210 protein-coding genes, 2 tRNA genes and 4 pseudogenes (2 of these 216 running past the window's edge) are annotated in these 225201 nt (G+C 71.2%); 144 read left to right on the top strand and 72 right to left on the bottom strand.

Annotated features, from left to right (window positions below; all coding sequences use genetic code 11):
* Positions 1–533: the 5' end (the start) of a hypothetical protein gene (locus ACIHFE_RS23330; RefSeq protein WP_400109214.1), read on the bottom strand. It extends 649 nt beyond the left edge of the window; 533 of the gene's 1182 nt are visible here — the first part of the coding sequence; the start codon lies at positions 531–533; its stop codon lies beyond the left edge, outside the window.
* 124 nt (positions 534–657) lie between these two features.
* Here ACIHFE_RS23330 and ACIHFE_RS23325 point away from each other — a divergent pair, with 124 nt between their 5' ends.
* Positions 658–2232 carry an MFS transporter gene (locus tag ACIHFE_RS23325; RefSeq protein WP_400109213.1) on the top strand — a complete coding sequence of 525 codons (1575 nt, stop codon included), beginning with the start codon at positions 658–660 and terminating at the stop codon, positions 2230–2232.
* A gap of 92 nt (positions 2233–2324) precedes the next feature.
* Positions 2325–3515: an acyl-CoA dehydrogenase family protein gene (locus tag ACIHFE_RS23320; protein WP_400109211.1), complete on the top strand. Its 1191-nt coding sequence runs from the start codon at positions 2325–2327 to the stop codon at positions 3513–3515.
* Between the two features lie 21 nt (positions 3516–3536).
* Here ACIHFE_RS23320 and ACIHFE_RS23315 read toward each other — a convergent pair whose 3' ends face one another.
* Positions 3537–3971: a cell division protein SepF gene (locus tag ACIHFE_RS23315; RefSeq protein ID WP_400109209.1), complete on the bottom strand. Its 435-nt coding sequence runs from the start codon at positions 3969–3971 to the stop codon at positions 3537–3539.
* Positions 3972–4207: 236 nt separating this feature from the next.
* Between ACIHFE_RS23315 and ACIHFE_RS23310 the strand changes: the two genes are divergently transcribed.
* The 5 genes from ACIHFE_RS23310 to ACIHFE_RS23290 all read left to right on the top strand — a co-directional run bounded on the left by ACIHFE_RS23310 (position 4208) and on the right by ACIHFE_RS23290 (position 10331).
* Entirely contained in the window at positions 4208–5461 is a 1254-nt protein-coding gene (locus ACIHFE_RS23310) for a DUF5685 family protein (RefSeq protein WP_400109207.1), read from the top strand.
* Between the two features lie 791 nt (positions 5462–6252).
* Positions 6253–7017: an FMNH2-dependent monooxygenase gene (locus ACIHFE_RS23305; protein ID WP_400109205.1), complete on the top strand. Its 765-nt coding sequence runs from the start codon at positions 6253–6255 to the stop codon at positions 7015–7017.
* 170 nt (positions 7018–7187) lie between these two features.
* Positions 7188–8081 carry a S1 family peptidase gene (locus ACIHFE_RS23300; protein ID WP_400109203.1) on the top strand — a complete coding sequence of 298 codons (894 nt, stop codon included), beginning with the start codon at positions 7188–7190 and terminating at the stop codon, positions 8079–8081.
* Positions 8082–8207: 126 nt separating this feature from the next.
* Positions 8208–9083 (top strand): slipin family protein, encoded by an 876-nt coding sequence (locus ACIHFE_RS23295; RefSeq protein WP_400109202.1) that lies wholly within the window; start codon positions 8208–8210, stop codon positions 9081–9083.
* A gap of 321 nt (positions 9084–9404) precedes the next feature.
* Complete coding sequence (locus ACIHFE_RS23290) at positions 9405–10331, top strand: S1 family peptidase (protein WP_400109201.1); 927 nt, start codon at positions 9405–9407, stop codon at positions 10329–10331.
* A gap of 108 nt (positions 10332–10439) precedes the next feature.
* Here the strand turns inward: ACIHFE_RS23290 and ACIHFE_RS23285 are convergent, their stop codons facing one another.
* Both ACIHFE_RS23285 and ACIHFE_RS23280 read right to left on the bottom strand, forming a co-directional pair.
* Complete coding sequence (locus ACIHFE_RS23285; protein ID WP_400109199.1) at positions 10440–10880, bottom strand: subtilase-type protease inhibitor; 441 nt, start codon at positions 10878–10880, stop codon at positions 10440–10442.
* Between the two features lie 510 nt (positions 10881–11390).
* Complete coding sequence (locus ACIHFE_RS23280; RefSeq protein WP_400109198.1) at positions 11391–12419, bottom strand: DUF3533 domain-containing protein; 1029 nt, start codon at positions 12417–12419, stop codon at positions 11391–11393.
* Positions 12420–12578: 159 nt separating this feature from the next.
* Here ACIHFE_RS23280 and ACIHFE_RS23275 point away from each other — a divergent pair, with 159 nt between their 5' ends.
* From ACIHFE_RS23275 to ACIHFE_RS23265, 3 genes are all read left to right on the top strand, one after another.
* Positions 12579–16058, top strand: coding sequence for a DNA polymerase III subunit alpha (locus ACIHFE_RS23275; RefSeq protein WP_400109197.1), 3480 nt, complete (start codon positions 12579–12581; stop codon positions 16056–16058).
* A complete protein-coding gene (locus tag ACIHFE_RS23270; protein ID WP_400109195.1) occupies positions 16055–17044 on the top strand; it encodes a hypothetical protein in 990 nt (329 codons plus the stop codon). Before ACIHFE_RS23275 ends, ACIHFE_RS23270 begins: the two co-directional genes overlap by 4 nt.
* 213 nt (positions 17045–17257) lie before the next feature.
* Positions 17258–18142, top strand: coding sequence for an esterase/lipase family protein (locus ACIHFE_RS23265; RefSeq protein ID WP_400109194.1), 885 nt, complete (start codon positions 17258–17260; stop codon positions 18140–18142).
* Between the two features lie 20 nt (positions 18143–18162).
* Here ACIHFE_RS23265 and ACIHFE_RS23260 read toward each other — a convergent pair whose 3' ends face one another.
* The gene (locus tag ACIHFE_RS23260) at positions 18163–18936 is read right to left on the bottom strand and encodes a GntR family transcriptional regulator (RefSeq protein WP_400109192.1); all 774 of its coding nucleotides are present in this window, start codon (positions 18934–18936) and stop codon (positions 18163–18165) included.
* 367 nt (positions 18937–19303) lie between these two features.
* Between ACIHFE_RS23260 and ACIHFE_RS23255 the strand changes: the two genes are divergently transcribed.
* The 9 genes from ACIHFE_RS23255 to ACIHFE_RS23215 all read left to right on the top strand — a co-directional run bounded on the left by ACIHFE_RS23255 (position 19304) and on the right by ACIHFE_RS23215 (position 28373).
* Complete coding sequence (locus tag ACIHFE_RS23255) at positions 19304–19513, top strand: hypothetical protein (protein WP_400109190.1); 210 nt, start codon at positions 19304–19306, stop codon at positions 19511–19513.
* 175 nt (positions 19514–19688) lie between these two features.
* Positions 19689–20279, top strand: a complete 591-nt coding sequence (locus ACIHFE_RS23250) for a DUF4352 domain-containing protein (RefSeq protein ID WP_400109188.1) — start codon at positions 19689–19691, stop codon at positions 20277–20279.
* Between the two features lie 86 nt (positions 20280–20365).
* Entirely contained in the window at positions 20366–20869 is a 504-nt protein-coding gene (locus ACIHFE_RS23245) for a DUF402 domain-containing protein (RefSeq protein WP_400109187.1), read from the top strand.
* Positions 20870–21048: 179 nt separating this feature from the next.
* Entirely contained in the window at positions 21049–22254 is a 1206-nt protein-coding gene (locus ACIHFE_RS23240; RefSeq protein ID WP_400109186.1) for an acetyl-CoA carboxylase biotin carboxylase subunit family protein, read from the top strand.
* Complete coding sequence (locus ACIHFE_RS23235) at positions 22251–24002, top strand: IucA/IucC family protein (protein WP_400109185.1); 1752 nt, start codon at positions 22251–22253, stop codon at positions 24000–24002. The genes ACIHFE_RS23240 and ACIHFE_RS23235 overlap by 4 nt, the downstream gene beginning before the upstream one ends.
* On the top strand, positions 23999–25708 hold the full coding sequence (locus ACIHFE_RS23230) for an IucA/IucC family protein (RefSeq protein WP_400109183.1): 1710 nt from the start codon (positions 23999–24001) through the stop codon (positions 25706–25708). The genes ACIHFE_RS23235 and ACIHFE_RS23230 overlap by 4 nt, the downstream gene beginning before the upstream one ends.
* Positions 25702–26865 (top strand): type III PLP-dependent enzyme, encoded by a 1164-nt coding sequence (locus ACIHFE_RS23225; RefSeq protein WP_400109181.1) that lies wholly within the window; start codon positions 25702–25704, stop codon positions 26863–26865. Before ACIHFE_RS23230 ends, ACIHFE_RS23225 begins: the two co-directional genes overlap by 7 nt.
* Positions 26866–26896: 31 nt before the next feature.
* Complete coding sequence (locus ACIHFE_RS23220; protein ID WP_400109179.1) at positions 26897–27529, top strand: hypothetical protein; 633 nt, start codon at positions 26897–26899, stop codon at positions 27527–27529.
* Between the two features lie 388 nt (positions 27530–27917).
* On the top strand, positions 27918–28373 hold the full coding sequence (locus tag ACIHFE_RS23215) for a DUF2690 domain-containing protein (RefSeq protein WP_400109178.1): 456 nt from the start codon (positions 27918–27920) through the stop codon (positions 28371–28373).
* A gap of 2 nt (positions 28374–28375) precedes the next feature.
* Here ACIHFE_RS23215 and ACIHFE_RS23210 read toward each other — a convergent pair whose 3' ends face one another.
* Both ACIHFE_RS23210 and ACIHFE_RS23205 read right to left on the bottom strand, forming a co-directional pair.
* Positions 28376–29392, bottom strand: a complete 1017-nt coding sequence (locus ACIHFE_RS23210; RefSeq protein WP_400109176.1) for a glycosyl hydrolase family 18 protein — start codon at positions 29390–29392, stop codon at positions 28376–28378.
* Positions 29393–29436: 44 nt separating this feature from the next.
* The gene (locus ACIHFE_RS23205; protein WP_400109174.1) at positions 29437–30360 is read right to left on the bottom strand and encodes a GNAT family N-acetyltransferase; all 924 of its coding nucleotides are present in this window, start codon (positions 30358–30360) and stop codon (positions 29437–29439) included.
* A gap of 156 nt (positions 30361–30516) precedes the next feature.
* On the opposite strand from ACIHFE_RS23205, the gene asnB reads away from it, so the two are divergent.
* From asnB to ACIHFE_RS23190, 3 genes are all read left to right on the top strand, one after another.
* Positions 30517–32370: an asparagine synthase (glutamine-hydrolyzing) gene (asnB, locus tag ACIHFE_RS23200; RefSeq protein ID WP_400109172.1), complete on the top strand. Its 1854-nt coding sequence runs from the start codon at positions 30517–30519 to the stop codon at positions 32368–32370.
* A gap of 100 nt (positions 32371–32470) precedes the next feature.
* Positions 32471–32845 carry a GntR family transcriptional regulator gene (locus tag ACIHFE_RS23195; RefSeq protein ID WP_400109170.1) on the top strand — a complete coding sequence of 125 codons (375 nt, stop codon included), beginning with the start codon at positions 32471–32473 and terminating at the stop codon, positions 32843–32845.
* A gap of 111 nt (positions 32846–32956) precedes the next feature.
* On the top strand, positions 32957–34330 hold the full coding sequence (locus ACIHFE_RS23190) for a xylan 1,4-beta-xylosidase (RefSeq protein ID WP_400109169.1): 1374 nt from the start codon (positions 32957–32959) through the stop codon (positions 34328–34330).
* On the opposite strand, the gene ACIHFE_RS23185 is transcribed toward ACIHFE_RS23190, so the two are convergent.
* The 7 genes from ACIHFE_RS23185 to ACIHFE_RS23155 all read right to left on the bottom strand — a co-directional run bounded on the left by ACIHFE_RS23185 (position 34306) and on the right by ACIHFE_RS23155 (position 43084).
* Positions 34306–34791 (bottom strand): GNAT family N-acetyltransferase, encoded by a 486-nt coding sequence (locus ACIHFE_RS23185; RefSeq protein WP_400109167.1) that lies wholly within the window; start codon positions 34789–34791, stop codon positions 34306–34308. The genes ACIHFE_RS23190 and ACIHFE_RS23185 overlap by 25 nt on opposite strands.
* 62 nt (positions 34792–34853) lie before the next feature.
* On the bottom strand, positions 34854–38432 hold the full coding sequence (locus ACIHFE_RS23180) for a lipopolysaccharide biosynthesis protein (protein WP_400109165.1): 3579 nt from the start codon (positions 38430–38432) through the stop codon (positions 34854–34856).
* On the bottom strand, positions 38425–39237 hold the full coding sequence (locus ACIHFE_RS23175; RefSeq protein ID WP_400109305.1) for a polysaccharide deacetylase family protein: 813 nt from the start codon (positions 39235–39237) through the stop codon (positions 38425–38427). Before ACIHFE_RS23175 ends, ACIHFE_RS23180 begins: the two co-directional genes overlap by 8 nt.
* A gap of 26 nt (positions 39238–39263) precedes the next feature.
* The gene (locus ACIHFE_RS23170) at positions 39264–40241 is read right to left on the bottom strand and encodes a glycosyltransferase family 2 protein (protein WP_400109164.1); all 978 of its coding nucleotides are present in this window, start codon (positions 40239–40241) and stop codon (positions 39264–39266) included.
* The gene (locus ACIHFE_RS23165) at positions 40238–41095 is read right to left on the bottom strand and encodes a glycosyltransferase family 2 protein (RefSeq protein ID WP_400109162.1); all 858 of its coding nucleotides are present in this window, start codon (positions 41093–41095) and stop codon (positions 40238–40240) included. Before ACIHFE_RS23165 ends, ACIHFE_RS23170 begins: the two co-directional genes overlap by 4 nt.
* Before the next feature lie 419 nt (positions 41096–41514).
* A complete protein-coding gene (locus ACIHFE_RS23160; protein WP_400109160.1) occupies positions 41515–42609 on the bottom strand; it encodes a GNAT family N-acetyltransferase in 1095 nt (364 codons plus the stop codon).
* Between the two features lies 1 nt (position 42610).
* Complete coding sequence (locus tag ACIHFE_RS23155; protein ID WP_400109158.1) at positions 42611–43084, bottom strand: hypothetical protein; 474 nt, start codon at positions 43082–43084, stop codon at positions 42611–42613.
* Between the two features lie 322 nt (positions 43085–43406).
* Here ACIHFE_RS23155 and ACIHFE_RS23150 point away from each other — a divergent pair, with 322 nt between their 5' ends.
* On the top strand, positions 43407–44213 hold the full coding sequence (locus tag ACIHFE_RS23150) for an SGNH/GDSL hydrolase family protein (protein WP_400109156.1): 807 nt from the start codon (positions 43407–43409) through the stop codon (positions 44211–44213).
* Positions 44214–44248: 35 nt separating this feature from the next.
* Here the strand turns inward: ACIHFE_RS23150 and ACIHFE_RS23145 are convergent, their stop codons facing one another.
* Positions 44249–45847: a serine/threonine-protein kinase gene (locus ACIHFE_RS23145; protein ID WP_400109154.1), complete on the bottom strand. Its 1599-nt coding sequence runs from the start codon at positions 45845–45847 to the stop codon at positions 44249–44251.
* A gap of 239 nt (positions 45848–46086) precedes the next feature.
* Between ACIHFE_RS23145 and ACIHFE_RS23140 the strand changes: the two genes are divergently transcribed.
* Positions 46087–46350 (top strand): hypothetical protein, encoded by a 264-nt coding sequence (locus ACIHFE_RS23140; RefSeq protein WP_400109152.1) that lies wholly within the window; start codon positions 46087–46089, stop codon positions 46348–46350.
* A gap of 61 nt (positions 46351–46411) precedes the next feature.
* On the opposite strand, the gene ACIHFE_RS23135 is transcribed toward ACIHFE_RS23140, so the two are convergent.
* The 3 genes from ACIHFE_RS23135 to ACIHFE_RS23125 all read right to left on the bottom strand — a co-directional run bounded on the left by ACIHFE_RS23135 (position 46412) and on the right by ACIHFE_RS23125 (position 49120).
* On the bottom strand, positions 46412–47161 hold the full coding sequence (locus ACIHFE_RS23135) for a GntR family transcriptional regulator (RefSeq protein ID WP_400109150.1): 750 nt from the start codon (positions 47159–47161) through the stop codon (positions 46412–46414).
* A gap of 9 nt (positions 47162–47170) precedes the next feature.
* Positions 47171–48496 (bottom strand): homogentisate 1,2-dioxygenase, encoded by a 1326-nt coding sequence (hmgA, locus tag ACIHFE_RS23130; protein WP_400109148.1) that lies wholly within the window; start codon positions 48494–48496, stop codon positions 47171–47173.
* A 105-nt stretch (positions 48497–48601) separates the two neighbouring features.
* Complete coding sequence (locus tag ACIHFE_RS23125) at positions 48602–49120, bottom strand: DUF2165 domain-containing protein (protein WP_400109147.1); 519 nt, start codon at positions 49118–49120, stop codon at positions 48602–48604.
* 114 nt (positions 49121–49234) lie between these two features.
* On the opposite strand from ACIHFE_RS23125, the gene ACIHFE_RS23120 reads away from it, so the two are divergent.
* Positions 49235–49837, top strand: a complete 603-nt coding sequence (locus tag ACIHFE_RS23120; protein ID WP_400109145.1) for a TetR/AcrR family transcriptional regulator — start codon at positions 49235–49237, stop codon at positions 49835–49837.
* 4 nt (positions 49838–49841) lie between these two features.
* On the opposite strand, the gene ACIHFE_RS23115 is transcribed toward ACIHFE_RS23120, so the two are convergent.
* A complete protein-coding gene (locus ACIHFE_RS23115) occupies positions 49842–50303 on the bottom strand; it encodes a MaoC family dehydratase (RefSeq protein ID WP_400109144.1) in 462 nt (153 codons plus the stop codon).
* Positions 50304–50362: 59 nt separating this feature from the next.
* Between ACIHFE_RS23115 and soxR the strand changes: the two genes are divergently transcribed.
* The 3 genes from soxR (at position 50363) to ACIHFE_RS23100 (ending at position 51952) form a co-directional block, all read left to right on the top strand.
* Positions 50363–50809, top strand: coding sequence for a redox-sensitive transcriptional activator SoxR (soxR, locus tag ACIHFE_RS23110; protein WP_400109142.1), 447 nt, complete (start codon positions 50363–50365; stop codon positions 50807–50809).
* Between the two features lie 152 nt (positions 50810–50961).
* Complete coding sequence (locus ACIHFE_RS23105; protein ID WP_400109140.1) at positions 50962–51423, top strand: RICIN domain-containing protein; 462 nt, start codon at positions 50962–50964, stop codon at positions 51421–51423.
* A 64-nt stretch (positions 51424–51487) separates the two neighbouring features.
* Positions 51488–51952 carry an RICIN domain-containing protein gene (locus ACIHFE_RS23100; protein ID WP_400109139.1) on the top strand — a complete coding sequence of 155 codons (465 nt, stop codon included), beginning with the start codon at positions 51488–51490 and terminating at the stop codon, positions 51950–51952.
* Positions 51953–52013: 61 nt separating this feature from the next.
* Here ACIHFE_RS23100 and ACIHFE_RS23095 read toward each other — a convergent pair whose 3' ends face one another.
* On the bottom strand, positions 52014–52163 hold the full coding sequence (locus ACIHFE_RS23095; RefSeq protein WP_400109303.1) for a hypothetical protein: 150 nt from the start codon (positions 52161–52163) through the stop codon (positions 52014–52016).
* 19 nt (positions 52164–52182) lie between these two features.
* On the opposite strand from ACIHFE_RS23095, the gene ACIHFE_RS23090 reads away from it, so the two are divergent.
* Entirely contained in the window at positions 52183–52863 is a 681-nt protein-coding gene (locus tag ACIHFE_RS23090) for an MDR family NADP-dependent oxidoreductase (RefSeq protein WP_400109137.1), read from the top strand.
* 53 nt (positions 52864–52916) lie between these two features.
* On the opposite strand, the gene ACIHFE_RS23085 is transcribed toward ACIHFE_RS23090, so the two are convergent.
* Positions 52917–53528 (bottom strand): hypothetical protein, encoded by a 612-nt coding sequence (locus ACIHFE_RS23085; RefSeq protein WP_400109135.1) that lies wholly within the window; start codon positions 53526–53528, stop codon positions 52917–52919.
* Between the two features lie 112 nt (positions 53529–53640).
* Positions 53641–54912, bottom strand: a complete 1272-nt coding sequence (locus ACIHFE_RS23080) for a serine-threonine protein kinase (protein WP_400109133.1) — start codon at positions 54910–54912, stop codon at positions 53641–53643.
* A 213-nt stretch (positions 54913–55125) separates the two neighbouring features.
* Between ACIHFE_RS23080 and ACIHFE_RS23075 the strand changes: the two genes are divergently transcribed.
* A complete protein-coding gene (locus ACIHFE_RS23075) occupies positions 55126–55734 on the top strand; it encodes a TetR/AcrR family transcriptional regulator (RefSeq protein ID WP_400109131.1) in 609 nt (202 codons plus the stop codon).
* 12 nt (positions 55735–55746) lie between these two features.
* On the opposite strand, the gene ACIHFE_RS23070 is transcribed toward ACIHFE_RS23075, so the two are convergent.
* Together ACIHFE_RS23070 and ACIHFE_RS23065 are read right to left on the bottom strand one after the other, a co-directional pair.
* Positions 55747–56646 carry an MBL fold metallo-hydrolase gene (locus tag ACIHFE_RS23070; protein ID WP_400109129.1) on the bottom strand — a complete coding sequence of 300 codons (900 nt, stop codon included), beginning with the start codon at positions 56644–56646 and terminating at the stop codon, positions 55747–55749.
* Between the two features lie 30 nt (positions 56647–56676).
* The gene (locus tag ACIHFE_RS23065) at positions 56677–57111 is read right to left on the bottom strand and encodes a MarR family winged helix-turn-helix transcriptional regulator (protein WP_400109128.1); all 435 of its coding nucleotides are present in this window, start codon (positions 57109–57111) and stop codon (positions 56677–56679) included.
* Positions 57112–57248: 137 nt separating this feature from the next.
* On the opposite strand from ACIHFE_RS23065, the gene ACIHFE_RS23060 reads away from it, so the two are divergent.
* Positions 57249–58733, top strand: coding sequence for an MFS transporter (locus tag ACIHFE_RS23060; RefSeq protein ID WP_400109126.1), 1485 nt, complete (start codon positions 57249–57251; stop codon positions 58731–58733).
* A 51-nt stretch (positions 58734–58784) separates the two neighbouring features.
* Positions 58785–59705, top strand: a complete 921-nt coding sequence (locus ACIHFE_RS23055) for an NADP-dependent oxidoreductase (RefSeq protein ID WP_400109124.1) — start codon at positions 58785–58787, stop codon at positions 59703–59705.
* A 168-nt stretch (positions 59706–59873) separates the two neighbouring features.
* Here ACIHFE_RS23055 and ACIHFE_RS23050 read toward each other — a convergent pair whose 3' ends face one another.
* Both ACIHFE_RS23050 and ACIHFE_RS23045 read right to left on the bottom strand, forming a co-directional pair.
* Positions 59874–60413 (bottom strand): NUDIX hydrolase, encoded by a 540-nt coding sequence (locus tag ACIHFE_RS23050; RefSeq protein ID WP_400109123.1) that lies wholly within the window; start codon positions 60411–60413, stop codon positions 59874–59876.
* Between the two features lie 45 nt (positions 60414–60458).
* Positions 60459–61340 carry a DMT family transporter gene (locus ACIHFE_RS23045; RefSeq protein WP_400109302.1) on the bottom strand — a complete coding sequence of 294 codons (882 nt, stop codon included), beginning with the start codon at positions 61338–61340 and terminating at the stop codon, positions 60459–60461.
* A gap of 290 nt (positions 61341–61630) precedes the next feature.
* Here ACIHFE_RS23045 and ACIHFE_RS23040 point away from each other — a divergent pair, with 290 nt between their 5' ends.
* Both ACIHFE_RS23040 and ACIHFE_RS23035 read left to right on the top strand, forming a co-directional pair.
* Entirely contained in the window at positions 61631–62590 is a 960-nt protein-coding gene (locus ACIHFE_RS23040; protein WP_400109121.1) for a hypothetical protein, read from the top strand.
* A 66-nt stretch (positions 62591–62656) separates the two neighbouring features.
* Positions 62657–64222, top strand: coding sequence for an APC family permease (locus tag ACIHFE_RS23035; protein WP_400109120.1), 1566 nt, complete (start codon positions 62657–62659; stop codon positions 64220–64222).
* Between the two features lie 179 nt (positions 64223–64401).
* Here ACIHFE_RS23035 and ACIHFE_RS23030 read toward each other — a convergent pair whose 3' ends face one another.
* The gene (locus tag ACIHFE_RS23030; RefSeq protein ID WP_400109118.1) at positions 64402–64734 is read right to left on the bottom strand and encodes a hypothetical protein; all 333 of its coding nucleotides are present in this window, start codon (positions 64732–64734) and stop codon (positions 64402–64404) included.
* Between the two features lie 20 nt (positions 64735–64754).
* Here ACIHFE_RS23030 and ACIHFE_RS23025 point away from each other — a divergent pair, with 20 nt between their 5' ends.
* From ACIHFE_RS23025 to ACIHFE_RS23000, 6 genes are all read left to right on the top strand, one after another.
* The gene (locus ACIHFE_RS23025; RefSeq protein ID WP_400109116.1) at positions 64755–64970 is read left to right on the top strand and encodes a hypothetical protein; all 216 of its coding nucleotides are present in this window, start codon (positions 64755–64757) and stop codon (positions 64968–64970) included.
* Positions 64971–65659: 689 nt separating this feature from the next.
* On the top strand, positions 65660–65812 hold the full coding sequence (locus ACIHFE_RS23020) for an FDLD family class I lanthipeptide (protein WP_400109114.1): 153 nt from the start codon (positions 65660–65662) through the stop codon (positions 65810–65812).
* A 131-nt stretch (positions 65813–65943) separates the two neighbouring features.
* On the top strand, positions 65944–67272 hold the full coding sequence (locus tag ACIHFE_RS23015; protein ID WP_400109112.1) for a lanthionine synthetase C family protein: 1329 nt from the start codon (positions 65944–65946) through the stop codon (positions 67270–67272).
* 58 nt (positions 67273–67330) lie between these two features.
* Complete coding sequence (locus ACIHFE_RS23010; RefSeq protein WP_400109110.1) at positions 67331–70543, top strand: lantibiotic dehydratase; 3213 nt, start codon at positions 67331–67333, stop codon at positions 70541–70543.
* Positions 70540–72378 (top strand): ABC transporter ATP-binding protein, encoded by a 1839-nt coding sequence (locus ACIHFE_RS23005; protein WP_400109109.1) that lies wholly within the window; start codon positions 70540–70542, stop codon positions 72376–72378. Before ACIHFE_RS23010 ends, ACIHFE_RS23005 begins: the two co-directional genes overlap by 4 nt.
* Positions 72378–73331, top strand: coding sequence for an MsnO8 family LLM class oxidoreductase (locus ACIHFE_RS23000; protein WP_400109107.1), 954 nt, complete (start codon positions 72378–72380; stop codon positions 73329–73331). The genes ACIHFE_RS23005 and ACIHFE_RS23000 overlap by 1 nt, the downstream gene beginning before the upstream one ends.
* Before the next feature lie 67 nt (positions 73332–73398).
* Here the strand turns inward: ACIHFE_RS23000 and ACIHFE_RS22995 are convergent.
* A tRNA-Leu gene (locus ACIHFE_RS22995) sits at positions 73399–73486 on the bottom strand.
* A 233-nt stretch (positions 73487–73719) separates the two neighbouring features.
* Between ACIHFE_RS22995 and ACIHFE_RS22990 the strand changes: the two genes are divergently transcribed.
* The 3 genes from ACIHFE_RS22990 (at position 73720) to ACIHFE_RS22980 (ending at position 76459) form a co-directional block, all read left to right on the top strand.
* The gene (locus ACIHFE_RS22990; protein ID WP_400109106.1) at positions 73720–75054 is read left to right on the top strand and encodes a M20/M25/M40 family metallo-hydrolase; all 1335 of its coding nucleotides are present in this window, start codon (positions 73720–73722) and stop codon (positions 75052–75054) included.
* Positions 75055–75196: 142 nt separating this feature from the next.
* Positions 75197–75430 (top strand): chaplin ChpH, encoded by a 234-nt coding sequence (gene chpH / locus ACIHFE_RS22985; RefSeq protein WP_400109105.1) that lies wholly within the window; start codon positions 75197–75199, stop codon positions 75428–75430.
* Positions 75431–75616: 186 nt separating this feature from the next.
* A complete protein-coding gene (locus ACIHFE_RS22980; protein WP_400109103.1) occupies positions 75617–76459 on the top strand; it encodes a chaplin in 843 nt (280 codons plus the stop codon).
* Between the two features lie 68 nt (positions 76460–76527).
* Here ACIHFE_RS22980 and ACIHFE_RS22975 read toward each other — a convergent pair whose 3' ends face one another.
* Entirely contained in the window at positions 76528–76716 is a 189-nt protein-coding gene (locus ACIHFE_RS22975) for a DUF5703 family protein (RefSeq protein ID WP_400109102.1), read from the bottom strand.
* A 47-nt stretch (positions 76717–76763) separates the two neighbouring features.
* Here ACIHFE_RS22975 and ACIHFE_RS22970 point away from each other — a divergent pair, with 47 nt between their 5' ends.
* The gene (locus ACIHFE_RS22970; protein ID WP_400109100.1) at positions 76764–77531 is read left to right on the top strand and encodes a hypothetical protein; all 768 of its coding nucleotides are present in this window, start codon (positions 76764–76766) and stop codon (positions 77529–77531) included.
* A gap of 27 nt (positions 77532–77558) precedes the next feature.
* Here ACIHFE_RS22970 and ACIHFE_RS22965 read toward each other — a convergent pair whose 3' ends face one another.
* Both ACIHFE_RS22965 and ACIHFE_RS22960 read right to left on the bottom strand, forming a co-directional pair.
* The gene (locus ACIHFE_RS22965; protein ID WP_400109098.1) at positions 77559–79565 is read right to left on the bottom strand and encodes a helix-hairpin-helix domain-containing protein; all 2007 of its coding nucleotides are present in this window, start codon (positions 79563–79565) and stop codon (positions 77559–77561) included.
* A complete protein-coding gene (locus ACIHFE_RS22960) occupies positions 79562–80545 on the bottom strand; it encodes an aldo/keto reductase (RefSeq protein ID WP_400109097.1) in 984 nt (327 codons plus the stop codon). The genes ACIHFE_RS22965 and ACIHFE_RS22960 overlap by 4 nt, the downstream gene beginning before the upstream one ends.
* Positions 80546–80673: 128 nt before the next feature.
* On the opposite strand from ACIHFE_RS22960, the gene ACIHFE_RS22955 reads away from it, so the two are divergent.
* Both ACIHFE_RS22955 and ACIHFE_RS22950 read left to right on the top strand, forming a co-directional pair.
* A complete protein-coding gene (locus ACIHFE_RS22955) occupies positions 80674–81723 on the top strand; it encodes an LLM class F420-dependent oxidoreductase (RefSeq protein WP_400109095.1) in 1050 nt (349 codons plus the stop codon).
* 271 nt (positions 81724–81994) lie between these two features.
* Positions 81995–82192, top strand: a pseudogene (locus tag ACIHFE_RS22950) (ferritin-like domain-containing protein); the annotation flags it as partial.
* A gap of 4 nt (positions 82193–82196) precedes the next feature.
* Here ACIHFE_RS22950 and corA read toward each other — a convergent pair.
* Positions 82197–83183: a magnesium/cobalt transporter CorA gene (corA, locus tag ACIHFE_RS22945; protein WP_400109300.1), complete on the bottom strand. Its 987-nt coding sequence runs from the start codon at positions 83181–83183 to the stop codon at positions 82197–82199.
* A gap of 70 nt (positions 83184–83253) precedes the next feature.
* Between corA and ACIHFE_RS22940 the strand changes: the two genes are divergently transcribed.
* The 4 genes from ACIHFE_RS22940 to mshC all read left to right on the top strand — a co-directional run bounded on the left by ACIHFE_RS22940 (position 83254) and on the right by mshC (position 86854).
* Positions 83254–83949 (top strand): histidine phosphatase family protein, encoded by a 696-nt coding sequence (locus ACIHFE_RS22940; protein ID WP_400109093.1) that lies wholly within the window; start codon positions 83254–83256, stop codon positions 83947–83949.
* 102 nt (positions 83950–84051) lie between these two features.
* The gene (locus tag ACIHFE_RS22935; protein ID WP_400109091.1) at positions 84052–84642 is read left to right on the top strand and encodes a DUF3090 domain-containing protein; all 591 of its coding nucleotides are present in this window, start codon (positions 84052–84054) and stop codon (positions 84640–84642) included.
* Positions 84606–85439, top strand: coding sequence for an SCO1664 family protein (locus ACIHFE_RS22930; protein WP_400109089.1), 834 nt, complete (start codon positions 84606–84608; stop codon positions 85437–85439). The genes ACIHFE_RS22935 and ACIHFE_RS22930 overlap by 37 nt, the downstream gene beginning before the upstream one ends.
* Positions 85440–85624: 185 nt before the next feature.
* Entirely contained in the window at positions 85625–86854 is a 1230-nt protein-coding gene (mshC, locus tag ACIHFE_RS22925) for a cysteine--1-D-myo-inosityl 2-amino-2-deoxy-alpha-D-glucopyranoside ligase (protein WP_400109087.1), read from the top strand.
* Positions 86855–86923: 69 nt separating this feature from the next.
* Here the strand turns inward: mshC and ACIHFE_RS22920 are convergent, their stop codons facing one another.
* Entirely contained in the window at positions 86924–87898 is a 975-nt protein-coding gene (locus tag ACIHFE_RS22920) for an endonuclease/exonuclease/phosphatase family protein (protein ID WP_400109085.1), read from the bottom strand.
* Between the two features lie 85 nt (positions 87899–87983).
* Between ACIHFE_RS22920 and ACIHFE_RS22915 the strand changes: the two genes are divergently transcribed.
* From ACIHFE_RS22915 to ACIHFE_RS22895, 5 genes are all read left to right on the top strand, one after another.
* A complete protein-coding gene (locus tag ACIHFE_RS22915) occupies positions 87984–88295 on the top strand; it encodes a DUF6191 domain-containing protein (RefSeq protein ID WP_400109083.1) in 312 nt (103 codons plus the stop codon).
* Between the two features lie 56 nt (positions 88296–88351).
* A complete protein-coding gene (locus tag ACIHFE_RS22910; protein ID WP_400109081.1) occupies positions 88352–89800 on the top strand; it encodes a WGR domain-containing protein in 1449 nt (482 codons plus the stop codon).
* A gap of 23 nt (positions 89801–89823) precedes the next feature.
* Positions 89824–90282 (top strand): hypothetical protein, encoded by a 459-nt coding sequence (locus ACIHFE_RS22905; RefSeq protein WP_400109079.1) that lies wholly within the window; start codon positions 89824–89826, stop codon positions 90280–90282.
* Between the two features lie 65 nt (positions 90283–90347).
* On the top strand, positions 90348–91712 hold the full coding sequence (locus ACIHFE_RS22900) for an ATP-binding protein (RefSeq protein WP_400109077.1): 1365 nt from the start codon (positions 90348–90350) through the stop codon (positions 91710–91712).
* Positions 91709–92797, top strand: coding sequence for a tetratricopeptide repeat protein (locus tag ACIHFE_RS22895; protein WP_400109075.1), 1089 nt, complete (start codon positions 91709–91711; stop codon positions 92795–92797). The genes ACIHFE_RS22900 and ACIHFE_RS22895 overlap by 4 nt, the downstream gene beginning before the upstream one ends.
* Before the next feature lie 22 nt (positions 92798–92819).
* Here ACIHFE_RS22895 and ACIHFE_RS22890 read toward each other — a convergent pair whose 3' ends face one another.
* Together ACIHFE_RS22890 and ACIHFE_RS22885 are read right to left on the bottom strand one after the other, a co-directional pair.
* A complete protein-coding gene (locus ACIHFE_RS22890) occupies positions 92820–93284 on the bottom strand; it encodes a hypothetical protein (protein ID WP_400109074.1) in 465 nt (154 codons plus the stop codon).
* Positions 93281–93526 (bottom strand): hypothetical protein, encoded by a 246-nt coding sequence (locus ACIHFE_RS22885; RefSeq protein WP_400109072.1) that lies wholly within the window; start codon positions 93524–93526, stop codon positions 93281–93283. Before ACIHFE_RS22885 ends, ACIHFE_RS22890 begins: the two co-directional genes overlap by 4 nt.
* A 118-nt stretch (positions 93527–93644) precedes the next feature.
* On the opposite strand from ACIHFE_RS22885, the gene ACIHFE_RS22880 reads away from it, so the two are divergent.
* From ACIHFE_RS22880 to ACIHFE_RS22870, 3 genes and pseudogenes are all read left to right on the top strand, one after another.
* On the top strand, positions 93645–94412 hold the full coding sequence (locus ACIHFE_RS22880) for a GntR family transcriptional regulator (RefSeq protein WP_400109070.1): 768 nt from the start codon (positions 93645–93647) through the stop codon (positions 94410–94412).
* A gap of 248 nt (positions 94413–94660) precedes the next feature.
* Positions 94661–94930, top strand: coding sequence for a UBP-type zinc finger domain-containing protein (locus tag ACIHFE_RS22875; RefSeq protein ID WP_400109068.1), 270 nt, complete (start codon positions 94661–94663; stop codon positions 94928–94930).
* Between the two features lie 78 nt (positions 94931–95008).
* A pseudogene (locus ACIHFE_RS22870) lies at positions 95009–97243 on the top strand (TIM-barrel domain-containing protein); the annotation flags it as partial.
* A gap of 27 nt (positions 97244–97270) precedes the next feature.
* On the opposite strand, the gene ACIHFE_RS22865 reads toward ACIHFE_RS22870, so the two are convergent.
* The gene (locus ACIHFE_RS22865) at positions 97271–97903 is read right to left on the bottom strand and encodes a TetR/AcrR family transcriptional regulator (RefSeq protein ID WP_400109066.1); all 633 of its coding nucleotides are present in this window, start codon (positions 97901–97903) and stop codon (positions 97271–97273) included.
* A 39-nt stretch (positions 97904–97942) separates the two neighbouring features.
* Between ACIHFE_RS22865 and ACIHFE_RS22860 the strand changes: the two genes are divergently transcribed.
* Positions 97943–98269: a rhodanese-like domain-containing protein gene (locus ACIHFE_RS22860; protein ID WP_400109064.1), complete on the top strand. Its 327-nt coding sequence runs from the start codon at positions 97943–97945 to the stop codon at positions 98267–98269.
* Between the two features lie 44 nt (positions 98270–98313).
* On the opposite strand, the gene ACIHFE_RS22855 is transcribed toward ACIHFE_RS22860, so the two are convergent.
* The 6 genes from ACIHFE_RS22855 to ACIHFE_RS22830 all read right to left on the bottom strand — a co-directional run bounded on the left by ACIHFE_RS22855 (position 98314) and on the right by ACIHFE_RS22830 (position 105675).
* Entirely contained in the window at positions 98314–99312 is a 999-nt protein-coding gene (locus tag ACIHFE_RS22855) for a PAC2 family protein (protein WP_400109062.1), read from the bottom strand.
* A 153-nt stretch (positions 99313–99465) separates the two neighbouring features.
* Positions 99466–100503, bottom strand: a complete 1038-nt coding sequence (locus tag ACIHFE_RS22850; protein WP_400109061.1) for a hypothetical protein — start codon at positions 100501–100503, stop codon at positions 99466–99468.
* 136 nt (positions 100504–100639) lie between these two features.
* Positions 100640–102247, bottom strand: coding sequence for an FAD-dependent oxidoreductase (locus ACIHFE_RS22845; RefSeq protein ID WP_400109059.1), 1608 nt, complete (start codon positions 102245–102247; stop codon positions 100640–100642).
* Positions 102248–102259: 12 nt separating this feature from the next.
* On the bottom strand, positions 102260–103786 hold the full coding sequence (glpK, locus tag ACIHFE_RS22840) for a glycerol kinase GlpK (protein ID WP_400109057.1): 1527 nt from the start codon (positions 103784–103786) through the stop codon (positions 102260–102262).
* Between the two features lie 41 nt (positions 103787–103827).
* Positions 103828–104610, bottom strand: a complete 783-nt coding sequence (locus ACIHFE_RS22835) for an MIP/aquaporin family protein (RefSeq protein WP_400109055.1) — start codon at positions 104608–104610, stop codon at positions 103828–103830.
* A 300-nt stretch (positions 104611–104910) separates the two neighbouring features.
* Positions 104911–105675, bottom strand: a complete 765-nt coding sequence (locus tag ACIHFE_RS22830; RefSeq protein WP_400109054.1) for an IclR family transcriptional regulator — start codon at positions 105673–105675, stop codon at positions 104911–104913.
* Positions 105676–105891: 216 nt separating this feature from the next.
* Between ACIHFE_RS22830 and metH the strand changes: the two genes are divergently transcribed.
* The 4 genes from metH to ACIHFE_RS22810 all read left to right on the top strand — a co-directional run bounded on the left by metH (position 105892) and on the right by ACIHFE_RS22810 (position 114009).
* Positions 105892–109395: a methionine synthase gene (metH, locus tag ACIHFE_RS22825; protein WP_400109052.1), complete on the top strand. Its 3504-nt coding sequence runs from the start codon at positions 105892–105894 to the stop codon at positions 109393–109395.
* A gap of 167 nt (positions 109396–109562) precedes the next feature.
* Entirely contained in the window at positions 109563–110261 is a 699-nt protein-coding gene (locus ACIHFE_RS22820; RefSeq protein ID WP_400109050.1) for an HAD family hydrolase, read from the top strand.
* 370 nt (positions 110262–110631) lie between these two features.
* On the top strand, positions 110632–112221 hold the full coding sequence (locus ACIHFE_RS22815; RefSeq protein ID WP_400109049.1) for an ABC transporter substrate-binding protein: 1590 nt from the start codon (positions 110632–110634) through the stop codon (positions 112219–112221).
* A 195-nt stretch (positions 112222–112416) separates the two neighbouring features.
* Complete coding sequence (locus ACIHFE_RS22810; protein ID WP_400109047.1) at positions 112417–114009, top strand: ABC transporter substrate-binding protein; 1593 nt, start codon at positions 112417–112419, stop codon at positions 114007–114009.
* A 44-nt stretch (positions 114010–114053) separates the two neighbouring features.
* On the opposite strand, the gene ACIHFE_RS22805 is transcribed toward ACIHFE_RS22810, so the two are convergent.
* Together ACIHFE_RS22805 and ACIHFE_RS22800 are read right to left on the bottom strand one after the other, a co-directional pair.
* Positions 114054–114725: a response regulator gene (locus tag ACIHFE_RS22805; protein ID WP_400109046.1), complete on the bottom strand. Its 672-nt coding sequence runs from the start codon at positions 114723–114725 to the stop codon at positions 114054–114056.
* Between the two features lie 15 nt (positions 114726–114740).
* The gene (locus tag ACIHFE_RS22800; RefSeq protein WP_400109299.1) at positions 114741–115697 is read right to left on the bottom strand and encodes a RecB family exonuclease; all 957 of its coding nucleotides are present in this window, start codon (positions 115695–115697) and stop codon (positions 114741–114743) included.
* 87 nt (positions 115698–115784) lie between these two features.
* On the opposite strand from ACIHFE_RS22800, the gene ACIHFE_RS22795 reads away from it, so the two are divergent.
* The 3 genes from ACIHFE_RS22795 (at position 115785) to ACIHFE_RS22785 (ending at position 118707) form a co-directional block, all read left to right on the top strand.
* On the top strand, positions 115785–116996 hold the full coding sequence (locus ACIHFE_RS22795; protein WP_400109297.1) for a site-2 protease family protein: 1212 nt from the start codon (positions 115785–115787) through the stop codon (positions 116994–116996).
* An 88-nt stretch (positions 116997–117084) separates the two neighbouring features.
* A complete protein-coding gene (locus tag ACIHFE_RS22790) occupies positions 117085–117981 on the top strand; it encodes a tRNA (adenine-N1)-methyltransferase (RefSeq protein ID WP_400109045.1) in 897 nt (298 codons plus the stop codon).
* A 171-nt stretch (positions 117982–118152) separates the two neighbouring features.
* Positions 118153–118707 carry a hypothetical protein gene (locus tag ACIHFE_RS22785; RefSeq protein ID WP_400109043.1) on the top strand — a complete coding sequence of 185 codons (555 nt, stop codon included), beginning with the start codon at positions 118153–118155 and terminating at the stop codon, positions 118705–118707.
* 16 nt (positions 118708–118723) lie between these two features.
* Here the strand turns inward: ACIHFE_RS22785 and ACIHFE_RS22780 are convergent, their stop codons facing one another.
* The gene (locus tag ACIHFE_RS22780; RefSeq protein WP_400109041.1) at positions 118724–119035 is read right to left on the bottom strand and encodes a ferredoxin; all 312 of its coding nucleotides are present in this window, start codon (positions 119033–119035) and stop codon (positions 118724–118726) included.
* Between the two features lie 245 nt (positions 119036–119280).
* Here ACIHFE_RS22780 and arc point away from each other — a divergent pair, with 245 nt between their 5' ends.
* The 6 genes and pseudogenes from arc to prcA all read left to right on the top strand — a co-directional run bounded on the left by arc (position 119281) and on the right by prcA (position 125090).
* Positions 119281–121047 carry a proteasome ATPase gene (gene arc / locus ACIHFE_RS22775; protein WP_400109039.1) on the top strand — a complete coding sequence of 589 codons (1767 nt, stop codon included), beginning with the start codon at positions 119281–119283 and terminating at the stop codon, positions 121045–121047.
* Positions 121048–121316: 269 nt separating this feature from the next.
* Entirely contained in the window at positions 121317–122828 is a 1512-nt protein-coding gene (gene dop / locus ACIHFE_RS22770) for a depupylase/deamidase Dop (RefSeq protein WP_400109037.1), read from the top strand.
* 165 nt (positions 122829–122993) lie between these two features.
* The gene (locus ACIHFE_RS22765) at positions 122994–123212 is read left to right on the top strand and encodes a ubiquitin-like protein Pup (protein WP_020939002.1); all 219 of its coding nucleotides are present in this window, start codon (positions 122994–122996) and stop codon (positions 123210–123212) included.
* A 104-nt stretch (positions 123213–123316) separates the two neighbouring features.
* Positions 123317–123460, top strand: a pseudogene (locus tag ACIHFE_RS22760) (endonuclease domain-containing protein); the annotation flags it as partial.
* Entirely contained in the window at positions 123412–124257 is an 846-nt protein-coding gene (prcB, locus tag ACIHFE_RS22755; RefSeq protein WP_400109035.1) for a proteasome subunit beta, read from the top strand. The pseudogene ACIHFE_RS22760 and the gene prcB, both read left to right, overlap by 49 nt.
* 71 nt (positions 124258–124328) lie before the next feature.
* Positions 124329–125090: a proteasome subunit alpha gene (gene prcA, locus ACIHFE_RS22750; RefSeq protein ID WP_400109034.1), complete on the top strand. Its 762-nt coding sequence runs from the start codon at positions 124329–124331 to the stop codon at positions 125088–125090.
* On the opposite strand, the pseudogene ACIHFE_RS22745 reads toward prcA, so the two are convergent.
* A pseudogene (locus tag ACIHFE_RS22745) lies at positions 124995–125852 on the bottom strand (LacI family DNA-binding transcriptional regulator); the annotation flags it as partial. The gene prcA and the pseudogene ACIHFE_RS22745 sit on opposite strands and share 96 nt — an antisense overlap.
* Positions 125853–126083: 231 nt before the next feature.
* Here ACIHFE_RS22745 and ACIHFE_RS22740 point away from each other — a divergent pair.
* The 14 genes from ACIHFE_RS22740 (at position 126084) to ACIHFE_RS22675 (ending at position 140702) form a co-directional block, all read left to right on the top strand.
* A complete protein-coding gene (locus ACIHFE_RS22740; protein WP_400109032.1) occupies positions 126084–127349 on the top strand; it encodes an MFS transporter in 1266 nt (421 codons plus the stop codon).
* A 9-nt stretch (positions 127350–127358) separates the two neighbouring features.
* A complete protein-coding gene (gene pafA, locus ACIHFE_RS22735; RefSeq protein WP_400109031.1) occupies positions 127359–128720 on the top strand; it encodes a Pup--protein ligase in 1362 nt (453 codons plus the stop codon).
* A 193-nt stretch (positions 128721–128913) separates the two neighbouring features.
* Complete coding sequence (locus ACIHFE_RS22730) at positions 128914–129885, top strand: FKBP-type peptidyl-prolyl cis-trans isomerase (protein WP_400109029.1); 972 nt, start codon at positions 128914–128916, stop codon at positions 129883–129885.
* A gap of 59 nt (positions 129886–129944) precedes the next feature.
* Positions 129945–130319: an FKBP-type peptidyl-prolyl cis-trans isomerase gene (locus ACIHFE_RS22725; RefSeq protein WP_400109028.1), complete on the top strand. Its 375-nt coding sequence runs from the start codon at positions 129945–129947 to the stop codon at positions 130317–130319.
* Positions 130320–130439: 120 nt separating this feature from the next.
* Positions 130440–131465: a helix-turn-helix transcriptional regulator gene (locus ACIHFE_RS22720; protein ID WP_400109027.1), complete on the top strand. Its 1026-nt coding sequence runs from the start codon at positions 130440–130442 to the stop codon at positions 131463–131465.
* 42 nt (positions 131466–131507) lie between these two features.
* On the top strand, positions 131508–132470 hold the full coding sequence (locus ACIHFE_RS22715) for a helix-turn-helix transcriptional regulator (protein ID WP_400109025.1): 963 nt from the start codon (positions 131508–131510) through the stop codon (positions 132468–132470).
* Positions 132467–132712 carry a hypothetical protein gene (locus ACIHFE_RS22710; RefSeq protein WP_400109023.1) on the top strand — a complete coding sequence of 82 codons (246 nt, stop codon included), beginning with the start codon at positions 132467–132469 and terminating at the stop codon, positions 132710–132712. The genes ACIHFE_RS22715 and ACIHFE_RS22710 overlap by 4 nt, the downstream gene beginning before the upstream one ends.
* Before the next feature lie 35 nt (positions 132713–132747).
* Positions 132748–132954 carry a hypothetical protein gene (locus ACIHFE_RS22705; protein ID WP_400109022.1) on the top strand — a complete coding sequence of 69 codons (207 nt, stop codon included), beginning with the start codon at positions 132748–132750 and terminating at the stop codon, positions 132952–132954.
* A gap of 238 nt (positions 132955–133192) precedes the next feature.
* Positions 133193–134137, top strand: a complete 945-nt coding sequence (gene tatC / locus ACIHFE_RS22700; protein ID WP_400109021.1) for a twin-arginine translocase subunit TatC — start codon at positions 133193–133195, stop codon at positions 134135–134137.
* A 62-nt stretch (positions 134138–134199) separates the two neighbouring features.
* Positions 134200–135099, top strand: a complete 900-nt coding sequence (locus ACIHFE_RS22695) for a diacylglycerol kinase (RefSeq protein WP_400109020.1) — start codon at positions 134200–134202, stop codon at positions 135097–135099.
* A gap of 44 nt (positions 135100–135143) precedes the next feature.
* Positions 135144–137948 (top strand): DEAD/DEAH box helicase, encoded by a 2805-nt coding sequence (locus tag ACIHFE_RS22690; RefSeq protein WP_400109019.1) that lies wholly within the window; start codon positions 135144–135146, stop codon positions 137946–137948.
* Positions 137949–138086: 138 nt separating this feature from the next.
* A complete protein-coding gene (locus ACIHFE_RS22685) occupies positions 138087–138740 on the top strand; it encodes a PadR family transcriptional regulator (protein ID WP_400109017.1) in 654 nt (217 codons plus the stop codon).
* A gap of 190 nt (positions 138741–138930) precedes the next feature.
* Positions 138931–139932 (top strand): ATP-binding cassette domain-containing protein, encoded by a 1002-nt coding sequence (locus ACIHFE_RS22680; protein WP_400109016.1) that lies wholly within the window; start codon positions 138931–138933, stop codon positions 139930–139932.
* Positions 139929–140702, top strand: coding sequence for an ABC transporter permease (locus ACIHFE_RS22675; protein WP_400109014.1), 774 nt, complete (start codon positions 139929–139931; stop codon positions 140700–140702). Before ACIHFE_RS22680 ends, ACIHFE_RS22675 begins: the two co-directional genes overlap by 4 nt.
* On the opposite strand, the gene ACIHFE_RS22670 is transcribed toward ACIHFE_RS22675, so the two are convergent.
* From ACIHFE_RS22670 to ACIHFE_RS22660, 3 genes are all read right to left on the bottom strand, one after another.
* On the bottom strand, positions 140703–141695 hold the full coding sequence (locus ACIHFE_RS22670) for a hypothetical protein (RefSeq protein ID WP_400109013.1): 993 nt from the start codon (positions 141693–141695) through the stop codon (positions 140703–140705).
* 130 nt (positions 141696–141825) lie between these two features.
* Entirely contained in the window at positions 141826–142671 is an 846-nt protein-coding gene (locus ACIHFE_RS22665) for a siderophore-interacting protein (protein ID WP_400109012.1), read from the bottom strand.
* A 49-nt stretch (positions 142672–142720) separates the two neighbouring features.
* Entirely contained in the window at positions 142721–143626 is a 906-nt protein-coding gene (locus ACIHFE_RS22660; RefSeq protein ID WP_400109295.1) for a 5'-3' exonuclease H3TH domain-containing protein, read from the bottom strand.
* 228 nt (positions 143627–143854) lie between these two features.
* Here ACIHFE_RS22660 and ACIHFE_RS22655 point away from each other — a divergent pair, with 228 nt between their 5' ends.
* Positions 143855–144901: a glycine betaine/L-proline ABC transporter ATP-binding protein gene (locus ACIHFE_RS22655; RefSeq protein ID WP_400109010.1), complete on the top strand. Its 1047-nt coding sequence runs from the start codon at positions 143855–143857 to the stop codon at positions 144899–144901.
* Entirely contained in the window at positions 144901–146703 is a 1803-nt protein-coding gene (locus tag ACIHFE_RS22650) for an ABC transporter permease/substrate binding protein (RefSeq protein ID WP_400109008.1), read from the top strand. The genes ACIHFE_RS22655 and ACIHFE_RS22650 overlap by 1 nt, the downstream gene beginning before the upstream one ends.
* A gap of 89 nt (positions 146704–146792) precedes the next feature.
* On the opposite strand, the gene ACIHFE_RS22645 is transcribed toward ACIHFE_RS22650, so the two are convergent.
* Positions 146793–147743: a LuxR C-terminal-related transcriptional regulator gene (locus ACIHFE_RS22645; protein ID WP_400109006.1), complete on the bottom strand. Its 951-nt coding sequence runs from the start codon at positions 147741–147743 to the stop codon at positions 146793–146795.
* Positions 147744–148017: 274 nt separating this feature from the next.
* Between ACIHFE_RS22645 and ACIHFE_RS22640 the strand changes: the two genes are divergently transcribed.
* The 5 genes from ACIHFE_RS22640 (at position 148018) to ACIHFE_RS22620 (ending at position 154181) form a co-directional block, all read left to right on the top strand.
* Complete coding sequence (locus ACIHFE_RS22640) at positions 148018–148314, top strand: hypothetical protein (protein WP_400109004.1); 297 nt, start codon at positions 148018–148020, stop codon at positions 148312–148314.
* A gap of 299 nt (positions 148315–148613) precedes the next feature.
* Positions 148614–150068, top strand: a complete 1455-nt coding sequence (locus tag ACIHFE_RS22635; protein WP_400109002.1) for an FG-GAP-like repeat-containing protein — start codon at positions 148614–148616, stop codon at positions 150066–150068.
* A 90-nt stretch (positions 150069–150158) separates the two neighbouring features.
* Positions 150159–152222 (top strand): glycoside hydrolase domain-containing protein, encoded by a 2064-nt coding sequence (locus ACIHFE_RS22630; RefSeq protein WP_400109000.1) that lies wholly within the window; start codon positions 150159–150161, stop codon positions 152220–152222.
* 35 nt (positions 152223–152257) lie between these two features.
* On the top strand, positions 152258–153427 hold the full coding sequence (locus tag ACIHFE_RS22625) for an FG-GAP-like repeat-containing protein (protein ID WP_400108998.1): 1170 nt from the start codon (positions 152258–152260) through the stop codon (positions 153425–153427).
* Between the two features lie 25 nt (positions 153428–153452).
* Positions 153453–154181, top strand: a complete 729-nt coding sequence (locus ACIHFE_RS22620; RefSeq protein ID WP_400108997.1) for a helical backbone metal receptor — start codon at positions 153453–153455, stop codon at positions 154179–154181.
* Here the strand turns inward: ACIHFE_RS22620 and ACIHFE_RS22615 are convergent.
* Positions 154108–155253 (bottom strand): TDT family transporter, encoded by a 1146-nt coding sequence (locus tag ACIHFE_RS22615; protein WP_400108996.1) that lies wholly within the window; start codon positions 155251–155253, stop codon positions 154108–154110. The genes ACIHFE_RS22620 and ACIHFE_RS22615 overlap by 74 nt on opposite strands.
* Before the next feature lie 71 nt (positions 155254–155324).
* Here ACIHFE_RS22615 and ACIHFE_RS22610 point away from each other — a divergent pair, with 71 nt between their 5' ends.
* Positions 155325–156254: a LysR family transcriptional regulator gene (locus tag ACIHFE_RS22610; protein WP_400108994.1), complete on the top strand. Its 930-nt coding sequence runs from the start codon at positions 155325–155327 to the stop codon at positions 156252–156254.
* Positions 156255–156281: 27 nt separating this feature from the next.
* Here ACIHFE_RS22610 and ACIHFE_RS22605 read toward each other — a convergent pair whose 3' ends face one another.
* Positions 156282–156995, bottom strand: a complete 714-nt coding sequence (locus ACIHFE_RS22605) for a gamma-glutamyl-gamma-aminobutyrate hydrolase family protein (RefSeq protein WP_400108993.1) — start codon at positions 156993–156995, stop codon at positions 156282–156284.
* A gap of 133 nt (positions 156996–157128) precedes the next feature.
* Positions 157129–157851, bottom strand: coding sequence for a FadR/GntR family transcriptional regulator (locus ACIHFE_RS22600; RefSeq protein ID WP_400108992.1), 723 nt, complete (start codon positions 157849–157851; stop codon positions 157129–157131).
* A gap of 75 nt (positions 157852–157926) precedes the next feature.
* On the opposite strand from ACIHFE_RS22600, the gene ACIHFE_RS22595 reads away from it, so the two are divergent.
* Genes ACIHFE_RS22595 through ACIHFE_RS22585 form a run of 3 tightly spaced genes read left to right on the top strand, consistent with a single transcriptional unit; the run spans position 157927 to position 161468 of the window.
* Complete coding sequence (locus tag ACIHFE_RS22595; RefSeq protein WP_400108990.1) at positions 157927–159294, top strand: glutamine synthetase family protein; 1368 nt, start codon at positions 157927–157929, stop codon at positions 159292–159294.
* A 14-nt stretch (positions 159295–159308) separates the two neighbouring features.
* A complete protein-coding gene (locus ACIHFE_RS22590; RefSeq protein WP_400108988.1) occupies positions 159309–160673 on the top strand; it encodes an aldehyde dehydrogenase family protein in 1365 nt (454 codons plus the stop codon).
* A gap of 9 nt (positions 160674–160682) precedes the next feature.
* Positions 160683–161468: a 3-oxoacyl-ACP reductase gene (locus ACIHFE_RS22585; protein ID WP_400109293.1), complete on the top strand. Its 786-nt coding sequence runs from the start codon at positions 160683–160685 to the stop codon at positions 161466–161468.
* A gap of 27 nt (positions 161469–161495) precedes the next feature.
* On the opposite strand, the gene ACIHFE_RS22580 is transcribed toward ACIHFE_RS22585, so the two are convergent.
* A complete protein-coding gene (locus ACIHFE_RS22580; RefSeq protein ID WP_400108987.1) occupies positions 161496–162425 on the bottom strand; it encodes a hypothetical protein in 930 nt (309 codons plus the stop codon).
* A gap of 127 nt (positions 162426–162552) precedes the next feature.
* On the opposite strand from ACIHFE_RS22580, the gene ACIHFE_RS22575 reads away from it, so the two are divergent.
* On the top strand, positions 162553–163377 hold the full coding sequence (locus ACIHFE_RS22575) for a hypothetical protein (RefSeq protein ID WP_400108986.1): 825 nt from the start codon (positions 162553–162555) through the stop codon (positions 163375–163377).
* 46 nt (positions 163378–163423) lie between these two features.
* Here ACIHFE_RS22575 and ACIHFE_RS22570 read toward each other — a convergent pair whose 3' ends face one another.
* Positions 163424–164641, bottom strand: coding sequence for an alanine racemase (locus tag ACIHFE_RS22570; RefSeq protein WP_400108985.1), 1218 nt, complete (start codon positions 164639–164641; stop codon positions 163424–163426).
* A 195-nt stretch (positions 164642–164836) separates the two neighbouring features.
* Here ACIHFE_RS22570 and ACIHFE_RS22565 point away from each other — a divergent pair, with 195 nt between their 5' ends.
* From ACIHFE_RS22565 to ACIHFE_RS22550, 4 genes are all read left to right on the top strand, one after another.
* Entirely contained in the window at positions 164837–165700 is an 864-nt protein-coding gene (locus tag ACIHFE_RS22565; protein WP_400108984.1) for a hypothetical protein, read from the top strand.
* A complete protein-coding gene (mycP, locus tag ACIHFE_RS22560; protein WP_400108983.1) occupies positions 165697–166875 on the top strand; it encodes a type VII secretion-associated serine protease mycosin in 1179 nt (392 codons plus the stop codon). Before ACIHFE_RS22565 ends, mycP begins: the two co-directional genes overlap by 4 nt.
* 22 nt (positions 166876–166897) lie before the next feature.
* Complete coding sequence (locus tag ACIHFE_RS22555) at positions 166898–167641, top strand: SseB family protein (protein WP_400108982.1); 744 nt, start codon at positions 166898–166900, stop codon at positions 167639–167641.
* 146 nt (positions 167642–167787) lie between these two features.
* Entirely contained in the window at positions 167788–168582 is a 795-nt protein-coding gene (locus ACIHFE_RS22550; protein WP_400109291.1) for an MIP family channel protein, read from the top strand.
* A gap of 51 nt (positions 168583–168633) precedes the next feature.
* Here ACIHFE_RS22550 and ACIHFE_RS22545 read toward each other — a convergent pair whose 3' ends face one another.
* Entirely contained in the window at positions 168634–168996 is a 363-nt protein-coding gene (locus ACIHFE_RS22545) for a DUF1844 domain-containing protein (protein WP_400108981.1), read from the bottom strand.
* 405 nt (positions 168997–169401) lie between these two features.
* Between ACIHFE_RS22545 and infC the strand changes: the two genes are divergently transcribed.
* The 10 genes from infC (at position 169402) to ACIHFE_RS22495 (ending at position 180146) form a co-directional block, all read left to right on the top strand.
* Entirely contained in the window at positions 169402–170049 is a 648-nt protein-coding gene (infC, locus tag ACIHFE_RS22540) for a translation initiation factor IF-3 (protein WP_400108980.1), read from the top strand.
* Positions 170050–170178: 129 nt separating this feature from the next.
* Positions 170179–170373: a 50S ribosomal protein L35 gene (gene rpmI, locus ACIHFE_RS22535; RefSeq protein ID WP_046504486.1), complete on the top strand. Its 195-nt coding sequence runs from the start codon at positions 170179–170181 to the stop codon at positions 170371–170373.
* A gap of 109 nt (positions 170374–170482) precedes the next feature.
* Entirely contained in the window at positions 170483–170869 is a 387-nt protein-coding gene (gene rplT / locus ACIHFE_RS22530; protein ID WP_400108979.1) for a 50S ribosomal protein L20, read from the top strand.
* A 100-nt stretch (positions 170870–170969) separates the two neighbouring features.
* A complete protein-coding gene (locus ACIHFE_RS22525; protein WP_400108978.1) occupies positions 170970–171824 on the top strand; it encodes a TrmH family RNA methyltransferase in 855 nt (284 codons plus the stop codon).
* A gap of 65 nt (positions 171825–171889) precedes the next feature.
* On the top strand, positions 171890–172978 hold the full coding sequence (locus ACIHFE_RS22520) for an ATP-binding protein (protein WP_400109290.1): 1089 nt from the start codon (positions 171890–171892) through the stop codon (positions 172976–172978).
* Positions 172979–173136: 158 nt separating this feature from the next.
* Entirely contained in the window at positions 173137–174258 is a 1122-nt protein-coding gene (gene pheS, locus ACIHFE_RS22515; RefSeq protein ID WP_400108977.1) for a phenylalanine--tRNA ligase subunit alpha, read from the top strand.
* On the top strand, positions 174258–176765 hold the full coding sequence (gene pheT / locus ACIHFE_RS22510; protein ID WP_400108976.1) for a phenylalanine--tRNA ligase subunit beta: 2508 nt from the start codon (positions 174258–174260) through the stop codon (positions 176763–176765). The genes pheS and pheT overlap by 1 nt, the downstream gene beginning before the upstream one ends.
* Positions 176766–176956: 191 nt before the next feature.
* Positions 176957–178135, top strand: a complete 1179-nt coding sequence (locus tag ACIHFE_RS22505) for a PP2C family protein-serine/threonine phosphatase (protein ID WP_400108975.1) — start codon at positions 176957–176959, stop codon at positions 178133–178135.
* A gap of 83 nt (positions 178136–178218) precedes the next feature.
* Complete coding sequence (locus ACIHFE_RS22500; RefSeq protein ID WP_400108974.1) at positions 178219–179556, top strand: tetratricopeptide repeat protein; 1338 nt, start codon at positions 178219–178221, stop codon at positions 179554–179556.
* A 59-nt stretch (positions 179557–179615) separates the two neighbouring features.
* A complete protein-coding gene (locus tag ACIHFE_RS22495) occupies positions 179616–180146 on the top strand; it encodes an NUDIX domain-containing protein (protein ID WP_400108973.1) in 531 nt (176 codons plus the stop codon).
* 71 nt (positions 180147–180217) lie between these two features.
* Here the strand turns inward: ACIHFE_RS22495 and ACIHFE_RS22490 are convergent, their stop codons facing one another.
* The gene (locus tag ACIHFE_RS22490) at positions 180218–180478 is read right to left on the bottom strand and encodes a hypothetical protein (RefSeq protein ID WP_400108972.1); all 261 of its coding nucleotides are present in this window, start codon (positions 180476–180478) and stop codon (positions 180218–180220) included.
* Between the two features lie 371 nt (positions 180479–180849).
* Here ACIHFE_RS22490 and ACIHFE_RS22485 point away from each other — a divergent pair, with 371 nt between their 5' ends.
* Positions 180850–181182 carry a hypothetical protein gene (locus ACIHFE_RS22485; protein WP_400108971.1) on the top strand — a complete coding sequence of 111 codons (333 nt, stop codon included), beginning with the start codon at positions 180850–180852 and terminating at the stop codon, positions 181180–181182.
* Positions 181183–181236: 54 nt separating this feature from the next.
* Here ACIHFE_RS22485 and ACIHFE_RS22480 read toward each other — a convergent pair whose 3' ends face one another.
* Positions 181237–182100 (bottom strand): oxidoreductase, encoded by an 864-nt coding sequence (locus ACIHFE_RS22480; RefSeq protein ID WP_400108970.1) that lies wholly within the window; start codon positions 182098–182100, stop codon positions 181237–181239.
* 76 nt (positions 182101–182176) lie between these two features.
* Complete coding sequence (locus tag ACIHFE_RS22475) at positions 182177–182740, bottom strand: GNAT family N-acetyltransferase (RefSeq protein ID WP_400108969.1); 564 nt, start codon at positions 182738–182740, stop codon at positions 182177–182179.
* A gap of 241 nt (positions 182741–182981) precedes the next feature.
* Here ACIHFE_RS22475 and ACIHFE_RS22470 point away from each other — a divergent pair, with 241 nt between their 5' ends.
* A complete protein-coding gene (locus ACIHFE_RS22470; RefSeq protein ID WP_400108968.1) occupies positions 182982–183830 on the top strand; it encodes a hypothetical protein in 849 nt (282 codons plus the stop codon).
* Positions 183831–183990: 160 nt separating this feature from the next.
* Positions 183991–185871 carry a trypsin-like serine peptidase gene (locus ACIHFE_RS22465; protein ID WP_400108967.1) on the top strand — a complete coding sequence of 627 codons (1881 nt, stop codon included), beginning with the start codon at positions 183991–183993 and terminating at the stop codon, positions 185869–185871.
* Between the two features lie 91 nt (positions 185872–185962).
* Here the strand turns inward: ACIHFE_RS22465 and ACIHFE_RS22460 are convergent, their stop codons facing one another.
* Entirely contained in the window at positions 185963–186823 is an 861-nt protein-coding gene (locus ACIHFE_RS22460; RefSeq protein ID WP_400108966.1) for a 3-hydroxybutyryl-CoA dehydrogenase, read from the bottom strand.
* 211 nt (positions 186824–187034) lie between these two features.
* Between ACIHFE_RS22460 and ACIHFE_RS22455 the strand changes: the two genes are divergently transcribed.
* Entirely contained in the window at positions 187035–188267 is a 1233-nt protein-coding gene (locus ACIHFE_RS22455; protein ID WP_400108965.1) for a glycoside hydrolase family 10 protein, read from the top strand.
* 3 nt (positions 188268–188270) lie between these two features.
* Here ACIHFE_RS22455 and ACIHFE_RS22450 read toward each other — a convergent pair whose 3' ends face one another.
* Together ACIHFE_RS22450 and ACIHFE_RS22445 are read right to left on the bottom strand one after the other, a co-directional pair.
* The gene (locus tag ACIHFE_RS22450; RefSeq protein WP_400108964.1) at positions 188271–188471 is read right to left on the bottom strand and encodes a DUF1918 domain-containing protein; all 201 of its coding nucleotides are present in this window, start codon (positions 188469–188471) and stop codon (positions 188271–188273) included.
* A 148-nt stretch (positions 188472–188619) separates the two neighbouring features.
* Positions 188620–189510 (bottom strand): DMT family transporter, encoded by an 891-nt coding sequence (locus ACIHFE_RS22445; protein WP_400108963.1) that lies wholly within the window; start codon positions 189508–189510, stop codon positions 188620–188622.
* On the opposite strand from ACIHFE_RS22445, the gene ACIHFE_RS22440 reads away from it, so the two are divergent.
* Positions 189509–190954, top strand: coding sequence for a PLP-dependent aminotransferase family protein (locus ACIHFE_RS22440; RefSeq protein WP_400108962.1), 1446 nt, complete (start codon positions 189509–189511; stop codon positions 190952–190954). The genes ACIHFE_RS22445 and ACIHFE_RS22440 overlap by 2 nt on opposite strands.
* 192 nt (positions 190955–191146) lie before the next feature.
* On the opposite strand, the gene ACIHFE_RS22435 is transcribed toward ACIHFE_RS22440, so the two are convergent.
* Entirely contained in the window at positions 191147–191368 is a 222-nt protein-coding gene (locus ACIHFE_RS22435; RefSeq protein ID WP_400108961.1) for a hypothetical protein, read from the bottom strand.
* Positions 191369–191560: 192 nt separating this feature from the next.
* Here ACIHFE_RS22435 and ACIHFE_RS22430 point away from each other — a divergent pair, with 192 nt between their 5' ends.
* Complete coding sequence (locus tag ACIHFE_RS22430) at positions 191561–192994, top strand: DHA2 family efflux MFS transporter permease subunit (RefSeq protein WP_400108960.1); 1434 nt, start codon at positions 191561–191563, stop codon at positions 192992–192994.
* Positions 192995–193160: 166 nt separating this feature from the next.
* Here ACIHFE_RS22430 and ACIHFE_RS22425 read toward each other — a convergent pair whose 3' ends face one another.
* Together ACIHFE_RS22425 and ACIHFE_RS22420 are read right to left on the bottom strand one after the other, a co-directional pair.
* On the bottom strand, positions 193161–193826 hold the full coding sequence (locus tag ACIHFE_RS22425; RefSeq protein WP_400108959.1) for a response regulator: 666 nt from the start codon (positions 193824–193826) through the stop codon (positions 193161–193163).
* The gene (locus ACIHFE_RS22420) at positions 193823–195037 is read right to left on the bottom strand and encodes a sensor histidine kinase (RefSeq protein ID WP_400108958.1); all 1215 of its coding nucleotides are present in this window, start codon (positions 195035–195037) and stop codon (positions 193823–193825) included. Before ACIHFE_RS22420 ends, ACIHFE_RS22425 begins: the two co-directional genes overlap by 4 nt.
* 144 nt (positions 195038–195181) lie before the next feature.
* Here ACIHFE_RS22420 and ACIHFE_RS22415 point away from each other — a divergent pair, with 144 nt between their 5' ends.
* Positions 195182–195907, top strand: coding sequence for a hypothetical protein (locus ACIHFE_RS22415; RefSeq protein WP_400108957.1), 726 nt, complete (start codon positions 195182–195184; stop codon positions 195905–195907).
* Positions 195908–196056: 149 nt separating this feature from the next.
* Here the strand turns inward: ACIHFE_RS22415 and ACIHFE_RS22410 are convergent, their stop codons facing one another.
* On the bottom strand, positions 196057–196713 hold the full coding sequence (locus ACIHFE_RS22410; RefSeq protein WP_400108956.1) for a class I SAM-dependent methyltransferase: 657 nt from the start codon (positions 196711–196713) through the stop codon (positions 196057–196059).
* Between the two features lie 133 nt (positions 196714–196846).
* Positions 196847–197749, bottom strand: coding sequence for an alpha/beta fold hydrolase (locus ACIHFE_RS22405; RefSeq protein WP_400108955.1), 903 nt, complete (start codon positions 197747–197749; stop codon positions 196847–196849).
* Between the two features lie 416 nt (positions 197750–198165).
* Between ACIHFE_RS22405 and argC the strand changes: the two genes are divergently transcribed.
* The 11 genes from argC to ACIHFE_RS22350 all read left to right on the top strand — a co-directional run bounded on the left by argC (position 198166) and on the right by ACIHFE_RS22350 (position 208335).
* Positions 198166–199194, top strand: coding sequence for an N-acetyl-gamma-glutamyl-phosphate reductase (gene argC / locus ACIHFE_RS22400; protein WP_400108954.1), 1029 nt, complete (start codon positions 198166–198168; stop codon positions 199192–199194).
* Entirely contained in the window at positions 199191–199358 is a 168-nt protein-coding gene (locus tag ACIHFE_RS22395) for a hypothetical protein (RefSeq protein ID WP_400108953.1), read from the top strand. The genes argC and ACIHFE_RS22395 overlap by 4 nt, the downstream gene beginning before the upstream one ends.
* Positions 199355–200506 carry a bifunctional glutamate N-acetyltransferase/amino-acid acetyltransferase ArgJ gene (gene argJ, locus ACIHFE_RS22390; protein ID WP_400108952.1) on the top strand — a complete coding sequence of 384 codons (1152 nt, stop codon included), beginning with the start codon at positions 199355–199357 and terminating at the stop codon, positions 200504–200506. The genes ACIHFE_RS22395 and argJ overlap by 4 nt, the downstream gene beginning before the upstream one ends.
* A 106-nt stretch (positions 200507–200612) precedes the next feature.
* Positions 200613–201539: an acetylglutamate kinase gene (argB, locus tag ACIHFE_RS22385; protein ID WP_400108951.1), complete on the top strand. Its 927-nt coding sequence runs from the start codon at positions 200613–200615 to the stop codon at positions 201537–201539.
* Positions 201536–202756, top strand: coding sequence for an acetylornithine transaminase (locus ACIHFE_RS22380; RefSeq protein ID WP_400108950.1), 1221 nt, complete (start codon positions 201536–201538; stop codon positions 202754–202756). Before argB ends, ACIHFE_RS22380 begins: the two co-directional genes overlap by 4 nt.
* 19 nt (positions 202757–202775) lie before the next feature.
* Positions 202776–203318, top strand: a complete 543-nt coding sequence (locus ACIHFE_RS22375; protein WP_400108949.1) for an arginine repressor — start codon at positions 202776–202778, stop codon at positions 203316–203318.
* Positions 203319–203571: 253 nt separating this feature from the next.
* The gene (locus ACIHFE_RS22370) at positions 203572–205374 is read left to right on the top strand and encodes an FAD-dependent oxidoreductase (protein ID WP_400108948.1); all 1803 of its coding nucleotides are present in this window, start codon (positions 203572–203574) and stop codon (positions 205372–205374) included.
* Positions 205375–205619: 245 nt separating this feature from the next.
* Positions 205620–205769 (top strand): keywimysin-related RiPP, encoded by a 150-nt coding sequence (locus ACIHFE_RS22365; protein WP_400108947.1) that lies wholly within the window; start codon positions 205620–205622, stop codon positions 205767–205769.
* Between the two features lie 39 nt (positions 205770–205808).
* Positions 205809–207659: an asparagine synthase-related protein gene (locus ACIHFE_RS22360; RefSeq protein ID WP_400108946.1), complete on the top strand. Its 1851-nt coding sequence runs from the start codon at positions 205809–205811 to the stop codon at positions 207657–207659.
* Positions 207656–207913: a lasso peptide biosynthesis PqqD family chaperone gene (locus ACIHFE_RS22355; protein WP_400108945.1), complete on the top strand. Its 258-nt coding sequence runs from the start codon at positions 207656–207658 to the stop codon at positions 207911–207913. Before ACIHFE_RS22360 ends, ACIHFE_RS22355 begins: the two co-directional genes overlap by 4 nt.
* On the top strand, positions 207910–208335 hold the full coding sequence (locus tag ACIHFE_RS22350) for a lasso peptide biosynthesis B2 protein (RefSeq protein ID WP_400108944.1): 426 nt from the start codon (positions 207910–207912) through the stop codon (positions 208333–208335). Before ACIHFE_RS22355 ends, ACIHFE_RS22350 begins: the two co-directional genes overlap by 4 nt.
* 58 nt (positions 208336–208393) lie before the next feature.
* Here the strand turns inward: ACIHFE_RS22350 and ACIHFE_RS22345 are convergent.
* Both ACIHFE_RS22345 and ACIHFE_RS22340 read right to left on the bottom strand, forming a co-directional pair.
* A tRNA-Pro gene (locus ACIHFE_RS22345) sits at positions 208394–208467 on the bottom strand.
* 82 nt (positions 208468–208549) lie between these two features.
* The gene (locus ACIHFE_RS22340; protein ID WP_400108943.1) at positions 208550–209092 is read right to left on the bottom strand and encodes a Uma2 family endonuclease; all 543 of its coding nucleotides are present in this window, start codon (positions 209090–209092) and stop codon (positions 208550–208552) included.
* Positions 209093–209250: 158 nt separating this feature from the next.
* On the opposite strand from ACIHFE_RS22340, the gene ACIHFE_RS22335 reads away from it, so the two are divergent.
* From ACIHFE_RS22335 to ACIHFE_RS22315, 5 genes are all read left to right on the top strand, one after another.
* Positions 209251–210444: an argininosuccinate synthase gene (locus tag ACIHFE_RS22335; RefSeq protein WP_400108942.1), complete on the top strand. Its 1194-nt coding sequence runs from the start codon at positions 209251–209253 to the stop codon at positions 210442–210444.
* Entirely contained in the window at positions 210441–211883 is a 1443-nt protein-coding gene (gene argH / locus ACIHFE_RS22330; RefSeq protein WP_400108941.1) for an argininosuccinate lyase, read from the top strand. Before ACIHFE_RS22335 ends, argH begins: the two co-directional genes overlap by 4 nt.
* A 72-nt stretch (positions 211884–211955) precedes the next feature.
* Complete coding sequence (locus tag ACIHFE_RS22325) at positions 211956–212504, top strand: TetR/AcrR family transcriptional regulator (protein ID WP_400108940.1); 549 nt, start codon at positions 211956–211958, stop codon at positions 212502–212504.
* Positions 212501–214060, top strand: a complete 1560-nt coding sequence (locus ACIHFE_RS22320; protein ID WP_400108939.1) for an MFS transporter — start codon at positions 212501–212503, stop codon at positions 214058–214060. The genes ACIHFE_RS22325 and ACIHFE_RS22320 overlap by 4 nt, the downstream gene beginning before the upstream one ends.
* A 207-nt stretch (positions 214061–214267) precedes the next feature.
* On the top strand, positions 214268–215095 hold the full coding sequence (locus ACIHFE_RS22315; RefSeq protein WP_400108938.1) for an alpha/beta fold hydrolase: 828 nt from the start codon (positions 214268–214270) through the stop codon (positions 215093–215095).
* A 99-nt stretch (positions 215096–215194) separates the two neighbouring features.
* Here ACIHFE_RS22315 and ACIHFE_RS22310 read toward each other — a convergent pair whose 3' ends face one another.
* Positions 215195–215872, bottom strand: a complete 678-nt coding sequence (locus tag ACIHFE_RS22310) for a lysophospholipid acyltransferase family protein (RefSeq protein WP_400108937.1) — start codon at positions 215870–215872, stop codon at positions 215195–215197.
* A 231-nt stretch (positions 215873–216103) separates the two neighbouring features.
* On the opposite strand from ACIHFE_RS22310, the gene ACIHFE_RS22305 reads away from it, so the two are divergent.
* The 3 genes from ACIHFE_RS22305 (at position 216104) to ACIHFE_RS22295 (ending at position 218517) form a co-directional block, all read left to right on the top strand.
* Complete coding sequence (locus ACIHFE_RS22305; protein WP_400108936.1) at positions 216104–217282, top strand: glycerophosphodiester phosphodiesterase; 1179 nt, start codon at positions 216104–216106, stop codon at positions 217280–217282.
* 106 nt (positions 217283–217388) lie between these two features.
* Entirely contained in the window at positions 217389–217925 is a 537-nt protein-coding gene (locus tag ACIHFE_RS22300) for an RNA polymerase sigma factor (protein ID WP_400108935.1), read from the top strand.
* Between the two features lie 85 nt (positions 217926–218010).
* Positions 218011–218517: a GNAT family N-acetyltransferase gene (locus ACIHFE_RS22295; protein ID WP_400108934.1), complete on the top strand. Its 507-nt coding sequence runs from the start codon at positions 218011–218013 to the stop codon at positions 218515–218517.
* A 16-nt stretch (positions 218518–218533) separates the two neighbouring features.
* Here the strand turns inward: ACIHFE_RS22295 and ACIHFE_RS22290 are convergent, their stop codons facing one another.
* Together ACIHFE_RS22290 and ACIHFE_RS22285 are read right to left on the bottom strand one after the other, a co-directional pair.
* Positions 218534–218962 (bottom strand): hypothetical protein, encoded by a 429-nt coding sequence (locus ACIHFE_RS22290; protein WP_400108933.1) that lies wholly within the window; start codon positions 218960–218962, stop codon positions 218534–218536.
* A gap of 2 nt (positions 218963–218964) precedes the next feature.
* Complete coding sequence (locus tag ACIHFE_RS22285; RefSeq protein WP_400108932.1) at positions 218965–219324, bottom strand: hypothetical protein; 360 nt, start codon at positions 219322–219324, stop codon at positions 218965–218967.
* Between the two features lie 470 nt (positions 219325–219794).
* Between ACIHFE_RS22285 and ACIHFE_RS22280 the strand changes: the two genes are divergently transcribed.
* The 6 genes from ACIHFE_RS22280 to cobT all read left to right on the top strand — a co-directional run.
* Positions 219795–220865 (top strand): methionine ABC transporter ATP-binding protein, encoded by a 1071-nt coding sequence (locus tag ACIHFE_RS22280; protein WP_400108931.1) that lies wholly within the window; start codon positions 219795–219797, stop codon positions 220863–220865.
* Complete coding sequence (locus ACIHFE_RS22275; protein WP_400108930.1) at positions 220862–221623, top strand: methionine ABC transporter permease; 762 nt, start codon at positions 220862–220864, stop codon at positions 221621–221623. The genes ACIHFE_RS22280 and ACIHFE_RS22275 overlap by 4 nt, the downstream gene beginning before the upstream one ends.
* Positions 221624–221707: 84 nt before the next feature.
* On the top strand, positions 221708–222580 hold the full coding sequence (locus ACIHFE_RS22270; protein WP_400108929.1) for a MetQ/NlpA family ABC transporter substrate-binding protein: 873 nt from the start codon (positions 221708–221710) through the stop codon (positions 222578–222580).
* A 321-nt stretch (positions 222581–222901) separates the two neighbouring features.
* Positions 222902–223543 carry a GNAT family N-acetyltransferase gene (locus ACIHFE_RS22265; protein ID WP_400108928.1) on the top strand — a complete coding sequence of 214 codons (642 nt, stop codon included), beginning with the start codon at positions 222902–222904 and terminating at the stop codon, positions 223541–223543.
* Positions 223544–223678: 135 nt separating this feature from the next.
* Positions 223679–224917, top strand: coding sequence for a precorrin-6y C5,15-methyltransferase (decarboxylating) subunit CbiE (cbiE, locus tag ACIHFE_RS22260; protein WP_400108927.1), 1239 nt, complete (start codon positions 223679–223681; stop codon positions 224915–224917).
* A 218-nt stretch (positions 224918–225135) separates the two neighbouring features.
* A protein-coding gene (gene cobT, locus ACIHFE_RS22255) for a nicotinate-nucleotide--dimethylbenzimidazole phosphoribosyltransferase (RefSeq protein WP_400108926.1) crosses the window boundary here: on the top strand, positions 225136–225201 show its 5' end (the start). It continues 3519 nt past the right edge of the window; only the first 66 of its 3585 coding nucleotides appear in the window; the start codon lies at positions 225136–225138; the stop codon falls past the right edge of the window.

Genomic DNA, 225201 nt, shown 5'->3' with positions numbered 1-225201 from the left:
AGCGCGGTGAACAGCGACTCCGAGTAGGCCATCGACTGCACGATGCCGACCGGCAGCGCGGCCCACAGCGCCACCAGCGCGATGCCCGCCCGCCGCCCGTACAACAGCTCGCCCACCGCGAAGATCCCCCAGGCCGCTGCCACCGAGGCCAGGGCGCTGACCAGCAGCCCCGCGTCGGCCGCGGACAGCGGCAGCACCGCCGACAGCCCCCGCTCCAGCCCCGGCAGCAGCGGAAAGAACGCCATATCGGAGTGGACCCGGCCGCCGCTGAGATGGAGCGTGTAGCCATAGCCCTGCTCCGCTATCCGCGAGTACCACAGCGAGTCCCAGCGGGCCGACAGCAACTGGTGCGGACTCCGGCCCGCCGACTGCGCCCACACCGCCAGCACCAGCAGACCCAGCGCCCGGATCCCCGCGTACACCAGCAGCGCGGGCAGGGCCCGGCGCACCGCCGGACGGGCGTCATCGACGCCGGGGGCGGTGCGTATGCCGGGGAGCGGGGCGAGGGTCGTCACCGGCCGATTGTCCAGCATCGCGGCATCCCCCACCCAACCGTGCCGCGGCGGGGCCCCGGCGGACCTCGCGTAATCTGGCGTCTCACTTGTCCCATGGGCCCGTCCGGGCCCGTCTGCCGGGACCTGACACGGAGGTGGGCGAATGTCCGGGACGGCTCCCGCCGGCACCCGGTGGGCCTCGGGCGTGCCCCGGCAGCGCTCCCGCCCCCGGCCCGGCCCGGGTGGCGGCGTCAGCCGCTGGACCGTGCTGGTCGTCCTCTGCGTCAGCCTGCTGATCGTCGCCATCGACGCCACCGTGCTGCATGTCGCGGTCCCGGCCGTCACCGAGGACCTGCGCCCCGGTGCCATCCAGCTGCTGTGGATCGTGGACGTCTACCCGCTGGTCTGCGCCTCGCTGCTGATCCTCTTCGGCACCCTGGGCGACCGGGTGGGGCGGCGCCGGGTGCTGCTGCTGGGGTACGGCCTGTTCGGTCTGGCCTCCGCACTGGCCGCCTTCGCCCCCACCCCCGAGGTGCTGATCGCCGCCCGGGCCCTGCTGGGCGCCGGCGGCGCGATGATCATGCCCGCCACCCTGTCCATCCTGCGCCAGATCTTCCCCGACCGGCGGGAACGCGCCCTGGCCATCGGGGTGTGGAGCGCGGTGGCCGCGGTGGGCGCCGCCGCCGGACCGCTGCTGGGCGGGCTGCTGCTGGAGCACTACTGGTGGGGCTCGGTCTTCCTGATCAACATCCCGCTGATGGCGGTGAGCCTCCCGGTGGGCCGCTGGCTGCTGCCCGAATCCACCGGCGACCGCCATGGACCCTGGGACGTCCTGGGCGCGCTGATGGCCGCGTTCGGCCTGTTCGGCCTGGTGCTCGGCGTCAAGCGGATCGGCGGGGCCGAACCGCTGTCGCTGGCCACCGTGGTGCCGCCCGCGCTGGGCGGCGCCCTGCTGGTGCTGTTCGTACGCCGCCAGCGCCGCCGCCGGCACCCGCTGGTGGACCTGGCCATGTTCGCCCGCCCGGCCTTCGGCACCTCGGTGGGCTGCATTGTGCTGGCCATGCTGGCCCTGGTCGGCCTGGAGCTGATAGCCGCCCAGTACCTCCAGCTGATCCTCGGCCTGACCCCGCTGCAGACCGGCCTGCGGCTGCTGCCGCTGACGCTGGCGGCGATGGCCGCCGGACTGGCCGGCTCCCGGGTGCTGCACCGCTTCGGCCCGCGCCGGATGGTGGCGGCCGGCTTCGTCCTCACGGCGGCCGCCGTGCTCGCCCTGACCGCACTGGGCCGCGAGGACCGGCCCGGCCTGCTCACCGGCTGCTTCCTGGTGCTCGGACTGGGCCTGGAGACCACCTTGTTCGGGGCGTATGAGTCCATGCTCAGCGAGGCGCCCGCCCAGTCGGCCGGCGGGGCGGCCGCCATCGGCGAGACCTCCTACCAACTGGGCGCGGGCGTGGGCATCGCCCTGCTGGGCAGCGTGATGAACGCCGCCTACGCGCCCGCGGTCGGCTCGGCGCCGGGCGTACCGAGCGCCGCGGCCCGCTCCGCGAGCGACTCCCTGGGCGAGGCATATGAGGTGGCCGACCGCCTGGGCGGCCCCCAGGGCGAGGCCCTGCGCCACACCGCCCGCGACGCCTTTGTCCACGGCATGCACCTGTCCCTGGTGGCCAGCGCCGTGCTGCTGCTGCTCGGCGCGCTCGCCGCGCTGCGCCTGCCCAGAGCGGCGGAATCCGCGGGCTGAGCCCGGGGCAGGGTCTGGGGCAGGGTCTGGACGCCGGGGGTTACCCGGTCGTAGCGTCGGTGCCGACCCGCTGATGATCACCGGAGGCCGCCATGCCCTCAGCAGCTCTGCCGCCCTTCGACCCCCATGACCCGCTGGGCGTCGACGACCTGCTCAACGACGAGGACCTGGCGGTCCGCCGGACCGTACGCCAGTGGGCCGCCGACCGGGTGCTGCCGCATATCGCCGACTGGTATGAGCGCGGCGAACTCCCCGGCATCCGCGAACTCACCCGGGAACTGGGCGCGCTGGGCGCCCTGGGCATGACGCTCAACGGCTACGGCTGCGCCGGGGCGAGCGCCGTCCAGTACGGCCTGGTCTGCCTGGAGCTGGAGGCCGCCGACTCCGGCATCCGCTCCCTGGTCTCCGTCCAGGGCTCGCTGGCGATGTACGCCATCCACCGCTACGGCTCCGAGGAGCACAAGGAGCGCTGGCTGCCCGGCATGGCGGCGGGCGAGACCATCGGCTGCTTCGCGCTGACCGAGCCGGACCATGGCTCGGACCCGGCCGGGATGCGGACCTTCGCCAAGCGGGACGCGGGCGGCGACTGGATCCTCACCGGCCGCAAGATGTGGATCACCAATGGCTCGGTGGCCGGTGTCGCGGTCGTCTGGGCCCAGACCGACCAGGGCATCCGGGGCTTTGTGGTGCCCACCGACACCCCCGGCTTCTCCGCCCCCGAGATCAAGCACAAGTGGTCGCTGCGCGCCTCGGTCACCAGCGAGCTGGTGCTGGACGAGGTACGGCTGCCCGCCGACGCGGTGCTGCCCGAGGTCACCGGCCTGCGCGGCCCGCTCGGCTGTCTGAGCCACGCCCGCTATGGCATCGTCTGGGGCGCGCTGGGTGCCGCCCGGTCCAGCTTTGAGTCGGCGCTGGAATACGCCCGCACCCGCGAGCAGTTCGGCAGGCCCATCGGCGGCTTCCAGCTCACCCAGGCCAAGCTGGCCGATATGGCGGTGGAACTGCACAAGGGCGTTCTGCTGGCGCACCACTTGGGACGGCGTATGGACGCGGGACGACTGCGTCCGGAACAAGTCAGCTTCGGAAAGCTCAACAACGTACGTGAGGCGATCGAGATCTGCCGCACCGCCCGGACGATCCTGGGCGCCAATGGGATCTCCCTGGAGTATCCCGTGATGCGGCACGCCACCAACCTGGAGTCGGTGCTCACCTATGAGGGCACCGTGGAGATGCACCAGCTGGTGCTGGGCAAGGCGCTCACCGGTCTTGACGCGTTCCGATGAGCACCCCCGGCCGTCAGGCCGTCAGCTCTGATTGAAAAAGCCGCCGTTGGCGCGGCTGATCGGCTCCCCGCTGACCACCTGGTAGTCGGCGGGGGTGAGCAGGAAGACCCGGGTGGCCACCCGCTCGATGGAGCCGCGCAGCCCGAACGTCAGCCCGGCCGCGAAGTCCACGACCCGCTTGGCGTCGCTCGGTTCCATGGCGGTGAGGTTGACGATCACCGGGATGCCGTCCCGGAACAGCTCGCCGATGCCACGGGCGTCCCGGAACCCGTCCGGGGTGACCGTGGCGATACGAGTGCCCTGGTCCTGGGCCGCCTCGTCGGCCACCCGGACTCTGGGGTTGGTCACCCAGGAGTCACCGGGCTCGGGCCCCTCGGCGTACTCGTCGTCGTAGTAGCGCTCGTCGTTGTCGTCGACGAGCCCAAGCCAGGCACTCGCCTTACGCACCGAACCCATGGACGCCTCCTCTCACACGGGTGTGTTCCGCCCGCCCCCCTATGGTCGTCCATGATGCGGATGGTGTGCCAAGTGGATGGGGGCCAAGCGAGGATTTCGTGACGCATCTGGTGCAAAGCAGGTGTCGGTGTGTCAGAACCCTGAAACAACCTCGCCCCACCGGGCCGAAGCCGGTCGCTGCTGACCCTATGGCTAGGATGCGCCGGGTTGTCGGAGGCTACACACGGGGGAAGGTTTTGTTCGGAATAGTCCGGCCATGTCGGCATCGGTTGTCCCAGCGTATGCAGGCCGAGTGGCTGGCTCATCTCTGCGGTCTCTGCCTGGCGTTGAGGGGTGATCACGGACAATTCGCGCGAGTCGCGACTAATTACGACGGATTGGTCATATCCGTCTTGGTGGAGGCGCAGGCGCAGTCGGACGAACAGGCCGGGGCATGGCGGCGGACGGCCGGGCCCTGCCCGTTGCGCGGGATGCGCACCGCCCCGGTGGCGCGGGGCGAGGGGGCCAGGCTGGCCGCCTCGGTCTCGCTGGTCCTGGCCTCGGCCAAGCTGCGTGACCATGTCGCCGACGGGGACGGGGCGCTGGCGCGGCGTCCGCTGGCCGCCGCGGCCCGCCGGGTGGCCGCCAACTGGGACCGGGCGGGCGCGCGTACGGGAGCCGATCTGGGCTTCGACACCGCGCTGTTGACCGATGCGGTGGAGCGGCAGACCGGGCTGGAGGCGCGTGCCGGGATCGGCACTCCGCTGCTGGTGCTGACCGAGCCCACCGAGACCGCGACCGCCGCGGCCTTCGGCCACACCGCCGTGCTGGCCGGCCGCCCCGGGAACCGGGCGCCGCTGGAGGAGGCGGGCCGGCTCTTCGGGCGGCTGGCCCATCTGCTGGACGCGGTCGAGGACTTGGAGCAGGACGCCGGGACCGGCGCCTGGAACCCGATCGCCGCCACCGGCGCGGAGCTGACCGAGGTGCGGCGGCTGTGTGACGACGCGGTGCACGGGGTCCGACTGGCCCTGCGTGAGGTGGAGTTCGCGAGCAAGGCACAGGGCAGGCTGGCGCATCTGCTGCTGGCGCATGAACTCCAGCGCGCGGTGGACCGGGCGTTTGCCACCGACGGCTGCGCCACGCACGGGCATTCGGGGCGTCCGGAGGGGCCGCAGGGCTCCTTTGGACCGCCGCCGGTGATGCCGCCGCCGCCCGCGCCGCCGGAGCCTCCGGTACGGGGGCCGCGGCGCGGGGCGCTGGCCGGGTGCGCGATGTTCACCCTGATGTTCTGTTCGTGCCAGGTGTGTTGCCGTGACCCCTATCTGGATCCCTGGTCCGGAGAGCCGCGCGAAGGCTGGTGCTACAGCTGTGACTGCGATTGCTGTGACGGCTGCGATTGCTGCGGTGACTGCTGCCGGTGTGGCAATGGATGCAGTAACTGCGACGGTTGTGACTGTGACTGTTGTGACGGCGGTTGCTGTGATGGCTGCGACTGCGGTTGCGACTGCTGACCGTTGTGAGGCGAGTGCCGGAGGGGAAGTGGCGCATGGGTGAAGGCGTGGTGGCAGAGCGGGCGTTGAGTCAGCCCTGACAGGAAGCCGACCACACCCGGCAGAAGTCGATATGCCGCTGCCTCGCATGCATGGCGCAAGTGGAACAGGCATCCGGTATGCCGTCAACTCCCGTCCAGTGATGGTGAGATGAGCTGTCCGCAGTGCGGACGGCCTTGACAGTGGCCCAGGCCCCCGGCATAGCCTCGGCGGCAGGTTGTGCTGAGGGGCGCGGCCACAGGTGAAGGCGGCACGGTCCGTGCCGATCCCACAGGGAGCCCTTCACCATGCTCGCCCCGGAAAGCCACTCCGCTGCCGCGCGGCCCCGCCCCGTCCTTTGTCGTCGCCGGGGCGGGGCCGTGCGGTACGGGTCTCGTCGGGACCCGCTTGAAATCACCTCCGGCCGGCCCCGGCCGGCCGCTGCCCCGGACGAACCCAAGTCGCTGTCGGGGCCCGGCGATCCGCCGGATGCGCCGGTGTCGTTCGCCGGCTGCGGGGTGCTCGCCCGGGGTTGGGGTGCGGCGACGCCATGTCCGGCCCGCCACCTCCCCGGCGCGGCTCGCTGCCATGACGGCCTGTTGCCCGGTGCACCGGGCAACCACCGGCCCTTTACCGCCGGTTCGGAATCGGTGGCGCGGGCCGGAGGCCTTCGTGGGCGCAGACCGCCCACCGGGCAGGTGAAGCAACTCACCCCGGACGCCCGGGCGTTACCGCGACCCCGCATCCAGTCCCACCCCAGCCGAAGGACCCCGATGCCCGCACCCATCCACCCGCTCCACCTGGCCGTCGCCCTGGACCGGCCCGGCGCCCGCCACCCCGACCCCCTTGTCCGCTATATCCGCGACATCCGGCTCGCCGAGCGGGGGCGGCTGGACTTCGTCACCCTGGATGACCTGGGCCAGGGGCATGACGCGCCGGCCATACCGGCGCGGGTGGTGGCGGCCACCGAGCGGATCGGTCTGGTGGCCGCCGTTACGGCGACCACCCCCACCGCCGCCCTGGACCGGATCGGCCGGGGCCGGGTCGGCTGGGTGGTGCGGGTGCCGGGTGCCGAGGCGGTCGCCCGGCTCCGGGAGGGCCGGACGCGGGGGCGCCCGGTGATCGCGGTGGATGCCGCCGAGGCGTCCGTCCGGGAGGCCGCCGCCTGTGCTGCGGAGCTCGTGTTCCTGCGCACCGCGCCCACCGCCGCCCCGCACCGGGTGCGGGCAGCCGCCGACGGGCTGCGGGGCGGCGACGGCGTCCGGCGGACGGTGGTGCTGGCCTCGCTGCCGGTGGCCCTGGACGCCTCCGCCGACGCGGTCGCCCTCGCCGAGCTGATCGCCGCCTGGTACACCGACGGCACCGTGGACGGCTTCCACCTCCGGCCCCGGGATCCCGACCGGGACCTGCCCCTCCTGGTGGACGCCACGGTCCCGGTGCTCCAACACCGGGGCCTGTTAAGGAACTTCTATCCCGGCAACACCCTCCGGGAGCACCTTTGCCTTTCCCGTACCTCACCCGAGCCTGTGACGGGCTGACGGGCGGGGCGAAGGCCGAAACAGCCCTTGTGCCTCTGCGGACCCGGCCGAATACTCACCCCAGTGCTTGGCAGGGGCACGACGTAATCGGAATGACGTCGCGCCCCTCACTCATGGCTCGCCGAGGCGGCCCATGGACCCCCGACGACCCCCACCGCGGGAGGACATTCATGAGGACAACACGAGCCTGGGCGAGCGCCCTGGCGGCCGGCCTGCTCGCCGCCGCCTCCGCGCTGACCGCCACCGGCGCCCACGCCGCCGGCACCGAGGCGGCCGGGTACTCCGCCGCCCGGCTCTCCGTCGCGGCCGACGCCGTACGGTCCGCCGATGTGGCGGGCACCGCCTGGGCGGTGGACCAGCGGACCGGCACCCTGGTGGTGACCGCCGACTCCACCGTCTCCGCGGCCGGCATCGCCCGGATCAGACGCGCGGCCGGTTCCGACGCGGACGCGATACGCGTCCAGCGCACCCCCGGCACCCTCCGGCCGCTGCTGGCCGGCGGCGACGCCATCTACGCCCCGAGCTGGCGCTGCTCGGTCGGCTTCAACGTCCGCAGGGGCAACACCTATTACTTCCTCACCGCGGGGCACTGCACCCAGGGCAGGCCCCCCTACTACACCGACGCCGGCCACCGCACCAACGTCGGCCCCACCACCGGCACCAACTTCCCCGGTAGCGACTACGGCATCGTCCAGTACGCCAATGGCACGCTCCCGCACCCCAGCGCGGTGGACCTCTACAACGGCTCCAGCCGGCGCATCACCTCCGCCGCCACCCCCCGGGTGGGCCAGAACGTCCAGCGCAGCGGCTCCACCACCGGAGTGCACGGGGGCCGGGTGACCGGCCTGAACGCCACGGTGAACTATGGCAACGGCCAGATCGTCCGCGGTCTGATCCAGACCAATGTCTGCGCCGAGCCCGGAGACAGCGGGGGCTCGCTGTTCTCCGGCTCCACCGCCCTGGGCCTGACCTCCGGCGGCAGCGGCAACTGCCGCACGGGCGGAACGACCTTCTTCCAGCCCGTGGTCCCCGCGCTCAGCGCCTATGGAGTGAGCGTCTTCTGAGCCCGCCAACACCCCCCGCCACACCCCCTGAGCCCCCGGCCGCACCCGCCGCCGGGGGCTCGACCCCACCCCCGCACGGGCATACCGTGGACATATCACCCTTCGTGTGACGCAGGGGGCCGTGAGATGGTCGAAGACCTTGTGGTGGCGTTGGTGGCGGCGGCGTCCGCCGGTGCGGTGTACCTGGTGGCGGCGGCCCGGGTGGTCAAGCAGTACGAGCGCGGTGTCGTGCTGCGCCTGGGGCGGCTGCGGCCGGAGATCCGGCCGCCCGGATTCACCCTGATCGTCCCCGGCGCGGACCGGCTGCGCAAAGTGAACATGCAGATCGTGACCATGCCGGTGCCCGCCCAGGAGGGCATCACCCGGGACAACGTCACCGTCCGGGTGGACGCGGTGGTCTACTTCAAGGTGGTGGACCCGGCCGAGGCGGTGATCCAGGTCGAGGACTACCGCTTCGCGGTTTCCCAGATGGCGCAGACCTCGCTGCGCTCCATCATCGGCAAGAGCGACCTGGACGATCTGCTCTCCAACCGGGAGAAGCTCAACCAGGGACTGGAGTTGATGCTGGACAGCCCGGCCATCGGCTGGGGCGTGCATATCGACCGGGTGGAGATCAAGGATGTCTCGCTGCCCGAGACCATGAAGCGTTCCATGTCCCGGCAGGCGGAGGCGGAGCGTGAACGCCGGGCCCGGGTGATCAACGCCGATGCCGAACTGCTGGCCTCCAAGAAGCTGGCCGAGGCCGCGGCGACCATGGCCGATCAGCCCTCGGCGCTCCAACTGCGCCTGCTGCAGACCGTGGTGGCGGTCGCCGCCGAGAAGAACTCCACCCTGGTGCTGCCCTTCCCGGTGGAGCTGCTGCGCTTCCTGGAGCGCTCCCAGGGCGGCACCGCACCACCGCCCGGGCCGGCCGGGGAAGCCGTCGAGGGGCCGGAAGGCGGCCGGCGCAAGGAGGTTGAGGGCGAGTCGGCCGAGGGGGAGACCATGGCCGGACTGGCCTGATCGCGCCGGTTCCACGCCGTCTGCCACGCCGGTTGCCAGGCTGTTGGCCACGCCGTCTGTCAGGCTGTTCACCCAAGCCCCGTGCCCCGCACGGGGCTTGCTTCTACCAAGGCGGGCGTGGTGCGCGTGACGGGGGCGCATGCATGACCATACGCGCGACTGGAAGTCGCCCTTGTGCACCCCCTGCCCCAGTCGGGACACTCGGACCCACAACTTGGCATGGACGCGACCTCCTACCGGGGGTGCGGCTGTGTCGTTCGTCCTCCGGGTCCGCCCGGGCCACGCGCCCAGGGGCCCCGACCCCCCACTGGAGGTGCCGAGTTGAAGATCCTTCTGTTGCCGGTGCGAGCCGCCCTGACCGGCGTGGTCGCGGCGGCCCTCGGTGCGCTGGCGCTCACCCCGCAGCCGGCCGGCGCCAGTCCGTCCCCGGCCCGTCCGGCCGCCGCCCACACCGCCGCCCGGGCCGCCTCGACGGGCGCGCTCACCTCGGCCCGGCGCGCCCTGGACGCCGAGGCCGCCATCCCCGGCACCGCCTGGGTGACGGACCCGGTGGCCCACCGGGTGGTGGTCACCGTCGACCCCACGGTCACCGGCACCCGGATGGCCCGGCTGAAGCGGGTCGCCGCCCGGCTGGGGGACACCGTGCTGGTGCGCAGAACCACCACCCGGCTGAGCCGGCTGCTGGCCGGCGGGGACGCCATCTGGGGCCGGTCGGCGCGCTGTTCGGCCGCCTTCAATGTGGTCAAGGACGGGCAGCCCTACTTCCTGACCGCCGGCCACTGCGGCAACGCGGTGCCCGTCTGGTCGGACAGCCGGGGCGGCCGGCCGCTGGCGGACACCGTGGCCTCCGTCTTCCCGGGACATGACTACGCCCTGGCCAGGTACACGGCGCCGGCCGACCACCCGAGCGCGGTGCGGCTGCCCGGCGGTGGCCTGCAGCGGATCGACCGGGCCGGGGAGGCGTACCTGGGGGAGCGGGTGTGGCGCAGCGGCTCCACCACCGGGGTGCATGAGGGCCGGGTCACCGGCCTGGACGCCACCGTCAACTACCCCGAGGGGCGGGTGGAGGGGCTGATCAAGACCGATGTCTGCGCCGAGCCCGGGGACAGCGGTGGCCCGCTCTTCGACGGTGATACCGCGCTGGGCATCACCTCCGGGGGTAGTGGCAACTGCGCGCTGGGCGGGGAGACTTACTATCAGCCGGTGCCACAGGCACTGAAGGCGTACGGGGCGGGCATCCAGCCCTGACCCGTCCGCCGCCGCCGAGGACCGCGGCCCCCGGACACACCTCCACGGTGTCCGGGGGCCGCTTTTGTCCGGCAGTGAGCTCAGAGCCTGAACTCAGAACTCGAAGACTCAGAACTCGAAGACGGTGCTCTTGGCCGCCTTGGCCGTGCAGGGGTTGCCGAAGGTGTGGCTGTAGTTGACCCGCTGGCCCTCCCAGACGCCGGCCGCCGTCACGGTGACCGGGTTCCACTCCTTGGTGCAGAAGGTGTCGGCCTTGGTGGCGGTGAGCTCGTCGAACTTGCCGCCGACCTGCCGCAGTTGGGCGCAGGCGGTGCTGGAGTCCGGGTGAGTGCCGCTGGGCCCGGGCATACAGCTGAGCGTCACCGCGCGCTGTATGCCCGCGGTGGCCGAGTCGCCCTGACCGATGGTCAGTACCAGCGCTGAGGGCGCGTACAGGCTGTGCTGTGCCGCGGGTTGGGCGGGCGCGGCGGTAGCCATCGTCCCGGCCGCCACCAGGCTGCCCAGGGCCAGTGCGGACCCCAGTGCGATCCCCCCAGTGATGTACCGCATTCCGAACACTCCCTTGCTCGTGGGTGCAGATTCCGGACGGCAGTCTTGCTCAACCCGTGCATGAATGCACATGGATCGCTCACTTTTAGTCGCCAAGTGAAAGCGTGCGGTAATGGCGTGAATCGATGCCGATAGCGGGGCTCCGGGGTGCGGGAGCGGATCCGGTGCCGGCCGGTTGCCCGGTTTGGCAGGGAAGTTGGGCTCTTTATGTTTCAGGAGTGTTGACCAGTGCGGATGTCTTGTGAGCGATGTGTAAAGACCGTGCGCACCTTGGGAACGATGTTTTAAGGGGGTGTTGAGCCGCTGCTTGGTATGGGCGACACGCCCACGGCGGGTGATCCGGTGAACCGGCCGGAAATCATCTTCCCTTGTGCCGGTGTACCACCTCCGGGCACTTCCGGACCGCCCCGGTAATGGCCGAAGAGTTGCCATCCCGACTGTTCGGTAGGGCAGTTGGGGCCCTCGGCCGGCCCGTTGCCGGGCCTTGGCCGGGCCTTGGCCGGTCCTCGGTCAGTGCTCCCGTTCGCCCCGGAGGACCGCGCAGGCGAAGGTCACCACGCTGCCGGCCACCGCCCAGGCGGAGAGCACCAGCAGGGGAGCGATAAGGGCATTGCCCCCGAAGTAGGCGATGGAGCGGGCGGACCAGGTGCCCGCCCCCGGGGGCAGCGCCGGGCCGATCGTCCCCCAGAACGGCGGCAGCAGGGGATAGGGATAGGCGCCGCCCGCGCTGGGATTGCCCAGCACCACCACCAGGGCGATGGCCAGCCCGATGCCGACGATCCCGGCCAGGCCCTGCAGGGCCAGGGTGAGCGCCCCCACCGCGAACACCACCAGGGCGCCCAGCCCCCACAGGCCCGCGATACTGCCGGGCAGCGCGCCCAGCACCGGCCCGGCGATCACCGTGCCCAGCAGCCCGGCGACGATGGCATAGAGCGCCAGCGCGGCGAGCCGGATGACGGCCCGGTGCGGATTGGCCGGGCGGGCGCCCGCGCTGATGGCCAGGATCGCGGCACACAGATAGCCGCCCACGCACCAGCCCACCACCAGATAGAAGGCGGTCAGCCCCCGGGAGTCCCCGGCGGCCTGCGGGGCGACATCGATGACCTTCAGGGTGCGCTGCTCGGCCGCCTCGGCGCGGGTCAGCACCGCCTCGGCGGCCTGGGCCAGTGAAGCGCCGGCGCCGCCCGCCACCAGCAGGGTGTCGGTGGTGCCGCGCGGATCGACCACCAGGGCCGCGTCCAGCTCACGCTCCCGGATCCCCCGCACCGCCTGGGCCCGGTCGTCCACCAGTTGCGGGGCCAGCGGGGTGCCGGGCAGGGCGCCCAGCTTCTCCGCCACCTCGTCCGAGAGCGGCCGGGGAGCGGCCACGCCCAGGGCGATGTCCCGGGGCGTGGGGTGGTGGAAGGCGCCCACATAGGAGGCGATGAACGCCAGGTGCAGCACCAGGGCACCGATCACCAGCAGGGCGGCGCGGCCGGTCACCGCGCCGCGCACCTCCTGGGCGAAGGACCGTGGAAGCGGAGCGGAGGGGTCGGCCATGCCAAGAGCCTGCGGGGCGCAGCCGCCGGACGCAGGTGCTCAGGGCCGTCCGAGGGATGCTATTCGAACACTTGAATCGTACGAGCGTTCGACATCTTGGTTTATGGTGGATGCACGAAGGGCGAAAACCAGCCAGGGGGTGCAGCGGCAGGAGGTGTGATGGCGGGATTTACCCACCTGCGCACCGTGTCGGGCTTCTCGATGCGGTACGGAGCCACACACCCGGAACAGCTGGCCGAGCGCGCCGCCGAGCGCGGCATGGACGCCCTGGCCCTCACCGACCGGGACACCCTGGCCGGCGCGGTGCGCTTCGCCCGGGCCGCGGCCCGGGCAGGGGTGCGCCCGCTGTTCGGCGTGGACCTGGCACTGACCCGCCCGGCGTCCGAACGCCCGGCGTCCGGACAACTTGCACACCGGCGCACCCCGGTGCGCGGCGGTGCCTTCATCGACGAGTCCGCGCCCCGGGCGCTCTTCCTCGCCCGGGACGGCGCCCTGGGCTGGGCCGCGCTGTGCGGCCTGGTCACCGCCGCGCACGGGGGCGGCACCGAACGGCCCGAACGGTCCGGACCGCCCGAACGACCGGAGCTGCCCCGGCATGAGCTGGCCGCCGCCGCGTCCGGCCCCCGCCCGCCGGTGACCGTCCTGCTGGGCGCCGGCTCCGAGGTCGGCCGGGCCCTGGCCGCCGGCCGCCCGGACCGGGCCGCCGTCCTGCTGGCCCCCTGGCGGGAGATGTTCGGGAACGCCCTGCGCCTGGAGGCCGCCTGGCATCACCGCACCGGCATCGGCCCCGGCTCGCTGCGGCTGGCCGCCCGTATCCTGGGCTTCGCCGCCGAGCAGGGTGTGACCGCCGTGCTGAGCAACGCGGTGCGCTATGCCGACCCCGGCCAGGGGCCGGTGGCCGATGTGCTGGACGCGGCCCGCCGGCTGGTCCCCATCGACACCCGCAGGCCCGAGGCCCTGGACTCCGGGGAGCGCTGGCTAAAGGACCCGGCGGCGATGACCGCCATCGCCGGACAGCTGGCCGAGGCCGCCGGGCTGTCCCGCGCCGCCGCCCGCCGGCTGCTGGCGGACACCGAACGCACCGCCGCCGAGTGCCTGGTGGACCCCGAGGAGCACATCGGCCTGGGCTCCGTCCACTTCCCCGAGCCGCACCTGGTCGGCGCCCACAGCCGCACCGCCGACCGGGTGCTGCGTTCCCGCTGCACCGCCGCCATGGTGCTGCGCGGCCATGACCGTGACCCCCGCCACCGGCAGCGGCTGGAGGAGGAGCTGGAGATCATCGCCCGGCGCGGTCTCGCCTCCTACTTCCTGACCGTCGCCCAGGTCGTGGACGACACCCGCGCCCTGGGCATCCGGGTCGCCGCCCGGGGCTCCGGCGCCGGCTCGCTGGTCAACCACCTGCTGGGCATCGCCCATGCCGACCCGGTGGAGCAGGGCCTGCTGATGGAGCGCTTCCTGTCCGTCAGCCGGACCGCGCTGCCCGATATCGACATCGATGTGGAGTCCGCCCGGCGCCTGGACGTCTACCGGGCGATCTTCGACCGGTTCGGCGCCCAGCGGGTCGCCACCGTCTCCATGCCCGAGACCTACCGGGTGCGGCACGCCATCCGGGACGTGGGCGCGGCGCTGGGCATGCCACCGGACCGAGTCGACCGGCTGGCCAAGGCGTTCCCGCACATCCGGGCCCGTGACGCCCGGGCCGCCCTGGCCGAGCTGCCCGAACTGCGCGGTGTGGCCCGGGAGGAGCACGGCAGGCTGTGGGAACTGGTGGAAGCGCTGGACGGGCTGCCGCGCGGCATCGCCATGCACCCCTGTGGGGTGCTGCTCTCCGACACCACCCTGCGCGCCCGCACCCCCATCGTGCCCAGCAGCGCCGAGGGCTTTCCCATGTCCCAGTTCGACAAGGACGATGTGGAGGAGCTCGGCCTGCTCAAGCTGGATGTGCTGGGGGTGCGCATCCAGTCCGCGATGGCGCACGCGGTGGCCGAGGTCGAGCGCGCCACCGGCCACCGGATCGACCTGGACGACCCCGCCGATGTCCCGCCCGGCGACCGGCGCACCTATGAACTCATCCGCTCCGCCGAGACCTTGGGCTGTTTCCAGATCGAGTCGCCCGGCCAGCGCGACCTGATCGGACGGCTGCAACCGGAGACCTTCCACGACCTGGTGGTGGACATCTCACTGTTCCGCCCCGGCCCGGTCGCCGCCGACATGGTGCGGCCCTTCATCGCCGCCCGGCACGGCCGCGCCCCCGTCCGCCTGCCCCACCCCGATCTGGCCCAGACCCTGGGCGAGACCTATGGGGTGGTGGTCTTCCATGAGCAGATCATCGAGATCCTGCGCATCATGACCGGCTGCGACCGGGGCTTCGCCGACGAGACCCGCCGCGCCCTGTCCAACCCCGAACTGGTGGGGCGGGTACGCGCCTGGTTCGCGGCCCGTACCGCCGAGCGCGGCTACAGCGCCCAAGTGGCCCGCCGCACCTGGGAGATCATCGAGGCCTTCGGCAGCTATGGCTTCTGCAAGGCGCACGCGGTGGCCTTCGCGGTGCCCACCTACCAGTCGGCCTGGCTCAAGGCGCACCACCCGGCCGCCTTCTATGCCGGCCTGCTCACCCACGATCCCGGGATGTACCCCAAGCGGCTGCTGCTGGCGGACGCCCGGCGGCGCGGGGTGCCGATCCTGCCGCTGGACGTCAACCGCTCGGACGCCGCCTATCGGATCGAACCGGTGTCCGGTGGGTGGGGTCTCCGGCTGGCCCTCTCCGAGGTGCATGGCATCAGCGAGGCCGAGACCGCGCGCATCGTGGCGGCCCGCCCCTACACCTCGCTGGCCGACCTCTGGCGGCGCGCGCACCCTTCCCGCCCGGTCGCCGAACGCCTCGCCCGGGTAGGGGCGTTGGACGAGTTCGGCACCAACCGCCGGGACCTGCTGCTGCACGTCGCCGAGCTGCACCGCCACCACCAGCACGGCCCCGCCCAGCCCACCCTGGTGGACAGCGCCCGCGCCGAACCGCTGGGCCTGCCCGACCTGGACGACCGGGAGCGGCTGGACGCCGAACTCCAGGTGCTCGGCATGGACACCTCCCGCCATCTGATGTCCGACCACCGGGCCTTCCTCGCCGAGCTGGGCGCCATCCCCGCCAAACGGCTGCGCGAGGTACGGCACGGCGAGACCGTCCTGGTCGCGGGCGCCAAGGCGGCCACCCAGACACCGCCGGTCCGCTCCGGGAAGCGGGTGGTCTTCACCACCCTCGACGACGGCACCGGCCTGGTGGACTGCGCCTTCTTCGACGACTCCCATGAGACCTGCGCGCACACCGTCTTCCACTCCTGGCTGCTGCTGGTGCGCGGAGTGCTGCAACGGCGCGGCCCGCGCAGCCTCAGCGTGGTCGGCTCGGCCGCCTGGAACCTGGCCGAACTCACCGAACTCCGGCGCCGCGGCGGCCTGGAGGCGGTGGCCGCGGTGCTGGCCGAACCGGCCACGGCCGGGTCCGGGACGGACGGCACGGACATACGGCGCCGCATCAGCCTGCCCACCGGCTACACCATGCACCCCTGGGCGGACCTCCAGCCCGCCGGCGAGGGCCCCGCCACCGGGCGCAAGCTGTGGCACGCCAGCCCGGGGAGCGCGGGATGACCGTCCTCTACGCACACTTCCACCCGCTCTCCGGCGGCGCCCTCGCCGAGGAGACCTATGACGGGCTGCTCGCCCTGCTCACCGAGGTGACCCCGGTGGTACAGGCGCTGCCACCGGACGCCGCGCTGCTGGACGTCCGGGGCGCGGTGCGCTACTTCGGCCATGACCCGGCCCAACTGGCCACCCTGCTCCGGGTGCGCGCGCTCGCCCGTTATGAGACCGACTGCACCCTGGGGGTGGCCGCCAACCCCATGCTGGCCCGGATGGCCGCGCAGGACGGGCCGCCCGGCGCGGTGCGCACCCTCCCCGACGACCCGGAGCGAGTGGCCGCCTTCCTGGCCCGCAAGCCGGCCGCCGCACTCCTGGGCGTGGGCCCCGCCACCGCCCGCACCCTGTGCTCCTACGGCCTGGACAGCGTGGGCCGGATCGCCGCCGCGCCACCGGCCGTGCTCCAGCGCATCCTGGGCGCGGCCAACGGCCGCCGGATCTGGGAACGCGCCCATGGCATCGACCCCACCCCGGTCACCCCCGACACCCGGGCCCTCTCCATCGGCGCCGAACACCGTTTCACCACCGATGAGTTGGACGCCGCCTACCGGCGCCGGGCACTGCTGGCACTGGCCGACGGCCTGGGCGCCCGGCTGCGGGAGAACAAGCAGGTCGCCCGTGGTCTGACCCTCACCGTCCGCTACGCCGACGGCTCCACCACCACCCGCGGCCGCACCTTCGCCGAACCCACCGCGCACACCCCGGTGTTGACCTCCACCGCCTACGCCCTGCACAACGCGCTCGGCCTGCAACGGGCCAGGGTGCGCTCGGTGGCGCTGCGCGCGGAAGGGCTGAGCGGGGCCGAACTGGCCGTACACCAGCTGACGTTCGACGAGGCCGACGACAAGGCGCGCCGGGTGGAGGCGGCGGTGGACCGGGCCCGGGCCCGCTTCGGCCCCGGGGCGGTGGGCCCGGCGGCCGCCCTGCACGTGGCCTGAACCACCCCTGAACCACGCCCCGAACCACGCCCCGAATCATGGCCGGAAGCGGCCAAAGAATCGTGTGTCGCACTTATTGACGCGTCGGTAACCTTCCCGCAATCTTACTGACACGTAAGTTGATGACCGATCAGCTCCTGTGCCACGCGGGCCCGCCCCTTCCTGTGCCGCGCCGCGCCCGCGCCCCCTCACCCCCACCTGCGAGGAACCCCCATGCCCAGAATTGGGAGAGCTCTGCGCGCTCTCCGCTCCCTGCTGCTGCCCGTCCTGGCCCTGCTCCTCACCGTGGGCGTCGCCGCTCCCGCCGCCACCGCCGCGCCCGCCGGGGCCAGGGTTGTCACCAGTGGCTGGAATGACTACTCCTGTAAGCCGTCCGCCGCTCATCCGCGCCCCGTGGTGCTGATCCATGGCACGGCGGGCAACTCGGTGGACAACTGGCTGCTGCTCGCCCCGTACTTGGTCAAGCGCGGATACTGCGTCTTCTCACTGGACTACGGCCAGCTGCCCGGTGTGCCGTTCTTCCACGGCCTCAACTCCATCGAGAACTCCTCGCACCAGCTCTCGGACTTCGTCGACAAGGTCCTCGCCGCCACCGGCACCGAGAAGGCGGACCTGGTCGGGCACTCCCAGGGCGGCGGGCTGATGCCGCGCTACTACCTCAACTTCCTCGGCGGCGCCGCCAAGGTGAACTCCCTGACCGGGATAGCCCCCAGCAACCACGGCACCAGCCTCTCCGGCCTGGTCAACCTGATGGATCTGCTCGGGGCCCGCAACGCCGTGCATGACCTGGCGCCCGGCCTCACCGACCAGGCCTTCGGCTCGCCCTTCCTCAAGCGGCTCAACTCCGTGCCGGACACCGTGCCGGGCGTCCGCTACACCACGATCGTCACCCGCTACGACGAGATCGTCACCCCCTACCGGCAGCAGTACCTCTCCGGCCCCGATGTGCGCAACATCCTGCTCCAGGACCTCTGCGCGGTCGACCTCTCCGAGCACGTCACCATCGGCACGACCGACCGCATCGTCGCCCATGAGGTGGCCAACGCCCTCGACCCCGCGCATGCCACTCCCACCAACTGCCTTTCCGCCGTGCGCTGACGGCACCGCGCGGCTGCGGGTCACTTGGGCGAGGAGTCGTACTCCAGCTCGCACAGGTGGCCCGCCTTCGCCGTCACCGAGACCTCCACCGGCCGCCGGCCATCGCTGTAGACCACCCGGAAGATGCGCAGCACCGGGAGGTCGCTGGGCATCTCCAGGGCCGCGTACTGCTCCTGGGTGGCCACCCGGGCGGTGACCCGGTCCACACAGTGGCGCGGCGGATAGCCCAACTCGGCCAGCAGAGTGGGGGTTCCGCCCTGGATCCGGCGGCGCTCCATGATGGCGGTGCCCCGGGCGATGTCCAGTGGATAGAAGGACTCCACCAGTTCCACCGGTTCCTCGTCGAACAGCACGATCTGCGAGCGCATCAGGGCGGTGGTGCCCCGGGCGATGTTCATCGCGGCCGCCACATCGGCCGGCGGCCGCACCTCGCCCACCTCCAGCAGCCTGCAGCGGCCGCGCAGTCCGTGCCGCTGGGCCTCCGCCAGCCAGGGCGAGGGTTCACCCGGCGCGGCGGGCGCCGTCAGATCGGCGGGCCGGAAGGTGTGCTGCCGGTGCTCGCGGACCGTTACCGCGGAGCCGGGCCGCCCCACCACCAGGCCCTCCGCCTTGAGCACCTGCAAGGCCTTCTGCACGGTCGCGTTGGAGGCGTCGAAGCGTTCCCTGAGCTGTTGGGTGGAGGGCAGGTTTCCGCCCGGCGGGAGGTCACCGGACATGATCTCGTCCCGCAGGTCCGCCGCGATGCGCTCATGGAGCGACCGCCTGTCGGGTGCGTTTCCGTCTGCCTTGGGCACTGTCCTCAACCGACCTTCAACTCGTCGCCGCCAACGGGAACTTACTCCTCCTACACGCAATCAACCTGATCGAGTGAAGCAGTCCCCGATAGTCTTGTACGCCTTTCACGAAGAGCAATACGTTCTCCATGTTCCGCAGCAGCGGTACGGCGAAGACCCCGGCGGCGGCGGGTGGACGGATGTCTGCAGCACCCGTCCGCCTCGCGCCGGGGTCCCGCATCGTCGTCCCACACCAAGGAGTCCAACGATGCTCGATCAGCGTACGACTTATCCCTCCGCCGCACGTCGCACTTACCGAGTCCCATCAGGCTTGCGGGCGTTGCCCGGTGGCCGCGTTGACGCCCCGCCCCGCCGGGTCCCGCTCCCCATGGCGCTGATCACCGTGACCGGGGACGGGGTCCGGGTGGACGACGTGATCACCGTGGGCGGCATCCCGCATGTGGTGCGCGGCGTACGCACCGTCCTGCCGGCCCGCCGGCTGCTGGAGTTCGCGGACGGCAATGTCTATGTGGTGGGCCGCTCCCACCCCATCGAGGTGGCCCGGCCGTTTCCGCTGCCGGGCCGGACGGTGACCTGACATTGTCCGGCCCGCCTGCCGGGGCGGGGGTCACGGCGGAGACCGCCTCGCGACACAAGCGGGATCTTGTCGCGATTGGTTCACTCCCTTGTCACAGGAGTCACTCCTGTCACAGGCATCAGGTAAAAATGTGCACGTCAAAAACCTGCACTACTGCCACGGGGGAAAAACCACCATGCGCCGTCAGCTCGCCGCGACCACCGCCATCGTCGCGCTCGCCTTCACCGCCACCGCCTGCAATGACAACAACAAGGACGACGCCTCCAAGCCGGCCCAGTCCGCCTCGGCGGACAAGAGCCCGGCGACCGGCCAGTCCAGCGCCGCGCCGGAGCAGGGGAAGGGTGATGGGCACTCGGTCGGCGGGAGCCTCACGCTCAAGGGGAACAAGCCGGGCGAGCAGCTCTCGGTGACCCTGAAGAACTTCGCCGACCCGGCCAAGGCCTCCAACAAGTTCCTGACCCCGACCGCCGGCAAGCGCTGGGTGGCCGCCCAGTTCGAGCTGGTCAACACCGGCACGGCGGCGTACTCGGACAGCCCGGCCCTCGGTGCCAAGCTGATCGACACCCAGGGGCAGAGCTTCACCTTCTCCATGGCCGAGATCGCCGAGGGTCCCACCTTCCCGGGCTCGGTGAAGCTGGGCGTGGGGGACAAGTCCGAGGGCTGGGTGGTGTTCTCCGTGCCGGAGAACACCAAGCCCGCCAAGGTCCAGTACACCCCGGACTCCGGGTTCGCCAAGGACACCGCGGAGTGGAACCTCGGCCACTGACCGCCGGCCCTCACCTGAAATCCGCTGGCCCTCACCCCGGCCGGGAGGGAGACTTCCGCGGTTGACCGAACTGCGGAGGGAAGTCCATGACCGGGGAGAGGCTGCGGGCCGGCGAGGAAGTGACCGTACGGCTGGTGAAGGGCGAGCGCCCGGAGGTGAGGTATCCGGCGACCGTCGTCGATGACGACGGGGTGCGGGTCGTGGTGCGCGCCCCCTGGGCCAAGCCCACCACCACCGACTTCGGGTTCGTCCGGTTCGAGCCGGGCGATGTGTTCACCGAGCACTACTGGCGCGACCGCTGGTACTCGGTCAAGGAGGTACGGGACGCGGCCGGCGCCCTCAAGGGCTGGTACTGCGATGTGACCAGGCTGCCCACCGTGGCGGAGGGCAGCCTGGTCACCGAGGACCTCGACCTGGACCTATGGCTGTCGGCCGACGGGAAGCACATCCTGCGCCTGGACGAGGACGAGTTCGCCGAGAGCGGGCTCGCCGAGCGTGACCCCTCGGCGGCCCGCCGGGCCGAGCGGGCGCTGGATGAACTGGAACTCCTGGCGCGCGCCGGAGAGTTGACCGGACTGCTGCGAGGTTGACGGCATAGCGGGCATTAACCGCAAAGCCCGGCAAGGAAATTGACAAGGTAAGCCTGACCTAACCTAGGGTCCTCCCTGTGGCGGCAGCCGCAGGGAACCCGTGCCGTTGCATGCCACAGCCATCGGTGCTGCGATCCCCGAGTGGGACCACTGACCGCCGCCGGCCCGAAAGGCATTCCGTGCAACGGCTTCACCTCCTCGCGCTCAACCCCACCGACTCCGTCACCGAGGGCTTCCTGCCCGCCGCCGCCCGCCTCGGCCTGGCCGTCACCCTGCTCACCGACCGGCCCGCCGCGCACCGGCGGGCCTACCGGGGGGATCCGCCGCCCGCCCTGGAGATCGTGCACTGCGAGGTCGGTGACTTCCGCGAGGTCATCGGCCGGATCTCGGCCATGGGCCCGCCCCCCGACGCGGTGTTCTCCAACAGCGACCACCTCCAGGTGCAAACCGCCCTGGCCGCCGACTACTTCGGCCTGCCGGGCAAGGACTGGCGGGCCGCCCTGCGCGCCAAGAACAAGGCCCAGCTGCGACGCGCCCTGGCGGCGGCCGGGCAGGACGCCGTACGGTTCGCCGAACTGCCCCCGGACCACGACCCCCAGGACATTCTGGACACCGTCCCCTTCCCCTGTGTGCTCAAACCGCGCGAGGGCGTGGCCAGCGAGGATGTGGTCCTGGTCGAGGAGCCCGCCCGGTTCGCCGGACACTGCGCCGCCATCCGTGAGCGCCGCCCGGGCGAGGCGCTGGTCGCCGAGGAGTACCTGGACGGGCCGCTGTTCACCCTGGAGACCCTGGGCGACGGCCGCACCCTGCACACCCTGGGCTCCTTCCGCACCCGGCTGTCCCCGCCGCCGTACTTCACCGAACGCCGCCTGGACCTGCTGCCCCGGCCACAACACCCCCACGCCGACCGGATACTTGAGCAACTGCGCGCCTTGGGCATCGGCTTCGGCGCCTGCCACACCGAGTACACCGTGCACCGCGGCCGGGCCCGGCTGATCGAGGTCAACTACCGCGCCATAGGCGACCACTGCGACCTGACCCTGGCCCACGCCCTGCGGCTGCCGCTCTTCGAACTCATCCTGCGCACCCACCTCGGCGAGCCACTGCCCGGCCAGCTCGGTGCGTGCTCCGGCGGACGGGTACGTATCGAGTATGTGTGCGCGGAACGCGGCGGCACACTGCGCACCGCGCCCGGGCCGAGCGACATCCGGAGCGATGGCGTCCGCCTGGTCTACCGGCCCCTGCGCCAGACCGGCGAACGCCATCCGCTCTACCGCACCAACCGCGACTACCTGGGCGTGATCCGGGCTACCGGCACCGACCAGGACCGGATCGACCGGGCCGTCCGCCGGTTCCTGGCGTCCCGCAGATGGGAGATCGAATGAGCGTGCCCGACCCGGTGGAGCATGAACTGCTCACCCGCGTCCTGGACGCCCTGCTGCGCGAGGACGCCTACCGGCTGCGGCGCACCGCACACACCGAACACCGCCCGGACGGCGACTGGCTCCACCTGGCCGTACCCGGCGGCGCCCGGCTGCCGGTGCGCCCGGACGGCTTCCAGTGCGAAGTACGCGTCCGCAGACCGGTGCTGACCACCGACGACGGCAGCGCCGTCACCGGACTGCGCCCGGTACTGGAACGGCTGCGCCCCGCGGTCGCCCCCCAGGACCGGCCCGGCTTCGAGGACTTCGCCGCCGAATGCGCGGCGGAACTCGCGGTACGCCGGCTGCACCGGGGCACCCGGCACGAGGTCACCGAGCGGCTGGCCCTCGCCTACGGCCGCACCACGGCCCGGTGGACCGGCCCGGGCGGCGCCCTCGCCTATGACGCCCTGGCCGCCTTCCGCGACCACCCCCTCTACCCCACCGGCCATGCCCGCACCGGTCTCACCGAACCCCAACTACGCCCCTATGCCCCCGAGTTCCATCGAGGCTTCGCACTGCGCTGGCTGCTGCTGCCCCGCCCCGCCGTCCAGCACGGCCCCGGCCCGCTGCCGCCCTGGTGGCCCACCCCCGCCCAACTGGGGCTGCCCGGAGACGAACGCCGCCACCTCGCCCTGCCCGTCCACCCGCTGACGGCCGGAGCGCCCCTGACCCGGGCACTGCGCGAAACCGGCCTGGCGGACACCGCCCGCCTCGCCGCCCGGCCCTGGCGGACCGTCCTGCCCACCCTGTCCATGCGCACCGTCGCGCTGGCCGACGACCCCGCCACCCACCTCAAACTCCCGCTGCCCACCGCCACCTTGGGCCTGCGCAACCGGCGCACCATCAAACCCGGCACCCTGGACGACGGCGCCCTCGCCCAGCGCCTGCTGGAAACCGTCCTCGACCGCGAACCCCGCTTCGCCGCCACCATCCTGCTCGCCGACGAACGCACCCACCTCGGCGCCGGCCATGAACTGCTCGCGGCCCTGGTCCGGCGGCTCCCCGAAGGACTCCACCGGGCCCAGGTGGTGCCGGTGGCCGCACTGCTGGCCCACACCCCCGACGGCACCCTGGTGGCAGACGCCCTCGCCCGCCGCTACTACCGGGGCAGCCTCCCCGCCCTGCTGGACGCCGCCCTGACCCTGCTGCTGGACTGGCACACCACCCTCTTCGGCTATGGCATCGCCCTGGAAGCCCACCAGCAGAACACCTCACTGGTACTGGACCGCGACCCGGCCGGCCGCACCCGGCTGCGGCTGCTGCTCAAGGACAACGACGGCCCCCGCGTCAACTCCACCCGGCTCACCGCCCGGCTGGGCGACCGGGCCACCCCCCTGCTCGCCTTCGACGACCGGCGGATCACGGTACGGGACGACGGCCCGGTCGCCGATGTCTTCACCACCATCACCCTGCACCTGTGCGCCGCCGCACTCGCCTTCGAACTGGACCGGCTGGGCCGGATACCCCTGGCGGCGGCGCTGCGCCGGATCCGCGAGCGGCTGGCGGAAGCCACCCGCCGCATCCCGGCCGACGCCGCCGCCGTGCTGCGCGCCCGGGTGCTGGACGCCGACCGGCTGCCGGTCAAGGCGATGATCACCGCGGGCACGCTGCTCACCAAGGAACGCTCCGGCGCCGCCGACATCAACAAACACTATGTGGACGGCCCGAACTACCTCCGCCCCCCGCTCTCGCTGGAGCCGCCGCGATGATCCCCCCGTCCCCGCCTCCATCCCCTTCCCTCACCGGTGCCGTCCTCTCCGCCGACCAGGCCGTCGCACACACCCTGCTCAACTGCCTGCTGCGCGAGGTCTGCGGCCCCGAGCACCAGACCGCCGTCACCGACGGCCGGCTGCTGCTGCGCCTGCCACGCAGCGGCGTCCTGCTGGGCGTCGCCCTGCGCCGGGTCTGCCTGATCGGCTCCCACCGCTTCACCGGCCCGGTCACCGTCCAGCGCGCGGACGGCGGCTGGGCCGAACTGCCCTGGCCCGCGCTGGCCGAACACATCCACCGCGAGCTGGAACTGCGCACCGGGGTCCGCAACGAGGAGTTCCTGGACCAGGTCGCCGCCAGCCACGCCGGAGTCAACGCCGCCCTGGCCGCCGCCCACCGGCCGCGACGGCCCGCCGAGGACCCGTACCTGGACTCCGAACAGTCCCTGCTCCTCGGCCACCGCTTCCACCCCACGCCCAAGGCCCGGAGCGGCGCCCGCGAGGACTGGGAGCGCTACGCGCCCGAGGCAGGCGCCCGCTTCCCCCTGCACCATCTCGCCGTGCGCCGGGACCGGGTACGCCAGGAGGGAGTGACCGCGCCCCTGGACCGGCAGGGAAACGTCCCCGACGGATACCTGCTCCTGCCCGTACATCCCTGGCAGCACGCCATGCTCGCCGGACACCCCGCGCTGCGCTCCGCCCTCCGCCATGGCGAGGTGCTCGACCTCGGCCCGCGCGGCGCCGCCTTCGCTCCCACCGCCTCGGTACGGACCCTCTACGACGGACGGGACTTCCTCAAGTTCAGCCTGAACATCCGCATCACCAACTGCCTGCGCAAGAACGCCGAGTACGAGCTCGCCGGAGCGGTGGCCCTGACCCGGCTGCTGGAACCGGCCGTCACCGACCTGGCCGCCCGCTTCCCCGGCGCCGGCCTGCTGCGCGAACCCGGCTACCGCACCCTGGACCTCGGCGTCCGCGAACTCGCCGAGGGCTTTGGAGTGATCGTCCGCGACGGCCTGGCCACCCGGCTCGCCCCCGGCCTGACCGCGCTGCTGGCCGCCGCCGTGGCCGACGAATACCCGGTGAGCCAGGCCCAGTTGGGCCGCCTGTCCGCCACCTCCCGCCCCGAATCGGCACTCGCCTGGTGGCACGCCTACCTCCGGCTGCTGGTACCCCCCGTCCTCGCCGCCTACTTCGACCACGGTGTGGTCCTGGAACCCCACCTGCAGAACGTCATCCTGGGCATCGACGCCCGGGGCATGCCCCGGCAGGTGCTCTTCCGCGACCTGGAAGGCACCAAGCTGCTGCCCCACCGGCACGGGGCCGCCCTGGCCGGACTCCCCGAGGAGGTGGCCCGCGCCCTGACCTACGACCGGGCCCAGGGCTGGGACCGGGTGGTCTACTGCCTGATCGTCAACCACCTCGCCGAGATGCTCGCCGCCCTCGCCGACCGGCATCCCGCGCTGGAGCCCCAACTGTGGTCGGCGGTAAGCCGGGTACTGGCCGAACGGGCCATGGCCCATGGCGACCCGCCACAACTGCGCGCCCTGATCGCCGGGGTGCCGCTGCCCGCCAAGGCCAATCTGCTCACCCGCTGGGCCCGCCAGGCCGACCGGGACGCCGGCTATGTCCGCATCCCCTCCCCACTGGCCTCGGAACTGCTCTCCGTCCTCGCCGCCCCCACCTGGAGCGCCACCCCGTGCTGACCCCGCGCGCCGCCGCCCATGCCGCCGCCCTGCCCGCCGCCCAACTCCCCGCCTATGTCCACGACCTGGCCGCGCTCGACGAGCACCTGCGCGCCATACGGTCGGCCCTCCCCGCCCCCATCGAGCTCTACTACGCCGCCAAGGCCAACCCGGCCCCGGAGCTTCTGCGGGTTCTCGCCCCCCACCTCACCGGCCTGGAAGTCTCCTCCGGCGGCGAACTGTCCCATGCCCGCGCCACCGTCCCCACCCTCCCGCTCGCCTTCGGCGGCCCCGGCAAGACCGAGGAGGAACTACGGCTGGCTTTGCGGCTCGGCGTGGAGCGCTTCCATGTGGAAAGCCCCACCGAACTGCGCCTGCTCTCCCAACTGGCCACCGCCCCCGCCGATATCCTGCTGCGCCTCAACCTCCCCGTGCCGGGAGTCGGCGGGGCCGCCCTCACCATGGGCGGCCGCCCCACCCCCTTCGGCCTGGACCCCGACGCCGCCGAGGCATGCCTGCCCCTGCTGCGCGGTGGACCCCTGTGGCTGCGCGGTATCCACGCCCACCTGGCCAGCGGCCTGGACGCCCCGGCGCAGTTGGCGGTGTCCGCCCAAGTCCTGGACTGGGCCCGTCAGTTCGCCGACCGCCACTCCCTCCCTCTCACCGAGGTCAACCTGGGCGGCGGCATGTCCGTCGACTACACCGACCCACTCGCCCGCTTCGACTGGCCCGCCTATGGCAAGGGCCTGGCCGGACTCGCCCGCGTCCACCCCTCCTTCACCCTCCGCCTGGAGCCCGGCCGCTCGCTGACCGCTTACTGCGGCTGGTATGTCACCGAGGTGCTGGACGTCAAGCACAGCCATGGCGAGGCATTCGCGGTGCTTCGGGGCGGCACCCATCATCTGCGCACCCCCGCCGCCCGCTCCCATGACCAGCCGTTCACCGTCCTGCCGGTGGACACCTGGCCCCATCCCTGGCCCCGACCGCAGGCCGAGGCCGAACCGGTCACCCTCACCGGCCAGTTGTGCACCCCACGGGACACCCTGGCCCGACGGGTACCGGTGACCTCGCTACGGGCCGGGGACCGGGTGGCCTTCGCCATGGCCGGGGCGTACGCCTGGAACATCTCCCATCATGAGTTCCTGATGCATCCGGAGCCGACCTTCCACTACATCTGAGCTGCGGGTTTCTGAGGGTAGGGTGACGGCCGTGCGAACGAAGACAGTGTCAGCGCTCATAGCCGGTTCCGTTGTCCTGCTGGTCACGGGCTGCGGGAGCGACAAGTCCAGCGGGGGCGAAGCCACTCCCGAACCGGCCGCCACCGTGCTGCCGCAAAGGCTGGAGAAACCGCCGGCCATGCCGGACGGCGACAAGCCGCAACCGTCCCCGGCCGCCGATGCCCCGTTCAGCGAGAACCTCGCGTACGAGCTGCGCCGCAAGACCCTGGACATGGCCAAGGCGCCGGGCAAGATCACGGCCAACTGCCCCGCTGATGTGAGCTCGAAGAGCGGAACGGTGGTGACCTGCAAGACCACCTATGAAGGTCTGGAGGTGGAGTGGTCGGTGAGGATGGGCGACAAGGCCGCCTTCTCCAACAACTATGTGAACTTCACGGCGACCCCGCACCAGGGGATCCTCACCCGCGACGGCGTCGCCCGCCTGCTCTACGGCAACTACCGCGACAGCATCGACTACGCCCTCTGCAACAACATCCCCAAGGCCGCGCTGGCGCCCCTGGACGTCAAGTCCAAGTACTCCTGCGAGGTCGTGATGAAGGGGAAGAAGCCAACGGGCTTTGCCGACCCCGTGCGGGCCACCGACGCCGGCCCAAGGGCCTACTGACCCCCCACTCACCCGCACCCCCGTCACCAACCCGGAGCCGGGGCGCGCCCTGTGCCGGGCAATCGACGACATCCTCCGCGACTCCCCGGCCACCGGCTACGGCCGGTTGCTGCCCAGCATCGACCACAGCACATAGGCGAAGGTGACAACGGCCAGTGCGCCGACCGGAATGACGACCGCCAGAACCCACCCGGGCATGCGAGCAGGTTACCGTCCGTCGGCCTCACGGGTGGGCCTCGCGCAGATGTCGTCCCATCAGTGGTGGCCGGCCAGGCAGTCGAATCCGGAACCTCACCCATTCAGCCGATATCTCCCCCGAAGCCCCCTCACTACCTTCGGTGTCAACGGGGTGTATGCAAACCACCCCGCAGGGTGAGGGGAGAAGGTCATGCACCGCAACTACCGCCTGCCCGCCGCGCTGAGCGTCTGCCTGCTGATCGCTGCCACAGGCATCGGCACGGCGGCCGCCGCCGCGCCGGCGAGGCGCCCCGCGACTTGTGATCCAGGGGCCTGTGCCGGCCAGGACCCCGTGCAGACGGGCTGCACCGACGACGCCCGTGCGCTGGACATCAAGCAGCGCTCGGGCCGTACGGTGTCGCTGCTGTGGAGCCCCAACTGTCAGGTGACCTGGGGACAGTTGGCGGGCGGGCAGGTGGACAGCCAGGGCAACAACGACAGCGTCATGGTGCAGGACGATCAAGTCCCGGCGCACAGCTTCAGCTCGCCGGTGCTCGTCAACGGGCTGACCGTGCAGACCTTGATGATCAATTCCACGGGGGTCGACTCCCAGGCGTGCGCGACGCTGATCAACGATCCCGTGCCGCTCTGCACCGAGTTCCGCTGAATTCATGGGGTGAGCGCATCCCACAAGGCGGGGTCCTCGAAACCGAGGGCCCACAGACCCGTACCCGTCACCCCATACCTGCGCAGCACCGCCAGGTGGGCCGCCGAGCCACGCGCGTCCTGGTACCAGACCTCGTGCCGGTGGCCCGCCGCATCGGTGTAGGCGAAGTGCGGGGTGCCGGAGGCGGTGTCGAACTGGTAGTGCGCGCCCTTGGCGCGGCGCAGGGCTGCGGCCTCCAGGGAAGTGACGTGGGCGGCCCGCGCGTTGGAGCCCACCGTCCAGTCCCAGCCGTACGCGGGCAGCGCGATCTCCAGCTTCTCGCGCGGAACGGCCCCCGTGGCATAGCGGAGGAACTTCTCGTACCAGGCCAGTGAGGACAACGGGCCAGGTTTGTCCAGGGCGTTGTGCAGGTTGTAGCCCATGATGCGCAGCCGGTCGGCGACCTTGCCCAGGTGGGGGTAGTCGTAGGGGAGGGTGTGGTCATAGGGCATGACGGTGATGACACATTCCCGGTGGCGAGCGTGCAGTTGGGCACACAGCTCGCCGGTCAGGGCGTTGTAGCCGACTCGCACCCGCTCGGTCAGCCCGGCGTCCTTGGTCTCCGACATGCGCTCGTAGTCGAGGTCCAGACCGTCGTAGCCATGGGCGTCGGCCGTGTGCAGCAGGGCGTCGATATGCAGGGCGCGCTGTGCCGGGTCGTTGAGCAGGGTGGCCATGGCGGCGGCGTCCGGGGTCTCGACCACGGTGGGGACGACCTTGATGCCCTTGGCGCGCAGGCCGTCGATGATCTGGCGGCTCCCCGCGCCGGAGTAGCCGCCGATCGCGGTGGCCGAGGTCGCCTCGTACCAGAAGGGGCTGACGGTGTGCAGCTGGGCCGCGTTGCGGAGGGCGTCCTCATAGGCCGTCTGGGTGCCCCAGTAGGGCAGCCAGGCGGATGTGGTGCGGTGGGACGGTGCGGGGGCGCCCAGCGGCAGGGCGAGGGCGGCGAGGAGGCTGAGGACGGTGCGCAGAGGGCTCATACCTCGACGATCACCCGGCGGGAGCCGCCCCGCTCGGCGGGCGGTCAGCCCAGTTCGCGCGCATAGCGCAGTTCGGTGGCCGCCGGGCGGTAGCCGAACCATTCGTTGATGGCCAGCATGGGCGCGTTCCGTGCGTCGTTCTGGGTGAAAGCGCCCCGGCAGCCCGCCGCTCGTGCCAAGTGCAGGCTGTGGTTCTTGGCGAGCTTGGCCAGGCCGCGCCCGCGGTGGGCGCGGGCCGTGCCCGTCATCCCGGACAGGTAGCGGCCCTGCCGGTCGGTGAGGGCGAGACTGAAGGCGGCGGGCATGCCGTCGACCACGGCCGCCATGGACAACTGCCGGTCGAGAGCGGGCTGGTGCCAGTGGTGGGCCAGCCACTGCTCATAGGAGAGCGCGTCCGGGGCGGCGTCGACGGGCTCATCCGCGGTCACCTCCATGTCGAGTTCGTACAGCGGGCGCGGGTCGGCCGCGAAGTCGGCGAAGGGGCGGAGTTCCACCCCGGTGGGCGGTTCGGCGAGTGGTGGCAAAGCGGCGTCGGTCAGGTCCAGGCCCAGGAACCGGCCCGAGCGGCCGGTGTGTTGGTAGCCGCGGCGTTCCGCCCAGGCGGGGGAGCGGCCGTCGTCCATGGCCCAGGTGAGGACGGTGTGGACGCCCAGCGACGCCAGATGTTCCTCGGCGGCCGAGACCAGGGCCGAGCCGGCGCCCCGGCCGGTGAAGTCCGGGTGCACACAGGGGCAGAGAAAGGCCCGGCGCGGTTCGTCGTGGCCGGCGTACAGGCCGGTTCGGGCCATTCCCACGATCCGGCCGTCCAGCTCGACCACCAGCAGGCGGAAGTGCTGCTGGGGCGGGGCCTGGTGGACCTCCTGGAGCAACGATTCGGCGGTGAGCACGGCGAACGGCTGGGCGCTGCGGCGGATTTGGGCGGTGGCCTCGGCATCGGCGGGGAGGAAGTCCCGGACGGTAAGCGTCATGCGCCGCACCGTAGGCGGTGATCCGGCTTGATCCAAAGGGTTTTGCCGAACGTGAATGGTGCATGCAACTAGTTGGGCGTAGCGTCGACCGGAGAACGGGGGCGAGCAGCGCCCGGCGCCACACCGGGCGGTCTACCGAGAGGGGACACCGCGACCATGTGCGGAATCACCGGCTGGATCTCCTATGAGCAGGACCTCGGCACCGCCCGGGGCACCCTTGACGCGATGACGCGGACCATGGCCTGCCGGGGACCGGACGCCGGCGGCGTCTGGCTGGACACCCATGCCGCGCTGGGGCACCGCAGGCTCGCGGTGATCGACATCGAGGGCGGCAAGCAGCCGATGACGGTGGAGCGGGACGGGCGTACCCGGCTGGTCACCACCTACAGCGGGGAGGTGTACAACTACCGGGAGCTGAGAGCGGAGTTGACGGCGCGGGGGCACTCGTTCCGTACCGGCAGCGACACCGAGGTGGTGCTGCACGCCTATCTGGAGTGGGGCGAGGCATTCACCGAACGCCTCAACGGCATGTACGCCTTCGCTCTCTGGGACCCGCACACCGAGGAACTCCTGCTGGTCCGCGACCGGTTGGGCGTCAAGCCGCTCTACTACCACCCCACCCCGGACGGGGTGATCTTCGGCTCCGAGCAGAAGGCCATTCTGGCCCACCCCGCCGTGCGCCCCGCCGTGGACGCCGAGGGCCTGGCCGAGATCATGGGCTATGCCAAGACCCCCGGACACGGCGTCTACAAGGGCATCCAGGAACTGCGGCCCGGGCACACCGTGCGCATCAGCCGCTCCGGAGTGACGCTGCGCCGCTACTGGGCACTGGAGGCACGGGAGCACACCGACGACCTACGGACCACCATCGAGCACATCCGCGAGCTGCTGGACGACATCGTCGGCCGCCAGCTGATAGCCGATGTACCGCTGTGCACCCTGCTCTCCGGCGGGCTGGACTCCTCGGTCATCACCGCGCTGGCCGCCAAGGGCCTGGCCGAGGGCGGGCGCGGACCGGTGCGCTCCTTCTCGGTGGACTTCGCGGGCCAGACCGACCGCTTCCGCCCGGACGCGCTGCGCTCCACCCCCGACGGCCCCTACGCCCACGCCCTGGCCGGACATGTCCGCTCCGACCACCGCGATGTGGTGCTGGACACCGCCGCGCTGATGGACCGGACCCACCGGGATGCCATCCTCGCCGCCCGCGACCTCCCGCTGGGCTTCGGCGACGGGGACACCTCGCTCTACCTGCTGTTCAAGGCGATCCGCGAACAGTCCACGGTCGCCCTGTCCGGAGAGTCGGCCGACGAGGTGTTCGGCGGCTACAAGTGGTTCCACGACCCGGTGGCGGTGGCCGCCGACACCTTCCCCTGGATCGCCGGCGGCGCCGCCGACACCTTTGGCTCGGGTGGCAGCCTGGGACGGAGGTCGCTGCTGGGCAAGGACATCCTGGAGAAGGCCGACCTGGACGGCTACACCGCGGCCCGCTACCACGAGGCCCTGGCCGAGGTCCCGCAGCTGGCCGGGGAGAGCGGGACCCAGCGGCGGATGCGCGAGGTCGGCTATCTGCATCTGACCCGGTTCCTCCAGATGCTGCTGGACCGCAAGGACCGCGCCAGCATGGCCGTCGGCCTGGAGGTACGAGTGCCCTTCTGCGACCACCGGCTGGTGGAGTACGTCTTCAACACGCCCTGGGCGATGAAGACCTTCGACGGCCGGGAGAAGTCGCTGCTGCGCGCCGCCACCCGGGACCTGCTGCCCGATGTGGTGGCCGACCGGGTCAAGAGCCCGTACCCCACCACCCAGGACCCGCGCTATGCCCTCGCCCTCCAGGAGGAGCTGCGCAAGGTGGCCGCCGACAGTGACTCCCCGGTCCGGCCGCTGCTGGACTCCTCGGCCCTGGCCGAGGCGCTGCGCGAGGGCGCCGCGGAACCCTTCCGCACCGGCACCGAACTGGTGCTGGGCCTGGACACCTGGCTGCGCACCGGCGGTACCGCACTGGAGCTGTGACCCGGCGTCAGAAACACGCGTGGCGGCGGGCGGCCACCGCCACGCGGCCCGGGCGCCGCACAATGGGCGGTACGATCCGCCACCCAGCCGGGAGTTTCAGATGACCCTGTCCCTGACCGTCGACCCGCACGCCCCCGAACCGCCCTTTGAGCAGATCCGCGCCCGCATCGCCGAGCAGGCCCGCTCCGGAGCGCTGCCGGTGGGCCACAAGCTGCCCACGGTACGGGGCCTGGCCGGGGAACTGGGGCTGGCCGCCAATACGGTGGCCAAGGCGTACCGGGCGCTGGAGACCGACGGGGTGATCGAGACCCGGGGCCGCAACGGCACCTTTGTCGCCGCCCCCGGCGACACCGCCGACCGGGAGGCCGCGGCGGCCGCCCAGGCGTACGCCCAGCGCGCCCACCGGCTGGGCCTGGACCGGGCGGCCGCGCTGGCCGCCGCCCAGGACGCGCTGCGGGCCGTCTACGGAGACTGACCGGCGGAGACTGACCGGCGGAGACTGACCGGCGGGGACTGACCGGCGGGGGCCGGCACAAGCGGGACGAAGCGCCCGCGCCGGATACCCCGTCCCGATACCCTTGCGGGGATGGGACGTCACGATGGGGGTCCGGACACGGCACACCCGGCGCGCTGGCGGCTGACCGCGCTGCTCGGGGCGGTCACGGCCGCCCTGGCCCTGGTGTTCACCCTGAGCGTCGGCTGGGGGACCAGCGGCGGCACCCGCACCCCCGACCCGGGCAAGAACAGCGGCGCCGGCCCCAGCGCCCTCGGCTGGGGCTTCACCCACACCCAGTACAGCGCCGACCTGGGTGACGACGGCGCCCGGCAGACCGCCGACCGGCTGCTCTCGGACACCCCCCTGCCGCAGAACCAGCACATCATGGGCTGGGGCGCCGACAACCCCGAGCCCAGACCCGGGAGTTACAACTTCACCGACCTGGACCGGCGGGTGGCCCTGATGCGCCGCTCCGGGGGAACCCCGGTGCTCACCCTGTGCTGCGCCCCGGACTGGATGAAGGGCGGCGGCCCCACCACCGACTGGTCCCAGAAGTCCCTGGAACGCGCCCCGGACCCCGCCCACTACCAGGACTTCGCCGACCTGGCCGGGGTGATCGCCCAACGGTACCCCGATGTACGGCACTTCATCGTCTGGAACGAGCTCAAGGGCTTCTATGACGACGCCCGAAAGCGCTGGGACTACGAGGGCTACACCCGGCTGTACAACCTGGTCTATGCCGAGCTGAAGAAACAGCGCAAGGACGCCCTGGTCGGCGGCCCCTATGTGGTGATGGACAGCAATGAGCCGGGCTCCGCCTCCAACGCCTCGACCGTCCAGGGCCCTTGGGGTGTGCTCGACCAGCGCTCGGTGGATGTGCTGGACTACTGGAATCAGCACAAGGCGGGCGCCGACTTCGTGGTGGTGGACGGCTCCAGCTACACCCGCGAGGGCAGCCTGCTGATCCCCGACGAGTTCCAGGCCACCGCCAAGTTCGCCGATGTCACCGCCTGGCTGAAACAGACCACCGGCCTGCCCGTCTGGTGGGCCGAGTGGTATGTGGAACCCCCCGACGCCCAGGACGAACGCAAGGGCTGGCCGGAGGCCCGCCGGCTGGCCGTCCAGGCCGTGGCCATGACCGAACTGGCCCGGGCCGGGGTGGCCACCGCCTTCTACTGGAACCCCGAGGACCGGACCGGCACCGACTGCGCGGGCTGCCTGTGGCGGCCCACCCAACAGACCGGCGGTGGCCGCTCGTTGCCGATGTACGACCTGCTCAGCCGGTTCGCCCGGTACTTCCCGCCGGGGACCGGGCCGCGCACTCCCGCGGTCTCCGGCCCGGTACGGGCCCTGGCCTCGGCGCGGGCCACCGTGGTGGTCAACACCCAGGACCGGTGGAGCACGGCCACGGTGGACGGGCACGACCTCAGACTGAGCCCCTATGAGGTGCGCTGGCTGACTTGAGCGTCATCGTCGAGCACCATCCGCATCACCGGCAGCACCCGCCCCGGAGCCACCTCCCGGGCACCGATGCGTTGGGCTCCCATCCGCAGATAGAAGGGCTCTGCGTGCGGATCCGACTCCAGGGTCAGCTCCTGGCAGCCGGCCTCGGCGGCGGAGGCGAGGGCGTGCTCCCACAGCAGGCGCCCCAGGCCGGTGCCGATCACCTCCGGAGCCAGGAACAGGTCTTCCAGGTGGGCGCACGGAGGCCGGCCGGTCAGCTGGTAGAAGCCGATCGCCGCGCCGGCCCGTTCGGCGACCATCACCCGTTCGTCCCGGATGGCGGCCGGGGTGATGGTGAGCTGGTCCCTTACCCGGTCCAAGAAGGCCTGGGGGTAGCCCCAGTGTGCCTTGGAGCGGCGCATCAGCGAGGTGAGCGCCTGGGACTCGTCGGGCCGCGCGGGGCGTAGCAGAACGTCATTCATGGGCTGGAGTCTCACACCGGGTGCGGCCGGGAGCGAGCCGATTCCGGGAGGCCGCCGGTACGTCAGGACAAGGTCACCAGGCGCTGCACCAGCACCCCCGCCACCACCAGCAGTATGGGCATCGCAAACCAGAACGAGCTCTGGAGCAGGCGCCGTTGGCGTGGGCCGGGGCGGAGGGCGAAGCGGGACAGCTCCCGGGCGGTGAGCAGCAGCAGAAGCACCGCGGCGGCGATGGCGCCGGCCACGGTGGCGGGGGTCCAGGTGATCCGGGGACCGCGCGGGCCGGGGCGGGGATCCGGAGCGGCGCCCGGGGGCGGGGACTTCAGCCGGTAGAGGGCGGCGTCCTCATTGCCGAGGACCCGGCTGAGCCGGGGGCTGGTGTCCAGGGCGTGGCGGATACGCCGGTCCCAGTCGGGGGCGTAGCCGGCGGTGAGTTGGAGATAGGTGGACTGGCCGGTGTTGAGCATGAGGTAGGAGTTGGGGCCGGCCTTCTGCAGGGCGGACAGCAGGTCGTCCGGCGAGGCCGGATCGCGGGGGGCCAGGACCGGCTGATAGAGGACGCGCTCCATATCGCGGCCCCCCCAGGGGATGGCGGGGGTGACATTGGTGACCGGGTCGCTGCTGGGCCACAACAGGCGGACCGTCGGCCGGTCATGGGCGTAGACATAGTCCATGGCGGCCACCTCGCCGCCGCGTACCCGCTCAAAGGGCTCATTGCCCCAACGGGCCACCAGAAAGCCGAAGATGAGCACCAGGCCGGCGGTGAGGGTGGCCAGCAGGGCCAGGGGGGTACGGGCGCGGTCGGTGCCCTTGCCCGGGAAGAGGGCCAGGGCGGCCAGCACACAGGCGCCGGGCAGGGCGAACAGGAAGACCCGCAGGGCGACTTCGCCGCCGTAGGACTGCATGCCGAAGGCGAGGAAGGGGACACAGGTCAGCACCAGCAGGGCCAGGTCCGAGATGCCGGCCCGGCGGCGGCGCCACCAGCCCAGGGCGGCGAAGGCCAGCATGCCGCCGGCCAGCGCCACCCGGATGTACAGCACCAGCTTGTGGGTGCTGCTGCCGCCGTGGATACGGCCGGAGACCGAGGAGGACACATTGCCGCCCAGGGAGCCCAGCCCGCCGAAGAGTTCCTTGAAGTGGCCCGACCAGTAGGGCTCGGCCAGGAACCCGATCCACACCGCCAGCAGCACCCCGCACAGCAGCGGCAGCCCGCGCGGGGTGGCGCGGCGCAGCAGCACCAGGGCGGTGAGCACACCCAGCATCACAAAGGGGGTCAGCTGGTGGCTGACGGTGGAGGCGGTGAACAGGGCGACCAGCAGGGCCAGCAGCACGGTGCGGTCGGCGCGGGAGGCGGGGGCCGGATGGCGTTCGCCGGGCAGCCACCGGCCGCGCGGACCCCGGGGCGTCCGGAACCAGACCAGCAGCACGGCCGCGAAGAGCAGATAGAAGAGGTAGTTGAGGGACTGCGGGGAGAAGTAGTCCTGGCCCACCCAGCCGCACAGGGCGAACAGCCAGAGCGCCGTCCACTTGGCCCGCCGCCCGGCCCGCACCGCCCGCAGCAGCAGCGCCAGCGGTACCAGGCACAGCAGTTGGACGGCCAGTGGCCACCAGCGCAGCACCCCGGAGAGGTCGCCGGCGCCGCCGGCCCGGCCGGCCAGCGCCACCAGGGCGAAGAAGCCCGGCCAGCTCCAGCGGGCGTCCAGGTCGGGGGCGGCGGTGCCGGTGCGGTCGATGTAGTCCAGGAAGCCCAGGTGCTGCCAGGCGGTGGGGAAGCGCGGCTGGTGCTCCAGCAACGCCGGGACGGCGTGCAGCGAGACCACGGTGGCCAGCAGCACGGCCGCCAGCAGCCGGGGTTGCGGCCGGTCCAGCCAGAGCGCCCGGACAAAGGCGGCGATCAGCAGTGCCGCGCCCACCAGGGTGGTGACCGGCAGCACGGAGATCAGACCGAGGCCGCCCATGCCGTCCAGGCCGACCTCGTCAACGGTGGTCAGCGGCAGCCAGTACAGGGCCAGCGCACCCAGCAGCAACAGCCAGCCACCCGCCTCCGGCCCCTGCCACCAGGGAGTGCGCGGGGCAGCGGACCGCTCACGGGCGGGCGGTGGCGCGGGGGCCACCGGCCGTACGTCCGGGCGCCGTTCCGGGTGGTCGAAGTCCACCCGTACGCCCAGCGGCAGGGTGTCCGTGTCCAGGGCGGCCCGGGCGGCCCGCAGGCCCCAGCGGTTCTCCGGCCGGGCCTCGGGCCGGTGGTCGCCCCGCACCGCCAGGTCCGCCAGGTCGCCATCGGGCGCCGTGCCGGCGGACCCGGCCGCCGGGACCCTGAGGACCCCACGGAGCCGGAACGCCGCGATCACCGAGATCACCGCCAGACTGGATACCTCCGCCACTCCCTCGCCCACCAGCCCCATGCGCGGCAGCAGCAACAGCGTCAGCCCCAGCACCAGGGCACACAACAAGCCCTGGAGATAGGCCAGTCCGGCGGTGCGGCTCTGGGCCCGCAGCACCGCGAAATAGGTCTCCATCACCACCCGCAGCGCCGCGCCCACCGCGAACCAGCGCAGCAGCGGGGTGGCCGCCTGGGCGTAACCCGGCCCGAACACCCGCAGGATGTACGGCGCCAGTACGAACAGCAGCACACAGACCGGGATCATCAAGGTGGCCATCCGGCGCAGCGCCGCCCGGCAGTTGGCGGCCAGCCGGCCGGGGTCGTGCGAGCCCTCCACGGTGAGCGAGGCACCCATGTTGATGGCCAGCAGATTGACCGTGCCGCCGATGGTGGAGGCGATATAGAAGTAGGCGTTGTCGGCCGAGCTGACCTGGGCGGCCACGATCACCGGCACCAGATAGACCACCGCCAGCGAGAACAGCGAGCCGGTGCAGTCCCCGGCCAGGAAACGGCCCATCTCCCGGTAGGAGGCCGGCCGCGCGGTGCGCTCGGTGGCCCGGACATGGGCCGGCACCAGCCGCCGGAAGACCAGCCAGCCCAGCGGCAGCACCGAGGCGGCGATGGACACCACCCAGGAGACGAACACCCCGGTGGCCGGCAGGGTGGCCGCCAGCGCCACCAGCAGGGCCAGCTTCACCGCCGAGAAGACCGTATTGCCCACCGGGACCCAGGGCGCGCTGCGCAGCCCGGTGAGCACCCCGTCCTGCAGGGTCAGCAGCGACCAGGCCACCACCGCGGCCACGAACACCAGCCCGGGCAGCAGGCCGTGCAGCATCCGGTACGAGGAGCCCCACAGGTCCAGGGTGAGCAGGAAGCCCCCGGCCGCCGCCGCGACCAGCAGCGAACTGCCCGCATAGGTACGGAAGACCAGGCGGCCGGTGGTGGGCCCGGCCACCGGGATGAACCGGGCCAGCGCCCCGGTGAGGGTGACCGCGGTCAGCCCGGCCAGGAACTTCATCGCGGCGATCGCCGCCGAGCCCTGGCCCACCGAGTCCTCGCTGTAGTAGCGGGCCGCCACCAGCCAGAAGCCCACCCCGAGGACCGCGCTGATGCCGGTGTTGAGCATCAGCGCGAAGGCATTGCGGAACAGCGGGCTGCCGCCCGCGGCGGGCTCCGGCCCGCCGTCGTCCGGCCGTACCGTCAACTCCCCGGCCGGTGCGGAGGTTTGTGCGGAGATTTGTGCAGAGGTGTCAGTCACGCGCCCCTCGTGCCCTTCCGGTCACCTGACGGCTCAGCCGGCGGCCCCCGCGGACCATGGCATAGCCCTTGGTCAGCGCCCGGTCGGCGGCGAACAGCCGGCCCACCGCCCGGCCGCGCACCAGATGTTCGAACTCCGTCAGCGCGGTGCGGCGACGCACCGTCACCCGGCGCAGCCCATAGGGACCCTGGCCACGGACCGCCAGCGCATTGCCCACCGCCAGCGAGACGCCGAACCCGCCCTCCCGCACCGCCCGCCGCACCCGGCGGCTGGAGTAGCCGTAGGGATAGGCGAAGGAGACCGGGGGACGGCCCAGTTCCTGGGCCAGTATGTCCCGGCAGTGGCCGATCTCGAACGCCAGCGGTTCATCGGCGAGTTGATCGAGTTGCGGATGGGTGTGGCTGTGCCCGCCGATCTCGGTGCCGGCCGCGGCCAGCTCACGGACCTGGTCCCAGTCCAGCATCCAGTCCAGCGCGCCCCCGGTGGCATGCTCACCGCGCAGCCAGCCGGTGGAGACGAACAGCGTGGCCCGCAGCCCGTGTTGGGCCAGCACCGGCAGGGCGTGACGGTGCACGCCCTCATAGCCGTCGTCAAAGGTGATCAGCACCGGCCGGGGCGGCAGCGGACGCCCCGCATGCCAGGCGGCCGCCAGCTCGCCGGCGGTGAGCGCGGTACGGCCCAAGTCGGCCAGCAGGGCCATCTGTTCGGCGAAGGCGTCGGGGGACACCGAAAGGCCGTAGGCGGCGCGGGCCGGGGCGTGCGCCACCGCGTGGTACATCAGGATGGGTACCGGGGCCCCGTCCATACCGTCCTGGCTCATACCGCCCCGGCTCATACCGTCCCCCTGGTGAAGCGGCCGCCCTGGCGGCGGGCCCGGACGCTGCCCACCAGATAGCCACCGGTGGTGACGGCCAGCCCGGCCACAATGGCCCCGGCCCGGCCGGCACCGCCCGGGCGGCCCAGCAGCGCGTCCCGCAGCCCCCGGGCCACCCCGGCCGGCAGCACCCGGGTGGTGTACCGGCGCTCCGAGGCCAGCCCGGCCCCGGCGCCCACGCTCCGCGCCACCAGCGCCTTGGACAGCCCCTCGGCATAGGCACGGGTACCGAAGTAGCCGAAGCGCTCCCGGGCCGCGGGCACCCGGTGGTGGATCACCGCCCGGTCGTCGATCAGCAGCAGGGCGTCCGGCACCGCCCGGGCCAGCCGGATGCACAGCTCGGTCTCCTCGCCGCCCAGCGGCAGCCGCTGCCCGTCCCGGCCGATGCCGCTGGCGAAGCCGCCCACCGTCACCAGCGCCGACCTGCGGAACGAGGCATTGCCGCCGAGCACATTGCGCACCACCGTCCGGCCCGGCGGCAGCCCCCGGTAGCTACAGCCCACCACCCAGTCGAACTCCTCCGGGAACCAGGCCGGCCGGCGCCGGGAGGCCCACACCGGCTGGGTGCGCCCGCCCACCGCCATCACCCGGGGATCGGTGTAGGCGTGGGCGAAGTGGTGCAGCCAGTCCCGCTCGGCCACCGCGTCATCGTCCAGGAAGGCGACCACCTCGCCGACGGCGGCCGCCACCCCGGTGTTGCGCCCCGCGGACAGGCCGCGCGGACCGGTGTTGGCCAGCACCCGCACCCGCCGCCCGCCCGCGAAGTGCCGGGCCAGCCGGCGCCGGAGCACCGGATGGTGGTCCACCACCACCAGGGTCTCCAGCGCCGGATACGACTGGGCGGCCACCGAGGCCACCGCGGCCAGGATGTCCTGCCAGCGGTCCTCGGTGTAGGCACAGATCACCACGGAGACACCCGGGACCGGGCCGCTCAAGACACCTCCCCACGGCTGGCCGCCGGGGCGATGGCCGGCTGCCGGTGCGCGGTCCGCCGCCGGGCGGTACGGCCGCCGCGCTCGCGCAGGATCACCCGGAGCACCCGCATCCCGTCGCGCACCGCGCGCAGATTGCTGGCGCCATGGATGCGGACGAACTCATGGCTGGGAATCTCCTGGACGCGCAGGCCCGCCTTCACCACTCTGATGTTCATCAGGGTCTCCACCTCGAAGCCCGCGCAGTCCAGGGCGATATCCGCCAGTACCCGCTTCCAGAACGCGTTGTAGCCGTAGCAAAGGTCGGTGTACCGGGCCCCGAACTTGTGGTTCACCAGGGAGCACAGCACCCGGTTGCCCAGCTTGCGGATCACCGTCATATCGTCGGTGCCGCCGCCGTTGGCGAACCGCGAGCCCTTGGCGAAGTCCGCGCCGCCCACCAGCGCGGAGACATAGCTGACGATCTCGTTGCCATCGGCGGAGCCATCGGCGTCCACCATCACGATGATCTCGCCGGTGCAGGCGGCGAAGCCGGTGATCAGGGCATCGCCCTTGCCCTTGCCGCGCTGTTCCACCACCTTGACCGAGGGCCACAGCTCCCGGGCCACCTTCACGGTGTCATCGGTGGAGTTGCCGTCCACCAGGACCACTTCATGGATCCAGGCGGGCAGGGTCTTGAAGACATAGGGGAGGTTCTCCGCCTCGTTCATGGCGGGGATGACCACGCTCACCGGTGGCGCTATCGCGAACTGCGCGGTCACCGGCCGGTATTGCCCGACGAACTCCAGGGCCCGGCCGGCACCCGCGCTCTCCGGGGACCGGTCCTGATCGGCCGCCGGGCGCAGGAAGGAACTCATGAGTTTTGGTATCCCTCTCGTCCGGTGGACCGCCCGCCCCCGAGCGGCCCAAGATGTGTCCGGTTCGAAAAGGGGGTAACCCGCCACCTCCGGCGTGGCATCAAGTGCACGCCGCAGGAGGCGAGTTGATGCTGCTACCCGCGCGACACGCGACTCGGCCCGCCATGACGGGACGAGCGCGGCACCCCCTGCCGCGCTCCGCTCCGGAACCATCGGCGGCCTTCGAGCCCTCCCCGGAGCCGCACTTGACTGATGGACCGATGCGGGTAGATGTACGACGGTATTGAAGCTTGAGAGCGTATGGCAAGAGCTGGGACGGACCCTCCTCCTTTGGTGGCCTTTGTTCCTGGACCGGCGTTTTTCGGGCCTCCGGCGCACGCCCCCGCGGGACGCCCGGAGCGGTATGCCCCTGCCGCAGGTCAGCCGCTCTGCCGGAGCCGCCCCATCTGCTTGAGCAGCCGGTCGGCCGGCTCGAAAAGAGCGGGACGGGACAGCACGGTGTTGCGTAGCGCGCGAACCGGCGCACGGCGCGCGCGATATCCGAGCGCCACCGGATGACATCTGGTCACCCACCCTTCGGAGACGGTGAGTTGACGCGTCTTGAGTGAGTCCTTGTACGCCTTGTCACCACGCCCCAGGTCCAGATGGGCCACTCCCGAGCCGGCCGCCCCCCGGGCCATCCGCAGATGCAGCACCAGGCCGGGGGAGTACTTGCCGAACTCCGGGTCGTACGCCGGGAACCAGCAGGCCAGCACGGTGGGCGAACACAGCCCGAAATGCGCCGCGATGGGCCGCTCGCCGGCCCAGAGCACCGACAGCAGTCCGCGGCAGGACTCCTCACGGGTATGGAAGAGCTGTTTGACCAGGTGGTATATCCAGGGCCGGGCAAAGCGGTCGCTGCGCCCGGTTCTTCGGTACTGGGCCGACTTCCAGGCGATCAGGGTGTCCAGCGCGGCCGGGTCGCGCTCATCGTGGACATAGCGCAACTCGCCCAGATCCCGGGCCAGTTTGCGTTCCTTGGCCAGGGTGGTGCGGGTGAACCTGGGCGACTGCTGGCGCAGCGCGGCCAGATAGGAGTCATAGCCCTGCTCCACATCCATCACCGGCGAGGCGAAGGCGCCGGTGGCGCCCAGCTCAAAGGGTTTCTGACCCTCCACCAGGTGGTCGAACTCCCAGATGGACAGTCCGCAGGCATGCAGTAACTCCCGGGCGTCCCACTGGAATCCGGGCCGGTGCACCACGCCCTGGGCATCCGAGACGCCCAGGCCCACGGCCCGGCCCACACCCCAGGCGGTGCGCTGGTAGGGGAAGAAGGCCACCGGCGCACCCTCCTCGCGGACCACCGCTATCCGTACACCGCGCCGGCAGCGGCCGACCGCCAGCGCGAACTGTGGTGCCAGAAAGGGGTTGGCGAGCTGGGGCGAGCCCTCCGCCGCCGCGCTCGCCTGCAGCGCCGCCCAGGCCACACGGTCGGCCGCCGTGAGCTCCCCGGGCCGGTGCACGCTGATGTCCATCTCAGGAGGCCCGGCCCCGGGCGCCGCGGCGCAGATGCCGGTGGGTGTGGGCCAGCAGGAAGAGCAGCAGACTGACCGCGCCGACCGCGGCCACGCCACCGCGCACCGACCAGCTGTGCAGCGCCAGCATGGTCTGGGCGGTCAGCAGGTCGACGGCCACCGCGCCACCGGTGGCCACCACCGACCGGCTGAGCGGGTCGAGTCCGCGCAGCGCCGCGGCGATGGCGCAGGCCGGCGCCACCAGCAGGAAGAACAGGGTGAACGGTGCGCGCGCCGGAGAGCCGATGTCGGCCAGGGCGAGTGCGGCGCCCACCGCGGCGATGGCCATGGCGACGCCCGCCACCACCGGCAGGGAGTCCCCCGGGTGTCCCCTCGGCTGTGCCGGCTGATGGTCATGACCGGTTCCGGCGGCTTCGGCCGGATCGTCCCGGCCGTCGATGCCGTCGAGTCCACTGAGATCGCTGAAGCTCTGCATTGGCGACTTAGCCCCCCGAAGCGCCGGATGCCGGGCTTCAATGTCGCGCAATGGGCGGATGCGCGTCAAGGTGTGAAGGCCGTGCGAAAAGCCTCCGGCGCGCACGGCGGGCGCCCAAGCGGAGGGTTTCCGTCAAGTGAACGGAAGCCAATGCCGACGCGTCGTCAACTCGCGTAAAACGCAACCCCCTTAGAGGTGTTTCTTTTGTGACGCCAAGTGGTTCCTGAGGTGAATGTTATCGGCAAACTTGACATGGACACTTCCTAAGAGTGCAGGTCACTGCTACCACGGTGATGGCAGAAACCCTGCTAGGGAGGTTTACATGCAATTGTCCCGTATCACGGGTTTTCTATCGGCTGCCGCTCTCACCCTCACCGTCACTCTGGGCGTCGCCACCAACGCCCAGGCCGCCCCGGCGAGTTCCGGGCCGGCCTATGTGGCCATGGGGGACTCCTACTCTTCGGGAGTGGGCGCCGGTTCCTACGATTCCGACAGCGGAGGCTGTAAACGCAGCACCCAGGCGTACCCCGCGCTCTGGGCCGCCGACCACGCACCCTCGGACTTCGCCTTTGTCGCCTGCTCCGGCGCGCGCACCGGCGATGTGCTCGACCAGCAGATGGGCGCGCTGAACTCGGACACCGGGCTGGTCAGTCTGTCCATCGGCGGCAATGACGCCGGCTTCTCCAGCGTCATGCAGAGCTGTGTGCTGGGCAGCGACAGCTCCTGCCTGGACCGGATCAACCAGGCCGGCACCTTCGTCCGGGACCAGCTGCCCGGGCGGCTGGACAGCGTCTACTCGGCGATCAGCGACAAGGCGCCCAACGCCCGGGTGGTGGTGCTGGGCTATCCCCGGCTCTACAAACTGGGCGGCACCTGCATCGGGCTGAGCGACACCAAGAGACGCGCCTTGAACGCGGCGGCCGACCTGATGGACTCGGTGATCGCCAAGCGGGCCGCCGACCATGGGTTCGGCTACGGGGATGTGGCGGCGGCCTTCGCCGGCCATGAGCTGTGCTCCGGCAGTCCCTGGCTGCACAGCGTGTCCTGGCCGGTGGACGAGTCCTACCACCCGACCGCCGACGGGCAGTCCCAGGGCTATCTGCCGGTGTTCACCTCGGCAGCGGGCTGAACGGGTTCCCGCGCCCCGTCAAGGGGCGCGGGGCTTCAGTAAGGGCTGTAGGAGGAGGACGGCGCGGCGGTGGGTGTGCCGGGGGAGCCGGTCCGGCAGGTGACATCGAACCGCACATGGTTGGACGTCAACTTGCGCGGGCTCTTCACCTCCACAGCCATCCAGTCCTGCCGGGGGTCGCCGGACCCCCGGCCGGTCTCGGTGTGCCGCACGCTCACCGTCTGCGACTCGCCCAGCGAGACCGTCTTCCAGCCGCCGTCCGACACCTTGCCGCTGCCGCTGACCCAGCGGTAGACCACCTGGGCCGGGGTGCGGTCGACGGTCAGGGTCGCCGTGAACGACGGGGCCTGGTCATCGGGGACCGGACAGGGGCCCGTGTAGTGGTCCCGCTCCGGCTTCACCTCGGCCCGTACCCCGGGGGCGGCCGAGTAGGAGGCGGACGGGCTGTCCTGGCCATGCTGTCCGCTCTGGGTGGTGTGCTCGCCGGACGGCCGGGCGGGCGGTGCCTCCTGGCCGCCGCCGGAGCTCTGCCCGCCGTGCGCCGAGGAGGAGCCGCCCGAACCGCTGCCCCGGTCGGCCAGCGCCCAGGCCAGCGCGGCGATGGCCAGCACCGCCAGCACCGCGGCGGTCACCAGGAACACCAACGGCCGCCTGGAGCGGGGAGGTTCGCCGGTGGTGGTGGCACCAATGCCGCCGCCACCGGGCGGCGGGACCGCGGCCCGCGCCATGGGCGCCGCCGGATCGCCCGGCGGGGGCCCGGCGACGGTGGGGGTGTAGCCGGCGGCGGGTGCCGGGTGCGGGGTGCCGCCGGCGGCCACGGTGTGCAGCATCCGCTCGGCCCCGGCCGCGTCCAGGCGGTGCGCGGGGTCCTTGCGCAGCAGGCCGTCGATCACCGGGGTCAGCGCGCCGGCCCGGACCGGCGGCGGCAGTTCCTGGTCCACCACGGCCCGCAGGGTGCTCAGCGGGGTGTCCTGACGGAACGGGGAGTGGCCCTCCACCGCCGCGTAGAGCGTCACCCCGAGCGACCACAGGTCCGACTCCGGCCCCGGCGGGCGGCCCAGCACCCGCTCCGGGGCGAGGAACTCCGGCGAGCCCACCAGCTGTCCGGTGACGGTCAGGGCGGCATTGCCCTCCACCATGGCGATGCCGAAGTCGGTGAGCACCACCCGGCCGTTGCTCGCTATCAGTACGTTGGCCGGTTTGACATCCCGGTGCAGCACCCCCACCGCATGGGCGGCGCGCAGCGCGGCCAGCACCTCCGCGCCGACCCGCGCGGCCCGGGCGGGTGTGACGGGCCCGTCGGCCTCCAGGACATCGGCGAAGGACAGCCCCCGCACCAGCTCCATCACGATCCAGGGCCGGCCGTCCTCGGTGACCACATCGTGCACGGTGACCACATTGCGGTGTGAGATACGGGCCGCGGCGCGCGCCTCGCGCTCCAGGCGCGTGTACAGCAGCCGCACTTCACCCGGCAGCAGCCCGGCCGGCGCCCTGACCTCCTTGACCGCCACCTCGCGGCCCAGTATCTCGTCCCAGGCGCGCCATACCACGCCCATGCCGCCCCGGCCCAGTTCGTCGCGCAGCCGGTAACGGCCCGCCAGCACCCGTCCGCCGTCGAAGGCGTCGCCGCTCATGCCGCACCCCTCCCCCCGAGAGAGCGATTCCGGGTGAATGTACCGCAACGGAGCGTGATTGCCACCGCCTTCGTACCCTATTGTCCGTCTCAACTGATGCCCGGTGACAGCCGGTTCGCGCCATGTGCGTCAACACCCTTGACGGGGTGGTGAATCCGATCCGCCGATGCGCGGATGACGCGATGGGGCGATAGGGTTACCCTGCCTTGGCCGGGTGCCTCGTACGGGTGGGGAGTCTCATGGAACAGATAACTATGCGCAGCAGGCCGCGGGTGCCTGCCATCAGCTACGGGAGTAGCGCCTCCAGCGCACGCCTGGAGCGTCATCTGGCGGTGCTGAGCGGCCCCGCGCTGCCGCAGCGTGAGGTGGAGGGCGCCACCTCGCTGATGCGTGAACTCACCACGCGTGACCACACGCGCACCGAGTCTCGCCGTACCGCCCGGGTCTCGCTGTTCGCCCCGCTGCGGCGGCTGCGCCGCTCGCTGTTCGGCAGCCGCTCCTGATCCGACCGTCGCCCGTACCCGGCACCACTCCCGACCCCGTACCCCGTACCGGCCGTCGCGCTCAGTGCGCGTCCAGGGTGACCGTGAAGGAGAAGCGGTCGCCGCGGTAGCGGATGCGGGCGACGTCCACCACCCGGCCGTCCTCGTCATAGGTGATGCCCGTGTAGTGCAGGATCGGGCTGAGCAGCGGCACTTGGAGCAGCCCGGCGGTCTCCGGGTCGGCCAGCCTCGCCTCGACGGTGTCCGTGATACGGCTGATGCGCACCCCCACCACATCGCGCAGCACTTTGGTCATGGGCCAGCGGGCGAGGTCGCCCGGATGGATCTGCTCCGCCAGTTCGGGACGTACCAGATTCTCGGCCCAGTTGGTGGGCTCGCCGGAGCTCTCGTCCGAGCGCAGCCTGCGGAAGGCGACCGCCTCGGTCAGGTCCGGGAAGTGCTCGGCCAGCTCGGCGGGCACCGGGGCCGGGCCGTGCCCCAGGACGGTGGTGTGCTCCCCGGACTGCTGGGCCACGATGGTGTCCACCGAGCCCAGCAGCCGCACCGGTGAGGTGCGCCGGGCACTCGGCTCGATAAAGGTGCCCCGTCTGCGGTGCCGGGTGATCAGCCCCTCCGCCTCCAGCTCCTTGAGCGCCTGGCGCATTGTCAGCACGCTGACCCCGTAGTGCTCGGCCAGCGCGTCCTCGGTGGGCAGGCGCAGTGAGTCGTCCGGCCGGCGCCCGAGTATGGACGCACGCAAGGACTGTGACACCTGGTACCAGAGCGGCAGTTTGCGATTGAGAGCCAGGGAGTCGGGGGCGAAGGAGGTCAACTGGGCTCCCTAGGAGGAGAAGTGGCGCTCCAGACCCTGCCACACCCCGTCATAGCCCCGCTGCAGGTGGTCCGCGCCGGCCGCCTGCGGGGTGAGCGCGATCGGCCAGCGGGTCTCGAACATAAAGGCAAGCCCGTCGTCCACCTTGTGCGGCTTCAGCTCGGCCGCGCTGGCCGCCTCGAAGGTCTCCCGGTCCGGGCCGTGCGCCGACATCATGTTGTGCAGCGAGCCGCCGCCCGGCAGGAAGCCCTCGGCCTTGGCGTCATAGGCGCCCTCGATCAGCCCCATGTACTCGCTCATCACATTGCGGTGGAAGTACGGCGGCCGGAAGGTGTCCTCGCCCACCAGCCAGCGCGGGGCGAACACCACGAAGTCCACGCCGGCCAGCCCCGGGGTGTCGGACGGCGAGGTGAGCACGGTGAAGATGGACGGGTCCGGGTGGTCATAGCTGATGGTGCCCAGCACATTGAAGCGGCGCAGGTCGTAGACATAGGGCACATGGTTGCCGTGCCAGGCCACCACATCGAGCGGCGAGTGGTCATAGACGGCCGACCAGAGGTTGCCGCAGAACTTGTTGACCACCTCCACCGGGCCCTCGGTCTCCTCGTAGGCGGCCACCGGGGCCAGGAAGTCCCTCGGGTTGGCAAGGCCGTTGGCCCCGATCGGGCCCAGGTCGGGGAGTACGAAGGGCTGTCCGTAGTTCTCGCAGACGTAGCCGCGCACCAGCGGATCCAGCGGCTCCACCCGGAAGCGCACGCCGCGCGGGATCAGCGCCACCTGGCCCGGCTCGGCGCGCAGCAGCCCCAGTTCGGTGCGCAGCAGTAGCCCACCGGACTCCGGGACGATCAGCAGCTCGCCGTCCGAGTCGCTGAACACCCGGTCGCGCATCGGGAAGTTGGCGGCATAGAGATGGATGGCCATGCCGGTGCGCTGGGCGGCGTCCCCATTGCCGCCCAGCGTCCACAGCCCGGCCAGGAAGTCGGTGCCCTCGGCGGGCTCGGGCAGCGGGTTCCAGCGCAGCCGGTTGGGGTCGGGCACGGTCTCGGTGAAGGGGGCGCCGCGCAGGGCGCCATTGTCGGCCCGGGCGAACGGCGGGTGCGCCGCCGAGGGCCGGATGCGGTACAGCCAGGACCGGCGGTTGCGGTGCCGGGGCTCGGTGAAGGCGCTGCCGCTGAGCTGCTCCGCATAGAGCCCCAGGGGGGCTCGCTGGGGCGAGTTGCGGCCCAGCGGCAGAGCACCGGGGACGGCCTCGCTGCTGTGCTCATTGCCGAAGCCGGACGCGTAGGACAGGCCCTCGGCCGTCTTGCGCGCCTGCTCGTGCTCCATGCCGGTCATCGTGTCTCCCGCCGCCGCTGGATTCCTGTGTAAGACCGTAGGATTCCCGGCGGGCGGCGTCAACGGGTGTGGCCCGCCCGCCGCTGAGGCCGCTTGACATCTCCATTAGGAATCCGGGTGGGGCAGGCCGACCACGATCAGGGCCAGACCGGCCACCAGGAAGTTGCGCTCGGCGGCCTGGAGCCCGTTCCACTTCGCGGACTGCCACATGGCGAACCACTCGCCGCCGATGGCGATAAAGCCCATGCCGAACAGCAGCAGGAACAGCACCAGGCCCAGGGTGCTCACCCGCCGGGCCCGGCGTCGGTGGGCCCGGCCGCGCAGCCAGAGGACGGTGCCGGTGACCAGGACGGCCGCGGTGAGCACCTCCCAGCCGATGATGGCCAGATAGGCCAGGTCCTGGAGGGCGTGCGAGGTGATCGCCCGCCACATCAGATGGTCACTGCGGAAGGTGGTGTCCATCGCCAGCACATGCCGGACGAACTGCCGGTTGGTGTCGAAGTCGGTGATGTTCCCGAAGGCGACCAGGGCGGTGTAGAGGGCGACGGTGGCGGTGAGGGCGGTGGCGGCGGTGGTCAGTGAGGCGGGAGCGGAACGATGGCGGATCCAACCGGTGCGTAACATAAGGCCCCCTTTGTCGTGTCCCGTTGACAGGATCGTGCCCGCCGTGGCATCGGACCGAACCCACGCCCGACGGGTCCACCGGTAGGGTGGCCGCTGGGGAGGGGATCGCACGCCATGGGAACCGAGGAGTGGGCCGAGGTCACGCCGGACGCCGCACGGCGCCTGCTGACCGCCGCGGTGCGGGCCTTCGCCGAACGCGGCTATCACGCCACCACCACCCGGGACATCGCCGGCCGGGCCGGGATGAGCCCCGCGGCCCTCTACATCCACTACCGCACCAAGGAAGAACTCCTCTACCGCATCAGCTCGGTGGGACACCGGCTCGCCCTGGACCTGCTGCGCCGGGCCCGCGACAGCGCCGGGACTCCGGCCCAGCGCCTGACCCGGGCGGTCGGCGACTTCGTCCGCTGGCACGCCGAACACCACACCACCGCACGGGTGGTGCAGTACGAACTCAGCGCGCTGGCCGAGGAACACCACACCGAGATCCTCGAACTGCGCCGCGCCACCGATGCCGCGGTGCGCACCATCCTCGAAGACGGCGTGGCGGCGGGCCAGTTCACCGTCCCCGACATCCGCGGCACCACCGTGGCCGTGCTCTCGCTCTGCGTCGATGTGGCCCGCTGGTTCCGCGAGGACGGCAGGCACACGCCGGGCGAGGTGGGGGAGCTCTACGCGGGGCTGGTGCTGCGGATGGTGGGCTGCGCCGGGGCGTAGGGCCTCACCAGAGGTAGCGGGAGAGGGACTCCGCCACACACACCGGCTTGTCGCCCCCCTCCCGCTCCACGGTCACCACCGTGGTGAGCTGGACACCATCGGGCACCTCGGTCACGGCGGCCAGCCGGACCCGGGCCCGCAGCCGGGAGCCGGCCGGTACCGGGGCCGGGAAACGGACCTTGTTCAGGCCGTAGTTGAGACCCAGCCGGGCGCCCTCCACCCGCAGCACCGCCGGTACCAGGACCGGCAGCAGGGAGAGCGTCAGATAGCCATGGGCGATGGTGGTGCCATAGGGGCCCGCCCCGGCCCGCTCCTGATCCACATGGATCCACTGGTGATCACCGGTGGCCTCCGCGAACAGGTCGATCCGCCGCTGGTTCACCCGCAGCCAGCCGCCGGGCCCGAACTCCTCGCCCACGGCGGCCCGCAGGCCGTCCGGCGAGGTGAAGATCCGGGGTTCTGCCATCAGTTGCCTCCCACGGCCGTTCAACCCGCGATCACCAAGGTGCCGTAAAGTCTTCAACCGTGCCGCAGATTACCAATGACGTCCATGAACTCACCGTGGGTCAGCTCGCCGCCCGTAGTGGCGCCGCCGTCTCCGCACTGCACTTCTATGAGGCCAAGGGGCTGATCACCAGCCGCCGGACCAGTGGCAACCAGCGCCGGTACGAGCGGGACGCGCTGCGCCGGGTGGCCTTTATCCGGGCCGCGCAGCGGGTGGGCATCCCGCTGGCCACCATCCGCGAGGCGCTGGCCAAGCTGCCCGAGGAACGGACGCCGAACCGGGAGGACTGGGCCCGGCTGTCGGAGTTGTGGCGGAGTGAGCTCAATGAGCGGATCAGCCGGCTGGAGCGCCTGCGCGATCACCTGGATGACTGCATCGGCTGTGGCTGTCTGTCGCTGGCCAAATGCGCGCTGTCGAATCCCGATGACGTCTTCGGGGATCGCGGAATCGGTTCACGGCTCGGCTGAACCCGGAAAAGAGGAATTGTTAATTCCCTTTTTTTGTCATGTGACGTTGATCATGTTCACTTCAAGGAATGTTAATCGATAAGGTCGCCCGTGGATGTTGCAGGGACATCCCAATATATCCGATTGACCGAATAGGGAACGGGTGATCCGACATGCGCGGAAAGCGTGTTGTCCAGATTCTGGGCGCTGCGGCGGCCGCACCTCTGCTGGTGCTGGCGACCACCACCGCGGCGCTCGCCGACGGTGACACCCACTGGATCCACCAGAAGTCCGGCAAGTGCCTGGAGGCGGCATTCGACGGCAATGGCACGCCGAATGGCGTCCAGGTCTACTCGTGCCCTTCCGGTGACCGGGCCTGGCACGACGTGGACAACGGCGACGGTACCTGGCTGGAGCAGGCCAACTACGGCTCGGGCTATTGTCTGACGGCCGATGGGGGCACCCCTTATCTGGCGTCGTGCTCCGGGGGTGACAACCAGCGCTGGTACGAGAACGGTGTCGGCAACGGCGGCTACAACCTCAAGAACAAGGCCACCCAGACCTGTCTCGACAGCAATGGCAGCAGCGTCTACATGCTGGACTGCAACGGCGGTCAGTACCAGATCTGGAGGTAATCCCGTTCCGGGTGATTTCCCGGAATTCGGTAATTCTCGCCAAGGTGAAAACGGGGGATTTGATTTGTCTGGCCTGAAGGTCAAGAGCGTACTCAAAGCCGCGCTGCTCGTCCCGGCCGTACTGTTGGCCACGGCCACCGCCGCCCATGCGGATGGCGATGTCCAGTGGGACCACCAGCACGGTGGCGGCTGCCTCACCGGTATGTGGGACCACCACTTCGGGTGGAACGATGTCGGCCTCTACCCTTGCTCGTTCGGTGCCGCCAAGTGGCATGACATCAACCAGGGCGACGGCACCTGGCTGGAGCAGCTCCGCGAGGTCCCCGGCTACTGCCTGGCGGGCTACACGGACCACGATGCCTATATCGAGAAGTGCACCGGTAACGACTACCAGCGCTGGAAGGAAATCGACACCGGTCACGGCTGGGTGCTGCAGAACAAGGCCACCCAGGAGTGCCTGGACGCCGACGGCAACAACAAGGTCTATATGCACTCCTGCAACTACGGCGACTACCAGCTCTGGAAGTGATCTGCGCGCCCTGAGCCGGCCGGCCCGCTCCCTCCGGGGGCGGGCCGTGCCCGTCGCGGCGCTAACGCCCCGGCGGCAGCAGTGAGCCGGCCCGTTTGACGGTGCGGAGCAGGGGCACCGTCTCGATGTCCCGGACGCCGGGCAGTGCACCGGCCCGTTCGGTGAGGTAGTCGTAGAGGCCGTAGACGTCCCGGCACAGGACCGAGGCCAGCAGGTTGGTGGGGCCGGTGGTGGCGGCCGCGAAGGCGATCTCGGGGTGCTGGACCGCCTATGCCGCGCTGACCCGGGGTGTGGACCTCAGGCCCGGGGACACGGTGCTGGTGTCGGCTGCCGGTGGCGCCATCGGGTCGATGGCCGGGCAGCTCGCCCGGCTGCTGGGCGCCGGGCGGGTGATCGGCAGCACCGGCTCCGCGGACAAGGCGCGGGCGCTGGTGGCGGAGTTGGGCTATGACGCGGCCGTGGTACGCGGTGCTCAGGAGCCGCTGGAGCGGCAGCTGGCCCGGGCGGCGCCTGGGGGCATCGATGTCTTCCTGGACAACACCGGTGGCGAGCAGCTGCGTTGCGCGGTCACCGTGGCCCGCGAGGGGGCCCGCTTTGTCCTGGTGGGTGCGCTGTCCGGGCAGTTGGCGGCGCGGGGTGCCGGGCGGACCTGTCCGGTGGAGCTGGACTCCTTCCAGCTCCTGTTGAAGAAGATCACCATGCGGGGCTACAGCGCCGACGAGGACTTCGCCACCGGGCACCCGGAGTGGCTGCGGCGGTTCGGCGGCTGGCTGCGCTCCGGCGAGATCGTCTTCCCACAGGTGCGGGTGACGGGCCTGGAACACGCGGTCACCGCCCTGCTGGAGGTGATCCGGGGGCGGCATCTGGGCACCGTCATCGTGGAACTGCCCAGGGAGCCGGAACTCCCCTGAAACAAGGGCGGGTTCAAGGGCGCTCCACGGCCCGGAACCCGCCCGCATCTCCCTCAGGCCACGGCGTACCGGACCTCGGCCGAGCGCTGCCGGGCCAGGGACACCGCGCCGGCGGTGAGGACCCCCGGCGGCACCACGATCCCGCAGTCCACGCACACCGGCCCCTGCAGGGGGTAACGCTCCAGGTCGGTGCGCCACTCGATGTGCCGCTGCGCGCAGACCGGGCAGCACTCGCCCGGCCGTCCCTCCATGGCGGCGATCACCCGCCGCAGCACCTCGGCCAGCGGCTCGGCCGGCTGCACGGCCGGGCTGGCACAGGGCACGATGTCGCATCCGCCCCAGGTGTTGCGGTGCCAGTCGTCCACCGGGCTGGTCTGGCGGATGCCGTCACACTTCTCCCGCCTGCGCCGCCCGGCATAGGTGGCCTCGTACGCCAGCCACACCTCCCGGGCCTCCTCCAGCTCGGCCAGGGCCGCGATCAGCCGGGCCGGGTCGGGGGAGCGGTCGTCGGGGGCGAAACCCGCCCGGGCGCACAGATGCCGCCAGGTCGCCCGGTGCCCATAGGGGGCGAAACGTTCCAGGCATTTGCGCAGGCACGTCCGTCGCAGAGCGATGGTGTTCCCTGGATTGCGAACCTCTCGTGCGAGAGCTCTGAAACCTGCCACTGCATCCCACCTCCGGCGGCGCGGACTCGGACCGACATCGAAGTGACGTAAGCCGTCGCCATTCGGATCCCCCGGTCCGGCCGGGGTAGTCGTGCGCCGGGCGCGCGGGCCGTCAGTCCACAAGCCCTCCGGCGGCCAGGATCAGCCGGGCGAGCTCCGGGTGGCAGATGTCGCTGTGCGCTCCGGCCGGCGGACCGCCGTGCCGCACCACGGCCGAGACGTCGACGTTCACACACCCGTTGCCGGGCAGGGGGCCGGCCGGGCCGGTGTCCGGGCAGCCGGGGAGCGCGCGGATGCCGTCGTGCCCCAGCGCTCCCCAGCGCGCCTCATCGGGGACCAGCAGCGAGGAGTCGTCGTCGGACAGGTCGGAGACCAGCGGGTAGAGCACGGCCAGCGCCAGGTCGTACCGGGAGTGGCAGCACAGCAGGGGGCCGTGCACCCGGTCCGGCACCCCGCCCAGCACCCCGCCGCGCTCCGGGGCGAAGGGCAGCCGGGGGCTGAACGCGTAGTGGGAGAAGGCTCCTTGGAGCAGGGTGACCGAGCGGAGCGTGTTATTGCCCGGTGCCACCGAGGCCAGTGCGAAGGAGACCAGCCGGGCCCCGAAGCTGTGCCCCACCAGATGGACCCGGACGGCGGGTGTGGCGCGGGCCAGGGAGTTGAGCACCGGGCCCAGCCCCTGGCGTCCCACCACTCCCGCACGGCGCTTCATCTCCCAGTAGGTGGCCTGCCGCAGTGCCTCCAGGGCGCCGCCCCACACCCGCCCGCCCAGGCCGCCGAACAGCTCGGCCACCGAGGCGCCGGTGGATTCCAGGGCGTCGGCCAGCCGTTCGCAGACCTCCTTGGCGTCCCGGCCGGAGAACGGCGGTGCCACCGGGTCCGCCTCGGTGTCCCGCACCTCGTGCCCGCCGTCGCCGACCAGAGTCCGGACCAGCGCTATGAACTCCGTCAGCGCCGCGCGCCCATGCGGCCGGCTCGCCAACAGGCCGGATATCCGGTCCAGTACCGCCTCCTGGCCGGGAAAGACCGTGGCCAGTGCCCGCCGGGTGTCCGGGGCGAGTCCCGGGCCCGGGGCGGCCGCCGTCCGGGCCGGGAAGGCCGGCACCGGTTCGTCGGTGAAGCGCATCGACGGCCAGACCACCCCGGTGTAACCGAGGCGCACCCCGGGGGGCGCAGCGGCGAGCAGCGCGGGGAAGGGTGCGAAGAAGGCGGTGTAGAGGGTGGTGGCGGTGCTGCGGTCGTTGTTCCAGCCGTGTACGAAGACCAGCAGATCGGTGAGGTCCTGTCCGGCGGTGCCCCGCAGCAGGGCGTCCCGCTGATGCGGATCGGTGTGCCCGTCCTTGTCGAAGGTCAGCTCCCAGTAAGGCCGTACGCCGATGCCCGCCATGGTGACTCCCGGTCGCGGTCCTTTTGAAGCGCATGGTCCTGCTGTCAAGAGGGCGTGTCCAGCCTTCTTTTGAGTGGTTCGCATCGCCGCGGGGGGTTCGGTTCCGGACCCGCCGCGAGGTCAACCCGCCCTGGGCGCAAGGCAGCTGGCAAGATCCTGGGACATCAGCCGTGCGCCGGGCACGGCGCCGCGATCGAGCGGAGGGGTGGGGCCATGACGAGGGGCGAGACGGCCGGAACGACGGGATGCCGGACCAGACCGGTGCCGCAGCGGCTGCTCGCCGCCGCCACCCGGCTCTTCGCCGACCAGGGCTATGACCGCACCTCCGTACAGGAGATCGTGGCGGCGGCCGGGGTCACCAAGGGGGCGCTGTACCACTACTTCGGTTCCAAGGACGACCTGTTGCACGAGGTGTACGCGCGGGTGCTGCGGCTCCAGCAGGAGCGGCTGGACGCCTTCGCCGAGGCCGACGCGCCGGTGGAGCGACGGCTGCGGGACGCGGCCGCGGATGTGGTGGTCACCAGCATCGAGAACCTCGATGACACCAAGATCTTCTTCCGCTCGATGCACCAACTCGGCCCGGAGAAGCGCAAACAGGTACGGGCCGAGCGGCGGCGCTACCACGAACGGTTCCGGGCGCTGATCGAGGAGGGGCAGCGCACCGGGGTGTTCTCCACGGCCACCCCCGCCGACCTGGTGGTGGACTACCACTTCGGCTCCGTCCACCACCTCAGCAGCTGGTACCGGCCGGACGGCCGGCTCACCCCGCGCCAAGTGGCCGACCACCTGGCCGACTTGCTGCTGCGGGCGCTACGGCCGTAGCGGGATGCCGCGCTATGCGTGACAGGCCACCGGGCGCCCGCCGTTGAGCACCGTCATGTCCTGGAAGGCGGCCATCACATCCACCGGTTCGCCGTCCAGGGCCGCGTAGACGCGGTGCAGATTGGCCACCAGCCGTTCGCTCTCCCTGAGCCGGGCGTACTCGCCGAGGTCGGCGGCGCGGGCGGCCTCCAGGGGCGTCCAGCCCTTGCGGCGTGCGGTAGTGGCGAGTTGGTCCAGGAAACGGAGGTAGCCCTCCACGGTGTCATAGACGCCGGGGTCGGTGACCGCGCCATGGCCGGGGACCACCACCCGGGCGTCCAGGGCGCGCAGCCGCTCCACCGCCCGCAGCGATCCCTCCAGCGACCCCATCAGGACGAACGGGGTGCCCCCGTTGAAGACCAGGTCGCCGGTGAAGACCACCCGCTGCTCCGGCAGCCAGACGATGGAGTCGCCGAGGGTGTGCGCGGGGCCCGGGTGGATCAACCGCACCTCGATGTCCCCGATATGGAGGGTGAGGGTGTCGGAGTAGGTAAGGGCCGGCGGGGTGATGTCCACCTCGCCGTACTCCACTTCCGGCCAGACCAGGTGCAGTTGGCGGCCGGCCGCGATGGTCTGCTCCCGGCAGGCGTGGTGGCCGATGATGATGGCCTCGGGGGCGAAGAGGCAGTTGCCATAGGTGTGGTCACCGTGGTGGTGGGTGTTGACCACCAGGGACGGCGCCGGGGCGCCGGACGCCAGTACCGCCTCGCGCAGGGCCCGGGCCCGGGGCAGGGTGGCGGCGGTGTCGATCAGCAGGGTGCGGTCCCCGTCGGTGACAAAGCCGGCGTTGTTCAGGCACCAGCCGCCGTCGGGCTGGATATAGGCGCTGACGCCGGGGGCGAGGGGCACGGTGAAGGGGGTCTCGGCTGGCATCCGCCCACCTTATCGATCACCCATGGAGCGTCAGGGGCGGTTCTCCAGGCCCGGGCGGAGCCGGTCCAGCAGGGTGTAGAGAGTGGTGCGCTCGTCCTCGGTCAGCGCGTCCAGCGCGCTGTGGGTGGCCTGCATCTCGGCCCTCACCCGCTGGATGATCTCCCGGCCCTCGTCGGTGGCCACCACGTTCTTCACCCGGCGGTCGGCGGGTTCGGTCTCCCGGCGGACCAGGCCGCGGGCCTCCAGCCGGTCCACGATGCCGGTGACATTGGAGGCGTCACAGACCAGCAGCTGGGCCAGGCCGCGCATCGGCACCGGGCCCTTGAGCTGGGCGAGCAGCTTGGCCTGGACCGAGGTCAGGCCGTGCCGGGCGGCGGCGGCCGCGAAGTCCTGCCACTGGGCGGTGCCGAGGGTGGCCACCAGCTCCAGAAGCTGGGCCTTGGTGGGAGTGATGCTGGCCGTCATGGTTCCGAGTCTACTCAAGAGCTTGACTGTCTAAATCATTAACTTGACTACCTGAAGTATTCGGGGCTAGTTTTACCCAGTTGCTTGATGGCCTCAAGCATCAATGTCGTGAAGCAACCTCGGAGGAACCCCGTCCCATGACGTCCCAAGCACCCGTTTCCAAATCGGGGAACGAGACGGTCATCGTCTTCGCCCTGAGCCTGGCGGCCATGGTCGTCTCGATGATGCAGACCCTGGTGGTGCCGATCCTGGGCCTGATCCAGCGCGACCTGGGCACCAGCTCCGCCAATGTCAGCTGGGTCACCACCGCCACCCTGCTCTCCGCCGCCGTGTTCACCCCGCTGCTGGGCCGCTTCGGTGACCAGCACGGCAAGAAGAAGACGCTGGTGGGCGTGCTGGTGGTGATGGTCGCCGGCTCGGTGCTGGCAGCCGTGACCCACTCGCTGCTGTGGCTGATCGTCGGCCGGGTGCTGCAGGGCGCCGCCACCGCCATCTTCCCGCTGGCGCTGTCCGTGCTGCGCGAGGAGGTCCGCCCGGCCAAGCTGCCCGGCGCCATGGCCATGGTCAGCGGCACCCTCGCCTTCGGCAGCGGCCTGGCGCTGGTCGCCACCGGCCTGCTCACCTCGGGCGACCACCCCGACTACCGCAGCGCCTTCTGGCTGGCCACCGGCCTGGCCGCGCTGGCGCTGGTGGCGGTGGCCTTCCTGGTGCCGGCCACCAAGGAGACCACCGGCGGACGCACCGATGTGCTGGGTGCGCTCAGCCTGGCCGCCACCCTGGTGCTGCTGTTGCTGCCGATCACCCAGGGGCATGAGTGGGGCTGGTCCTCGGCCCGTACCCTCGGCTGCTTCATCGGGGCCGTGGTGATGGCCGCGGTGTGGACCGTGGTGGAGAACAAGGTCCGCGAGCCGCTGGTGGACATGAAGATGTTCGTCCACGGCCCGGTGCTCTTCGCCAACCTGGCCGGCCTGCTGGTGGGCTTCGGCTCCTTCGCCCTGTTCATCGGCGTCTCCTACCTGGTGCAGATGCCCTCGAAGATCGCCGGCTATGGCTTCGACGCCACCGTGCTGCGCGCCTCCGTGGAGTACCTGCTGCCCAGCACCCTGGTCTCGCTGCTGGCCGCGCCCATCGGCGGCCGCCTGGTGCGCGCCAAGGGCCCGCGCCTGGTGCTGCTGCTGGCCTCGGTCATCGGCACCGCCGGCTTCGCCTGGATCGTGGCCGACCACAAGCACACCTTGGCCGTGATCGTCGCCGGAATGCTGGTCGGCGCGGGCATCAGCTTCGGCTACGCGGCCATGCCGGCCGTGATCGTCGGCAGCGTCCCGCACCACCAGACCGGCATCGCCAACGGCATCAACTCCATCTCCCGCTCCACCGGCAGCGCCATCGGCTCCGCGATGATCACCACGGTGCTGGCCTCCAAGAGCATCGAGCACCTGCCGCCGGGCGCGCCCAAGCTGCCCGCGGAGAGCCAGTTCAGCCTCACCTTTGTGATCGCCGGCATCGCCTTCGCGCTGGTCTCGGTGGTGGCCGCGCTGGGTCTGCGCCGGATCCACACCCTGCACACGCCCGCGGTGGCGGGCTCGGCGACCGCGGCGGACGCTGAGAAAACGGCCGCGTAACCCCACACCACCCGCACCACCCGCCCCACCCGCCGACCTGAGGAGCTTGCTATGAAGGCGGTCAGCTACCGCGCCTACGGCGGACCGGAGGTCCTGGAGTACGGCGAGCTGCCCGAGCCGGTGATCGGCCCGGACGCCGTACTGATCCAGGTCAAGGCCGCCGGGGTGAACCCGGTCGACTGGAAGGCCCAGGCCGGCTATCTGGACGGGATGATCCCCGCCGTCTTCCCGGTGGTGCCCGGCTGGGACGTGTCCGGAGTGGTGGTGCGGCTGGGCGCGGATGTGCCCGGATTCCAGGTCGGCGACGAGGTCATGGGCTATGCCCGGGAGGACTTCCTGTCCCGGGGCACCTACGCCGAGTATGTCGCCGCACCGGTACGAACCCTGGCCCGCAAACCGCGGCGGCTGTCCTTCGAGCAGGCGGCCGGCATCCCGCTGGCCGGGCTGACCGCCTACCAGGCGCTGCGCGCCGTCGACGCCGGCGAGGGCGACACCGTGCTGGTGCACGCCGCCGCCGGCGGGGTGGGCTCGATGGCCGTCCAGCTGGCCCGGCACTTCGGCGCCCGGGTCATCGGCACGGCCGGCGAGCGCAACCACGACTATCTGCGCTCGCTGGGCGCCGAACCGGTGGTCTACGGGGACGGCCTGGCCGAACGGGTCCGGGCGCTGGCGCCCGAGGGCGTGACCGCGGTACTGGACCTGGTCGGCGGCGGGACCATCCGGACCTCACCGGATGTGACCGCCGCCGGCGCCCGGCTGGTGTCCATCGCGGACCCGGAGGTGGCCCGCCTCGGCGGCCGCCTGCTCTGGGTACGCCCGGACGCCGCCCAGCTGTCCACCCTCGCCGAACTGGCCGACCTCGGCGTGTTCGACGTCGAGGTGGCCGAGGTCTTCCCCCTGGAACGAGCCGCGGACGCCCAGCGGCGCAGCGCGGAGGGACACACCCGGGGGAAGCTGATCCTGAAGCCGTAGGGCCTGAGGGGTCCGAGCCGCGTCCGTGCGCCGGGCGCGGCTTCGCGCTACCGGGGGCGCCCCGTAAGGGGCGCGGGGCGGTCGCGCCATGCGGCTCCGCCGCGTGGCGCGACCAGCCATGGACGACCCGCAGCCGAAACGCATCCGGCCGCACCGCGACGGCCCCGCTCAGCCGCGAGCCGCGTACCACTCCCGCAGGAGCCGGAACGCCTCGTACCCATCCGGCACCCAGGGCCACTCCGCCAGCCGCCGTTCCAGCTCCTCCTCGGAGAGGAACGCATGCCAGGCCACCTCCTCGGCCTGCGGCCGTACCGGAAGCTCGCAGCGCACCTCGTAGACGCCGGACCACCAGCTGTGCTCCGGCGTCTCGTACAGAAAGCGGAACAGCGGCGTGGGCACCGGGAGGCCGGTGACGCCGAGTTCCTCGCCGGCCTCGCGCAGGGCCGCCATGTCATAGGACTCGCCGGTGCCCAGCACCCCGCCGACGAACATGTCGTAGTGGGAGGGGAAGACCAGCTTCCGCGCGGTGCGCCGGTGCACGAAGATCCGGTCCTCGGCGTCCCGGACCAGTACAAAGGCACAGCGGTGGCGCAGCCGGCGGGCGTACGCCTCGGCGCGTGGCGCCTGGCCCACCACCCGGTCGTGCTCGTCCACGATGTCCAGCACCTCGTCGGCGGACAGGCCCGGTTGTTCGGTCTGATCGCTCATGGGGTCATTCCAACAGCAGCAGGCCCGCCCCGGCAGCCGTACCGGTCAGTGGGGCTGGAGGTCGTGCACCCGCGCCTCGGCCACCCCGGACGGCATGGCCGGATGGCGGCCGATCAGCACAATGCCCACCACAATGGCCACCATTCCGGCCGCCTGCCAGGCCAGCGCCGCCGGAGTGGTGCGCAGCTGGTCGCCCAGGAAGCCCACGCCGCAGGCGATGCCCGCCAGCGGCTGGGCGGCGGTCAGCGCGGGCAGCGACATCCGCAGCGGCGCCGTCTCAAAGGCGCTCTGCACCAGCACCAGCGCCGTGACGCCGATGACCAGCACCCCATACGGCTGCCAGCTGGTGATGAAGGTGCCCCAGCCGCCGTGCCGGAAGCGTTCGCCGCTGACCCGGGTGAGCGCGTCCTGCACCCCGTACAGCAGCCCGGCGGCCACCGCCAGCAGGGCCGCCTCGGCGCTCATCCGCAGCCGCTTGGCCAGCGCGGTCAGCAGCATGGCCAGGCCCACCATCACGCCGATGATCAGCCAGTGCCGCAGCGGATCGGTGACCGAGCTGCCGCCGTGCGGCCGGCCGGCCACGATAAAGGCGGTCACCCCGCCCGCCAGCAGCCAGAGGCCGCCCCAGCCGGTGCGGCCCAGCGGCTGTTTGGTCTGCCAGCGCGAGAGGGCCATGGCGAACAGCAGATTGGTCGCCAGCAGTGGCTCCACCAGGGAGACCTCGCCCTGGCCCAGGGCGATGGCGCCCAGCACCATGCCGCACACCATCAGCGCGATGCCCGCCACCCAGCGCGGCATCCGCACCAGGTCGAGCAGCAGCCGGAGCGAGAGGAAGTCGCTCATCGGGGCCCGTTGTGCGGCGTTCTGCTGGAGAACGAAGCCGACACCCAGGCAACACGCCGCGCTCACGGCGAAGGCGAAGACCATCACGTCGCGCACCTCAAGACCGGCTGGTCGTCGGAGACTTGACACAAAAACGATAGCCGCCCGGTGGGCTGTGTGACGGACGAGTACCCGTCTTTCGGACGTTCACCCAGGCAAAAGCGGCACCGCCACCGAGGTGCCGGAGTGGCGTGGGGGACCGGCCTTGACGCGAAGCTGTGACTACCGCTTTGCTGTGCGTGATCGCGGCATGAGGCCCGATCGCACCACCGGTCGCACGGACGCCCCGGTACGGCGCCCGTCAGGGACGCATGCCGTGAAGGGCCCCTTTTCCGATGACGCCTCCGCCCTTGGGCCGGCCCCGGCGCAAGGGCGAACCGAGCTTCGACCCCGCGCTGGACGATCTGCCCCTGGTCGCCGCCCGCGACGCCCTGCACAAGGGACGCTGGAGCGACGCCCGCCGGCTGCTGGCCGAAACCGGTGAGGACTGGGACCGCCGCGGCCACCGGCTGGCCGTGCTCGGCGAGGTCCGCACCAGTGTGGCCTGGGCCCGGGAGTGGCAGCTGGCCGAGCCGGACAGCTCCGCCGCCGCCACCCTGCTGGCCTGCGGCACCGTCTTCCGGGCGCTGCGCGGCCAGGACCCGCCGGAGGCGGCCCGGGCCCGCTGTCTGGCCGCCGCCCAGCTGGCCCCGCGCGACCCCACACCCTGGCTGGCCCTGCTCCTCCTGGCCAGGGGCACCGGCACCGACGACGAGCGGGCCCGCGCCTTCGACCAGGTGCGCGCCCGGCACCCGGACCACCATCACGCCCACCATCTGATGGCCGCCTGCCTGGCCGAACACCAGCGGGACGACCGCGACGACCCGTTGCACGAGGTCTATGACTTCGCCGCCTGGGCGGCCGAACAGGCGCCCGCCGACTCGGCGTTGGCGGTGCTGCCGGTGGTGGCGCACGCCGAGCGCTACCGGGTGCTGGCCCGGGCCGGACTGGCCGACCGCGACCCCACCGCCTCCGGGCACTGGACCACCCAGCGGGCCCGCCAGGTGATGAAGGCCGCCTTCGACTGGTGGCTGGAGTGGGACGAGGACGCCGATGACGGCGCCTGCCACCCCCGCCGCAAGATCGACCTCAACTATCTGGCGCACGCCAAGCTGCACGAGGGCCGGCCGGCCGAGGCGGCGGCCCTGCTGGGCCGCATCGGCCCGTATGTCACCCCGGCCCCCTGGAGCTATCCCGACCGGGACCCGCGCCAGGCCCTGCGGGCGGCACGCCGCCTGCTCTTCGGCACCGGATGAGACCGGGCACCGCCCAGCCGCTTCCCCCGTATCCCCTTACGGCCTGTACGGAAGGACGAACCAGTCATGGCAACAGGCACCACGGATGAGATCAGCACCTTCAAGGGACAGGGCGGCAGACTGCGCGCCGACCGCATCGGGGTCGCCGGGCTGCTGATGTCGGTGGTCGCCGCCAGCGCCCCGCTGATGGTGACCACCGGCGGTATGCCGATCACCTTCGGGGTGCTGGGAGTCGTGGGCCAGCCGCTGCTCTATGTGCTCCTCGGAGTGGTGCTGCTGCTGTTCAGCACCGGATACGCGGAGATGAGCCGGCATGTGCACAATGCCGGTGCGTTCTGCGCCTATATCGCCCGCGGCCTGGGCGGCACGGCCGGCGCCGCCTCCTCGGTGGTGGCGCTGGTCTCCTACAGCTCGATGCAGTGCTGTATCTACGGCCTGTTCGGCTTCGAACTGTCCGGACTGCTCCGCAAACACCTGGAGTTGACCGTCTCCTGGTGGATACCGGCGCTACTGGCGGCCGCCGTGGTGGGCGTACTCGGCTGGCTGAAGATCGACATCAATGTGCGGGTACTGGGGGTGCTGCTGCTTATCGAGGTGGTGATGGTGCTCGCCTTCGACATGGCGGGAATCGGCTCGCCGGGCCCGGAAGGGGTGTCCCCGCACGCCTTCGATCCGGCCACCCTCTCCGGACCCGGGCTGGGTACGGCCTTCTGCGGCACCGTCGCCTCCTTCGTCGGCTTCGAACAGGCCGCCGTCTACTCGGAGGAGACCAGCCGGCCGCAGGTCGTGGTGGCCCGGGTCACCTATCTCGCGGTGGTCTTTGTCGCGGTCTTCTTCGCGCTCAGCGCCTGGGCGATCAGCGTGGCCGCCGGGCCCGGACAGGTCTCCGCGCTCTCCCTCAAGGAAGGGCCCAACCTGCTGTTCGCCCTCACCGAGGACCGGCTGGGCGGCGCCTTCACCGAGGTGATGCACGTCTTCTATGTCACCGGGATGTTCGCCGCCATGCTCAGCTTCCACAATGTGGTGGCCCGCTATGCCTTCGCCATGGGACGGGAGGGCCTGCTGCCCGCCGCGGTCGGCCGCACCTCGCGCGCCAGCGGGGCGCCCGCGTACGGCTCGCTGCTGCAGAGCGCGGTGGCGCTGCTGGTGATCGGGGCGTTCGCGGTCACCGACGACCGGCCCGCCGGGGACCCCACGGCGCCGGTGCTGCGGCTGTCCACCTGGCTGGGCAATGTGAGCGCGCTGGGCGTGATCGTGCTGATGACGGCCGCCTCCGCGGCGGTGATCGTCTTCTTTGTCCGCCGTGGCGCCGCCCGCGCCCAGGGCTGGCGCCTGGCGGCCTCCGGCACGGCCGGACTGGCGCTGAGCGTGATCGGCGTTCTCACCGTCCGGGACTTCCACCTCCTGGTGGGCTCGGACGCCGCCTCCCCGCTGCGCTGGCTGCTGCCCGGCATCGTGGGCGCGGCACTGCTGGCCGGGCTGGCGCTGGGAGTGGCCCTGAAGATCCTGCGGCCGGAGGTCCATGCCCGGATCGGCCAGGGGAACGAGGCGTTCCAGCTGGCGAAGGCACTGGCCGAGAAGGCCGGGCCGGGCCGGGGCAGCGCGCCCGGAGAACCGGGGAACCCCGCCTGAGGCGGGATGCCCGCGCCCAGGCATGAGCGCTGAACGGCGGACGGGCCCGCACCCCGGCAGTCCACTCGGGCAGGCTGCCGCGGACCCGGCACAGCCACCGTGGCCGGCGAACGCGGCAGACGGCCCTGGCCGGAAGCACACCGCGGGCTCAGGGAGAGCACCGGTTCGAGGGCCTGCCATCAGCGGGCCATGGTCTGGCGCCGCCCGTCCGGGGAGGGCGTTGGACGCGAGCCCGGCGGGACCGCCGAGACATTGCGCCATGACGTCCGGTCCGTCAGCGGGTGAGGAACGGCGGGAAGCGGGCTCAGGGCCGGTGCGGACCGGTCGGCGGCGGAGGTCAGGCCGCCGAGGCGCCCCTGGAAGACCCGGCGCAGTCCGGACACGTTGCCCTGGATGTGCAGCCGGCCGCCGGCCAGGGCGATCAGAGGGAAGCTGCCGGCCCAGGCGGTGCCCAGCCGGTCCCGGTGCTGCTGGTCAACGGACCCTGGCGGCCGGTGGCGGTCACCGAGCACCGCACCAGCCGGGTGTCACCGTGTTCGGCCTGGAGTACGCGGTGCTCGCCCAGCCGGCCGGACCGGTGGGTGATGACCTGCGCAGCGCCCGGCGGAAGCCGGCCGGCCGCCGTGGCCGCGGATTCCGGATCCGGCAGGACCACGAAATAGGGCGTCCCGGCACCGATTACCACCACTTGGTATGGAGGAGAGGGAAGCAGGGCTCCCCGCCCACGGCGCCGAGCATGCCGGTCTGAATTCACCGCTCTTTCGCCGGATTCGGCGGCTCAGGGAAAGGTGAATCTGCGGTGACTGCACGCACGGGAAACACAGGCCTGGCGGCCAGGCGTAATTCGCGTCCCCCGTGACGCTTTCCCTGCGCTTGATCGTGACTGTATCTACGTTCAAAGTATCGGATCAAGGCCGAAATTCGACTGTACTGTCGCGTGAATTCCGGAATGTCTTGTGTCACTTGGCCCCCTCGGCTGTTTCCGGCCGAGCGGCCCCGGGTCGGCGGCGCCTGGTGTCCCTCTCCTCGTCCGCCCCCGTCGAGCTGCCGAGTTCTGGCGCCGCAGGCGGCCCGGCAGTTTGCAGAAGCTTGATCAACACCATGCATTAGCGGATGATCGCCGTAATGTGGCTGAATTATTCAAGGTGTGCCGAACGCATTGAAGATGGACATCTCGCGGGGTGTGTTCCAGCCGGTGGCAATACTGAGATCGGCCATCCTGGCGGCTTGAGCCGCCCTGTTCGCCGGTGATCTGACCAGCACGGTCCATGCGGCTGTGGCCCACGATCACGCTTCCGTTGGCCGGAATTGATCGCTGTAACCGGCCATCGCCTTCGAATGGCGTGCTAAGAATTCGTCCGGAGCCGCTCCCGCTTGCTGAATTCGTTGGGGCCCGGCCGGGGGAGCGGAAAACATGGATTCACAGTGGAGGTAAAAATGGAGAAGGACTTCGACCTCGATGTCCGCGTGGCTGTTGCCCCGCAGCAGGCCACGCCGGATGGTTTCGCGAGCATCGGTACCACCTGCTGGTCCTGCGGGGGCTCCCAGTGCTGCCCGCTGACCACCCTTCCGTACAACCTTTGCGGGTAACCGACCGGCGCTCGGTCTGACGGCTCCCGGCGCTTTCGCGCCGGGAGCTTCCCGCGAAACGGACGGCAGCCGGGCCGGCACGCCGTTCGGAGTGTGAGCCATGTACTGATGTGAGTCTGGGGGAGTCCGCGGTGGCTGTGCTGGAGTTCGATGCGAGGACCGCCGAGGTGGCCCGGGCCATGGCCGGCCGGCTGGCGGTGTTGGCCGGTGAGGCCGGAGAGGCCGGCGAGCGGACGGGGCGCGAGTCCATGCCGGACGAGGCGAGCCTGGCCACCGGCTACCCGGGGATCGCGCTGTCGCTGTTGCATGCCGGAAGAGTGCTGGCCGAGCCGGCGCTGATTGACGCAGGCCAGGCCCTGCTCCGCCGATCCGCACAGGCCACCGTGGAAAAGCCACTGTCCGGGGCCGGCCTCTACACCGGCACCGCGGGTTTCGCGAGTGTCCTGCTCGACTTCTCGGCGCACGACCCCCGGTATCTGCCGTCGCTGCGCCGGATCGCCGACCGGCTCGGTGAGCAGATCGCGGCCGAGCCGCGCCGGGAGCCCGGGGAGGGCCTGCCGGAACGCGATTTCGACGTCGTCGCCGGCGCCGCCGGTCAACTGGCCGCCGCGGCCAGGCTCTGCGTGGCCCTGGAGTCCACACCCGGCGACCCGGTCCACACCGCGGCCGAGCAGCTGACGGAATATCTCCTGAGCGTGACCGAGCCGGACAGCCGGCAGCGGGTCGGCTGGTTCACGCCGCCGCACCACTACCCGGCCCATCCCGGGTTCAAGGAGCAGAACCCGCACGGGCTGTACAACCTGGGCTTCGCACACGGCCTGCCCGGCATCATCTCGGCGCTGTGCGCCGCGGCCGCCGCCGGGATCGGAGGCTCCGCTCCCGCCGAAGGTCTCGCGCGGACCACGGCCTGGCTGGTCCGGCACCGCCTCGCGGACGACCTGCCCGGAGCCGCCTGGCCCAGTTTCCTCCAGGCCGAGGAGGGGACGGGACGGCCCGTCACCCCGGCCGGCCGGCGGTCCGCGCGCGCGGCCTGGTGCTATGGAGCTCCGGGAATCGGCATCTCCCTGCTGAGCGCGGCCAAGGTCCTGGGCGACAACGGCCTTGAGGAGACGGCGGTCGGGGCATTGCAGCGGGTGGTGGACTGGGCTCCGGCCGAGCGGTTCATCTTCGCGCCCAACCTCTGCCACGGACACGCCGGACTGCTGACCGTCTATCAACGCGCCTACGCGGCAACGGGCTTGGCGTCCTTCCGCACCATGGCCGAGGACTCGCTGTCCGCCGTGCTGTCGCTGGTGGACGAGGACCGTCCCTACCTGGTGGCGGACGAGCCCGAGCGGGGTCAACGCGTTGATGACCCGGGATTCCTCAATGGCGCGGCCGGCGTGCTGCTCGCGCTCTGCGGGGCGCTCTCGCCGCAGGCGGCCGGGTGGGACGAGATCTTCTTCCTCACCCCGGCCTGACCGCGACCCCAACTGACGTACGTCGTAACGCCTTGCACAAGCACAGTAAGGAATCAGCGTGATCCGTCGGAAGCCCGAGAGCGACGACCCGAAGCCGGAGAGAAGCCGGAACCACATCGCACGGGATTTCTTCCTGCTGCGCGCGCCGGGCCTGCCGACTAGGGGCCTGACGGACCTGCTGGCCACCTCGGGGCCGGCCGGCACGGACCCGGCGGAGTGGGAGGCCGGCTATCTGAAGGGGCTGCTGGAGCTGTGGGCAAGGCCCGGGGTCCGCTCGGCGATCTCAACCGCGGCACCGGACCTGGCCCGGGCCGTGGCGGGCATCGACACGCTCTCGGACCGGGACCGGCGGCGCGCGATGATGAGCCTGGGCCGGTACCTCAACCGGATGAGCGTGCGGCCGACCCCGCTGGGCACCGTGGCCGGTGTCGCCCTGGGCACGTTCCCCGAACAGGGCGCCGCCGCGCCGCCCGCCCGGCTGGGCGTCCCCGCGATCAGCACCGCCGTGGCCAGACCGGACATGGGCTGGGTGCTGCACCTGTTCAAGGCGGTCACCGACACACCGCGGATCCGGCCCGAACTGGAGCTGCGCGCCAATGACTTGATCCATCGCGGCCGGGGCAGGGTCTGGCTGCCCACGGCCGATGCCTACGGCGAGGGATCGCGCCGCTCGGCCTCCGTCCGCTGGACCCCGGCCGTCCAGGCGGTCCTGGAGTCGGCCCGCACCCCGAAGACCTTCGGTGAACTGCGGGACGAACTGGGGCGGCGGTATCCGGGGGTCCCGGCGGACAAGGTCACCGCGCTTCTCGGCCGGCTGGTCGAGCTGGACTTCCTGATCACCGCGCGCCGGCCGGCCCTGCTGGAGAGCTCGGCGCAGCCGCCGCTCTCCGCCCAGCTGGCGACCGCCTACGACAGCGAAGCGATCGCCGCACTGAAATCCGCCGAATCCGCGATGACCGCGTTCAACAAGACCGGCGAGGTGACCGCCCTGGAGGCGCTCCAGGAGGAGATCGCCCCGCTGGCAGGGCAGGTGAGCGGGGACTACGGCGGACCCCTGCTGCGGATCGACGCCCGGCTGGATCTCCCCGCCCCGCCCGTCCTGCCGGCCGAGGTGAAGACGCTGGCGGAGGAGACCGCCGACATCCTGACCACGGTGGGCGGCGTCTACCGGTACCCGTCATCGCTGCGCGACTACGCGACGGCGTTCACCGAGCGCTATGGCGCACAGGCGGAGGTGCCGGTCCTGGAGGTGCTGTCCGAGGAGACCGGCCTCGGTGCGCCGACCGGTTATCAAAGCCCGCCGCGGTCCTTTGAGTTGCAGCCCGCGACCACGCGTGACCGGGGCAGGGAGGACCGGGACGCGGTCCTGGAGCGGCTCGTCGCCGACGCACTCAGCCGTGGCAGTCTCGAGGCGATCCTCGACGAGCGGTGGATCGCCGAGCTGACGAGTCACGACAACCGGCCCCTGACGCCCGCGGTCGATGTGCACCTGCAGCTGATACCGCCGACGGCACCGGGGTGCGGCTGGCGCGGTGTGGTCACCGACACCGCGGTGGCGCATGGCGGCCGGACCTTCGCCCGGTTCCACGACCTGCTCGGCTCCGAGGGACGCCAGGGCCTGCGGGAGCTGGCCGAAGCCGAGGCGGCGCTGCTGCCCGGGGTCGCGGTGGTGGAACTCACCTACCTGCCGGAGAAGGCCCGGGCCGCGAATGTCTCGGTCCGTCCGGCGGTACGGACGTTGGAGCTGCCGGTCAATGTGGCACCGGGGCGGCCCGCGCATGAGGTGGTCGCGCTCGAGGACGTGGTCATCGGGGTGCGCCAGGGACGGCTGTACCTGCACAGCCCGGTCCTCGGATGCGATCTGCACATCACCCAGCACACCATGCTCAACCCGCTGATGGCGCCGAACGTCTGCCGCTTCCTGACCGACGTCTCCGCGGCGGCCTTCCGAGGCGTCTCGTCGTTCGACTGGGGCACCCTGGCCCACAGCATGCCGTTCCTGCCCCGGGTCGTCCGGCGGAACCTGGTGCTGAGGCGGGCGCGCTGGCTGCTCTCCGCCTCCGGGCTGCCGGCCGGCTGTACCGGCTCGCCGGAAGCCTTCACCGCGGCCGTCGCGGCCTGGCGCGAGCAGTGGAATGTGCCGCGTCTCGCCTTTCTCACCCAGGGCGACAACACCATCCTGCTCGACCTGGACAGTGCCCCCTCGCTGGAGGAGCTGCGGCTGGCCGCCGCCCGGGACGCCACGGCCTTTGTCCTGCGGATCGAGGAGGCGCTGCCGGGGCCCGAGGACGGCTTCCTGCGGGACACGGCCGGTGCGCCCTTTGTCGCGGAGGTCGTGGTCCCCGTGGTGAGCGCGCGGCAGGCACCGGCCCCCCGGGCGGCGGCCGTCGCACGCCGGCGGATCACCGAGGCCGAGCGGTCGCGGCCGGTCGGCGGGGAGTGGGTCTACGCCAAGCTGTATATGGAGCCCGACGCGCAGGACGCCTTCCTGGTCGAGGAGGTGACGGCGCTGACGCGCTCGCTCGCCGACCGCCGGCTCGCCGGCCACCCCTTCTACCTCCGGTACGGCGATCCCGCTCCGCATCTGCGGCTGCGCTTCCGGGCAGCCGATCCGGCCCGGTCCGCCGGACTGCTGGCCGAGGTCGCGCAGTGGGCCCATGGCCTCACCGTCGAGGGCCGGATCCTGGACGTCGCCTTCGCGACCTACCGCCGTGAGGTCGAGCGCTACGGCGGTCCCGACCTGATCGACACCGCCGAGGAGCTGTTCCGCGCGGACAGCGCCGCGACCCTGTCCCTGCTGCGGCACCTCGCCGCGCCGGCCCCGGCGGGCGAGTCCCCGCTGGACCGGACCGCCCTGACCGTGCTCAGTCTGGAGGCCATCGGCCGGGTGCTGGTCCCCGACTTCGGCGAGCGGCACGATCTGGTGCGGTCGACGGCCGGCTCCCGGGCCGGTGGCACGGAGTACCGGGCCGTCGCCGGTCGGCTCTGGCAGGGCTACACCGCGCCCGGCGGCGAGGCCGCGGCACTCCAACAGGTCAGCAGCGCATGGCGGTTGGCGGGGGCCGGATACACCGCCAGGGCCGCCGGACTCGCCGAGGCCGGCGAACTCTGGTCGGACCAGCGGTCCATCCTCGGCAGCCTGTTCCATATGCACTGCAATCGGATGGGCCTGCGCGGTGCGCAGGAGGAAACCGCCTACGGCATGTGGCGCCGTCTGCTCGACCGGGCCGCCGCGACCCAGGGCGCGGCAGCGGCGAGGAAACCCCGGTGAGCCCCGGCTCCCGGCTCCGGCGGATGGCGGCCGCGCCGAAGCCGGGCCTGGCGGTGCTGGGCCAGTCCTGGCGCTGCGACCGCGCCGGAACCGCTCAGGTGGTCCTGATCTCGCTGATCGTCGGCATCCTGCCGGCCGCCCAGGTCAAGCTCACGGCGGACTTCGCGGCCGCCCTGCTGCGTGCGGCCGGCGGCTCGCACGCACAGGTCCGGAACATCCTGTACTACGTGGCCCTGCTGGGCCTGCTGGGCCTCGGCTCACAGCTGCTGACCCTGCTGCAGAGCCGGGCCATGCAGCGCTGCCAGAGCAAGCTCTCGGCCCACCTGTCCGACGAAATCATCAGCCGCGCGAGTCTGTTCACGCTCTCCCAGGTGGAGGACCCGAGCGTGCAGGACTCGCTGCAACGGGCCGTCCGGGAGGTGGGGTTCCGGCCCGGGATGATGCTCTCCCAGGTGGTGCAGGCGGCGACCCCGATGGTCACCTTCACCTCGGTCGGCGCGATCCTGTGGACCCTGGACTACCGGGTCGCGCTGCTGGCCATGCTCGCCCCGTTCCCCACGGTGGTCGCGCAGATGCTGCAGGGCCGCCGCACCCATGCGCTGGAGCACGGCCGCTCCGAGGAGCGGCGCCGGCTCACCTACTGGCAGCACCTGGCCTCACAGCCGAACTCGATGAAGGAGGTGCTGGCCTTCCGGCTCGCCCCGGTGGTCCTCACCAACCACCGGCAGCTGCTGGCCCGGATCGTCGGCGCGGACCTGCGGCTGGCGAACCGGAACTTCCGCCTCTCCGTCCCCCTGGTGATCCTGACCGCGGTGCTGACCGTCTCCGCGCAGGCCACGGCGATCCTGGTGAGCACCGACACCCGGCATGTGGCGGGTCTGCTGGCGGTGATCCAGGCGATCAGCATGCTGCAGGCCAGCATGCAGCAGCTCTTCGGTTCGCTGTCCGGGATGTATGTCAACCAGCTCTACCTGCGCAACGTCAATGAGTTCCTGGCGATCCGGCACACACCACTCCCGCAGGGGGAGCTGGCCTTCCCCCAGGAGATCAGCAGCGGCATCGAGTTCCATGAGGTGTCCTTCAGCTACCCCGGCAGCGAGCGACGCGCTCTGGACAAGGTCTCGTTCACGCTGAAGCCCGGGCAGGTGACGGCGATCGTCGGCCTGAACGGCGCGGGGAAGTCCACCCTCGGCAAGCTCCTCGGCCGCCTCTACGAGCCGACCGAGGGCCAGATCACCGTCGACGGCGCGCCGCTCACCGGCTTCCGGCTGGACAGCCTGCGCGACCGGTTCTCCTATGTCTTCCAGAACTACGTCGAGTACCAGCTCTCGGTGGGCGAGAACATCTCGCTCGGCATGGTGCACGAGGACGGACAGGACACCGGCCGGGTCGAGGACGCGGCCCGTGAGGTGGCGATGCACGAGCACATCACCGCCCTCCCACAGGGCTACCGGACCCAGGCCGGGAAGCTGTTCACCGGCGGCGTGGAGTTCTCCGGCGGCCAGTGGCAGCGCCTGGCCATCGCCCGGAGCCTGGTGCGCTCGGCCAGCGTGCGGGTCATGGACGAGCCGACCGCCGCCCTGGACACCCTCACCGAGGCGGAGCTGCTCAACACCCTGACCGCGGCCTCGCCCGGCCGGGTTTCGCTGCTGATCGCCCACCGCTTCTCGTCCGTGCTCCGCGCGGACCGGGTGCTGGTCTTCGACCACGGCCGGCTGGTCGAGGACGGTGACCACCAGGAGCTGATGAGCCTCGGCGGCCTGTACGCGCGGATGTACCGGGCGCAGGCCGCCGGCTATGAACCGGCGACCGGAGCCGGGACGGGAGCCCGATGATGAAACTCACCGCGTTCGACCAGGTGCTCGTCTACGGTGCGACCGGCCCGGCCGGCGCCGCCAGGGAATCGGTCCGGCTGGCCGTGGCGGCGGAGCGCCTGGGCTACGACCGGTTCTGGGTCGCCGAACATCACGGCGCGACCAGCGGCTGCGGTTCTCCCGAGGTGCTGGTCAGCGCCGCCGCGGCCGCGACCGGCACCATCCGGGTGGGCACCGCCTCGGTACTGCTGCCGCACTACGCGCCATTGAAGGTGGCGACCACCTTCAATCTGCTGGAACGGCTCTACCCCGGGCGGATCGACCTTGGCATCGGCCGCGGCCCCGGCGCCGCCGAGGCGGTCACCCGGCTGCTCGCGCGGGAGGGCGAGGCCCCATACGAGGAGAAGATCGAACAACTGCTGGCCCATGTCACGGCCGGGACGGACCTGCTGCCCGACTCCGCGCCGCCGCAGCTGTGGCTGACCGGCGCCGGCCCCGGCGGGGCGTACCTCGCCGCCCGCCATGGACTGCCGTTCTGCCTGGCGCAGTTCGCCCATGGCACCCCGCGGCCGGAGATCGTCGAGCTGTACCGGGAGCACTTCCGCCCGGGCCCGCTCGGGGCCGCCCCGCGCGTCGCCATCGCCGTTCGGGTGGCCTGCGCGGACGACCCGCGGGACGTCCACCTCATGCGCTCCGGCCTCGCCTGGGCCGCCACCGCGTCGGGCCGCAGGACCCTTCCGTCCTGGGACGAGCTCCACACCCTGGCGCCGTCCATGTCCTCGCCGGACGCGGCCCCGGGCGATATGTCCCTGCTGGCCGGGGTCCCCGCCGAGGTGGCCGAGCGGCTCACCGCCCTGACCACGGCCTACGCCCCCGACGAACTCGCGGTCACCGCCTTCTGCCCCGACCTCGGCCGCAGGATCCGGCTCTTCGAACTGGTCCGCGCCATGGTCCCGGCCACCGGCTGTTCCTGACCCCGGGCCGGGCCTTCACACCAGCGCCCGGAAACGCAGAAGACCCCTGATGAACAGGGGTCTTCACTGGTGTCCGAGGGGGGACTTGAACCCCCACGCCCGATAAAGGGCACTAGCACCTCAAGCTAGCGCGTCTGCCATTCCGCCACCCGGACCAGGTGTCTGTCTCGGCGGGGTGTTCCCCGCGGCGACATGGAAAACAATACCAAACATCCAACGGTGCTCGATCACCCCGGAGAGCTGGGCCGATGCCGGACCTTGGCGGGTATGTGACGGCAATGTTGCGGCCTTGGGCGCCGGCCGCCGGAGGGGGAGGATGGCGGGGAGCCGCCGGCCCGGGGGAAGGGGGCGGTGGCGCCGAGCAGGCACGAGCAAGGAGGAGGCAGGCGTGAGTGAGTCGAGTCCGGCGCGCGGGGGAGTGCACCCCGGTGCCGAGGACGAGGTCGTGGAGCTGTGCCGGGACCTGATCCGGATCGACACCAGCAACTACGGCGACCACTCCGGGCCGGGTGAGCGGGCGGCCGCCGAGTATGTGGCGGAGAAGCTGGCCGAGGTGGGCCTGGAGCCGCGGATCTTCGAGTCGCACCCGGGCAGGGCCTCCACGGTGGCCCGGATCGAGGGAGAGGATCCGTCCCGGCCGGCCCTGCTGATCCACGGGCACACCGATGTGGTCCCGGCCAACGCCGCCGACTGGACCTACGACCCCTTCGCCGGCGAGATCGCCGACGGCTGTCTGTGGGGACGCGGCGCGGTGGACATGAAGGACATGGACGCCATGACGCTGGCCGTGATCCGCGACCGGCTGCGCTCCGGCCGCAAGCCGCCGCGTGATGTGGTGGTGGCCTTCCTGGCGGATGAGGAGGCCGGCGGCACCTATGGCGCCCGCTTCCTGGTGGACCGGCACCCCGAGCTGTTCGAGGGGGTCACCGAGGCGATCAGCGAGGTGGGCGGCTTCTCCTTCACCGTCAACGAGAACCTGCGGCTGTATCTGATCGAGACCGCCCAGAAGGGCATGCACTGGATGCGGCTGACCGTGGACGGCACCGCCGGCCATGGCTCGATGACCAACACCGACAACGCCATCACCGAGCTGTGCGAGGCGGTGGCGCGGCTGGGCCGGCACCAGTTCCCGGTCCGGGTGACCAAGACCGTGCGGTCCTTCCTGGACGAGCTGTCCGATGCCCTGGGCACCCCGCTGGACCCGGACGACATGGAGGCCACCCTGGCCAAGCTCGGCGGGATAGCGAAGATCATCGGAGCCACGCTCCGCAACACCGCCAACCCGACCATGCTGGGCTCCGGTTACAAGGTCAATGTGATCCCGGGTCAGGCCACCGCGCATGTGGACGGGCGCTTCCTGCCGGGCTACGAGGAGGAGTTCCTGGCCGACCTGGACCGGATCCTGGGGCCGCGGGTCAGGCGCGAGGATGTGCACGCCGACAAGGCGCTGGAGACCGGCTTCGACGGAGACCTGGTCGCCGCGATGCAGACCGCGCTGCGGGCCGAGGACCCGGTGGCGCGGGCGGTGCCGTACATGCTCTCCGGCGGCACCGACGCCAAGTCCTTCGACGACCTGGGCATCCGCGGCTTCGGGTTCGCCCCACTGAAGCTGCCGCCGGAGCTGGACTTCGCCGGAATGTTCCACGGGGTTGACGAGCGCGTACCAGTGGACGGTCTGAAATTCGGGGCGCGGGTGCTCGATCGCTTCCTGGACGAGTGCTGAACTCTCCCTGGTTTGTGCGTTGTTGATGTTTCTCTCACCGGAAAGAGTGAACGGGCTGAAGGTTACGTAGCCGGGTTTCCCTGTTGTCGTTACAGATGTGCGGTCCGCGGCTGGGACCGCATTTCCAACCAGGAGGAATCCCATGCTCAAGAAGGTCGTCGCCACCGCGGCTGCCACCGGTGGTCTGCTGCTCGCGGGCGCCGGGCTGGCCGCCGCCGACTCGGGTGCTCAGGGCGCTGCCGTGAACTCCCCCGGCGTCGTCTCGGGCAACGTTGTCCAGGTCCCGGTCGAGGTGCCGGTGAACGTCTGCGGCAACACCATCAACGTCGTCGGTCTGCTGAACCCCGCCACTGGCAACGTCTGCGTCAACAAGTGACGTCGCTCCTCGCCGATTTCCCCTTCCGGATTCGGTGAGGAAGTGGACCGGTCGGCTCCGGAGAGCGCGGGAGGCGCCCCGGGGCCGACGGGCTATTCGACTGAACTTTCCCGCGCAGAGCTGTGCGCCCGCGCGGAATCCGCTAGGCAAGCCATAGGCAAGAGCAGCACAGGAGGGGCAAAAGCAATGCGACAGGTCACCAAGAAGGGCCTGATGACCGTGGCCGCGGCGGGCAGTGTGCTCGCCGCCACGGGGGGGTACGCGTACGCGAGCGGCGCCGACGGCGTCGCCTCGCACTCGCCGGGCGTCGGGTCCGGGAACACCGTCCAGGTGCCGGTCGAGGTGCCGGTGAACGTCTGCGGTAACACCGTGAACGTGGTCGGCCTGCTCAACCCGGCCTCGGGCAACCAGTGTTCCAACGGTTCCGAGGGCCGTCACCATGGACGGCACGGGCACCACGGGCACGGCGGCCAGGGCCGTCACGAGGGGGGCTGGAGCTCCGGGCACCAGGCCGAGGGCCGGGCCGAGGGCTCGCCCGGTGTGGCCTCCGGCAATGTGGTGCAGGCGCCGGTGGACGTTCCGGTCAACGCCTGCGGGCTGTCCGTGGACGTGGTCGGCATCGGCAACCCCGCGATGGGCAACGACTGCGTCAACGGCGGTGACACCGTCCACCGGGAGCACGGCGGACCGGAGCACCCGCAGCCGCACCAGCCGCCCTGCGACCACGGTGACGAGCACCACCCCGGGCAGCACAACCCGCCCGCGCAGCACCACAACCCGCCGCAGGGTGAGCACGCGCCGCCCGCCGAGCACTCGGTGCACCACAACCCGGCCGGGCCCGCCCAGCCGGTTACCGAGGTGAAGGACGCGCACCGCCCCGCCCAGCACGCGGCGGCCCCCGAGGTGGACAGCGCCACCCAGCTCGCCCACACCGGTGCGGCCGGGCTGGGCGCGGCCGGCGCGGCCAGCGCCGGGCTGCTGCTCGGCGGCACCATGCTCTACCGCCGGACGCGCGCCGGACAGAACTGACCGTTACCCCAGGTCGTACAGAGCGGGCCCCGCCGATGCGGGGCCCGCTCTGTCATGTCGCACCGGGCTCACCAGGTGGGGCGCAGTTGACGGATGATGCGCCGCTTCAGCCGCACTCTGCGACTGCCGTCGGGGTAGAGGCGCAGGCGGTCCAACTCCCAGTGTCCGTACTCGGCGTGGTCGGTCAGCAGGCGTGTGGCGGCACCTCGGGAGACCCCTCGCGGCACATACACATCACAGAATTCGTATTCCGGCATCGCATCTATTGTGCGGGAACAGGCCCGGTACGGATAGCGTCTGCACTATGTCTGATGCTGCGCAGCCAACCGCCGCTGAGGTACGGGCCGCCGCCGAGGCGGTCAAAGCCGCTCTGGACCGCCACCTGGACGCCGTCGAGCGCCGTTCGGGAGAGGAGGACCCGGCCGTCTACGCCGCGTTCAACGAGCTGGCCGCGGCAGCCGAGGCGTACGACGAGCTGCTCTATGACGTCTATGACGAGGTCACGCCGTTCGAGATTCCCGGCGATGACACCCTGCCCGCCTACGCGGGTCCGGAGGAGCCCAGCGCGCTGAGCGTGCTGATCCGCCGGGACTATGCGGTGGCCGAGCCCCAGCGTCTGCTGGCGCAGGCCCAGCGGGTGGCCGACCTGGATCCGGACGCCCCGGACCTGGACACCGATGCCCGGGGCGGCACCGGACTGGTCGGCAGCAGTCTGCACGCGGCGCTCGGGGTGCTCTTCGGTGAGTACGAACCCGATGAAATCGCCTCCCGGCACAAGGAGTTCGGGCTGGAGGAGGGCGATTCCACGCTCTGGGTGGCGGCCCTGGACGAGCTGGCCGAGCCGGGGGAGTGGCTGGCGGCGCCGTTCGACCAGGCGGATCCGCAGCGGGTGGTCTGCCGCTTCGATGTCAGCGCGGTCTTCGACGAGGAGCTTGAGGAGCTCGATGATCTCGACGACGACGGTGACGTCGGGGACGACGGCCTCGATGATCCGATGGACGACGAGGGCCTGGACGAGCTGGAGGCCGTCGACCTGGAGGAGGACGGCCGGGCTCCGGGCCGGGCCACCTGACCCGGCCCGGAGCGGCGGATCACCGGATCACCCGGCGGGGCGGCTCTGCGCCTGGAGCAGCGAGCACAGCCGGGTGGTCCGGTCCCGCACCGGGGCCTGGGCCACCGCCTGCGGCAGCGCCTGGCCCGCCCCCTGCACCACGGACAGATGGTGTTCGCCCCGGCTGAAGGCGGTGTAGACCCAGGACCGGGTCAGCGACTGGGCGGCGTCGCCCGGCAGCACCACCACGACCGCCGGCCAGCGGGTGCCGGCCGCCTGATGGGCGGTGACCGCCCAGCCGTGCCGCACCTGGGCGGCCACCCGGCCCGGTGGGACCAGCACCGGGGTACCGGAGCAGTCCAGCCGCAGCCCCTCGGCGTCCGCGGAGACCACGGTGCCGGGCACCATCCGGCCGGGCGCCGGGACATAGGCGATCCGGTCACCCGGGTCGAAACCGCCGAAGCGGCCCGGGCCCGGGTTGAGGCGCTGCTTGAGCGCGGCGTTCAGCGCCCGGGTGCCGGCGGCGCCGCCATGGCCGGGGGTGATCACCTGGGTGCGGTCGGCGGGCACCCCGATGGCCCGTGGCACCGAGTCGGCGACCAGCTGCACGGTGCGGTGCACCGCCTCGCCCGGGTCCCGCACCGGGGTGATCACCACCTCCTTGCCGGGGGCCTCGACCTGGTTGAGCTCACCGATTCCGATGCCGGAGACCAGTTCGCCGACCGGGCCCGGGTCGGGGGTGCGGGAGACCACCACCGGGCAGGCGCGGGAGGCCAGTAGATCGGCGAACACCTGGCCCGGGCCGGCCGACCGGAGGACCGCCGGGTCACCGCTGAGCACCAGCCGGGTGCCGTCGGCCAGCGACTCCAGCAGGGCCGCCGCGGTCTCCACATCGAGCTGGGGGGCGTCCAGGACGGCCAGCAGGTCCAGCTGGAGGGCGCCTTCGGCATCCCGGCCGGGGCCCTCCTGGCCGGAGAGCAGGCCCGCCACGGTGACCGCGTCTTCCGCGCCCAGCTCGGCCAGGCGCCGCCGCCCGTCCTCGGTGTGCGCGGCGGCACAGGCCCGCAGGCCCAGCGCCCGGGCCGCGGCGACCACGGCGGCGGGCTCGGCGCGGGCGGTCTCCCCGCCGCTGTGCGCCACCAGGCCGGCGGCCGCCACCGCGCGGATCAGCTCGGCGGCGGACGGGGACGGCGCGGCGGCGGCCTGCTCCGCCCAGCCCGGGTCTTCCGGTGCGGCAAAGGTGGTGAGCAGCCGCAGCAGCGAGTCGGCCAGGCTCTCCTCGGCCATGGCACAGCGGTCCAGGCCCAGCAGCACGGTCACCGGCGCCGGTTCGTCCGCCTCCTGCGGCGCGTCCTCCCCGGCCTCCTGGAAGACCAGCACCGTGCCCTCGGCGATGGCCCGGTGCAGGGCCTCGTCCGGGTCGGGCACCGCGCGGCGGGCCAGTTCCCCGCGCAGCTCCGACGACTCCAGCACGGTGTGCCCGGCGGTGGCGGCCCGCTCCAGCAGCCAGCAGGTCAGGGCCCGGGCGCGGCGCTCGTCCCCGGGACCGCACTGGCCGCCCAGCAGCTCCCGGGCGAAGCCGTCGGCCTGCTCGGGACGGACACCGGGCACGGCCAGCAGCTGCCAGGGGTCGGCCCGCAGTGCCTCGGCGGCCTGCTCGCCCAGCACCGTCAGCGCCTGCTCGGCGAGCTGCTCGGGGGCCCCGCCGGCGGCCAGCACCTGGCGGACGCCGGGCAGCCCGGCCGTCAGCACCGCCTCCGGCAGCGCCGGTCCGGCGGCCGGTCCGGCCACCGGCGGCGGGGCGGCCGGCCGGGCGGGCGTGGGGGCCGGGCGCGCCGGCGCGGTGAAGAACGAGGCCGCGGACCGTTCCCCGCTCTCCACCGCCCGCACCGCGGCGGCCAGCGCCTCGGCCACGGCGGACCGCTGGGGGCGGTCCTCCGGCCCGGGCGCGTCCGGCTCCGGCGGCGTGTCCGCCGCGCGGGGCTCGTCGCCGGCCGTGCCGGGGTCGTGGTCGGCCGGGGATCCGGGGTTGGTCCCCCGGGAAGACGCGGTCACAGCGTGCTCCAGTCCTGGTCGGGATAGCGGTGCACGGGCGCCGACACATCGTCGAGCGCCTGGCAGATCTCGTCCGGAAGCGTAAGGGTCTCCACTGACAACGCCGCCTTGAGCTGCTGGGCGGTGCGTGCCCCGACCACGGGGGCGGTCACTCCGGGCCGGTCGCGGACCCAGGCCAGGGCCACCTCCAGCGGGGTGGTGGCCAGGCCGTCGGCCGCTATGGCGACGGCGTCCACGATCCGCCGGGCGGCCTCGTCCAGGTACGGGGCGACAAACGGGGCCAGGTGCGCGGAGGCGCCACGGGAGCCGTCCGGGGTCGAGCGGCGGTACTTGCCGGTGAGCACGCCCCGGCCGAGCGGGGAGGAGGGGAGCACACCGATGCCCAGGTCCAGTGCGGCGGGCAGCACCTCGCGCTCGATACCGCGCTGGAGCAGCGAGTACTCCATCTGCGTCCCGGCCAGCCGGGTGCGGGCGCCCGGCGCGGCCAGCTGCCAGGTGGCCGCCTTGGCGAGCTGCCAGCCGCAGAAGTTGGAGACCCCCGCATAGCGGGCCCGGCCGCTGGCCACCGCGGTGTCCAGGGCCTGCAGGGTCTCCTCCAGCGGGGTGGCCGGGTCGAAGGCGTGCAGCTGCCAGAGGTCCACATGGTCGGTGCCCAGCCGGGCCAGGGAGGCGTCCAGTGCGGCCAGCAGGTGGCCGCGGGAGCCGTCCACCCGCCGGGCGGGGTCGAGCACACTGCCCGCCTTGGTGGCGATCACCAGTTCCCGGCGCGGGGCCACGGCGTCCAGCAGCCGTCCCAGCAGGAGTTCGGCGCCGCCGCCGGCGTAGACATCGGCGGTGTCCACCAGCGTGCCGCCGGCCTCGTGGAAGGTTCTGAGCTGCTCGGCGGCCTCGTGCTCCCCGGTGTCCCGGCCCCAGGTGAGGGTGCCGAGGCCGAGCCGGGATACCCGCAGGCCGGTGCGGCCGAGATGCCTTCGCTCCATGACCGTCGAGACTACTGGCCGGGGTCGGTGGCGTGGACGCCCATGCGGCGGCCGACCGGTGACGTACCCCAGGTCCGCGCGCTAGAGTCCCCGGAACGACGACGTTACTGATGAGTAAGGGGTACCGGATGCGCCTCGGAATCAACCTCGGCTACTGGGGAGCCGGGATGGACGCGGACAATCTCGCCGTCGCCCGCGAGGCCGACCGCCTGGGGTATGCCGTGTGCTGGGCGGCCGAGGCCTATGGCTCCGACGCCCCCACCGTGCTGTCCTGGGTCGCCGCCCAGACCGAGCGGATCGACGTCGGCTCCGCCATCTTCCAGATCCCGGCCCGTACCCCGGCCATGACCGCGATGACCGCCGCCACCCTGGACTCCCTCTCCGGCGGCCGCTTCCGCCTGGGCCTGGGCGTCTCCGGCCCCCAGGTCTCCGAGGGCTGGTACGGCGTGAAGTTCGACAAGCCGCTGGCCCGCACCCGGGAGTATGTGGAGATCGTCCGCAAGGCCATGTCCCGGGAGCGCCTGACCCACCAGGGCGAGCACTGGACGCTGCCGCTGCCCGGTGGCCCCGGCAAGCCGATCAAGCTCACCGTGCACCCGGTGCGCGAGCACATCCCGCTGTACATCGCCGCCATCGGCCCCAAGAACCTGGAGCAGACCGGCGAGATCGCCGACGGCGCACTGGTCCTCTTCTACGCCCCCGAGCACGCCGAGGAGACCACCCTCGCCCCGCTGCGCGCCGGCCGCGCCAAGGCGGGCAAGGAACTGGACGGCTTCGACGTGGTCCCCACCGTGCCGCTGGCCCTGGGCCAGGACGTGGACGCGCTGGCCGACATGTTCCGCCCGTACACCGCGCTCTATGTGGGCGGCATGGGCAGCGCCAAGCAGAACTTCTACAACAAGCTGGCCCAGCGCATGGGTTATGAGAAGGAAGCCGCCGAGATCCAGCAGAAGTACCTCGCCGGCGACAAGGCGGGCGCCGCCGCGGCCGTACCGCGCCAGCTGATCGACTCCACCTCGCTGCTCGGCCCGGTCGAGCGCATCGCCGACCGGATGCGCGCCTACGCCGAGGCGGGCGTGACCACCCTGTCGCTGAACCCGGCGGGCTTCACCCTGGACGAGCGCATCGCCGGCCTGCGCGCTGGAGTGGAGGCGCTGGAGCTGGCCGGACTGGCGTAACCGGAAGGCATATCGACCGAGGGGGGCAAGTCAGCGGCCGTGGTGGGGGCTCGGGGGTGTCTTCCCCGCCACGGCCGACACCGAGCACAACGGCCCGTCCACGGTCCCGGTTACGGGGCCCAAGCCACCGGCCGTTGTCCTTCGTTCGGCCGAGCGCCCCCCGCGCTCCGGAGGCGCGCCCCCCGTCCCCCGCACTTGACTGGATGGCCACGGAGGTGACGGCCATGCTCTCGGCGCACCGCCACCTCGCCCCCAGGGTCGCCCGGCACGGTACCGGGACGTCAGCCTGGCGGTGCCGGCCCATATGGGCCGCATCCTGCGCCGGCCCAGGGCCAAGTCCGCCGCCCTGGCGGCGGCCGTCCACACCGCGTACGGCTATGAACGGCTCGGCGGGCGGCGCCGGTTGACCACCCTGCGGATGCCCGGCCGGCGTGACGCGCTGGGCACGCCGGCCACCGAGTATGCCTGAACACTCACAGCCAGCCACGCCGCTTGAACAACCGGTACAGCACCAGCACGATCCCCGCCATCACCAGCAGCGCCGCCGGATAACCCCAGGGCAGCCGCAACTCCGGTATATCCCGGAAGTTCATCCCATAGATCCCGGCGATCATCGTGGGCACGGCCGCCATCGCCGCCCAGGCGGAGATCTTGCGCATGTCGTCGTTCTGCTGGACACCCATCTGCGCCAGATGCGCGGAGAGGATGTCCGACAGCAGCCGGTCCAGCCCCTCCACGCCCTCGTTCGCCCGCGCCAGATGGTCCCCCACGTCCCGGAAGAACGGGCGCGCCCGCTCATTGACAAAGGGCAGCCCGCCGCCGGCCAGCCGGGCCAGCGGATCGGCCAGCGGCACGGTGGCCCGGCGGAACTCCATCACCTGGCGCTTAAAGGCGTAGATCCGCGAGGCGGTGTTCTTGTTGTCCGTGCCGACCGGCGCAAACACCTCGGTCTCCAGCTCGTCCAGATCCATCTGCAACGCCGCCGCCACCTCGGTGTACCGGTCCACCACCGCGTCGCTCACCGCGTAGAGCACCGCCGTGGGGCCGTACGCCAGCACCCGCTGCGGATCGGTCTCCAGCCGGCGGCGCAGCTCCTTCAGCGGCGACTCCTCGCCGTGCCGCACGGTCACCACAAAGGAATCGCCCAGGAACAGCATCAGCTCGCCGGTGCTCACGGTGTCCGACACATCGTCGTACACCACCGGCTTGAGCACCACGAACAACGAATCCGCGTACACCTCCAGCTTGGGCCGCTGATGCGCCTTCAAAGCGTCCTCGACCGCCAGCGGATGCAGCCCGAACTCGCTGGTGATCAGCGCGAATTCCTCCTCCGTCGGCTCATGGAGACCAACCCACAGAAAAGCGTTGCCCTCGGCCCGCGCCTGGTCCAGCGCGTCGGAGAAATCGGCGGGGCCCTCGGTGCGGCGCCCGTCCCGGTATACGGCGAAGTCCACAATCATCCGGGCATTGTGCCGTCGCAAGGTCAGCATCGGGCAAAGCCGACGCCAACACCGTCGTACGCTGGCGGACATGCCCACCCTGATCCTGGTCCGGCACGGCCGGTCCACCGCGAACGGCAAGGCGGTGCTGGCCGGCTGGACCCCCGGCGTGGCCCTGGACGAGCGGGGCGCCGCCCAGGCGGCCGCACTCCCGGTCCGGCTGCGGGACATCCCGCTGGCCGCCGCGGTCACCAGCCCGCTCCAGCGCTGCCGGGAGACCCTGGCCCCGCTGCTGGCCGCCCGCCCGGAGCTGGCCCTGCACACCGACGAGCGGATAGGCGAGTGCCACTACGGCGACTGGTCCGGCCGCAAGCTCGCCGAACTCGCCGACGACCCGCTGATGGCCGTGGTGCAGCAGCACCCTTCGGCCGCCGTCTTCCCCGGCGGCGAGTCCATGCGCGCCATGCAGGCCCGCGCGGTGGAGGCGGTCCGGGACTGGAACGAGCGCATGGCCCGCGAGCACGGCCCCGAGGCGGTCTATCTGATGTGCTCGCACGGCGACATCATCAAGTCGGTGGTCGCCGACGCCCTGGGCCTGCACCTGGACCTCTTCCAGCGGATCCACGCCGACCCCTGCTCGGTCACCGCCATCCGCTACACCCGGCTGCGTCCCCAGCTGCTGCGCCTGGGCGACACCGGAGACCTCACCGCCCTGATCCCGCCGGAGCGGCCCGCGGACGGCGGCAGCGGGGACGCGACGGTAGGGGGCGGTGCGGGAGCACCGTGATCGCGGTGCGCAGTAGGGTGGGTGCGCGGGTCCGTCCCCGGAACCCGCGCAGCGCCACCGGAAGTTCCACCTCCGAGAACCCAACCCATATGGAGCAGGACGTTGTCCCGTCAGGTGTTCCTCTATGACCCGCCGGACCGCTTTGTCGCCGGCACGGTCGGGCTGCCGGGCCGCCGCACTTTCTTCCTCCAGGCCAGCGCGGCCGGCCGGACCACCAGCGTCAAGCTGGAGAAGGCCCAGGTCGAGGCGCTCGCTGAGCGCATCGACGAGCTGCTGGACGAGGTGGTGCGACGCACCGGAGGCAGCGCCCCCGTCCCGGCCGTGGCCCCCGCCGAACTGACCGACACCGAGCCGCTGCGGACCCCCGTCGAGGAGGAGTTCCGGGTCGGCACCATGGCCCTGGCCTGGGACGGCGAGACCCAGCGCATGGTCGTCGAGGCACAGGCACTGGTGGAGCTGGAGGCGGACACCGACGAGGACCTCGCCGAGGCGGAGGAGCGCCTGCTGCAGGACGAGCTCAACGGGCCGCCCATGCTGCGGGTGCGCATCACCGGCCCCATGGCCCGCGCCTTCGCCAAGCGCGCCCTGGAAGTGGTCAACGCCGGCCGCCCGCCGTGCCCGCTGTGCAGCCTGCCGCTCGACCCGGAGGGACATGTATGTCCGCGCCAGAACGGATACCGCCGCGGAGCGTAAGCCCGCAGCAGCTGCTCACCCTGGGCGAGCTGACGGTGGTCGGCCGGGTGCCGGAGGCGTCCAACGCGGTGCTCTACTGCACCGTCGAGTACCAGGGCGTGAGCGCCGCCTGCGTCTACAAGCCGGTCGCCGGGGAACGCCCGCTGTGGGACTTCCCCGAGGGAACGCTGGCCCAGCGTGAGGTGGCCGCCTATGAGCTCTCCGAAGCCATGGGCTGGGGCCTCATCCCGCCCACCGTGCTGCGCGACGGGCCCTACGGCCGGGGCATGGTCCAGCTGTGGATCGAGGTCCCGGACACCGAGGAGGAGGCGGCAGCGCCGCTGCTGGCCCTGGTGGAGGGTGACGATCCGGGCCCGGGCTGGAAGGCGGTCGGCTACGCGGACGTGGGCGAGGACCGCACCGCGCTGCTGGTGCACGCCGACGACGAGCGGCTGCGCCGGCTGGCCGTCCTGGACGCGGTGATCAACAACGGTGACCGCAAGTGCGGCCATCTGCTGCCCGCCGCCGACGGCCGGCTCTATGCCATGGACCACGGTGTGACCTTCAACGCGGACGACAAGCTGCGCACGCTGCTGTGGGGGTGGGCGGGGGAGCGGCTGCCGGAGGAGGCGCTGGACGCCCTGCGCCGGCTGTCCGCCGAGCTGGCGGAGGGGCGTCCGCTGGCCGCCCGCCTGGCCGAGCTGATCACCCCGGCCGAGATCGACGCCCTGCGGGCCCGGGTGGCCGAGCTGCTGCGCACGGGTGTCCACCGGAAGCCGAGTGGGCAGTGGCCGGCCATTCCGTGGCCGCCGGTGTGAGGTTCGTCTTCGGGTGCGGGTCGTTGGTGGCTGGTCGCGCCCACGCGGCGGAGCCGCATGACGCAACCGCCCGCGCCCCTGATGGCGCCCGAAGCACAGAACCCGCCCCCGCGCAAGGTGACGGATTCAGCCAACCCAGGCCCTCCGGTTCGTATCCGGAACATGCATCCGGTTACGCTCAGGACATGCATGCCTGGCCCGCTTCAGAGGTACCCGCCCTGCCCGGCAGTGGCCGCGACCTCCGGATCCACGACACCGCGACCGGTGCACGAGTGACCCTCGTCCCCGGTCCCGTCGCCCGCCTCTACGTCTGCGGCATCACGCCCTATGACGCCACCCATATGGGGCACGCGGCGACCTACAACGCGTTCGACCTGGTGCAGCGCGTGTGGCTGGACACCAAGCGGCAGGTCCACTACGTCCAGAACGTCACGGACATCGACGACCCTCTGCTGGAGCGGGCCGCCGCCAATGGTGACGACTGGACCGCGCTCGCCCAGCGCGAGACCGCCCTGTTCCGCGAGGACATGACTGCCCTGCGGCTGCTCCCGCCGCGCCACTATGTGGGCGCCGTGGAGTCCATACCCAAGATCGTCCCCATTGTGGAGCGGCTGCGCGACGCCGGTGCCGCCTACGAACTCGACGGCGACATCTACTTCTCCGTCGCCGCCGACCCCCACTTCGGCGGGGTCTCCCACCTCGACGCCGAGGCCATGCGCCTGCTCTCCGCCGAGCGCGGCGGCGACCCGGACCGCCCCGGCAAGAAGAACCCCGTCGACCCCATGCTCTGGATGGCCGCCCGCCCGGGCGAGCCCAGCTGGGACGGCCGGTCGCTCGGCCCCGGGCGCCCCGGCTGGCACATCGAGTGCGTGGCCATCGCCCTGGAGCACTTCGGCATGGGCTTCGACGTCCAGGGCGGCGGCTCCGACCTGGTCTTCCCGCACCATGAGATGGGCGCCTCGCACGCCCAGGTGCTCACCGGCGAGCACCCCTTCGCCAAGAGCTATGTGCACGCCGGAATGGTCGCCCTGCACGGCGAGAAGATGTCCAAGTCCAAGGGCAACCTGGTCTTTGTCTCCGCGCTGCGCCGCCAGGGTGTGGACCCGGCCGCCATCCGGCTCGCCCTGCTCGCCCACCACTACCGGGCCGACTGGGAGTGGACGGACGCCGTGCTGGAGCAGGCCCTGGAGCGCCTGGACCGCTGGCGCACCGCCGTCTCCCGTCCGGACGGACCCGCCGCCGAGGCCCTGCTGGAGGAGATCCGCGAGGCCCTCGCGGACGACCTCGACGCCCCGGCCGCCCTGGCCGCGGTGGACCGCTGGGCCGCCGCCCAGGCCGCCGACGGCGGCACCGACACCGGAGCGCCCGGCCTGGTCTCGCGTGCGGTGGACGCGCTGCTGGGTGTGGCGCTGTAGCGGCCCGCACCACAGACGCGAAGGAGGGCGCTCCCCCCGGGGAGCGCCCTCCTTCCTTATCCGGCTCGGTCAGCTCGCCTTGGTGTAGCCGTACAGCGGCGCGTGGTCGGAGATGCCGGTGGGCTGCTTGGTGTACCGGTAGTCGGCCTGATCGGCCTTCTGGGTCCAGGAGTCGCAGCCGGTGAAGCCGGCGGTGCCAAAGAGATAGTCGATCTTCGACTCGGTGTAGCCGCCGGTGCGCGGGTCAAAGCTGAAGTGCGTGGCCTCGTCCGTCGCGTCACCCGGCGCGTAGGACTTCCGGTCGCACTCAGGCATCATCTGGTAGAGCGGCTGCAACCGGGCGGGGATCCTGTGGTTGTACAGGCCCATGTTGAAGTCGCCGCCCAGCACCACCCGGGGGTAGGCGGAGATCACCTTCTTCACGGTGGCGACCTCCTTCTCGTACACCCCCGCCGCCAACAGCTGGTCGTTGTTGGACATATGGGTGGTGCAGACATGGGTCTTCCAGCCGGCCACCCCCACGCACATCACCTGGTTGCGGTCGGCGTCCTTGTGCAGCGGGACGGGCAGCGGCACCGGCTTGGGCCGGTGGTTGATCTTCCCCCGCACCAGGATCGCGGTGCTCAGCGTGCCCGAGAGCTTTCCCCGGCAGTCGGAACGGCCGTCCGGGCGCTTGCTCTCCGCCCAGGCCGCGCTCCAGCCCTTGCCCAAGGCCGCCTGGATCTCGTCCAGTTGGCTGTGGCCCTTGGCTCCGCCGGGCCGCGGCGGTCCCGAGCACACCTCCTGCAGCAGCACCGCGTTGATCTTGCGCACCCGCACCACCTCGGCGATGGCCTGCGCCTTCTTCTTGGGTTCATTGCGGTAGGGGCAGTAGCTGGAGTCTCCGGGCGGGCCGCCGGCCTCGCCGCAGATGTTCCAGGTCATGGCCCGCACCGACTCCACGGCGGCGCTCGCGCTCGCCGGCAGGGTCAGCGCGACGGCCGCGCCGCCGAGCAGACCGACCGTGACGCGGCGCGTCAGGGTGCGTATCCGGGACGTTCTCACATGCTCTCCCAATGGGGGTTGGCTCAGCCCTCATTGTCGGTGCTTGCGGGAACGCGGCGCCCCCTGCCCCCGTTCTCCTCGCATGATGAGTCTGCTGACCGGCCCGGGACTTGCCCTGCTGATCGTCATCCCGCTGTTTGTGCTGGCCGCCCTGCGCAAGGGCGTCCAACTCGCCCGGCATCGCGGCGCCCAGCCGGTGCGCGGCCTGGGTGCCACCGCCACCGAGGAACTGCACGCCCTCATATATCCCAGTAAAAGGGTGCAGTTGGAGCAGCGCCGCATAGAACTCGTGCTCCGCGACGACGAACAGGACGGCGCCCCGCGCAGAACCGGAATCGACCTGGACTCGGGCACCGCACGCATCGGCCGCCGGCCCGATGTCAGTGGTCGCCCCTAGCGTTCTCCTCAGCGCCGACCGGTCATCGTGACCGGCGAGGAGACGGGGGCTTTGTCATGTCCGTAAATGAAACCGCCGCGAGCGACACCACCTATCTGGAGCTGTCCCAGGACGGCGGCGGGGCGCACAAGTTCTACGAAGTGACGGTCAATGGCGTCGAGGTGACGGTTCGCTACGGACGGATCGGCACGGCCGGCCAGACCCAGCAGTCCACCTTCCCCACCGTGGAGAAGGCACGCGCCGCCGCGGCCAAGAAGGTTGGCGAAAAGGTGCGCAAGGGGTATGAACCCGCCGTCCGCGGCGGCCGCGCCGCCCGCGCGGTGACCCGCCGCCAGGTCACCTCCGCCCCCTCCACCGCCCGCGCGGTGGCCCCTGTGCTGTGGCGCTTCCGCACCGGCGCCCCCGCCTTCGGCATCCACATCGGCGAGGACCGCTGCTGGGTGGGCAATCAGCGCGGCGAGGTCCACACCCTCGGTCACGACGGTGAGGTGCTGGCCCGCTTCCAGCTGCCCGACGGTGTCAAGTGCCTGGTGGAGGACGACTTCTGGATCTACGCCGGGTGTGATGACGGCACGGTCTACGACCTCTCCGCCAAACTCCCCTTCGCCGCCTATGAGATCGCCTCCGATGTGGACATCTTCTGGCTGGACATCCATGAGGGCGTGCTCAATGTCGCCGACCGCGAGGGCCGGCTCACCGTCATCGACCACGAGGACGAGTACCAGTGGTCCCGCAAGAGCACCGGCGAGCACGCCTGGATGGTGCGCCGGGACGACCGCGCCGTCTACCACGGCCACCGCGGCGGTGTCACCGCCTACGCGGCCGACGGCAGCGGAGAGTTGTGGCATACCGCGACCTCGGGCGGGGTGCTCTTCGGCTGGCAGGAGGACCACTCGGTCTACGCCGGAACCGGCCACAGCCTGGTCCAGCGGCTGGCCAAGTCCGACGGTGCCATCGAGGCCACCTACCGCTGCGACTCCGCCGTCTACTCCTGCGCCACCTCGCCCGGCGGCCGCTATGTCTTCGCCGGTGACCTGGCCTCCTCCGTCTACTGCTTCACCGCCGACGGCACCCGGCTGTGGAAGCTGGGCACGGGCGGTGGCTCCGCGCTCTCCATGCAGTACCGGGACGAAAAGCTCTATATGGTCACCACCGAGGGATCGTTGATCTGCGTGGACGCCTCCGAGGCCGCCATCGCGGAGGCCCGCTCCGGCCGGGTCCCGGTCCCGGTGGACATCAAGTCGGCCGCCGCGCTGCCCACTTACACCCCCGCCACCGCGGTGGACACGGTGGCCGCCGTACCGGCCGGCGGGGTGCTGGTGGAGTGCGTCCAACAGGGCGGACGGCTCCGGGTCCATGTGGTCTCCGAGGGCTATGAGCCCACCTGGAACGTCCAGTTCCCCCGTGCGATACGGGAGCCCGGGGTGCGGTATGTGGTCGATGCCCTCGCGCCGGCCAGCGGGGGCTTCTACCGGGTGCGCGGCGAAATACGGCGCCTGCGGTAGGGGCCGGCGGCTACCCTGACCGGATGTCCGCCTTCCGTTTCCGCGATCCCCAAGTCACCAGGTTTGGCTTCCAGGCCCCTGTCCTGGTCCGCTGCCCCCGGTGCGAGGGCATGGCACGGGTGGCCGGGCTGGGCGGTGTACGGCGACTGAGCTGCGTCGGGTGTGGCCTGTCCCGTGCCTGGACGCGCCGGATCGCCCGCTTCCGCTGGGGAACGGCGGAGCCGATGACGGACCCCTTCTTCGACCTGCCCCTGTGGCTCCAGACCCGCACCCGGCACGGCTGGCTCTGGGCGTTCAACGAGGAGCACCTGACCCTGCTTCACGACTATGTCCGCGCCTCGCTGCGGGAGGGCCCGCCCCTGGGCGACCTCGGGCGGCGGAACGGAACTCTGGTGTCCCGCCTGCCCCGATGGATCAAGGAGGGGAAGAACCGGGAGGAGATGCTGCGGGCGATCGAGAGGATACGGGCGCTACCGGTATGAACTCCGGCCCTCCGCGGGTGAGCCCGGATGCACGCGGGCGCACGGCGGGTTCGTAGGGTGATGCCATGCTCGATGAAACCCCCGACGGTCCCGAGGCCGCCGAATCCCCGCTGATCGGAAGCCTGCGCGCGGCGGTCGCCGGCTCGCCCCAGGACGTACCACTGCGGCTGCACCTCGCCGAGTTGCTGCTCGACGCCGGGCACGGTGACGCGGCCGTGGCGGAGGCGGCCGTCGCACTCAGCCACGCACCCGGGAACGCACAGGCCCGGGCCCTGATGGCGCGGGCCATGGGCGGGCCGGCGCCCTCGGCCCCCGTCGCGGAATCCCCGGCTCCCGTCGCAGAACCCCCGGCTCCCGTCGAGGAATCCCCGGCTCCCGCCGAACAGCCGGCGGCCCCCGTCCGCAAGGCCGGCGGATTCGACTGGGCGGCCGCCGAGCAGGAGGTCGGCGAGGTCCTCCCGCCCCGGTTCGCCACCACACCGGAGACAAAGGAAGCCCCGCTCGCCGTCGACGGCGGCGGGGACCCCGGGGACGCGAGCGCCTTCGACGTGGACGCGCCCGATGCGCACCACGCGGTGCGCCTGGCGGACGTCGGCGGGATGCAGGAGGTCAAGGACCGCCTGGAGGCCGCCTTCCTCGCGCCCATGCGCAACCCGGAACTGCGCAAGCTCTACGGCAAGAGCCTGCGCGGCGGACTGCTCCTGTACGGCCCGCCCGGCTGTGGCAAGACGTTTATCGCCCGGGCCATCGCCGGGGAACTCGGTGCGAACTTCATCTCCGTGTCCATCAACGATGTGCTCGATATGTGGATCGGCAACTCCGAGCGCAATATGCACGAGGTGTTTGAGACCGCCCGCCGGCAGGCGCCCTGTGTGGTCTTCCTCGATGAGCTGGACGCACTGGGCGCCAAGCGCAGCCGCACCCAGCACAATGGCATGCGCAACACCGTCAACCAGCTGCTGACCGAACTGGACGGCGTCGGCGACGTCAACGACGGAGTGTTTGTGCTCGCCGCGACCAACGTCCCCTGGGATGTGGATGTCGCGCTGCGCCGCCCCGGCCGGCTGGACCGCACGCTGCTGGTGCTGCCGCCCGATGCCCCGGCCCGCGAGGCGATCCTCCGCTACCACCTGCGGGAACGCCCCATTGAATCGGTCGACTTGGCCAAGCTGGTCAAGGCCACCGACGGCTTCTCCGGGGCGGACCTCGCGCATGTCTGCGAGAGCGCGGCCGAGTCGGCGCTGCTGGACTCCGTCCGCACCGGCACCATACGCATGATCAACACCAAGGACCTGCTGGGCGCCGCGAAGGTGATTCGGCCGTCCACCGAGCCATGGTTCGCGGCCGCCCGCAATGTGGCGATGTTCGCCAATGAGGGCGGCATGTACGACGAATTGCTCGCCTATCTGAAGAAGGCGCGCAAACTGTGAGCGCACCGCACCCGCTCCTCGCGCAGGCGATCGCCCTGATCGAGCTCGAACGCTACGACGAGGCCCGCACGCTGCTCACCCGGCGACTGGCCGAGGACCCAACCGATGTATTCGCCTGGGTGCGCCTCGGCCGCTGCCATCTGATGCTCCAGGAATACGAGGAGGTGCTCACCACCACCGGCGAAGCACTGGCCCTCGCACCGGAGGACCCCGACGCCCACCGCCTGCGCACCTATGCGTTTATGCGGCTCGGCCGTCCGGACGAGGCGCTGGCCGCGGCCCAGGAGACGCTCCGGCTCGCCCCGCAGCGCTGGCAAGCCTATGGGGCCCTCTCGGAGGCCCTGGGCGCATGGCGGTCGCGCCGGCCCGAGGCGTTCGACGCGGCGGTGACCGCCGTGCGGCTCGCCCCGGACGACGTTGGTGCGCACCACGCGCTGTGGAAGGCCGCGACGATCAGCGGCCGCTCGGATGTGGCGCGGCAGGCAGTGCGCGAGATCCTGCGCATCGACCCCCAGGACACCTGGGCTCTTGGCAAGCGGGCCGACTACGCCGCGGAGGACGCCGCCGGGCCGCCGCTGACCGGTGCGGGTGCCAAGCTGCCGGCCTCGGCCGAGGCTTACGCCACCGCGCTCGCCGCCGACCCGGCGGCCCAGGACCTGCGCCAGGGTCTGGACGGGGCGGTGTTCCGGATGCTGCGCGGCACTCGCTGGCTCGCGCTGCTCTGCTTGGTGATCGCCGCCCTCGCCGGACGGGTCTTCCCGACCGGCAACGACCCCACGGCCCTGCCGGCGCCGCTGGGCACCCGGCTCTACGCACTCGCCCTGATGGCCGCCGTCTGGGGCTTCGGCGCCTGGCGCCGCTACCGGGGGATGCGGACCGGAGTGCGGCTGAGCCTGTGGTCGCTGGTCCGGCGGCTCGGCTGGGCGCGGCTGATCGTCGGGCAGTCGGCGTGGTGCACGCTCACCGCCGTGGTCATCGTGACCGTGCCATGGTCCGAACGGACCGTCCCGCAGGTGCTGTTCTGGGTGGCGCTGGTGCCGACGCTGCTCACGGTGTGGTTCGAGCGGGCGTCGATCCGCGACTGAACGCGCCGGGTGCCGGGCGCTGTCATGGCGCGATCTCCCGGCCTCCACGGGCGACTTGACCCGCGGCCGTGAGTACCGCGGCGCGCAGGTCACCGGCAGCCGTGAGCACGTTCCGCCGCTCGCCTTCCGGCTCCGGAATGACCCAGACGCGGTCGCCCAGGTACTTGCCCGGCAGCGGCGCGAAGATCTCGGATCCGTGGGGGCGGGCCAGGGCGCCCGGCACGTCGGCGAGTTGGTGCGCGGTGTGGAGGGGGAGTGGCCACCACATCGCGTGCTCCATGCCGCCCATCAGGTACGGGCCGATGTGCCGCTCTGCGGCCTTGAGATGAGTGATGGCGGCGGTGGCGAGCGTGAAGTTCAGCTCGATAAGGTCCCATTGGCGGCCTACGAGCAGTGGGGCGGTCTCGCCCGCTTGCCAGCACTTCAGCACCGTGTGCGGATCGGAAGCCGCCGACGCCAGCCAATGCGCGAGGTTGCGAGTGGTCAATTGGCCCTCCTCAGGTCCAGTTCGGCCCAGACGACAGCGCCGCGTCCGGTGAAGTCGTGTCCATACCTGTCGGCGTTGACGAGCCCCGCGAGAACGGTGCGGCGAGCCGGTTCACTCAGCGTTGGCGGGATGTCGATCTCGACCCGGATCCGGTCCGGGCCCTCCTCGGTGCGCGGCTCCCGCCCGGTCGCCGCCGCGAACCGGGCGGCCAGTGCCACTGCCTGGGCTTTCGCGGTACGCACAGATGCCCCCGGTGAGCGTTTGGTAGCGCTGGGTATTTCTAATGCATTAGAATCCAGCTAATGCACTAGGTTGTCAATGCCGCCGAGTCCGAGCCTGATGGCAGCACGAAGAGAGCCCATGGCCGCAAGACAACCGCCCTATATGCGGGTTGCCGATGACCTGCGACGCCGGATCGCCGCAGGGGAGTGGGCCGTGGGCGAGCGGCTCCCCTCTCGTGCCCAACTGGCCCTGGACTACGGTGTGGGCCCCAACGTCCTGCAGAAGGCGCAGGAACGCCTGATCGTCGAAGGGCTGTTGGAGGGACGCGCCGGATCGGGCACCTATGTGCGCACCCCGCGCGAGCGCCTCCGCATGGTCCGCTCCCGCCACCGCGAGTGGCGCCAGGACTCCCCGTTCCGGTCCGATATGCGCGAGCAAGGCCGACGCGGCTCCTGGGAGTCCCACTCCGAAGCCCGGGTCGCCGCGCCGGACCACATCGCTCAACGGCTCGCCATCGAGCCGGGCGATCCATGTGTCCGAACTGTCTATGAGTTCCTGGCGGATGGCCGGCCGGTGCAGCTCTCCGAGAGCTGGGAGCCGATGGCCATCACCGGTGACACTCCCGTGGTGTTGCCGGAACTCGGGCCGCTCGCGGGCCGGGGCGTAGTCGAGCGCATGCGCTCGATCGGGATCGTCATCGAGACGGCGGTCGAGGTACCGCGCCCGGCCCGCGCCACCCAGGCGCAGGCCAACCTGCTGGGCATCAGCCTCGGTGACCTGGTCACCGAGATCGAGCGCACCTACTTCGACACGGACGGACGCCCGGTCGAGACGGCCGACATCGTGGTGCCGGACGTGCGTTGGGAGATCGCCTACGAGATTCCGATCGAGCGGTCCGCGGACTGAAACCGTTACGGCCTGCCTGATGGCACTTGGCCATAGCTCGGGGCGCCCCTTAGGGGCGCGGGCGGCTGCGTCATGCGGCTCCGCCGCGTGGGCGCGATCAGCCACCGACGGCTCGCACGCGAAACGTGACGGACAAGGGCACGGCCCCCGGGCGAACCGCACACCGTTTGACATCCCAGCCAACGGTGACAGCCTGGAAATGCCGGCTGCCCCTCCGCAGCCCAAGGCCAGGGGGAAGGGGAAGCGCCATGGCCACCTCCCAGGAACAGGATCCCCACCTCGCCCAGGTGCGCCCCGTGACGCCCAGTACCCGGGAAGGCTGTGAGGACTGCCTGCGGATCGGCTCCACCTGGGTGCACCTGCGCCTCTGCCTGACCTGCGGGCATGTGGGCTGCTGCGACTCCTCGCCGAACCGGCACGCCCGGGGGCATGCGCAGGAGGAGGAGCACCCCATCGTCCAGTCCTTCGAACCCGGCGAGGACTGGCGCTGGTGCTTCGTCCACGAGGCGATGGTGTGACGACCGGACGCCAGAAGTCCAGAAACCCGTAACACCCGTCCATGGCCCCCCACTTGCCGCAGGCGCTAAGCACGCCGCATGAGGAAACCAACGCGGCTGAGAACCATGGTTGTCGGTGCCGTACTGGGGCTGATCGCGGCGCTGGCCGGACCGGTGGGGAGTGCGCATGGCGACGGGGCTGGCACGGTGGGGAACATCACCGGATTCACGGCAGAGGGGCCGGTGTACCGGATACGGGCCGGGGACGCGGAGGCCCGGGTCTCGTTCGTCGGTGCGGAGACGTTCCGGCTGGAGCTGGCGCCGGACGGGGCGTATGCCGATCCCACCGGGAAGGACATCGTGCTGCCGCAGGGCGCCCCGCCGCGCACCCGGTGGCGGGAGAAGGGCGACCGGTACGAACTGAGCACCGCCCAGGTGACCTTGCGGGTGTACAAGAAGCCGCTGAGGTTCGCCCTGTACCGGGCCGACGGCAGCCGGGTGTGGGCCGAAAGCAAGGGGCTGAGCTGGGACAAGGAGCAGACCACCCAGACGCTGGCGCGGGGCGCCCGCGAGCAGTTCTACGGGGCGGGGATGCAGAACGGGCGGGGCAACACCTCGCACCGGGGCAAGACCGTCGAGGTCGGGGTGGACTACAACTGGGACGACGGAGGGCACCCCAACTCGGTGCCGTTCTACCTCTCCTCGGCCGGGTACGGCGTCTACCGCAACACCTATGCACCGGGCACCTATCGCTTCGAGGACCCGGTGACGACGACCGAGAAGGAACGGCGGTTCGACGCCTACTACTTCGCGGGCCGGACGATGAAAGATGTCATCGGGCAGTACACGCGGCTGACCGGCAAGCCCTTCCTGCCGCCGCTGTACGGCCTGGAGATCGGCGACTCGGACTGCTATCTGCACAACAAGAACCGGGGGGAACGGCACACCCTGGACGCGCTCAAGGTCGCCGACGGGTATGTGGAACATGACATGCCGGGCGGCTGGATGCTGGTCAACGACGGTTATGGGTGCGGGTACGAGAACCTGGGAGAGGCCAGGCAAGGGCTGGCCCGGGACAAGATGGCGATGGGGCTGTGGACCGAGGACGGTCTGTCCAAGCTCGGCGAACAGGTCAGGGCGGGCCAGCGGATCGCCAAGCTGGATGTGGCCTGGGTCGGGGACGGGTACAAGTTCGCGCTGGACGGCTGCAAGGCCGCGTACCGGGGCATCGAGGACAACAGTGATGCCCGGGGCTTCACTTGGGCGCCGGAGAGCTGGTCGGGTGCCCAGCGCTGTGGGGTGCAGTGGTCCGGCGATCAGAAGGGGTCATGGGAGTACATCCGCTGGCAGATTCCGACCTATGCGGGCGCGACCATGTCCGGTCTGGCCTACACCACGGGTGATGTGGACGGCATCTTCGGCGGCAGTCCCAAGACCTATGTGCGGGACCTGCAGTGGAAGACCTTTCTGCCCGCGGTGATGACCATGGACGGCTGGGCGCCCAGCGACAAGCAGCCCTACCGGTACGGCGATCCCTACACCTCGATCAACCGGAAGTATCTGAAGCTGAAGGAATCGCTGCTGCCGTATATGTACACCTATGCGGCGGAGGCCACCCGCACCGGGGTGGGGCCGGTACGGCCGCTGGCGCTGGAGTACCCGGACGATCCCAGGGCGGCGACCGACGCGGCGAAGTACGAGTTCCTGAGCGGGAGTTACTTCCTGGTGGCACCGGTGTACCAGGACACGGACGTCCGGGACGGCATCTATCTGCCCAAGGGCACCTGGACCGACTACTGGACGGGCCGTACCTACCACGGGCCGACCACGGTGAACGGCTATCACGCCCCGCTGGACACCCTGCCGCTGTTTGTGAAGGGTGGTGCCAATATCCCCATGTGGCCGGGTATCCGGTCGTACCGGGACCACACCGCGGACTCCCCGCTGGCCTGGGACGTCTATCCGCAGGGACGTTCCTCCTTCACCCTGTACGAGGATGACGGGGTGACCCGGGAGCACCGGGCGGGTGCCTCCGCGCGGCAGACCCTGACCACCTGGGCACCACGGGCCGGCGGCCCGGTCCTTCTTCAAGTGGGCGCCGCCCATGGGCACTTCAAGGGGCAGCAGATGGCGCGCCCTTATCAGTTCACGGTGCACAGCGGCCACGCCCCGCACCTGGCGGCGCTCGACGGCCGCGCGCTGCCGCATCTGGCGACGCGGGACTCCTTCGACCGGGCCGCGCAGGGCTGGTGGTACGACCCCGCGGACCGGGGCGGGATCGTCCATGTGAAGACCGCGAGCCGCAGCACGCAGCGGGCGTTCACGGTGGCGCTGGGGTAGGGGCCGGCGGCGCGCCCGTGGTCATGTCGCGGGCGCGCCTGGCCCCACGGTCCGGGCCAGCCGCCGTGCCCCCTCGCGCAGGCGCTGTTCGCCCAACTCCGGCAGCAGGGCCGCGATATGGTCCGCGGCCAGGCCGGCGAGCAGGGTGTGGGCGGTGTGCTGCGGGTCGGGCGTGCCGGCCAGCAGGATCGTCAGATGGTGGTGCCAGAAGCGGTAGGAGCCGATGCGGTAGCGCGCGCCCGGAACCGCGGTTTCCGACATCCGGACCAGGTCCAGACAGGCCAGCAGATGGTCCAGATAGGCGTCGAGGAACGCCTCGATGCGGTCGGCGGGCGCCGCGCCGGGGCCCAGCGGGGGCGGCCCGGACAGGATCGCCTCCTGCAAGGCGCGCTCACGGGCGTCCAACAGGGCCGCGGCCAGGCCGGACTTGTCGCCGAAGCGGCGGAAGAGGGTGCCCTTGCCGACGCCCGCGGCGGCCGCCACCTGGTCCATGGAGACGTGCTGGACGCCGTGTTCGGCGAACAGCCGGGCCGCCGCGTCCAGCACGGCGGCCCGGTTGCGGGCGGCGTCGGCGCGCTCCTTGGGGGGCGGAGTGCGCAGCAGTTCCAGGGGCATTGTGGAATCGGACTGCGGTCCGTTACTCTTCTCGGGCACAAGCGGACTATAGTCCAATTCCCTGAGGAGGGGATGCGCATGACCGCACTCATCACCCGTGCGGAGCTGAAGGCGGCGATCGAGGCGGGCACGGTGACCGTGGTGGACGCGCTCGGCGGCGAGTACCACGCCCAGCAGCATCTGCCGGGCGCCATCGCCCTGGTACGCGACGACGTCGACGGCCGGGCCCCGGTGCTGCTGCCGGACCGGGACGCCGCGATCGTCACCTACTGCTCCAACCCGGCCTGCCCCAACAGCGGACAGGTCGCCGACCGGCTCACCGCCCTCGGCTACACCAATGTCCGCAAGTACCGCGAGGGCATTGAGGACTGGGTGGCTGCGGGCCTGCCCGTCGAGTCCGCCTGACGGCAGCGGAAGAGGGCGCCGCAGGGATGGTGCGGCGCCCTCGGTCAGCTGTCGCCCTCCGGCGGAGCCTCGTCCCCGTCCGGCTCCGGAGGCTGGGGCTTTGGCTTGGCCGGACGGGTCCGGCCGCTGGTGGTGTCCCGCAGATGCGAGGCATCGGGGACACCGGGCTCGGCCGCCAGGCCGCCGGGGGACGGCGGCGCCTGCCCGTCACGGCGGCGCAGATAGCGCTCGAACTCGCGGGCAATGGCCTCACCGGAGGCCTCCGGGAGGTCGGCGGTGTCCCGGGCCTGCTCCAACGACTGGACATACTCGGCGACTTCGCTGTCCTCCGCCGCCAGCTGGTCCACACCGCGCTGCCAGGCACGGCTGTCCTCGGGCAGATCGCCCTGCGGTATGCGCAGGTCGATCAGGTCCTCCAGGCGGTTGAGGAGGGCCAGGGTGGCCTTGGGATTGGGCGGCTGGGAGACATAGTGCGGAACGGCCGCCCACAGGCTCGCCGCCGGGACGCCGGCATGGGCGCAGGCCTCCTGCAGAATGCCCACGATGCCGGTGGGGCCCTCGTAGCGGGACTCGTCCAGGTCCATGGTGCGCGCCAGATCGGGATCGGAGGTGACCGCGCTGATCGGCACCGGCCGGGTGTGCGGGGTGTCACCCAGCAGCGAGCCCAGGATCACCACCAGCTCCACCCCCAGCTCATGGGCGAAGCCCAGGATCTCGTTGCAGAACGACCGCCAGCGCATGCTGGGTTCGATGCCACGGACCAGGACCAGATCCCGGCTGCCGCTGCCGCCGGTGCGCACCACGGACAGCCGGGTGGTAGGCCATGTGATCTTGCGGACGCCGCCGTCCAGCCAGATCGTGGGCCGGTTGACCTGGAAGTCGTAGTAGTCCTCCGCGTCCAGCGCGGCGAAAACCTCTCCCTTGAACTCCCGGTCCAGGTGCGCGACCGCGCTGGAGGCGGCGTCACCGGCGTCGTTCCAGCCCTCGAAGGCACAGATCATGACCGGGTCGATCAGCTCGGGAACCCCCTCAAGCTCGATCACCCAGCGCCTCCTTCCGGCCGGGGAGCACTGATCCGTACCACCGCCGGCTGCCGTTTGTGCAGTTGCCTTGCGTGTCCCAAGCCTACGGCTTCCGCGAGGGGCGTTCGCAGTCCCTGGACGGGATGCTCGTCACCTCCGGCCCGGGCCGGGAGCTCACCCACGCCTGCCCCAACCCTCGCGATACGCACGCCAGTCGGCGTCGGTGGCGGCGAAGTCCACATACAGGCCAAGGCCGAAGTGCTCTCGGTGCCGGTCCTGGCGGGTGAGGCCGAGCCGGGCGCCGCGCACCGCCGCGGCGGCGGTCTCGGCATGGCCCTGGTGGCCCAGGTCCTCGGTATGGAAGAACGGCAGGCCCATCAGCAGGTCCACATCCCTGGGCGCGGCCCGCAGAGCCAGCGTGGTCTGGTGGGCCACATAGCCGCCGTACAGGCTCTCCCACGGCATGGCGGTGTCATAGGACATCACCGCGATCTGGTCGCTGCGCCGGGCCACCTTGCCGAAATAGTCCTGGGACCACCACTTGGGGCTGCCCAGCAGCCCGGAGGCGGAGTGCATCGCGGGCAGCGGGTCTATCTGCTGGGCGGCGACCGAGAGCACCCCGCCGCCGGAGCGCACCACCGGCCGCAGCTCGTCCAGCAGGGCCAGGAAGCCACGGTCGCCGTCGCGCACCGGCTCCACATCGAGGTGTACGCCCTGGAAGCCGGCCGCCAGCACCTGCCGGGCGCTGGCCGTCACCCGGTAACGGGTGACCGGATCGTCCAGCCGCAGCCCCCCGTGCCCGCCGCGCACCACCACATCGCCCAGCCAGGCCTGCACCCGCACGCCCGGCAGCTCCCGGTGGACGGCGTCCAGCAGCCACTTGGCCCGGGGGTAGTCGGAGGCGGGCAGGGTGCCGTCGTGCTCCAGCGGGCCGGAGTGCACATACAGATCGCGCACCCCGGTGCCGGCGATGCGCCGCTTGAGGCGGGCCAGGTCGGCGTCGGTGCGCCGGCCGTCCACCCAGGCATGGCCCAGCCAGAGCGCGTCCCGGCCGCGGGTGACCGCGTCCGGTGCCGGCGACCCGGCGTAGGAGGCACGCAGCGCGCTGGCCGCGGCCGCCACCGGCAGCACCGTCAGCAGCACCAGGGCGAGGACGGTCCGCCGCACCGTGCGCCTGCTCGGTCGGCGGCGGAGGAGGGCCGGCCAGTTCATCTGTTCCCTTTCGTCTGCTGACTGGGACGGGACGGCGGCCCGGACGGTTGCCCGGCCGGTACGCCCGGGCCCGAACGCCCCGAGGGGAGGGACGCGGTGTGCGTCCCTCCCCTCGGTCCGGCCGGCGGACGGGGTGTCAGCCCTCGTTGTTCAGCAGCCCCTTGACCCGGGTGCGGACATCCTCGGTGTCCAGACCACGGATGGTCAGGGTGGTGCGGCGGCGCAGCACATCGTCCACGGTCTGCGCCCACTCGTGGTCGCGGGCGTAGACGACCTGGGCCCAGATCTCCGGGCCGTCGGGGTGGATGCGCTCGCCCAGCTCCGGGTTCTCGTTGACCAGGCGGGCGATGTCGAAGGACAGCGAGCCGTAGTGGGTGGCCAGGTGACGGGCGGTCAGCGGGTCCATCCGGGTGCCGGGCTCGCGGTCCACCAGCAGGCGGTGGGCCACCGCGTTGGGGTTGGCCACACCCGGCAGCGGCACCCGGCGCACCAGGTCGGAGACGGGCTCCATGTCCTCGGTCAGCGGGCTGCCGGGCACCTGGGCCAGCTTCTTCATCACGGTGCGGCCGATGTGGCGGTAGGTGGTCCACTTGCCGCCGGCCACCGAGAGCATGCCGCCCTTGCCCTCGCTGACCACCGTCTCGCGCTTGGCCTGGGCCACATCGCCCGGGCCGCCGGGCAGCACCCGCAGACCGGCGAAGGCATAGGTCATCAGGGAGCGGTCCAGGTCGGCGTCCTGGATGGAGAACGCGGCCTCGTCCAGGATCTGCTGGATGTCGGCCTCGGTGGCGCTGACGTCCGCCGGGTCGCCCTCGTACTGGGTGTCGGTGGTGCCGAGGAGGAGCTGGTCCTCCCAGGGCAGCGCGAAGGTGATGCGGTACTTGTCGATCGGGGTGGCCATGGCGGCCTTCCACGGCGACTTGCGCTTCATCACGATGTGCGCGCCCTTGGACAGGCGGATGGAGGGGGCGGCGCCCTTGTCCTCCATCGTGCGCAGGTGGTCCACCCACGGGCCGGTGGCGTTGAGCACCACCCGGGCGTCGACGCCGAACTCGGTACCGTCCATGCGGTCCTTGAGCTCGGCACCGGTGACCTTGCCATGGGTGAAGCGCAGGCCGGTGACCTCGGCGTGGTTGAGGACCACCGCGCCGGACTCCACGGCGGCGCGGACGGTCATCACCGCCACCCGGGAGTCGTTCATCTGGTGGTCGTAGTAGACCGCCACGGCCTTGAGGTTGTCGGTGCGCAGACCGGGGTTGTCGGCCTTGGCCCGGGCCGGGGAGATCACCTTGCCCACGCCATCGCCGAAGGCGGACAGCGCGGAGTAGGCGAACACACCGGCGCCCAGCTTGGCGGCGCCCACCGGGCCGCCCTTGTAGACCGGCAGGTAGAAGGTGAGCGGGTTGACCAGGTGCGGGGCCACGTCCTTGGCCAGCACCCGGCGCTCGTGGTGGTTCTCCGCCACCAGCTTGACCGCGCCGGTCTGCAGGTAGCGCAGACCGCCGTGGACCAGCTTGGAGGAGGCGGAGGAGGTGGCGCCGGCGAAGTCACCGGCGTCCACCATCGCGACCCGCAGCCCGGACTGCGCGGCATGCCAGGCCACCGAGGTGCCCAGGATGCCGCCACCGATCACCAGGAGGTCGTACGTCGCCTTGGACAGCCGTTCCCGGGTCTCGGCGCGGCCCGGATTGGCACCGGCAGCCGGGTGCGTTCCCAGGGTCGGAACGCTCTGCGGGGTAGTCATGATTGCTCCTCGTCAGCTCTCGTCGTCGATCCAGCCCATGGTCCGCTCGACGGCCTTGAGCCAGTTCTTGTACTCGCGGTCCCGGGTGTCGGAGTCCATCCGGGGGGTCCACTCGGCGGCCCGGCGCCAGTTGGCGCGCAGCGCGTCGGTGTCCGGCCAGAAGCCGACGGCCAGGCCGGCGGCGTAGGCGGCGCCGAGGCAGGTGGTCTCGGCGACCATCGGGCGCACCACGGGGGCGTCCAGGAAGTCCGAGAGGGTCTGCATCAGCAAGTTGTTGGAGGTCATGCCGCCGTCGACCTTGAGCGCGGTCAGCTCGACGCCGGAGTCCTTGGTCATGGCGTCGGTGATCTCGCGGGTCTGCCAGGCGGTGGCCTCGAGCACGGCGCGGGCGATGTGCGCCTTGGTGACATAGCGGGTCAGGCCCGCGATCACACCGCGCGCGTCGGAGCGCCAGTAGGGGGCGAACAGGCCGGAGAAGGCCGGGACGAAGTAGGCGCCGCCGTTGTCCTCGACGGAGCTGGCCAGCGTCTCGATCTCGGCCGCGCTGTTGATCAGGCCCATCTGGTCGCGCATCCACTGCACCAGGGAACCGGTGACGGCGATCGAGCCCTCGAGGGCGTAGACCGGCTTCTGGTCGCCGATGCGGTAACCGACCGTGGTGAGCAGGCCGTTGTAGGACTGGACGGGCTCGTCGCCGGTGTTCATCAGCATGAACGTGCCGGTGCCGTAGGTGGACTTGGCCTCGCCCTGTTCGAAACAGGTCTGGCCGAACAGGGCCGCCTGCTGGTCGCCCAGCGCGGAGGCGACCGGGACGCCCGCCAGGGCGCCGCCCTTGGCGGTGCCGTAGACCTCGGCGGAGGAACGGATCTCCGGCAGCACGGTGGCCGGAATCTCCATGGAGGACAGGATGCGCTCGTCCCAGGCCAGGGTGCGCAGGTTCATCAGCATGGTGCGCGAGGCGTTGGTGACGTCGGTGACATGGACGCCGCCGTCAACCCCACCGGTGAGGTTCCAGATGACCCAGGAGTCCATGGTGCCGAAGAGGATGTCGCCGCGCTCGGCGCGCTCGCGCAGGCCCTCGACGTTGTCCAGCAGCCAGCGGACCTTGGGGCCGGAGAAGTAGGAGGCCAGCGGCAGGCCGGTCTCGCGGCGGAAGCGGTCCTGGCCCACATTGCGGCCGAGCTCCTTGCAGAGCGCGTCGGTGCGGGTGTCCTGCCAGACGATGGCGTTGTGGACGGGCTCACCGGTGTTCTTGTCCCAGAGCAGTGTGGTCTCGCGCTGGTTGGTGATGCCGATGGCCTTGACGTCGGCGGCGGTGATGCCGGCCTTCTCGACGGCGCCCGCGACGACCTGCTGGACGTTGGTCCAGATCTCCTTGGCGTCGTGCTCGACCCAGCCCGGCTTGGGGAAGATCTGCTCGTGCTCCTTCTGGTCGACGGAGACGATGCGGCCGTCGCGGTCGAAGACGATGCAGCGGGAGGAGGTGGTGCCCTGGTCGATCGCCGCGATGAACGGGCCGTGGCCGTGGGTGGTGGTCATATCGGTGTCTGCTCCTGAAGTCTGTGGGTCTCGGCTGGGCGTCAGAATGCGAGCTTGTGGATGCCGGCGGCAAGGGCCGCGCCGGCCAGCGGGCCGACGACCGGGATCCAGGCGTAACGCCAGTCCGAGCCGCCCTTGTTGGGCAGCGGCAGCAGCGCGTGGACGATGCGCGGGCCGAGGTCACGCGCGGGGTTGATGGCGTAGCCGGTGGGGCCGCCGAGCGAGAGGCCGATGCCGACCACGGCCAGGGCCACCATCAGGGTGCCGGTGCCACTGGTGGCCAGGCCCTTGGTCAGGCCCATGGTGAGGATGAACAGCACCAGCACGGCGGTGGCGATGATCTCGGTGACCAGGTTCTGCACCGCGTTGCGGACCTCGGGGCCGGTGGAGAAGATGCCCAGCACCGGGCCGGCCTGCGGCTCGGCGGTCTGGTCGACCATGCCCTCGTGGGGGTTGAGGCTCTCGACGATCTCCGGATCGGTGAGGTGGGCCTGGAACTGGCCGTAGTAGGCGAGCCACACCAGGGTGGCGCCGATCATCGCGCCCAGCAGCTGGGAGCCGATGTAGAGCGGCACATCGCTCCACTTGACCGCACCGTCGATGGCGAGACCGAGGGTGACCGCCGGGTTGAGGTGCGCACCGGACTTGGTGCCGATGTACGCGCCGGCCAGGACGGCGAAGCCCCACCCGAAGGTGATGGCGAGCCAGCCCGCGTTCTGCGCCTTGGAACGCTTCAGAGTGACGGCGGCACAGACACCGCCGCCGAGCAGAATCAATACGGCGGTACCAATGGTCTCGCCGGTGAAGATGTCGGAGCTGGACACCCGCGACTCCTTTGTCCTTCGTCCAGGGGAAGGCGAACCCCGGGTCCCTCCGGTGGTCCGCGCCCTCGAGTGAGGGCGGTGTTCGGTCCCGTGGCACTGCACACCTTAGCGAATATTGTCGGTAGATGTTCGACAATGCCGACCGATGACCGGCAGTTTTCTGCACGGTTAAGGGCACGTCAAGGGCTGTGTGACCGGAAACTCTCGGACAACTGGCTGGAAATCTACGTTCGGATACCAGCCGGTAACGAGGGGATCTCGGGCGGCCGTTTATGACCGCCCGGAACCACCCAAAGAGGGTCAGAACCGGCCGGCGCCCAGATCGCGGGAAACCGCGCGGGCGCAGTCCCGCACCGAGGCAACCAGCTGGGCCCGCAGTTCGCCTTCCTCGCAGACCCGCTCCACCGCGCCGGTGATGCCCACCGCGCCCACCGGCATCCGCCGCCGGTCGTGGATGGGCGCGGCGATGGAGGCCAGGCCGGCCCAGGTCTCCTCGATGTCCGCCGCCCAGCCGCGGGCCCGGATCAGGTCCAGCACGCCCTCCAGCTCGGGCAGGCCGGTCACGGTGCGGTCGGTGAACGCCTCCCGGGCCGTGTCGGCCAGCTCGCTGTGCGCCACCGGGTCATAGGCGCACAGCACCTTGCCCAGGGCGGTGCTGTGCAGCGGCTGCATGGCGCCCACCTCCAGCACCTGGCGGCTGTCGTCGGGGCGGAAGACATGGTGGATGACCAGCACGCCCTGCTGGTGCAGCACGCCCAGGTAGACGCTCTCACCGCTGGAGCGGGCCAGATCGTCCGCCCACACCAGGGCGCGCGCCCGCAACTCGTGCACATCCAGATAGCTGTTGCCCAGGCGCAGCAGTTCGGCGCCCAGCTGGTAACGGCCGGAGGCCGGGTCCTGCTCGACGAACCCCTCCTGTTGCAGGGTGCGCAGGATGCCGTGCGCGGTCCCCTTGGCGAGCCCCAGCGCGGAAGCCACATCGGACAGGCCGAGCCGCCGCTCGCCGCCCGCGAGCAGCCGCAGCATCGCGGCGGCGCGTTCGAGCGACTGGATGGTCCGTGCCATCGAGCAACCTCCTCCATATGCCGTTCGGCATTGCTGAACAGTATCGGCCGATGTCGACCAAGAGGTAGCTCACCGGACGTAGCAATGATCGCGGACTGTCACCGGGCACCCCCAAGGCCCCCTGCTTTCCGCGAGGGCTACGGCTAGGCTTGCGGCGTGCGCCTTCTCCAGCGAGGGCGCAAAGCCGACAGCCGTCGCAACCACGGGAGCACATCCATGGCCTCTCTGCAGCCATCGACCGTCCGTACCCCCCGGCCCGCGCAACTGCGCGAGGCCCTCGCCACCCGAGTGGTGGTGGCCGACGGGGCGATGGGAACGATGCTCCAGGCGCAGGATCCGAGCCTTGACGACTTTCAGCAGCTCGAGGGCTGCAACGAGATCCTCAACGTCACCCGGCCGGACATCGTTCGCTCGGTGCACGAGGCCTACTTCGCGGTGGGCGTGGACTGTGTGGAGACCAACACCTTCGGCGCCAACCACGCGGCCCTGGGCGAGTACGAGGTCGCCCACCGCATCCATGAACTCTCCGAGGCCGGCGCCCGGATCGCCCGGGAGACCGCCGACGAGTTCACCGCCCGCGACGGCCGCACCCGTTGGGTGCTGGGCTCCATCGGCCCCGGCACCAAGCTGCCCACCCTGGGCCACGCCCCGTACACCGTGCTGCGCGACGCCTACCAGCAGAACGCCGAGGGCCTGGTGACCGGCGGCGCGGACGCGCTGCTGGTGGAGACCACCCAGGACCTGCTGCAGACCAAGGCCGCGGTGATCGGCGCCCGCACGGCGATGAACGCGCTGGGCGTGGACCTGCCGCTGCTGGTGCAGGTGACCGTGGAGACCACCGGCACCATGCTGCTGGGCTCCGAGATCGGCGCCGCGCTCACCGCGCTGGAGCCGCTGGGCATCGACATGATCGGCCTCAACTGCGCCACCGGGCCCGCCGAGATGAGCGAGCATCTGCGCTATCTCTCCCGGCACGCCCGCACCCGGGTCTCGGCCATGCCCAATGCCGGCCTGCCGGTCCTGGGCAAGGACGGCGCCCACTACCCGCTCACCCCGGGCGAACTGGCCGACGCCCATGAGACCTTCGTCCGCGAGTACGGGCTGTCGCTGGTCGGCGGCTGCTGCGGCACCACCCCCGAGCATCTGCGTCAAGTCGTGGAGCGGGTACGGGAGATGACGCCCGCCGAGCGCAGCCCGCGCCCCGAGCCGGGGGCGGCCTCGCTCTACCAGACCGTGCCCTTCCGTCAGGACACCTCCTATCTGGCCATCGGCGAGCGCACCAACGCCAATGGCTCCAAGAAGTTCCGCGAGGCCATGCTGGAGGGCCGCTGGGACGACTGTGTGGAGCTGGCCCGGGAGCAGATCCGTGAGGGCGCCCACCTGCTGGACCTGTGCGTGGACTATGTCGGCCGGGACGGCGTGGCCGACATGGCCGAGATCGCCGGGCGGTTCGCCACCGCCTCCACCCTGCCCATCGTGCTGGACTCCACCGAACCGGCCGTCATCCAGGCCGGGTTGGAGAAGCTGGGCGGCCGGGCCGTGATCAACTCGGTCAACTACGAGGACGGCGACGGCCCCGACTCCCGGTTCGCCCGCATCACCCGGCTGGCGGTGGAGCACGGCGCCGCGCTGATCGCGCTGACCATCGACGAGCAGGGCCAGGCCCGCACCGTGGAGAAGAAGGTGGAGATCGCCGAGCGGCTGATCGCCGACCTCACCGGCAACTGGGGGGTGCATGAGTCGGACATCCTCATCGACTGCCTCACCTTCACCATCTGCACCGGCCAGGAGGAGTCCCGCAAGGACGGCATCGCCACCATCGAGGCCATCCGCGAACTCAAGCGCCGCCACCCCGAGGTGCAGACCACCCTCGGCCTGTCCAATATCTCCTTCGGCCTCAACCCGGCTGCCCGGATCGTGCTCAACTCGGTCTTCCTGGATGAATGCGTCAAGGCCGGCCTGGACTCGGCGATTGTGCACGCCGCCAAGATCCTGCCCATCGCGCGGCTGGACGAGGAGCAGGTGCGCACCGCCCTGGACCTGATCCACGACCGGCGCCGCGAGGGCTATGACCCGCTGCAGCGGCTGCTGGAGCTGTTCGAGGGCGTGGACACCAAGTCCATGAAGGCCGGCAAGGCCGAGGAACTGGCCGCGCTGCCGCTGGAGGAGCGGCTGCGGCAGCGGATCGTCGACGGCGAGAAGAACGGCCTGGAGGCCGACCTGGACCAGGCCCTGACCGAGCGGCCCGCCCTGGACATCGTCAATGACACCCTGCTGGAAGGCATGAAGGTGGTCGGCGAGCTCTTCGGCTCCGGCCAGATGCAGCTGCCCTTCGTCCTGCAGTCCGCCGAGGTGATGAAGAACGCGGTGGCCTATCTGGAACCGCACATGGAGAAGTCGGACGCCGAGGGCAAGGGCACCATAGTCCTGGCCACGGTGCGCGGCGACGTCCATGACATCGGCAAGAACCTGGTCGACATCATCCTCTCCAACAACGGCTACAACGTGGTCAATCTGGGCATCAAGCAGCCCGTCTCGGCCATCCTGGAAGCGGCCGAGGAACACCGCGCCGATGTGATCGGGATGTCCGGGCTGCTGGTCAAGTCCACCGTGATCATGAAGGAGAACCTGGAGGAGCTCAACCAGCGCAAGCTGGCCGCCAGTTACCCGGTGATCCTCGGCGGAGCCGCCCTCACCCGGGCCTATGTGGAGCAGGACCTGCACGAGATCTACGAGGGCGAAGTCCGCTACGCCCGGGACGCGTTCGAGGGCCTGCGGCTGATGGACGCGCTGATCGCGGTCAAGCGCGGCGTCCCCGGCGCCAGCCTGCCGGAGCTCAAGCAGCGCCGGGTACGGGCCGCCACGGCCCTGGTCGAGGAGCCGGCGCCGCAGGAGGGGGCGGTGCGCTCGGATGTCGCCGTGGACAACCCGGTGCCCACCCCGCCGTTCTGGGGCACCCGGGTGGTCAAGGGCATCCCGCTGCGCGACTACGCCTCCTGGCTGGACGAGGGCGCGCTGTTCAAGGGCCAGTGGGGGCTGAAGCAGGCGCGCGGCGGACTGGACTACGAGGAACTGGTGGCGAGCGAGGGACGGCCCCGGCTGCGCGGCTGGCTGGACCGGCTGCACACCGAGAACCTGCTGGAAGCCGCCGTGGTCTATGGCTACTTCCCCTGCTACTCCAAGGGCGACGACCTGATCCTGCTGCACGAGGACGGCACCGAGCGCACCCGCTTCACCTTCCCCCGCCAGCGGCGCGGCCGCCGGCTGTGCCTGGCCGACTTCTTCCGGCCGGAGGAGTCGGGGGAGCGGGATGTGGTCGGACTCCAGGTGGTCACCGTGGGCTCCCGGATCGGCGAGGCCACCGCCGAGCTGTTCCAGGCCGACGCCTATCGCGACTACCTCGAACTGCACGGCCTGTCGGTGCAGCTGGCGGAGGCGCTGGCGGAGTTCTGGCACGCCCGGGTCCGCGCCGAGCTGGGCTTCGGTGGCGAGGACCCGGCGGACGTGGAGGACATGTTCGCGCTGAAGTACCGCGGCGCCCGGTTCTCGCTGGGCTATGGCGCCTGCCCGGACCTGGAGGACCGGGCGAAGATCGCCGAACTGCTGGAGCCGGAGCGGATCGGGGTCCAGCTGTCCGAGGAGTTCCAGCTGCACCCCGAGCAGTCCACGGACGCCATCGTGATCCACCACCCGGAGGCGAAGTACTTCAACGCGCGCTAGGTGTATTGATCACGAGCGTAGGTCCCGGCAGCTGCCGGGGCGCCCCGTGGGGAAGGCCGGAAAACCGAGAGGCGCATTCCGTACCGCGGACGTAGAATTGTTCCCCGGTGAAGGCCGGTCCGCCCGTCAGGGCAGACCGGCCTTCTCGTCCCCTCCGGAGGTACGCCATGACCAGCGGCATCCCAGTCGTGACAACGACCCGCCCCGCGCCCGGACCGGCTCTGCAGGCGGTGCTGCTCGACATGGACGGCACCCTGGTGGACACCGAGGGCTTCTGGTGGCAGGTGGAGGTCGCGGTCTTCGCCGAGCTGGGCCACCAGCTCCTGGAGGAGTACCGGGAGATCGTCGCCGGCGGCCCGATGACCCGCTGCGCCGACTTCCTGATCAAGGCCACCGGAGCCAAGATCGCGGTGGCCGAGCTCACCGCCCTGCTCAATGTCCGCTTCTCGGAGATGCTCGGCCAGGGCGTCCCGCTGATGCCCGGGGCCCGGCGGCTGCTGGCCGAGCTGGCCGCGCACCGGGTGCCCACCGCCCTGGTCTCCGCCTCCCACCGGCACATCATCGAACGGGTGCTGCCCGCGCTGGGCCCGGCCAACTTCACCCTGACCATCTCCGGCGACGAGACCGAGCGCAACAAGCCGCACCCCGATCCCTACCTGCTGGCCGCCTCCCGGCTGGGCGCCGAGCCCGCGCGATGCGCGGTGATCGAGGACTCGCTCACCGGGGTGGCCGCGGCCGAGGCGGCCGGCTGCCCGGTGGTGGCGGTGCCCTCGGTGTCCGCCATCCCGCCGGCCGCCGGGCGCACGGTGGTCCGTTCCCTGGAGCAGGTCGACCTGGGCTTCCTGCGCGCACTGATCTGGGCCTGACCGCACTACCGAGATCGATTACGGTTTCAATTTCCAAGCGGTTTCCCGGTATTGAGCGAGTGATGTTCATCACCGACCAAATGCCGCCGGCCTCTGGCCAACCGGGAGTTGGAGTGTTCTCCAAGGGGGAGAAGCGCACCCTTGTGTCCTGATTAGTGCGGTACTGCCATGGATCGTTCCCGGGCCTGGCCGGCCCGGCCGTCGCCAGCGGTTACCGAGCGGTGACAACGCATCAACTCGGCCCCGTTCCGGTGACGGCGGAGGCGCGCACTAATCTTTCGCGAGTACTTCACGGCTGCCCGTGCGACCGGCACACCCCCCGCCGCTGTCGCCCGCGGTGCCGATCGCACCACAGGGAGAACCCCACACCATGAACCGCAAGACGCTGGTGCTGCCGGCCGTGGCAGGGCTGCTGGCCCCTGTACTCGTCGCCTGTGGCGGGAGCAGTGGGTCCGGCAGCCATAGCGCCATCGTCATCGGCACCACCGACCGGTTCGAGGAGGCCGAGGGCACCCCCGCGCCCTTCGACCCCGCAGCCGCGTATGACATCGCCTCCTGGAACGTGATCCACAGCACCTTCCAGACGCTGCTGCGGCTGCCCCGCTCCGGCACCGACCCGGTGCCGGACGCGGCCACCAAGTGCACCTTCAGCGACCGCAAGAACGAGCAGTACCGGTGCACGCTGCGCAGCGACCTGAAGTTCTCCAGCGGCCGCCCGGTGACCGTCAAGGACGTCAAGTTCTCCATCGACCGGGTGCTGGGCATCAACTTCAGCAACGGCCCGGCCTCGCTGCTGGCGAACATCGACCGGGTGGAGACGCCCAATGACCACGAGGTCGTCTTCCAGCTGAAGACCCCGGACGCCACCTTCCCGCAGAAGCTGGCCACCCCGGCCGCCGCCATCGTGGACAGCGGCGCCTACGCCAAGGACAAGCTCAACAAGGGCTTCGACGCGGTGGGTTCGGGTCCGTACAAGCTCAAGACCGAGGAGAAGGACGGCCGGCTGACCAAGGCCGTGCTGTCCCGGAACACGGACTACCAGGGCGCCGTCAAGACGCAGAACGACAAGATCGAGCTGCGCTTCTTCGACGACTCCGAGTCGATGGAGAAGGCGCTCAAGGACGGCGACATCGACGTCATGAACCGCTCCCTGGACCCGGGGCAGATCGGCCCGCTGTCCAACGCCTCCGACAAGGGTGTGAAGCTCACCGATTCACCGGGCCAGGAAATCGGCTACCTGGTCTTCAACACCGACGACCCGGCGGTCAAGCCCAAGGCGGTACGCCAGGCCGTCGCCCAGCTGGTGGACCGGCAGGCACTGACCCGCGACGGCTACGACCGCACCGCCGACCCGCTGTACTCGATGGTTCCCAGCGGGATCACGGGCCACCAGACGTCCTTCTACAACCAGTACCAGGACCCCAGCGCCGACAAGGCCCGGACCCTGCTGCGGTCGGCCGGCGTCAGCACCCCGGTGAAGTTCACCATCTCCTACTCCTCCGGGCACTACGGCCCGGCCCAGGCCAAGGCGTACCAGGCGCTGGCGAAGCAGCTCAACGCCAGCGGCCTGTTCGACGTCCAGCTGCAGGACATCAAGTGGTCGCAGTACCGGTCCGACGCCGCCAAGGGCATGTTCCAGGCGTACGGCATGGGCTGGTTCCCCGACTTCCCGGACCCGGACAACTTCATCGCCCCGTTCTTCGGCAAGGACAACTTCCTCCACTCGCCCTACCGCAACGCCAAGCTGGAGGCGCTGGTCCCGCAGTCCCGCCAGGTCGCCCAGCGTGACGCGGCCACGAAGTACTTCCAGCAGGCGCAGGACATGATCGCCGACGAGGTGCCGGTGCTGCCGCTGTGGCAGAGCAAGCAGTACATCGCCACCCGCGACAACATCACCGGCGCGGAGTGGGCCCTCAACGCCTGCTCCGAGCTGCAGATGTGGGAGCTGGGCGGCGCCTGACGGGCGCCGGCCCCGGCCCGGCCGGTCCGCCGCAATCCGGACCGGCCGGCCACAACCGCACCACCACAACTCCATAGCGCAGCAACGACAGCACAACGGCAACACAACGCTCCACCTGTACAACTGGCTCCACAGAACGACCTTTTGAGCGGGCGACGGCCCGATCGGAACCCGAGAACTGTGAGGAACGTGCACGTGAGGAAACGTGACCAGTGGCTTGCCGCTCCGCTCGGCGCGGGGCTCGCGGCCGCCCTGCTCAGCGGGTGTGGCTCGGAGGACGGCAAGGCGGGGGGCACCGGTGAGTCGGTGGTCATGGGAATGTCGGACGAGGTGGTCACCACCGATCCGGCCTCCGGCTACGACCCCGGCTCCTGGGTGCTGTTCAACAACGTCTTCCAGTCCTTGCTGAGCTTCCCCAAGGGAAGCACCCAGCCCCAGCCGGAAGCCGCCCGCAAGTGCGGCTTCACGGACAACTCCAGCACCGTCTACCAGTGCACGCTGGCCGACGGACTGAAGTTCAGCAACGGCCACGACCTCACCTCCGAGGACGTCGCCTTCTCCTTCCGGCGCACCATCAAGATCAACGACAAGAACGGCCCGGCGGCCTCCATGCTGTCCACCATCAAGGGCATCAGGACGCCGGACGCCAAGACCGTGGTCTTCCAGCTCAAGCGGCCCGACGCGACCTTCCCCTCGAAGATCGCGTCCGGTGCCGGCTCCATCGTGGACCACCGGGAATACCCGATGGACAAGCTGCGCACCGACGGCAAGGCCATCGGCTCCGGCGTCTACAAGCTGGACTCCTTCGACAAGGAGCAGGCCGTCTTCAAGGTCAACGGCTCCTACAAGGGCCCCGCCAAGGCGCAGAACAGCGGCGTGACCATGAAGCTCTTCCACGGCGACCAGGCGAGCCTGAAGAAGGCCCTGCAGAAGGGCGACATCGACCTCGCCTACCGTGGCCTGGCCATGAAGGACATCGCCGACCTGGAGGCCGCCAGCGCCAGCGGCAAGCAGAAGAGCATCAAGGTCGTCGAGGGCAGCAGCGCCGAGGTGCAGCACCTGGTCTTCAACACCAAGGACCCGGTGGCCGGCAAGCTGGCCGTGCGCAAGGCCATCGCCTACCTGGTGGACCGCAGCGCCCTGGTCCGCGACGTCTACAAGCGCACCGCGGAACCGCTCTACTCGGTGGTGCCGGCCGGCATCACCAGCCACCGCACCCCGTTCTTCGACCTCTACGGCGACCACCCGCAGCGCGACCGGGCCGCCGCCGCGCTCAGCTCGGCCGGCATCCACGACAAGGTCAAGTTCACCCTGTGGGCCACCCCGATCCGCTACGGGCCGGGCACCGTACCGGAGTTCAACCAGATAGCCAAGCAGCTCAACGCCAGCGGGCTGTTCGACGTCGATGTGCAGAGCGTGCCGCTGCCCGAGTACGAGAAGGGCATCGAAGAGGGCAAGTACGCCGTCTACGCCAAGGGCTGGGTGCCCGACTTCCCGGACCCGGACAACTTCACCGCCCCGTTCTTCGGCAGCGACAACAACGAGCTGCACAACTCCTATGAGTCCAAGGAGATCGCCAGCCGGCTGCCGGCCACCGCCGCCGAGGCCAGCCGGGCCGCCACCGCCGCCGACTTCACCAAGATCCAGAGCGCTGTGGCCCAGGACATCCCGGTGCTCCCGCTGTGGCAGGGCAAGCAGTACGCGGTGGCCGCAGACAAGATCAACGGCCTCCAGTGGACCCTGGACGCCTCCACCGTCTTCCGCTTCTGGGAGATCAGCAAGGCCTGAGCGGCACCGCCGGCGGCCCGGTCACCCGGGCCGCCGGCCAAGGCTCACTGGGCGCCGGGACGCACCAGACCGCTCTCATACGCGTAGACCGCCGCCTGCACCCGGTCCCGCAGCCCCAGCTTGGTGAGCACATGGCCCACATGGGTCTTCACCGTGGTCTCACTGACAAACAGATCCGCCGCGATCTCCGCGTTGGACAGCCCCCGGGCCACCAGCTTGAGCACCTCGACCTCACGGTCGGTCAGCGTGTGCAGGGTGTCCGGCAACGGCTCCTCACCGGACGGAAGATGACCGGCGTACTTGTCCAGCAGCCGCCGGGTGATGCTCGGCGCCAGCATCGCCTCGCCGCCCGCCACCACCCGGATCGCCTGCACCAGCTCATGCGCCGGAGCGTCCTTCAGCAGAAACCCGCTGGCCCCCGCCTTCAGCGCCTCCACCACATACTCGTCAAGATCAAAGGTGGTCAGCACCAGCACCTTGGCCGGGCCGTTGCGCTCCGGGCCGGTGATCTGCCGGGTCGCCTCCACCCCGTCCATCCGGGGCATCCGGATGTCCATCAGCACCACATCCGGCTGCAGGGCCCGGACCTGGTCCAGCGCCTGCAGACCGTCCCCGGCCTCACCGACCACCGCGAGGTCCTGCTCCGCCTCCAGGATCATGCGGAAGCCCGTACGCAGCAGCGGCTGGTCGTCGACCAGTAGGACGCGGATCGCCACAGGAAAACTCCTTCGCTAGACCGCGTCCATTCTGCCCTGCGCGGAGGCGGCCGGATCCACCGCCGGACGCTGCGCGGGCACCGGCAGCGGATACGGCGGGGGAGTGCCGCCGAACTCCGGACACCGCGCCTGGTGGTCACACCAGCCGCACAGCTTCGTCGGCCGCGGCCGCCAGTCACCGGTCTCGGTGGCCAGCTCGATGGCCTCCCACAGCGCCCGCAGCTTGCGCTCCACCGCCAGCAGCTCCGCCTCGACCGGGTCATAGGTGAGCACCTCGCCGCTGCCCAGGTACACCAGCTGCAGCCGGCGCGGCACCACCCCCCGCAGCCGCCAGACCACCAGCGCGTAGAACGTCATCTGGAACAGGGCATCCGACCGGTACTGCGGAGCCGGGGCCTTGCCCGTCTTGTAGTCGACGATCCGCACCTCGCCGGTCGGCGCCACATCCACCCGGTCCACGATGCCGCGCAGCAGCAGTCCCGAATCCAGCACCGTCTCCACATACAGCTCGCGCTCGGCCGGCTCCAGCCGGGTCGGGTCCTCCAGCGTGAACCACCGCTCGACCAGCCGCTCCGCCTCCGCCAGCCAGCCCGCCAGCCGCTCGGCGTCCAGCTCGCCGCCCTCGCCCGGAAACAGCCCGGCCAGCTCCGGCCGGGCCGCCAGCAGCTTCTCCCACTCACCCGGCAGCAGCGCCCGCGCCCGCTCCGGCGTGCGCTCCGCCGCGGGCGCGTCGAAGAGCCGCTCCAGCACCGCGTGCACCACCGTGCCCCGGGTGGCCGCCGGACTCGGCTTCTCCGGCAGCCGGTCGATCACCCGGAACCGGTACAGCAGTGGACACCGCATGAAATCAGCCGCCCGGGAAGGCGACAAAGAAGCGGGCCGGGCCGGAGCCGGCGCCTGCGGACCATCCTGTTCAGCGGTTCCCATGCCACAGACCCTACGGCCCATGACCGACATCGTGCGGCATACCATCGACGGCACGGGGCCCCGCATTGCATGATCGAGGCAGTACTACTGCGCACCGGGCGGGCGCGGGGCCGCATCCGACGAGGGGACACCGTGGACAACAGCGGGCAGCGCCGTTCCGGCGGCGGGGGCGCCGACGGAGACCGCAAACCACAGCGCCCGCGCGAAAACGGCGGCGGCATCCTCATGGGCCGCCCCTTCGGCGTACCCGTCTATGTGGCACCCAGCTGGTTCCTGGTCGCCGCACTGATCACCTGGGTCTTCGGCGGCCAGCTGGACCGGGTACTGCCCGAACTGGGCCGGGCCCGCTACCTGGTCTCCCTCTTCTTCGCGGTGGCCTTCTACGCCTCGGTGCTGGTGCACGAACTGGCCCACACCGTGGCCGCCCTGCGCTTCAAGCTCCCGGTACGCCGCATCCAGCTGCAGTTCTTCGGCGGTGTCTCGGAAATCGAGAAGGAGAGCGAGACCCCCGGCCGGGAATTCGTGCTGGCCTTTGTGGGACCACTGCTCTCCCTGGTGCTGGCCGGCCTGTTCTGGGTCGGCATGCAGGCCGTCGAAGCCGGCACCGTCCCCGGCGTCCTGCTGGCCGGCCTGATGGTCTCCAACCTGCTGGTGGCCGCCTTCAACCTGCTCCCCGGACTGCCGCTGGACGGCGGCCGGATGCTGCGCGCCGTGGTCTGGAAGATCAGCGGTAAACCGATGACCGGCACGGTGGCCGCCGCCTGGGTCGGCCGGGCCCTGGCCGTCGCGGTGCTCATCGGACTGCCCCTGCTCACCCGGGCCGACCGGGACGAGAGCTTCGGCAGCGCCGACTCCGTCACCGACGCACTGCTCGCCGCGATCCTGGCCGCGATCATCTGGACCGGCGCCGGGAACAGCCTGCGGATGGCCCGGCTGCGGGAACGGCTCCCCGGGCTGCGGGCCCGCACCCTCACCCGGCGCGCGGTGCCGGTGCCGGCCGTCACCCCGCTCTCCGAGGCCCTGCGCCGGGCGAACGAGGCGGGCGCCCGGGCCCTGGTGGTGGTGGACGGCCAGGGCACGCCCACCGCGCTGGTACGGGAGGCCGCCATCGTGGGAGTGCCGGTGCACCGGCGGCCCTGGGTCTCGGTGGGCTCCCTCGCCCAGGACATCACCGACGGTATGCGGGTCCCCGCGGAGCTCTCGGGGGAGGACCTGCTGGAGGTCCTGCGGGCCACGCCCGCGTCGGAATACCTGGTGGTCGAGGAGACGGGCGAGGTGTACGGCGTCCTCTCCACCTCCGACGTGGAGCGCGCCTTCGTCGCCGCGATGGCCAGGACGCCCTAGGCATCCGCGGGGCACGGGCCCGCCCGGAAGATCACGGGCGAGCCCACACCCGTACAAGCCGAGCGCGGCGACCCGGTAGGCTGGTCACATGTCCGAACCGACCGGTGCCGCCCGCCGTCGCGGGCCCTTCCAGGTCGGGGACCAGGTCCAGCTCACCGACCCCAAGGGACGCCACTACACCTTCACGCTCGAAGCCGGGAAGCAGTTCCACACCCACAAGGGTGCCTTCCCGCACGACGAGCTGATCGGTGCTCCCGAGGGCAGTGTTGTCCGTACCACGGGAAACGTCGCCTACCTCGCGCTGCGCCCCCTGCTCCCCGACTATGTCCTGTCCATGCCGCGCGGAGCCGCCGTGGTCTACCCCAAGGACGCGGGGCAGATCCTGGCGATGGCCGACATCTTCCCCGGCGCCCGCGTCGTGGAAGCCGGCGTCGGCTCCGGCTCCCTGAGCAGCTTCCTGCTGCGCGCCATCGGCGACCAGGGCATGCTGCACTCCTATGAGCGCCGGGCCGACTTCGCGGAGATCGCCCAGCAGAATGTGGAGCGCTACTTCGGCGGCTCGCACCCCGCCTGGAAGCTCACCGTCGGCGACCTCCAGGACAACCTGTCCGAGACCGACGTGGACCGCGTCATCCTCGACATGCTCGCCCCCTGGGAGTGCCTGGAGGCCGTGCGCAAGGCACTGGTCCCCGGCGGCATCCTGTGCTGCTACGTGGCCACCACCACCCAGCTGGCGCGCACCGTCGAGTCCATCCGCGAGATCGGCTGCTTCGCCGAGCCCTCCGCCTGGGAGACCATGGTCCGCACCTGGCATGTGGAGGGCCTGGCGGTACGCCCGGACCACCGCATGATCGGGCACACCGGCTTCCTGCTCACCGCCCGCCGCCTCGCCGACGGGGTGGAGCCGCCGCTGCGCCGCCGCCGTCCGGCCAAGGGCGCCTATGGCGAGGACTACTCCGGGCCGGGCAGCCAGAGCGGTTCCTGACCCGCGCGAAACCCGCGCCTGACCCACGCGAAATCACCTGGGCGCCGCCGCCGAGCCGAACTCGGCGGCGGCGCCCATGCGTTGGCCCAAGCCCGCCGTTCCCCGTCCTCAAGTGGTGTGCGACGATGCGGCCGTTACCGTCCGCCACCGCCCTCACAGGAGCCAGCGCGCGTGCAGCAGCCCCCGGCAGGACTCCCGCACACCCGAACCCGTTCCGTCCACTGGCTGGTCACCGCGGTGACCCTGGCCGCGGTGCTGGCCGGCGCCGCCCTGGTCGGCCCCGGTGATGACACCGCCACCGCCTCCGCGCCCCCGGCCGCCGCACCCGACCCGCACACCGCGCGCTATCCGCTCAACTGCGGCCGGGCGGGCCTGGATGTGGTGGGGCAGGGCGGTGCCGGCCTCGATGGCGACGGACGCCCGGAGACGGTCGCGGTGGTGCGCTGCGCCTCCGGCGGCGGCACCCCGCCCAGCGGTGTCTACGTCCTGGAACCATCCGCCGAGCCGGGCGGCGTCCCAAGGGTGGCGGCCACCCTGGTCGACCCGGCGCAGAAGATGAGCGTCACCGGCTTCTCGGTGCGCGGGGGCGTCATTTCGGCCACCTTGCTCGGCTACTCGGCGCCCAGCGTGCCGCGTTGCTGCCCGGATCTGCGCCGCTCGGTCCAATGGCGCCGACAGGGCGGCAAGTTCACGCTGACCGCGGCGCCGGTCGCGGGGAGTGTCTGAGCCGTCACTCAGTGCGTCACTCGGCGTCCGGACCGTAGACCTCGACCTTGTCCGATACGCGGCGTACGTGAATGCAGTCGCCCGGGCACTCCTTCGCCGAGTCCCGGACATCGGTCAACAGGGCCAGCGGCACGGGCGTGGTGGCACCCTTGTCCTGCAGCAACTCGTCGTCGGCGCTCTTCACATAGGCCAGACCGTCGATGTCCAGCTCGAAGACCTCGGGCGCGTACTGGGCGCAGATACCGTCGCCGGTGCACAGGTCCTGGTCGATCCATACTTCGAGGGCTTCCTCGGCGACGGCCACCGGGCCTTCGTTCCGCGCGGTCATCTCGACTGCCGTTCCTCTCCCTGCGAATGAACCAATTGGAGCCAGCACTGACGGGTGTTGACCGTCTCGACGATACAACCGCCCGCTTTCCGATGTTGATGGGTGGGTATTCCCCTCACGTGAGGACGTGCGCAAGGGTGAAGATCGGACACACTCCGACCGGGTTTGTGATCTAGGGGTTTCAACCTGCACCGGCCCAGGTAGGGTCTGGAAGCGTCCAGCTCCCCTTGGAGGAGGTGAGGACCGTGGCAGCCCACGACGACGACAACAACCGCGGCATCCGGCCGGGGCGGGGGTCCGATGACCCCGCGGGCCAGGTTGCCTATCTTGAGCAGGAGATCGCCGTCCTGCGGCGGAAGCTCGCCGACTCTCCGCGGCACACGAGGATTCTCGAAGAGCGGATCGTCGAGCTCCAGACCAACCTGGCCGGAGTGTCCGCTCAGAACGAGCGGCTCGCCAACACCCTGCGTGAGGCCCGCGATCAGATCGTGGCCCTCAAGGAAGAGGTCGACCGGCTCGCCCAGCCGCCCGCCGGCTTCGGTGTCTTCCTGCAGACCAACGAGGACGACACGGTGGACATCTTCACCGGCGGCCGCAAGCTGCGGGTGAACGTGAGCCCCAGCGTGGAGGCCGACGCCCTCCGTCCCGGCCAGGAGGTCATGCTCAACGAGGCGCTCAATGTGGTCGAGGCCATGGCGTTCGAGCGGGCCGGGGACATCGTCACCCTCAAGGAGATCCTGGAGGGCGGCGAACGGGCCCTGGTGATCGGGCACACCGACGAGGAGCGGGTGGTGAGGCTCGCCGAGCCGCTGCTGGACATCACCATCCGCCCCGGCGACGCCCTGCTGCTGGAGCCCCGCTCCGGGTATGTCTACGAGGTCATCCCCAAGAGCGAGGTCGAGGAGCTCGTCCTCGAAGAGGTCCCGGACATCGACTACACAAAGATCGGCGGCCTGGGCAACCAGATCGAGCTGATCCGCGACGCGGTCGAACTCCCCTACCTCTACCCCGACCTGTTTAAGGAGCACCAACTCCGGCCGCCCAAGGGCGTTCTGCTCTACGGCCCGCCCGGCTGCGGCAAGACGCTGATCGCCAAGGCGGTGGCCAACTCCCTTGCCAAGAAGGTCGCCGAGGTCACCGGCAAGCCCGCGGGGAAGAGCTTCTTCCTCAACATCAAGGGCCCCGAGCTGCTCAACAAGTATGTGGGCGAGACCGAGCGGCACATCCGGCTGATCTTCCAGCGCGCCCGGGAGAAGGCCAGCGAGGGCACGCCCGTGATCGTCTTCTTCGACGAGATGGACTCCCTCTTCCGCACCCGCGGCTCCGGGGTCAGCTCGGACGTGGAGAACACCATCGTCCCGCAGCTGCTCTCCGAGATCGACGGTGTGGAGGGCCTGGAGAACGTCATCGTCATCGGCGCCTCCAACCGCGAGGACATGATCGACCCCGCGATCCTGCGCCCCGGCCGGCTCGATGTGAAGATCAAGATCGAGCGTCCGGACGCGGAGGCCGCCAAGGACATCTTCTCCAAGTACCTCACCGAGACCCTGCCGCTGCACGCCGACGACCTCGCCGAGCACGGCGGGGACGCCAAGGTCACCGTGGACGGCATGATCCAGTCGGTGGTGGAGCAGATGTACGCCGAGTCCGAGGAGAACCGCTTCCTTGAGGTCACCTATGCCAACGGTGACAAGGAAGTGCTCTACTTCAAGGACTTCAACTCCGGCGCCATGATCCAGAACATTGTGGACCGGGCCAAGAAGATGGCGATCAAGGCCTTCCTCGACCACGACCAGAAGGGCCTGCGGGTCTCCCACCTGCTGGCGGCCTGCGTGGACGAGTTCAAGGAGAACGAGGACCTGCCCAACACCACCAACCCGGACGACTGGGCCCGCATCTCCGGAAAGAAGGGCGAGCGGATCGTCTTCATCCGCACCCTGGTCACCGGGAAGCAGGGCGCGGACACCGGGCGTTCCATCGACACGGTGGCCAATACCGGCCAGTACCTGTAACAGCGCCGTCCGGCTGCGGATGCCCTGATCACCCGCCCCTGGCGGGTCGGTCGGGGAGTCCGCGGCCGGACGTGTTTTACGTCAGGAACACGCCAAGCGGCACGAACCGGAGCAATGACTGTAATGATCTCCCCACCACCGCAAAGCCGTTCTAGGCTCTTCGGTACCGCCGCGAAGCGCAGTGGGGGATCGCGGACCGTTTACGGATCGGATGCGCAGCGGTACTTGAGCGCCGAACCCACCAGGGGGCGCCGGGCAAGGAGGGCCGCATGACCGTACGGCGAGTAATGGGCATTGAGACGGAGTACGGGATCTCCGTCCCCGGTCACCCGAACGCCAATGCCATGCTCACCTCGTCCCAGATCGTCAACGCCTACGCGGCCGCGATGCAACGGGCACGCCGTGCCCGCTGGGACTTCGAGGAGGAGAACCCGCTGCGGGACGCCCGCGGCTTCGACCTCGCCCGTGAGGCCGCGGATGCCAGCCAGCTCACCGACGAGGACATCGGCCTGGCCAATGTCATCCTCACCAACGGCGCCCGGCTCTATGTGGACCACGCCCACCCCGAATACAGCTCCCCGGAGATCACCAACCCCCGCGACGCCGTCCTCTGGGACAAGGCGGGGGAGCGCATCATGGCGCAGGCCGCCGAGCGGGCCGCCCAGCTGCCCGGCGCCCAGCCGATCCACCTCTACAAGAACAACACCGACAACAAGGGCGCCTCCTACGGCACCCACGAGAACTACCTGATGAAGCGGGACACCCCCTTCTCGGACATCGTGCGCCACCTGACGCCCTTCTTCGTCTGCCGCCAGGTGGTCACCGGGGCGGGCCGGGTGGGCATCGGACAGGACGGCCGGGAACACGGCTTCCAGATCAGCCAGCGGGCCGACTACTTCGAGGTCGAGGTCGGCCTGGAGACCACGCTCAAGCGGCCCATCATCAACACCCGGGACGAGCCGCACGCCGACGCCGAGAAATACCGCCGGCTGCATGTGATCATCGGCGACGCCAACCTCTCGGAGATCTCCACCTACCTCAAGCTGGGCACCACCTCGCTGGTCCTCTCCATGATCGAAGACGGCTTCATTTCCACCGACTTCGCCATCGACCAGCCGGTGCGCACCCTGCACCAGGTCAGCCATGACCCCACCCTGCGACGGCTGATCACGCTGCGCAGCGGGCGCACGCTGACCGCGGTGCAGTTGCAGATGGAGTACTTCGAGCTGGCCCGCAAGCATGTGGAGGACCGGCTGGGCGCGGACGCCGACGAGCAGACCAAGGACGTCCTGGCCCGCTGGGAGGACGTCCTGACCCGGCTGGAGAGCGACCCGATGAGCCTGTCCGGCGAGCTGGACTGGGTGGCCAAGCGGGAACTGCTGGAGGGCTACCGCCGCCGGGACGGCCTGGGCTGGGACGCGGCCCGGCTGCACCTGGTGGATCTCCAGTACGCCGATGTACGCCCGGAAAAGGGCCTTTACAACCGGCTGGCGGCGCGCGGCCGGATCAAGCGGCTGCTGGACGAGGCCGAGGTGGAACGGGCCTGCACGGCCCCCCCGGAGGACACCAGGGCCTACTTCCGCGGCCGCTGCCTGGAGCAGTACGCGGACGATGTGGCCGCGGCCTCCTGGGACTCGGTGATCTTCGACCTCCCCGGCCGCGACTCGCTGCAGCGGGTGCCCACCCTGGAGCCGCTGCGCGGCACCCGCAACCACGTCAAGGAACTCCTGGACCGCTGTCGCACGGCGGAGGAGCTGGTGCGGGTGCTGTCCGGCGGCTGAGCGGCCGGGCGGCCGGGCTGCGAAGCGTCTGAGAAAGAGGTGTTCCGGGAATCATCACGGTGGTTCCCGGGCGTTCCAGCAAGTACGGAGCCGATGACGGCCCCGGCTTGTAGGGTCTGAAGAAGTACGTCCGATCTTGCACGTCGAACGAGCGGGGTGAGGGGTATGGCGACCAAGGACACCGGCGGCGGGCAGCAGAAGGCCACGCGCTCGACAGAGGAGGTCGAGGAGCAGGCGCAGGATGCGCAGGCTTCCGAGGACCTCAAGGAGCGGCACGAGAAGCTGTCGGACGACGTGGATTCCGTGCTGGACGAAATCGATGATGTGCTCGAGGAGAACGCCGAGGACTTTGTGCGGTCGTTTGTACAGAAGGGCGGGGAGTGATTGGTTTGACCTTGGAAAGCAAGGTCAAATCGGGGGTTGGGGTTTTCGTCCCCCGGGGGTACAAGCGGTGCCCGCGATGCGAGAAGATCTACTGGCGCGAGTGCGGGACATCGTGCTTCAGCTGCAACGCCGCACTGGGGCTGTTCAAGGATCGGCCGGACGTCATAAGGCGCGCCGCCGCATATGTGGAAGGAAACGTGTGGAAGCCAACCCTCGTAGCACCGGGCGTCTACCAGCTGCCTTCCTGACGCCGGGCTCGTCCTCCTTTATGGACTTCCTCGGCAGCCACTCCCCGGAGCTGCTGCCGGGCAACCGGCAGCTGCCTCCGGTCAAGGGAGCCATAGAGATCCCGCACGGCACCACCATCGTCGCGGCGACCTTCCCCGGCGGGGTGGTGCTGGCCGGTGACCGGCGGGCCACCATGGGCAATGTGATCGCCCAGCGGGACATCGAGAAGGTCTTCCCGGCCGACGAGTACTCGGCCGTGGGCATCGCCGGCACGGCCGGTCTCGCCGTGGAGATGGTCAAGCTCTTCCAGCTGGAACTGGAGCACTTCGAGAAGGTCGAGGGCGTCCCGCTCTCGCTGGAGGGCAAGGCCAACCGGCTGTCCACGATGATCCGCAGCAACCTGGCCATGGCCATGCAGGGCCTGGCCGTGGTCCCGCTGTTCGCCGGCTGGGACGTGGACCGTCAGAAGGGCCGGATCTTCTCCTATGACGTCACCGGAGGGCGTTCGGAGGACCATGGCTATGCGGCCACCGGCTCCGGTTCGCTGTTCGCCCGGGGGGCGCTGAAGAAGCTCTTCCGGGAGGACCTGACCGAGAGCCAGGCCGCCACGCTGGTCGTCCAGGCGCTCTATGACGCCGCGGACGACGACTCGGCGACCGGCGGTCCCGACCTGGCGCGCCGGATCTTCCCGATCGTCACCGTGATCACCGACGAGGGGTTCCGGCGGCTGACCGAGGCCCAGTGCTCGGAGATCGTCCGGGCGATCCACGAGCGCCGGCTCGAGGAGCCGGACGGTCCGCGGGCCGCGCTGCTCTAGGGCGGCCGGGTCCAGGACAGTCCGGGATGCCCGGGATGTATTCGCCACTGACAGAAAGGGACGGATAGCCGGTGTCGACGCCGTTCTACGTCTCACCCCAGCAGGCCATGGCCGATCGCGCCGAGTATGCCCGCAAGGGCATCGCGCGCGGCCGCAGCGTGGTGGTCCTCCAGTACAACGACGGTGTGGTCTTCGTCGCCGAGAACCCGTCCCGCGCCCTGCACAAGGTCAGCGAGATCTATGACCGGATCGCCTTCGCGGCGGTCGGCAAGTACAACGAGTTCGAGAACCTGCGCATCGGCGGGGTGCGCTACGCGGACCTGCGCGGCTACACCTACGACCGGGACGATGTCACCGCCCGGGGCCTGGCCAATGTCTATGCGCAGACGCTGGGCACCATCTTCTCCAGCGCGGGGGAGAAGCCCTATGAGGTCGAGCTGATCGTGGCCGAGGTCGGGGCCGGGCCGGAGGACGACCAGATCTACCGGCTGCCGCACGACGGTTCCATCGTGGACGAGCATGGCTCGGTGGCGGTGGGCGGCAACGCGGACCAGATCAGCAACTACCTCGGCCAGCGCCACCGGGACGGGATGACCCTCTCCGAGGCGCTGAAGCTGGCCGTGGAGTCGCTGGCCCGGGGCACCGTCGTAGGGTCAACTGCCCGGTGCGGGGCGTCCGGTGGAGCCGCGTGTTATCAACTCGACCGGCAGGGCCGTCCCGGGCGCCGGGCGTTCGTCCAGCACCGCCATCAGGGTGCGCATGCCCGCCTCGCCCACCGCCTCCGCGGGCAGCCGGACGGTGGTCAGTTCCGGGTCCACCGCGGTGGCCAGTGACAGGTCGTCGAAGCCGGTCACCGAGATGTCGCCGGGCACCCGCAGGCCCAGCCGCCGGGCGGCCTTGCAGGCGCCCGCCGCCAGGATGTCGTCGTCGCAGACCAGCGCGGTCGGCCGGGGCCAGGGGCCGGTCAGCGCCCGCTCGGCGGCGGCCAGCCCGGCCGCCACGGTGAGGGCGGCGGCCTCGGTGCGTACCAGCTCCGCGCCGTCGGCGGCGCGCACCGCCTCGGCGAGCGCCCGGGCGCGTACCCGGAAGGTCCAGGAGTCGACATCGGCCGCCAGGTGTGCGATGCGGCGGTGGCCGAGTGCCAGGAGATGCGCGGTGACCTGCCGCATGCCGTCGGCGATGTCGAAGTTGACGGTGGCGGCCGCCTCGGCCCGGCCGGGGTCGCTGTCCAGCATCACCAGCGGGAGGTCGCCCTCACGCAGTTCGGTCAGGGCGTCGGCCGCCATGGAGGAGGCGATCACCCCGTCCAGGGTGGCCCGGGCCGAGGGGAAGGGGCCGCGGGCCTGGCCCAGGCCCTCCAGGGAGGGGTAGAGCAGCACGCCCACCCCGTGTTCGCCGGCGACCCGGGCGGCGCCCGCGTAGACCCGGGCGAAGAACTCATTGGTGAGCGCGGGCACCACCAGCAGGGCGGTGCGGGTGCGGCCCAGCCGCAGGTCGCGGGCGGCGCGGTTGGGGCGGTAGCCCAGGGCGCGGGCGGCCGAGCGGACGGCCTCGGCGCGCTGCTCGGAGACCCGGCCGCGCCATTTCTCGCCCATCACCAGGGAGACGGTGGCCTGGGAGACGCCGGCCGCGCGAGCCACATCCCGGCTGGTGGCCCGGGCGGGGGCGGCCCGGGTGCCCCGTACCGTGGGCCAGCGCTCCCCAGCACGCCCGACTTCGGTCACGGCCCCTCCGCCCCTGTTCGCCTGTTGCCACGGTTGGACCGTGAGCTTGCCGTCATGGTACGTATAACGTCGAAGGTTATACGTAAAACCGAGAGGAAAACGATGGCGGGCGGCGGCGGATACGTCGAAATGCTCAGGACGCGGCATGCGGCGCGACTGCTCACCGGCACCCTGGTGGGGCGACTGCCCAATGCCACGGCCGCCCTGGCGATCGTCCTCTTCGTGCGCGCCGAGGGTGGCAGTCTCGCCCTGGCCAGCGCCCTCTCGGCGGTCTACGGCGTGGCCAACGCGGTGGGCCAGCCGCTGCTCGGCCGGGCCGTGGATCTCTATGGCCAGCCCCGGGTGATGCTGCCCTCGGCCGCGCTGGCGGCGCTGGGCATGTCCCTCTTCGCCGTGCTCGGCCTGGACCCGCTGCCGCTGGCCTACGTCACCATGATCGTCGCCGGCTTCTTCACCCCGCCGCTGGAGGGCGGGCTGCGCGCGCTGTGGCCCGCCGTCCTCAAGGACGAGGGGCGCATCCACGCCGCGTACTCCCTGGACGCCATCGCCCAGGAAGTGATGTACGTGGTCGGGCCGCTGATCATCACCGGTCTGGTCGCCCTGCGGTCGCCGGCCGCCGCGCTGTGTGTCATCAGCCTGCTGGGCGTCCTGGGCGCGCTGGCCGTGGTCACCTCGCCGCCCTCGCGGCAGTGGCGCAGCGAGCCGCGTGAGGCGCACTGGCTGGGCGCGCTGCGCTCACGCGGGCTGCTGGTGCTGCTGGGCGCCTTCTTCTGCATAGGCTGCGCGCTGGGTTCCATAGCCCTGGCGGCGGTGGCCTATGGCGGGGAGCACGGCGGGGACGCGGTGGCCGGCTATCTGCTGTCCGCGCTGGGCGTGGGCGCGCTGATCGGCGGCAGCGTCTACGGTGCCCGCCAGTGGGCCGGCAGCCCCGAGCAGCGGCTGCGGGTGCTGGTCGCCGGTCTGGCGCTGGGGTATCTGCCGCTGCTGCTGGTGCCCGGCGCGGTGTGGATGACGGTGCTGGCCGGTGTCGCCGGTGTGTTCCTGGCGCCCTCGCTGGCCTGCGCGTTTGTGGTGGTGGACCGGCATGCGCTGCGCGGCACGGTCACCGAGGCCTTCTCCTGGCTGGTGACCTCCTTCGGTGTGGGTGCGTCCATGGGTACCGCCTTCGCGGGTCCGGCGGTCGAACACGGCGGAGTCGCGGCGGGGTTCGGCGTGGCGGTGGGCGGCGGTTTCGCGGCCCTGCTGGTGCTGATCCTGGGGCGGCGGGTGCTGACAGCTTCGCGGTCCCGCTCGGAGGTCGTGGCGCGTTCGGAAAACGATCGGAACGCTGCTGTCGAACCCGGTTTCAGCGCAGGGCATCAGGCGTAGTGTTCAGGCATGGACCGCCGCATTTTCGGGCTGGAGAACGAGTACGGCGTCACATGCACCTTCAGGGGACAGCGCCGGCTGTCGCCTGACGAAGTGGCGCGCTACCTCTTCCGCCGAGTCGTTTCCTGGGGGCGCAGCAGCAATGTCTTCCTGCGCAACGGCGCCCGGCTCTACCTCGATGTGGGTTCGCACCCGGAATACGCAACTCCGGAGTGCGACAACGTGATCGAACTGGTCACCCATGACAAGGCGGGGGAGCGCATTCTCGAGGGCCTGCTCGTCGATGCCGAACGCCGCCTGCATGAGGAGGGGATCGCGGGCGACGTCTATCTCTTCAAGAACAACACCGATTCGGCCGGGAACTCCTACGGCTGCCATGAGAACTATCTGGTGGCGAGACATGGGGAGTTCTCCCGGCTGGCGGACATCCTGATCCCCTTCCTGGTGACCCGTCAGCTGCTGTGCGGTGCGGGGAAGGTGCTGCAGACCCCGCGCGGTGCCGTGTACTGCGTCAGCCAGCGCGCCGAGCACATCTGGGAGGGCGTCAGCTCGGCGACCACCCGGTCGCGTCCGATCATCAACACCCGGGACGAGCCGCATGCCGACGCCGAGCGTTATCGCCGGCTGCATGTGATCGTCGGTGACTCCAATATGTCGGAGACCACCACCTTGCTGAAGGTGGGCTCCACGGATCTGGTGCTGCGCATGATCGAGGCCGGCACGGTGATGCGCGATCTGACCCTGGAGAATCCCATCCGCGCCATCCGTGAGGTCAGCCATGACATAACGGGCCGGCGCAAGGTGCGGCTGGCCAGCGGGCGGGAGGCATCGGCGCTGGAGATCCAGCAGGAGTACTACGAGAAGGCCGTGGACTTCTGCGAGCGCCGGGGCATCCGCACCGGCACCGTGGAGCGGGTGCTGGAGCTGTGGGGGCGGTCGCTGGAGGCGGTGCGGGACGAGGACCTGGACCGGATCGCCACCGAGATCGACTGGGTGATGAAGTATCAGCTCATCGAGCGCTACCGGGCGAAGAACAACATCACCATGTCGCATCCCCGGGTGGCCCAGATAGACCTGGCCTATCACGACATCCACCGCCGCCGTGGTCTGTACTACCTGCTGGAGCGGCGCGGTCAGGCGGCCCGGGTGTGCAATGACCTGAAGATCTTCGAGGGTAAGTCGGTGCCGCCGCAGACCACCCGGGCCCGGCTGCGGGGGGATTTCATCCGGCGGGCGCAGGAGCAGCGGCGGGACTTCACCGTCGACTGGGTGCATCTCAAGCTCAACGACCAGGCGCAGCGCACCGTGTTGTGCAAGGACCCTTTCCGATCGGTTGACGACCGGGTGGAAAAGCTGATCGCCGGAATGTGACGGGGTGTGCGCCGGGTTCGCCGGATCCGGCGTATGTCCGTGTCGAACGCGGCAATTCGCTGTGACTCAGGTCATAGAGTGGCGGCCACTGTTCCGCCACCGCCTAGCCCGAGTTGGACCGATGCTGCGATTCCCCGGGGTGTCCATCCCCCTTGTTCGTTCATGTCCGAAGAGTTCGAGTCCGCGGAGTTCCGTGCGGATTCGCCGGCGGGTTGGCGCGCTGGCCGTCCCGCTGCTGCTGTTCACCGCCGTGGCCTGTGGCTCCGACGACGGGTCCGGCAAGGTGAGCGTGGAGGGCAAGTTCGGCGAGAAGCCGGTGATCTCCACCTCCAAGGGGGCCAAGGCGAAGGACACCCTCACGGTGTCGGTGGTGTCCCAGGGCAATGGGCCCGTGGTGGCCAAGGGTGCCTTCGTCCGGGCCGACTATGCCGCCGCGACGCTCAAGGACGGCAAGACCTTCGACGGTTCCTGGGCGCAGCAGTCGCAGGTGAGCAATGGGGTGCGTCGGCAGGCGGTGCAGCAGCTGGGTCAGCCGGCGGGCCAGCTGGTGCCGCCCAAGGTGATCGACTCGCTGCAGGGGCAGCGGGTCGGTTCCCGGGTCCGGGTCGAGGGCACGGTCAAGGCGATGCTCGGTGACCAGGCCGGGCAGAGCCAGCTGAGTCCGGAGGACGGTCTGCTGTGGGTCCTGGATGTGGTCGGGGCCCAGCAGGTGGATCCCAAGGCCGAGGCCGGCGGGCAGCCGGAGGCGCCGCAGCCGGGCATGCCGATGGTGAAGGTGGAGTCGCAGAAGCCGGCGGACATCACCATCCCCAAGGGTGAGAAGCCGCCGGCCGACCTCAAGCAGCAGGTGCTGATCAAGGGCAGCGGCCCGGAGGTGAAGGCCGGGGACGGCCTGATCGCCCAGTACACCGGGGTCAAGTGGGACGACGGCAAGAAGTTCGACTCCACCTGGGACCACAGTCCGCCCGGTGCCACCGCCTTCCAGATCGGGGTGGGTTCGGTGATCCCCGGCTGGGACAAGGGGCTGGTCGGCAAGCATGTGGGGGACCGGGTGGAGCTGGTGATCCCCGCCAATCTCGCCTATGGCGACAATCCGCCGCAGACCAGTGGGATCCCCAAGGGAGCCACCCTGGTGTTTGTGGTGGACATCGTGGGCAAGGTCTGATCGATCGTCTGCGAAACTTGCACGGTTATCCGCAGAACCCCCTTCCTAGGAGCACTTAGGTGAACATCGAGAAGCCGGAGATCGACTTTCCGGAGGGTCCGGTTCCCACCGACCTGGAGATCGTCGAGATCTGGGAGGGCGACGGCCCGGTCGCCAAGGCCGGAGACTTCGTCAAGGTCCACTACGTGGGCGTGGCCTTCTCCACCGGCGAGGAGTTCGACGCCAGCTGGAACCGTGGCAACCCGCTGGAGTTCAAGCTCGGGGCCGGCCAGGTCATCCAGGGCTGGGACAAGGGCATCCAGGGCATGAAGGTGGGCGGCCGGCGCAAGCTGACCATCCCGGCCCACCTCGCCTACGGCGACCGCGGCGCCGGCGGCGGCGTCATCGCCCCCGGTGAGACGCTGATCTTCGTCTGCGACCTGATGGGCGTCTGAGGATCCGCACCCCGGACCGAGGGCCCGCGCAGCCGCGCGGGCCCTCGGCTTTTGCCCTGCGTACTGTGGACGGTACGGTCATCGGTTGAAACAACACCAGGACGGGGCGAGAGGGCGTCGATGGCGATTGCCAAGGCCGAGCGGCTGATGAATCTGGCGCTGTGCCTGCTGGGCACGCGCCGCCCGCTGAGCAAGCGGGAGCTGCGCGGTTCGATCGAGGCTTACATCGAGGCCTTCGGGCCGGGCCATGGCGCGGCTTTCGGGCCGGGGAACGGTCCGGTGAACGGGTCCGGCGTCGCCCTCCAGGGCAGCGACGATGCCTTCAACCGCATGTTCGAGCGGGACAAGGAGGACCTCCGCGAGCTCGGTCTGATCATCGAGACCGTGGAGGGCGTGGACGGCGAGACCGGCTATCTCGCCCGCCGTGACAGCAACCGGCTGCCCCCCATCACCCTGGATGTGGCCGAGGCCGCCGCGCTCGGTCTGGCCGCCAAGGTCTGGCAGCAGGCCCGGCTGGCCGCCGCCGCCAGCGGGGCGCTGCAGAAGCTGCGCGCCGCCGGAATGCCGCTGGCGGAGGACCCCTATGGCACCACGAGCGCCCTGGAGACCCGTATCCCGGTGCACGAGGCCGCCTTTGAGCCGCTGATGCTGGCCGCCCGCGACCGCCGCCCGGTGATCTTCGACTATCGCAAGGCCAATGCCGCCCGCCCCGAGCAGCGCCAGGTCGAGCCCTGGACCCTGGAGTGCTGGCGGGGCCACTGGTACCTGGCCGGCTGGGACCGCGACCGCCGGGCCGAGCGCGTCTTCCGGCTCTCCCGGATCACCGGCCGGGTCCGCTCCCGAAGCCTCCCCTTCACCGCCCCCGTCCCCGACCATGTCACGGTGCGCGAGACGGTGGAGACCTGGGCGGGGGAGACCGCCACCGGCACCGCCCGTATCAAGGTCCGGGCCGGCCATGGCTATCCGCTGCGCGCCCGCGCTCTCACGGTGCGCGCGGCGGACGAGGGCTGGGACGAGCTGGAGATCCCCTATGGGCACGGGCTGGACGCCTGGCTGGTGGAGTTCGGACCGGATGTGGTGGTACTGGAACCGGCCGAGCTGCGCGGCGAGGTCATCGACCGGCTGCGCGCCGTGGCCAAGGGCTGACCGGCCCCAGGCTCCAGAGGAAGGGAACGGAACCGACTTCACATGGCCCAGAACGCCATTGACCAGACCCGGCGGATGCTGTCGCTGGTCACCTATCTCCGCGAGCGCCCCGGTGCCCGGGTGGCCGATGTGGCGCGCGCCTTCGGGATCACCGAGGACGAGCTGATCGGCGACCTCGATGTGCTGCCCATGTGCGGCACCAGCTTCCGCGGCGGCGACCTGCTGGACATCGACACCGACGGCGACCGCATCTGGTGGCACAACCCGGACGCCTCCGGCACCAGCACCGGCGAGCCGCTGCGGCTGGCCGCCGACGAGGCCACCGCCCTGCTGGTGGCCGCCCGCGCCGTGGCCACCCTGCCCGGCCTGCGGGAGAGCGACCGGCAGGCCCTGCTGCGGGCCACCGCCAAGATCGAGGCCGCGGCCGGCGAGGCCGCCGGGGCCAGCTCCCGGCTGTCGGTCAGCTTCGAGTCCGAGGGCGGGGTCTTCGCCGATGTGGACCGGGCCATCTCCGAACGCCGCCGGCTGTGGCTGCGCTACTACTCACCCGCCCGGGACGAGCTCACCGAGCGCGAGGTCGACCCCATCCGGCTGTTCGCCGTGGGCCACACCTATATGGAAGCCTGGTGCCGCCTCTCCGAGGCCCGGCGCACCTTCCGCCTGGACCGGGTGGCCGAGATCCGGCTGCTGGACGAGACCGCCGACCCGCCGCCGGTCGAACTGCGCGACCTGTCCGCCGGACTGGTGCAGCCCGCCGCCGAGGACCCCGAGGTGGTCATCGAAACGGGCCCCGGCGGCCGCTGGGTGGCCGAGTACTACCCGCACGACAGCGCCGAGGAACTGCCCGACGGCGGCCTGCGCATCACCCTGCGCACCCCCGACCCGGCCTCACTGCGCCGGCTGGCGCTGCGTCTGGGCCGGGACGGCCGGATCGTCTCCCCGCCGGACCTCGCGGAGCGGGCCCGGGAGGCGGCCCGGGCGGCGCTGGCTGCCTACGGGGAATGAGGGCGGCCGTGGACGTCACCGACATCGCTGTCTTCAAGGCCGCCTGCCCCGACTGCCGGGGCCGCTTCGAACTGGACGCCACGGCGCTGCGGCTGGCCATCGGCGCCAGCCGCCGTACCACCTTCTACTCCTTCACCTGCCCCGACTGCGGTGCGGCGGTGCGCAAGCCGGCCGGCGAGCGCATCGTCGAACTGCTCACCGGCGGCGGGGTGCGCACCCTGCGGCTGCACTCCACCCTCTGACGCACCCCACCGCCCGGCCCCGATAGGTTCACCCCATGTTCTGGCCCATGACCGCCATCGCCCTCGGCTTCTGCGGCATCGCCGTGCTCGGCCTGCTCACCGCCCGGGTGCTGGTCCAGGTGCGCCGGCTGGCCCACGAGGTCGCCGAGAGCTCCCGGCGGATCACCCGCGCCACCGAGGAACTGGAACGCGCCGCCATCCCGCTGGCCGCCCGGACCGCTCATACCCCGCGTCAGGACTGATCCCGGCGCCCGCCGGTTACCCTGGACCGGGCGGGCGGCACTCGGTGTACGTCAAGGGATTGCCAGGCGTTCACCGCCGCGCGTTACGATCGCCCGGCGCCGCTACGATCAAGGCGGCTCCCGGTGAAGTGACCTCGCGCCCGGTGCACCAGCACGCCGACCGTTCCACCCAGGGCTGACCAGAACGACCAGACGGCCGTCTCCGGTCACCGTCTGCCGCACGAGATAGGGATGTGGGTTGCTGAAGTCCGCCCGCAAGATGGAGAAGGACCCCGAGGGGCGGATGCCGCTCGTGGAGCACCTTCGCGAGCTGCGCAACCGGCTGGCGAAGTCCGTCCTGGCGATCGCCGTCGTGGCCATCATCGCGGCCTTCTTCTACAAGGACATCATCCAGATCTTCCAGCACCCCATCCAGAAGGCGGTGCAGTGTGATGTCGACCTGTCGCAGCTGAGTCACAAGGGCGACCACAAGCCCTGCGGCAACATCACCATGTCCGGCCTGATGAAGCCCTTCTCCCTGGCGGTGAAGGTCTCCCTGATGTCCGGCCTGGTGCTGGCCAGCCCGGTCTGGCTCTACCAGCTGTGGGCGTTCCTGGCGCCCGGCCTGCACCGGCACGAGAAGAAGTACGCGCTGGGCTTTGTCGCGGCCGGTGTGCCGCTGTTCGCCGCCGGCGGCTGGTTCGCCTATCTGATCCTGCCCTCCGCGGCCCGGATGCTGATCGACTTCACCCCCGGCGGGGTCACCAACCTGCTGCCGCTGGACGAGGTGATCGACCTGGTGGTGCGCCTGGTCGTGGTCTTCGGCCTCTCCTTCGAGCTGCCACTGGTGCTGATGATGCTCAACTTCGGCGGGGTGCTCACCGGCCGCCGGATGCTGGGCTGGTGGCGCGGCATGGTCATGGGCGTCACCGTCTTCGCGGCGTTCGCCATGCCCACCGCCGACCCGTTCTCGATGTTCGCCCTGGCCGGCCCGATCGTGGCGCTCTACTTCATCGCGGTGGGCATCGCCCTGCTCAACGACAGGCGCCGGCGCAACGCCGACCCGGACGCGGGCCTGTCCGAGGACGAGGCCTCGCGCCTGGACCTGACCCCGCAGAGCATCGGTGATGTGGAGCCGCTGCCGGTGCTGCCCGAGCAGTCCGAGGACCGTACCGCCCACCGCGGCTACGACGACGTGACCTGATCCGGCCCGCCCGCCGAACCCCCCGGCCCCGCAATCGCACGGTTGCCGATAAGGTCCGGCGGGTGACCAGCGATCTCACGCTCTTCGTCAATCCCACGGCGGGCCGCGGCCGGGGCGCCCGCGCCGCCCTGCCCGCCGCCCGGGTGCTGCGCCGGGCCGGCTACTCGGTCCGTACCGTCCTGGGCATGGACGCCCCCGACGCGCTGCGGCGGGCCCGGGAGGCGGTGGCCGCCGGCACCGGCGCGCTGATCGCGGTCGGCGGGGACGGCATGGTCTCCCTGGCCCTGCAGGCCGTGGCCGGCACCGACACCCCGCTGGGCGTGGTGGCGGTGGGCACCGGCAATGACTTCGCCCGCGCCAACGGCCTGCCGGTGCGCGACGGCGAGGCGGCGGCCCGCCTGATCGCCGCCTCCCTCAAGGAGAACGGCGGCCGCCCGCGCGACCTGGGCCGGCTCACCGGCTCCGGCACCTGGTTCGGCACCGTCCTCGCCTCCGGCCTGGACTCCAGGGTCAACGACCGCGGCAACCGGATGCGTTTCCCCCGCGGCCGGCTGCGCTATGACCTGGCACTGCTGGCCGAGCTGGCCGCGCTGCGCCCGATCCCGTACCGCATCCGCCTGGACGACGGCCCCGAGCTCCAGCTGGAGGCGACCCTGGTGGCGGTGGGCAACGGATCCTCCTACGGCGGCGGCATGCGCATCTGCGCCGATGCCCGGCTGGACGACGGGCTGTTCGACATCACCGTGGTCGGCCCGTGCCGCCGCAGCACCCTGCTCGGCGTCTTCCCCCGGGTCTACCGGGGCAGCCACCTTGGCCACCCCAAGGTCACCGTGCACCGCGCGGCCCGCGTCACGCTGGCCGCCGGGGCGGTCACCGGCTACGCGGACGGCGAGCCGCTGGGACCGCTGCCGCTGACGGCCGAAACCGTGCCGGGCGCGGTGCGGCTGCTGGGAGCCGGATAAAGATCCGGTGGATGTCCGAGGCCGCCGGTAGGCTCGTAAGCAAGATGACCGAGGACATGTCCCCTGCTGAGCGCTATGCCCTGGCCCGGCAGCGCGCCGCGGAGCAGGCCACCGCTCTGGCCCCGTTCCGCGAGATGTACGAATTCGAGCTCGACCCCTTCCAGATAGAGGCCTGCAAGGCCCTGGAGGCCGGGAAGGGAGTGCTGGTCGCCGCGCCGACCGGCTCCGGAAAGACCATCGTCGGCGAGTTCGCCGTCCACCTGGCCCTCACCCAAGGCCGTAAATGCTTCTACACCACACCCATCAAGGCCCTCTCCAACCAGAAGTACAACGACCTGGTGGCCCGCTACGGCGCCCAGCAGGTCGGCCTGCTCACCGGTGACAACAGCATCAACGGCGACGCCCCGGTGCTGGTGATGACCACCGAAGTGCTGCGCAACATGCTCTACGCCGGCTCACAGGCGCTCAACGGCCTGGGCCATGTGGTGATGGACGAGGTGCACTACCTCTCCGACCGCTTCCGCGGCGCCGTCTGGGAGGAGGTCATCATCCACCTCCCGGAGTCGGTGACCCTGGTCTCCCTGTCCGCCACCGTCTCCAACGCCGAGGAGTTCGGCGACTGGCTGGACACGGTGCGCGGTGACACCCAGGTGATCGTCTCCGAGCACCGCCCGGTGCCGCTGTGGCAGCATGTGCTGGCCGGGCGGCGGATGTACGACCTCTTCGAGGAGAAGGAAGGCCGGCAGGGCACCCGGCGCGAGGTCAACCCCGACCTGGTGCGCCTGGCCCGGATGGAGAACAGCCGCCCGCTGGGCCGGGACCGGCGGCGCAATATGCGCGATGCCGACCGGGAACGCGAGCGCCGCCAGCGCAGCCGGATCTGGACGCCCAGCCGGGTGGAGGTCATCGAACGGCTCGACGCCGAGGGCCTGTTGCCCGCCATCACCTTCATCTTCAGCCGGGCCGGCTGTGAATCGGCCGTCCAGCAGTGCCTCTACTCCGGCCTGCGGCTCAATGACGAGGAGGCGCGCCACCGGGTCCGGGAGATCGTGGAGGAGCGCACCGCCTCCATCCCCCGTGAAGACCTCCATGTGCTGGGCTACTTCGAGTGGCTGGAGGGCCTGGAGCGGGGCATCGCCGCGCACCACGCGGGCATGCTGCCCACCTTCAAGGAGGTGGTGGAGGAGCTGTTCGTCCAGGGCCTGGTCAAGGCGGTGTTCGCCACCGAGACCCTGGCACTGGGCATCAACATGCCCGCCCGCTCGGTGGTGTTGGAGAAGCTGGTCAAGTGGAACGGCGAGACCCACGCCGACATCACCCCCGGCGAATACACCCAGCTGACCGGACGGGCCGGACGGCGCGGCATCGATGTCGAGGGCCACGCCGTGGTGCTCTGGCAGCGCGCCATGGACCCGGCGGCGCTGGCCGGCCTGGCCGGCACCCGCACCTACCCGCTGCGCTCCAGCTTCAAGCCCTCGTACAACATGGCGGTCAACCTGGTCGCCCAGTTCGGCCGGCACCGCTCGCGGGAGCTGCTGGAGACCTCCTTCGCCCAGTTCCAGGCGGACAAGTCGGTGGTGGGCATCTCCCGCCAGGTGCAGCGCAACGAGGAGGGCCTGGCCGGCTACCGCGAGGCCATCCAGTGTCACCTGGGCGACTTCGAGGAGTACATGCGGCTGCGCCGCGAGCTCAAGGAGCGCGAGAACGAGCTGGCCAAGCAGGGTGCCAGCCAGCGCCGGGCGCAGGCCGCGGCCGCGCTGGAGCGCCTCAAGCCGGGCGACATCATCCACGTGCCCACCGGCAAGTACGCCGGACTGGCGCTGGTGCTGGACCCGGGCCTGCCCGGCCGCAGTGACCGGCACCGCGGCTATGACTCCTTCGACGGCCCGCGCCCGCTGGTGCTCACCGCCGAACGGCAGGTCAAACGGCTGGCCGCGATGGACTTCCCGGTCCCCGTGGAGCCGCTGGAACGGATGCGCATCCCGCGGACCTTCAACCCGCGCAGCCCCCAGTCGCGCCGCGACCTGGCCTCCGCGCTGCGCACCAAGGCCGGGCACCTGGTCCCCGAGCGGCACCGCCGCCCCCGGGCCGCGGCCGCCGATGACACCGAGATCACCCGGCTGCGCGCCGAGCTGCGGGCGCACCCCTGCCATGGCTGTGACGAGCGGGAGGACCACGCCCGCTGGTCCGAGCGCTACCACCGACTGCAGCGCGACACCCGCCAGTTGGAGCGGCGTATCGAGGGCCGTACCAACACCATCGCCCGTACCTTCGACCGGATCTGCCGTCTGCTGACCGATCTGGACTATCTGCGGGGCGAGGAGGTGACCGAGCACGGTCACCGACTGGCCCGGCTCTATGGCGAGTTGGACCTGCTGGCCTCGGAGTGCCTGCGCGAGGGCATCTGGGAGGGGCTGGACCCGGCCGATCTGGCCGCCTGTGCCTCGGCGTTGGTGTACGAGTCCCGGCAGACCGATGACACCATGGCACCCAAGGCGCCCTCGGGCCCGGCCCGGGCCGCGCTCGGTGAGATGGTGCGCATCTGGGGCCGGCTGGACGCCCTGGAGGAGGAGCACAAGATCAATCAGGCGGAGGGGGTCGGCCAGCGCGAGCCGGACCTGGGCTTCGCCTGGGCCGCGCACCGCTGGGCCTCCGGCGGCAGCCTGGATGAGGTGCTCCGGGAAATAGAGCTGCCGGCCGGTGACTTCGTCCGCTGGTGCAAGCAACTGATCGATGTGCTGGGTCAGATCGCGGCGGCGGCCCCGCCCGGCAGCACGGTGGCGCGCAGCGCCCGCAAGGCGGTGGACGGCCTGCTGCGCGGCGTGGTGGCCTACTCCTCGGTGGGCTGAGCCCCCGGTGTGCGGAGCCCGCCCCCTGGAGAGGGGGCGGGCTCTTTTCGTTACCAGGACGCGATGCATCGCGACCTGGACGCCCGCCGGAAGCTCGCGATATGCTCGTCCACGGGTATACGGAAGCGGGGAATCGTAATGGCGGCCAAACGCAAGCTGAGCAACCCCCTGGCGCTGGCCGTGCTGACCATCCTGTCGGAGCGGCCCCTGCATCAGTACGGGGTCGCGCGCCTGCTGCGGGAACGCGGTAAGGAGCACAGCATCAAGATCAATTACGGTTCGCTCTCCACCGTTGTCCACAACCTGCACAAGCACGGCTTTATCGAGGTCTCCGACGTCCAGCGGCAGGGCAATCGCCCCGAGCGCACGGTCTATGCGCTCACCCCCGAAGGGCGCCGGGAGATGCATGACTGGCTGGCCGAGCTGGTGGCCGTCCCGGTGCATGAGTTCCCGCTCTTCGAGACGGCCCTCTCGCTGATCCTGGCCCTGCATATCGACGAGGCCCGGGAGCTTCTCGACCAGCGGCTGGCCGCCCGCCAGGCCCAGACCGCCGCGATCCGCGAGGGCCTCAGGGGCTTCACGGACACCCTGCCCAGGGTGGTGCTGATCGAGACGGAGTACCAACTGCACATGATCGAGGCGGAGATCGCCTGGATCCAGGGCTTCCGGGAGGAACTGGACCAGGGCACCCTCAGCGGGGCCGAGGTCTGGCGCGAGATCAGCGAGACCGGCAAGATCCCCGACGCCCTGCGGGACCTGGAGGAGACCACCGACCAGACCACCGACCAGTAAACCGGACCCCGGCGGCGCTGCGCCAACAGCCCCGCCGGGGTCCCTATGACCCCGAACGGACCTGCGGTGAGGCAGGCCGGGCGCCCGAGGTGCGGCACACCCACAATAGCCCGGCTCCGCTCCGTAGATCGGTTCGGCCTACACCGAACACCGAGATCACGGAGGTCGCTCAGCGATGAGCCCATCCCCCATGAACACAGCCCCGCCCGCTGTCGAGGCGAGCGCCCTGACCAAGACCTATCCCGGCGGGGTCACCGCCCTGGACGGGCTGAGCCTCACAGTGCGGCCCGGCACCGTCTTCGGCCTGCTGGGGCCCAATGGCGCCGGCAAGTCCACCACCGTCAAGATCCTCACCACCCTGGCCCGGCCCGACTCCGGCACCGCCACCGTGGCCGGTCATGATGTGCTGCGCCACCCGGACCGGGTGCGGCGGGCCATCGGGGTGGTGGCCCAGCGCTCCGGCGCCGACCCGGTGGCCACCGGCCGGGAGAACCTGCTGCTCCAGGGCCGGCTCTACGGCCTGCGCGGCGCCCGACTGGCCGAACGGGTCCGGGAGTTGCTGGACCGCTTCGCGCTGACGGACGCCGCCGGGCGCCCGGTGAAGACCTACTCGGGCGGTATGCAGCGCCGTCTGGATGTGGCACTGGGCCTGGTGCACCGGCCCCAGGTGCTCTTCCTCGACGAGCCCACCACCGGCCTGGACCCCGAGGCCCGCACCGCCATGTGGGAGGAGATCGGCCGGCTGGCCGGTGACGAGGGCCTGACCATCGTGCTCACCACGCACTATCTGGAAGAGGCGGACCGCCTGGCGGAACGCATCGCCATCGTGGACCGCGGCCAGGTGGTCACCACCGGCACCCCCGACGAGCTCAAGGCCGAACTGCGCGGCGATGCCGTCCAGATCGAGCTGGACGAGGCCCCGGGCGAGGTCGAGGCCCGGCTGCTGGCCACCGCGCTCGGGGAGTTCGCCGGAGTGCGCGAGGTCGCCTTCGACGGCCGACAGCTGAGCGCCCGGGCCGATGACGGGGGCACCGCGGTGCCCGCGGTACTGGCCGTACTGCAGCGCGAGGGCGCCCGGGCCGCCGCGGTCACCGTCGCCCGCCCGTCCCTGGACGATGTCTATCTGCGCCACGCGGGCCGCCGCTTCGCCGAGGCCAACGCCGTCCTGACGCCGGCCGGAGGTGCCAAGTGACCGAGACCCTGCGCCAGACCTGGTATATGACCCAGCGTCAGCTGACCGCGCTGCTCCGGCAGCCGGCCTTTCTGCTGATCACCCTCATCCAGCCGGTGATCTGGCTGTTCCTCTTCGGGGCCCTGTTCCGCAAGGTGGTGGAACTGCCCGGCTTCGGCGGCAGTTACCTGGACTACCTGGTGCCCGGAGTGGTCGCCATGAGCGCCCTGTCCAGCGCCATGTGGGCGGGCATGGGCACCCTGGAGGAGATCGAGCGCGGCACACTCAACCGCTTCCTGACCACTCCGGTCAGCCGTAGCGCGCTGATGAACGCCAATGTGGTCCAGCAGGGGCTGAGCACCGCCGTGCAATCGGTGATCATTGTGCTGCTGGGCAAGGCGGGGGGCGCCGACTACCCCGGCGGCGTGGCCGGACTGGCCGTCCTGGTGGCCGCCTCGGTGCTGCTGGGCACCCTGATCGGAGCGGGCTCCAACGCCCTGGGGATGCTGGTGCGCCAGCGGGAGTCGATCATCGGGATCAACACCTTTCTGCTGCTCCCGCTGACCTTCCTCTCCTCGGCCTTTATGAAGCCGGTGCTGATGCCGTCCTGGATGCGGCATATCGCCGAGTTCAACCCGCTCGACTGGGCGCTGGTGGCGGGCCGTTCGGCGATGTCCGCCGACCCGGACTGGGGCGTGGTGCTCGGGCGGGGCGGGGCGCTGCTGCTGGCCGCGGTGGTGGCGGTGTGGCTGTCCACCCGGACCTTCCGCGCCTATCAGCGGTCGGTGTAACTAGCGGGGTTCATCAGCGCGTTGGGCGCGGCGGCGGCGCCACGCCATCAGCCAGGCGCCGCCCGCCGCGCCCAGCAGGGTCGAACCCGCGGCGATCCCGGCCACGGCACCGGGGCCCAGGCCGTGGACCGGCGGGGGGTCTTCCTGCGGATCTTCCTCGCTGGTGCGCTCCACGGGCTCGGGGTACTTCCGGGGCTTGGCGCAGTAGTCGCGGTGGGACTGGTCCATCCGCTCCGGCACGGTGAACACGGTGGCGGCCAGCGGTTTGCCGCCGCCGTGCTCGCGCACCACCTCCACCAGGTAACTGCCCGGTTTGGTGGCGCAGTCCACCAGTGCCTCGATCGGGCTGGCCAGCTGTCCCGGCAGGGTCCGGAAGCCGGATGTCTTGCGTCGCACCGGCCTGACGAAGGCGGGCGACCGCAGGATGAGGTAGTCGTCCAGCCGCAGGGTGCGCAGGTCGGCTCTGATGGTGAAAGTCACCCAGGATCCACGCTGTGGATCCTGGGGAGCCTTGTGGGAGAGCTCCACCGCCACGCCGGGGGCGAGGCGTTCGGTGTCCGAGCCCGTCCTGTCCTTGCAGCGGGGCGCGATATCGGAAGTCACTCGGAACTTGCCCGGGTCGGTGGGTCTCTTGCGGCCGCTGGTCCGCACGGTCACCGGATAGGTGCCCGGCTTGATGTCACAGGGCAGATGCACCAGCACCTCCGGAATCGCGTCGTCATCCTTGGACGCGCCGAAGTGCTTCTGGTCAACCGGGTAGCCGTGCGGCAGGGCCGGTGACTCGAAGACGACGCGGCGGGGCTTGTCCACTCCCCATGGGATGTCCGCTCTGAACTGGATGTCACCGCCCCGGGGCGCCGCCTCGTCGTCGGTACCCACCTCGATGTGTTCGCCGTCGTCGTCGACCGGCGCGCCGGACGCTAAACCGGCACAGCCCAGGACGAGGGCGGTGGTAACGGCCAGAGTGGCCACGGGTATTCGGATATGACGCATTCGGTGACGATACCCGCTTCAGCGCGCCCCATCAGAGGCGCGGGGAACTGCGCGACCAGCCACCGACGACCCGCACTGAAGCACAACGGGCGCACCCCGCCCCCGAGATGGCACCGAGCGCACCCGGCGCCTACGCCGCCGAGCCCTCCTGCTCGGTCTCCACCCGCTGGTTCCACTCCCGCTTGGACGCCTGCCAGCCATCCTCGTCATGGCCCCGGCGCCAGTAGCCGGAGATGGACAGCCGCTCTCGCGGAATGCCGCGCTCCAGGCGCAGATGGCGGCGCAGTTCCTTGACGAAACCGGCCTCGCCATGGACGAAGGCATGGACCTCACCGGGCGGGAACTCCAGCGCGCGCACCGCCTCGATCAAGGCCTCACCCACCGGGCGGTTCTCACGGTGCAGCCAGACCACCTCGATGCCGGGCGCCAACTCCAGCTTCTGCCGCTCCTGTTCACCGGCGATCTCGACAAACGCCCGTACCGTGGCGCCTGCGGGAATCCGCTCCAGCGAGGCGGCGATGGCGGGCAGCGCGCTCTCGTCACCGGCCAGCAGATGCCAGTCCGCCGTGAGGTCGGGGGAGTACGCACCACCGGGGCCCAGGAAGTGGATCTCCTCGCCCGGCCGGGCCCGCAGCGCCCAGGGGCCGGCCAGGCCCTGGTCGCCGTGGACCACGAAGTCCAGGGTCAGCTCCCGCGCCTCCCGGTCGAAGGACCGCACCGTGTAGGTACGGGTCCGGGGCCACTGATCCCGCGGCAGGTCCCGGCGGATGGCCTCGATGTCGAAGGGCTCGGGATGGACGGCCCCCGGCACCGGGAACAGCAGCTTGACGTAGTGGTCCGTGTGCGCGCCGGACCCGAACTCCGCCAGGTCCTCGCCGCCCAGCACCACCCGCGTCATATGCGGGGTCAGCCGCTCGGTGCGCACCACATGGGCCCGGGTGACCCGGTTCTTGTTGCGGACGGGACGTTCGGTCATGACGGTTCCCCCCAGAAGGACAAGAAGTAAGGGCTGCCTAACCTAACATTTATCCCGGCAGTGCGGACAGCAGGCGCTGCAGCGAACCGCCCAGACCCCAGCGGTCCGAAAGGGCCCGCAGCGCCTGGGGGTCCCGGGGCGCCGACGGCAGCGCGGCGTCGAACGGCGCCAGCGGGACATCCCCGGCCACCCGCACCACCTTGGGCGCCACCGCCAGATACGGCCGCGCCTCGGCCAGCCGCTTCCGCTGGGCCGGGGTGAGCCGGGCCGTGGGGTCGTCCACCGCCGCCATGATCCCGGCCAGGTCACCGAAGGAGGCCAGCAGCTTTGCGGCTGTCTTCTCGCCGATTCCCGGCACCCCCGGCAGTCCATCGCTGGGGTCGCCGCGCAGCAGCGCCAGATCGGCGTACCCCGGACCGTCCACCCCGTACTTCTCCCGCAGCCAGCCCTCGTCCACCGGCTGCAGGGTGCCGACACCCTTGACCGGGTAGAGCACCCGTACCCCGCGCCGGTCGTCCACCAGCTGGTAGAGATCACGGTCGCCGGTGACCACATCCACCGGGCCGGTGGCGCGCCCGGCCAGGGTGCCGATCACATCGTCCGCCTCGTACCCCGTGGCGCCCACCCGGGCGATGCCGATGGCATCCAGCACCTCCTCGATCACCGGGACCTGGGGGGAGAGGGTGTCCGGGACCTCTTCCTCGTCCACCTCGTCCGCCACCTCCTCGGCCACCCGGTGTGCCTTGTAGGAGGGGATCAGCTCCACCCGCCACTGGGGGCGCCAGTCGGCGTCCATGCAGGCCACCAGCTCGTCGGGCCGGTGGTCCTGGACCAGGCGGGCGATGAAGTCCAGCAGGCCGCGTACCGCGTTCACCGGGGTGCCGTCCGGGGCCTTGACGGACTCGGGCACCCCGAAATAGGCGCGGAAGTACAGGGAGGCGGTGTCGAGGAGCATCAGGCGTCGGGTCACGGGGTCGATGATGCCGCACCCCACTGACAGCGCGACGCCCGGGTGTGAAGTGGCTCACTGTGCCGTTTGCCCTGAATAAGGCGGGGCAGGCGCGGTGCCGGAGTGGAGCCGTTGCGTCCAAAGCCGACATGACGGATACGCGGTCCGATGCCGTACCGCTCCACGGCCCACGACGGGGGAGGGGCCGTAGTGAGTTCGACCCGAGAGGTTTATGTGTCCAGGCTCAGAGCCGAGCACCTGTACAAGGTGTTCGGCAGACGACCCGAAACCGCCGTCCGGCAACTGCGGGACGGCGCCGGCCGCGAGGAACTGCGCGCCGACGGCATCACGGCGGCCGTGATCGACGCCTCCTTCGAGGTGCGGGCCGGCGAGATCTTCGTGGTGATGGGTCTGTCCGGGTCCGGCAAGTCCACGCTGCTGCGCATGCTCAACGGACTGCTGGATCCCACCGCCGGACGCGTGCTCTACGACGGCCGCGACCTGACCGCGCTGACCCCGCGGGAACTGCGCGAGGTGCGTTCGCGGAACATCAGCATGGTCTTCCAGCACTTCGCGCTGTTCCCGCACCGCAGCGTGCTGGAGAACGCCGCCTACGGCCTGGAGGTGCGCGGAATGCCGCGCGCCGAGCGCGAGGCGAGGGCCGCCGAGGCGCTGGAACTGACCGGGCTGGGCGGCTGGGAGCGCTCCTGGCCGGATGAACTCTCCGGTGGCATGCAGCAGCGCGTCGGCCTGGCCCGCGCCCTGGCCACCGACGCCGACCTGCTGCTGATGGACGAGTCCTTCAGCGCCCTGGACCCGCTGATCCGCCGCGATATGCAGGACCAGCTGCTGGACCTGCAGAAGCGGCTGAAGAAGACCATCGTCTTCATCACCCACGACCTCAATGAGGCCATGCGCCTGGGCGACCGGATCGCGGTGATGCGCGACGGACGGATCGTCCAGAACGGCACCGCCGAGGACATCCTGGTCCGCCCGGCCAACGACTATGTGGCCTCCTTCATCCAGGATGTGGACCGCAGCCGGGTGCTCACCGCCGGCTCGATCATGGAGAAGCCGAAGGTGGAGCCGGACGGCCGCACCGCGGAGCACGCCGCCACCGTGACCGCCGGCACCCCGCTGGCCGAGCTCTTCGCCCCCTTCGCCCACAGCACGGCGCCGGTCGCCGTCACCGACGACCGTGGCGAGCTCGCCGGGATCGTCACCCGGGAGCGGCTGCTGGCCGCCCTGGGCGAACAGCCGACCCCGGAGGTGACCGCCTGATGCCCAGGATCAAGCTCGGCAAGTGGGTGGAGAGCGCGGTCAACTGGCTCAACGCCCACCTCTCCTGGCTCTTCGACGCCGTCAATACCGTGCTGACCGGGGCCTATGACGCGGTGCACACGGTGCTCGGCGCGCCCCAGCCGCTGCTGATGGCCGGCATTCTGGCCGTGATCGCCTGGTGGCTGCGCGGCCTGCCGGCCGCGGTGGCCGCCTTCGCGGGACTGGCCCTGATCGACTCCTTCGGCCTGTGGGACCAGGCCACCGCCACCCTCTCCCTGGTACTGGTGGCCAGCCTGATCACCCTGCTGCTGGCGGTGCCGCTGGGCATCTGGGCGGCCCGCGACCGGCGGGTGAGCGGGGCGCTGCGTCCGGTGCTGGATGTGATGCAGACGATGCCCGCCTTCGTCTACCTCATCCCCGGCGTGATGTTCTTCAAGATCGGACCCATCCCGGGACTGATCGCCACCATCGTCTTCGCCATGCCGCCCGGGGTGCGGATGACCGAGCTGGGCATCCGCCAGGTCGACGGTGAACTCGTCGAGGCGGCACGGGCGTTCGGCACCACGCCGCGCCACACCCTGACCCGGGTCCAGCTGCCGCTGGCGCTGCCCACCATCATGGCCGGCGTCAACCAGGTGATCATGCTGGCGCTTTCCATGGTGGTCATCGCGGGCATGGCCGGTGCCGGTGGCCTGGGCGAGGCCGTCTACTCGGCCGTCACCCAGGTGGACATCGGCGGCGGTGTGGAGAGCGGTGTCGCCGTGGTGGTCCTGGCCATGTACCTGGACCGGATGACCGGCGCCCTGGGCAAGCGGGTCTCCCCGCGCGGCCGCCGGGCCACCGCCAGGGCGGGCGCCCCGGCCCGTCCGGTGAACATCCTGCGGTACCGGCCCGGAACCGCCGTCGCCACCGTGGGCGTTGTGGTGCTCGCGCTGGTCGCGGGCGGGATGCGGCTGGCCGACCGCGGGGACCGGGAGAGTGTGGCGGCCGGCGCCAATGTCGGCAACGGCCAGCGGATCAAGCTCGGTTACTTCCCCTGGGACGAGGCCGTGGCCTCCACCTACCTCTGGGAGAACATCCTGGAGCAGCGCGGCTATAAGCCGGACGTCAAGCAGCTGGACCCCGGTCCGCTCTACACCGCCCTGGCCCAGGGCCAGATGGACGTCCAGTTCGACTCCTGGCTGCCCACCACGCACCAGCAGTACATGGACCGTTACGGGTCCCGGCTGAGCGACCTGGGCGCCTGGTACGGGCCGACCTCGCTGGAGCTGACCGTGCCCTCCTATGTGAAGGGCATCGACTCCCTCGCCGATCTCAAGGGCAAGAGCGGCCAGTTCGGCGGGAAGATCGTCGGCATCGAGGCCAGCGCCGGAATGATGGGCAAGCTCAACGACAAGGTGCTCAAGGCATATGGCCTGGACGGGGAGTACAAGGTGGTCTCCTCCTCCACCGCCACCATGCTGGCCGAACTGCACCGGGCCATCGAGAAGAAGGAGCCCATCGTCACCACCCTGTGGTCGCCGCACTGGGCCTATGGCACCTACCCCCTGAAGAAGCTCAAGGATCCCAAGGGTGCCTGGGGCAAGGGCGAGCAGATCCACGCCGTCGGCAAGAAGGACTTCGCCAAGGACTTCCCCAAGGTCGCCCAGTGGGTGAAGGACTTCAAGATGTCCGAGAAGGACCTGTCCTCGCTGGAGGCGGCCATCCAGCAGGGCGGCAAGGGCAAGGAGAAGGAGTCTGCCCGCAAGTGGCTCGACTCCCGGCCCGGCCTGGTCGACAAGCTGGCGCCGGTGACCGGCTGATCCGCTGTTCCCGGGCCCGGCCCCGGCATCCGCGCACGGCTCTTCCCGCACCGGGAGGAGCCGTGCCGTGTCTCACGGCCGTGCCGTGTTCACTCCGCCGGGGTGCCGGCGGTCATGGCGGTGGTGTCCGTGGGCTGCCAGGGCAGCCAGCCCGCCTGGACCGCCAGCACCCCGGCCTCGAACCGGCTGCGGGCGCCCAGGCGTTCCATCAGTCCGCTGGCGATCCGCCGCGCGGTGCGCTGGGAGACCCCCAGCCGCTTGGCGATGGCCTCATCGGTACGGCCCTCCGCCAGCATGGCGACGGTGGCCGCCTCCTGAGCCGTCAGCCCCAGGGCGTCGCGGTAGGAGGAACACCCCAGCGGCTGGCCGGCATCCCAGACCCGGTCGAACAGCGCCCCCAGGGCGGTGAGCACGCCCTGGCCGGTGAGCACCACCGAACGCGCCTCCGTCCCCTCATCGTCGACCGGCAGCAGTGCGGTGGTTCCATCGATGATGATCAAGCGGGTCGGCAGCGAGGGCACGGTGCGCACCTGGCCGCCCAGGCCGGTGAGCCATTGCGCGTATTCCACACAGGCGGGGTGGTTGCGCACGCTGTCCAGGAGGACCAGGCGCAGCCGGATACCGCGTTCCAGCAGCTCCTGGTGGAAGGGGCGGACCACCTCGAACTCCTCCTCGGCCTGGGTGTCACCGGGGCAGAAGGTCAGCATTTCGGTGCGGGCGGCGTTTCTCAGTTCCGCCAGCCGGTGCGTGATCGCCTCCATCCCGGTCAGTTGCTCACCTGAGAAGCCCGTGGCGGACGGAGACTGCTCCGCGAACTCGGCTATCAGACGGTCGGCCGCGGCCCGGGTCTCGGCCAAATGCTGCTGCTGCGCGGCGAGTTGAGCCTGCTGACGGTGGATCAGGATGCTCAGCCCGATGTCCGGCGGCACTGCGCTCGGACGCCCCTGCCGCTCGGTCGACGGACGCACCAGGGCAAGCTCGCTCAGGACATCCAGCCCTCGGCGCACCTCGGACTCCGGAATCCCGAGGTAGTAGGCCATGGTGGTCACTCCTGCGCCAGGCATCGCCAGCATGCCCCGGTACACGCGCTCCGAGGTGGCATCAAGTCCCAGCGTCTCCAGCACTGCTTCCCCCCAAATCGAGTCAGTTCTTACCAGGACGTTACGTGATCATTGCATAGCCATGGGGGGAGGGGGCAGGTCCTCCTTTGTCCCGGCCGGCTCTGTGCGGATTGCCGGCAGAAACGGTTACGGAATGAACCATTCCGCGCCTGTTGGCTGGCGGGACCTTTCTCCTGCTGCGAGGGTTGATGCCATGTATCTCGTGCACGTCGGCCTGTGCGGTCCCCAGGTCATGAAACTCCCCGACAATGCCCGGGAGTTGGTCCTGGCCCATGCCTGCCCGGAGGACGGCGTCGAGCACGTGGTGGCCCATCCCCATGCCGAGCCGCACCCCGTGCTCGGACTCTATCTGCGAGCCGACCGGTTGAGCACCGCCGAGTCACGGGCGGCCCGGGTATGCCGGCGCGCCATTGAGCGTTCCCCGGAACTGGCCGACTGGGAACTGCTCAGCGCCCAGGTGCCGTTGCTGGACCACTGCTGGCTGGACTGATCCGGCCAAGGCCGCTTCGGTCCACCCCGATTCGCTTTTCCCGGCCCTGCCGAGAGCGCAAGCTGTTCTGTGTCGGCGCGGCCTCATGAGGGCCGCGGGCATTGGCACTTCGCTTTTGGAGGTACGACCCCGGATGTTCCGCACCCCGTCCTAGCGGACGTGCCGCCTTCCCCATGTTCCCGGCTCGCGAACAGCCCTGCGTGTAATGCGGGCATCGCCTGCTGAGCCGATCACCGCATTCCTTTCTGGCGCAATGGCCAATTCGCCATGCCAGCATGCCATTTCAACGGGAGACCCCTGTGCCCAGTAACACCTATCTGCGTAAGTCCGCCATCGGTATAGCCCTGGCCTGTGCGCTGGCGGGCGGTACGCTCGCGACGACGGCGATGGCGGCCACTCCGGCCCCCACGCACAAGGCGTCGGCCAAACCGTCGGCCCAGAAGCACGCCAACCCCGGCCAGGGCCCGCGGATGCACGTCCCCGGCAGACATGTCTCCAACCTGCCCAAGGGCCTGGCCCGGGTGGCCCCCGGGGCCAGTGACCTGGCCCCCGCCATCACCCGCAGCGAAGTGCTCAGGCGCGCCCAGACCTGGGTGGACGCGGACCTGCCGTACAACCAGCAAGCCAAGTACCAGGGCTATCGCACGGACTGTTCGGGTTTTGTCTCCATGGCTTGGAACCTTGGGGATGCGCTGACCACTCCTGAGTTCGATGGCTCGGTCGCCAAGCGGATCAGCAAGGACGAACTTCTGCCGGGCGACGCCCTGTTGAACCCCAAGCCGGGCGACGACGGGCATATCGTGATCTTCGACAAGTGGGCCAACGACGCGCACACCGCGTATGTCGGCTATGAGCTCTCGGGGACCGGTATGCACCACCGTACGATCCCCTACGCCTACTTTCCGGAGCACGACCCCGACAGCTACTACCCGATCCGTAACATGTCCATCGTCGATGACGCCCCTGCCGACCCGGGCATGACCAGCCTGACGGCGGGTGACTTCAACGGTGACGGGAAGAAGGACCTGGTCGCGGTCGAGGTCAACTCGGGCAAGCTGTTTATGTATCCGGGGCAGGGTAACGGCCGTCTTGGCGACCGGGTGGAGATGGGCAACGGTGGCTGGAACGGCATGAAGGACCTGGTCGCCACCGACCTCGATGGTGACGGCAAGGACGACCTCATCGCCACCGAGAAGAGCACCGGGAAGCTCTTCATGTACCCGGGAACCGGTAGTGGCTTGGGCGACCGGATCGAGATCGGTCGTGGTGGCTGGAATGGCCTGAAGAACCTGTTCGCGGGTGACTTCAACGGCGATGGCAAGAAGGACATCGGTGCCACCGACATCGCCACCGGCAAGCTGGTCCTCTACCCGGGCCGCGGCAACCGCAATGGCCTCTATGCCCTCGGCGACCCCGTCGAGATCGGCAATGGCGGTTGGAACGAGATGAACAAGCTCGTCAGCCCCGGTGACATGAACGGCGATGGCAAGGACGACCTGATCGCTACTGAGACCAGCACGGGCAAGCTGTTCCTCTACCCGGGCACCGGCCACGGCCTCGGCGACCGTGTGGAGATCGGTCACGGCGGCTGGAACGGCATCTCCGGTTACGCGGGCGGTGACTTCAACGGCGATGGCATCGGCGACCTCGCTGCCGTGGAGTCCGACCCGGGCAAGACCGGAAAGCTCTACTTCTACCCCGGCGTCAAGGGCGGTCTTGGCGACCGCACCGAAATCGGTAACGGCGGCTGGTAGTAAACGCGTTCGCCCGGGGCGGGTCGTCCCCCGTCCGGCCCGCCCCGGGCACCACCCCTCCCCAAGTCGCCGCCCTCCCGAGAGAGACCCATGCCTGCCCAGCACATTCGCCGTCTGGCCACGCTCATAGCTGCCGCCGCGGTTGTGGCCACCCCGCTGCAACTCGCCCCCGAGGCTTCCGCTGCCACCGGTACCAACGCCATCTCCTACCAGGGCCTCAAACTCCGGATTCCCAGCGGCTGGAAGGTCGTTGACCTGGCCAAGCAGCCGGAGACGTGCGTACGCTTCGACCAGCACGCCGTCTATCTGGGTCACCCCAATGCCGAGCAGAAGTGCCCGGCGCATATCGCCGGGAAGAAGACCGAGGCGCTGGTCATCGAACCGTTCTCGGGTGTCACCGAAAACCTGGACGCGCCGACCATCAAGGTGCCCGCCGGCAAGCCCGTACCGCCCACTCTGCCCGCCGACAGGAGCCAGGAAGTGCGCCTGGCATTCGAGGGCGCCGGGCTGTACGCCCGGGCCAGCTACGGTACCTCGATTGCCGGTGTGCAGAAGATTCTTTCCTCAGCCGTCATCGACGGATCCGTGGCCCGAAAGGCCGCCGCGCCCAAGCCCCCGAAGGCACCCGCACCCAAGCCCCCGAAGGCCGCGGTCCGTCGTTCGCTGGCGTCGGACTCCGCTGCGGCGCCCTCAACCGGATACACCGGTAGGGCATTTGACACCTGTGCCGCGCCGTCATCATCCGCGATGAGGCAATGGTCGGCTGATTCGCCGTATCGCGGTATCGGCATATACATCGGTGGCACACCCTACTGCGCCCAGCCCAACCTCTCCGCTTCATGGGTCGCGGAGCAGAGTCAAGCAGGCTGGCACATGATGCCCATCTATGTGCCGTCGGCAGCCGAAAACATCCCCTCTGATGATGCCGCCGGCCAAGGACGTGCCGACGCCGAAGTAGCCGTGAACAAGGCCACCAACCTGGGCTTCGTTCCCGGCACCGTGCTGTACTCCGATATGGAGGGATATAGCGACCCTGGCCTGAGCACCCGGGTGCTCACCTATCTGTCTGCCTGGACCGAGCGAGTCAAGGCACTGGGCTACCGCTCTGGCGTCTACAGCTCCGCAGGAAGTGGCATCAGTGACCTGGTCTCGGCCTACAACTCCGACTCCTACCGGCGTCCGGACGTGGTGTGGGTGGCCCACTACAACGATGTCCCCGGCACGGACGACACATACGTTCCGGCCGGCTACTGGGCCGACCATCAGCGCATTCGCCAGTATGACCAGAACGTGTACGAGACGCATGGTGGCGTAACCCTGCAAATCGATCACGACTCCGTCGATGTTGCCCCTGCTACTCCGACGGACCCGGGCATGACCAGCCTGACGGCGGGTGACTTCAACGGTGACCGGAAGAAGGACCTGGTCGCGGTTGAGGTCAGCACCGGGAAGCTGTTTATGTATCCGGGGCAGGGCAATGGCCGTCTCGGTGACCGTGTGGAGATCGGCAACGGTGGCTGGAACGGGATGAAGGACCTGGTCGCCACGGACCTCGATGGTGACGGCAAGGATGACCTGATCGCCACGGAGAAGAGCACGGGCAAGCTCTTCATGTACCCGGGAACCGGTAGTGGCTTGGGCGACCGTATCGAGATTGGTCGTGGTGGGTGGAATGGTCTGAAGAACCTGTTCGCGGGTGACTTCAACGGCGATGGCAAGAAGGACATCGGTGCCACCGACATCACCACCGGCAAGCTGGTCCTCTACCCGGGCCGGGGCAACCGCAATGGTCTCTATGCCCTCGGTGACCCGGTCGAGATCGGCAACGGTGGCTGGAACGGCATGAACAAGCTGGTCAGCCCTGGTGACATGAACGGTGATGGCAAGGACGATCTGATCGCCACCGAGACCAGCACCGGCAAGCTGTTCCTGTACCCGGGTACCGGCAGTGGTCTCGGTGACCGTGTGGAGATCGGTCATGGCGGCTGGAATGGCATCTCGGGTTACGCGGGCGGTGACTTCAACGGCGATGGCATAGGCGATCTGGCGGCCGTGGAGTCCGACCCGGGGCAGACCGGAAAGCTTTACTTCTACCCCGGCACCGGCAAGGGCGGTCTCGGCGACCGCACCGAGATCGGCAACGGCGGCTGGTAGCAGCCCACCCCCACTTCTCAATGAGTAGGTAACGCATGTCTCTTTCCGCACGCCTGCGTACCGGGCTGCTCGCCGCCGCACTGGCACCGGTCGCCGCCCTCACTCTCCTCAACTCCGGTACGGCTGAGGCCGCTTCGATAGCCACCTGGGACAAGGTCGCCCAGTGCGAGAGTTCCGGTGACTGGCACATCATCAACTACAGAGACCACCTCTATGGCGGCCTGCAGTTCCAGCAGAGCACCTGGGAGGAGTTCGGCGGCACGCAGTACGCACCCCGCGCCGACCTGGCCACCAAGGAACAGCAGATCCGGATCGCCGAGAAGGTGCTCGCCGTTCAGGGGCCGAAAGCCTGGGGCTGTGCCTCCGACGCGCACCTCGCCGATGACCACGCCGACCCCTTCCCGCCCGAGCCCACCGATCCGGGAATGACCAGCCTGACCGCCGGTGACTTCAACGGTGACGGCAAGAAGGACCTGGTCGCGGTCGAGGTCAGCACCGGCAAGCTGTTTATGTACCCGGGCACCGGAAACGGTCACCTCGGCGATCGTGTGGAGATCGGCAACGGCGGCTGGAACGGAATGAAGGACCTGGTCGCCACCGACCTCGACGGTGACGGCAAGGACGACCTCATAGCCACCGAAGTGGAGACCGGGAAGCTGTTTATGTACCCGGGGACGGGCAACGGCATCGGTGACCGTATTGAGATCGGCCGTGGCGGCTGGAACGGTCTGAAGAACCTGTTCGCCGGCGACTTCAACGGCGATGGGAAGAAGGACATCGGCGGAACCGACATCACCACCGGCAAGCTGTATCTCTACCCGGGGCGGGGCAACCGCGACAGTCTCCGTGCCCTCGGCGACCGTGTGGAGATCGGCAACGGCGGCTGGAACGGCATGAACAAGCTGGTCAGCCCTGGTGACATGAACGGTGATGGCAAGGACGATCTGATCGCCACCGAGACCAGCACGGGCAAGCTGTTCCTCTACCCGGGCACCGGCCACGGCCTCGGCGACCGTGTGGAGATCGGTCATGGCGGCTGGAATGGCATCTCGGGTTACGCGGGCGGTGACTTCAACGGCGATGGCATAGGCGATCTGGCGGCCGTGGAGTCCGACCCGGGTCAGACCGGAAAGCTCTACTTCTACCCCGGCACCGGCAAGGGCGGTCTTGGCGACCGCACCGAGATCGGCAACGGCGGCTGGTAGCAGCAAGGTTGCGTACCGTGGGGAGATGAGCATCCGCCGAGTCGTCTCCCTGGTCCCCTCCCTCACCGAGGCGATCGCCATCACCGAGCCCGGCCTGCTGCTCGCCGCCACCGACTGGTGCGAGCACCCGGCCGGGCTCGATGTGCCGCGTATCGGGGGTACCAAGAACCCGGATGTGGCGCGGATCGTCGCGCTCGCCCCGGATCTGGTGGTGGCCAATGAGGAGGAGAACCGCCCGGCCGACCTGGCCGCGCTGCGCGCCGCCGGTCTGCGGGTCCTGGTGACCGAAGTCCGGTCCCTGGAACAGGGGTTCAGCGAGCTGGAACGGGTGCTGGTGGAGGGCTGTGGACTGGCGCGTCCCGCCTGGCTGGCGGAGGCGCGTGACGCCTGGCGGGAGGTCCGGCCGGTGGTGCCGCCGCTGCGGGCCCTGGTTCCGGTGTGGCGCCGCCCCTGGATGGTCCTGGGCCGGGACACCTTCGCCGGCGATGTCCTCGCCCGGCTCGGTGTGACCAATGTGTACGCCGGGCACACCGAACGCTATCCCCGCGTTCCGCTACCGGAGTTGACCGCGTCCGGCGCCGGGCTGGTGGTACTGCCCGACGAGCCCTACCGCTTCAGCCGGGACGACGGGCCCGAGGCATTCCTCGGGATCCCGTCGGCACTGGTCAGCGGCCGTCATCTCACCTGGTACGGGCCGTCGCTGGCGCGGGCACCACAGGTGCTGGGCGCGGCGCTGCGAGCAGCCGTCCGCTGACCAGCCCGGCCAGGGTACGGGCCGAGGCGATGGCCCAGGCCGCCACCAGCAGTCCGTACAGCCCGACCGCCAGCCAGGTGAAGGCATGCAGACCGGTGTGGCGGGAGAGCCCGGCCGCACCGGTGACACAGGTGCCGATGGGGAAGGTGAACGACCACCAGGTCATGGAGAAGCCCATGCCGTGACGCGCCGCCCGCACCACCATCGCGGTGGCCAACACCAGCCAGATCAGGGCGAATCCCAGCACCGGCACGCCATAGAGCACCGCGAAGGACGCCATCGCCGACCGGTACGGTCCCACGGCCGCGTAGTGCGCCGCGTCGGCCAGGTTGCCCACCGCCGTGGTGGACTGCCCCAGCGGGCCGAGCACCAGGAACATGGCCGGGGTCATGGCCAGCGGCAGCGGGCCGTGATGGATCAGCCGGGAGAAGACCGCCGGGAGGATCAGCAGGGTCAGCAGCAGGCTCATGCCGAACAGGGCATAGCAGCCCAGCAGCATCGCCTCCCGCCACTGCCCGGCCGGCAGGTGCTGGACCAGGGCCGGGCCCAGCGCGGCGGACACCATGGGCGCCACCACCGGCAGCAGCCACGCGGGGGAGGCGCTGCCCGCTTCGATACGGTGCCGGGTCACCATCAGATAGGGGATGCCCGCCGCCGTGGCCAGGCCCAGAACCGTGCCCGTCACCCACAGCACACCGTCGGCGGCCACTGCCGCTCCCTGGCCGATCACCCCGGAGCCCACCGAGAGCGTCGCCCCGCCCACCGCGAGCAGGGCCATCGCCAGACAGCCGTAGAACGGGGCGACGGCCGGGTCGGCCAGGTGCCGGACACCCTGGTCGCGATGGCGCGCCCAGTGCCCGGCGCGGGCTGCCAGCACCCCGAGCAGCACCAGGGCCGACAGCGCCCAGACCACCCGCAGCACGCCCTCCGGTGGCCGCGTCGGCAGCGCCGCGCCGGCGGCCGCCACGATGGCGGTGCCCATCACGGTGGCGTACCAGTTGGGGCCGAAGTGCCGAAGCGTTTCCCCGGTCCGGGGCAGAGGGGTGGTGCGGGGTTGGGCAAGGGTGGTCATGAATCCAGCGTCTCCCCGGTCCCAGCCCCCTCACCAGGACCTTCCTCCCTATGACGGCATAACCTGGGCTTATGAGCGAGGAGCGGCCGGTCACCACCCCGCTGGCGCATCGGGTGCCCGACCTGGGCGCGCTGGAGCTGCTGCTGGCGGTCGCCCGACTGGGCAGCCTGGGCCGGGCGGCACGCGAGCTGGGCATCACCCAGCCCGCCGCCAGTGGCCGGATCCGCAGCATGGAGCGGTTGCTGGGCGTCGCCCTGGTCGAGCGCTCACCACGCGGCTCCCGGCTCACCGACGCCGGGGTGCTGGTCACCGACTGGGCGCGGCGGGTCGTGGAGGCGGCCGAGGCGCTGGACGCCGGTGCCCAGGCGCTGCGTACCCGGCGGGACTCGCGGCTGCGGGTGGCGGCCAGCATGACCATCGCCGAGTACCTGCTGCCGGGCTGGCTGGTGGCGCTGCGTACCGAGCTGCCGGGCACGGCGGTGTCGCTGTTCGCCGGGAACTCCGCCGCGGTCGCCGCACGGCTGCTGGCCGGGGAAGCGGACCTGGGCTTTGTGGAGGGGCTGGAGGTGCCGGCCGGTCTGGACGGTGCGGTGATCGGCCATGACCGGCTGGTGGTGGTCACCGCGCCCGGCCACCCCTGGTCCCGGCGGCGCGGGCCGCTGGACCCGGGGGAGCTGGCGGCGGCGCCGCTGATCCTGCGGGAGCGGGGGTCCGGGACCCGACAGGTGCTGGACGCGGCGCTGGCCGCGCAGGGTGGTCCGGCCCGGCCGCTGCTGGAGCTGGCCTCCACCACGGCGGCCAAGGCCGCGGTGGTCAGCGGGGCCGGGCCGTCGGTGCTCAGTGAACTGGCCGTGGGGGAGGAGCTGGCGGCGCATCGCCTGGTGGAGATCCCGGTCGCCGGGGTGCGGCTGCGGCGCGATCTGCGGGCCGTGTGGCCGCAGGGGCACCGGCCGGTGGGGCCGGCTCGTCAGCTGCTGGGGCTCACCCGGGGTGGGGGTTGAGCGGTCCGGGAGGCCCGGCCGCGCCCCCTAGGGGGCGCCCTCGATCGCTGCGTGGATCAAGCCGGTGATCACCCGTAGATCCTCCCCGGCCTCCGGGTGCCACTGCACCCCCACCCGGAAGCGGTCGCCGGGGTACTCGATCGCCTCGATGGTGCCGTCCTCGGCGTGTGCCGAGGCGATCAGGCCCGCGCCCAGCCGGGAGACTCCCTGATGGTGGTGGGTCGCCACCTGGACGGGGGCGGACAGCAGTTGACCGGTGCGGGTCCAGGCCACCGGTTCCACCCGATGGTGGGAGAAGGTGCCGACGCGGGGGTTGTGATCCTTGTGCCCGACCGTCTCCGGCAGGTGCTGGTTGAGCGTGCCCCCGGCGTGCACATTCATCAGCTGCATGCCGCGGCAGATGCCCAGCACCGCCACGCCCTGCCGCAACGCCGCGTCCAGCAGGGCCAGTTCCCAGCGGTCGCGTTCGGGGGCCGGGGGACCGGTGCGAGGGTGCGGGGCCGCTCCGTACAGCGCCGGGTCCAGGTCCTCGCCGCCCGCCAGGATCAGCCCGTCCAGCCGCCCGACCAGCGCGGCGGCGGTGGCCGGGTTGTCCGGCGGCAGCAGCACGGCCAGGCCGCCCGCGCCCTGGATATGGCGCGGATAGCCGGCGGGCAGCAGTGCCGCGCGCAGATTCCACGCGGCGCCCCAGCGAGCCCGGGTGAGATAGGTGGTGACGCCGATCAGCGGCTGACTGGGCAAGGTCCTGGTCCCCCTTGGTGTGACGGCGACGGGTCCGCATGGCGAGGCAATGGTCTGCCGGGCTACCTTTGCCGCCCGAGGGATCATGGCACAAGTCCGCGGGTCGGCCTGCCGGTTGGCTGGGCGCGGACGGTCACCCCAGAAAGCCCCGCAGTAGTGCCGCGGTACCCGAGCAGTGTTCGCGCATCATCTCGCGGGCACCGTCCGCATCGCCGTCCAGCACCGCCTTCACCAGCGCGGTGTGCTGCCGCTGAGAATGCTCCAGATTGCGGACCAGCAGGGGAATGCAGTCCAACAGCTCATTGACCGACGCGCGTACGGCGGCGTAATGCGCGGCCAGCGAGGGCGACTCGGACAGTTCGGCCAGGGCGAGGTGGAGCAGGGTGTCCAGCCGCCGGTAGTCGGCCAGCGGGGCGTCATGGGTGGCGGCCAGCGCCTCCCGCAGCCGCCGGGACTGATCCACCGTCAACTTCCGTGCGGCACACAGCTCGGCCGCGCCCACCTCCAGCACCTCGCGGAACCGCAGGACGTCCTCCACATCCACCGAGGCCACCCGCTCACGCAGTTCGGCCGCGCCCACGGCGGCCCGGCGGGAGTGGACAAAGGTGCCGCCATAGCGGCCGCGGCGGCTCTCCACCAGGCCCTGTTCCTGAAGGGCTTTCAGCACTTCGCGCAGCGTCACCCGGCTGATCCGCATCAGTTCCGCCAACTCCCGCTCGGACGGCAGTCGTTCACCATCGGCCACCAGGCCGAGCCGTATGATCTGGAGTATCTGCTCCAGGGCCTCCTCAAACCCATTGCCCGCCCGCACCGGGCGCAGCACCGGTGAAAGCCGTTCCACCGCACTCGTGTTCATCGGAGGCCCTTCCCAATCAATGGTTTGTCGGCATACCTTAAAACCTCCGGTCGTACCGACAGGGAGGCACCTCACGTGGCTGACCGCACGCCCCCGCTCACCGTCGACGAGCTGCGCCGGCTGGTGGATTCCGGGGAGATCGACACCGTCGTCCTGGCCTTCACCGATATGCAGGGACGGCTGCAGGGCAAGCGGTTCGCCGCCCGGTTCTTCCTGGACGAGGTCCTGGAGCACGGCACCGAGGGATGCAACTACCTGCTCGCCGTGGACACCGAGATGAACACCGTGGACGGCTATGCCATGTCCTCCTGGGAGCGCGGCTATGGCGACTTCGCCATGCACGGCGACCTGGCCACCCTGCGCCGGACCCCCTGGAACCCCGGCACCGCCCTGCTCACCGCTGACCTGTCCTGGCACGACGGTTCGCCGGTGCTCGCCTCGCCCCGGCAGATCCTGCGCCGCCAGCTGGACCGGCTGGCCGAGCGCGGCTGGAGTGCGTATGTGGGCACCGAGCTGGAGTTCATTGTCTTCCGCGACAGCTATGAACAGGCATGGAACGCCGGCTACCGCGACCTCACCCCCGCCAACCAGTACAACTGCGACTACTCGGTCCTGGGCACCGGCCGGATAGAGCCGCTGCTGCGCCGGATACGCAGGGAGATGGCCGGTGCCGGGATGACCGTGGAGTCCGCCAAGGGCGAGTGCAACCTGGGCCAGCATGAGATCGCCTTCCGCTATGCCGAGGCGCTCACTACCTGCGACCAGCACGCCCTCTACAAGACCGGCGCCAAGGAGATCGCCGCCCAGGAGGACATGGCGCTCACCTTTATGGCCAAGTTCAATGAGCGCGAGGGCAACTCCTGCCATATCCATCTCTCGCTGCGCGACGAGGCCGGACGGCCGGTGCTCGCCGATGAGGACGGCCCCTACGGGATGTCCCGGACCATGCGCCACTTCCTGGCCGGGCAGCTGGCCGCACTGCGCGAGTTCACCCTGCTCTACGCACCCAACATCAACTCCTATAAACGCTTCCGGCCCGGCTCCTTCGCACCGACCGCGGTGGCCTGGGGACCGGACAACCGCACCTGCGCCCTGCGGGTGGTCGGCCATGGCCCCTCCCACCGCTTCGAGAACCGCCTGCCGGGCGGCGACGTCAACCCCTACCTCGCCGTCGCCGGCATGGTCGCCGCCGGACTGCACGGGGTGGAACGGGAGTTGGAGCTACCCGAGGTGTGCACCGGCAATGCCTACCGGGGCGACGCCCGGCATGTACCCGCCACCCTGCGCGAGGCGGCCGAGCTGTGGGAGCACAGCGAACTGGCCCGGGCCGCCTTCGGCGACGAGGTGGTGGAGCACTACCTCAATATGGCGCGGGTCGAACAGCAGGCGTACGACACCGCGGTGACCGACTGGGAGCGGTTCCGCTCCTTCGAGCGCATGTAAGGACTCCTACCGCAGTGCAGCAGCTCACCATCCTCAACCCCGCCACCGAAGAAGTCATCGCCACCGTCACCGCCGCCACCCGCGAGGACGTGGACGCCGCCGTCCGGCGGGCCGCCACCGCCCAGCACACCTGGGCCGCACTGGCCCCCGGCGAACGCGCCCGGCTGCTACGCCGGTTTGCCGTCACCGTGGACGAACACCTGGAAGAACTCGCCCGCCTGGAGGTCCGCGAGGCGGGCCACCCCATCGGCAACGCCCGCTGGGAGGCCGGCAACGTCCGCGACCTGCTGGACTATGCGGCCGGGGGAGTGGAACGGCTCGGCGGACGCCAGATCCCGGTGGCCGGCGGTCTGGACGTCACCTTCCAGGAACCCCTGGGCGTGATCGCCGTGATCGTGCCCTGGAACTTCCCCATGCCCATCGCCGCCTGGGGCTTCGCCCCCGCCCTCGCCGCGGGTAACGCCGTGCTGGTCAAACCCGCCGAGACCACCCCGCTCACCGCCCTGCGGCTGGCCGAACTCGCCCTGGCCGCGGGGCTTCCCGAGGGATTGCTCCAGGCCCTGCCCGGCACCGGGCCGGTCGCGGGCGACGCCCTGGTCGAACACCCCGGCGTCGCCAAGGTCGTCTTCACCGGCTCGACCACGGTGGGCCGGCAGATCATGGCCAAGTGCGCCCGGCAGGTCAAGCGGGTCACCCTGGAACTCGGCGGCAAGAGCCCCAACGTCGTCTTCGCCGACGCCGACCTGGAACGGGCCGCCGCCACCGCCCCCGCCTCCTTCCTGGACAACACCGGGCAGGACTGCTGCGCCCGCAGCCGGATCCTGGTCCAGCGCGGCATCTATGACCGTTTTATGGAACTTCTGGAACCGGCCGTACACGCGGTCACCGTCGGCGACCCGGCCGATCCGGCCACCGGCATGGGCCCGTTGATCTCCGCCGCGCAGCGCGAGCGGGTACGGTCCTATGTCCCGGAGACCGCCCCCGCCGCCATCCGCGGCGAGGCCCCCGACGGCAAGGGCTTCTGGTACCCCGCCACCGTGCTGGAGGGCACCGGCGCGGACCGCACCGCCCTGGAGGAGATCTTCGGGCCGGTGGCCGTGGTCATCCCCTTCGAGGACGAGGCGGAGGCGGTACGGCTGGCCAACGCCACCGACTACGGGCTGTCCGGCTCGCTGTGGACCCGCGACATCTCCCGGGCGCTGCGCGTCTGCCGGGCCGTGGCGGCGGGCAATCTGTCCGTCAACTCCCACAGCAGCGTGCGCTACTGGACGCCCTTCGGCGGCTTCAAACAGTCCGGGCTGGGCCGGGAGCTGGGGCCCGATGCGCTGGCCGCCTTCACCGAGACCAAGAACGTCTTCATCAGCAGCGAGGAGTGCTAAGTGAGCGAAGTGACCGACCGGACGCCCGTCTGCCGCCGGCTTGTCGGCCGTACCGCCGTGGTCACCGGGGCCGGTGGCGGCATCGGCCTGGCCACCGTCCGCCGGCTGGCCTCCGAAGGTGCCCATCTCGTCTGCGCCGACATCGACGAGAAGGCGGGCAAGGCCGCCGCCGAGGAGGCCGGCGGTCTCTTCGTACGCACCGATGTCACCGACTCCGACCAGGTGGAGGCCCTGTTCAAGGCCGCTTATGACACCTATGGCTCGGTGGACGTCGCCTTCAACAACGCCGGGATCTCCCCGCCCGAGGACGACTCCATCCTCACCACCGGGCTGGACGCCTGGAAGCGGGTCCAGGAGGTCAACCTCACCTCCGTCTATCTGTGCTGCAAGGCCGCCCTTCCCTATATGCGCCGCCAGGGCAGGGGCTCCATCATCAACACCGCTTCCTTTGTCGCCGTGCTGGGCTCGGCCACCTCACAGATCAGCTACACCGCCTCCAAGGGCGGAGTGCTGGCCATGTCCCGGGAACTGGGCGTGCAGTTCGCCCGGGAGGGCATCCGGGTCAATGCCCTGTGCCCCGGGCCGGTCAACACCCCTTTGCTGAAAGAGCTGTTCGCCAAGGACCCGGAGCGGGCCGCCCGGCGGCTGGTGCATGTACCGGTGGGCCGGTTCGCCGAGGCGGAGGAGATCGCGGCCGCGGTGGCCTTCCTGGCCAGCGATGACTCATCCTTTGTCAACGCCGCCGAGTTCCTGGTGGATGGCGGTATTTCCGGGGCCTATGTCACACCTCTGTAGGGTGCGTGATCCCTGGGGAGCGGGGCGTCACACCCGCTGGAACTGGATGCCATAGGTACGGGAGACACGATTGCCGTCGCTCCAGATGGTGTAGCCGGAAACGTAGTTGCGGTTCCAGCCGTGCCAGGCGAGGTACGGCAGATCCATCCCCAGGGCGGGAAGCTGCCGCAGCGGCATCCAGTAGCCTTCGGTGTCGTTTGGATCGTAGACCGGTGGGTGGTTGAAGGGGTTCACTATGTCTCCAGGGCGGGCGGCCTGGAGGATCTCCTCCCAGATCTCGTAGTAGTAGCCCTCGTTCCGGTCCAGGTCCCACATCTCGAAGCGGATGGTGGGCTTACTGCTGAAGGGATCCCTGGGATTGGCCAGCTCGGAGCTTCGCCAGACGCTGAGCCTGGCGTTGCGGCCGTCGTGGTGCCCGATGTAGTCGGCCCGGCCGCCGTTGTTGAGAAAGCTGGTGTAGTCGCTGAAACCAGGCCCCGGGGCGTAGGCCGGAGCCACGTTGGACCGTGTCCAGCAGTTGGGGTAAATGCCGCCGTTCCAGCGGCTGATGCCGGAGATGTAGTCCGTGTTCCAGGTGTGGAGCTTGAGCGTGGCCCACTCCTTGGTGGCGCTGCCATTGGACAGCACGATGTTCCGCAGGTCGAAGGTGTCCTGGGAGACGTTCTCCTGGTGGCCGGTGTAGGTCTCGTGCCGGTCCAGGTCGTTGAAGGTGAACAGCAGCGTGGAGAAGTTGCTCGGCGGCTGCGGCAGCACCCTGATGGTGAAGGTGGCGTTGCGGCCGTCCTGGGCGCCGCGCCAGGTGCCCTGGAACTGGCGCACACTCTGGAAGCCGCCGGCCGCGGCGGCCGGCGTCGCCGCCGTCAGTGCACCGGCGCCCAGCCCGCCGGCGGCAAGGGCGGCGCCCGCCGCGGATCTCAGCGCGGCACGGCGCGACAACCGGCGATCGAATTCCTTCATGAGGTCCCCCCGGGTTTTGTCGGGCGACAGCATCCTGCCGGGGCCACCCCGGGCCCCGGCAGGTATGAACCAGCCATCGGCAGGGAGGTAGGTTGTTGATCAATCGATCAGCAGGAGAAACCTCGCAATGCCAGCCACCCGCCACCGCCTCCTCTATGTCACGGACCTCGCCTATCCCGCCAAGGGCCGCCGCTACTGTGACGAGGACATCTTCCTCAGCTCCCGGCTCCGCGCCGAGTTCGACATCGCGCTGTGCCACCCGCTGGACGCGGCCGCGCTGATGGCGGGCTTCGACGCCGTGGTGGTGCGCAACAGCGGGCCGGTGCTCAACTATCAGGCCGCGTATGATGAGTTCCGCGCGCGAGCGGAGCAGCTGGCGGTGCCGGTCTACAACGAGCTGACCGGGCGGGCCGATATGCGGGGCAAGCGGTACCTGCTGGAGCTGACCGCCGCCGGGTACCCGGTGATACCGACCATCGACCGGGCCGAGGACATCGGCCGGCTGCCCGAGGCGGCCGAGTATGTGGTCAAGCCCAAGCTGGGGGCGGACTCCATCGGCATGGAGTTCCTGCCCGGGGAGCGGCTGGCGGCGGTGGTGTACGGGGAGGTGCTGGTCCAGCCGCGGATCGACTTCCGGTATGAAGTGTCCTTCTACTTTGTGGACGACGACTTCCAGTACGCCCTGTACGCCCCGGATCCGGCGCGCCGGTGGGAGCTGGTGCGCTATGAACCCACCGACGAGGACCTGGACTTCGCGCGCCGCTTCATCGCCTGGAACGGAATCCGGCACGGCATCCAGCGGGTGGACGCCTGTCGCAGCGCCGAAGGGGCGCTGCTGCTGGTGGAGTTGGAGGACCTCAACCCGTATCTGTCGCTGGACGCGCTGGACGAGCGGACCCGGGAGGAGTTCGCCCAGGCGATGGCCGGCTCGCTGCGGGGGCTGCTCGGCTAGGGGCGTGCCCGTAGGGGGCGCACTCGAACTCGTCAGCGCCGCTATGTCAAAGAAACGTTTGGCCCTCGCCGCGATACGTCGGCACCGTCCCCGCCAGCCGCTCACCCTCCACCAGGTGCAAGGCCGCGAAGCGCTCGCAGAGTTCGCCCGCCTTGGCGTGCCGGAACCACACCCGGTCGCCGATCAGCAGGTCGTCGGCGACCGTGCCCAGCAGCGGCGTCTGCACCTCGCCCGCGCCCTCCTGCCGGGCCAGGCGCAGGCCGGCGGGGAAGCAGGGGACAGGGAGACGGTCGGCGCCGGGTGTCCCGGAGGCGGGATAGCCGCCGCCCAGCACGGTCACCATGCCCAGGCCCGGGCGGCGGACCACCGGCAGGGCGAACAGCGCGGCCGGGCGGCCCTGGTAGGAGCGGTAGTTGTCGAACAGCCGCGGCTGGTAGAGGCCCGAACCCGCGGCGACCTCGGTCACCGCGGCCTCGGCGGCGGTGTGCTGCACACTGCCGGTGCCACCGCCGTTGACGAATTCCAGCTCCGCCACCTCCCGTACCGCCCGCACCGCCGCCGCCCGGCGGGCGGCCAGCTCCCGCCGGGCCGCCGACTGCACCAGCCGCACCGCCGTGGAGCGCAGCGGCCGGCGGGGCAGGGCGTCGGCCACCCCCGCGATATGGGCCTCATAGGCCATCAGGCCCACCACCCGGAACCCCGGGCGGCGGTTGACCGCACGGGCCAGTTGCGCCAGCCGGGCGGGGTCATGGACCGGGGAGCGCAGGGCACCGATCCGTACCCGGCCGCCCAGCAGACGTAATGAGGTGTCCAACTCCAGGCATACCCGGACCACTTCACGCCCGGTACGGGCGGAATCGATCAGCGCCAGCTGGGCCGGATCGTCAATGGTGACGGTGACCGCCCGGGCCAGCTTGGGATCGGCGGTCAGCTCGGCGAAACCGGCCCGGTCGGCCGAGGGGTAGGCCAGCAGGACATCCTCGAAGCCGGAACGGGCCAGCCACAGCGACTCGGCCAGGGTGTGGCTCATCAGACCCGCGAAGCCGTCCTGCCGCAGCACCCTTTCCAACAGGGCCCGGCAGCGCACCGACTTGGTCGCCACCCGCACCGGCTTGCCATGCGCCCGGCGCACCAGATCGGCGGCATTGGCGTCAAAGGCATGGAGGTCGACCACCGCCAGCGGCGCGTCCAGCCCGGCGGTGGCCCGGTCGTAGCGGATGCGGTCCCTCGCGGGGCCGGTGGCATGAGCTATCGCGGGCGACATGGGCGCAGCTTGCCAGAGCGCACTACCCGGGGGTAGGGGTGTGACGGCGGGCGGATGGCCGGTCCGCCGTCCGGGCCGTAGAGTGGCGCGCACGCCGTGGATCACTCGCGCCGTGGCGGGATGTCCAGATACGAACCGGCCTGCCCCGAAAGGCGATCGGGCGGTGTCGAAGGAGCGCACAAGGGGGAGCGCAGGGTGAGCACCGAGGCGGAGCGCATGCCGGTGACCGTACCGCCGCCTCCACCGTATGCCCCCACGACCCCGGTGCCCCCGGCACACGCTCCCGCGCTCGCTGCTGCCCCGCGCCGGGGCACGCGCCGGCGGGTGGCCTCGGCGGTGTGCGCGGTGCTCGGCCTGGGTCTGATCGCCGGTGCGGCGGCCGGGAGTTGGCTGACCGCCGGCCCGCCCGAGCGCACCGCCGCCCAGGTGGCCTATGCACGCGGCGCCACCCGCTGGCAGCAGGTGCCGGTGGACGACCTCTTCCCGCGCACCGTGCACGGCGCGGGCGCCGGCCCCGGCGGGGCCGACCGCGACTGGGAGCGCGTCGGAGTGGCCCCGGAGAGCGGCTGCGCCGCCGGCTTCGACCCGCCGCTGGCCGGGGAACTGGCCCCGGCCGGCTGCCGGCGGCTGCTGCGGGCCACCTACACCGATGCCACCGCCACCAGCGTCACCACGGTGGGGCTGCTGGTCACCGAGGCCGCCGAGGACGGGATGCGGGTCCTGCGCAAACGGTTCGCCACCCAACGGCTGGACGAACGGCCCGACTTGATGCCCCGCCCCTACGCCCCGCCGGGGACCGTGGCCGAACACTTCGGCGACGCCCAGCGCGCCAGCTGGCGGATCGAGGTGCTGCCCGATCTGCCCGCCGTGGTCTACGCGGTGACCGGCTTCGCCGACGGCCGCACCGGCACCCGGCCGCAGGCCGCCGCCCAGGCGGTCGCCCCCGGCGCCACCACCGCCCCGGCCCAGGCCGGACTGGGACACGACGCCATGGCGCTCACCGAGGTCCTCGCCCGCGGCTACCGCCGGGCGGCACACACACCGGAGGGCGGACGATGAGACGCCCGCACGCCCCCCGGCTGATCGCCGTGACCGCCGTACTGGCGGCCCTGGGCGCCGTCCCGGCCCGGGCCGACACCATAAGGGCCCAGGAATGGGCCCTGGACGCCCTGCACACCGAGGACGCCTGGCGCACCAGCAAGGGCGCCGGAGTGACCGTCGCCGTCCTGGACACCGGAGTCGACGCGGGCCATCCCGACCTGCGCGGGCGGGTCCTGCCCGGCACCGACCTGGTCGGCTTCGGCGCCGGACGCGGCCAGCGGACCTGGGCCCGGCACGGCACCGCGATGGCCGGGATCATCGCCGGACGGGGACATGGGCCGGGCGACACCAATGGCGTCATCGGGGTGGCGCCGGAGGCCAGGATCCTGCCGGTGCGGGTGATCCTGGAGGACGGCGACCCCGCCCGGGAGAAGGAGCGCGGCGCGCGCGGGGGCGCACTGGCACAGGGCATCCGCTGGGCCGCCGACCATGGCGCGGATGTGATCAACCTGTCGCTGGGCGACGACAGCGAGAGCGCCCACCCCGACCCGGGCGAGGACGCCGCCGTCCGCTATGCCCTGGCCAAGGGCGTGGTGGTGGTGGCCTCCGCCGGCAACGGCGGCGAACGAGGCGACCGCGCCTCGTACCCGGCCGCCTATCCCGGAGTGATCGCGGTGACCGCGGTGGACCGCTTCGGCGGCCGGGCCCCCTTCTCCACCCGCCGCTGGTACGCCACGCTCAGCGCGCCCGGCGTGGACGTGGTGATCGCCGACCCGGACCGGCGCTACTACGAGGGCTGGGGCACCAGCGCGGCCGCCGCCTTTGTGTCCGGGACCGCCGCCCTGGTCCGCGCCGTCAACCCGGGCCTGAGCCCGTCCCAGGTGCGGCGGCTGCTGACCGAGACCGCCCGGGACACCCCGCTGGGCGGCCACAGCGACGCGCTGGGCGCGGGCGTGGTGGACCCGGCGGCGGCCGTGGCCCGCGCCGCGCACAGCGTGCCGCGGACCCTGGCCCAGGTCGCGGCCCCGCGCTACTTCGGCGGCGGGCCACGGCCGGACCCTCCCGCGGCCGGGCCCTGGCGCCCGGCACCGGCCGCCCTGGCCACCGGAGCCACCGGACTGCTCCTGCTGCTGGCCGCGGGGGTGCTGCGGCGCTCCGGGCGGCGATCCGCCCCCGGGTCCCGGCCGGGGTGAACGCCCTGGATACCCTCGGGGCGTGGCGCTCAAGAACATCCCGGACCCCGGCTTCTCCGACGACAACGGCTCCGCCGACCCCGCGCTGGCCCAGGCCCTGGCGGCCTGGTCCGCCGACCGGAGCGACCGGTCGGCGGAAGAGCGCGTGCTGGCCGCCCTGACCGGCGCGCGACTGCTGGTCCCGGTGGTCGCCGTGCTCGGCGAGGTGGAGGAGGGGCCGGACGGCCTCAAGCGGGAGAAGACCAGCGATATGGCGGTCCCCACGCTCCAGGCACCCGACGGGCGCCGGGCGCTGCCCGCCTTCACCTCCCTGGAGACCCTGGCCCGCTGGCGGGCCGACGCCCGCCCGGTGGCGGTGCCGCTGCACCAGGCCCTGCAGGCGGCGGCCCATGAGAAGGCCGACACCATCGTGCTGGACCTGGCCGGCCCGGTCACCTACCCGCTGACCGGTGCGGCGCTGCTGGCCCTGGCCGAGGGCCGGACCAGCGCCGACCCGCTGGCCGACCCGGCGGTGGCCGAGGCCCTGCGCGAGGTGCTGGCCGCCGAGCCGGCGGTGCGCCTGGCGCAGCTGGTCCCCGCCCGGGACGCGGACGGCACGCTGGCGCTGGCCCTGGCGGAGCCGGGCGAGGCGGCGTCGGTGCTCCAGCGCCTGGCCCAGGCGCTGGCCACCAATGAAGTGCTGCGCGGCCGGCTGGTGCGCGGGCTGGACCTGGCGCTGCTGCCGGAGGGCGCCCGGGTGCCGGGGGAGCCGCTGCTCCGGCGGTAGGGCTGGGCGCCCGGGTACCCCTGAAAGGGCCCCGCACCGCCGCCGACAGGCGCCCCGCTCCGGACCGTCCGACAATGCGAGGACAGTCCACGAGTTCCCGGGAGGACGCCATGGACCCGAAGCTGGACACCTGGAAGCTGGACCCCGTGGAGACACGGACCGTGGCGGCCGAGTTCATCGGCACCCTGCTGCTGGTCTTCTTCGCGGTGGGCTCCGCGGTCCTGGCGGCCGACTACATCGGCGCGCTCGGCATCGCCCTGGCCTTCGGGTTCACTCTTGTGGCCCTGATCTACGCGCTCGGCCCCGTCTCGGGCAGCCACCTCAACCCGGCGGTCACCCTGGGATTCCTGGTGGAGGGCCGGATCATGCTCCGGACCGCCATCGAGTACTGGATCGCCCAGCTGCTGGGCGCCATCGTGGGCGCGGCACTGCTGCTCCTGCTGGCCAAGCAGGTACCGGGGCTGAAGACCAGCGGTGCCTTCGGCACCAATGGCTACGCCTACCGCTCCGCGGTGCACATCAGCACCGGCGGCGCCTTCCTGGCCGAGATCGTGCTGACCTTCCTGCTGGTCTTCGTCTGGCTGGCGGTGACCCACAAGGTGGCGGTGGTGGGCTTCGGGGCACTGCCCATCGGCATGGCGCTGGCCGCGATCCAGCTGATCGGCATCCCGCTGACCGGCGCCTCGGTCAACCCGGCCCGCAGCATCGGCCCGGCGCTCTTCGCGGGCGGCGGCGCGCTGTCCCAGCTGTGGCTGTTCATCGTGGCGCCGCTGATCGGCGGCATCCTGGCCGGCTTCGCGCACCAGATCACCCAGCCCCGGGGCGCGCCGGTGCTGGTCGCGGACGAGCGGGCGGTGCCCGGTCACCGGCCCGGGGATGTGGCCCAGCCCGGCGAGTCCGACCGGCCGGAGGGCCCCGGCGGCCGGACCCGGCGCGGCTGACAGCCGGCCGGTCGCCCTCAGCCGAAGAACGGACTCGGCTGAAGAACGGACTCAGCCGAAGACCGGGCCGGTGAACTTCTCGCCGGGGCCCTGGCCGGGCTCGTCCGGCACCACGGAGGCCTCCCGGAAGGCGAGCTGGAGCGACTTCAGACCGTCGCGCAGCGGGCCGGCGTGGAAGTTGCTGATCTCGGTGGCCCCGGCGGTGACCAGGCCGGCCAGCGCGGTGATCAGCTTCCGGGCCTCGTCCAGGTCCTTGTGGTCCGCGCCGTCCTCGGCCAGGCCGAGGTTGACGGCGGCCGCGCTCATCAGGTGCACGGCGACCGTGGTGATCACCTCGACGGCGGGCACATCCGCGATATCGCGGGTCAGGTCGTCGAAGGCCGGGCTGCCGGCCGGCTCGGGGGCGTCGCTCATCGTTGCTGCTCTTCCGCTGGCGTGATTGCGCTGGTGATCGCGCTTGGTGACCGCGCTGGTGTTGGCGCCGGTCCGGTGCTCAGCCTAGGGCCCGCCGCCGCTCGGGCGGCCACCACCCCCGGGCGCTGGTATGCTGGACTGCGACCGGTCGGTCACCAGTGTGTCCGACCCACAAGTGGAGGCTCCGAACTCCCACCTCGCCCGGCCTGAAGGCTGGCAGGTCTCCGGTCAGACGGTGCCCATCGTTCCGTACGGACGATGGAGCCGTTGAAAGCGCCCCGCGGGTTCACCGTGGCGGTGTTCCGGTTTATGGAGCCCCGCCTGTGTTCCCGTCCGGGGCATTTTTCGTGTGCCGGCGCGGTAGGTCTCACTGAAAGACGTTACGCGGCAGTCATCCAGGCTGTCGTGTGGTGCTACCGAGGAGGATCCATCAGCGCCGAGCCCCGCATCAACGACCGGATTCGCGTTCCCGAGGTGCGACTTGTCGGTCCCAGCGGCGAGCAGGTCGGCATCGTGCCGCTTGCCAAGGCCCTGGAGCTTGCGCAGGAGTACGACCTCGACCTGGTCGAGGTGGCGGCAAACGCACGCCCGCCGGTCTGCAAGCTCATGGACTACGGGAAGTTCAAGTACGAGTCGGCCATGAAGGCCCGTGAGGCGCGCAAGAACCAGGCGCACACGGTCATCAAGGAGATGAAGCTCCGGCCGAAGATCGACCCGCACGACTATGACACCAAGAAGGGTCACGTCGTCCGGTTCCTCAAGCAGGGCGACAAGGTCAAGATCACGATCATGTTCCGTGGTCGCGAGCAGTCCCGCCCCGAGCTGGGCTACCGACTGCTGCAGCGGCTCGCGGAGGACGTCCAGGAGCTGGGCTTCGTCGAGTCCAACCCCAAGCAGGACGGCCGGAACATGATCATGGTTCTCGGTCCGCACAAGAAGAAGACCGAGGCGATGGCCGAAGCCCGCGAGGCGCAGGCCGCTCGCAAGGCGGAGCGTCAGGGTGGCTCCGTCGTGGACGCGGACGCCGCCGGCGAGGAATCCGCAGAGGCGTGATCCCGGGGCCGTGCCCCGGGTCACTCCGGGGCTGCAGTGCGGCCTCGGACAGCAATCGAACACAGCTGACGCTCCCCCCGCGCCCGTCGCCGGGCGCGGGGAGCGCCACCGACGAGGAGATACGGCGCGATGCCGAAGAACAAGACGCACAGCGGTGCCAGCAAGCGCTTCAAGATCACGGGCTCCGGCAAGGTGCTGCGTGAGCGCGCCGGCAAGCGCCACCTGCTCGAGCACAAGTCGTCCAAGCTGACGCGTCGCCTCACCGGCAACGCCGAGATGGCCCCGGGCGACGCCAAGAAGATCAAGAAGCTTCTCGGCAAGTGACGCCGGGCACCCCGCTCGTCAGAGCCAGGGGTGCGCGTCAACGACCGGGACCCAATCGTTTCCGGGCCGCGTGAGAACAGACCGCGGCCCCGCTACAAGGAGTTAACAAGTGGCACGCGTCAAGCGCGCAGTCAACGCGCACAAGAAGCGCCGGGCGATCCTCGAGCAGGCCAGCGGCTACCGCGGCCAGCGGTCGCGTCTGTACCGCAAGGCCAAGGAGCAGGTCACCCACTCCCTGGTCTACAACTACAACGACCGCAAGAAGCGCAAGGGCGACTTCCGTCAGCTGTGGATCCAGCGCATCAACGCCGCTGCCCGCCAGAACGGCATGACCTACAACCGCCTCATCCAGGGCCTGAAGGCCGCCAATGTCGAGGTGGACCGCAAGATGCTCGCCGAGCTCGCGGTCAACGACATGAACGCGTTCGCCGCGCTGGTCGAGGTGGCCCAGAAGGCGCTGCCGGCCGACGTCAACGCGCCGAAGGCCGCCGCCTGATCCAGGCGCCGCGCTTGCTGAAAGCGGACCCGCAGGCCCCGCGGCCTGCGGGTCCGTTGCTTTTCCGGACCGACCCACAACCAGAAGTGAGCCGCCGCCCATGGGCACCCCCGAGCTGATCTCCCCGCGCTCCCCCCGCGTCATCGCCGCCCGGCGGCTGGCCAAGCGCAGCTTCCGGGTCAAGGAGCGGCGGTTTATCGCCGAGGGCCCGCAGGCCGTGCGGGAGGCGATCGAGCACCGCAGCGCGGGGCAGCCCACCCTGATCGAGCTGTTCGCCACCGTCGAGGCGGCCGAGCGGCACACGGAGATCATCCAGGCCGCGCACGCCGCCGGGGTCCGGGTACACCACGCCGCCGACACGGTGCTGGCCGACATCTCCCAGACCGTCACCCCGCAGGGTCTGGTCGGCGTCTGCGGCTTCCTGGACACCCCCTTCGAGGAAATCCTCGCCGCCCGCCCCCGCCTGGTCGCCGTGCTGGCGCATGTCCGCGACCCCGGCAACGCCGGCACCGTGCTGCGCTGCGCGGACGCCGCCGGAGCCGACGCGGTGGTGCTCACCGACGCCTCGGTGGACCTCTACAACCCCAAGTCGGTACGGGCCTCGGTGGGCTCCCTGTTCCACCTGCCGGTCGCGGTGGGCGTCCCGGTGGAGCAGGTGGTGCGCGGACTGCGCGGCGCCGGCGTGCGCCTGCTGGCCGCCGACGGGGCGGGCGAGCGCGACCTGGACGGCGAGCTGGACCGCGGCGCCATGGGCGGGCCCACCGCCTGGATCTTCGGCAATGAGGCCTGGGGCCTGCCCGAGGAGACCCGGGCGCTGGCCGACGAGGTGGTGCGGGTGCCCATCCACGGCAAGGCCGAGAGCCTCAACCTGGCCACCGCCGCCGCCGTCTGCCTCTATGCCTCGGCCCGTGCGCAGCGCGCGCCCGGAGGGTGCCGCTCCGTGACCTCCAGCTAGTAGGGTGTGCCGGGCGGGGGCTCGCGAGGGGGTGTGGGGTGAGCGTTGGAACGTCGTCCGGGAGCGTGGCCGCCGCGTTCGAGGACGGCACCGCCACCGGTGGGCTGGCCGCCGATGACCTGCCGGACGGCCTGGTGGTCGCCGATGCCGACGGCCGGGTGACCTGCTTCAACGCCGCCGCCGCCAAGATCACCGCGGTGCCCGCCGGGCAGGCGGTGGGCCGCCCGCTGGAGCTCGTCCTGCCACTGGAGGACCTGGACGGCCGCCGCTGGTGGACGCTGACCGACCCCTATGGCGGGCTGTCCACCCGGGCCGGCCAGCCGGAACGCAACCTGCTGCTGCCCGGCGGCCGGGAGGTGCTGGTCTCCGCCCGCTATGTGCGCGAACGGCCCTGCGGGAAGGTGGTGCGGCTGGTGGTCCAGCTGCGCGGCACCGAGGCCCGCCGCCGCACCGAACGCAGCCACGCGGAGCTGATCGCCACCGTGGCCCATGAGCTGCGCTCCCCGCTGACCTCGGTCAAGGGCTTCACCGCCACCCTGCTGGCCAAATGGGAACGGTTCACCGACGACCAGAAGCGGCTGATGCTGCAGACCGTGGACGCCGACGCGGACCGGGTCACCCGGCTGATCGCCGAGCTGCTGGACATCTCCCGGATCGACTCCGGGCGGCTGGAGGTGCGCCGCCAGCCGCTGGACATCACCGCCGCGGTGCACCGGCACGTCCAGGCCCACCTGGCCCGGGGCCAGCGGCCGGACCGGTTTGTGATCAAGGCCGCCGAGTCGCTGCCGCCGCTGTGGGCCGACCCCGACAAGATCGACCAGGTGCTGGGCAACCTGCTGGAAAACGCGGTGCGGCACGGCGAGGGAACGGTCACCATAGAGGTCGCACCCGCACTGACGCCCGCTCGCACGGAGGGAACGGCGGTCACCGTGAGCGATGAGGGCCCCGGCATCCCGGACGAGGCCATGACCCGCGTCTTCACCCGCTTCTGGCGGGGCAGCAAGCGCGGCGGCACCGGCCTTGGCCTGTATATCGTCAAGGGAATCGTGGAGGCCCACGGCGGCACCATCACGGTCGGCCGGGCCGCCCGCGGCGGCGCCCAGTTCCGATTTACCCTGCCCGTGGGCGCGCCGGCCTTCCTCACCCAGGGCTGAAGCGCCAGCCCACGGGCTCAGCAGGACCCAGGTGCCCCGTAGACTCGACCTTTGGCACCTTTTTGGCACCAAACCCTTTACTCGAGGCTGTCGGGCGCAGCGAAGCCTGGGGGCACCGCCCAGCGGTAGCTGGGGGACAATCGGAAATACGGGAAGAGATGTCGGCACCCAATAAGTCGTACGACCCTGTTGAGGTCGAGGCACTGAAACCGGAAGAGATCGAGCGGATGCGGGACGAGGCGCTGGCCGCCTTCGCCGCCGCCGCCGACCTCGACGCGCTGCGCGAGGCGAAGGCCGCCCACATGGGCGACCGCTCCCCGCTGGCGCTCGCCAACCGCGAGATCGGCGCCCTGCCGCCGCAGGCCAAGGCCGAGGCCGGCAAGCGCGTGGGCATGGCCCGCGGTGCCGTGAACAAGGCGTTCGGCGCCCGCCAGACGGAGCTGGAGGCCGAGCGCGACGCCCGGGTGCTGGTCGAGGAGGCGGTGGATGTCACGCTGCCCTACGACCGTGCCCGCGCCGGCGCCCGCCACCCGCTGACCACCTTCATGGAGCGGGTCGAGGACGTCTTCGTCGCCATGGGCTACGAGGTCGCCGAGGGCCCCGAGGCCGAGGCCGAGTGGTTCAACTTCGACGCCCTGAACTTCGAGCCCGACCACCCGGCCCGAGCCATGCAGGACACCTTCTTCGTCGCGGGCGCCAAGCCCGGGCAGGAGACCGGCGTCGTGCTGCGCACCCACACCTCCCCGGTGCAGGTCCGCTCCATGCTGGACCGCGAGCCGCCCATCTATGTGGTCTGCCCCGGCCGCGTCTACCGCACCGACGAGCTGGACGCCACCCACACCCCGGTCTTCCACCAGGTCGAGCTGCTCGCCATTGACGAGGGCCTGACCATGGCCGACCTCAAGGGCACCATCGAGCACATGGTCCGCTCGCTGTTCGGCGAGGGCCTGACCACCCGGCTGCGCCCCAACTACTTCCCGTTCACCGAGCCGTCCGCCGAGCTGGACATGCAGTGCTATGTCTGCCGCGGCGCCTCGGTGGGCGACCCCGAGAACCCCTGCCGCACCTGCTCCAGCGAGGGCTGGATCGAGCTGGGCGGCTGCGGCATGGTCAACCCCCGGGTGCTGGTGGCCGCCGGGATCGACCCGGAGAAGTACAGCGGCTTCGCCTTCGGGTTCGGCATCGAGCGAATGCTGATGTTCCGCCACAACGTCGAGGACATGCGAGACATGGTCGAAGGTGACGTGCGCTTCACCCGGCCGTTCGGGATGGAGATCTGATGCGCGCCCCGCTTTCCTGGCTGCGGGAATACGTCGACCTGCCGGCCGGCACCACCGGCCGCGACGTCCAGGCCAAGCTGATCGCCGCCGGCCTGGAGGTCGAGCGGGTCGAGCAGCTCGGCAACGATCTGACCGGTCCGCTGGCCGTCGGCCAGGTCCTCACCATCGAGGAGCTGGAGGGCTTCCGCAAGCCGATCCGCTTCTGCACCGTGGACGTCGGGCAGGCCAATGGCACCGGTGAGCCGCAGGAGATCGTCTGCGGCGCCCGCAACTTCGCCGTCGGCGACAAGGTCGTGGTGGCCCTGCCCGGCGCCGTCCTGCCCGGCGACTTCGCCATCGCCGAGCGCAAGACCTACGGCAAGGTGTCCCGCGGCATGATCTGCTCCGGCGACGAGCTGGGCATGGGCGACGACGGCAGCCACGGCATCATCGTGCTCACCCCCGAGCACGAAGTGGGCACCGACGCCATCGAGCTGCTCCAGCTGCGCGACGAGGTCCTGGACATCGCGGTCACCCCCGACCGCGGCTACTGCCTGTCCCTGCGTGGCATCGCCCGCGAGGTGGCCACCGCCTACGGCCTGCCGCTGCGCGACCCGGCCCTGCTGGACGTGCCCGCGCCCAACGCCCATGGCTACCCGGTCCAGGTCTCCGACCCGGTGGGCTGCGACCGCTTCACCGCCCGCACCGTCACCGGTCTGGACCCCGAGGCCCGCTCCCCGATCTGGCTGCAGCGCCGGCTGCAGAAGGCCGGGATGCGCACCGTCTCGCTGGCCGTGGACGTCACCAACTATGTGATGCTCGAGCTGGGCCAGCCGCTGCACGCCTATGACCGCTCCCGCCTGGACGGGCCGATCGGGGTGCGCCGCGCCGAGCGGGGCGAGAAGCTCACCACCCTGGACGGCACCAAGCGGGTGCTGGACGCCGAGGACCTGGTCATCACCGACAACAGCGGCCCCATCGGGCTCGCCGGGGTGATGGGCGGCGCCAACACCGAGATCGCCGGCCTGGAAGAGGGCGGCAGCACCGAGGTGGTCATCGAGGCCGCGCACTTCGACGCGGTCTCCATCGCCCGCACCGCCCGCCGGCACAAGCTGTCCTCCGAGGCGTCCAAGCGCTTCGAGCGCGGCGTCGACCCGGCCGCCACCTCCGCCGCCGCCCAGCGCACCGTCGACCTGCTGGTGCTGCTCGCCGGCGGCACCCCCGAGGCCGGCGTCACCGAGTTCGAGGCCCCCGGCGCCCCGCGTACCATCGCGCTGAGCGCCGACCACCCCGACCGGGTGGCAGGCGTCGACTACGGCCGGGAGACCGTGGTGCGCCGCCTGCAGCAGGTGGGCTGCGACGTCTACGGGCAGGACGAGCTGATCGTCACCGTGCCCAGCTGGCGGCCCGACCTGACCGACCCCAATGACCTCGCCGAAGAGGTCATCCGGCTGGAGGGCTACGAGAATCTGCCCGCCACCCTCCCGCAGCCGCCCGCCGGGCGCGGCCTGACCGAGCGTCAGCGCCTGCACCGCCGGGTCGGCCGGGCGCTGGCCGGGGCCGGCTATGTCGAGGCGCCCAACTACCCGTTCATCGGCGACTGGGCGCTGGACCACCTGGGCCTGGAGGCCGACGACCCGCGCCGGCTGACCGTCCGCCTGCTCAACCCCCTCTCCGAGGCCGAGCCCGCGCTGCGCACCACCCTGCTGCCGGGGCTGTTCGCCGCGCTGCGCCGCAACGACAGCCGGGGCGAGCACGACCTGGCGCTGTTCGAGACCGGCCTGGTCTTCCACCCCACCGGTGACGAGCGCCCCGCGCTGCGCCTGCCGGTCGACCGCCGCCCCACCGGCGAGGAGATCGCCGAGCTGGACGCCGCGCTGCCCGCGCAGCCGCGCCGGGCCGCCGTGGTCCTCGCCGGGGCCCGCGAGCACGCCGGCTGGTGGGGCCAGGGCCGCCCGTCCACCTGGGCGGACGCCGTGGAGGCCGGCCGCATCGTGGCCGGCCAGGCGGGCGTGGAGCTGATCGTCCGCCAGGACCAGCAGGCGCCGTTCCACCCCGGCCGCTGCGCCGCGCTGCTGGCCGTCGTGGACGGCCAGGAGATGCTGGTCGGCAACGCCGGTGAGCTGCACCCGCGGGTCATCAAGGCGTTCGGCCTGCCGGAGCGCAGCTGCGCCATGGAGATCGACCTGGACCGTCTGGAGCGCGCCGCCACCGGTGTGCTGACGGCCCCGCGGATCTCCGCCTTCCCGGTGGCCACCCAGGATGTCGCCCTGGTCGTGGACGCCTCGGTGCCCGCCGCCGAGGTCGAGGCCGCGCTGCGCACCGGCGCGGGCGAACTCCTGGAGTCGCTGCGGCTGTTCGATGTCTTCACCGGCGAACAGCTGGGCGAGGGCAAGAAGTCGCTGGCCTACGCCCTGCGCTTCCGCGCCGCCGACCGCACGCTGACCGCCGAGGAGGCGTCCGCCGCCCGCGAGGCCGCGGTCCGCTCGGCCGTGGAGCGTACCGGGGCGGTGCTGCGAGGCGCGTAACCGCCTTGTGGCGCAAGCCGGTTGAGGGGCGTCCCGGGTCTCCGGGGCGCCCCTCGCGCGTACCCGCGCTCGGTCAGCGGCGCACCTTCCGAATATCACTCAATAGGGTGGAAATGGAGGGTGGTCCGCCGCTCCGGGGGCCAAAGCTCGCCAAAATCGTATGCGGCACTGCTGCGTTGGGAGCGGATGGCATGAGCCGTACGGGGGCCGTGTGCTGGAGGCGGGGCCTGGTGTTTGTGCTGCCCGGACTCTGGGTCCTGGCCGTGGTGCTCTGGGAACTCCTCAGTCCCCTGGGCACCCAGTTCATCGAGCTGCTCGCCGCCGCCCCCGCCATCGCCTGCGCCGGCACCGGCCGCCGCCAGTGCGTCCTGCTGGGCGGCGGCTGTGCGCTGGTCGCCCTGCTGCCCGTCGGCGGCCATGACGCCCCCGCCGCCACCCGGCTGGGCACCTGCGGCGCCATCCTCGCCGTGGTCGCCGCCAGCTATCTGACCTCCGGCCGCCGCCACCGGCTGCTCGGCGAACTGGAATGGTTCAAGGAGATCGCCGCCACCACCCAGCGCGCCCTGCTCCGCCCGGTGCCGCCCCGCCTGGCCCAACTCGCCCTGGCCGGCGGCCATCTGAGCGCCACCCGGGGTGCCCTGCTGGGCGGCGACCTCTATGAGGCACTGGCCACCCCGCACGGGGTGCGGGTGGTCATCGGCGATGTCCGAGGCCATGGCCTGCCCGCCCTGGCCACCGTCGCCGCCCTGCTGGGCAGCTTCCGCGACGCCGCCCATGACGAGGCCGAACTCCCGGACGTACTGCGCCGGCTGGAGCGCTCCCTGCGACGCCATCTGGCCGCCGCCGACCACGGTGACCACGTGTCCGGCGGCGAGAACCCCGCCGGCGGCGAGGAGTTCGCCACCGTCCTGCTGCTGGAGATCCGGCCCCGGCACGAGGTCCTGGCGCTCAACTGCGGCCACCCCTGGCCGCACCGGCTCACCCCCTCGGTCACCGGCGGCCGCTGCGCCCTGGCCGAGGCACCCGGCGAACCCCTGCCGCCGCTCGGCATGTTCCCGCTCCCGGCCCGGCTGCCACCCCAGCGGCTGTCCCCGCTGCGGCCCGGCGAGGCCCTGGTGCTGCACACCGACGGCGCCGAGGACGCCCGCGACCCCGGCGGCCGGTTCTTTCCACTCGCCCGCGCCCTGACCGAGGCCGCCCGGGACGAGCGCCTTGTCCCCGGCGCCGTCGTCGAGCGCGTCCAGGCCGCCCTGCTGCGCCACACCGGCGGCCCGCTCACCGATGATGTGGCCCTGCTGGTGCTGCACCACCAGCCGGTCGCGCTCCCCATGACCCCCACGCCCCTGGCCCGCAGCGGCCCCCGCCCCTGAGTGGCCGGCCCCGGGCGGCCGTTCACACCCCGTGTGCGCACGGTTCCACTACGCTGAGTTCACCGAGCGCAACGGAGGGCGGCATGGAGCCCAACACACTGCTCGACGCCATCCTGGACGAGGCGGGCATCTCACATGCCGGACTGGCCGCCCACGTCAACGCGGCCGGACGGGCCCGGGGACTGGCGTTGCGTTACGAACACACCGCGGTGGCCCGCTGGTTGAAGGGCCAGCGCCCGCGTGGCCAGGTGCCCGATCTGATCTGTGAGGTCCTCGGCGGGCGCCTGCACCGCGCGCTCACCCTGGACGACATAGGTCTGGGCCGCCCCGGCGCCGCCCGCGCCCCCGGCACCCCGCTGTCCGGCTTTGTGGAACGGGCCACCGCGCTGTGGCGCTCCGACGAACAGCAGCGGGAACACGTGGTGCGGGCCCCCGCCGTCACCGGCACCCATGCCGTGATGCCGGTGTGGGAGTGGGAGAACCCGCCGGAGGACGCCGATGTGTCCCGGCGCGGACTGACCCGGGTCTCCATGGACGACATCGAGATGCTGCGCGCCGCCCGCACCCACTACGAGTCGATGTACCGCAAGGCCGGCGGCATCGCCACCCGCGCCCGGGTGGTCGGCTTCCTCAACGCCGAGGCCGCCCCGCTGCTGCGCGGCAGCTACTCCGACGCCGCCGGCCGCCAACTGCACCGCGCCACCGGGGGATTGGTGGCGGTGGCCGGAATCTGTGCCTATGACTCCGACGCGCACGGCCTGGCCCAGCGCTACTTCCACCAGGCGCTGCGGCTGGCCAAGGCCAGCGGTGACCGGGGACTTGGCGCCTATGTGATAGCCCTCCTGGTCAACCAGGCCCTGTTCATGGGGGAGTACCGCCAGGCGGTGGCCTTCGCCGAGTCGGCGCTGCGCTCCGCCGGTGCCGAGCTGACCCAGGCGCTGGCCGCCGACCTCTATGCCATGCAGGCCAAGGCATATGCCCGGCTTGGCGACGGTGCCGGGGCGCTGGCCTGCATCCGCCGGGCGGAGACCGCCGCCGAGCGCATCCACCCCGGCCGGGAACCCGCCGAGACCGGCTATGTACAGCCCGGTCTGGTCAATGTGCAGGTGGCGGAGGCGCTGCTCAGCCTCGGAGATCTCAGACCCGCCCGTGAGCACGCCGACCGGGCCGTTGACACCCCCGCCCATGACCGGGGCCGTGTCCACCGGCTCGCCATGCTCACGCACATCGAGCTGCGTCAAGGAGACGCGGACAAGGCGGTGGCCACCGCTCAGCAGATGACCGAGCAGGCGAGGGGCATGGAATCGCAGCGTCTGCGCGACCGGCTCCGGGCGGTTCGCGAGCACCTGATCGAAAGCGGGTGCGCCGCCACGGCCGAGGCCGCCGAGATGATCGACGGGGCGCTGCGCGTGCCCCTGTGACGACCCTTGTAAGGGCAGCGCCCGGGTAGGTGGCCACCTCGGCGGAAGGTGGCAATCACGTGCGTTGGAAGAATCTCAAGGAGTCGACCGTCTACGAGAACCGCTGGTTCCAGGTCAATCTCGCGGATGTCGAACTCCCCGACGGCCGGCACCTGGACCACTTCCTGATCCGGCTGCGGCCGGTGGCCGTGGCCACGGTGGTCAACGCGGCCAACGAGGTCCTGCTGCTGTGGCGGCACCGGTTCATCACGGACGCCTGGGGCTGGGAACTGGCGGCGGGCGTGGTCGAGGACGGCGAGGACATCGCCGCCGCGGCGGCCCGTGAGATGGAGGAGGAGACCGGCTGGCGGCCGGGCCCGCTGCGGCATCTGATGACGGTGGAGCCGTCCAACGGCCTCACCGACGCCCGGCATCACATCTACTGGACGGACCGGGCCGAGTACCTCGGCGACCCCGAGGACGGATTCGAGTCGGACCGCCGTGAGTGGGTGCCCTTGAAGCTGGTGCCCGATCTGATCGCCCGCGGCGAGGTGCCGGCCGCCAATATGGCGGCCGCGCTGCTGCTGCTGCACCATCTGCGGCTCGGTTGAACGGCCCTCGGTGGCCCGGCTGTTGATCCCCTGTGAGCCGGTGCCGCCGGCGCTCCCCGCTCCATCCGCGCTCACCGGCCCATCGTCGCCTGCCACACGGCGAGCACCAGGGCGGCCAGGCCGGTGAGCGCGGCCACCGAAGGCAGCGGCCAGCGGCCGTGCTCCAGGGCCCTGATCCGCTCGGTCACTTCGCTGATCTCACGCTCCGTCTGGTCGCTGCGCTGGGTGAGCAGGGCGAGATGACCGTCGATGCGGACGACTCCGACATCGACCCGGCGCCTGAGCTCCGCGAGCTCACCCGCCTTGGCGGCGTGCTCGGGATGGATGGTCACGGTCCGTACTCCTTCCGGGAAGGGCCCCCGTGCGGTGGGAAGTTGCGATGAGCATGAGTCAACCGCGCAGTGGCCCGGGCGGGGAGCGTGTGCGGAGGGTGAGTACGGGTAGCGGGTACGCGCCCCGTGCGAACACCGGTGTGCGGGGCCGGAACCGGCGCTCGACCGGTGCCCCCGCCCCGTTGGGGAGCGGGCCGCGGCGGTCACCGTCCGCAACCGGTCCGGCCACCCGACAACCGTCCGAAGGGTGGATTCCGCCGGAATGCCCCCGGTTTCCCACCCGGGCGGCGCCAGGATGTCGCTCCGTAGCAACGACCGTGGCTCGCACGGCGGTTGTCCCGTCCCGCGAGCCCTGAGCAAGGAGCACAGAGATGTCTCGTGCCGTCATGCGCCGCCTCGCGGCGGTCGCGGTCTCCGTGGTGCTGGTCTCCGGTGCCGCCGCAGGCGCGGCCGCTGCCGCCCCCGCCGGGCACCACCACCCGGCCGGCCACGTCCACCTGGGCAAGGGCGGCCACCAGGACCGTTCCTGGGACAGGGCCGTGGACAAGAAGCACGACCGCTTTGACAAGCGCCTGAAGTGCTGGACGCGCTGGGACGCCGAGTCGCGCGGCTATGCGCGCTGGGACGAGCGTGAGCGCTGCTGGAAGCGCAACTTCCATGGCAGGAGCCAGAAGTGGGACGTCCGCCACCACATGTGGAAGTGACGTTCTGACGGTACGGGGGCCGCCGCCCGGTGCGGCGGCGGCCCCTGGCCCGGATCAGTCGAAGTCGGTGCTCAGGCTGACCTTCTGCCAGGCCATCAGCTCGGCCTTGGCCGCGTCCAGGTACGCGCCGATCCCCTCGGCCGCGTCCTTGCCCAAGGCCAGCCGCAGCGGCGGGTGTTCGTCCGCCAGTGCGGCCAGAATGGCCGCGGCCGCCTTGGCCGGATCGCCCGGCTGCTTGCCGTCGGAGGCCGGCAGCTGCTCCCGTACCTGTCCGACGGTCTCCTGGTACGCGGGATTGGGCGCCGACTGCTGTAGCGCGCCGCCCCCGGCGAAGGAGGTGCGGAACGAGCCCGGTTCGACGATCAGCACCTTGATGCCATGCGGGGCCACCTCCAGGGCCAGCGCCTCCGACAGCCCCTCCAGGGCGAACTTGGTGGCCGAATAGGCGCCCACCCCGGGGAACGAGAACCGGCCACCCATGCTGCTCATCTGCACCACCGCACCGGATCCCTGCTGCCGCATCTGCGGAAGCACCGCTCTGGTGAGCGCGGCGGGCCCGAACAGGTGCAGCTCCATCAGATCGCGTAGCTCCCGGTCGGTGGTCTCCTCCACCGCCCCGATCACCCCGCGTCCCGCGTTGTTGACCAGTACGTCGATCCGCCCGTGCCGCTCCACCAACTCGGCCACCACCTCGGCGATCCGGCCCTGGTCGGTGACGTCCAGGGCCACCGGCACCAGCCGGCCGCCGGATGCGGCCGCCAGGTCCTGAAGCGCCTCGGGCCGCCGCGCCGCGGCCACCACCGTGTCGCCGGCCGCCAGTGCCGCCTTGACGATCTCCAGGCCGAATCCCGAGGTGGCGCCGGTGATCAGCCAGACGCGGCGATCTGCCGTGCGGGCCGGGGGCGTTGCCGTGCTCATCCATTACTCCTGTGTCCGGTGGTACTGACTTTGCCAAAGGGTCCCATGGGCCGTCAGCACCGCCGAACGCGGGCCGCTAGCAGGGTGGTTCGGCGATCAGCGCCGTGCCCACCCGGCGGAACCCCAGCCGGGCATAGAGGCGGGCGATGTCCTCATCACCGGCGCTCAGGAAGACCGTGGCCACCCCCCGCCGGGCACCGGCATCACGCACCAACTCCGCCGTGACCGCCGCCGCCAGGCCCTGCCGCCGGGCCGAGGGGAGGGTTCCCACGCCGACGATTTCGCTCACCGCCCCGACCGGCTGGTGCTGGCCCGAGCCGAGCACCGATCCGTCCACCACCGCGGCGGCCACCAAGGTCCGCCCGGACCGCTCGACGGCGGCCCGTAGGGCGGGAGTTGTCCCGGCGACCCACTCGAAGCTCTCCGGCAGGCCCAGTTGGCGCTGGCGGGCGCGCACCCGGTCCACATCGGATGCCTGGACGGGCCCGCTGAAGCCCCGTGCCGGACGGGCGTAGTACGGATACCCGGCCCCGCCGTCCCGGACGAACAGGGTCAGCGGGCCGAAGTCCTCGGCCCGTGCCCCGGAGCGGGGCACGGCGTCGTAGTACGCCTCGAGTCTGTCCAGGATGGGACTGGTCATACCGGTATCCAACGGTCAACGGCCGGTGAACGCCAGCGATTTACCCGCCCCGTCCGGGGTGTACGCACCGGCCCGGACCATGAGATGATCATGACAACGACCGCCGGCCACGGTCGGGCTGGAAGCCGCCTGGCGGCGGCACGGGGGATCGCATCGGGGGAAGTGCACCGTGATTCGGACCAGGACATGGGGGATGTCCACACCTGCCCGCACAAGACGGGCGCCGCGCCGGACGGCCTGTATGGGGCTGGTCGTCGGGCTCGCGGCCTGGGGAGCAGCCGGCGCGATGGCGCCCGCCCAGGCGGATACCGCTGTTTCCGCCCGCCCGGTGGCGCCCGCCGACGCGACCCTCTCGGGGCCCCGGCTGGTGTTCTTCAACGACAACGCCGGCGCCCCGGCGGGCGGCAGCATCGGACTGCGTGTCCTGGGCATGCCGTCGCCCTGGGACGAGGTCACCGTGACCTCCCCGGCGCTGCAACGGACGGCGCGCCTGACGCCCAAGAGCGCGGGGTCCCCGGACTCCACGGAGGTCTACGGCCCCGAGCAGATGCAGCGCTTGCGCGCCGACCTCAGGCCAGGCAGCTACCGGCTCACGGCCGCGTCCCACGGCCGCACCGTCGCCGTCACGGATCTGACGGTCACCGCGCAGGCCAAGGCGCGGATCAACAGCTTCGAGGCATGGCCGAAGGCCAAGCACCCCGGCTCCCGGGTGACGCTCTGCCTCATCGATGAGCAGGCCGCGCCGGACGAGAAGTCGCTCACCGCGACATCACCGGCGTTCGACGGACCGGTGAAGCTCACCGCCGACAGCGCCGACGACAACGCCTGCCAGAGCGCGGACGGTTCGGACACCCTGTACTCCGGCCACGCCACCGTGGCGTCCGGCCTCGCCGCGGACACCTACCCGGTGACGGTCGTCAGCCACCACGGCGGCAACACCAGCACCCAGAAGATCACCGTCACCCGCGATGCGGCCAAGTCGTCCGACGACTGGCCGCTATGGGCGACGGCGGGCGGCGCGGCGTCCCTCGCGCTGGTCGCCGTCCTTGTGATCACGGTGCGCCGGCGCCGCGGGCCGGCCGCGGGCTGATCAGCACCCTGACTTCGTAACTCCGGCTTCATAGCGGCGAAGACCTCGGCCTCGCCTTCGCGACGGCCGTCACCAGCACGGCACCGGACGGCCCGTCAGGCCGCCGGCGTGCTGCAACGAGCCCCGAACCGTGGGCTCTTCACTCCCAGGAGAACCTTCCTTGCGTCAATCACGAATAGGCCTGTTGGCCGCCGCCGCACTGTGCGGCACGCTGCTGGCCGGGAACGCGGGAGCCGCCATGGCGGCGACCCCGGCCCCCACTCCCACGAGATCCACGGCAGCCAAGCCGGCACCCACCGGCAAGGCCACCCCCGCCCCCAAGCCCCGGGCGTCCAGCACGCCATTGCCGGGCAACAAGGGCAACTGGACGGTCCAGGACGCCATCCGGTTCTGGACACCCGAGCGCATGGCCTCGGCGACCGACCCCTCGGGCCGGGTCGCCCGGCCCAAGGGCTGGACGGCATCGCACAAGACTCCGTCCGCCGCCGCCGGAATCACCGGCGAGCACTTCGGCGGCATCAAGTCCGTCGGCGTGCTCTTCCACACGGACAAGGGCATGAAGGCCCACTACTGCTCGGCCAGCGTGGTGCGCAGTGCCGGGCACAACCTCATCCTCACCGCCGGGCACTGCGTCGGCGACAACGCGGTGTTCGTGCCCCAGTACAACAAGAACCGGGGGGCGGACAACCAGCCGTACGGGGTGTGGCCGGTCAAGGAGTGGTTCCGCGACCATGAGTACGCGTCGGACAAGAGCGCCAACTCCGACCTGGACTTCGCCTTCGCCAGCGTGAAGGACAACGGCGGCCGGTCCGTCGAGGACGTGGTGGGCGCCAACACCCTCGCCCGCACCCCCGGGTTCAACAACAAGCTGACCGTCATCGGCTACCCGATGGACAAGTACGACCCGGCGGATGTCGCGTTCCGCTGCCCCGACGCCCAGACGACCGCGCTGCCCGGCTACAACCAGATGCAGATCGACTGTGCGGGCATGTGGGGCGGGGTCTCCGGCGGACCGTGGTTCTCCTCGTTCGACCCGTCCGGCCAGACCGGCGTGATCGTCGGCAATGTGGGCGGCTTTATGCAGGGCGGCCCCGATGTGCCGGCCAGCAACCCGCTGTACAACCGGATCACCTACAGCCCGCTGCACGGTGACCGGTTCTTCCAGGACTACGACGACGCCCAGAACGGCCGTCACCCCGATCATGGGCCCTACCAGCAGCCCAGCCTGCCCTACTCCATGGGCAGCGGTGACACCTGGAAGCACGCCAAGCTGATGGCTTCCGGTGACTTCAACGGCAATGGCCACAGCGACATGATCGTGGTGTGGACCGACGGCGAGGTCACCATGTACTACAGCGACCGCAACGGTCACTTCACCTCCGAACGCCAGCTGATGCCGTCCAACTCGACCTGGACCCACGCCGAGACCATGACCGCGGGCGACTTCACCGGCTCCAGCCAGTTCGACCTGATGGTGCGCTGGTCCGATGGCGAGGTCACCCTCTTCGGAGACGTCGGCTCCAACGGCCTCAATGTGTCCGGCACCCAGATGATCGGCCCCAACGAGACCTGGAAGCACGCCACCCAGATCGCGGCCGGCCGCTTCAACGCCGCCCAGTACGTCACCGACCTGATGGTGCGCTGGTCCGACGGTGAGCTCACCCTCTACACCAATGTGGGCGCCGGCTCCTTCGGCCAGGAGAACAAGCTCAAGGACTCCAACATCACCTGGCAGCACGCCACTCTGCTCACCGCCGGCGAGTTCTCCGGCAACCAGAAGTGGGACCTGATGGTGCAGTGGTCGGACGGTGAGCTCGACAACTACGTCGGCACCACCACCGCCGGCCTCGGCAGCGAGGCGCGCATCCAGAACGCCAACTCGCTGTGGACCCACAACACCGTGATGACCACCGGTAACTTCACCGCCAACGGCCGCACCGACGACCTTGTCGTCCGCTGGTCCGACGGCGAGACGACGATGTACATCGACACCGCCATGGACCACCTGGGCACCGAGGAGAACCTCGTTCCCCACGCCTGAGCGCATTGCGCATTCCCAGCGCTGAACACACCAGGGCCTGTGCGGGGCCGCAGCGGCCCCGCACAGGCCCTTGGCACGCGCCCGCCGGGTCTCACTCGTAGGTGTAGAACCCCGCCCCGGACTTCCGTCCGAGCCGCCCCGCGTCCACCATGCGCTGGAGCAGCGGGGGAGCGGCGTACAGCGGCTCCTTGTACTCGGCGTACATGCTGTCCGCCACCGAGGCCACGGTGTCCAGACCGATCAGGTCGGAGAGTTTCAGCGGGCCCATGGGGTGGGCGCAGCCCAGCTCCATGCCGTTGTCGATGTCCTCGCGGCTGGCGATACCGGACTCGAACATCCGGATGGCGGAGAGCAGATAGGGGATCAGCAGCGCGTTGACGATAAAGCCGGAGCGGTCCTGGGCGCGGATGGCGTGCTTGCCCAGCACCTGGCTCACCAGGCCGTCGGCCCGCTTGATGGTCTCCTCGCTGGTGGTGAGCGCCGGGATCAGCTCTACCAGCTTCTGCACCGGAGCCGGGTTGAAGAAGTGGATGCCGATGACCCGGTCCGGACGCGAGGTGGCCACGGCCAGCTTGACCAGGGGAATGGAGGAGGTGTTGGAGGCCAGGATGGCGTCGGGGCGGGTGACCACCTGGTCCAGGACCTGGAAGATCTCGGTCTTGACCTGCTCGTTCTCCACCACGGCCTCGATCACCAGATCGCGGTCGGCGAACTCGCCGAGGTCCGTGGTGAAGCCGAGCCGCGCCAGGGTGGCGTCCCGCTCCTCCTCGGTGATCTTGCCGCGTTCGGCGGCCTTGCCGAGCGAGTTGGTCAGCCGGGTGCGGCCCAGCTCCAGTGCCTCGCCGGTGGTCTCGGCGACCTTGACGTCCAGTCCGGCCCGGGCACACACCTCGGCGATGCCGGCGCCCATCTGGCCGCAGCCGACCACTCCGACGCGCTGGATGTCACTCACAGAGTCCCCCCATCCGACTGCGGGCCGGTGGCCGTACGTGCGTCGCTCACAAACGTGCCTTTCGCAGATCTAGTCGACCGGCGGGGCCCTGGGGTGTCCATGGCTCCCGCCTCGCTGGAAACGGTACTCCGAGCGCTCGGGTACCGGTGGGGCCGGGGAGGGCATGCTGTGCGGGAGCGATGTGACACATCCGACAAGGAGTGAGCGGCATATGGGGCGTATGACGCGAAGAGTGTTCACCGCGGCCGCAGCGGGCGCGCTGACGGCGGCGGCCTTGGAGCCGACGGCCGCCCGGGCCGAGGCCGAAAGTCATCGCAAGCGGGAGTTCCGGGGCATGTGGGCGGCCACCGTGGCCAATATCGACTGGCCGTCCAGGCCCGGCCTGGCCCCGGACCGGCAACGGGCCGAACTGCTCGCCCTGTACCGGGCCGCGCTGGACCGCCGGCTGAACGCCGTCCTGCTGCAGATCCGCCCCACCGCGGACGCCTTCTGGCCATCCCGCCATGAGCCATGGTCGGAATACCTGACCGGCACTCAGGGTCGGGACCCGGGCTGGGACCCGCTGGCCTTCGCGGTGCGCGAGGCACACCACCACGGCCTGCAACTGCACGGCTGGTTCAACCCCTACCGGGTGGCCAACCACACCGACCCCTCCCGCCTGGCGCCCGGCCATCCGGTCCGCAGGCACCCTGACTGGGCCGTGCCCTACGGCGGGAAGCTCTACTACAACCCCGGACTGCCCGAGGTCCGGCACTTCGTCGAGGACGCCATGCTGGACGCGGTGCGCCGCTACGACCTGGACGGCGTCCACTTCGACGACTACTTCTACCCCTATCCGGTGGCCGGGCAGGAGTTCGCGGACGCCGAGGCGTACCGGCGGCACGGCCGGGGGTTCCCCGGCCGGGCGGCCTGGCGGCGGGACAACATCGACCGGCTGGTCCATGAGATGCACCGGCGCATCAAGGCCCTCAAGCCCGAAGTGCGGTTCGGCGTCAGCCCGTTCGCGGTGTGGCGCAACCGGACCACCGATCCCCGGGGCTCCAACACCCGTGCCGGGGTGCAGACTTATGACGACCTCTACGCCGACACCCGGGGCTGGGTGCGCAAGGGGTGGATCGACTACATCGTCCCCCAGATCTACTGGCACATCGGCAACGCGGCCGCCGACTACGCGGTGCTGGTGCCCTGGTGGGCGCGGACGGTCCGGGGCACCGGCGTCCAGCTCTACATCGGCGAGGCCCTCTACCGCCAGGGCGCCGCCGGCCAGCCCGCGCCCTGGCAGGACCCGGCCGAACTCTCCCGGCACCTCACCCTGGACCGCCGCCATCGCGAGGTGTCCGGCAATGTCTACTTCTCGGCGACCCAGGTGGTCACCGACCCGGTCGGGGCGATGGCGCGCGTGGTGCGGGACCACTACCCGCACCGCGCGCGCCCGCCGCGCTGAGGACTACCCCAGGTCCGTGGCCCCGCGGTGGTCCACCACGGAGTCCGGGCCCGGGGACATGATCGTCTCGTGGCCCTTGTCGTCGCGGACGCGGTACGGCGGGTTGCCCTTGGGGCCCAGGACCTCCACGATCTCCACGGTGTGGTCGTGCTGCCCGACGGTCCTGCCGTGTACGACCAACCGGTCGCCCTTGCTCGCATGCATCGGCGGTGTCCCTTCTGATTAGGAGGCCGGACACGTGCTCTACGGGATGCCTCCCAGTCTAGGGTGACCGGCCTCACACGGCTTGTGTTACGGGGCAATCGGGCGCCGGCCGGGAGGACGGGTTCCGGGGCCGGATCCGGCGGCCGGTTCAGCGGCGCTGGGTCACCGCGATACAGACCAGCACCGCGACGGCGGCCAGCGGAGCGGCGGGCGTCAGACGCTCGCCCAGCAGCGCCACCGACCAGACCAGGGTGAGCAGGGGCTGGGCCAGCTGCAACTGGCTGGCCCGGCCGACGCCGATGGCGGCCATGCCGCGGTACCACAGCCACATGCTGGCGAACTGGGAGACGGCACCCAGCCACAGCAGCCCGGCCAGCGCCTTGGCGCCCAGGTGCACCGGTTCGGTGCCCAGCGCCCAGACCGCTCCGGCCAGTCCCGCCGGCAGGGAGAACACCAGGGCCCAGCCGATCACCTGCCAGCCCGGCAGGGTGCGGGCCAGCAGACCGCCCTCGGCGTAGCCGGCCGCACAGACCACCAGGGCCGCGAACAGATACAGATCGCCCAGGGTCGGGCGGCCGCCGCTCTGGGCCACCGCGAAGCCGATCACCACGGCGGCCCCGGCCAGGGCCGCCGCCCAGAAGGCGGGGGAGTGCCGGGTCCCGGTGCGCAGCGCCGAGTACGCGGCGGTGGTCGCCGGCAGCAGACCCACCACCACGGCCGCGTGCGAGGTGGAGGAGGTGCGCAGGGCCAGCGTGGTGAGCAGCGGGAAGCCCACGATGCAGCCCAGCGAGACCACCAGCAGCCCGCCCCACAGCCGCCGGGCGGGCAGCCGGGCCCGCCCGGCCAGCAGACAGCCGCCGGCGACCAGCCCCGCCAGCACCATCCGGCAGGTGACCACCGACCAGGGGCCCAGCCCGTCCAGGGCCCAGACGGTCGCCGGGAAGGTCATGGAGAACATCAGCACCGCGAGTCCGGCGAGCAGGGTGCCCCCGCTCACCGCTATCGAAGTGCGGGCAGTAGCGCTATCTTGTGCTGTCATGCACGAGCGTAACAGTGTGGCCGAACTGGCCAGTGCCCTGCGAAGCGAGCTGAAGCGCTACTCGCCGGGTGAGAAGCTGCCGTCCAGTCGAGCCCTGATCGACCGCTTCCGAGTCAGCCCGGTCACCGTCTCCCGGGCGCTGGCCGTGCTCGCCGCCGAGGGCCTGGTGGTCACCCGGCCCGGCGCCGGAGCGTTCCGGGCCCAGCCGCGCGCCGAGCGCACCCGTCCCTCGGACACCTCCTGGCAGCAGGTCGCGCTCAGCGCCGAGAGCGGCGAGGAGGCGGTGCCCCGGTCGGTGGACGCCACCGGGGTGCTGGCCACCCTCACCCAGGCGCCCTCCGATGTGATCGACCTCAGCGGCGGATATCTGTACCCCGGCCTGCAGCCGGAACGGGCGCTGGCCGCCGCGCTGGCCCGGGCCGGGCGCCGCCCCGGCGCCTGGGGCCGCCCGCCGCTGGAGGGCGTGGGCGAACTGCGTGCCTGGTTCGCCCGCGAGATCGGCGGCCCGGCCGGCACCCTGGCCCCCTCCGAGGTGCTGATCACCGCCGGCGGACAGAGTGCCCTGACCACCGCCCTGCGCGCGCTGGCCCCGCCCGGCGCGCCGGTGCTGGTCGAATCGCCCGCCTACCCCGGCACCCTGGCCGCCGCCCGCGCCTCCGGACTGCGCCCGGTCCCGGTGCCGGTGGACGCCGGCGGAGTACGCACCGACCTGCTCGCCGAGGCGTTCCGGGCCAGCGGCGCCCGGGTCTTCGTCTGCCAGCCGCTCTTCCAGAACCCCACCGGGACGGTCCTGGACGAGACCCGGCGGCGCGAGGTGCTGGCCATCGCCCGCCGGGCCGGGGCCTTTGTCATCGAGGACGACTTCGCCCGCCGGCTGGCCCACGAAGGGGGCCCCGCACTGCCGCCGCCACTGGTCGCGGACGACCCCGACGGAGTGGTGGTGCACGTCTGCTCACTGACCAAATTCACCTCGCCCAGCCTGCGGGTGGGCGCGCTGGCCGCCCGGGGGCCGGTGCTGCAACGGCTGCGCGCCATCCAGGTCGTGGACACCTTCTTCGTCCCCCGGCCACTGCAGGAGACCGCGCTCGAACTGGTCGGCTCCCCGGCCTGGGACCGCCACCGGCGCACGGTGGCCGCCGAACTGCGCACCCGCAGCGCGGCCCTGCTCACCGCGCTGCGCACCGAACTCCCCGCCTGCGACGTGGAGTTCGTGCCGCCCGGCGGCTTCCACCTCTGGCTGCGCCTGCCCGATGGCACCGATGACGGCGCCCTGGCCAACGCCGCGCTGCGCGCCGGGGTGGCGGTCGCCCCCGGCCGCGCGTACTACGCGGCCGAACCGCCCGCCCCCTATCTGCGCGTGTGCTGCGCGGCCGCCGCGGGAACGGCCGAACTGGCCGAGGGGGTACGGCGGTTGCGGACCGCGCTGGAGAGCATGGGCGGTTAGGCCGTTCCCGGGTGCGGGCCGGTCGCGCCCCGCGGCGGAGCCGTATGACACAGCCGCCCCGCGCCCCTGCCCGGGGCGCTTTCGGCGGACAGCCCGGCCGGCGTCCGGCGCAGCCACCGGTGCCCGGGATCCGCGTCATGCCGCGCGTGCCAGGCCATCACCGTGGTGACCGACGGCCGGGGCAGCGGAATCTCATGGGGCATGGGCGTCATTGGCGCGCAGGGTGAACCGCCGTTCCAGGCGCGCCAGTTCCACCGGTCGTGGCGGCCGCAACGCGGCCAGCGCCCCGGCCGGCGCACGCTGAACCTGAGGCCGCAGCTCCAGCGCCCGGGGCGTGAGGGCCATCCCCCGCCCCGCCGGGAGCAGCAACGGATCGCCCACCACCCGCCGCAGCCGGCCCATGGTCCGGCTCATCGCGGACACCGAGACCCGCATCTCGGCGGGCGGCCCCGGTCACACTTCCCTCGCGCAGCAGGGCGTTGAGGGCGGGCAGCAGATTCATGTCCGGCAGTTGCAGGGCGAGAGAACCTACCTGAACCACTGGGAACTTGTGGTCAATGATCAGGCGATCCCAGGATGGAGCGAACCGAAACGGAGAGGGCAGGGATGATCGACGCTCGGCACCGCAACACCGCACTCCTGGCGGCGGGTTGCTTCTTCATGGAGTACCTGGACGGCACCATCGTGTCCACCTCGGCCCCGCGCATGGGCCCCGCGCTGGGCGTCGCCCCGGCCGCGATCGGCCTGGTGGTCACCGCCTACCTGGTCACCCTGGCGGTGCTGATACCGCTCAGCGGCTGGCTGGTAGCCCGGTTCGGCGCCCGCCGGGTGTTCCTCACCGCCATCGCCGTGTTCACCACCGCCTCACTGGGCTGCGCGCTCAGCGACAGCCTCGGCCAACTGGTGGCCATGCGGGTGCTGCAGGGCGCCGGTGGCGCCATGATGGTGCCGGTCGGCAGACTGATGGTGGTCTCCGGCGCCGAGAAGACCGACATTCCCCGGCTGGTGGCCTATGTGGTCTGGCCCGGCCTGCTGGCCCCGGTGCTGGCACCCCTGCTGGGCGGGCTGATCACCACCCATGCCGACTGGCGCTGGCTGTTCCTGATCAACATCCCGCTGGGCGCGATCGCGTTCACCGTGGCCACCCGCCTGCTGCCGGCCCTGCCGCCCACCACCACCGCCCCGCCCCTGGACCGGCCGGGCGCCCTGCTCACCTCCACCGGCCTGGGCGCCCTGACCTGGACCGCCCATCTGCTCTCCCGGCCCGGCCCGCTGGGCAGCGCGCCGCCGGCGGTGGCCGTACTCAGCGCGGTACTGCTCACCGCGGCCGTGGTCCATCTGCGGCGCACCGCCCACCCGTTGGTGGATCTGCGCACCCTGCGCACCCGCACCTTCCGGGCCTCGGTCGGCGGCGGCACACTGTTCTGGATCGTGGTGAGCGCCGTGCCCTTTATGCTGCCGCTGCTCTTCCAGGACGCCTTCGGCTGGAGCGCGGTGAAGTCGGGGGCCGTGGTGCTCTGGGTGTTTGTGGGCAACATCGCCATCAAGCCGCTCGCCAACCGGCTGCTGAACCGTTTCGGCTTCCGCCCGCTGCTGCTGGCCGCCACGGTGGGCGTCGCCCTGTCCACCGCGGCCTGCGCGCTGTTCACCGCCGGCACGCCGGTGGCGCTGATCGCCGTGGTCGCCGTCATCAGCGGAGCGGCCCGTTCCCTGGGGCTGACCTGCTACCAGGTGATCGCCTTCGCCGACCTGCCGCAGGAGCGGGTGGCCCACGCCAGCACCCTGCAGGCCACCACCCAACAGGCCGCCGCCGGCCTGGGCGTGGCCGCCGCCACCGTCGCCCTGCGGGCCGGCGGGCCGCTCGGCGAGCACCTCACCGGCTCACCGGCCGGCCCGGTGACCGTCCACGCGGTGGCCTTCTGTCTGATCGCCCTGGTCACCCTGGGCGCCGTGGCCGGCGCGCTGCGGCTGCCCCGTGGCGCGGGCGATGCGGTACGGCGTCCGGCGCCGCGCCGCCAACGGGCCGGTGTCACCGGCTAGGTTGCGTCTGACGGACCCTGGGCCGCGCCATGGCCGGCCGGGGCGCGTTTCCGGTGCGGGCCGTTCGGGGCTGGTCGCGCCCACGCGGCGGAGCCGCATGAGCGCGTCGTCCCGCGCCCCTTACGGGGGCGCCCACGGTGAGCGCGGCCGGCAACCGCCGGTGCCCTCAGCCCTCCGCCCGGACCAGTCCCGTCTCCCACGCCCAGGACGCTATGCCCACCCGGTTGCGCACCCCCAACTTGCCCTGGATGTTGGCCACATGGGTCTTGGCGGTCCCCGGCGAGATAAACAGCTCCGCCCCGATCTCGGCGTTGGTGCAGCCCCGGGCGACCAGGCGGACGATCTCCCGCTCGCGTTCGGTGAGCGGATCGGGCATATGCCTCCGGGCCGGCGGCGGTGCCGACAGGCCGCGCAGCAACCGCACCGTGATCTGAGGGCTGATCAGTGCGTCACCGGCCATCGCGGCTCGCACCCCTTCGATCAGCAGGGCGGGTCCGGAACGTTTCAGCAGAAAGCCGCAGGCGCCGTTGGCCAGCGCGGTGTGGACATAGTCGTCCAGATCGAAGGTGGTGACCACGACCACCCGGACCGGATGCTCCGCTTCCGGTCCGGCTAGGAGGCGGGTCAGCTCCAGCCCGTCCAGCCGGGGCATCCGGATGTCGGCCAGCACCACGTCCGGCCTTAGCTCGCGGGCGAGTTCCAGGGCATGGGCGCCGTCCGCGGCCTCGCCCACCACCGTCATATCCGGCTGTGAGTCCAGCACCAGACGGAAGCCGCTGCGGACGTCGTCCTGGTCGTCGGCCAGCAGGATCCTGGTCGGGCCGCCGCTCATGACGCCCGTCCCGCCGGGGCCGCCGCCAGCGGGAGGACGGCGGTCACCTGCCAGCCGCCCTGGTACGGCCCGAAGGACAGCGTGCCACCGGTGGCATGCACCCGTTCCCGCATGCCCGCCAGGCCCCGGCCGCCCTGCCCGTACCGCTCCATCCGCGGACCCGGTCCGTCGGCCGGCGACGGGCCGTTGACCACCCGGACCTCAACCGCCTCCGCGCCCCCGGGGGTACGCGCCGTGCCAAGGCTCACCGACACCGATGGGGCGCGCCGGGCGTGCCGGCGCACATTGGTCAGCGCCTCCACGACCATCCGGTACGCGGTGGAGCCGGCGTCACGGGACAGCCGGTCCACCACCGTGGCATCCACGGTGAGCCCGGCCGTGGGCCCACCCTCGGTGGAGAAACGTTCCAGGAGAGCGGGGAGTTGGGACACCCCCGGCAGCGGCTGCACCGCCTCCGCTCCCTCCTGCCCCTCCTGCCCCTCCTGATCCGGTTCGCTGAGCATCCCCACCATCCGGTCCATCGAAGCCAGCGCGTTCAGTCCGGCCCGCTCGATGCGCTCCAGCGCGGGGACGGCCTGGTCCGGGTCAGACGCGGCCACAAAGCGGGCGGCCTGGGCCTGTGCCACGATCCCGCTGATGTCATGGGCCACAAAGTCATGCAGATCGCGGGCGATCCGGAGCCGCTGGTCCTGGCGGGTGGCGAGGACCGACTGCTCCCGGCGGTGTTCCATCAGCCGTGGGTATCCGCCGATGACGACCGCCCCCAGCGCCGGCAGCGTCCAGAACACGGCCGCGCCGGTCAGGGACAGCACGGACGCCTGCGGCACCAGCGGCAGCGACCAGACCGCGACCGCCAGCGCCGTGACCGCGCCCGCCGCCACCGCCTCATGCGGCGGCGACCAGCGCACCACGGCCACCAGCAGCACCACCAGCAGGGCCACCGCCAGGAGTTGGGGCCAGGAACGCCCGCTGGCGCCATGCGGGTCGGTGAACGCCGTGCCGGCCAGCGACAGCGCCGCCACCAACGTCAGCGGGCGGCCCAGCCGGCCACGCGAGCGTGGCCAGCAGGCCAGTGCCCACAGCAGCAGCGCGGTGGCGGCGACGGCCGGTACCGCGCCGTACCAGACGGCCCTGGCCACCACCATGCCCGCCGCCACCGCGACCGCGGCGGCGGCCAGGGGTATGGCCACCACCAGATCCCCACGTCTCAAGCCCGGTGCGTTTTCCACGTTCTTGATCTTACGGAGGGGCGCGCCCGGCCTGCCTCTGCCGATCGGCAGAGGCAGCCCAGGCGCGCCGGCCGGGAGATCTCCCGGCCGGCAGATGGTCGCGGGCCGGTGTTCCGAAGGAGATTGGTGCCCAACGAGATCGCCTTCCTGCCAAAGGAGTTCACCATGCAGCGCACCACCCGCTCGCTCCGCTCGTTCCGTCCGTTCCGCGGACGCCGGACCGTGGCCACAGCCGTCGCCGCCGCGAGCGCCTTCGCAGCCCTGACCGCCCTGTCCTGCGCGTCCGCCTCGGCCTCCGGCTCCGCCTCTGCTTCTGATTCCGCCTCCGCCTCCGCCTCCGCTCCGGCGCCCGCCCGGGTCTCCGGCCAGGGGCGCATCTTCTACGCCTACTCCCCGAAGGACGACATCCGGTTCGCGGTGGACGCCCAGGCCGCGCCCTTCACCCGCCCCCTGGGCTCCCTGCCGCACGGAATGCCCACCGACGCACGGGGCAAGGTCACCTTCTCCCACTATGTACCGGCGAAGAAGGAGACCAGGCGGTCCGAGGCGGCCGTGGACTGTCTGGTCACCGCCGGGGACACGGCCACATTCACCGCCGTGGTGACCAAGTCGCAGGATCCCAAGGAGATCGGTGAGCGGATGGGCTTCAGCGTCCGCGAAGGCGGCCCCGGCAAGGGCCGGTTCGGATTCCACTGGGGCGTGAGCAATGTCGACAGCGACAAGGGCAAGGCGGTCGCCCCGCGCATCGGCACCTGTATGGCCCCGGCACCGTTCGCCCCGGTGACCAAGGGCGGCTTCACGGTCCGCCACGCGGACCTGCCCCCGCTGCCCGCCGGATGGCTCCAGCAGTGAAGCTTGGCCGGGCTGTGGGGAGTCCGGGGCCCGGTGGGGGCGCAACTCGGCTTGGGGGACCGGGCCATGTCGGACGTGGTGCGCCTCACGAGGTGCCGGCTGCCTCAACAGGCGCACCCGCGCCCGGCGATGTGGCGGCCCGAGCAGCCTTAGGAGACGTCCCGGCGGAGGCGGCGGATCCGCAGGATGTTGTCCTCGCGGGTGCCCACCTCCCCGTCCGGACCGGCCGATTCACGGACCAGCAGCTCGTCGCGTTCCACCTGCCACCGGCCGGGCGCCAGGCGGAGCGAGGCCAATACCTCGGCGGTGGAGGGCAGATGGATGCCCTGCGGCGGCTCATGCCGCCAGGTCGGCCAGCCGGCGTGGCCGCTGATCAGCAGTGCCCCGCCCGGTGCCACCGCCTCGGCCGCCCGCCGCAGGATTGCCTCCCGCGTGCCGCCCTGGTCATCGGGAGAGTGCAGGAACTGGGCCGATACCAGGTCGAATTCACCGGCGGGGAAGGACTGGGGCAGGTCGTGCCGCTGCCAGTCGATCCGGTCCGCGACCCCTTCCTCGGCCGCGCGGGCGGCCGCCCGGCCCAGTGCCGTGGCGGAGACATCGACGGCGGTGACCCGCCAGCCCTGCCGGGCCAGCCAGATCGAGTCGGAACCCTCGGCGCAGCCGAGGTCCAGCGCGGTGCCGGGTGTCAGCGTGCCGGCCTCCGCCACCAGCAGGGCGTTGAGCTTGCCGACCGGACTGTGGGTACGGTCCGGGTTCCGGTAGAAGTCCTCCCAGTACTGCCGGGTGGGGGTGATGACATCGGTCATGGCGGCACGCTCCTTCGTGGACTGGTGGCTCGGAGAGCACCGTGCGCGCCCGTGCCCGGAATCGGCAAGGAATGTTGCCGGTCCGGCAACCCGGCCGCAGCCGGACCGGCCTCTCGTCAGGCGTTGTGCCTCGTCAGGCGTTGTGCGAGGTGCCCTCGGCGCGCCGCACCAGGCCGGCGATCAGCGTGGAGATCCTGGGCCACAGCTCACGGGGGAGGTTGTGGCCCAGGCCCTTGATGACCACCAGCTCCGCGCCGGGGATCGCGGCAGCCGTGGCCCGGCCGCCGCTGATGTCGCACATGACGTCCTCGGCGCCATGGATCACCAGGGTGGGCACCTTCAGTGAGCGCAGCCGCTCCGTACGGTCCCCGGAGGCCAGGACGGCGACCGACTGCCGCATCACGCCCTCGGGGTCGTGGCCCCGGTCGTAGGCCCGTCCGGCCCGTTCGGCCACCGCGGCCTCGTCCAGCGGGAAGCCGGGTGATCCGATCACCCGGAAGGCGCGGACCTGCCAGTCGACGAAGCCCCGCCGGTCCGGCGGCGGCGGACCCAGCCGGGCCAGCTTCGCGAAGTCCGGCCGGCCCACGCCGAGGTCTCCGGTGGTGGACATCATCGAGGTCAGCGACCGGACCCGGCCGGGGTGCTCGATCGCCATCATCTGGGCGATCATCCCGCCCAGGGAGGCGCCGACCAGGTGGGCGCTGTCCAGCCCCAGTGCGTCCAGCAGGCCCACGGCATCGGCGGCCAGGTCCGACAGGGTGTAGGACGCCGATGAGAAGTCACCGGCCAGCGCCGCCTGCAGATCGGGTGCCGGCCCGTCGTGGAAGTGCGAGGACCGGCCGCTGTCGCGGTTGTCGAAGCGGATCAACTGCAGCCCGTGCCCGGCCAGCAGGGCGCAGAACCCTTCCGGCCAATTGATCATCTGAGCCCCGCCGCCCATGATCAGGAGCACCGGCGGCGCGCCGGGATCACCGAACCGTTCATAGGCCATCTCAATGCCGGACGAGCCGACGTTCAGGGCCTTCTGTTCGCTCACCGTCCCACCATCCCCCCAGGAAACGGAGCGCGGATCCCCTGGCCGGGCGGCTCGCACCGGCCCGGTCCGCGTCCACCACCAGGGGCTACCCACTCATACGCCGGAATGCCCGCCCCCGCTGCCGGGACCGGTGCCATCCGGAGACGGCTGTCGGTCATTCCGGTGCCGCGCCGCCGGTGGCCCGGCCGCCGGGATCCGCGCCCCGGCGTCCGAGGGCCGGGTAACGCTTTACTGGTATATGCGGTGAGTGTGCCGGAATCCTCACTTATGCCGGACGTCCCGTCGGACCGGACAGGGCTCCGTGCGGCGCCATCCCGGCGAAGCCGGGCCCGTTCTCCGGCCACCCGGAGTCACGCCAAGGCTATTGCATAAAGCTACTACCCTCCGTATAGTCATGCCATCGGTAGGGAGGATCCATGGCAATACACGCGGCGGTCGCCGGAGCGAGCGGATACGCGGGCGGGGAAGTGCTCCGGCTGCTGCTCGGGCATCCCGAGGTCCGTATCGGCGCGCTGACCGGGAACTCCAGCGCCGGCCGGCCGCTGGGCACGGTGCAGCCGCACCTGCCCGCGCTCGCCCAGCGGGAGCTGGTGGCGACCACGGCCGAGATGCTGGCCGGGCATGATGTGGTGTTCCTCGCGCTGCCGCACGGTCAATCGGCCGCCCTGGCCGGGCAGTTGGGTGAGCGGACGCTGGTCGTCGACTGCGGGGCCGACTTCCGGCTGCGGGACGCGGCCGCCTGGGAGCGGTTCTATGGATCGCCGCACGCGGGCACCTGGCCCTATGGGCTGCCGGAGCTGCCCGGCGCGCGTGAGGCGCTGCGCGGGGCCCGGCGGATCGCGGTGCCGGGCTGCTATCCGACCGCCGCGTCACTGGCCCTCTACCCGGCGTACGCGGCCGGGTTCGCCGAACCGGAGGCGGTCATCGTGGCCGCGTCCGGCACCTCGGGCGCGGGCAAGGCGGCCAAACCGCATCTGCTGGGCAGCGAGGTCATGGGCTCGATGAGCCCGTACGGGGTCGGCGGCGTCCACCGGCACACCCCGGAGATGGCGCAGAACCTGTCCGCGGTGGCGGGCGAGCCGGTCACCGTCTCCTTCACCCCGACCCTGGCGCCGATGCCCCGCGGCATCCTGGCCACCTGCACCGCCAAGGCCCGGCCCGGAGTCACGGCCGCGAGCCTGCGGGCCGCCTATGAGAAGGCGTACCGCGACGAACCCTTCACCACTCTGCTGCCTGAGGGGCAGTGGCCCGCCACCGCCTCGGTGTATGGGGCCAACACCGCGCTGGTGCAGGTCACCCTGGACGAGGCGGCACACCGCATCGTGGCTGTCAGCGCCATCGACAACCTCGCCAAGGGCACCGCCGGCGGCGCCGTGCAGAGCATGAACATCGCCCTCGGCCTTCCGGAGACCCTGGGGCTGCCCACCGCCGGGATCGCGCCATGAGCCCGTACCGGGGGCCGGCCGCGCAGCTGCGCCGGGCGCTGGCCGCCCTGCTGGCCCGCACCGTGCCCTGCGGCCAAGTGCCGGAGAGCGGCACATCCGTGATGGAGATATCCGTGATCGACAGTCGCCCGACCGGCGGGACGGACAAGGAGAGGACACCGTGAGCGTCACTGCGGCAAAGGGTTTCACGGCGGCGGGGATCGCCGCCGGGATCAAGGAGAGCGGCAGCCCCGACCTGGCCCTGGTGGTCAACCAGGGACCCCGGCTGGCCGCGGCCGGCGTCTTCACCGCCAACCGCGTCAAGGCGGCCCCGGTGCTGTGGTCCCAACAGGTCCTCAAGGGCGGCCAGGTGGCCGCGGTGGTCCTCAACTCCGGTGGCGCCAACGCCTGTACGGGTCCGCTGGGCTTCCAGGACACCCATGCCACCGCCGAGAAGGCCGCCGAGGTACTGGGCGTCAGCGCCGCCGAGGTGGCCGTCGCCTCCACCGGACTGATCGGCGTCCGGCTGCCGATGGACCGGCTGCTGCCCGGCGTCGAGAAGGCCGCCGCCCAACTCTCCGCGCACGGCGGGGAGAAGGCGGCCATCGCCATCAAGACCACCGACACCGTGCACAAGACCGCCGTCGCCCAGGGCGAGGGCTTCACCGTCGGCGGCATGGCCAAGGGTGCCGGAATGCTCGCCCCCGGCCTGGCCACCATGCTGGTGGTGCTCACCACCGACGCCGACCTGGACGCCGCCGCCCTGGACGACGCGCTGCGCGCGGCCACCCGCACCACCTTCGACCGGGTGGATTCCGACGGCTGTATGTCCACCAATGACACCGTGCTGCTGCTGGCCTCCGGCGCCTCCGGAGTCACTCCGGCCCCGGATGTCTTCGCCGAGACGGTACGGACCGTCTGCGACGACCTCGCCCGTCAGCTGATCGGTGACGCCGAGGGCGCCAGCAAGGACATCCGTATCGAGGTCATGGGCGCGGCCACCGAGGACGACGCGGTGGAGGTCGGCCGCTCCATCGCCCGTAACAACCTCCTCAAGTGCGCCATCCACGGCGAGGACCCCAACTGGGGCCGGGTGCTCTCCGCCATCGGCACCACCTCCGCCACCTTCGACCCGGACCGGCTCAATGTGGCCATCAACGGCGTCTGGGTGTGCCGCAATGGCTCCGTCGGCGAGGACCGCAATCTTGTCGATATGCGCTACCGCGAGGTCACCATCACGGCTGACCTCTCGGCAGGCGCCGAGTCCGCGGTGATCTGGGCGAACGACCTCACGGCCGACTATGTGCACGAGAACAGCGCCTACTCCTCCTGACGGGCCCGCCTGGCTGCCCGGAGGCATCCGGGGCAGGTCGTGTGTCGCCTCCACAGGCCATAACCGCCCGCCCGGCGGCTGATTCAAAACCTTCCGAAAGTCGGTCATGACGGTCAATCACGCAGATGGACAAAGTCCTGCCACCCGCAAACACACCGCCCTGCCCAAGGCCCGCACCCTGGTCGAGGCCCTGCCCTGGCTCACCCGGCACCACGGCAAGACCGTGGTGATCAAGTTCGGCGGCAACGCCATGGTGGACGAGGACCTCAAGGCCGCCTTCGCCCAGGATGTGGTCTTCCTGCGGCACGCCGGACTGCACCCGGTGGTGGTGCACGGCGGGGGACCACAGATCAACGCCCAACTGGACCGGCTGGGCCTGGAGTCGGAGTTCAAGGCCGGGCTGCGGGTCACCTCGCCCGAGGCCATGGACGTGGTGCGGATGGTCCTGGCCGGACAGGTACAGCGCGAGCTGGTCGGCCTGCTCAACCGGCATGGCCCGCTGGCCGTCGGCCTCACCGGCGAGGACGCCCACACCATGACCGCCGTCAAGCACTACGCCCGGATCGCCGGCGAGGAGGTGGACCTCGGACGGGTCGGCGAGATCACCGAGATCGACACCGGCGCCATCCGGGCCCTGCTGGACGACGGCCGCATCCCGGTGGTCTCCTCCATCGCCCGCAGCGCCGACGACGGCCATGTCTACAACGTCAACGCCGACACCGCCGCGGCCGCGCTGGCCGCCGGGCTGGGCGCCGAGACGCTGATGGTGCTCACCGATGTCGAGGGCCTCTACGCGGACTGGCCGCACAGCGACGATGTCATCAGCCGGCTGACCGCCAGTGAACTGGAGGTGCTGCTGCCCGAGTTGGCCAGCGGCATGGTGCCCAAGATGGAGGGCTGCCTGTACGCGGTGCGCAATGGCGTCGCCACCGCCCGGGTGATCGACGGGCGGGTGCAGCACTCCATCCTGCTGGAGATCTTCACGGACGAAGGGATAGGGACCATGGTCGTCCCGGACGAGGTGGCCCAGTGACCAACCAGGAGCTCACCCGGCGCTGGCAGAGCGCCCTGATGGACAACTACGGCACCCCGCGCATCCCGCTGGTGCGCGGCGAGGGCAGCACCGTCTGGGACGCGGACGGCAGGGCCTACCTCGACCTGGTCGGCGGCATCGCGGTCAACGCCCTGGGCCATGCCCACCCCGCCGTGGTCCGGGCGGTCACCGACCAGATCGCCACCCTCGGCCATATCTCCAACCTCTTCACCGCCGAACCCACCGTGAACCTGGCCGAGCGGCTGCTGGCCCTGGCCGGCCGCCCCGGCCGTGTCTACTTCGGCAACTCCGGCGCGGAAGCCGTGGAGGCCGCCGTCAAGATCGGCCGGCGCACCGGCCGTAGCCATATGGTCTCGGCCGCCGGCGGCTTCCACGGCCGCACCATGGGCGCCCTGGCCCTCACCGGACAACCGGCGAAACAGCAGCCCTTCCTGCCCCTGCCCGGCGAGGTCAGCCATGTCCCCTATGGCGACATCGAGGCGCTGCGCCGGACCGTCACCACCGACACCGCGCTGCTCATCCTGGAACCGGTACAGGGCGAGAACGGCGTGGTGGTGCCCCCGCCCGGCTATCTGGCCGCCGCCCGCGTGATCACCCGGGCCACCGGCACCCTGCTGGTCATGGATGAGATCCAGACAGGTATCGGCCGCACCGGGCACTGGTTCGAGCACCAGGCACAGGGCGTCGAACCGGATGTGGTCACCCTCGCCAAGGGACTGGGCGGCGGGCTGCCCATCGGCGCCACCCTGGCCTTCGGTGACGCCGCCGACCTGCTGACTCCCGGTCAGCACGGCTCCACCTTCGGCGGCAACCCGGTCGCCTGCGCCGCCGCGCTGGCTGTCCTGGACACCCTCGCCGCCGACGGGGCGCTGGGCCATGTCCGCCGGATCGGCACTCTCCTGCGTGACGGGATCGCGGCGCTGGACCACCCACTGGTCGACCACGTCCGTGGCGCCGGACTGCTGCTGGGTATTGTCCTTGCCGAGCCCCTCGCGCCCACGGTGCAGCAGGCAGCACAGGAAGCCGGTCTCCTGGTGAACGCGGTCGCACCCGATGTGGTGCGGCTGGCCCCTCCGCTGATCATCACGGAAGATGAAGCGGTGACGTTCCTTCAGGCGCTCCCCGGTGTCCTCGACGCCGCCGCGGCCGGGGCAGGGGCGCACCCGGCCGAACCGGCCGGCGGGGTACGACGATGATCCGGAGACTGAGGAGACGATGACCGAGGCGCAGGAGACCGAGCCGCTGCACGGCGGGCAGGCCGTGCCGCAGACCCGCACCGCACGCCACCGACGGATCGTGGACATCCTCAGCCGGCACGCCGTCCGGTCGCAGAGCCAGCTGGCCCGGCTGCTCGCCGACGATGGCCTTTCGGTCACCCAGGCCACGCTCTCCCGCGACCTCGACGAACTGGGCGCCGTCAAGATCCGCAACACCGGTGGCGAGCTGATCTACGCGGTGCCCTCGGAGGGCGGTGATCGCACCCCACGGGCCCCGCTCGGCGAATCGGCGACCGAGGCCCGGATGGGCCGGCTGGCCGCCGAACTGCTGATCTCCGCCGAGGCCTCGGCCAACCTGGTGGTGCTGCGCACCCCGCCGGGCGCCGCCCAGTTCTTCGCCTCGGCCATCGACCAGGCCGGGGTGCACGAGATCATCGGCACCATCGCCGGCGATGACACGGTGCTGCTCATCAGCCGTGACCCGGTCGGCGGCCAGGCGCTGGCGGACCACCTGCTGAGGCTGGCGCAGAAGGACCGCTGACCCGCACCCGGCCCGATACGGCTCACGCCCGCTCCGGCGCGTGAGCCGTTCGGCGTTCCCGGCACCGTACGGCCTTCCCGGGGAGCCCATGGGGCCGGTGTGACGCTGTATGGCTCTCTGACGCCGCACAGTGCTATTCCGCCATGGTGTGCAGAGCGCACCGGTGCGCCCGCAGTGGTCTTCCGGGACAGGGGAGAGCCCCCTATGCTCCTGCGCCGACCATGACAAGTTACCGGCGGTAGGGGGCTGGGTCATGACAGGGCGTACGGTGCACAGCACACGCAGGGCCTTCCTCGGGGGTGCCACGGCCACGGCCACGGCCGCGCTGGGCGCCACGGCGACCCGGGCCGCGGCCGAACCCCGGCAGACCCGGGGCAGACGGACGGGCAGGCGGACCGGCGGACGGAGCGTCGCCGTGCTCGGCGGGGGAGTGGCCGGCCTGACGGCCGCTCAGGAACTGGCCGAACGGGGCTTCGAGGTCACCGTCCATGAACGCAAATCCGCCCTGGGTGGCAAGGCGCGCAGCATGGACGTCCCGGACAGCGCCCGGGGCGGCCGCAAACCGCTGCCCGGCGAGCACGGCTTCCGCTTCATCCCCGGCATCTACCGGAACCTGCCGGACACCCTGCGCCGCATCCCCTTCCCCGGCAACCCGGGTGGCTGCCACGACAATCTGGTGCCCGCCACCGAGGTGCTGATCGCCCGTATCGGCCGCGAGGACATCCGGGTCCCCTTCGGTGTCGTCGGCACCCCGCCGCCCGTCCTCACCCCCGACGCCTTCCTGCGCGCCGTGCGGGGACTGCTGGGCACCTTCGCCAACCTGCCCGCCCATGAGATCGCCTACTTCGCCGGCCGGCTGCTGGTCTGGTTCACCAGCTGCGACCGGCGGCGGACCGAGCAGTGGGAGCGCGTGCCCTGGTTCGACTTCACCCGGGCCAACCGGATGTCACCGGACTACCAGCGGCTGCTCGCCATCGGCATCACCCGCAACATCATCGCCACCAAGGCCGAGGTGGCCAGCACCAAGACGGTCGGCACCTGCGCCGAGGCGTTTCTGTTCAACCTGCTGGGCCGGGGCGCCGACGGCCAGCCCGACCGGGTGCTCAACGCCCCCACCAACGAGGCCTGGATCGACCCCTGGGTGAACCATCTGCGCTCCCTGGGTGTGCGGTTCCACCTGGGCCACGAGGTACGCGACCTCACCCTGGACGGCGACCGGATCACCGAGGCGGTGATCCAGGACGCCGGCGGCGGCCGGCAGTCGGTGACCGCCGACTACTTTGTCTCCGCCATGCCGGTGGAACACGCCCGGACCACCTGGAACGAGCGGGTCCGCGCGGCTGACCCCCAACTGGCGCGCTGCGACCGGCTGCAGACGGACTGGATGACCGGTGTGCAGTTCTACCTCACCCAGCCCACCCCCATCGTGCACGGGCATGTCAACCACATCGACACGCCCTGGTCCCTGACCGCGGTGAGTCAGGCGCAGTTCTGGTCCGGGCGCGACTTCAGGGCCGACTACGGGGACGGCATGGCCGCGGACTGCCTGTCGGTGGACATCTCCGAGTGGAACAAGCCCGGCATCCTCTATGGCAGGACGGCCAAGCAGTGCGGCCGCGAGGAAGTCATCCGCGAGGTGTGGGCGCAGATGAAAGCCGGACTCAACGACACCGGCCGCACGGTGCTCAGTGACGCCGCCCTGCACTCCTGGTTCCTGGACCCCGCCGTGCAACTCGGCGGCCCTCGGCCCGCCAACGACGAACAGCTGCTGATCCACCCCACCGGCACCTGGTACGACCGTCCCGGGGCCCGCACCGCCATCCCCAACTTCTTCCTGGCCGGGGACTATGTGGCCACCGACATCGACCTGGCGACCATGGAGGGCGCCAACGCCGCGGCGCGCAGCGCGGTCAACGCCCTGCTGGAGCAGGCGGGTTCGGACGCCGAACGCTGCACGGTCACCCCGCTGTACCGGGCACCCGAGCTGGAGGGGATCAAATGGCAGGACGAGATCCGCTTCCGCATGGGGCTGGGCAATGTCTTTGATGTCGGATAACGCGCGTGAGTGAAGGGGAAGTTGTGGCGTAAGTGGCATGGAACATTCCGGAATCCCCGCGGCAGGGTGGGTCATTGCAGCCCTTGATCAGCTTGATCCGGCGTGGTTACTGTCTGATCAAGCGCAGGGGGGGTGGGGCTTAACTCCACTTCTCCGACGGGCAGTTGATGCTTGGTAAACGCTTCACCGGCCGTCCGTCGCGGCCCCCGCGCTGCCATGTCAGGCGATAGGGAGGTGAATGTGTGATGCAGAGCAACGAGCTCATGGAGGGCCTCGAGCTCCAGGCCTACGAGGCCCCGGAGATGATCGAGTGCGGTTCCTTCCAGGAGGACACCGGCTACTTCGGCCTCACCGGATACGAGTCGCTTTTCCACTTCTACGACAAGCTGTACTAGTCGGCGCCCGGTGTGCCGGGTCCGGTAAGGATGTTCCTCATGGTCGGTGCGGGAAAGCAGTACTTCGTGGTTCTGCCGGACGACGAAACCGCGGCCCCCGCCGCCGGACGGCTCCCGCCGGACGCCACGCACATCCTGACGCACCGGTCCGGCCGGCCCTGGGTGGCCGGCCGGCTGGCCGAAGAAACGATCCTGGTCGCCGAGCACGGCGCCAACCGGCTCGCCGTCATCGGCCAGTGCTCGGCCACACCGGCCCAACTCGCCACGGCGGCCGCCACGATCGGCGACCCGGCACGGCTCGACCGGCTGGGCACCGCCTGGGCCGGCAGCTACCACCTGCTGGCCTCGGTCAACGGCCGGCTGCGCGTCCAGGGCACCGCCTCCGGACTGCGCCGGGTCTTCCACGGCCGCCTCGGCACGGCCGTCCTCGCCGCGGACCGCGCGGACATCCTGGCCGCCCTGCTGCACGCTCCGCTCGACCCGGCCGTCCTCGCCCTGCGCCTGCTGGACGCCCTGCCGCACCCGCTGGGCGACCGGCCGGCCTGGCACAACGTCTCGGCAGTGCCACCGGGCTCCCACCTCACCCTCTCCCCGGACGGCCGCGGCCACACCGTCGGACGCTGGTGGCAGGCACCGGAACCGGTGCTCTCGCTGGCCGAAGGGGCCGGAGCACTCCGCGCAGCGCTGGAAGAGGCCGTACGGGTACGCACCCGCGGCACCGTGGCCGTGACCACCGACCTGTCCGGCGGCATGGACTCCACCAGCATCACCCTGCTGGCCGCCCGGGAGCGGCCCTCGCTCACCGCGTTCACCATGGAGAACGACGACCAGGCCGACGATGACGCCCACTGGGCCCGGCAGGCCGCCGCCGCGGTGCCGGGGCTCCACCACATCCGCTACCCCGGCCGTGAACTCCCCCTGTTCTTCGGCGGACTGGCCGCCCTGGACGACATTCCCGACGAGCCCTCCACGGCCCTGCTGAGCGCACCCCGGCTGCATGCCGTACGGGAGAAGGCGGTCGCCCACGGCTCGCGCCTGCACCTGGACGGACTCGGTGGCGACCAGCTGCTGTCCGGCCACCCCGCCTACCACCACGACCTGCTGCGCAGCCGCCCGGTGATCGCCCTCAACCGGCTGCGCGTCCTGCACAAGCTCGCCGGGCTCCCGCTGGACGCCTCGGTGCGCACCCTGCTGGACGGCGCCTCCTACCGCCGCTGGTTCGCCGCCGAGGCCGGCGCCCTGGCCGCCGGCCGCACCCGCCGCCCGCGCCATGTCGCCTTCGACTGGGGCGGCGTTCCCGGCCTGCCCGGCTGGCTCACTCCCGAGGCGGTGCGCCTGGTGACCCGTACCCTGCGCGAGACGGCGGGCACGGTGAGCCCACTGGCACCCACCCGGGGCCGGCACAACGACCTGCTGGCCATCCAGGACGCCGGACGGATGGTCCGGCAGTGCCACCAGCTGTCCGACACGGCCGGCTTCACCCGGACCTCGCCCTTCCTGGACGACCGGGTGATCGACGCCTGTCTGTCCGTACGGCCCGAACGGCGCGTCACCCCATGGGAGTTCAAGCCGCTCATCAAGGCCGCCATGGCGGACGTCCTGCCGCCCACGGTACTGACCCGCCGCACCAAGGCGGACGGCACCACCATCGCCGCCGAAGGCTTCGAGCGGCACCGCCGGGAACTCGCCGAGCTCTGGGACACCTCCCGGCTCGCCGAACTCGGCCTGATCGACCCGGAGCCGCTGCGCCGGCTCTTCCGGCTTCCCTACACCGGGCGGCTCCACGAAGGAGCCGCGCAGACGGCGCTCGCCGGTGAACTGTGGGCCCGGGCCGCCCGGACGGCGACGGCCGCCACCGGCGGCGGACAGCAGACCAGGAGAGAACGATGACACTCAGACTGCGGGGCGACGTCTCAACGGTCGACACCGAGTACGGAACGGTGCTGCTGGACGGCGCCGACGGCCGCTACTGGCAGCTCAACGCCACCGCCTCCGCGGCCTTTCGGGCCCTGCTGGACGGCAGCACGGTCGAACAGGCCGCCCAGCAGCTGACGGCCGTCTATGACGTCGAGGAGTCACAGGCGCGCGGCGATGTGGAGCGGCTGGTGGCCCGGCTGCGCGCCGCCAGGGTGGTGGAGGCATGAGCGGGGTCGTCCCGCACCGCGCCCGGGTCCGGCTGTCGCCCGGCCGGCGCCTGCTCGCGCTGCTCGCCGTGGCCGTCGCCCGGCGGCTGGCCCGCAAGCCCCCGGCCCGGATCCGCGCCATCCTGGCCCGGCTGAGCCGGGGCGCCCGCCCGGCCACCTACGCCCAGGCCCGCGCCGCCCGGCGGACCGTGGTGGCGGTCAGCCTGCACTGCGCCGGGGACCAGGGCTGTCTGCCCCGTTCACTGGCCACGGTGCTGCTGTGCCGGGCACAGGGCACCTGGCCCGCCTGGGCCGTCGGGGTACGGGCCCGCCCGCCGTTCGCCGCACATGCCTGGGTGGAGGCGGAGGGACGCATGGTGGAGGAGGAGGCGGACCCCTCCTACTTCCGCGCGCTGTTCTCCGTCCCGGCCGTGAAGCGCTAGCGGAAAAACGACCAGGGGCCCTGCTTCGTCATCCGAAGCAGGGCCCCTGTGTCAACCGTCGGGACGGCGGGATTTGAACCCACGACCCCTTGACCCCCAGTCAAGTGCGCTACCAAGCTGCGCCACGTCCCGGTGTCGTTTCCCTCCGGGTATTCCCGGCGGGGCGTACAAGAAGAAAATACCCTGTTCGGGGGCGTGATCCAAAATCGGGGGGTCAGGTCCTGCGCTTGAAGGTGTGCGTCGGGATCTCGACCCGGCTGTCGTCTCGCAGGTGGAGTGTGACGGTGTCGCCGTACTTGTACTCCGCGCAGGAGGCGTAGGCGTCGTCCCCTGGTTCGGTCAGCAGGCTGCACTGGCCCCGGAAGGGATCGATGATCAAGCAGATGGGAACTCCGTAGCGGGCGTACTGCTGCACCTTGAGTGCGTAATCGTTCCTGTCGTTCTTGGACGAGACGATCTCGATGGCGGCCAGTACGTCATCGTGCGAGTAGGGGGCGGTGGCGCCCTCCTCGACGATCGCGACATCGGGGCAGCGCGGGGGCTCTCCCGGGAACTGGATCAGTACGTCGGACAGGAGGCGTTCCCCGGGGATGCCGCTGGTCTCGGCGGCGGTCTGGACGCGGTGAATCGTCCAGCTCTGGACGCTGCTCTGCGGCGTCATGATGATCCGGTCCCCCACGATCTCGATCTTGAAGCCCTCGATCACCGACGCGGCGCGCTCCATGGCGTACTGCAAGAAGTCGTCCTGCACGGTCATGACGAACCTCCCCTGCTCGAACTCCCGGATAGTCGCATCGTAGAACGCCTTGCCGACGCCCACTCCTGATTGATTCACCCCTACGAGCCATTGACGAACCATACGGAGTCACGCATACTTATGCCCATCACCGCATTGCGCACCGTAAGGAGAATCCCGTGACCGAGCGCGTCGTACTCGCCTACTCGGGCGGCCTGGACACCTCCGTCGCCATCGGCTGGATCGCCGAGGAGACGGGCGCCGAGGTCATCGCCGTCGCCGTGGACGTCGGCCAGGGTGGCGAGGACCTGGACGTCATCCGCAAGCGCGCGCTCGCCTGCGGTGCGGTCGAGGCGGAGGTGGCGGACGCCAAGGACGAGTTCGCCGAGGACTACTGCCTCCCCGCGATCAAGGCCAACGCCCTGTACATGGACCGCTACCCGCTGGTCTCCGCCCTCTCCCGGCCAGCCATCGTCAAGCACCTGGTGGCCGCGGCCAAGAAGCACGGCGCCACCACCGTCGCCCATGGCTGCACCGGCAAGGGCAACGACCAGGTGCGCTTCGAGGCGGGCATCTCCTCGCTGGCCCCGGAGCTGAAGTGCATCGCCCCGGTCCGGGACTACGCCATGACCAGGGACAAGGCCATCGCCTTCTGCGAGGCCAAGGGCCTGCCCATCGCCACCACCAAGAAGTCCCCGTACTCCATCGACCAGAACGTCTTCGGCCGGGCCGTGGAGACGGGCTTCCTGGAGGACATCTGGAACGCCCCCATCGAGGACGTCTACGACTACACCGCCAACCCGGCCACCCCCCGGGAGGCCGACGAGGTGGTCATCACCTTCGAGCAGGGCGTCCCGGTGGCGATCGACGGTCAGCCGGTCACCGTGCTCCAGGCGATCCAGCAGCTCAACGACCGGGCGGGCGCCCAGGGCGTGGGCCGGATCGACATGGTCGAGGACCGGCTGGTGGGCATCAAGTCCCGGGAGATCTACGAGGCGCCGGGCGCCATCGCGCTGATCACCGCGCACCAGGAGCTGGAGAACGTCACCGTCGAGCGCGAACTGGCCCGCTACAAGCGGCAGGTGGAGCAGCGCTGGAGTGAGTTGGTCTACGACGGCCTGTGGTTCTCCCCGCTCAAGCGGGCGCTGGACGGCTTTATCGCCGAGGCCAACCGGCATGTCTCCGGCGACATCCGGATGACCCTGCACGGCGGCCGGGCGGTGGTCACCGGACGGAAGTCGGCCCAGTCGCTCTACGACTTCAACCTCGCCACCTATGACACCGGCGACACCTTCGACCAGTCGATGTCCAAGGGCTTTATCGAGATCTTCGGCCTGTCGAGCAAGATCGCCGCCAAGCGGGACCTGGTATGAGCGATCAGAGTGACCAGAACGGCCGGCAGGACGTAAGGCTGTGGGGCGGCCGGTTCGCCGACGGACCGGCCGAGGCCCTGGCCAAGCTCTCCGCCTCGGTGCACTTCGACTGGCGGCTGGCACCCTATGACATCGCCGGGTCCCGGGCCCATGCCCGGGTGCTGCACAAGGCCGGGCTGCTCACGGACGACGAGCTCCGGCGGATGACCGAGGGCCTGGGGCTGCTGGAGGCCGATGTCGCGGCCGGCACCTTCACCGGCACCATCGCCGACGAGGATGTGCACACCGCGCTGGAGCGCGGGCTGCTGGAGCGGCTGGGCCCCGAGCTGGGCGGCAAGCTGCGCGCCGGGCGGTCCCGCAACGACCAGGTGGCCACCCTGTTCCGGATGTACCTGCGGGACCACGCCCGGATCATCGGCGGGCTGCTGGCGGACCTCCAGCAGGCGCTGGTGGGGCTGGCCGAGGCGCATGCGGACGTGGCCATGCCGGGGCGTACCCATCTGCAGCACGCCCAGCCGGTGCTGTTCGCGCACCATGTGCTGGCCCATGTGCAGGCACTCTCGCGGGACGCGGAGCGGCTGCGGCAGTGGGACGAGCGCACGGCGGTCTCGCCCTATGGCTCGGGTGCGCTGGCCGGGTCCTCGCTGGGGCTGGACCCGGAGGCGGTGGCCGCCGATCTGGGCTTCGAACGCGGCTCGGCGGGCAACTCCATCGACGGCACCGCCGCACGGGACTTCGTCGCCGAGTTCGCCTTCATCACGGCCATGATCGGCGTCGACCTCTCCCGGATCGCCGAGGAGGTGATCATCTGGAACACCAAGGAGTTCTCCTTTGTCACCCTGCATGACGCCTTCTCCACCGGCTCCTCGATCATGCCGCAGAAGAAGAACCCGGACATCGCCGAGCTGGCGCGCGGCAAATCCGGGCGGCTGATCGGCAACCTCACCGGGCTGCTGGCCACCCTCAAGGCGCTGCCGCTGGCCTACAACCGCGACCTCCAGGAGGACAAGGAGCCGGTCTTCGACTCCTGTGACCAGCTGGAGATCCTGCTGCCCGCCTTCACCGGGATGATGGCGACGCTGACCGTCAACCGGGAACGGATGGAGGAGCTGGCGCCCGCCGGGTTCTCGCTGGCCACCGATGTGGCCGAGTGGCTGGTGCGCCGGGGTGTGCCGTTCCGGGTGGCGCACGAGGTGGCGGGGGAGTGCGTCAAGGAGTGCGAGCAGCGGGGCATCGAGCTGGACCAGCTCAGTGACCAGCAGTTCGCCGCCATCTCCCCGCATCTGACGCCGGAGGTCCGTACGGTCCTCGATGTGCGCGGGGCGCTGGCCGCGCGCAACGGCCGGGGCGGTACCGCGCCCTCCGCGGTGGCGGTGCAGCTCGGCGAGGTCAAGGCCGACCTGGCGCAGCAGCGGGAGTGGGCCGAGGCCAAGCGCTGAACCGGCGAGGCATGGCGAGACATGCATAACCCGAGTGAGACAACAGTGTCTCATTCGGGTTATCGTCGTCTCATGAGTGTCGATCGTGATCAGGTACTGAGAGCAGCCGCGGCCCTGCTCACCCGCAAGGCGACCGCCTCCATGGATGAGATCGCCAAGGCGGCGGGCATCGGCCGGGCCACCCTGCACCGGCACTTCGCCGGACGCGACGCGCTGGTCCGGGCCCTGGAGGAGCTGGGCATCGCCGAGTTCGAGCACGCCCTGGACCAGGCCCGTCCCGAGGACGGCGACGCGGCCGAGGCAGTGCGCCGCCTGATCGCCGGCTCCGAGCCGGTGGCCGGCATCCTGGCCTTCCTGTTCACCGAGAACCAGCTCTATGAGGGCGGCATCAACGAGGGCTGGAACCGGCTGGACGCCCGGGTCCAGGCCCTGTTCCGCCGCGGCCAGGAAGAGGGAACGTTCCGCCTGGATCTGTCGGCGGCCTGGCTCACCGAGGCGCTCTACGGACTGATCGGCGCGGGCGCCTGGGCGGTGCACGACGGACGGGTGGCCGCCAAGGACCGCACCCGGATGGTCGCCGAGCTGCTGCTCGGCGGTGCCCAGCGGAGGATGGAGCGATGAGCAGCGAGATCATCCTGCCGTCCGCCGGGACCCCCGGGGAGCGGCAGGCGCCGCGGCCCGGCCGCTGGCTGGCGCTGGCCGTCCTGGTGCTGGCCGTGCTGCTCATCGCGGTGGACGCCACCGTGCTGGGCCTGGCCACCCCGTTCCTCAGCGAGGACCTGCGCCCCTCCGGCACCCAGCTGCTGTGGATCGGCGATGTCTATTCCTTTGTCATCGCCGGTCTGCTGGTTTCCATGGGCAGCCTCGGGGACCGGATCGGCCGCAAGCGGCTGCTGCTGAGCGGAGCGGTGGCCTTCGGTGCCATCTCGGTGCTCAACGCCTATGCCACCAGCCCGGAGATGATGATCGCCGCCCGGGCGCTGCTGGGTGTGGCCGGGGCGACGCTGATGCCCTCCACCCTGGCGCTGATCCGCAATATCTTCCATGACCCCCGCGAGCGCAGCCTGGCCATCGGCATCTGGGGGGCCATGGCCTCGGCGGGTGCCGCGGTGGGCCCGGTGGTGGGCGGCTTCCTGCTGGAGAACTTCTGGTGGGGCTCGGTCTTCCTGATCAACCTGCCGGTGATGGCGGTGCTGGTCCTGGTGGGCATCAAGCTGCTGCCCGAGTCGCGCGACCCGGCGCCGGGGCCCTGGGACCTGCTGAGCGTGCTGCTGTCCATGGTGGGCATCGTGGCGCTGGTCTATGCGATCAAGGAGGGCGCGATCCGGGGGCTGACCCCGGCGGTAGGGGTGGCGGCGGTGCTGGGCGCGCTGGCGCTGGTGTGGTTTGTACGGCGCCAGCTCGTCCTGGACTCCCCGCTGCTGAACATGCGGCTGTTCCACAACCGGGGCTTCTCGGCTGCCGTGATGGCCGACCTGCTGACCGTGCTGGGCCTGTCGGGGATGGTCTTCTTCCTGTCCCAGTACCTCCAACTGGTGCAGAATCGGGACCCCTTGGAGGCCGGACTGGCCGAACTCCCCGCCGCCATCGGCGCGGTGACCACCGGCCTGCTGGCCGGACAGGCGGCGCGGCGCTGGTCGGTACGGTCGGTGGTGGCCGGCGGGCTGGCCGCCATCGGTGTGGCCCTGGCGGTGCTGGCCGGGCTGAGCACCGGCACCGGCTATCCGCTGCTCGGCGCGGCACTGCTGGTGATCGGTGCCGGGGCGGGCCTGTCGTTCACCGTCACCGCCGATGTGATCCTCTCCAGTGTGCCCAAGGAGCAGGCGGGTTCGGCCTCGGCGGTCTCCGAGACCGCCTATGAACTGGGGGCGGCGCTGGGCATCGCCCTGCTGGGCTCCATGGTGACCGGGGTCTACCGGGGCTTCGCCGTCCCGGCGGGCGTTCCGGCCCAGGCGGCCGGAGAGGCGCATGAGTCGCTGGGCGGGGCGGTCAAGGCGGCCGTGGCGCTGCCCGCGGACCAGGGGTCGGCGCTGCTCACCGAGGCACAGCACGCCTTTGTGGCGGGACTGCGGGTCGCCTCCGCGGTGGCCGCGGTGCTGCTGCTGGTGACAGCGGTCGCGGCCTGGTTCCTGCTGCGCGGCCAGCGGCTGGAGGAAGGGTCCGAGTTCGGCCACTGACGAGGGGACCGCTGACCGTTCGGTCACTGAGCGCAACCGCGCTCGTTTGATGCGGAGATGGGCCGGGGCGACAAGCCCCGGCCCTTGTGACATTTGCCAGCGGCGCCTTCTCTTGACGCGTTTCTTACCTACCGGCGAGTATCCCGATTACCGTTCGGTATTGCCGAACAAGGTTCGGACGAGAGTCCGGTGCACAAAGGAACCCCCATGAAACTGCGCACCAGAGTCAGGCTCCTGCTCGCCACCGCGGCCACTGCGGCCCTGGCCCTCACCGGCTTCACTGCTCCCGCCCCCGCCTCGGCCTCGATCCTGGACATTCCGCCCAGGGGCGCCAACGACTGGTCCTGCAAGCCGGATTCGGCGCACCCGCGCCCGGTGGTCCTGGTCAATGGAACGTTCAAGCTGATGGCCGAGAACTGGGCCGCGCTCTCCCCGAAGCTCAAGGACGCGGGCTACTGCGTCTTCGCCTTCAACTACGGAAAGCTGGAGACAGCGCCCATCCCCCAGGCGGCCGCCGAACTCAAGGACTTCGTCGAGGCGGTGCGCGGCGCCACCGGGGCGGCCAAGGTCGACATCGTGGGCCACAGCCAGGGCGGCATGATGCCGCGCTACTACGTGAAGTTCCTGGGCGGCGCGGACAAGGTCGGTGACCTGGTCGGCATCGTGCCGTCCAACCACGGCACCACCAACCCGCTGGCCATACCCACCGGTTACACCTTCTGCCCGGCCTGCCTGGACCAGCGCACCGGTTCCGACCTGCTGACGAAGCTCAACGCGGGCGACGAGACGCCGGCCGGACCGGACTACACGGTCATCACGACCCGCCACGACGAGGTCGTTATCCCCTACACCAGCGCCCTGCTGAGCGGGCCCGCCGAGCACCTCACCAATGTGGTGCTCCAGGACAAGTGCCCGCTGGACCCCTTTATGCACGACCAGGCCACCAAGGACCCGGTGGTCGCCCAGTGGGTGCTCAACGCGCTGTCCCGCACGGGCCCGGCCGACCCCGGCTTCCAGCCGCGCTGCCTGGGCTGAACACCACGGCGGCCGTCCACCGCGGGGCATCGGTGCCCGCGGCGGACGGCCGCCGTCTCAACTCGCCTGTCTCAGGTCGCGCGGCTCAGGCCGCCCGGTTCAAGCCGCCGTCGCCGACCGGGCCTTGGTGGCGTACACATCCACGTACTCCTGGCCGGACAGCCGCATGACCTCGCTCATCACCTCGTCGGTGACCGCACGCAGCACATAGCGGTCACGGTCCATGCCCTCATAGCGGGAGAAGTCCAGCGGAGCGCCGAACCGCACCGTCACCGGGCTGATGCGCGGCATGCCCTTGCCGCCCGGCTGCACCTTGTCCGTGCCGATCATCCCGAACGGCACCACCGGAGCGCCGGTCATCAGCGCCAGCCGGGCCACTCCGGTACGGCCGCGGTAGAGCCGGCCGTCGGGGGAGCGGGTGCCCTCCGGGTAGATGGCGAAGACCTTGCCCTCCTCCAGCACCCGGCGGCCCGTCATCAGCGCCGCCACCCCGCCGTGGCCGCCGTCCCGGTCCACCGGGATCATCCCGGAGGACCCGAAGAACCACGCCATCAGACGGCCCTTGAGGCCCTTGCCGGTGACGTACTCGTCCTTGCCGATGAAGAACACCTGCCGCTTGAGCACCAGCGCGGTGAACAGCGAGTCGATAAAGGTGACATGGTTCCCGGCCAGGATCACCGGCCCCGACTCGGGGATGTGCTCGGCGCCCTCCACCGTCGGGCGGTAGAGGACGCGCATAAGCAGTCCGAGGAAGGCCTTGAGCAGGATGCGGGACAACGGGTCCTCCGGTCGGGATGGGCAACGGCGGCGCAGGCCTGCGCAGACGAGGACGATACTCGCGGGTAGAGCCCTTGCGCACACCGGGTTGACCGACTCGATACGCAGGGTTGACGTGAGTTATCCCTCCGTTTCGATCATGGTCTTCTGCCCGTACGCCCCACGCCCCTACGATCGGCGCGTCCGACAGCTGCCGGGCGGCGCCCCGGCACGGCGAACGAAGGAGCGTTTATGCAGCAGGAGCAGCGGCCGGGCAGGCGCACGGTGCTGGGGGCCGCCGCGGCCCTGGGCGCGGGATCGGTCGTCCTCGGCACGGCCGGGACCTCAGCGGCCACGGCGCGGAGCACCGCGAGCGAGCAGGCCGGCGGCCGGGGCGGCTACCGGGACCTGCCGGTGCCGACCGTCATCGGCCATCGCGGCGCCAGCGGCTACCGGCCCGAACACACCCTGGGCTCCTACCAGTTCGCCCTGGACAACGGCGCGGATGTGATCGAGCAGGACCTGGTCCCCACCAAGGACGGCCACCTGGTCTGCCGGCACGAGAACGACATCAGCCAGACCACCGATGTCGCCGCGCACCCGGAGTTCGCGCACCGCAAGACCACCAAGACCGTCGACGGCACCGCCGTCACCGGCTGGTTCACCGAGGACTTCACCCTCGCCGAGCTCAAGACGCTGCGCGCCAAGGAGCGGCTGCCCAACGTCCGCCAGCACAACACCCTCTACGACGGCCGCTGGACCATACCGACCTTCGAGGAGGTCCTCGACTGGGCCGAGGAGCAGGGACGCAAGCGCGGCCGCCGCGTCTGGCTGCACTCCGAGACCAAGCACCCCACCTACTTCCGCTCCCTGGGCCTGGGGCTGGAGGAACGTCTCGCCAAGCTGCTGCGCCGCTACGGCCGGCACCGCGCCGACTCCCCGCAGTTCCTGGAGTCCTTCGAGCCCGGCAGCCTGCAGCGGCTGGGCCGGCTGGGCGTCAGGGCGCCCAAGATCTTCCTGATCGACGACCTGCCCACCAAGCCCTATGACTTCGTGGTGGCCAAGGACCCGCGCACGGTGGCCGACCTGATCACGCCCCAGGGGCTCAAGTGGATCGCCGGCTTCGCCCAGGGCATCGGCCCCACGCTCCAGTTGATCATCCCGCGGGACGCCAACGGCAAACTCACCAAGCCCACCAAGCTCGTTGGTAACGCGCACGCTGCTGGGCTCGTCCTTCACCCGTGGACCATGCGCAACGAGAACAGCTTCCTGCCCGCCGACTTCCGGCGCGGCACCGACCCCAACGCCTACGGGGACGCCTTCGGCGCCTTCCAGGCTTACTACGCCACCGGCATCGACGGCATCTTCTCCGACAACTGTGACACCGCGGTACTGGCGCGAGAGGACTTCCGCAAGGGGCACAAGGGGTAGCGCAAGAGGCAGTACCAGAGGTCATCGTCGCCCCGCCGCCGACACGGACGGGTGAGGCCCGGGCGTGTCGGCAACCGGCGGGAGGCATGGTCACGTCCCGCCGGGCATGACACCGAACGAGCTCCTCACCTCGCTGCGCCCGCTGCTGGCCGCCGAGTGCGCGGCCGAGGCGCCGGCGGCGGGTGTTGACGCCGCCGACCTCGAACAAGCCGTCTGGGTGCGGCTGTTGAGCGACACCAGCGGCTGCCAGGGCGCCCGGCACCGCACCGAGTCCGTGCTGCGGTTACGGGCGGCGGTACGGGCCGAGGCCCGGGCGGAGCGCCGCCGCGCCCGGCGTGAGGTGCCCTATGACCCGACCTCGGCGGAACCCTCCGACGGCCATGAATCCGGGGTGGAACGCGCGGTGCTGGCGGCCGAGTCGGGGCGTGAACTGCGTGCCGCGGTCCGCCGGCTGCCCGGCCGCTGCCCCCGCCTGCTGAGCGCGCTGCTTTCGGCCACTGACCCCACTTACCGGGAAATCGCAGGCGAGTTGGGAATCTCACAAGGATCTTTGGGACCGGTCCGTTCCCGTTGCCTGGGATGCCTGCGCAGAATGCTCACGGCGGCGATTGCGGCTCCTGGCCCTGGGGGAAAGGAGCGTTAGACAACCGGCGCCACGGAGGCGGCGTACACCGCGGCGGCTCCTGTCGGACGGACCAGGCCGGGCCAACCAGGGGAGGCATACGCACATGGGCATGAGCGTGACCATCGCGGCGGCGGACGAGGACGACGCCGAGCAGATCCTCAAACTCCAGTACCTCTGCTACCAGAGCGAGGCCGAGCTCTACGGCGACTACTCCCTTGAGCCGCTGACCCAGTCGCTCGCCGCGCTCCGTGCCGAACTGGGCACCGGGCGGGTGCTGGTGGCCCGGCTCGGCACCGAGGTGGTCGGCTCGGTGCGGGGCGCGGTCGACTCCGAGGGCACCGCCGTGATCACCGGCCTGATCGTCCACCCCCGGCTGCGGCGGCACGGACTGGGCGGCCGGCTGCTGGGCGCCATCGAGGAGCAGCTGGCGGCCGAGTCCGCGGTGCGCTACCGGCTGGCCGTCGGCCGGCGCAGCGAGGTCAGCCTGCGGCTGTGCCGCGAGCGGGGTTACGCGCCCACCGGCGGCACCGAGCAGGTGAGCCGGGCGCTGACCCTGGTGACCCTGGAGAAGCCGGTGGCCGAGGTGCCGGCGCTGGCGGCCAGTCACTAGCCTCCGGAGCCTCCGGTCAGCGCTCGGCCCGGCGCAGCCACAGCATCGCGGTCAGCGGCAGGATCACCGGGATGAACAGATAGCCCATGCCGTAGTCCGACCAGACCGTGGCGTCCGGGAAGGCCGCCTTGTCGGCGAGCGTCCAGGTGCCCACGGTGAGGACTCCGGCCAGCTCCACCGCGCAGCACACCAGTGCCGCCCGGCGGGCCGTCGCGCCGCCGCGGACCAGGGAGTAGGTGATGAAGGCGTACACCACCGCGGCGGCGGCCGACAGCACATAGGCCAGCGGCGCCTTGCCGAAGTCCAGCAGCATCTGCACGACCGAGCGGGACGCCGCCGCGACCGTGAACACCCCGTAGAGCCACACCAGCAGCCGGCCCGGGCCTTGTCCGAGGTCGAAACCGGACTTCTCCCGGGTGCCGTTGGTGTCCGTCGACTGAGCCATCGTCAGCCTCCCCAGATGTCATAGAGCCGTACCTCGAGCACGGCCAGGACCACCGCGCCCGCGGACACCGTGGCCGAACCCCAGCGGGTGCGCTCGGCCAGGGACATAAAACCCGCGGCCGGCACCGAGGCCGCCGCGCCCAGCAGATAGGCCACGAAGATCGCCGTGCCCTGGGCCGGCTTGTCGCCGCCGGCCAGCCGCACCACGCCTGTCACCAGCTGGGCGAGGGCGAGCACGGTGACCACGGCCATGCCGATGAAGTGCCAGTCCTTGGTGGACTGGTCCCGGGAGAAGGCGAATCCGCACCAGCCGGCCAGCGCGAGGGCGGCCAGGCCGAGCACGAGCGTCAGCGCGTCGATCACCGCGGCCCCCGGGCGGCACCGTGCGGGAGGGGCGTAAGAGGCATGTGACGACTTTACGGGGCCGACCGGGCCGCCCCGCACGCACCCCTGCGCCGGAGCCCCGACCGTCCAGGAAGTGATCGAAGGCGTCCGCTATTCGGACAAGCATGGCTCATTCGCACAGGCGTCTGTTTTACTTGCTCGCATGACCACGACGAGCAGCCGCACCCTTGCGACCGAGGCGATGATGACGCCCGGTGCTCGTTGCATGTGTCGAATGTGTGACCGCTGAGGGCCCCTGTTCCGAGCCTCGCGCCCCGAAGCGAGACCAACAGCGCCGACAAGTCCCCTTCCGGACCGGCCGCTCCGCCCCGCGTCACCGACCCCCCGAGCAGCACTCCAGCGCCTGGGGGCAGTCTCTGCCGCGTTCCGCAATCAATTGCCGTGCCCGGCACCCCACTGCCGCGCACTCGACAGTGACGGAAACCCCTGTGATCACCACTACGGGCCTGACAAAGGTCTACCGCTCACGCGGCCGCGAGGTCACCGCCCTCGACGGCGTCGACCTGCATGTGCGGGAAGGCGAGGTGTACGGCGTCCTCGGCCAGAGCGGCGCCGGAAAATCGACCCTGATCCGCTGCGTCAACCTCCTTGAGCGCCCCACCTCCGGCACGGTCACCGTGGCCGGCCAGGACCTCACCGCCCTCGCCGGGCGGGGACCGCGCGCGGGATCCGCGCTGCGCCAGGCGCGCAGCCGCATCGGCATGGTCTTCCAGCACTTCAACCTGCTGTCCTCGCGCACCGTGCAGGCCAATGTCGAACTGCCGCTGGAAATCCTCGGCCTGGCCGGAAAGGAGCGCAGCCGCAAGGCGCTTGAGCTGCTGGACCTGGTCGGCCTCGCCGACAAGGCCAAGGCGTACCCCGCCCAGCTCTCCGGCGGCCAGAAACAGCGCGTCGGCATCGCCCGCGCCCTGGCCGGCGACCCCAAGGTGCTGCTCTCCGACGAGTCGACCTCCGCGCTCGACCCGGAGACCACCCGCTCCATCCTGGGGCTGCTGCGCGACCTCAACCAGCAGCTGGGCCTGACCATCCTGCTCATCACCCATGAAATGGACGTGGTCAAGACGATCTGCGACTCGGCGGCCCTGATGAAGAACGGCCGCGTCATGGAGTCCGGCACCGTCGCCGAACTGCTCGCCACCCCCGGCTCCGAGCTGGCCCGCGAGCTCTTCCCGGTCGGCGGCGAACCCTCCGGCCCGGACCGCACCGTCGTGGACGTCACCTTCCACGGCGAGGCGGCCACCCAGCCGGTCATCTCCCAGCTGTCCCGTACCTACAACATCGACATCTCGATCCTGGGCGCCGCGATGGACACCATCGCCGGCAAGCAGGTCGGCCGGATGCGCATCGAACTGCCCGGCCGGTTCGAGGAGAACGTCGTCCCCATCGGCTTCCTGCGCGAGCAGGGACTCCAGGTCGACGTGGCCGACCTCGCGGATGCGACGGCCGTGACGGACGTGACCGACGCCGCCGAGGCGCTCACCCGGGAAGGTGCCAAGTGACCTGGTCCGAAATGCAGCCGCTGCTGCGTGACGCCTGTCTGGACACCCTCTTCATGGTGTGGTGGTCCACCGTCTACACGGTGCTCGGCGGCCTGCCGCTGGGCATCCTGCTCTACCTCACCGACCGCGGCGGGCTGCTGCGCAATGTCGTCGTCAACAAGGCCGTCGGCGCCGTCGTCAACATCGGCCGCTCGGTGCCCTTCATCATCCTGATCGTCTGGCTGATCCCCTTCACCCGGCTGGTGATCAACACCTCCATCGGGCCCAGCGCGGCCGTGGTGGCCCTCACCATCGGCGCCATCCCCTTCTTCGCCCGGCTGGTGGAGACCTCGCTGCGCGAGGTCGACCACGGCCTGATCGAAGCCGTGCAGGCCATGGGCGGCGGCACCTGGACCGTCATCTTCAAGGTGCTGCTCCCGCAGGCCCTGGCCTCCCTGGTGGCCGGCCTGACCACCACCGTGATCGCCCTGATCGGCTACTCCGCCATGGCCGGCGCCGTCGGCGGCGGCGGACTCGGCCAGGTCGCCATCAACTACGGCTACCAGCGCCAGGAACACGGCCTGATGAACATCACCATCGTGCTGCTGGTCGTCATTGTGACGATCGTTCAGCTCGCCGGTGACCTGACCGTGCGGCGCCTGGCCCGGCGCACCGGACGGCAGACGGCACCCGTGGGCGTACGCCGCCTGTGGAGCGCCAACCGCAAGCCGGGCCAGCTCAAGACCGAGGTCGGCGAGGCCGCCCCCGAGGCCGGCTGACCCCGACGGGCTCACCGCCCACACCCCACGAGCCCGGACCCTTTGCCGGGCACATCACTCGTGAAACGGAAAGAGGCACTCTTCGTGCGTACCACCATCAAGATCAGCGCCACCCTGGCCGCGGCCGCCGCGCTCACCCTGGGCCTGAGCGCCTGCAGCGCCCCCTCCGACTCCTCGTCCTCCGGCCGCTCCGAGAAGCACGGCAAGGACGCCGACCCCAAGGCCACCCTGGTCATCGCCGCCAGCCCCACCCCGCACGGCGACATCCTCAACTTCGTCCGCGACCACCTGGCGGCGAAGGCCGGCCTCAAGCTCCAGGTCAAGGAGCTCAACGACTACAACCTGCCCAACACCGCCACCCAGAGCGGCGATGTGGACGGCAACTTCTTCCAGCACAAGCCGTACCTCGACGACTTCAACAAGAAGAACAAGACCGACATCGTGCCGGTGGTCAACGTCGAGATCGAGCCGCTGGGCCTGTACTCCAAGAAGGCCAAGAAGACCTCCGAGCTCGGCGACGGCGCCACCATCGCGGTGCCCAACGACGCCACCAACGAAGGCCGCGCCCTGAAGCTGCTGGCCGACAACGGCGTCATCAAGCTCAAGGACGGCGTGGGCAGCAACGCCACCCTGGCCGATATCCAGGACAAGAAGGGCATCAAGTTCACCGAACTCGAGGCCTCCCAGATCCCGGCCCGCCTGGCCGACGTGGACGCCGCCGTCATCAACGGCAACTTCGCCATCGGCGCCAAGCTCAACCCGGCCAAGGACTCCATTGCCCTGGAGAAGGCGGAGAACAACCCCTACGCCAACTTCCTGGCCGTCAAGCGCGGCAATGAGTCCGACCCGCGCATCGTGACGCTCGCCAAGCTCCTCAACTCCGACGAGGTCAAGACTTTCATCGAGCAGAAGTTCAGCGGCGCCGTCATCCCCGCCTTCGGCGCCGTCAAGAACTGAGCCCCGCCACGGCGTTGTCCCGGTACCGCGGCATCCGGCCGCGGCCCGGTCCGCCGGTCCGCCCCCCGGCCCGGAAACAACAGGCCACTTGGGCGGCCCGGACCGGCGCCGGGCGTAAATCGCCGGTAATCTCAGCCGCCTCGGCGGCCGCAGGCCCCGCACACGCACCGCGTGCTCGGGGCCGCCGCGCGTGGCACACCCGCCACCCATGCTGCATGCTGGTGCACCCGGGCCACACCCGATCGGACCACCGAGACCCACCCGAGCCCACCCTCCCCGCGCCTGAACGGCACGGGGGCCCCTCCGGCGTTGGAGCAGCGCATGACATCCACCTTTCCGGACATCTCCATCAGTACGGACCGGCTGGTGCTGCGCCCGTTCGACGCCTCGGACGTGCCCGCGCTCACCGAGATGATGAACGACGAACTCATCACCGCGTGGACCTCGGTACCGCACCCCTATACCACCGCGGACGCCCGCCAGTGGGCGCTGCGGCTGGCGCCCGCGGAGCGCGCCTCGGGGCGCGGAATCGTCTTTGCGGTCACCGAGTTCCTCACCCACCGCCTGGTCGGGGTCGTCCACCTGAAGAACACCGACTGGCACACCCTGGCCACCGAGGCCGCCTATGTCACCGCGCCCTGGGCCCGCGGCGAGGGCTACGCCTGCGAATCCGTCCTGGCCGTCGCCGAATGGCTCTTCCGCGACCAGAAGTTCGAGCGGCTGGAGCTGCGCACCGCGGCCGACAACACCGCCGCCCAGCAGGTCGCCCAGAAGACCGGCTGCATCAGCGAGGGCGTGCTGCGCAACGCCTGGATAGCCCGCAGCCGCACCGAGGACGGCGGCTGGACGGACATCCGTACCGACCTCATCGTCTGGAGCCTGCTGCCCGAGGACCTGGAAGAGGTACGCGAACAGCACACCGGCGGCAGCGGCTACGCCACCGCCTTCCCCGGCTGGCGATAAGGCCCTGCCCCGCTCCGCCCCGCCTCCGCGCGCCCCCGGCCGGAGCGGTGGTCCGTACCTGCCGGGGTACCCTCACCATGCCCGCCTCGCCGGCGGACCGCGCGTTGCCGGACAAGCCCCAGGAGACAGACGACGATGGCCGACCGGGTCACGGTGATCGGGTGGGACGGCTCACCGCTGACGGACGCGGCCCGCTCGGCCGTGGGCGCCGCCACTCTGGTAGCCGGAGCCGCCCACCACCTGGCGCTCCCCGAGATACCGCCCGCCGCCGAGCGCATCCGGCTGGGTAGCGTCGGCCTGGCCGCCCGCCGCATCGCCCAGCACCGCGGCACCGCCGTGGTGTTCGCCGACGGCGACCCCGGCTTCTTCGGCGTGGTCCGCACCCTGCGCGCGCCCGAACACGGCCTGGAGGTCGAGGTGGTACCGGCCGTCTCCTCGGTCGCCGCCGCCTTCGCCCGCGCCGGAATGCCCTGGGACGACGCCCGGATCGTGGTCGCCCACCCCCGTGAGCTGCGCCGGGCCGTCAACGTCTGCCGCGCCTTCACCAAGGTCGCCGTGCTCACTTCGCCCGGCGCCGGCCCCGCCGAACTCGCCCTGCTGCTGGGCCCCGTCCACCGCACCTTTGTCATCTGCGAGGAACTGGGCACCGACCGCGAACGCGTCACCGTGCTGACCTCGGACAAGGCCGCCGACCACGCCTGGCGGGACCCCAATGTGGTCATCGTCATCGGCGGCACCGGCGCGGCCGAGGTCCCCGGCGCCCCGCCCCGGCAGCGCGCGACCGGCCACTGGCTGGCCGGCCGGGACCCCGGGCACTACCCGGGCGTACGCGGCTGGGCGCTGCCCGCCGACGCCTACGGCACCCCGCCCGGCGAGGGCGAGACCACCGAACTGCGGGCCGCCCAACTCGCCCGGCTGGGACCACGGGTGGGCGACCTGGTCTGGGACATCGGCTCCGGCAGCGGAGCCGCCGCCGTCGAGGCGGCCCGCTTCGGCGCCGCCGTCATCGCCGTCGACCGGGACCCGGACGCCTGCGGGCGCGCCACCGCGGTCGCCCGCCACTTCGGGGTCCAGCTCCAGGTGGTGCACGGCACCGCGCCGCAGATCCTGGAGGACCTGCCGGAACCCGATGTGGTGCGGGTCGGGGGCGGCGGCGCCGCCGTCGTCGCCGCCTGCGCCGACCGGCGCCCCGAGCGCATCGTGGCGCACGCCGCCACCCGCGACGAGGCCGAGGCCATCGGCCGTGCCCTGGCCGAGGGCGGATACGCCGTGGAATGCGCCCTGTTGCAGTCCGTGGAGTTGGACACAACCCAGTGGAACGAGCGCGAGCGCGCCGTAGCCTTCCTGCTGAGCGGCCGTCGCAGCCACCCGTGATCGCGACCGGCCGGGCGGAGGGTAGGCTGGCGGACCGTTGTGCGGCCGCCCGGTGTCCGACACCACAGTCACCAATGTCCCGGACGCGCCTCCGTTTTGGCGGAGCGCACGGCAGGGTGGCACCGGGTGGCACACAACGTGCCGCGAGACTTGGACGCTCGTTCTTGCTATGGGCGTGAGCGGTTGGAAGGAGCACTACCGATGGGCGAGGGATACGCATGACCGACACCGGCCGGTTCCCGGGAGAGGGACAGCCGGAGAACGCAGGCGCGACGCCCGGGCAC

It is taken from the genome of Streptomyces sp. NPDC052396 (assembly GCF_044593195.1).
Classification (GTDB): domain Bacteria; phylum Actinomycetota; class Actinomycetes; order Streptomycetales; family Streptomycetaceae; genus Streptomyces.
The sequence above is the reverse complement of the archived record's forward strand: the minus strand, read 5'-3'. Positions and strand labels throughout refer to the sequence as shown.

Excerpts from the sequence above, each read along its gene's own strand:
- ACIHFE_RS22710 (WP_400109023.1), top strand. The coding sequence starts at position 132,467 with ATGAGGGCGGCCGTGGACGTCACCGACATCGCTGTCTTCAAGGCCGCC.
- ACIHFE_RS22830 (WP_400109054.1), bottom strand. The coding sequence starts at position 105,675 with ATGGCACGGACCATCCAGTCGCTCGAACGCGCCGCCGCGATGCTGCGG.
- ACIHFE_RS23305 (WP_400109205.1), top strand. The coding sequence starts at position 6,253 with ATGCCCGCACCCATCCACCCGCTCCACCTGGCCGTCGCCCTGGACCGG.
- dop (WP_400109037.1), top strand. The coding sequence starts at position 121,317 with ATGACCGTACGGCGAGTAATGGGCATTGAGACGGAGTACGGGATCTCC.
- ACIHFE_RS23050 (WP_400109123.1), bottom strand. The coding sequence starts at position 60,413 with ATGAGCGATCAGACCGAACAACCGGGCCTGTCCGCCGACGAGGTGCTG.
- ACIHFE_RS22740 (WP_400109032.1), top strand. The coding sequence starts at position 126,084 with ATGGCGGGCGGCGGCGGATACGTCGAAATGCTCAGGACGCGGCATGCG.
- ACIHFE_RS23210 (WP_400109176.1), bottom strand. The coding sequence starts at position 29,392 with ATGAGCCCTCTGCGCACCGTCCTCAGCCTCCTCGCCGCCCTCGCCCTG.
- ACIHFE_RS22575 (WP_400108986.1), top strand. The coding sequence starts at position 162,553 with ATGCCAGCCACCCGCCACCGCCTCCTCTATGTCACGGACCTCGCCTAT.
- ACIHFE_RS23175 (WP_400109305.1), bottom strand. The coding sequence starts at position 39,237 with ATGGACGGGGCCCCGGTACCCATCCTGATGTACCACGCGGTGGCGCAC.
- hmgA (WP_400109148.1), bottom strand. The coding sequence starts at position 48,496 with ATGACCGGCATGGAGCACGAGCAGGCGCGCAAGACGGCCGAGGGCCTG.
- ACIHFE_RS22910 (WP_400109081.1), top strand. The coding sequence starts at position 88,352 with ATGTCCGTAAATGAAACCGCCGCGAGCGACACCACCTATCTGGAGCTG.
- ACIHFE_RS22645 (WP_400109006.1), bottom strand. The coding sequence starts at position 147,743 with ATGGCCTACTACCTCGGGATTCCGGAGTCCGAGGTGCGCCGAGGGCTG.
- ACIHFE_RS22525 (WP_400108978.1), top strand. The coding sequence starts at position 170,970 with ATGGGCACCCCCGAGCTGATCTCCCCGCGCTCCCCCCGCGTCATCGCC.
- ACIHFE_RS23205 (WP_400109174.1), bottom strand. The coding sequence starts at position 30,360 with ATGACGCTTACCGTCCGGGACTTCCTCCCCGCCGATGCCGAGGCCACC.
- ACIHFE_RS23065 (WP_400109128.1), bottom strand. The coding sequence starts at position 57,111 with ATGACGGCCAGCATCACTCCCACCAAGGCCCAGCTTCTGGAGCTGGTG.
- ACIHFE_RS23235 (WP_400109185.1), top strand. The coding sequence starts at position 22,251 with ATGAGCGTGCCCGACCCGGTGGAGCATGAACTGCTCACCCGCGTCCTG.
- ACIHFE_RS22395 (WP_400108953.1), top strand. The coding sequence starts at position 199,191 with ATGAGCCCGTACCGGGGGCCGGCCGCGCAGCTGCGCCGGGCGCTGGCC.
- ACIHFE_RS23155 (WP_400109158.1), bottom strand. The coding sequence starts at position 43,084 with ATGCAGAGCTTCAGCGATCTCAGTGGACTCGACGGCATCGACGGCCGG.
- ACIHFE_RS23325 (WP_400109213.1), top strand. The coding sequence starts at position 658 with ATGTCCGGGACGGCTCCCGCCGGCACCCGGTGGGCCTCGGGCGTGCCC.
- ACIHFE_RS23230 (WP_400109183.1), top strand. The coding sequence starts at position 23,999 with ATGATCCCCCCGTCCCCGCCTCCATCCCCTTCCCTCACCGGTGCCGTC.
- ACIHFE_RS22455 (WP_400108965.1), top strand. The coding sequence starts at position 187,035 with ATGGGGCGTATGACGCGAAGAGTGTTCACCGCGGCCGCAGCGGGCGCG.
- ACIHFE_RS22305 (WP_400108936.1), top strand. The coding sequence starts at position 216,104 with ATGCAGCAGGAGCAGCGGCCGGGCAGGCGCACGGTGCTGGGGGCCGCC.
- pheT (WP_400108976.1), top strand. The coding sequence starts at position 174,258 with ATGCGCGCCCCGCTTTCCTGGCTGCGGGAATACGTCGACCTGCCGGCC.
- ACIHFE_RS22960 (WP_400109097.1), bottom strand. The coding sequence starts at position 80,545 with ATGGAGCGAAGGCATCTCGGCCGCACCGGCCTGCGGGTATCCCGGCTC.
- ACIHFE_RS22905 (WP_400109079.1), top strand. The coding sequence starts at position 89,824 with ATGTCCGCCTTCCGTTTCCGCGATCCCCAAGTCACCAGGTTTGGCTTC.
- ACIHFE_RS22650 (WP_400109008.1), top strand. The coding sequence starts at position 144,901 with ATGCCCAGGATCAAGCTCGGCAAGTGGGTGGAGAGCGCGGTCAACTGG.
- ACIHFE_RS22295 (WP_400108934.1), top strand. The coding sequence starts at position 218,011 with ATGGGCATGAGCGTGACCATCGCGGCGGCGGACGAGGACGACGCCGAG.
- ACIHFE_RS22975 (WP_400109102.1), bottom strand. The coding sequence starts at position 76,716 with ATGCCGGAATACGAATTCTGTGATGTGTATGTGCCGCGAGGGGTCTCC.
- ACIHFE_RS22325 (WP_400108940.1), top strand. The coding sequence starts at position 211,956 with ATGAGTGTCGATCGTGATCAGGTACTGAGAGCAGCCGCGGCCCTGCTC.
- ACIHFE_RS23265 (WP_400109194.1), top strand. The coding sequence starts at position 17,258 with ATGCCCAGAATTGGGAGAGCTCTGCGCGCTCTCCGCTCCCTGCTGCTG.
- ACIHFE_RS23320 (WP_400109211.1), top strand. The coding sequence starts at position 2,325 with ATGCCCTCAGCAGCTCTGCCGCCCTTCGACCCCCATGACCCGCTGGGC.
- ACIHFE_RS22480 (WP_400108970.1), bottom strand. The coding sequence starts at position 182,100 with ATGAGCACGGCAACGCCCCCGGCCCGCACGGCAGATCGCCGCGTCTGG.
- ACIHFE_RS23120 (WP_400109145.1), top strand. The coding sequence starts at position 49,235 with ATGGGAACCGAGGAGTGGGCCGAGGTCACGCCGGACGCCGCACGGCGC.
- ACIHFE_RS23140 (WP_400109152.1), top strand. The coding sequence starts at position 46,087 with ATGGAACAGATAACTATGCGCAGCAGGCCGCGGGTGCCTGCCATCAGC.
- glpK (WP_400109057.1), bottom strand. The coding sequence starts at position 103,786 with ATGACCACCACCCACGGCCACGGCCCGTTCATCGCGGCGATCGACCAG.
- ACIHFE_RS22450 (WP_400108964.1), bottom strand. The coding sequence starts at position 188,471 with ATGCATGCGAGCAAGGGCGACCGGTTGGTCGTACACGGCAGGACCGTC.
- ACIHFE_RS23195 (WP_400109170.1), top strand. The coding sequence starts at position 32,471 with ATGACCCTGTCCCTGACCGTCGACCCGCACGCCCCCGAACCGCCCTTT.
- ACIHFE_RS22900 (WP_400109077.1), top strand. The coding sequence starts at position 90,348 with ATGCTCGATGAAACCCCCGACGGTCCCGAGGCCGCCGAATCCCCGCTG.
- ACIHFE_RS23190 (WP_400109169.1), top strand. The coding sequence starts at position 32,957 with ATGGGACGTCACGATGGGGGTCCGGACACGGCACACCCGGCGCGCTGG.
- ACIHFE_RS22265 (WP_400108928.1), top strand. The coding sequence starts at position 222,902 with ATGACATCCACCTTTCCGGACATCTCCATCAGTACGGACCGGCTGGTG.
- ACIHFE_RS22500 (WP_400108974.1), top strand. The coding sequence starts at position 178,219 with ATGGAGCCCAACACACTGCTCGACGCCATCCTGGACGAGGCGGGCATC.
- argH (WP_400108941.1), top strand. The coding sequence starts at position 210,441 with ATGAGCGATCAGAGTGACCAGAACGGCCGGCAGGACGTAAGGCTGTGG.
- ACIHFE_RS22860 (WP_400109064.1), top strand. The coding sequence starts at position 97,943 with ATGACCGCACTCATCACCCGTGCGGAGCTGAAGGCGGCGATCGAGGCG.
- argB (WP_400108951.1), top strand. The coding sequence starts at position 200,613 with ATGACGGTCAATCACGCAGATGGACAAAGTCCTGCCACCCGCAAACAC.
- ACIHFE_RS23020 (WP_400109114.1), top strand. The coding sequence starts at position 65,660 with ATGGAGAAGGACTTCGACCTCGATGTCCGCGTGGCTGTTGCCCCGCAG.
- ACIHFE_RS22375 (WP_400108949.1), top strand. The coding sequence starts at position 202,776 with ATGACCGAGGCGCAGGAGACCGAGCCGCTGCACGGCGGGCAGGCCGTG.
- ACIHFE_RS22425 (WP_400108959.1), bottom strand. The coding sequence starts at position 193,826 with ATGAGCGGCGGCCCGACCAGGATCCTGCTGGCCGACGACCAGGACGAC.
- ACIHFE_RS22340 (WP_400108943.1), bottom strand. The coding sequence starts at position 209,092 with ATGACCGTGCAGGACGACTTCTTGCAGTACGCCATGGAGCGCGCCGCG.
- ACIHFE_RS23060 (WP_400109126.1), top strand. The coding sequence starts at position 57,249 with ATGACGTCCCAAGCACCCGTTTCCAAATCGGGGAACGAGACGGTCATC.
- mshC (WP_400109087.1), top strand. The coding sequence starts at position 85,625 with ATGCATGCCTGGCCCGCTTCAGAGGTACCCGCCCTGCCCGGCAGTGGC.
- ACIHFE_RS22320 (WP_400108939.1), top strand. The coding sequence starts at position 212,501 with ATGAGCAGCGAGATCATCCTGCCGTCCGCCGGGACCCCCGGGGAGCGG.
- ACIHFE_RS23070 (WP_400109129.1), bottom strand. The coding sequence starts at position 56,646 with ATGCCAGCCGAGACCCCCTTCACCGTGCCCCTCGCCCCCGGCGTCAGC.
- ACIHFE_RS22715 (WP_400109025.1), top strand. The coding sequence starts at position 131,508 with ATGGCCCAGAACGCCATTGACCAGACCCGGCGGATGCTGTCGCTGGTC.
- ACIHFE_RS22360 (WP_400108946.1), top strand. The coding sequence starts at position 205,809 with ATGGTCGGTGCGGGAAAGCAGTACTTCGTGGTTCTGCCGGACGACGAA.
- ACIHFE_RS22505 (WP_400108975.1), top strand. The coding sequence starts at position 176,957 with ATGAGCCGTACGGGGGCCGTGTGCTGGAGGCGGGGCCTGGTGTTTGTG.
- ACIHFE_RS23145 (WP_400109154.1), bottom strand. The coding sequence starts at position 45,847 with ATGAGCGGCGACGCCTTCGACGGCGGACGGGTGCTGGCGGGCCGTTAC.
- argC (WP_400108954.1), top strand. The coding sequence starts at position 198,166 with ATGGCAATACACGCGGCGGTCGCCGGAGCGAGCGGATACGCGGGCGGG.
- ACIHFE_RS23255 (WP_400109190.1), top strand. The coding sequence starts at position 19,304 with ATGGCGCTGATCACCGTGACCGGGGACGGGGTCCGGGTGGACGACGTG.
- pheS (WP_400108977.1), top strand. The coding sequence starts at position 173,137 with ATGTCGGCACCCAATAAGTCGTACGACCCTGTTGAGGTCGAGGCACTG.
- ACIHFE_RS23165 (WP_400109162.1), bottom strand. The coding sequence starts at position 41,095 with ATGAGTTCCTTCCTGCGCCCGGCGGCCGATCAGGACCGGTCCCCGGAG.
- ACIHFE_RS22625 (WP_400108998.1), top strand. The coding sequence starts at position 152,258 with ATGTCTCTTTCCGCACGCCTGCGTACCGGGCTGCTCGCCGCCGCACTG.
- cbiE (WP_400108927.1), top strand. The coding sequence starts at position 223,679 with ATGGCCGACCGGGTCACGGTGATCGGGTGGGACGGCTCACCGCTGACG.
- ACIHFE_RS22355 (WP_400108945.1), top strand. The coding sequence starts at position 207,656 with ATGACACTCAGACTGCGGGGCGACGTCTCAACGGTCGACACCGAGTAC.
- chpH (WP_400109105.1), top strand. The coding sequence starts at position 75,197 with ATGCTCAAGAAGGTCGTCGCCACCGCGGCTGCCACCGGTGGTCTGCTG.
- ACIHFE_RS22940 (WP_400109093.1), top strand. The coding sequence starts at position 83,254 with ATGCCCACCCTGATCCTGGTCCGGCACGGCCGGTCCACCGCGAACGGC.
- ACIHFE_RS22630 (WP_400109000.1), top strand. The coding sequence starts at position 150,159 with ATGCCTGCCCAGCACATTCGCCGTCTGGCCACGCTCATAGCTGCCGCC.
- ACIHFE_RS22955 (WP_400109095.1), top strand. The coding sequence starts at position 80,674 with ATGCGCCTCGGAATCAACCTCGGCTACTGGGGAGCCGGGATGGACGCG.
- ACIHFE_RS23045 (WP_400109302.1), bottom strand. The coding sequence starts at position 61,340 with ATGGTCTTCGCCTTCGCCGTGAGCGCGGCGTGTTGCCTGGGTGTCGGC.
- ACIHFE_RS22670 (WP_400109013.1), bottom strand. The coding sequence starts at position 141,695 with ATGCGTCATATCCGAATACCCGTGGCCACTCTGGCCGTTACCACCGCC.
- ACIHFE_RS23105 (WP_400109140.1), top strand. The coding sequence starts at position 50,962 with ATGCGCGGAAAGCGTGTTGTCCAGATTCTGGGCGCTGCGGCGGCCGCA.
- ACIHFE_RS22930 (WP_400109089.1), top strand. The coding sequence starts at position 84,606 with ATGTCCGCGCCAGAACGGATACCGCCGCGGAGCGTAAGCCCGCAGCAG.
- ACIHFE_RS23040 (WP_400109121.1), top strand. The coding sequence starts at position 61,631 with ATGACGCCTCCGCCCTTGGGCCGGCCCCGGCGCAAGGGCGAACCGAGC.
- ACIHFE_RS22820 (WP_400109050.1), top strand. The coding sequence starts at position 109,563 with ATGACCAGCGGCATCCCAGTCGTGACAACGACCCGCCCCGCGCCCGGA.
- ACIHFE_RS23275 (WP_400109197.1), top strand. The coding sequence starts at position 12,579 with ATGGCGGGATTTACCCACCTGCGCACCGTGTCGGGCTTCTCGATGCGG.
- ACIHFE_RS22850 (WP_400109061.1), bottom strand. The coding sequence starts at position 100,503 with ATGAACTGGCCGGCCCTCCTCCGCCGCCGACCGAGCAGGCGCACGGTG.
- ACIHFE_RS23315 (WP_400109209.1), bottom strand. The coding sequence starts at position 3,971 with ATGGGTTCGGTGCGTAAGGCGAGTGCCTGGCTTGGGCTCGTCGACGAC.
- ACIHFE_RS22680 (WP_400109016.1), top strand. The coding sequence starts at position 138,931 with ATGAACACAGCCCCGCCCGCTGTCGAGGCGAGCGCCCTGACCAAGACC.
- ACIHFE_RS22545 (WP_400108981.1), bottom strand. The coding sequence starts at position 168,996 with ATGAGCGACGCCCCCGAGCCGGCCGGCAGCCCGGCCTTCGACGACCTG.
- ACIHFE_RS23215 (WP_400109178.1), top strand. The coding sequence starts at position 27,918 with ATGCACCGCAACTACCGCCTGCCCGCCGCGCTGAGCGTCTGCCTGCTG.
- mycP (WP_400108983.1), top strand. The coding sequence starts at position 165,697 with ATGAGACGCCCGCACGCCCCCCGGCTGATCGCCGTGACCGCCGTACTG.
- ACIHFE_RS23000 (WP_400109107.1), top strand. The coding sequence starts at position 72,378 with ATGAAACTCACCGCGTTCGACCAGGTGCTCGTCTACGGTGCGACCGGC.
- ACIHFE_RS23035 (WP_400109120.1), top strand. The coding sequence starts at position 62,657 with ATGGCAACAGGCACCACGGATGAGATCAGCACCTTCAAGGGACAGGGC.
- ACIHFE_RS23075 (WP_400109131.1), top strand. The coding sequence starts at position 55,126 with ATGACGAGGGGCGAGACGGCCGGAACGACGGGATGCCGGACCAGACCG.
- ACIHFE_RS23185 (WP_400109167.1), bottom strand. The coding sequence starts at position 34,791 with ATGAATGACGTTCTGCTACGCCCCGCGCGGCCCGACGAGTCCCAGGCG.
- ACIHFE_RS22915 (WP_400109083.1), top strand. The coding sequence starts at position 87,984 with ATGAGTCTGCTGACCGGCCCGGGACTTGCCCTGCTGATCGTCATCCCG.
- ACIHFE_RS22430 (WP_400108960.1), top strand. The coding sequence starts at position 191,561 with ATGATCGACGCTCGGCACCGCAACACCGCACTCCTGGCGGCGGGTTGC.
- ACIHFE_RS22845 (WP_400109059.1), bottom strand. The coding sequence starts at position 102,247 with ATGACTACCCCGCAGAGCGTTCCGACCCTGGGAACGCACCCGGCTGCC.
- asnB (WP_400109172.1), top strand. The coding sequence starts at position 30,517 with ATGTGCGGAATCACCGGCTGGATCTCCTATGAGCAGGACCTCGGCACC.
- ACIHFE_RS22435 (WP_400108961.1), bottom strand. The coding sequence starts at position 191,368 with ATGAGCCGGACCATGGGCCGGCTGCGGCGGGTGGTGGGCGATCCGTTG.
- ACIHFE_RS22610 (WP_400108994.1), top strand. The coding sequence starts at position 155,325 with ATGAGCGAGGAGCGGCCGGTCACCACCCCGCTGGCGCATCGGGTGCCC.
- ACIHFE_RS22970 (WP_400109100.1), top strand. The coding sequence starts at position 76,764 with ATGTCTGATGCTGCGCAGCCAACCGCCGCTGAGGTACGGGCCGCCGCC.
- ACIHFE_RS22445 (WP_400108963.1), bottom strand. The coding sequence starts at position 189,510 with ATGACAGCACAAGATAGCGCTACTGCCCGCACTTCGATAGCGGTGAGC.
- ACIHFE_RS22790 (WP_400109045.1), top strand. The coding sequence starts at position 117,085 with ATGTCCGAACCGACCGGTGCCGCCCGCCGTCGCGGGCCCTTCCAGGTC.
- ACIHFE_RS22370 (WP_400108948.1), top strand. The coding sequence starts at position 203,572 with ATGACAGGGCGTACGGTGCACAGCACACGCAGGGCCTTCCTCGGGGGT.
- ACIHFE_RS22705 (WP_400109022.1), top strand. The coding sequence starts at position 132,748 with ATGTTCTGGCCCATGACCGCCATCGCCCTCGGCTTCTGCGGCATCGCC.
- ACIHFE_RS22720 (WP_400109027.1), top strand. The coding sequence starts at position 130,440 with ATGGCGATTGCCAAGGCCGAGCGGCTGATGAATCTGGCGCTGTGCCTG.
- ACIHFE_RS22665 (WP_400109012.1), bottom strand. The coding sequence starts at position 142,671 with ATGACCGAACGTCCCGTCCGCAACAAGAACCGGGTCACCCGGGCCCAT.
- ACIHFE_RS23270 (WP_400109195.1), top strand. The coding sequence starts at position 16,055 with ATGACCGTCCTCTACGCACACTTCCACCCGCTCTCCGGCGGCGCCCTC.
- pafA (WP_400109031.1), top strand. The coding sequence starts at position 127,359 with ATGGACCGCCGCATTTTCGGGCTGGAGAACGAGTACGGCGTCACATGC.
- ACIHFE_RS23285 (WP_400109199.1), bottom strand. The coding sequence starts at position 10,880 with ATGCGGTACATCACTGGGGGGATCGCACTGGGGTCCGCACTGGCCCTG.
- ACIHFE_RS22660 (WP_400109295.1), bottom strand. The coding sequence starts at position 143,626 with ATGCTCCTCGACACCGCCTCCCTGTACTTCCGCGCCTATTTCGGGGTG.
- ACIHFE_RS22780 (WP_400109041.1), bottom strand. The coding sequence starts at position 119,035 with ATGACCGCGCGGAACGAAGGCCCGGTGGCCGTCGCCGAGGAAGCCCTC.
- ACIHFE_RS22470 (WP_400108968.1), top strand. The coding sequence starts at position 182,982 with ATGGGGCTGGTCGTCGGGCTCGCGGCCTGGGGAGCAGCCGGCGCGATG.
- ACIHFE_RS22600 (WP_400108992.1), bottom strand. The coding sequence starts at position 157,851 with ATGAACACGAGTGCGGTGGAACGGCTTTCACCGGTGCTGCGCCCGGTG.
- ACIHFE_RS23115 (WP_400109144.1), bottom strand. The coding sequence starts at position 50,303 with ATGGCAGAACCCCGGATCTTCACCTCGCCGGACGGCCTGCGGGCCGCC.
- ACIHFE_RS22815 (WP_400109049.1), top strand. The coding sequence starts at position 110,632 with ATGAACCGCAAGACGCTGGTGCTGCCGGCCGTGGCAGGGCTGCTGGCC.
- ACIHFE_RS23280 (WP_400109198.1), bottom strand. The coding sequence starts at position 12,419 with ATGGCCGACCCCTCCGCTCCGCTTCCACGGTCCTTCGCCCAGGAGGTG.
- ACIHFE_RS23150 (WP_400109156.1), top strand. The coding sequence starts at position 43,407 with ATGCAATTGTCCCGTATCACGGGTTTTCTATCGGCTGCCGCTCTCACC.
- ACIHFE_RS22570 (WP_400108985.1), bottom strand. The coding sequence starts at position 164,641 with ATGTCGCCCGCGATAGCTCATGCCACCGGCCCCGCGAGGGACCGCATC.
- ACIHFE_RS22640 (WP_400109004.1), top strand. The coding sequence starts at position 148,018 with ATGTATCTCGTGCACGTCGGCCTGTGCGGTCCCCAGGTCATGAAACTC.
- ACIHFE_RS22350 (WP_400108944.1), top strand. The coding sequence starts at position 207,910 with ATGAGCGGGGTCGTCCCGCACCGCGCCCGGGTCCGGCTGTCGCCCGGC.
- metH (WP_400109052.1), top strand. The coding sequence starts at position 105,892 with ATGGCCTCTCTGCAGCCATCGACCGTCCGTACCCCCCGGCCCGCGCAA.
- ACIHFE_RS22690 (WP_400109019.1), top strand. The coding sequence starts at position 135,144 with ATGACCGAGGACATGTCCCCTGCTGAGCGCTATGCCCTGGCCCGGCAG.
- ACIHFE_RS22875 (WP_400109068.1), top strand. The coding sequence starts at position 94,661 with ATGGCCACCTCCCAGGAACAGGATCCCCACCTCGCCCAGGTGCGCCCC.
- ACIHFE_RS23055 (WP_400109124.1), top strand. The coding sequence starts at position 58,785 with ATGAAGGCGGTCAGCTACCGCGCCTACGGCGGACCGGAGGTCCTGGAG.
- ACIHFE_RS22580 (WP_400108987.1), bottom strand. The coding sequence starts at position 162,425 with ATGAAGGAATTCGATCGCCGGTTGTCGCGCCGTGCCGCGCTGAGATCC.
- ACIHFE_RS22315 (WP_400108938.1), top strand. The coding sequence starts at position 214,268 with ATGAAACTGCGCACCAGAGTCAGGCTCCTGCTCGCCACCGCGGCCACT.
- ACIHFE_RS23080 (WP_400109133.1), bottom strand. The coding sequence starts at position 54,912 with ATGGCGGGCATCGGCGTACGGCCTTACTGGGAGCTGACCTTCGACAAG.
- ACIHFE_RS22765 (WP_020939002.1), top strand. The coding sequence starts at position 122,994 with ATGGCGACCAAGGACACCGGCGGCGGGCAGCAGAAGGCCACGCGCTCG.
- ACIHFE_RS22880 (WP_400109070.1), top strand. The coding sequence starts at position 93,645 with ATGGCCGCAAGACAACCGCCCTATATGCGGGTTGCCGATGACCTGCGA.
- ACIHFE_RS22685 (WP_400109017.1), top strand. The coding sequence starts at position 138,087 with ATGGCGGCCAAACGCAAGCTGAGCAACCCCCTGGCGCTGGCCGTGCTG.
- ACIHFE_RS22300 (WP_400108935.1), top strand. The coding sequence starts at position 217,389 with ATGACACCGAACGAGCTCCTCACCTCGCTGCGCCCGCTGCTGGCCGCC.
- ACIHFE_RS22475 (WP_400108969.1), bottom strand. The coding sequence starts at position 182,740 with ATGACCAGTCCCATCCTGGACAGACTCGAGGCGTACTACGACGCCGTG.
- ACIHFE_RS23250 (WP_400109188.1), top strand. The coding sequence starts at position 19,689 with ATGCGCCGTCAGCTCGCCGCGACCACCGCCATCGTCGCGCTCGCCTTC.
- ACIHFE_RS23295 (WP_400109202.1), top strand. The coding sequence starts at position 8,208 with ATGGTCGAAGACCTTGTGGTGGCGTTGGTGGCGGCGGCGTCCGCCGGT.
- ACIHFE_RS22620 (WP_400108997.1), top strand. The coding sequence starts at position 153,453 with ATGAGCATCCGCCGAGTCGTCTCCCTGGTCCCCTCCCTCACCGAGGCG.
- ACIHFE_RS23125 (WP_400109147.1), bottom strand. The coding sequence starts at position 49,120 with ATGTTACGCACCGGTTGGATCCGCCATCGTTCCGCTCCCGCCTCACTG.
- ACIHFE_RS23245 (WP_400109187.1), top strand. The coding sequence starts at position 20,366 with ATGACCGGGGAGAGGCTGCGGGCCGGCGAGGAAGTGACCGTACGGCTG.
- ACIHFE_RS22615 (WP_400108996.1), bottom strand. The coding sequence starts at position 155,253 with ATGACCACCCTTGCCCAACCCCGCACCACCCCTCTGCCCCGGACCGGG.
- rpmI (WP_046504486.1), top strand. The coding sequence starts at position 170,179 with ATGCCGAAGAACAAGACGCACAGCGGTGCCAGCAAGCGCTTCAAGATC.
- corA (WP_400109300.1), bottom strand. The coding sequence starts at position 83,183 with ATGATTGTGGACTTCGCCGTATACCGGGACGGGCGCCGCACCGAGGGC.
- ACIHFE_RS22290 (WP_400108933.1), bottom strand. The coding sequence starts at position 218,962 with ATGGCTCAGTCGACGGACACCAACGGCACCCGGGAGAAGTCCGGTTTC.
- ACIHFE_RS23160 (WP_400109160.1), bottom strand. The coding sequence starts at position 42,609 with ATGGACATCAGCGTGCACCGGCCCGGGGAGCTCACGGCGGCCGACCGT.
- ACIHFE_RS22440 (WP_400108962.1), top strand. The coding sequence starts at position 189,509 with ATGCACGAGCGTAACAGTGTGGCCGAACTGGCCAGTGCCCTGCGAAGC.
- ACIHFE_RS23300 (WP_400109203.1), top strand. The coding sequence starts at position 7,188 with ATGAGGACAACACGAGCCTGGGCGAGCGCCCTGGCGGCCGGCCTGCTC.
- ACIHFE_RS22485 (WP_400108971.1), top strand. The coding sequence starts at position 180,850 with ATGTCTCGTGCCGTCATGCGCCGCCTCGCGGCGGTCGCGGTCTCCGTG.
- ACIHFE_RS22365 (WP_400108947.1), top strand. The coding sequence starts at position 205,620 with ATGCAGAGCAACGAGCTCATGGAGGGCCTCGAGCTCCAGGCCTACGAG.
- ACIHFE_RS22980 (WP_400109103.1), top strand. The coding sequence starts at position 75,617 with ATGCGACAGGTCACCAAGAAGGGCCTGATGACCGTGGCCGCGGCGGGC.
- ACIHFE_RS22800 (WP_400109299.1), bottom strand. The coding sequence starts at position 115,697 with ATGGTATGCCGCACGATGTCGGTCATGGGCCGTAGGGTCTGTGGCATG.
- ACIHFE_RS22410 (WP_400108956.1), bottom strand. The coding sequence starts at position 196,713 with ATGACCGATGTCATCACCCCCACCCGGCAGTACTGGGAGGACTTCTAC.